217 protein-coding genes and 9 pseudogenes (1 of these 226 running past the window's edge) are annotated in these 227,284 nt (G+C 60.8%); 126 read left to right on the top strand and 100 right to left on the bottom strand.

Annotation, left to right across the window (positions count from 1 at the left end; all coding sequences use genetic code 11):
* The first annotated feature begins 39 nt into the window (after positions 1-39).
* The gene (gene tuf / locus CHU71_RS11215) at positions 40-1,230 is read left to right on the top strand and encodes an elongation factor Tu (RefSeq protein ID WP_005527719.1); all 1,191 of its coding nucleotides are present in this window, start codon (positions 40-42) and stop codon (positions 1,228-1,230) included.
* Between the two features lie 112 nt (positions 1,231-1,342).
* Positions 1,343-2,050: a hypothetical protein gene (locus CHU71_RS11210; protein ID WP_147761092.1), complete on the top strand. Its 708-nt coding sequence runs from the start codon at positions 1,343-1,345 to the stop codon at positions 2,048-2,050.
* A 6-nt stretch (positions 2,051-2,056) separates the two neighbouring features.
* On the opposite strand, the gene CHU71_RS11205 is transcribed toward CHU71_RS11210, so the two are convergent.
* From CHU71_RS11205 to CHU71_RS11180, 6 genes are read right to left on the bottom strand one after another with little or no spacing between them, the layout of a single operon-like run.
* Entirely contained in the window at positions 2,057-2,623 is a 567-nt protein-coding gene (locus CHU71_RS11205; protein WP_147761091.1) for an alkaline shock response membrane anchor protein AmaP, read from the bottom strand.
* A complete protein-coding gene (locus CHU71_RS11200; RefSeq protein ID WP_147761090.1) occupies positions 2,616-3,194 on the bottom strand; it encodes a DUF6286 domain-containing protein in 579 nt (192 codons plus the stop codon). The genes CHU71_RS11205 and CHU71_RS11200 overlap by 8 nt, the downstream gene beginning before the upstream one ends.
* Positions 3,187-3,990 (bottom strand): Asp23/Gls24 family envelope stress response protein, encoded by an 804-nt coding sequence (locus CHU71_RS11195; protein WP_147761089.1) that lies wholly within the window; start codon positions 3,988-3,990, stop codon positions 3,187-3,189. Before CHU71_RS11195 ends, CHU71_RS11200 begins: the two co-directional genes overlap by 8 nt.
* Positions 3,990-4,184 carry a DUF2273 domain-containing protein gene (locus CHU71_RS11190; protein ID WP_005527759.1) on the bottom strand — a complete coding sequence of 65 codons (195 nt, stop codon included), beginning with the start codon at positions 4,182-4,184 and terminating at the stop codon, positions 3,990-3,992. Before CHU71_RS11190 ends, CHU71_RS11195 begins: the two co-directional genes overlap by 1 nt.
* 2 nt (positions 4,185-4,186) lie before the next feature.
* Complete coding sequence (locus tag CHU71_RS11185) at positions 4,187-4,543, bottom strand: hypothetical protein (RefSeq protein WP_147761088.1); 357 nt, start codon at positions 4,541-4,543, stop codon at positions 4,187-4,189.
* 12 nt (positions 4,544-4,555) lie between these two features.
* The gene (locus CHU71_RS11180) at positions 4,556-5,080 is read right to left on the bottom strand and encodes an Asp23/Gls24 family envelope stress response protein (protein ID WP_129721129.1); all 525 of its coding nucleotides are present in this window, start codon (positions 5,078-5,080) and stop codon (positions 4,556-4,558) included.
* A gap of 646 nt (positions 5,081-5,726) precedes the next feature.
* On the opposite strand from CHU71_RS11180, the gene rpsJ reads away from it, so the two are divergent.
* The 12 genes from rpsJ (at position 5,727) to CHU71_RS11120 (ending at position 11,622) form a co-directional block, all read left to right on the top strand.
* Complete coding sequence (gene rpsJ / locus CHU71_RS11175; RefSeq protein WP_003848085.1) at positions 5,727-6,032, top strand: 30S ribosomal protein S10; 306 nt, start codon at positions 5,727-5,729, stop codon at positions 6,030-6,032.
* A gap of 42 nt (positions 6,033-6,074) precedes the next feature.
* Positions 6,075-6,731: a 50S ribosomal protein L3 gene (gene rplC, locus CHU71_RS11170; RefSeq protein ID WP_005527748.1), complete on the top strand. Its 657-nt coding sequence runs from the start codon at positions 6,075-6,077 to the stop codon at positions 6,729-6,731.
* A complete protein-coding gene (rplD, locus tag CHU71_RS11165) occupies positions 6,728-7,390 on the top strand; it encodes a 50S ribosomal protein L4 (RefSeq protein WP_046646802.1) in 663 nt (220 codons plus the stop codon). The genes rplC and rplD overlap by 4 nt, the downstream gene beginning before the upstream one ends.
* Positions 7,390-7,692, top strand: a complete 303-nt coding sequence (gene rplW, locus CHU71_RS11160; protein ID WP_005527745.1) for a 50S ribosomal protein L23 — start codon at positions 7,390-7,392, stop codon at positions 7,690-7,692. Before rplD ends, rplW begins: the two co-directional genes overlap by 1 nt.
* Positions 7,693-7,727: 35 nt before the next feature.
* Positions 7,728-8,564, top strand: coding sequence for a 50S ribosomal protein L2 (gene rplB / locus CHU71_RS11155; RefSeq protein ID WP_005527743.1), 837 nt, complete (start codon positions 7,728-7,730; stop codon positions 8,562-8,564).
* Between the two features lie 13 nt (positions 8,565-8,577).
* Positions 8,578-8,856 carry a 30S ribosomal protein S19 gene (gene rpsS / locus CHU71_RS11150; RefSeq protein WP_005527741.1) on the top strand — a complete coding sequence of 93 codons (279 nt, stop codon included), beginning with the start codon at positions 8,578-8,580 and terminating at the stop codon, positions 8,854-8,856.
* Positions 8,857-8,859: 3 nt separating this feature from the next.
* Positions 8,860-9,222: a 50S ribosomal protein L22 gene (gene rplV, locus CHU71_RS11145; RefSeq protein WP_005527740.1), complete on the top strand. Its 363-nt coding sequence runs from the start codon at positions 8,860-8,862 to the stop codon at positions 9,220-9,222.
* Positions 9,222-9,968 carry a 30S ribosomal protein S3 gene (rpsC, locus tag CHU71_RS11140; RefSeq protein WP_049146979.1) on the top strand — a complete coding sequence of 249 codons (747 nt, stop codon included), beginning with the start codon at positions 9,222-9,224 and terminating at the stop codon, positions 9,966-9,968. The genes rplV and rpsC overlap by 1 nt, the downstream gene beginning before the upstream one ends.
* Before the next feature lie 3 nt (positions 9,969-9,971).
* Positions 9,972-10,388, top strand: coding sequence for a 50S ribosomal protein L16 (gene rplP / locus CHU71_RS11135; protein WP_005527736.1), 417 nt, complete (start codon positions 9,972-9,974; stop codon positions 10,386-10,388).
* Positions 10,388-10,618 (top strand): 50S ribosomal protein L29, encoded by a 231-nt coding sequence (gene rpmC, locus CHU71_RS11130; RefSeq protein WP_005527735.1) that lies wholly within the window; start codon positions 10,388-10,390, stop codon positions 10,616-10,618. The genes rplP and rpmC overlap by 1 nt, the downstream gene beginning before the upstream one ends.
* 2 nt (positions 10,619-10,620) lie before the next feature.
* The gene (gene rpsQ / locus CHU71_RS11125) at positions 10,621-10,905 is read left to right on the top strand and encodes a 30S ribosomal protein S17 (RefSeq protein ID WP_046646800.1); all 285 of its coding nucleotides are present in this window, start codon (positions 10,621-10,623) and stop codon (positions 10,903-10,905) included.
* 255 nt (positions 10,906-11,160) lie between these two features.
* Entirely contained in the window at positions 11,161-11,622 is a 462-nt protein-coding gene (locus CHU71_RS11120; protein WP_147761087.1) for a hypothetical protein, read from the top strand.
* A gap of 79 nt (positions 11,623-11,701) precedes the next feature.
* Here the strand turns inward: CHU71_RS11120 and CHU71_RS11115 are convergent, their stop codons facing one another.
* Positions 11,702-12,121: a hypothetical protein gene (locus CHU71_RS11115; protein ID WP_061920519.1), complete on the bottom strand. Its 420-nt coding sequence runs from the start codon at positions 12,119-12,121 to the stop codon at positions 11,702-11,704.
* Complete coding sequence (locus CHU71_RS11110) at positions 12,122-13,030, bottom strand: carbohydrate kinase (protein WP_147761086.1); 909 nt, start codon at positions 13,028-13,030, stop codon at positions 12,122-12,124. It lies immediately after the preceding gene.
* A 21-nt stretch (positions 13,031-13,051) separates the two neighbouring features.
* Here CHU71_RS11110 and CHU71_RS11105 point away from each other — a divergent pair, with 21 nt between their 5' ends.
* Positions 13,052-14,377, top strand: coding sequence for a glycoside hydrolase family 32 protein (locus tag CHU71_RS11105; protein ID WP_147761085.1), 1,326 nt, complete (start codon positions 13,052-13,054; stop codon positions 14,375-14,377).
* A 163-nt stretch (positions 14,378-14,540) separates the two neighbouring features.
* Positions 14,541-16,535 carry a sucrose-specific PTS transporter subunit IIBC gene (locus CHU71_RS11100; protein WP_147761084.1) on the top strand — a complete coding sequence of 665 codons (1,995 nt, stop codon included), beginning with the start codon at positions 14,541-14,543 and terminating at the stop codon, positions 16,533-16,535.
* A 131-nt stretch (positions 16,536-16,666) separates the two neighbouring features.
* On the opposite strand, the gene CHU71_RS11095 is transcribed toward CHU71_RS11100, so the two are convergent.
* Entirely contained in the window at positions 16,667-17,089 is a 423-nt protein-coding gene (locus CHU71_RS11095; protein ID WP_236593791.1) for a hypothetical protein, read from the bottom strand.
* 137 nt (positions 17,090-17,226) lie between these two features.
* Positions 17,227-18,027: a hypothetical protein gene (locus CHU71_RS11090; protein WP_147761083.1), complete on the bottom strand. Its 801-nt coding sequence runs from the start codon at positions 18,025-18,027 to the stop codon at positions 17,227-17,229.
* Positions 18,028-18,564: 537 nt separating this feature from the next.
* Between CHU71_RS11090 and rplN the strand changes: the two genes are divergently transcribed.
* From rplN to rplE, 3 genes are read left to right on the top strand one after another with little or no spacing between them, the layout of a single operon-like run.
* On the top strand, positions 18,565-18,933 hold the full coding sequence (gene rplN / locus CHU71_RS11085; protein ID WP_005527725.1) for a 50S ribosomal protein L14: 369 nt from the start codon (positions 18,565-18,567) through the stop codon (positions 18,931-18,933).
* Between the two features lie 4 nt (positions 18,934-18,937).
* Positions 18,938-19,252: a 50S ribosomal protein L24 gene (gene rplX, locus CHU71_RS11080; protein WP_005527724.1), complete on the top strand. Its 315-nt coding sequence runs from the start codon at positions 18,938-18,940 to the stop codon at positions 19,250-19,252.
* 2 nt (positions 19,253-19,254) lie between these two features.
* The gene (gene rplE / locus CHU71_RS11075) at positions 19,255-19,806 is read left to right on the top strand and encodes a 50S ribosomal protein L5 (RefSeq protein WP_046646792.1); all 552 of its coding nucleotides are present in this window, start codon (positions 19,255-19,257) and stop codon (positions 19,804-19,806) included.
* A gap of 108 nt (positions 19,807-19,914) precedes the next feature.
* On the opposite strand, the gene CHU71_RS11070 is transcribed toward rplE, so the two are convergent.
* Entirely contained in the window at positions 19,915-20,541 is a 627-nt protein-coding gene (locus tag CHU71_RS11070) for a sortase (protein WP_147761082.1), read from the bottom strand.
* A gap of 617 nt (positions 20,542-21,158) precedes the next feature.
* Here CHU71_RS11070 and CHU71_RS11065 point away from each other — a divergent pair.
* Positions 21,159-21,944 (top strand): formate/nitrite transporter family protein, encoded by a 786-nt coding sequence (locus tag CHU71_RS11065; protein WP_147761081.1) that lies wholly within the window; start codon positions 21,159-21,161, stop codon positions 21,942-21,944.
* Here CHU71_RS11065 and CHU71_RS11060 read toward each other — a convergent pair.
* Genes CHU71_RS11060 through CHU71_RS11050 form a run of 3 tightly spaced genes read right to left on the bottom strand, consistent with a single transcriptional unit; the run spans position 21,941 to position 23,786 of the window.
* Positions 21,941-22,693, bottom strand: coding sequence for a B3/4 domain-containing protein (locus tag CHU71_RS11060; protein ID WP_147761080.1), 753 nt, complete (start codon positions 22,691-22,693; stop codon positions 21,941-21,943). The genes CHU71_RS11065 and CHU71_RS11060 overlap by 4 nt on opposite strands.
* Entirely contained in the window at positions 22,690-23,541 is an 852-nt protein-coding gene (gene fdhD, locus CHU71_RS11055; protein WP_147761079.1) for a formate dehydrogenase accessory sulfurtransferase FdhD, read from the bottom strand. Before fdhD ends, CHU71_RS11060 begins: the two co-directional genes overlap by 4 nt.
* Positions 23,541-23,786 carry a DUF6457 domain-containing protein gene (locus CHU71_RS11050; RefSeq protein WP_147761078.1) on the bottom strand — a complete coding sequence of 82 codons (246 nt, stop codon included), beginning with the start codon at positions 23,784-23,786 and terminating at the stop codon, positions 23,541-23,543. The genes fdhD and CHU71_RS11050 overlap by 1 nt, the downstream gene beginning before the upstream one ends.
* Positions 23,787-24,221: 435 nt before the next feature.
* Here CHU71_RS11050 and rpsH point away from each other — a divergent pair, with 435 nt between their 5' ends.
* From rpsH to CHU71_RS10950, 20 genes are all read left to right on the top strand, one after another.
* Positions 24,222-24,605 carry a 30S ribosomal protein S8 gene (gene rpsH, locus CHU71_RS11045; RefSeq protein WP_005527782.1) on the top strand — a complete coding sequence of 128 codons (384 nt, stop codon included), beginning with the start codon at positions 24,222-24,224 and terminating at the stop codon, positions 24,603-24,605.
* Between the two features lie 14 nt (positions 24,606-24,619).
* Positions 24,620-25,156: a 50S ribosomal protein L6 gene (gene rplF / locus CHU71_RS11040; protein ID WP_005527784.1), complete on the top strand. Its 537-nt coding sequence runs from the start codon at positions 24,620-24,622 to the stop codon at positions 25,154-25,156.
* A 3-nt stretch (positions 25,157-25,159) separates the two neighbouring features.
* Positions 25,160-25,561 (top strand): 50S ribosomal protein L18, encoded by a 402-nt coding sequence (gene rplR, locus CHU71_RS11035; protein ID WP_005527786.1) that lies wholly within the window; start codon positions 25,160-25,162, stop codon positions 25,559-25,561.
* A 40-nt stretch (positions 25,562-25,601) separates the two neighbouring features.
* On the top strand, positions 25,602-26,228 hold the full coding sequence (gene rpsE / locus CHU71_RS11030) for a 30S ribosomal protein S5 (protein WP_005527787.1): 627 nt from the start codon (positions 25,602-25,604) through the stop codon (positions 26,226-26,228).
* Positions 26,229-26,231: 3 nt separating this feature from the next.
* Positions 26,232-26,417 carry a 50S ribosomal protein L30 gene (rpmD, locus tag CHU71_RS11025; protein ID WP_061920551.1) on the top strand — a complete coding sequence of 62 codons (186 nt, stop codon included), beginning with the start codon at positions 26,232-26,234 and terminating at the stop codon, positions 26,415-26,417.
* Positions 26,418-26,420: 3 nt separating this feature from the next.
* Positions 26,421-26,870 carry a 50S ribosomal protein L15 gene (gene rplO / locus CHU71_RS11020; protein ID WP_086892066.1) on the top strand — a complete coding sequence of 150 codons (450 nt, stop codon included), beginning with the start codon at positions 26,421-26,423 and terminating at the stop codon, positions 26,868-26,870.
* Between the two features lie 276 nt (positions 26,871-27,146).
* A complete protein-coding gene (gene secY, locus CHU71_RS11015; protein ID WP_147761077.1) occupies positions 27,147-28,472 on the top strand; it encodes a preprotein translocase subunit SecY in 1,326 nt (441 codons plus the stop codon).
* Positions 28,472-29,017: an adenylate kinase gene (locus tag CHU71_RS11010; protein ID WP_147761076.1), complete on the top strand. Its 546-nt coding sequence runs from the start codon at positions 28,472-28,474 to the stop codon at positions 29,015-29,017. The genes secY and CHU71_RS11010 overlap by 1 nt, the downstream gene beginning before the upstream one ends.
* A 5-nt stretch (positions 29,018-29,022) precedes the next feature.
* Positions 29,023-29,817 carry a type I methionyl aminopeptidase gene (gene map, locus CHU71_RS11005; RefSeq protein ID WP_147761075.1) on the top strand — a complete coding sequence of 265 codons (795 nt, stop codon included), beginning with the start codon at positions 29,023-29,025 and terminating at the stop codon, positions 29,815-29,817.
* A 63-nt stretch (positions 29,818-29,880) separates the two neighbouring features.
* Complete coding sequence (locus CHU71_RS11000; RefSeq protein WP_147761074.1) at positions 29,881-30,684, top strand: L,D-transpeptidase; 804 nt, start codon at positions 29,881-29,883, stop codon at positions 30,682-30,684.
* Positions 30,685-30,936: 252 nt separating this feature from the next.
* Entirely contained in the window at positions 30,937-31,155 is a 219-nt protein-coding gene (gene infA, locus CHU71_RS10995) for a translation initiation factor IF-1 (protein WP_004566852.1), read from the top strand.
* A 182-nt stretch (positions 31,156-31,337) separates the two neighbouring features.
* Positions 31,338-31,706 carry a 30S ribosomal protein S13 gene (gene rpsM / locus CHU71_RS10990; protein ID WP_034656519.1) on the top strand — a complete coding sequence of 123 codons (369 nt, stop codon included), beginning with the start codon at positions 31,338-31,340 and terminating at the stop codon, positions 31,704-31,706.
* Positions 31,707-31,709: 3 nt separating this feature from the next.
* Positions 31,710-32,114: a 30S ribosomal protein S11 gene (rpsK, locus tag CHU71_RS10985; RefSeq protein ID WP_034656521.1), complete on the top strand. Its 405-nt coding sequence runs from the start codon at positions 31,710-31,712 to the stop codon at positions 32,112-32,114.
* 21 nt (positions 32,115-32,135) lie between these two features.
* Positions 32,136-32,741, top strand: a complete 606-nt coding sequence (gene rpsD, locus CHU71_RS10980; protein WP_005527812.1) for a 30S ribosomal protein S4 — start codon at positions 32,136-32,138, stop codon at positions 32,739-32,741.
* A gap of 114 nt (positions 32,742-32,855) precedes the next feature.
* Positions 32,856-33,866, top strand: coding sequence for a DNA-directed RNA polymerase subunit alpha (locus CHU71_RS10975; RefSeq protein ID WP_005527816.1), 1,011 nt, complete (start codon positions 32,856-32,858; stop codon positions 33,864-33,866).
* A 75-nt stretch (positions 33,867-33,941) separates the two neighbouring features.
* Positions 33,942-34,463, top strand: a complete 522-nt coding sequence (rplQ, locus tag CHU71_RS10970) for a 50S ribosomal protein L17 (RefSeq protein ID WP_005527818.1) — start codon at positions 33,942-33,944, stop codon at positions 34,461-34,463.
* A gap of 101 nt (positions 34,464-34,564) precedes the next feature.
* Positions 34,565-35,398, top strand: coding sequence for a trimeric intracellular cation channel family protein (locus tag CHU71_RS10965; protein ID WP_147761073.1), 834 nt, complete (start codon positions 34,565-34,567; stop codon positions 35,396-35,398).
* Between the two features lie 15 nt (positions 35,399-35,413).
* Complete coding sequence (truA, locus tag CHU71_RS10960) at positions 35,414-36,271, top strand: tRNA pseudouridine(38-40) synthase TruA (protein ID WP_046646780.1); 858 nt, start codon at positions 35,414-35,416, stop codon at positions 36,269-36,271.
* A gap of 146 nt (positions 36,272-36,417) precedes the next feature.
* The gene (gene eccB / locus CHU71_RS10955; RefSeq protein ID WP_236593789.1) at positions 36,418-37,680 is read left to right on the top strand and encodes a type VII secretion protein EccB; all 1,263 of its coding nucleotides are present in this window, start codon (positions 36,418-36,420) and stop codon (positions 37,678-37,680) included.
* Between the two features lie 56 nt (positions 37,681-37,736).
* Positions 37,737-38,183, top strand: coding sequence for a TIGR02611 family protein (locus CHU71_RS10950; protein WP_147761071.1), 447 nt, complete (start codon positions 37,737-37,739; stop codon positions 38,181-38,183).
* Here CHU71_RS10950 and CHU71_RS10945 read toward each other — a convergent pair.
* Both CHU71_RS10945 and eccD read right to left on the bottom strand, forming a co-directional pair.
* Positions 38,155-39,378: a S8 family serine peptidase gene (locus CHU71_RS10945; RefSeq protein ID WP_147761070.1), complete on the bottom strand. Its 1,224-nt coding sequence runs from the start codon at positions 39,376-39,378 to the stop codon at positions 38,155-38,157. The genes CHU71_RS10950 and CHU71_RS10945 overlap by 29 nt on opposite strands.
* An 8-nt stretch (positions 39,379-39,386) precedes the next feature.
* On the bottom strand, positions 39,387-40,790 hold the full coding sequence (gene eccD / locus CHU71_RS10940) for a type VII secretion integral membrane protein EccD (RefSeq protein WP_255456439.1): 1,404 nt from the start codon (positions 40,788-40,790) through the stop codon (positions 39,387-39,389).
* A 416-nt stretch (positions 40,791-41,206) separates the two neighbouring features.
* Here eccD and eccCa point away from each other — a divergent pair, with 416 nt between their 5' ends.
* The 8 genes from eccCa to CHU71_RS10900 all read left to right on the top strand — a co-directional run bounded on the left by eccCa (position 41,207) and on the right by CHU71_RS10900 (position 49,978).
* Complete coding sequence (gene eccCa / locus CHU71_RS10935) at positions 41,207-44,797, top strand: type VII secretion protein EccCa (RefSeq protein ID WP_255456443.1); 3,591 nt, start codon at positions 41,207-41,209, stop codon at positions 44,795-44,797.
* Positions 44,794-45,936, top strand: coding sequence for a type VII secretion-associated protein (locus tag CHU71_RS10930; protein WP_147761069.1), 1,143 nt, complete (start codon positions 44,794-44,796; stop codon positions 45,934-45,936). Before eccCa ends, CHU71_RS10930 begins: the two co-directional genes overlap by 4 nt.
* A 121-nt stretch (positions 45,937-46,057) precedes the next feature.
* Positions 46,058-46,375 (top strand): WXG100 family type VII secretion target, encoded by a 318-nt coding sequence (locus CHU71_RS10925; protein WP_034656525.1) that lies wholly within the window; start codon positions 46,058-46,060, stop codon positions 46,373-46,375.
* A gap of 64 nt (positions 46,376-46,439) precedes the next feature.
* Entirely contained in the window at positions 46,440-46,727 is a 288-nt protein-coding gene (locus CHU71_RS10920) for a WXG100 family type VII secretion target (protein ID WP_005527839.1), read from the top strand.
* A gap of 334 nt (positions 46,728-47,061) precedes the next feature.
* Positions 47,062-47,505, top strand: coding sequence for a 50S ribosomal protein L13 (gene rplM, locus CHU71_RS10915; protein ID WP_147761068.1), 444 nt, complete (start codon positions 47,062-47,064; stop codon positions 47,503-47,505).
* The gene (gene rpsI / locus CHU71_RS10910; RefSeq protein WP_005527843.1) at positions 47,505-48,047 is read left to right on the top strand and encodes a 30S ribosomal protein S9; all 543 of its coding nucleotides are present in this window, start codon (positions 47,505-47,507) and stop codon (positions 48,045-48,047) included. Before rplM ends, rpsI begins: the two co-directional genes overlap by 1 nt.
* 126 nt (positions 48,048-48,173) lie before the next feature.
* The gene (gene glmM, locus CHU71_RS10905) at positions 48,174-49,517 is read left to right on the top strand and encodes a phosphoglucosamine mutase (protein WP_005527845.1); all 1,344 of its coding nucleotides are present in this window, start codon (positions 48,174-48,176) and stop codon (positions 49,515-49,517) included.
* Between the two features lie 137 nt (positions 49,518-49,654).
* Positions 49,655-49,978: a hypothetical protein gene (locus CHU71_RS10900; protein WP_052953227.1), complete on the top strand. Its 324-nt coding sequence runs from the start codon at positions 49,655-49,657 to the stop codon at positions 49,976-49,978.
* 101 nt (positions 49,979-50,079) lie between these two features.
* On the opposite strand, the gene CHU71_RS12880 is transcribed toward CHU71_RS10900, so the two are convergent.
* Entirely contained in the window at positions 50,080-50,319 is a 240-nt protein-coding gene (locus CHU71_RS12880) for a hypothetical protein (protein ID WP_187272076.1), read from the bottom strand.
* Positions 50,320-51,996: 1,677 nt separating this feature from the next.
* Positions 51,997-52,791, bottom strand: coding sequence for a dienelactone hydrolase family protein (locus CHU71_RS10885; RefSeq protein ID WP_147761065.1), 795 nt, complete (start codon positions 52,789-52,791; stop codon positions 51,997-51,999).
* 317 nt (positions 52,792-53,108) lie between these two features.
* On the opposite strand from CHU71_RS10885, the gene glmS reads away from it, so the two are divergent.
* From glmS to CHU71_RS12875, 13 genes are all read left to right on the top strand, one after another.
* Positions 53,109-54,980, top strand: a complete 1,872-nt coding sequence (glmS, locus tag CHU71_RS10880) for a glutamine--fructose-6-phosphate transaminase (isomerizing) (protein WP_147761064.1) — start codon at positions 53,109-53,111, stop codon at positions 54,978-54,980.
* A 128-nt stretch (positions 54,981-55,108) separates the two neighbouring features.
* Positions 55,109-56,200 carry an alanine racemase gene (alr, locus tag CHU71_RS10875; RefSeq protein WP_086892045.1) on the top strand — a complete coding sequence of 364 codons (1,092 nt, stop codon included), beginning with the start codon at positions 55,109-55,111 and terminating at the stop codon, positions 56,198-56,200.
* Positions 56,197-56,661 carry a tRNA (adenosine(37)-N6)-threonylcarbamoyltransferase complex ATPase subunit type 1 TsaE gene (gene tsaE / locus CHU71_RS10870; protein WP_147761063.1) on the top strand — a complete coding sequence of 155 codons (465 nt, stop codon included), beginning with the start codon at positions 56,197-56,199 and terminating at the stop codon, positions 56,659-56,661. The genes alr and tsaE overlap by 4 nt, the downstream gene beginning before the upstream one ends.
* Complete coding sequence (locus CHU71_RS10865) at positions 56,662-58,254, top strand: aspartate:alanine exchanger family transporter (RefSeq protein ID WP_147761062.1); 1,593 nt, start codon at positions 56,662-56,664, stop codon at positions 58,252-58,254.
* A gap of 106 nt (positions 58,255-58,360) precedes the next feature.
* Positions 58,361-58,828: a hypothetical protein gene (locus tag CHU71_RS10860; RefSeq protein ID WP_005527863.1), complete on the top strand. Its 468-nt coding sequence runs from the start codon at positions 58,361-58,363 to the stop codon at positions 58,826-58,828.
* Positions 58,828-59,496: a tRNA (adenosine(37)-N6)-threonylcarbamoyltransferase complex dimerization subunit type 1 TsaB gene (gene tsaB / locus CHU71_RS10855; RefSeq protein ID WP_147761061.1), complete on the top strand. Its 669-nt coding sequence runs from the start codon at positions 58,828-58,830 to the stop codon at positions 59,494-59,496. Before CHU71_RS10860 ends, tsaB begins: the two co-directional genes overlap by 1 nt.
* On the top strand, positions 59,493-59,969 hold the full coding sequence (gene rimI, locus CHU71_RS10850; RefSeq protein WP_005527865.1) for a ribosomal protein S18-alanine N-acetyltransferase: 477 nt from the start codon (positions 59,493-59,495) through the stop codon (positions 59,967-59,969). Before tsaB ends, rimI begins: the two co-directional genes overlap by 4 nt.
* Positions 59,966-61,021 (top strand): tRNA (adenosine(37)-N6)-threonylcarbamoyltransferase complex transferase subunit TsaD, encoded by a 1,056-nt coding sequence (tsaD, locus tag CHU71_RS10845; protein ID WP_147761060.1) that lies wholly within the window; start codon positions 59,966-59,968, stop codon positions 61,019-61,021. Before rimI ends, tsaD begins: the two co-directional genes overlap by 4 nt.
* A gap of 105 nt (positions 61,022-61,126) precedes the next feature.
* Entirely contained in the window at positions 61,127-61,555 is a 429-nt protein-coding gene (locus CHU71_RS10840) for a hypothetical protein (RefSeq protein ID WP_147761059.1), read from the top strand.
* Between the two features lie 249 nt (positions 61,556-61,804).
* A complete protein-coding gene (gene groES / locus CHU71_RS10835; protein ID WP_180298343.1) occupies positions 61,805-62,107 on the top strand; it encodes a co-chaperone GroES in 303 nt (100 codons plus the stop codon).
* Positions 62,108-62,129: 22 nt separating this feature from the next.
* Positions 62,130-63,746, top strand: a complete 1,617-nt coding sequence (gene groL / locus CHU71_RS10830) for a chaperonin GroEL (RefSeq protein WP_046646767.1) — start codon at positions 62,130-62,132, stop codon at positions 63,744-63,746.
* Positions 63,747-63,804: 58 nt separating this feature from the next.
* Positions 63,805-64,032: a hypothetical protein gene (locus CHU71_RS10825; RefSeq protein ID WP_147761058.1), complete on the top strand. Its 228-nt coding sequence runs from the start codon at positions 63,805-63,807 to the stop codon at positions 64,030-64,032.
* Positions 64,033-64,522: 490 nt separating this feature from the next.
* Entirely contained in the window at positions 64,523-64,924 is a 402-nt protein-coding gene (locus CHU71_RS12875; protein WP_187272075.1) for a hypothetical protein, read from the top strand.
* 38 nt (positions 64,925-64,962) lie between these two features.
* Here the strand turns inward: CHU71_RS12875 and CHU71_RS10815 are convergent, their stop codons facing one another.
* Positions 64,963-65,262, bottom strand: a complete 300-nt coding sequence (locus CHU71_RS10815) for a WhiB family transcriptional regulator (protein ID WP_034656535.1) — start codon at positions 65,260-65,262, stop codon at positions 64,963-64,965.
* A 367-nt stretch (positions 65,263-65,629) separates the two neighbouring features.
* On the opposite strand from CHU71_RS10815, the gene CHU71_RS10810 reads away from it, so the two are divergent.
* On the top strand, positions 65,630-66,193 hold the full coding sequence (locus CHU71_RS10810) for a sigma-70 family RNA polymerase sigma factor (protein ID WP_005527881.1): 564 nt from the start codon (positions 65,630-65,632) through the stop codon (positions 66,191-66,193).
* A 48-nt stretch (positions 66,194-66,241) separates the two neighbouring features.
* Positions 66,242-67,033, top strand: a complete 792-nt coding sequence (locus CHU71_RS10805) for a hypothetical protein (RefSeq protein ID WP_147761057.1) — start codon at positions 66,242-66,244, stop codon at positions 67,031-67,033.
* A 59-nt stretch (positions 67,034-67,092) separates the two neighbouring features.
* On the opposite strand, the gene CHU71_RS10800 is transcribed toward CHU71_RS10805, so the two are convergent.
* Positions 67,093-67,464, bottom strand: coding sequence for a DUF5319 domain-containing protein (locus CHU71_RS10800; protein WP_046646764.1), 372 nt, complete (start codon positions 67,462-67,464; stop codon positions 67,093-67,095).
* A 161-nt stretch (positions 67,465-67,625) separates the two neighbouring features.
* On the opposite strand from CHU71_RS10800, the gene guaB reads away from it, so the two are divergent.
* The gene (gene guaB, locus CHU71_RS10795) at positions 67,626-69,146 is read left to right on the top strand and encodes an IMP dehydrogenase (protein ID WP_147761056.1); all 1,521 of its coding nucleotides are present in this window, start codon (positions 67,626-67,628) and stop codon (positions 69,144-69,146) included.
* Positions 69,147-69,170: 24 nt separating this feature from the next.
* Positions 69,171-70,307 (top strand): GuaB3 family IMP dehydrogenase-related protein, encoded by a 1,137-nt coding sequence (locus tag CHU71_RS10790; protein WP_147761055.1) that lies wholly within the window; start codon positions 69,171-69,173, stop codon positions 70,305-70,307.
* Here CHU71_RS10790 and CHU71_RS10785 read toward each other — a convergent pair.
* Positions 70,304-71,209, bottom strand: a complete 906-nt coding sequence (locus CHU71_RS10785) for a DMT family transporter (RefSeq protein ID WP_239299727.1) — start codon at positions 71,207-71,209, stop codon at positions 70,304-70,306. The two genes, CHU71_RS10790 and CHU71_RS10785, sit on opposite strands and share 4 nt — an antisense overlap.
* A gap of 74 nt (positions 71,210-71,283) precedes the next feature.
* Between CHU71_RS10785 and CHU71_RS10780 the strand changes: the two genes are divergently transcribed.
* The 3 genes from CHU71_RS10780 to CHU71_RS13100 all read left to right on the top strand — a co-directional run bounded on the left by CHU71_RS10780 (position 71,284) and on the right by CHU71_RS13100 (position 74,777).
* A complete protein-coding gene (locus CHU71_RS10780; protein WP_046646759.1) occupies positions 71,284-72,198 on the top strand; it encodes a LysR family transcriptional regulator in 915 nt (304 codons plus the stop codon).
* A 72-nt stretch (positions 72,199-72,270) separates the two neighbouring features.
* Positions 72,271-73,845 carry a glutamine-hydrolyzing GMP synthase gene (guaA, locus tag CHU71_RS10775; RefSeq protein ID WP_046646758.1) on the top strand — a complete coding sequence of 525 codons (1,575 nt, stop codon included), beginning with the start codon at positions 72,271-72,273 and terminating at the stop codon, positions 73,843-73,845.
* Positions 73,846-73,910: 65 nt separating this feature from the next.
* On the top strand, positions 73,911-74,777 hold the full coding sequence (locus tag CHU71_RS13100) for a GNAT family N-acetyltransferase (protein ID WP_147761054.1): 867 nt from the start codon (positions 73,911-73,913) through the stop codon (positions 74,775-74,777).
* Positions 74,778-74,829: 52 nt separating this feature from the next.
* Here CHU71_RS13100 and CHU71_RS10765 read toward each other — a convergent pair whose 3' ends face one another.
* The 8 genes from CHU71_RS10765 to CHU71_RS10735 form a co-directional block, all read right to left on the bottom strand.
* Positions 74,830-75,789: an HNH endonuclease signature motif containing protein gene (locus tag CHU71_RS10765; protein WP_147761053.1), complete on the bottom strand. Its 960-nt coding sequence runs from the start codon at positions 75,787-75,789 to the stop codon at positions 74,830-74,832.
* An 86-nt stretch (positions 75,790-75,875) separates the two neighbouring features.
* Positions 75,876-76,118, bottom strand: coding sequence for a hypothetical protein (locus tag CHU71_RS10760; RefSeq protein WP_147761052.1), 243 nt, complete (start codon positions 76,116-76,118; stop codon positions 75,876-75,878).
* A gap of 331 nt (positions 76,119-76,449) precedes the next feature.
* Positions 76,450-76,953 (bottom strand): hypothetical protein, encoded by a 504-nt coding sequence (locus tag CHU71_RS10755; protein ID WP_236593777.1) that lies wholly within the window; start codon positions 76,951-76,953, stop codon positions 76,450-76,452.
* A 149-nt stretch (positions 76,954-77,102) separates the two neighbouring features.
* The gene (locus CHU71_RS13095) at positions 77,103-77,228 is read right to left on the bottom strand and encodes a hypothetical protein (protein ID WP_255313631.1); all 126 of its coding nucleotides are present in this window, start codon (positions 77,226-77,228) and stop codon (positions 77,103-77,105) included.
* Positions 77,229-77,237: 9 nt separating this feature from the next.
* Positions 77,238-78,509 carry an ABC transporter permease gene (locus CHU71_RS10750; RefSeq protein ID WP_046646595.1) on the bottom strand — a complete coding sequence of 424 codons (1,272 nt, stop codon included), beginning with the start codon at positions 78,507-78,509 and terminating at the stop codon, positions 77,238-77,240.
* Positions 78,506-79,177 carry an ABC transporter ATP-binding protein gene (locus CHU71_RS10745; protein ID WP_049147489.1) on the bottom strand — a complete coding sequence of 224 codons (672 nt, stop codon included), beginning with the start codon at positions 79,175-79,177 and terminating at the stop codon, positions 78,506-78,508. The genes CHU71_RS10750 and CHU71_RS10745 overlap by 4 nt, the downstream gene beginning before the upstream one ends.
* Positions 79,174-80,781, bottom strand: a complete 1,608-nt coding sequence (locus CHU71_RS10740; protein WP_147761051.1) for an HlyD family efflux transporter periplasmic adaptor subunit — start codon at positions 80,779-80,781, stop codon at positions 79,174-79,176. The genes CHU71_RS10745 and CHU71_RS10740 overlap by 4 nt, the downstream gene beginning before the upstream one ends.
* The gene (locus tag CHU71_RS10735) at positions 80,781-81,797 is read right to left on the bottom strand and encodes a PspC domain-containing protein (protein WP_172454604.1); all 1,017 of its coding nucleotides are present in this window, start codon (positions 81,795-81,797) and stop codon (positions 80,781-80,783) included. The genes CHU71_RS10740 and CHU71_RS10735 overlap by 1 nt, the downstream gene beginning before the upstream one ends.
* Positions 81,798-81,909: 112 nt before the next feature.
* On the opposite strand from CHU71_RS10735, the gene CHU71_RS10730 reads away from it, so the two are divergent.
* Positions 81,910-83,058 (top strand): ATP-binding protein, encoded by a 1,149-nt coding sequence (locus CHU71_RS10730; RefSeq protein WP_147761049.1) that lies wholly within the window; start codon positions 81,910-81,912, stop codon positions 83,056-83,058.
* A 2-nt stretch (positions 83,059-83,060) separates the two neighbouring features.
* Entirely contained in the window at positions 83,061-83,714 is a 654-nt protein-coding gene (locus tag CHU71_RS10725) for a response regulator transcription factor (protein ID WP_005527912.1), read from the top strand.
* 3 nt (positions 83,715-83,717) lie between these two features.
* Here CHU71_RS10725 and CHU71_RS10720 read toward each other — a convergent pair whose 3' ends face one another.
* Positions 83,718-84,131 (bottom strand): hypothetical protein, encoded by a 414-nt coding sequence (locus CHU71_RS10720; RefSeq protein ID WP_034656540.1) that lies wholly within the window; start codon positions 84,129-84,131, stop codon positions 83,718-83,720.
* A gap of 95 nt (positions 84,132-84,226) precedes the next feature.
* Here CHU71_RS10720 and CHU71_RS10715 point away from each other — a divergent pair, with 95 nt between their 5' ends.
* Together CHU71_RS10715 and CHU71_RS10710 are read left to right on the top strand one after the other, a co-directional pair.
* Positions 84,227-84,889 carry a hypothetical protein gene (locus tag CHU71_RS10715; protein WP_187272074.1) on the top strand — a complete coding sequence of 221 codons (663 nt, stop codon included), beginning with the start codon at positions 84,227-84,229 and terminating at the stop codon, positions 84,887-84,889.
* Positions 84,886-86,439 (top strand): DNA polymerase Y family protein, encoded by a 1,554-nt coding sequence (locus CHU71_RS10710; RefSeq protein ID WP_147761048.1) that lies wholly within the window; start codon positions 84,886-84,888, stop codon positions 86,437-86,439. Before CHU71_RS10715 ends, CHU71_RS10710 begins: the two co-directional genes overlap by 4 nt.
* 6 nt (positions 86,440-86,445) lie before the next feature.
* On the opposite strand, the gene CHU71_RS10705 is transcribed toward CHU71_RS10710, so the two are convergent.
* On the bottom strand, positions 86,446-87,066 hold the full coding sequence (locus tag CHU71_RS10705; RefSeq protein ID WP_147761047.1) for a hypothetical protein: 621 nt from the start codon (positions 87,064-87,066) through the stop codon (positions 86,446-86,448).
* Between the two features lie 115 nt (positions 87,067-87,181).
* Here CHU71_RS10705 and CHU71_RS10700 point away from each other — a divergent pair, with 115 nt between their 5' ends.
* A complete protein-coding gene (locus tag CHU71_RS10700; RefSeq protein WP_049147476.1) occupies positions 87,182-88,036 on the top strand; it encodes a sucrase ferredoxin in 855 nt (284 codons plus the stop codon).
* Here the strand turns inward: CHU71_RS10700 and CHU71_RS10695 are convergent.
* The 3 genes from CHU71_RS10695 to CHU71_RS10685 all read right to left on the bottom strand — a co-directional run bounded on the left by CHU71_RS10695 (position 88,023) and on the right by CHU71_RS10685 (position 90,712).
* Positions 88,023-88,703, bottom strand: coding sequence for a methionine ABC transporter permease (locus CHU71_RS10695; protein ID WP_147761046.1), 681 nt, complete (start codon positions 88,701-88,703; stop codon positions 88,023-88,025). The two genes, CHU71_RS10700 and CHU71_RS10695, sit on opposite strands and share 14 nt — an antisense overlap.
* Positions 88,700-89,743, bottom strand: coding sequence for a methionine ABC transporter ATP-binding protein (locus CHU71_RS10690; RefSeq protein WP_147761045.1), 1,044 nt, complete (start codon positions 89,741-89,743; stop codon positions 88,700-88,702). Before CHU71_RS10690 ends, CHU71_RS10695 begins: the two co-directional genes overlap by 4 nt.
* A gap of 84 nt (positions 89,744-89,827) precedes the next feature.
* The gene (locus CHU71_RS10685) at positions 89,828-90,712 is read right to left on the bottom strand and encodes a MetQ/NlpA family ABC transporter substrate-binding protein (RefSeq protein ID WP_147761044.1); all 885 of its coding nucleotides are present in this window, start codon (positions 90,710-90,712) and stop codon (positions 89,828-89,830) included.
* A gap of 133 nt (positions 90,713-90,845) precedes the next feature.
* Here CHU71_RS10685 and CHU71_RS10680 point away from each other — a divergent pair, with 133 nt between their 5' ends.
* The 3 genes and pseudogenes from CHU71_RS10680 (at position 90,846) to CHU71_RS10670 (ending at position 94,579) form a co-directional block, all read left to right on the top strand.
* Positions 90,846-93,992, top strand: a complete 3,147-nt coding sequence (locus tag CHU71_RS10680; protein WP_147761043.1) for an error-prone DNA polymerase — start codon at positions 90,846-90,848, stop codon at positions 93,990-93,992.
* Between the two features lie 187 nt (positions 93,993-94,179).
* A pseudogene (locus CHU71_RS10675) lies at positions 94,180-94,281 on the top strand (BCCT family transporter); the annotation flags it as partial.
* A gap of 10 nt (positions 94,282-94,291) precedes the next feature.
* Positions 94,292-94,579: a hypothetical protein gene (locus tag CHU71_RS10670; protein ID WP_034656543.1), complete on the top strand. Its 288-nt coding sequence runs from the start codon at positions 94,292-94,294 to the stop codon at positions 94,577-94,579.
* Between the two features lie 9 nt (positions 94,580-94,588).
* Here the strand turns inward: CHU71_RS10670 and CHU71_RS10665 are convergent, their stop codons facing one another.
* From CHU71_RS10665 to CHU71_RS10655, 3 genes are read right to left on the bottom strand one after another with little or no spacing between them, the layout of a single operon-like run.
* Positions 94,589-95,041, bottom strand: coding sequence for a hypothetical protein (locus CHU71_RS10665; protein ID WP_005527927.1), 453 nt, complete (start codon positions 95,039-95,041; stop codon positions 94,589-94,591).
* Between the two features lie 2 nt (positions 95,042-95,043).
* The gene (locus tag CHU71_RS10660; protein ID WP_046646584.1) at positions 95,044-95,517 is read right to left on the bottom strand and encodes a hypothetical protein; all 474 of its coding nucleotides are present in this window, start codon (positions 95,515-95,517) and stop codon (positions 95,044-95,046) included.
* Between the two features lie 3 nt (positions 95,518-95,520).
* Entirely contained in the window at positions 95,521-95,781 is a 261-nt protein-coding gene (locus CHU71_RS10655) for a helix-turn-helix transcriptional regulator (protein ID WP_005527929.1), read from the bottom strand.
* 91 nt (positions 95,782-95,872) lie between these two features.
* On the opposite strand from CHU71_RS10655, the gene CHU71_RS10650 reads away from it, so the two are divergent.
* Positions 95,873-96,322, top strand: a complete 450-nt coding sequence (locus CHU71_RS10650; protein ID WP_046646608.1) for a PH domain-containing protein — start codon at positions 95,873-95,875, stop codon at positions 96,320-96,322.
* Complete coding sequence (locus tag CHU71_RS10645) at positions 96,319-97,770, top strand: PH domain-containing protein (protein WP_147761042.1); 1,452 nt, start codon at positions 96,319-96,321, stop codon at positions 97,768-97,770. The genes CHU71_RS10650 and CHU71_RS10645 overlap by 4 nt, the downstream gene beginning before the upstream one ends.
* Here the strand turns inward: CHU71_RS10645 and CHU71_RS10640 are convergent.
* The 4 genes and pseudogenes from CHU71_RS10640 to CHU71_RS10625 all read right to left on the bottom strand — a co-directional run bounded on the left by CHU71_RS10640 (position 97,724) and on the right by CHU71_RS10625 (position 100,944).
* Positions 97,724-98,008, bottom strand: a complete 285-nt coding sequence (locus CHU71_RS10640) for a hypothetical protein (protein ID WP_147761041.1) — start codon at positions 98,006-98,008, stop codon at positions 97,724-97,726. The genes CHU71_RS10645 and CHU71_RS10640 overlap by 47 nt on opposite strands.
* Positions 98,005-99,950: pseudogene (gene feoB, locus CHU71_RS10635) on the bottom strand (ferrous iron transport protein B). Before feoB ends, CHU71_RS10640 begins: the two are co-directional and overlap by 4 nt.
* 2 nt (positions 99,951-99,952) lie before the next feature.
* Positions 99,953-100,219 carry a FeoA family protein gene (locus tag CHU71_RS10630; RefSeq protein ID WP_083281042.1) on the bottom strand — a complete coding sequence of 89 codons (267 nt, stop codon included), beginning with the start codon at positions 100,217-100,219 and terminating at the stop codon, positions 99,953-99,955.
* A gap of 254 nt (positions 100,220-100,473) precedes the next feature.
* Positions 100,474-100,944 carry a tRNA (cytidine(34)-2'-O)-methyltransferase gene (locus CHU71_RS10625; protein ID WP_005527936.1) on the bottom strand — a complete coding sequence of 157 codons (471 nt, stop codon included), beginning with the start codon at positions 100,942-100,944 and terminating at the stop codon, positions 100,474-100,476.
* Positions 100,945-100,968: 24 nt separating this feature from the next.
* On the opposite strand from CHU71_RS10625, the gene CHU71_RS10620 reads away from it, so the two are divergent.
* Both CHU71_RS10620 and CHU71_RS10615 read left to right on the top strand, forming a co-directional pair.
* On the top strand, positions 100,969-101,826 hold the full coding sequence (locus CHU71_RS10620) for a bifunctional methylenetetrahydrofolate dehydrogenase/methenyltetrahydrofolate cyclohydrolase (RefSeq protein WP_049147469.1): 858 nt from the start codon (positions 100,969-100,971) through the stop codon (positions 101,824-101,826).
* The gene (locus CHU71_RS10615; protein WP_049062864.1) at positions 101,827-102,180 is read left to right on the top strand and encodes a DUF3017 domain-containing protein; all 354 of its coding nucleotides are present in this window, start codon (positions 101,827-101,829) and stop codon (positions 102,178-102,180) included. It abuts the gene before it with no gap.
* Here the strand turns inward: CHU71_RS10615 and CHU71_RS10610 are convergent.
* The 3 genes from CHU71_RS10610 to CHU71_RS10600 form a co-directional block, all read right to left on the bottom strand.
* Positions 102,177-103,328: a homoserine O-acetyltransferase gene (locus CHU71_RS10610; protein WP_147761039.1), complete on the bottom strand. Its 1,152-nt coding sequence runs from the start codon at positions 103,326-103,328 to the stop codon at positions 102,177-102,179. The genes CHU71_RS10615 and CHU71_RS10610 overlap by 4 nt on opposite strands.
* Before the next feature lie 29 nt (positions 103,329-103,357).
* Positions 103,358-104,686 carry an O-acetylhomoserine/O-acetylserine sulfhydrylase gene (locus CHU71_RS10605; RefSeq protein WP_147761038.1) on the bottom strand — a complete coding sequence of 443 codons (1,329 nt, stop codon included), beginning with the start codon at positions 104,684-104,686 and terminating at the stop codon, positions 103,358-103,360.
* A gap of 131 nt (positions 104,687-104,817) precedes the next feature.
* Entirely contained in the window at positions 104,818-105,027 is a 210-nt protein-coding gene (locus tag CHU71_RS10600) for a hypothetical protein (protein WP_070420816.1), read from the bottom strand.
* A gap of 417 nt (positions 105,028-105,444) precedes the next feature.
* Here CHU71_RS10600 and CHU71_RS10595 point away from each other — a divergent pair, with 417 nt between their 5' ends.
* Genes CHU71_RS10595 through CHU71_RS10585 form a run of 3 tightly spaced genes read left to right on the top strand, consistent with a single transcriptional unit; the run spans position 105,445 to position 109,550 of the window.
* Complete coding sequence (locus CHU71_RS10595; protein WP_147761037.1) at positions 105,445-108,036, top strand: nitric-oxide reductase large subunit; 2,592 nt, start codon at positions 105,445-105,447, stop codon at positions 108,034-108,036.
* A 12-nt stretch (positions 108,037-108,048) separates the two neighbouring features.
* Positions 108,049-108,696: a hypothetical protein gene (locus CHU71_RS10590; RefSeq protein ID WP_147761036.1), complete on the top strand. Its 648-nt coding sequence runs from the start codon at positions 108,049-108,051 to the stop codon at positions 108,694-108,696.
* Positions 108,696-109,550: an SPFH domain-containing protein gene (locus CHU71_RS10585; protein WP_147761035.1), complete on the top strand. Its 855-nt coding sequence runs from the start codon at positions 108,696-108,698 to the stop codon at positions 109,548-109,550. Before CHU71_RS10590 ends, CHU71_RS10585 begins: the two co-directional genes overlap by 1 nt.
* A 68-nt stretch (positions 109,551-109,618) precedes the next feature.
* On the opposite strand, the gene CHU71_RS10580 is transcribed toward CHU71_RS10585, so the two are convergent.
* Positions 109,619-110,215: an MBL fold metallo-hydrolase gene (locus tag CHU71_RS10580; protein ID WP_147761034.1), complete on the bottom strand. Its 597-nt coding sequence runs from the start codon at positions 110,213-110,215 to the stop codon at positions 109,619-109,621.
* Positions 110,216-110,224: 9 nt separating this feature from the next.
* On the bottom strand, positions 110,225-111,814 hold the full coding sequence (locus tag CHU71_RS10575) for a cytochrome c biogenesis protein CcdA (RefSeq protein ID WP_147761033.1): 1,590 nt from the start codon (positions 111,812-111,814) through the stop codon (positions 110,225-110,227).
* 326 nt (positions 111,815-112,140) lie between these two features.
* Between CHU71_RS10575 and CHU71_RS10570 the strand changes: the two genes are divergently transcribed.
* A complete protein-coding gene (locus CHU71_RS10570) occupies positions 112,141-112,704 on the top strand; it encodes a sigma-70 family RNA polymerase sigma factor (protein WP_187272080.1) in 564 nt (187 codons plus the stop codon).
* Positions 112,701-113,324: an anti-sigma factor gene (locus tag CHU71_RS10565; RefSeq protein WP_100087916.1), complete on the top strand. Its 624-nt coding sequence runs from the start codon at positions 112,701-112,703 to the stop codon at positions 113,322-113,324. Before CHU71_RS10570 ends, CHU71_RS10565 begins: the two co-directional genes overlap by 4 nt.
* A 44-nt stretch (positions 113,325-113,368) precedes the next feature.
* Here CHU71_RS10565 and CHU71_RS10560 read toward each other — a convergent pair whose 3' ends face one another.
* The gene (locus CHU71_RS10560) at positions 113,369-114,676 is read right to left on the bottom strand and encodes a PLP-dependent aminotransferase family protein (RefSeq protein ID WP_086891994.1); all 1,308 of its coding nucleotides are present in this window, start codon (positions 114,674-114,676) and stop codon (positions 113,369-113,371) included.
* 81 nt (positions 114,677-114,757) lie between these two features.
* On the opposite strand from CHU71_RS10560, the gene pdxS reads away from it, so the two are divergent.
* The 3 genes from pdxS to ppc all read left to right on the top strand — a co-directional run bounded on the left by pdxS (position 114,758) and on the right by ppc (position 119,076).
* Entirely contained in the window at positions 114,758-115,669 is a 912-nt protein-coding gene (pdxS, locus tag CHU71_RS10555) for a pyridoxal 5'-phosphate synthase lyase subunit PdxS (protein ID WP_086891993.1), read from the top strand.
* Positions 115,663-116,247, top strand: a complete 585-nt coding sequence (gene pdxT / locus CHU71_RS10550) for a pyridoxal 5'-phosphate synthase glutaminase subunit PdxT (RefSeq protein ID WP_147761031.1) — start codon at positions 115,663-115,665, stop codon at positions 116,245-116,247. Before pdxS ends, pdxT begins: the two co-directional genes overlap by 7 nt.
* Positions 116,248-116,397: 150 nt before the next feature.
* Positions 116,398-119,076 (top strand): phosphoenolpyruvate carboxylase, encoded by a 2,679-nt coding sequence (gene ppc, locus CHU71_RS10545; protein WP_147761030.1) that lies wholly within the window; start codon positions 116,398-116,400, stop codon positions 119,074-119,076.
* On the opposite strand, the gene CHU71_RS10540 is transcribed toward ppc, so the two are convergent.
* The 10 genes and pseudogenes from CHU71_RS10540 to CHU71_RS10495 form a co-directional block, all read right to left on the bottom strand.
* Positions 119,073-120,101 carry an HNH endonuclease signature motif containing protein gene (locus CHU71_RS10540; RefSeq protein WP_046646568.1) on the bottom strand — a complete coding sequence of 343 codons (1,029 nt, stop codon included), beginning with the start codon at positions 120,099-120,101 and terminating at the stop codon, positions 119,073-119,075. The genes ppc and CHU71_RS10540 overlap by 4 nt on opposite strands.
* Positions 120,102-120,221: 120 nt before the next feature.
* Positions 120,222-122,306: a M3 family metallopeptidase gene (locus CHU71_RS10535; RefSeq protein ID WP_147761029.1), complete on the bottom strand. Its 2,085-nt coding sequence runs from the start codon at positions 122,304-122,306 to the stop codon at positions 120,222-120,224.
* A 52-nt stretch (positions 122,307-122,358) separates the two neighbouring features.
* Positions 122,359-123,732 carry a PepSY domain-containing protein gene (locus CHU71_RS10530; RefSeq protein ID WP_147761028.1) on the bottom strand — a complete coding sequence of 458 codons (1,374 nt, stop codon included), beginning with the start codon at positions 123,730-123,732 and terminating at the stop codon, positions 122,359-122,361.
* Positions 123,733-124,178: 446 nt separating this feature from the next.
* Positions 124,179-125,765, bottom strand: a complete 1,587-nt coding sequence (locus CHU71_RS10525; RefSeq protein ID WP_147761027.1) for a hypothetical protein — start codon at positions 125,763-125,765, stop codon at positions 124,179-124,181.
* The gene (locus CHU71_RS10520; RefSeq protein WP_187272073.1) at positions 125,762-129,139 is read right to left on the bottom strand and encodes a DUF5682 family protein; all 3,378 of its coding nucleotides are present in this window, start codon (positions 129,137-129,139) and stop codon (positions 125,762-125,764) included. Before CHU71_RS10520 ends, CHU71_RS10525 begins: the two co-directional genes overlap by 4 nt.
* The gene (locus CHU71_RS10515; protein ID WP_147761025.1) at positions 129,136-130,236 is read right to left on the bottom strand and encodes an AAA family ATPase; all 1,101 of its coding nucleotides are present in this window, start codon (positions 130,234-130,236) and stop codon (positions 129,136-129,138) included. The genes CHU71_RS10520 and CHU71_RS10515 overlap by 4 nt, the downstream gene beginning before the upstream one ends.
* The gene (locus tag CHU71_RS10510; RefSeq protein ID WP_147761024.1) at positions 130,233-134,837 is read right to left on the bottom strand and encodes a hypothetical protein; all 4,605 of its coding nucleotides are present in this window, start codon (positions 134,835-134,837) and stop codon (positions 130,233-130,235) included. Before CHU71_RS10510 ends, CHU71_RS10515 begins: the two co-directional genes overlap by 4 nt.
* A complete protein-coding gene (locus CHU71_RS10505) occupies positions 134,834-139,378 on the bottom strand; it encodes a hypothetical protein (protein WP_147761023.1) in 4,545 nt (1,514 codons plus the stop codon). Before CHU71_RS10505 ends, CHU71_RS10510 begins: the two co-directional genes overlap by 4 nt.
* Positions 139,371-140,258 (bottom strand): DUF4132 domain-containing protein, encoded by an 888-nt coding sequence (locus CHU71_RS10500; protein WP_147761022.1) that lies wholly within the window; start codon positions 140,256-140,258, stop codon positions 139,371-139,373. Before CHU71_RS10500 ends, CHU71_RS10505 begins: the two co-directional genes overlap by 8 nt.
* A gap of 159 nt (positions 140,259-140,417) precedes the next feature.
* A pseudogene (locus CHU71_RS10495) lies at positions 140,418-140,924 on the bottom strand (NADP-dependent isocitrate dehydrogenase); the annotation flags it as partial.
* A 580-nt stretch (positions 140,925-141,504) separates the two neighbouring features.
* On the opposite strand from CHU71_RS10495, the gene CHU71_RS10490 reads away from it, so the two are divergent.
* The 4 genes from CHU71_RS10490 (at position 141,505) to CHU71_RS10475 (ending at position 145,168) form a co-directional block, all read left to right on the top strand.
* Complete coding sequence (locus CHU71_RS10490) at positions 141,505-141,798, top strand: lactococcin 972 family bacteriocin (protein ID WP_080969947.1); 294 nt, start codon at positions 141,505-141,507, stop codon at positions 141,796-141,798.
* Between the two features lie 69 nt (positions 141,799-141,867).
* Positions 141,868-143,790 carry a hypothetical protein gene (locus tag CHU71_RS10485; RefSeq protein WP_147761021.1) on the top strand — a complete coding sequence of 641 codons (1,923 nt, stop codon included), beginning with the start codon at positions 141,868-141,870 and terminating at the stop codon, positions 143,788-143,790.
* Entirely contained in the window at positions 143,787-144,401 is a 615-nt protein-coding gene (gene ccmA / locus CHU71_RS10480) for a heme ABC exporter ATP-binding protein CcmA (RefSeq protein ID WP_005527963.1), read from the top strand. The genes CHU71_RS10485 and ccmA overlap by 4 nt, the downstream gene beginning before the upstream one ends.
* 68 nt (positions 144,402-144,469) lie before the next feature.
* Positions 144,470-145,168, top strand: a complete 699-nt coding sequence (locus CHU71_RS10475; RefSeq protein ID WP_141276760.1) for a response regulator transcription factor — start codon at positions 144,470-144,472, stop codon at positions 145,166-145,168.
* A 374-nt stretch (positions 145,169-145,542) separates the two neighbouring features.
* On the opposite strand, the gene CHU71_RS10470 is transcribed toward CHU71_RS10475, so the two are convergent.
* From CHU71_RS10470 to CHU71_RS10445, 6 genes are all read right to left on the bottom strand, one after another.
* The gene (locus CHU71_RS10470; protein WP_147761020.1) at positions 145,543-147,714 is read right to left on the bottom strand and encodes an NADP-dependent isocitrate dehydrogenase; all 2,172 of its coding nucleotides are present in this window, start codon (positions 147,712-147,714) and stop codon (positions 145,543-145,545) included.
* A 69-nt stretch (positions 147,715-147,783) separates the two neighbouring features.
* Complete coding sequence (locus tag CHU71_RS10465; RefSeq protein WP_147761019.1) at positions 147,784-148,668, bottom strand: siderophore-interacting protein; 885 nt, start codon at positions 148,666-148,668, stop codon at positions 147,784-147,786.
* Positions 148,668-149,468, bottom strand: coding sequence for an ABC transporter ATP-binding protein (locus CHU71_RS10460; RefSeq protein WP_147761018.1), 801 nt, complete (start codon positions 149,466-149,468; stop codon positions 148,668-148,670). Before CHU71_RS10460 ends, CHU71_RS10465 begins: the two co-directional genes overlap by 1 nt.
* Positions 149,469-149,475: 7 nt before the next feature.
* Positions 149,476-150,510 (bottom strand): iron chelate uptake ABC transporter family permease subunit, encoded by a 1,035-nt coding sequence (locus CHU71_RS10455; protein ID WP_147761017.1) that lies wholly within the window; start codon positions 150,508-150,510, stop codon positions 149,476-149,478.
* Positions 150,510-151,502: an iron ABC transporter permease gene (locus tag CHU71_RS10450; protein ID WP_147761016.1), complete on the bottom strand. Its 993-nt coding sequence runs from the start codon at positions 151,500-151,502 to the stop codon at positions 150,510-150,512. The genes CHU71_RS10455 and CHU71_RS10450 overlap by 1 nt, the downstream gene beginning before the upstream one ends.
* 5 nt (positions 151,503-151,507) lie before the next feature.
* Complete coding sequence (locus CHU71_RS10445) at positions 151,508-152,563, bottom strand: iron-siderophore ABC transporter substrate-binding protein (protein ID WP_147761015.1); 1,056 nt, start codon at positions 152,561-152,563, stop codon at positions 151,508-151,510.
* A 182-nt stretch (positions 152,564-152,745) separates the two neighbouring features.
* Here CHU71_RS10445 and CHU71_RS10440 point away from each other — a divergent pair, with 182 nt between their 5' ends.
* From CHU71_RS10440 to CHU71_RS10430, 3 genes are read left to right on the top strand one after another with little or no spacing between them, the layout of a single operon-like run.
* Positions 152,746-154,011: an MFS transporter gene (locus tag CHU71_RS10440; RefSeq protein WP_172453533.1), complete on the top strand. Its 1,266-nt coding sequence runs from the start codon at positions 152,746-152,748 to the stop codon at positions 154,009-154,011.
* A 59-nt stretch (positions 154,012-154,070) separates the two neighbouring features.
* Positions 154,071-154,994 (top strand): exodeoxyribonuclease III, encoded by a 924-nt coding sequence (locus tag CHU71_RS10435; protein WP_110092274.1) that lies wholly within the window; start codon positions 154,071-154,073, stop codon positions 154,992-154,994.
* A 55-nt stretch (positions 154,995-155,049) separates the two neighbouring features.
* On the top strand, positions 155,050-155,241 hold the full coding sequence (locus tag CHU71_RS10430; RefSeq protein WP_049147434.1) for a hypothetical protein: 192 nt from the start codon (positions 155,050-155,052) through the stop codon (positions 155,239-155,241).
* Positions 155,242-155,687: 446 nt separating this feature from the next.
* On the opposite strand, the pseudogene CHU71_RS10425 reads toward CHU71_RS10430, so the two are convergent.
* Together CHU71_RS10425 and CHU71_RS10415 are read right to left on the bottom strand one after the other, a co-directional pair.
* Positions 155,688-156,923: pseudogene (locus CHU71_RS10425) on the bottom strand (IS3 family transposase).
* A 386-nt stretch (positions 156,924-157,309) separates the two neighbouring features.
* A complete protein-coding gene (locus CHU71_RS10415) occupies positions 157,310-158,146 on the bottom strand; it encodes a hypothetical protein (protein ID WP_147761012.1) in 837 nt (278 codons plus the stop codon).
* Between the two features lie 361 nt (positions 158,147-158,507).
* On the opposite strand from CHU71_RS10415, the gene CHU71_RS10410 reads away from it, so the two are divergent.
* The 3 genes from CHU71_RS10410 to CHU71_RS10400 all read left to right on the top strand — a co-directional run bounded on the left by CHU71_RS10410 (position 158,508) and on the right by CHU71_RS10400 (position 163,473).
* Positions 158,508-159,764 (top strand): replication initiation protein, encoded by a 1,257-nt coding sequence (locus tag CHU71_RS10410; RefSeq protein ID WP_147761011.1) that lies wholly within the window; start codon positions 158,508-158,510, stop codon positions 159,762-159,764.
* Between the two features lie 91 nt (positions 159,765-159,855).
* Positions 159,856-162,735, top strand: coding sequence for a DNA methyltransferase (locus tag CHU71_RS10405; protein ID WP_147761010.1), 2,880 nt, complete (start codon positions 159,856-159,858; stop codon positions 162,733-162,735).
* A 27-nt stretch (positions 162,736-162,762) separates the two neighbouring features.
* On the top strand, positions 162,763-163,473 hold the full coding sequence (locus tag CHU71_RS10400) for an IS6-like element IS1628 family transposase (protein ID WP_011069225.1): 711 nt from the start codon (positions 162,763-162,765) through the stop codon (positions 163,471-163,473).
* A 350-nt stretch (positions 163,474-163,823) separates the two neighbouring features.
* On the opposite strand, the gene CHU71_RS10395 is transcribed toward CHU71_RS10400, so the two are convergent.
* The 3 genes and pseudogenes from CHU71_RS10395 to CHU71_RS10385 form a co-directional block, all read right to left on the bottom strand.
* The gene (locus CHU71_RS10395) at positions 163,824-165,911 is read right to left on the bottom strand and encodes a heavy metal translocating P-type ATPase (protein ID WP_147761009.1); all 2,088 of its coding nucleotides are present in this window, start codon (positions 165,909-165,911) and stop codon (positions 163,824-163,826) included.
* Positions 165,912-166,034: 123 nt separating this feature from the next.
* The gene (locus CHU71_RS10390) at positions 166,035-167,075 is read right to left on the bottom strand and encodes an SURF1 family protein (protein WP_147761008.1); all 1,041 of its coding nucleotides are present in this window, start codon (positions 167,073-167,075) and stop codon (positions 166,035-166,037) included.
* 79 nt (positions 167,076-167,154) lie between these two features.
* Positions 167,155-167,586: pseudogene (locus CHU71_RS10385) on the bottom strand (copper resistance CopC family protein); the annotation flags it as partial.
* Positions 167,587-167,884: 298 nt separating this feature from the next.
* Between CHU71_RS10385 and CHU71_RS10380 the strand changes: the two are divergent.
* From CHU71_RS10380 to CHU71_RS13090, 5 genes and pseudogenes are all read left to right on the top strand, one after another.
* Positions 167,885-169,946 (top strand): annotated as a pseudogene (locus tag CHU71_RS10380) (bifunctional copper resistance protein CopD/cytochrome c oxidase assembly protein).
* Between the two features lie 338 nt (positions 169,947-170,284).
* Positions 170,285-171,049, top strand: coding sequence for a M23 family metallopeptidase (locus CHU71_RS10375; RefSeq protein WP_147761007.1), 765 nt, complete (start codon positions 170,285-170,287; stop codon positions 171,047-171,049).
* Positions 171,050-171,133: 84 nt separating this feature from the next.
* Complete coding sequence (locus tag CHU71_RS10370) at positions 171,134-171,841, top strand: thioredoxin domain-containing protein (protein ID WP_147761006.1); 708 nt, start codon at positions 171,134-171,136, stop codon at positions 171,839-171,841.
* 9 nt (positions 171,842-171,850) lie between these two features.
* Positions 171,851-172,504 (top strand): vitamin K epoxide reductase family protein, encoded by a 654-nt coding sequence (locus CHU71_RS10365; protein WP_066791994.1) that lies wholly within the window; start codon positions 171,851-171,853, stop codon positions 172,502-172,504.
* 244 nt (positions 172,505-172,748) lie between these two features.
* Positions 172,749-172,901, top strand: a pseudogene (locus tag CHU71_RS13090) (VIT family protein); the annotation flags it as partial.
* 23 nt (positions 172,902-172,924) lie between these two features.
* On the opposite strand, the pseudogene CHU71_RS13085 reads toward CHU71_RS13090, so the two are convergent.
* Positions 172,925-173,107, bottom strand: a pseudogene (locus CHU71_RS13085) (DUF2188 domain-containing protein); the annotation flags it as partial.
* A 699-nt stretch (positions 173,108-173,806) separates the two neighbouring features.
* On the opposite strand from CHU71_RS13085, the gene CHU71_RS10355 reads away from it, so the two are divergent.
* The 4 genes from CHU71_RS10355 to CHU71_RS10340 all read left to right on the top strand — a co-directional run bounded on the left by CHU71_RS10355 (position 173,807) and on the right by CHU71_RS10340 (position 177,215).
* Entirely contained in the window at positions 173,807-174,028 is a 222-nt protein-coding gene (locus CHU71_RS10355; protein ID WP_236081487.1) for a hypothetical protein, read from the top strand.
* Between the two features lie 101 nt (positions 174,029-174,129).
* The gene (trpS, locus tag CHU71_RS10350) at positions 174,130-175,149 is read left to right on the top strand and encodes a tryptophan--tRNA ligase (RefSeq protein WP_147761005.1); all 1,020 of its coding nucleotides are present in this window, start codon (positions 174,130-174,132) and stop codon (positions 175,147-175,149) included.
* 78 nt (positions 175,150-175,227) lie between these two features.
* Positions 175,228-176,310 (top strand): YhjD/YihY/BrkB family envelope integrity protein, encoded by a 1,083-nt coding sequence (locus CHU71_RS10345; protein WP_110092277.1) that lies wholly within the window; start codon positions 175,228-175,230, stop codon positions 176,308-176,310.
* Between the two features lie 50 nt (positions 176,311-176,360).
* Positions 176,361-177,215, top strand: a complete 855-nt coding sequence (locus tag CHU71_RS10340) for an RDD family protein (RefSeq protein WP_147761004.1) — start codon at positions 176,361-176,363, stop codon at positions 177,213-177,215.
* Here CHU71_RS10340 and CHU71_RS10335 read toward each other — a convergent pair.
* Positions 177,184-178,443 carry a D-alanyl-D-alanine carboxypeptidase family protein gene (locus tag CHU71_RS10335; protein WP_147761003.1) on the bottom strand — a complete coding sequence of 420 codons (1,260 nt, stop codon included), beginning with the start codon at positions 178,441-178,443 and terminating at the stop codon, positions 177,184-177,186. The genes CHU71_RS10340 and CHU71_RS10335 overlap by 32 nt on opposite strands.
* A gap of 39 nt (positions 178,444-178,482) precedes the next feature.
* On the opposite strand from CHU71_RS10335, the gene CHU71_RS10330 reads away from it, so the two are divergent.
* Both CHU71_RS10330 and CHU71_RS10325 read left to right on the top strand, forming a co-directional pair.
* Positions 178,483-179,388 (top strand): adenosine deaminase, encoded by a 906-nt coding sequence (locus CHU71_RS10330; protein ID WP_370450516.1) that lies wholly within the window; start codon positions 178,483-178,485, stop codon positions 179,386-179,388.
* The gene (locus CHU71_RS10325; protein WP_147761001.1) at positions 179,388-180,398 is read left to right on the top strand and encodes an alpha/beta hydrolase; all 1,011 of its coding nucleotides are present in this window, start codon (positions 179,388-179,390) and stop codon (positions 180,396-180,398) included. The genes CHU71_RS10330 and CHU71_RS10325 overlap by 1 nt, the downstream gene beginning before the upstream one ends.
* Here the strand turns inward: CHU71_RS10325 and CHU71_RS10320 are convergent.
* The 3 genes from CHU71_RS10320 to CHU71_RS10310 are packed head-to-tail and all read right to left on the bottom strand — an operon-like array spanning position 180,395 to position 182,865.
* Positions 180,395-181,633, bottom strand: coding sequence for a hypothetical protein (locus CHU71_RS10320; RefSeq protein ID WP_110092281.1), 1,239 nt, complete (start codon positions 181,631-181,633; stop codon positions 180,395-180,397). The two genes, CHU71_RS10325 and CHU71_RS10320, sit on opposite strands and share 4 nt — an antisense overlap.
* A gap of 48 nt (positions 181,634-181,681) precedes the next feature.
* Complete coding sequence (locus tag CHU71_RS10315) at positions 181,682-182,590, bottom strand: C40 family peptidase (protein WP_110302046.1); 909 nt, start codon at positions 182,588-182,590, stop codon at positions 181,682-181,684.
* Entirely contained in the window at positions 182,587-182,865 is a 279-nt protein-coding gene (locus tag CHU71_RS10310) for a hypothetical protein (protein ID WP_070420841.1), read from the bottom strand. Before CHU71_RS10310 ends, CHU71_RS10315 begins: the two co-directional genes overlap by 4 nt.
* Before the next feature lie 126 nt (positions 182,866-182,991).
* Between CHU71_RS10310 and upp the strand changes: the two genes are divergently transcribed.
* The 4 genes from upp (at position 182,992) to CHU71_RS10290 (ending at position 186,919) form a co-directional block, all read left to right on the top strand.
* Positions 182,992-183,627 (top strand): uracil phosphoribosyltransferase, encoded by a 636-nt coding sequence (gene upp / locus CHU71_RS10305; RefSeq protein ID WP_005527989.1) that lies wholly within the window; start codon positions 182,992-182,994, stop codon positions 183,625-183,627.
* 48 nt (positions 183,628-183,675) lie between these two features.
* Positions 183,676-184,026 carry a helix-turn-helix domain-containing protein gene (locus CHU71_RS10300; RefSeq protein ID WP_005527991.1) on the top strand — a complete coding sequence of 117 codons (351 nt, stop codon included), beginning with the start codon at positions 183,676-183,678 and terminating at the stop codon, positions 184,024-184,026.
* A 190-nt stretch (positions 184,027-184,216) separates the two neighbouring features.
* On the top strand, positions 184,217-185,398 hold the full coding sequence (locus CHU71_RS10295) for an amidohydrolase (RefSeq protein ID WP_147761000.1): 1,182 nt from the start codon (positions 184,217-184,219) through the stop codon (positions 185,396-185,398).
* Between the two features lie 72 nt (positions 185,399-185,470).
* A complete protein-coding gene (locus CHU71_RS10290) occupies positions 185,471-186,919 on the top strand; it encodes an NAD(P)H-quinone dehydrogenase (protein ID WP_239298526.1) in 1,449 nt (482 codons plus the stop codon).
* 16 nt (positions 186,920-186,935) lie between these two features.
* On the opposite strand, the gene CHU71_RS10285 is transcribed toward CHU71_RS10290, so the two are convergent.
* Together CHU71_RS10285 and CHU71_RS10280 are read right to left on the bottom strand one after the other, a co-directional pair.
* Positions 186,936-187,712, bottom strand: a complete 777-nt coding sequence (locus tag CHU71_RS10285) for an Ltp family lipoprotein (protein WP_110092282.1) — start codon at positions 187,710-187,712, stop codon at positions 186,936-186,938.
* A gap of 132 nt (positions 187,713-187,844) precedes the next feature.
* Positions 187,845-189,158, bottom strand: a complete 1,314-nt coding sequence (locus CHU71_RS10280) for a short-chain fatty acyl-CoA regulator family protein (protein WP_147760999.1) — start codon at positions 189,156-189,158, stop codon at positions 187,845-187,847.
* Between the two features lie 190 nt (positions 189,159-189,348).
* On the opposite strand from CHU71_RS10280, the gene prpD reads away from it, so the two are divergent.
* From prpD to CHU71_RS10265, 3 genes are all read left to right on the top strand, one after another.
* Positions 189,349-190,878: a 2-methylcitrate dehydratase PrpD gene (gene prpD, locus CHU71_RS10275; protein ID WP_110302044.1), complete on the top strand. Its 1,530-nt coding sequence runs from the start codon at positions 189,349-189,351 to the stop codon at positions 190,876-190,878.
* Entirely contained in the window at positions 190,879-191,808 is a 930-nt protein-coding gene (gene prpB, locus CHU71_RS10270; RefSeq protein ID WP_110092283.1) for a methylisocitrate lyase, read from the top strand.
* 95 nt (positions 191,809-191,903) lie between these two features.
* Entirely contained in the window at positions 191,904-193,055 is a 1,152-nt protein-coding gene (locus tag CHU71_RS10265) for a bifunctional 2-methylcitrate synthase/citrate synthase (RefSeq protein WP_147760998.1), read from the top strand.
* Here CHU71_RS10265 and CHU71_RS10260 read toward each other — a convergent pair.
* From CHU71_RS10260 to CHU71_RS10250, 3 genes are all read right to left on the bottom strand, one after another.
* On the bottom strand, positions 193,052-195,487 hold the full coding sequence (locus tag CHU71_RS10260) for a hypothetical protein (protein WP_110302043.1): 2,436 nt from the start codon (positions 195,485-195,487) through the stop codon (positions 193,052-193,054). The genes CHU71_RS10265 and CHU71_RS10260 overlap by 4 nt on opposite strands.
* Entirely contained in the window at positions 195,477-196,163 is a 687-nt protein-coding gene (locus tag CHU71_RS10255) for an ABC transporter ATP-binding protein (protein WP_147760997.1), read from the bottom strand. The genes CHU71_RS10260 and CHU71_RS10255 overlap by 11 nt, the downstream gene beginning before the upstream one ends.
* Positions 196,164-196,229: 66 nt before the next feature.
* The gene (locus tag CHU71_RS10250) at positions 196,230-196,589 is read right to left on the bottom strand and encodes a peptidase inhibitor family I36 protein (RefSeq protein ID WP_005528008.1); all 360 of its coding nucleotides are present in this window, start codon (positions 196,587-196,589) and stop codon (positions 196,230-196,232) included.
* Positions 196,590-196,874: 285 nt separating this feature from the next.
* Between CHU71_RS10250 and CHU71_RS10245 the strand changes: the two genes are divergently transcribed.
* Positions 196,875-200,306, top strand: a complete 3,432-nt coding sequence (locus tag CHU71_RS10245; protein WP_147760995.1) for a pyruvate carboxylase — start codon at positions 196,875-196,877, stop codon at positions 200,304-200,306.
* Between the two features lie 116 nt (positions 200,307-200,422).
* Here the strand turns inward: CHU71_RS10245 and CHU71_RS10240 are convergent, their stop codons facing one another.
* The 3 genes from CHU71_RS10240 to CHU71_RS10230 form a co-directional block, all read right to left on the bottom strand.
* A complete protein-coding gene (locus tag CHU71_RS10240) occupies positions 200,423-200,986 on the bottom strand; it encodes a GNAT family N-acetyltransferase (protein ID WP_147760994.1) in 564 nt (187 codons plus the stop codon).
* Between the two features lie 18 nt (positions 200,987-201,004).
* The gene (locus CHU71_RS10235; protein ID WP_147760993.1) at positions 201,005-202,774 is read right to left on the bottom strand and encodes an acetyl/propionyl/methylcrotonyl-CoA carboxylase subunit alpha; all 1,770 of its coding nucleotides are present in this window, start codon (positions 202,772-202,774) and stop codon (positions 201,005-201,007) included.
* Positions 202,775-202,945: 171 nt separating this feature from the next.
* A complete protein-coding gene (locus CHU71_RS10230; protein WP_005528012.1) occupies positions 202,946-203,809 on the bottom strand; it encodes a sulfurtransferase in 864 nt (287 codons plus the stop codon).
* Positions 203,810-204,196: 387 nt separating this feature from the next.
* Between CHU71_RS10230 and CHU71_RS10225 the strand changes: the two genes are divergently transcribed.
* The 3 genes from CHU71_RS10225 (at position 204,197) to CHU71_RS10215 (ending at position 207,012) form a co-directional block, all read left to right on the top strand.
* Complete coding sequence (locus CHU71_RS10225; protein WP_046646533.1) at positions 204,197-205,249, top strand: Cj0069 family protein; 1,053 nt, start codon at positions 204,197-204,199, stop codon at positions 205,247-205,249.
* Positions 205,250-205,437: 188 nt separating this feature from the next.
* Positions 205,438-206,508 carry a DUF4282 domain-containing protein gene (locus tag CHU71_RS10220; protein ID WP_147760992.1) on the top strand — a complete coding sequence of 357 codons (1,071 nt, stop codon included), beginning with the start codon at positions 205,438-205,440 and terminating at the stop codon, positions 206,506-206,508.
* Between the two features lie 165 nt (positions 206,509-206,673).
* A complete protein-coding gene (locus CHU71_RS10215; protein WP_147760991.1) occupies positions 206,674-207,012 on the top strand; it encodes a DUF1801 domain-containing protein in 339 nt (112 codons plus the stop codon).
* Between the two features lie 9 nt (positions 207,013-207,021).
* On the opposite strand, the gene CHU71_RS10210 is transcribed toward CHU71_RS10215, so the two are convergent.
* The 15 genes from CHU71_RS10210 to CHU71_RS10140 all read right to left on the bottom strand — a co-directional run bounded on the left by CHU71_RS10210 (position 207,022) and on the right by CHU71_RS10140 (position 220,614).
* Complete coding sequence (locus CHU71_RS10210; protein WP_005528018.1) at positions 207,022-207,444, bottom strand: DUF3151 domain-containing protein; 423 nt, start codon at positions 207,442-207,444, stop codon at positions 207,022-207,024.
* A 46-nt stretch (positions 207,445-207,490) separates the two neighbouring features.
* On the bottom strand, positions 207,491-208,087 hold the full coding sequence (locus CHU71_RS10205) for a nucleoside triphosphate pyrophosphatase (protein ID WP_046646531.1): 597 nt from the start codon (positions 208,085-208,087) through the stop codon (positions 207,491-207,493).
* Positions 208,088-208,101: 14 nt separating this feature from the next.
* Positions 208,102-208,326 (bottom strand): acyl-CoA carboxylase subunit epsilon, encoded by a 225-nt coding sequence (locus tag CHU71_RS10200; RefSeq protein WP_005528020.1) that lies wholly within the window; start codon positions 208,324-208,326, stop codon positions 208,102-208,104.
* 11 nt (positions 208,327-208,337) lie between these two features.
* On the bottom strand, positions 208,338-209,870 hold the full coding sequence (locus CHU71_RS10195) for an acyl-CoA carboxylase subunit beta (RefSeq protein ID WP_147760990.1): 1,533 nt from the start codon (positions 209,868-209,870) through the stop codon (positions 208,338-208,340).
* Positions 209,871-209,896: 26 nt separating this feature from the next.
* Positions 209,897-211,510: an acyl-CoA carboxylase subunit beta gene (locus tag CHU71_RS10190; protein ID WP_147760989.1), complete on the bottom strand. Its 1,614-nt coding sequence runs from the start codon at positions 211,508-211,510 to the stop codon at positions 209,897-209,899.
* Positions 211,511-211,767: 257 nt separating this feature from the next.
* The gene (locus CHU71_RS10185; protein ID WP_070420857.1) at positions 211,768-212,019 is read right to left on the bottom strand and encodes a hypothetical protein; all 252 of its coding nucleotides are present in this window, start codon (positions 212,017-212,019) and stop codon (positions 211,768-211,770) included.
* 175 nt (positions 212,020-212,194) lie between these two features.
* Complete coding sequence (locus CHU71_RS10180) at positions 212,195-212,497, bottom strand: hypothetical protein (protein ID WP_046646527.1); 303 nt, start codon at positions 212,495-212,497, stop codon at positions 212,195-212,197.
* A gap of 9 nt (positions 212,498-212,506) precedes the next feature.
* Complete coding sequence (locus CHU71_RS10175; protein ID WP_147760988.1) at positions 212,507-213,814, bottom strand: inorganic phosphate transporter; 1,308 nt, start codon at positions 213,812-213,814, stop codon at positions 212,507-212,509.
* A 310-nt stretch (positions 213,815-214,124) separates the two neighbouring features.
* On the bottom strand, positions 214,125-215,654 hold the full coding sequence (gene treS, locus CHU71_RS10170) for a maltose alpha-D-glucosyltransferase (RefSeq protein WP_147760987.1): 1,530 nt from the start codon (positions 215,652-215,654) through the stop codon (positions 214,125-214,127).
* On the bottom strand, positions 215,651-215,836 hold the full coding sequence (locus CHU71_RS10165; RefSeq protein WP_005528030.1) for a hypothetical protein: 186 nt from the start codon (positions 215,834-215,836) through the stop codon (positions 215,651-215,653). Before CHU71_RS10165 ends, treS begins: the two co-directional genes overlap by 4 nt.
* Positions 215,836-216,204, bottom strand: coding sequence for a hypothetical protein (locus tag CHU71_RS10160; RefSeq protein WP_110333539.1), 369 nt, complete (start codon positions 216,202-216,204; stop codon positions 215,836-215,838). The genes CHU71_RS10165 and CHU71_RS10160 overlap by 1 nt, the downstream gene beginning before the upstream one ends.
* A complete protein-coding gene (locus CHU71_RS10155) occupies positions 216,204-217,025 on the bottom strand; it encodes a carbohydrate ABC transporter permease (protein ID WP_147760986.1) in 822 nt (273 codons plus the stop codon). The genes CHU71_RS10160 and CHU71_RS10155 overlap by 1 nt, the downstream gene beginning before the upstream one ends.
* Entirely contained in the window at positions 217,025-217,981 is a 957-nt protein-coding gene (locus CHU71_RS10150; RefSeq protein WP_034656551.1) for a carbohydrate ABC transporter permease, read from the bottom strand. The genes CHU71_RS10155 and CHU71_RS10150 overlap by 1 nt, the downstream gene beginning before the upstream one ends.
* A gap of 189 nt (positions 217,982-218,170) precedes the next feature.
* Positions 218,171-219,460, bottom strand: a complete 1,290-nt coding sequence (locus tag CHU71_RS10145; protein WP_034656552.1) for an ABC transporter substrate-binding protein — start codon at positions 219,458-219,460, stop codon at positions 218,171-218,173.
* A gap of 161 nt (positions 219,461-219,621) precedes the next feature.
* Entirely contained in the window at positions 219,622-220,614 is a 993-nt protein-coding gene (locus CHU71_RS10140) for an ABC transporter ATP-binding protein (protein ID WP_147760985.1), read from the bottom strand.
* Positions 220,615-220,662: 48 nt separating this feature from the next.
* Between CHU71_RS10140 and CHU71_RS10135 the strand changes: the two genes are divergently transcribed.
* A complete protein-coding gene (locus CHU71_RS10135; RefSeq protein ID WP_147760984.1) occupies positions 220,663-221,265 on the top strand; it encodes a hypothetical protein in 603 nt (200 codons plus the stop codon).
* A gap of 74 nt (positions 221,266-221,339) precedes the next feature.
* Entirely contained in the window at positions 221,340-222,170 is an 831-nt protein-coding gene (locus CHU71_RS10130) for a biotin--[acetyl-CoA-carboxylase] ligase (protein WP_147760983.1), read from the top strand.
* Positions 222,171-222,290: 120 nt separating this feature from the next.
* Here the strand turns inward: CHU71_RS10130 and CHU71_RS10125 are convergent, their stop codons facing one another.
* Positions 222,291-222,698: a DUF4956 domain-containing protein gene (locus CHU71_RS10125; protein ID WP_052953218.1), complete on the bottom strand. Its 408-nt coding sequence runs from the start codon at positions 222,696-222,698 to the stop codon at positions 222,291-222,293.
* 240 nt (positions 222,699-222,938) lie between these two features.
* Here CHU71_RS10125 and CHU71_RS10120 point away from each other — a divergent pair, with 240 nt between their 5' ends.
* Complete coding sequence (locus CHU71_RS10120; protein ID WP_005528042.1) at positions 222,939-223,379, top strand: hypothetical protein; 441 nt, start codon at positions 222,939-222,941, stop codon at positions 223,377-223,379.
* On the opposite strand, the gene budA is transcribed toward CHU71_RS10120, so the two are convergent.
* Positions 223,376-224,095 (bottom strand): acetolactate decarboxylase, encoded by a 720-nt coding sequence (budA, locus tag CHU71_RS10115; protein WP_147760982.1) that lies wholly within the window; start codon positions 224,093-224,095, stop codon positions 223,376-223,378. The genes CHU71_RS10120 and budA overlap by 4 nt on opposite strands.
* Here budA and CHU71_RS10110 point away from each other — a divergent pair.
* Positions 224,081-225,298 carry a 5-(carboxyamino)imidazole ribonucleotide synthase gene (locus CHU71_RS10110; RefSeq protein WP_147760981.1) on the top strand — a complete coding sequence of 406 codons (1,218 nt, stop codon included), beginning with the start codon at positions 224,081-224,083 and terminating at the stop codon, positions 225,296-225,298. The genes budA and CHU71_RS10110 overlap by 15 nt on opposite strands.
* Positions 225,299-225,307: 9 nt before the next feature.
* Positions 225,308-225,808, top strand: a complete 501-nt coding sequence (gene purE / locus CHU71_RS10105) for a 5-(carboxyamino)imidazole ribonucleotide mutase (RefSeq protein WP_147760980.1) — start codon at positions 225,308-225,310, stop codon at positions 225,806-225,808.
* A gap of 75 nt (positions 225,809-225,883) precedes the next feature.
* Here the strand turns inward: purE and CHU71_RS13080 are convergent, their stop codons facing one another.
* Entirely contained in the window at positions 225,884-226,381 is a 498-nt protein-coding gene (locus CHU71_RS13080; protein ID WP_255456435.1) for a substrate-binding domain-containing protein, read from the bottom strand.
* Between the two features lie 85 nt (positions 226,382-226,466).
* Positions 226,467-226,826: pseudogene (locus CHU71_RS13075) on the bottom strand (LacI family DNA-binding transcriptional regulator); the annotation flags it as partial.
* A 72-nt stretch (positions 226,827-226,898) separates the two neighbouring features.
* Between CHU71_RS13075 and CHU71_RS10095 the strand changes: the two are divergent.
* Positions 226,899-227,284 carry the 5' portion of a YdcF family protein gene (locus CHU71_RS10095; protein ID WP_070420863.1) on the top strand. 85 nt of this gene lie beyond the right edge of the window, so 386 of the gene's 471 nt are visible here — the first part of the coding sequence; it begins with the start codon at positions 226,899-226,901; its stop codon lies off the right edge, out of view.

Here is a 227,284-nt window from a genome sequence, read left to right as displayed (position 1 = left end):
GTGAAATTACAGCCGCCATAGAGTCCAGGAGGACAAACAGTGGCAAAGGAGAAGTTCGAGCGTACGAAGCCGCATGTGAACATCGGCACCATCGGACACGTCGACCACGGCAAGACCACCACCACCGCAGCGATCACCAAGGTTCTGGCTGACCAGTACCCTGATGAGAACACCGCTTTCGCATTCGACATGATCGATAAGGCTCCTGAGGAGAAGGAGCGCGGTATTACCATTAACATTTCCCACGTTGAGTACTCCACCCCGAAGCGCCACTACGCACACGTTGACGCTCCGGGCCACGCTGACTACATCAAGAACATGATTACCGGTGCTGCTCAGATGGACGGCGCTATCTTGGTTGTTGCTGCAACCGATGGCCCGATGCCGCAGACCCGCGAGCACGTTCTTCTGGCTCGCCAGGTTGGCGTTCCTTACATCCTCGTTGCACTGAACAAGTGCGACATGGTTGACGACGAGGAAATCATCGAGCTCGTCGAGATGGAGATCCGCGAGCTGCTCGCAGAGCAGGACTACGATGAGGAAGCTCCGATCGTTCACATCTCTGCTCTGAAGGCTCTTGAGGGCGACGAGAAGTGGGTACAGGCTATCGTTGACCTGATGCAGGCTTGCGATGACTCCATCCCGGATCCGGAGCGCGAGCTGGACAAGCCGTTCCTGATGCCAATCGAGGACATCTTCACCATCACCGGCCGCGGTACCGTTGTTACCGGCCGTGTTGAGCGTGGCTCCCTGAACGTCAACGAGGACGTTGAGATCATCGGTATCCAGGACAAGTCCATCTCCACCACCGTTACCGGTATCGAGATGTTCCGCAAGATGATGGACTACACCGAGGCTGGCGACAACTGTGGTCTGCTTCTGCGTGGTACCAAGCGTGAAGAGGTTGAGCGCGGCCAGGTTGTTATCAAGCCGGGCGCTTACACCCCTCACACCCAGTTCGAGGGTTCCGTCTACGTCCTGAAGAAGGAAGAGGGCGGCCGCCACACCCCGTTCATGGACAACTACCGTCCGCAGTTCTACTTCCGCACCACCGACGTTACTGGCGTCATCAAGCTGCCTGAGGGCACCGAGATGGTTATGCCTGGCGACAACGTCGAGATGTCCGTCGAGCTGATCCAGCCGGTCGCTATGGACGAGGGCCTGCGCTTCGCTATCCGCGAGGGCTCCCGCACCGTCGGCGCTGGCCGCGTTACCAAGATCATCAAGTAAGAGCACTTGCTTGAGCGTTTAAAGTAACGCCCTCTAAAGCCACCGCTTTCCCTGCTTGGGAAGGTGGTGGCTTTTTGTATGTCTACCTGCCGTCTCCGTTAAGCTTTGAGCCATGCTTGATCCCAACCGCATTGACCGCACCCTCCGCGCACTTCGCGATGCGTGGGAGGGACAGCCGGAGCTGCCGTTAGGCACGATCTTTGCGATGCTCGCTAATCAGGGCTTGGGCTGGGGCGTCGACGATGAGGAGCTACGTGCCGCGCTTGAGTCGATGGCGAGGGTTCATCCGCCCACGCTGCCGCTTGACGACGCCCGTGTGACCCGAGGTTTGTGGCTCATCGTCACGGAAAGCAACCGGGTCACTGTCGACGCCGAGCGCGTCATCGTGCGTACGACCTCCAAGGCGGGACCCGGTCAGCCCGTTTCGTGGAAGTATTCTGCAATACGGCCAGTGGGGCCGGGGCGTCCTTTAGTGGTGACTGATGCCGAAGGCTTTGAGCACCGTTGCGGCGTGGCGGAGCTGATTACTCAGCTGACCCCAGATTACCGCAGTCTTGAAGGCCTGAAGCGACGCAGCGTCGGTGAACGCGTCTGGATGCTCCGCACGTCCGATGAGGTCATTGTCTTGGACCACGGCTTGCACGTTTACACATCGGCCAACCGGGGTGTGGACCGTACCGACTATTCGTGGACAGTGATCGAGCAATGTACTGTGGGCGCGCCGCTGCTCGTGGGCTTATCTCGTGGCACGACGCATGAGTTTGGGGCGGTCACCGAGATATTCCTCGCTGAATCCGCCCCGCCGAAAGCTAAGTGCTGAACCGGCCTATTCCTTAAGAGCTCGCACCTTTCCAAAGTGGAGTTTGTACACGGTATCAAGGTCGGCGTCGGGGAATGCCAGGCGGAAGTCCTGCTCGTTGGTCTCGACGGCGTCGACAAGCGCAGGCAAAGCGGTATCTGGGTTCGCTTCAACCGTGTACTGGAGCGTCGGACGCGCGCGATCGTAGGCCACCAAGCGGGTGACTTTATCCACGCCGTCTTCCGCAGCCAAGGTATCAGCGACTGCACCGGCGATTGCCTGCATGTTGGTTGATATCTTGCCTTTGTCGTTCGAGGACTCAGAAGCCACATTGTTAAAGCGGTGGTGGCGCAGGTTAGCAATTACTAGCCATAAGCCGGACACAGCTAGCAGCACCGTCGCCGTACCTAGTGCGGCAGCCCACCAGCCTTGCTGAGGAAGGGCTGCCCATTCGTCGTGGTCGACCCACCGCCCAAGGTAGAGCGCGAAGGGGACCTCGAAGTGGATGAGGATGGGCCACAAGCCGAGCACGATGAGAATGGCCGCAATAATGAATAACAATATTCGGTCGAAAGCGGCTAAGCCTTTAGACATGATCGTCGACCTCCGGGAGTTTCTCGGCTGCAACAGTGAGCTGGGGCTGCCGGTGGAGTTGCTGCAGCGTCTGCGCGACTGCGTCCTCCACACGGGAGATGAGACCCTCATCCTCAGTATCGCCGTTGACCGTTACATCGACGGTAATCTTCTTCTTGGAGATGACCGCGCGACTGCGCGCAGCTGCGACGCCGGGAACGCGACGGGCTGCTGCGGAAGCAGTGCGTGCGATATCAACGGGGCGCAACCATATGGAGGCTACTTCTGATTCGACCTGTGTGTGGGTGGATTTTCGCGGCTTGAATGCCGCCACGAGTAGAAGCAGACCAACCAAAATGGCCGCCCCGCCGCTGGCTAGCATCCAGGTTTCGATTTTGTCCTGAGACATGACGTCGATGAAGGGTTGCAGCCAAGACCTTGCACCCGTGCTCACCGCCCAGGTCTCCCGGCCCAGGAAAGCCGCACCTCCAAGACAGACGAGTCCGAGTATGACAGTCCACGTGCGGGCCGCTGGCGAGGCGGCAGGCTTTTGCCCAAAGCCGCGCGGGAAGATGCTGCGTTCTTTACTCATGGGCACCTCCTCGAAAGAGCGGTTGGATGGTTATCTCGCGCAGTGGTTCAGGCCGTGGCGCCATGGGCCGCCGGACTGTGGCAATAGGCCGCAGCGTCGGCGACCACGCTGTAACAGGTTGTGGCGTTCGAACAGGGCGCAGTGACGCAGGCTGTGGTGTGTCCACCCGGCGTAGTTGGAGCGCTGGGGGAGTCCCGACTGGGCGCAACTTCGTTGACTTGGGCGAGCGAACTGGAGTGAGCGCAGCGGGCTGCGGCGTCGCAGCGCTCACGACGGAAACGGGCGCCGTGCGCGGCGAAACTGCCCGTACCGATTGTGGCTCAGGGCGCGAGACACTGCGGATTTGCACTAGGTGCGTGGTCTCTATCGGTTGGAGCTCGCGCTGCGGCCGGGTGTGCGGCAGGGTCACGCTCGGGGCGCGCCGTGATGCCACGGCTAGCCCTGTTACGCGCTCGCCAGGGACAGCGGCGCCCACGGTGACATTGACACGTGTGGTGGCGTAGCCGGTGTAGGTTCTGACAGCTTCTTCGATGGCGGCGCGTGCGGCCTCGGCGACAGCTGTTACCGGACTGGGCCAAGTAACGGCGATGTTGGCATCGACAGCCACGACTTCCTTGGTTGGGTCGCTCTGGATGAGCAGCCGTGGAAACGCGCGCCCGGCAAGGCCCGCGAGTTTGGCGTCGATGGCTACGGTGCCGGGCACACTGGCGATGGCAGTGCCAACGATGCGCTCGAGGGACTTAATGGAAAATCTTAAAGAGCCTGAGCTGCGTGCAAGGGAGGAATCATGGGGCATTAGCCTTGCCCTTTATCCTTGCCAACGATTCCATTCCACACCGCGGAGAGATCGATGCGACCATCAAAGTGAGCACCGATGACCCCGCCCAACGCGGCGAGGAGGACTGCCAGAACCGTGGGCCACAGGCCGAGGTGGATGAAAAATGCCAAAACTAGGCCGGCCACAATGCCGAGTGTGGAGTAATTCTTCATGCTTATTCCTTATTAGTATCCAATGCGCTGCTGATAGCGTCAGCTACAACAACATCGACTCGCGAAAGCTCAGAGCAAGCCTCGAGCGCTGCTGCGCGAGCACCTTCGGCGACGTCCTTGACGGGCACCTGCTGCGCCACATCGAACACGATGTGTACCTCCAGATGGCGGTCATCGCGGGGATTCGGACGCTTGAGGCCAGCAACGCGCTCGCCCGGATAGAGCAGCGACACCTCACCGAAGGTGCCAGCATGCAGCTTGGCGACGCCCCGTGTCCCCAGCACGGCTTCAACTATGCGGTGCGCAGCGGGGGCGTCGAGCTCAAAGCGCGTCGTGGGGGACTCGACGGAGTCAGACATCAAGGCTTAGTCCTATTCCTGGCCCTGCGGCAGGGAATTGTTTGGGGACTGCTCGGCGGCGAGGTCTTCCTTTGGGAGCTTGACGTCATGAACAACAACGTCGACGCGTTCAACGCCGAGGCCAGTCATACGCTCAACGGCATTCATGATGTTGCGGCGGATGGCCTCTGCCAGCTCGTGGATGGCTACGCCGTACTCGGCGATGATGGCGACTTCGATGGTGGCAACACCGTTAGCAACCTGCACGCTGACGCCTTGGCGAACGTCCTCGGAGGCTCCAAAGGATTCACGGATCGAACCCATCATGCGGGCGCCGCCGCCACCGAGAGCGGCAACGCCGGACACTTCGCGGGCAGCGATGCCGGCGATCTTGGATACGACGGTGTCGTCAATAGTGGTGATACCGAACTCGGTCTCGAGGTTCTTGTTTACCTTAGGGGTAGCGGCGGCCTCAGGGAAGTTAGCGGTGCTGGACTCGGTAGCGGCCGTAGCTGGGGTGGTCGAATTGTTTTCTGGGGTGTTAGCAGCCATGAGCATTTCCTCTTCTGTTGAAGGCTAAAAGTAACTTACCCATCCGAGCCTATAGCTGAATGCGGACATTGTGGGGTGCGGTAGTCGATCTTTTAGAAAACGTGATATTGGGCACGGTTTTGTTAGAAGTTTGGAAAACGCGTGATTACATGCTTAAATACAAGGGTTGCTTTAACACAGCGGCGTCACTGACTTCCGGCTCTAAGTCGAATATCAATGGCAAAGTTGCTGGTAAAGCGAACATGACACCTTTGTTGGTGGGCGTCTTAAGGCGTGCACTGGGAAGGTCATTCAATCGGGCTAGGTCCGCGTTTTAGTAGAGGCATCCCGAGAGAATGGACCGGAGAAGGGGCATGGCAAATAAACAGCGGCAGTATACGAATTGGACATGTACTCGCACGTGTAATGCGTGAAGAACCGTCCTCTTCCTATTGACTTTGACTTCGGGTCTTGTACCCCGTCAAAAGCACTGCGCCCCAAGGTTTTTGCCAGGTCGCATCTTTTGGTCGTCATGACAGTCAGACAACTGGCGTTGAGCCCAGGCCCTAGAGTCCGGACAACGTTATAGAGAAATCGAGAAGCAATTTCCCACCGCTTCACGCCCCGGATACGCCGGGAATGTGTAAGTGGGGAAGCGAGGAAGAGGATAAGCGTGGCGGGACAAAAGATCCGCATTCGGCTGAAGGCCTACGACCACGAGGCTATCGACGCTTCTGCAAAGAAGATCGTCGAGACCGTAACCCGTACGGGTGCTCGTGTTGTTGGCCCAGTGCCGCTCCCAACCGAGAAGAACGTATACGCCGTTATTCGTTCTCCGCACAAGTACAAGGACTCTCGCGAGCACTTCGAGATGCGCACTCACAAGCGCCTGATCGACATTCTCGACCCGACCCCGAAGACCGTTGACGCTCTTATGCGCATCGACCTTCCGGCCAGCGTCGACGTAAACATTCAGTAGTGTAAAGCGATCGACGAATAGATATTTGGTGGAGAACTAACAATGAGTGAAAACGAGATCAAGGGCATTCTGGGCAAGAAGCTCGGCATGACCCAGATCTTCGACGAGGACAACCGCGTTGTGCCGGTTACCGTCGTCGAGGCTGGGCCGTGCGTTGTTACCCAGATTCGCACCGCAGAAACCGATGGCTACAACGCCATCCAGATCGCATTTGGCGAGATCGACCCGCGCAAGGCAAACAAGCCTGCCGCAGGTCACTTCAAGAAGGCTGGCGTAACCCCACGTCGCCACGTTGCCGAAATCCGTATGGATGACACCTCTGCTTACGAGGTTGGCCAGGAAGTTACCGCTGACATCTTCGAGGGCATCACCTTCGTTGACGTCACCGGCACGACCAAGGGTCACGGCTACGCAGGCGCGATGAAGCGCCACGGCTTCGCAGGTCAGGGCGCTGCTCACGGTAACCAGGCTGCTCACCGCCGCGTCGGTGGCATCGGCGCCTGCGCTACCCCGGCTCGCGTCTTCAAGGGCACCCGCATGGCTGGCCGCATGGGCCAGGACCGTGTTACCACCCAGAACCTGAAGATTCAGAAGATCGATGCCGAGTCCAACCTGCTGCTCATCAAGGGTGCTATCCCTGGTGCGCGCGGTGGCCTCGTCACCGTTAAGACCGCAGTGAAGGGCGGTGCACACGCATGAGCAACCTCAAGCTAGACGTCCATACCGCTGAAGGTAAGACCAACGGCTCTGTTGAGCTGCCGGCCGAGATCTTTGACACCGAGGCATCCATTGCTTTGATGCACCAGGTTGTCAACGCTCAGCTCGCTGCTGCTCGTCAGGGCACCCACAAGGCCAAGACCCGCGGCGAGGTCCGCGGCGGTGGCCGTAAGCCTTTCCGTCAGAAGGGCACCGGTCGTGCACGCCAGGGCTCGATCCGCGCACCTCACTACACCGGTGGCGGTATCTCCCACGGCCCAGTGCCGCGCGACTACTCCCAGCGCACCCCTAAGAAGATGATCAAGGCTGCTCTCTTCGGTGCACTGTCTGACCGTGCTCGCAATGAGCGCATCCACGTAATCGAAGAGCTCGTCCCGGGCCAGACCCCGTCCACCAAGGCGGCTAAGGCTTTCATCGAGCGCCTGACCGAGCGCAAGAACGTGCTGCTCGTTGTCGGCCGCGAGGACATCAACGCTCGCCGCAGCGCCAACAACCTGCCTAACGTCCAGATCCTGGATGCAGGCCAGCTGAACACCTACGACGTTCTTTACTCTGACGACGTTGTGTTCTCCGTTGAGGCTCTGCACACCTTCGTCGCTCGCGCTCAGGGTGCGAACGAGGAAGTTAAGGAGGAGAAGTAATGGCTAAGCTCGTTAACCCGCGTGACATTATCATCGCCCCGGTCGTTTCCGAGAAGTCCTACGGCCTGATGGAGCAGAACGTTTACACGTTCTACGTCTCCACGGACTCCAACAAGACCCAGATCAAAGATGCCATCGAGCAGATCTTCGGCGTAAAGGTTGACTCCGTGAACACCGTTAACCGTGCAGGTAAGCGTAAGCGCACCCGCACCGGCTTCGGTCAGCGCAAGTCCACCAAGCGTGCGTACGTGACGCTTCGTGAAGGCAGCGACTCCATCGACATCTTCGGCGGCGGCGCTTAAGCGCCACCGGAGAGCCGAAAGGAAAAGGAAGAATTATGGCTATTCGTAAGTACAAGCCGACAACTCCGGGTCGCCGCGCATCCTCCGTGTCCGAGTTCGAGGAGATCACTCGTTCCACCCCGGAGAAGTCCCTGCTGCGCCCGCTGAGCAAGACTGGTGGTCGTAACAACTACGGCCGCATCACCACCCGCCACATCGGCGGTGGCCACAAGCGTCGTTACCGTCTGATCGACTTCCGTCGTACGGACAAGGACGGTATCCCGGCAAAGGTTGCTCACATCGAGTACGACCCGAACCGCACCGCAAACATCGCTCTTCTGCACTACGCAGATGGCGAGAAGCGCTACATCATCGCCCCTAAGGGCCTGAAGCAGGGCACCATCGTTGAGGCCGGCGCTAACGCCGACATCAAGGTTGGTAACAACCTGCCGCTGCGTAACATCCCAACCGGTACCACCATCCACGCTGTGGAGCTCAAGCCGGGCGCAGGTGCTAAGCTTGCCCGCTCCGCTGGTGCTTCCATCCAGCTGCTGGGTAAGGAAGGCAAGTACGCAATCCTGCGTATGCCGTCCTCCGAGATCCGCCGCGTCGACATCCGTTGCCGCGCCACCGTGGGTGAGGTCGGCAACGCTGACCAGATGAACATCCGTTGGGGTAAGGCCGGCCGTATGCGCTGGAAGGGCGTTCGCCCGACCGTCCGTGGCGTCGTCATGAACCCGGTTGATCACCCACACGGTGGTGGTGAGGGTAAGACCTCCGGTGGTCGTCACCCTGTGTCCCCATGGGGCAAGAAGGAGGGTCGCACCCGCAACCCGAATCGTTACTCGAACAACATGATCGTGCGCCGTCGTCGCCCGAACAAGAAGCGCTAAGAGGAGGTAAACAATGCCACGCAGCCTTAAGAAAGGCCCGTTCGTCGATGAGCACCTCCTCAACAAGGTGGATGCTCAGAACGAGGCCGGCACCAAGCAGGTCATCAAGACCTGGTCTCGCCGCTCGACCATTCTGCCTGACTTCATCGGTCACACCTTCGCCGTCCATGACGGCCGCAAGCACGTGCCGGTGTTCGTTGAGGACTCCATGGTCGGCCACAAGCTCGGTGAGTTCGCACCAACCAAGACCTTCAAGGGTCACATCAAGGACGATAAGAAGGGACGTCGATAAGCGATGAGTGAAACCATCACCTCCGCATCCGCAACGGCCCGCTACGTCCGCGTTACTCCGATGAAGGCACGCCGTGTCATCGATTTGGTTCGCGGCAAGTCCGTAGCCGAGGCACTTGCAATCCTGAAGTACGCTCCGCAGGGCGCTGCTAAGCCAGTCGCTAAGGTCGTTGCTTCTGCAGCCGCTAACGCTGAGAACAACTTCGGCTTGGACCCACGCACCCTGGTCATCTCCGAGGCATACGCCAACGAGGGCCCGACCATGCGTCGCTTCCAGCCACGCGCACAGGGCCGTGCATTCATGATTCGTAAGCGCACCAGCCACATCACCGTGGTGGTCGAGAGCCAGAAGGAAGGGGCCAAGTAATGGGCCAGAAAATCCATCCTCACGGCCTACGTTTGGGCATCACTTCCGACTGGAAGACCCACTGGTTCGCCGATAAGGACTACGCGAACTACGTAGCCGAAGACATCAAGATCCGTCAGTTCCTCGAGAAGGGCCTCGACCGCGCCGGCATCGCCGACGTCGTCATCGAGCGCACCCGTGACCGTGTACGCGTCGACATTCACACCGCCCGCCCGGGCATCGTGATCGGCCGCCGCGGTGCTGAGGCAGACCGCATCCGCCGCGAGCTCGAGAAGCTCACCGGCAAGATGGTCGCCCTCAATATCCTCGAGGTCAAGCAGGTCGACGCCAACGCAACTCTGGTTGCTCAGTCCGTCGCCGAGCAGCTGGTTAACCGTGTTGCATTCCGTCGTGCAATGCGCAAGGCTATCCAGTCCGCTATGCGCCAGCCGCAGGTCAAGGGTATTAAGATCCTCTTGAACGGCCGTCTGGGCGGCGCCGAGATGTCCCGTACCGAGCGCTACCACGAGGGTCGCGTTCCGCTGCACACTCTTCGCGCCGAGATCGACTACGGCACCGCAGAGGCCCACACCACCTTCGGCCGCATTGGCATCAAGGTGTGGATCTACAAGGGTGACGTCGTCGGTGGCGTACGCGAATCCGAACTGAACGCTCCGTCGCAGGGCCGTGGCCGCGGTGACCGTAACGGTCGTCCGCGCCGTGGTGGCCAGCGTCGTCAGCGCGCACAGCAGAAGCAGGAGGGCTAATCCATGCTGATTCCTAAGCGCGTTAAGTACCGCCGCCAGCACCGTCCTACCCGTAGCGGTGTTTCCAAGGGCGGTAACCGCATCAACTTTGGTGATTACGCAATCCAGGCTCTCGAGCCGGCTTACATCACCAACCGTCAGATTGAGGCCGCACGTATTGCCATCAACCGCCACGTCAAGCGTGGTGGCAAGGTGTGGATCAACATCTTCCCGGACCGTCCGCTGACCCAGAAGCCACTCGGCGTTCGTATGGGTTCCGGTAAGGGCCCGGTTGAGAAGTGGGTCGCCAACGTTAAGCCGGGCCGCGTCCTCTTCGAGATGTCCTACCCGAACGAGGCCACCGCCATCGAGGCTCTGCGCCGTGCAGGTCAGAAGCTTCCTTGCAAGGTCCGCATCATCAAGAAGGAGGACCAGTTCTAATGGCAACCGGTACCCCCGCCCACGAGTTCCGTGAGCTCGACAACGCTGAACTGGAAACCCGCCTGAAGGATGCGAAGGAAGAGCTCTTCAACCTTCGTTTCCAGAAGGCAACCGGCCAGCTGACCAACAACCGCCGCATCGGCACGGTTAAGCGCGACATTGCCCGCATCTACACCGTTCTTCGCGAGCGCGAGCTGGGCCTGTCCGTAGTTCCGGGAGCTGAGGCTTAATCATGAGTGAGGCAAACGTGAACGAAGTAAAGAAGGAGCGCGGTGCGCGCAAGACCCGCATCGGCATCGTAGTTTCCGACAAGATGGACAAGACCATCGTCGTCGAGCTCGAAGACCGCAAGCAGCACGCGCTTTACGGCAAGATCATGCGCTCTAACAAGAAGGTTAAGGCACATGACGAGAACGAGACCGCCGGCGTCGGCGACCGCGTTCTGATCGCCGAGACTCGCCCGCTGTCCAAGGACAAGCACTTCCGTCTCGTCGAGATCGTGGAGAAGGCTAAGTAAAACCTAGCTTTTTCAACACTTAAGCCGGCCAGGCTTTTCTTCCCAAGGGAAGAAGGCTTGGCCGGCTTTTCTTATGCGCCAATTTCCACATCCTCACCGCCCCAGGGCGTTAAGCTAAGAAGCTGTCTCCTATTTCCTTATGTGTTCTGAGGTCTAATCATGCGTTGCTATGTTTCCTTGCTCTGTGTTGCTGCCCTAGCGCTTTCTGGCTGCAGTAGTTCCGGAAAAGATGACTCCGCTAAAGAAACAGAGAAGATGTTCAATACGATGGTGCCGCAAAGTTCAGCAGAGGCGGATTCCCAAGAATTCACGGCGTCAGAAGAATCGAAGAAACCAGCGGTGGTCGTTGAAGACGGCATCTTGAAGATGACGGGCAAGGTTGTAGAGAAGAAAGGTCGTGAGACCCTAGGCTCGCATCCCGAATCCGGAATCCCTGAAAGCGAGCTCAACGGCGACTATTGGATCCTCGAATTTGACGCTCCGGGGGAGATCACCGGGAACAAGGCAGGTCACAAGGAAACCCGTGTGGTCGATAGTGGCTTCCTTGCATCGCACTACGACGCGGACGAGGAAAGACGCGAAAAGGCAGAGCCGTGGGTGGGCAAGCATGTGACGGTGTCGATCCCTGCTGACAAAGTTAGTTGGGCAAGTGATCCCTCTTTGCCGATCGGCCCGCCTCGTGTGGGCGCCGGCTTTGAAATCGAAGCTGCTGAATAACAAGAACTCCTTGTGGCTGCGCAGAGCTACTACAAGGAGTTCTTGATGTCTTTCGGGGAGCCAAAGGCAGTTTTGCCGATTAATGCTTGACCGGAGTAACGCGGCCAGCCCGCCAATCCAGGAAGGCCATGGCGGCGCAGAAGATGTTGAGCACGGCGCTGGTGCCCAGGGTGAAGGTACCTACCTTGTACATGGTGGTGCCGGCGGCGTCGAAGTTGTTGAAGATGATAAGCCAGCAGATCCAGCCGATGAGCGCGGTCAACGCAGCGAGGGCGGAAAGTGCGCGCAGGCCACGTGCGGGGCGTTCAGGTGGGGCGAAGGCTTTGTGCGCGGCGTCGACAAGAATGGCGAGCGCAACGAGGATACTCACGATGCCGGATAGCCACGTGGGCAGCAGGGCAGAAGTGCCCAGGACTACCGGGAAGATGAAAGACAGCGCCACGAAGATGAACGCCACGGTGTGAAGTATGGCGCTACGGCCCTGGTAGGAAGAAAACATTTAGGCCTCTTTCTTCTGAACATCTGCTTGCATGGCAAGCACTTCTGCGCGGTGCGGTGGCTGTGCGCCCTTGCGAGAGACGGTAATCGCAGCGGCTGCCGCGGCGAATTCCAAAATCTTTTTCCAGTCGTATTCGCTCAAGTGAGTGAGCTCTTCGGCCGTGAGGTTGCGGCGGGCGATCTCTGTGAGCAGCGCGCCCATGATGGTATCGCCCGCGCCGATGGTGTCGGCGACGTCGACCTTGGCGGAAGGCACATCGAGCCGGGTCGTGCCAGCGCGCAACGTGAGGCCCTTGCCGCCGCGGGTAACCACTACAACGGGAACCTGCTTGAGCGCCTGCTTGCCCAGGAATTCCACCTCTTCTTCAGAAAGCTTCAGCACGGTCACGTGAGAAAGCAGCTCGTTGAGGAAGGCCTTGTGCTCATCGTTGGCATAGAACGGGCGGATATTCGGATCGAGCGCCACGATGCTGCCCTTAGCTGCGAATTGCTTGAGCAGTTCGCCATAGCGCGAAGCACCTGGCTCCAACGCGAGGGAAACAGTGCCGAAGCAGGCAATCTCGGCGTCGGAAAGCGTGGGCTCAACCAACCTATCTGCCGTGCCCTCCGTGTAGAAGGTATAAGACGCCGAACCATCATCACCGATGCTGGTCACGGCCAAAGTGGTGGGCTCTGGACCGCGCTGGACCATAGACGTGTCCACGCCTTCTTGTTCCAGCCTTTCCACCAGCGCGTTACCGAAACCGTCGGTGGAAAGGCGCGACTGGAAGTTGACCTCGCCGCCCAGACGCGCCGCCGCGATGGCCACATTGAAAGGCCCGCCGCCCAAAGCCGGCGTGAGGTCTTGCAAGCTACCTGGGCTGACGGGGACGAGGTCGACGAGTCCTTCGCCACACACATGGATCTTCATGAATTCCATAGTATCGGTGATATGAACTACCGTCCGAACTTCCACATCGCACCACCCCTCGGCCGCCTCAATGATCCCAATGGCGTGTTCCTCGACGGCGATACACTCCACGTGTATTACCAGCATGACCCTTGTTTTCCGCATGCCAGCAAGCGCACGGGTTGGGGGCATGCTTCCGCGCTGTTGAGCGCCCCTGGGCCCTGGCAACATCACCCGGATGTGCTATACCCGGACATGCCTTATGACATGCATGGTTGCTACTCCGGTGGGGCCGTGGTCGACGGCACTGACGTGTGGCTTTACTACACGGGCAACCTCAAACGCGATGGGCGGCGCATTCCCTCGCAGAACAGGGTGCGCGTGCTTGACCCATCAGGGCCCGAGGGTGGCATCTACCAGCGCGATGCCGGAAATCCGCTCATCCCTGACGCGGAGGAGGGCTTTACCGGGCACTTCCGCGATCCGCAGATTTCGCGCGACGAACATGGCTGGCGCATGGTCATCGGTGCGCAGCGCACGGACGAGAGGGGCACGGTGGTGCTCTATCGCTCCACGGACCTGGAGGTCTGGGAGTTTCAGGGGGAGCTCAATTTTGCGCTTTCCGACGCCCTCCCAGGGCTTAGCCCCGACATCCTCCCGGGCGGGTACATGTGGGAGTGCCCCAACTTGGTGACCTTGACGGATAAGGCAACCGGCAAGGACAAGGACGTTTTGGTTTTCTGTCCGCAGGGCCTGGAACCCGTGAGCGTGGACGGGCAGACTCACTACGCCTCCTCTGATCAGTGCGGCTACGTTGTTGGTCGCCTGGAAGGAACCACTTTCCACGTTGAACGCGGCTTCAGCGAGTTGGATTATGGTCATGAGTTCTATGCTCCACAGCTCGTCGGCACCGGTGACGGCGAGGCTGTGATGCTGGGCTGGATCGGCCTGCCTTCCCAGGACGATAAGCCGACGGTCGACGAGGGATGGGTGCATACGCTTTCCTTGCCGCGCCGAGTGTGGCTGGAGGACGGCTGGCTGCACCAGCTCCCGGTATGGAAGTCCATTCCGGAGGCGAGTGGCCGCGAGGGCTTTGGCACGACCACGAGCGTGGTGGCCTCGCGTGGTGGGCAGTACAGCTTGGTTGACGCGGCGGGGACCGAGCGTCTGCAATTTAGTGCGGGCGAGGGGCTGCTGCGTGTAAAAGTCGGCGAAGATGAACGCGTTATCGCTTGCCCGGAGGGGGAACTCGTGGCCATCGCCGATGGCTGCGCGGTGGAGATTTTTGCCGGCGGTGGGCACGTCGCCGCGGCTGCTAGCGTGTTTGGTGAAAACGATGCTCGCTGGAGTGGATGGCGCGAGATATAGAGAGGGAGGCTGAGGGGGGGAAGCGGATTTGGTGACCGATTGGAACCCAAGAAAAGGTGAATTTTCCCTCATTTATGCCCGAACGCTTGGTTTTATTTCCGGGTGATGTATCTAATAGGGGTGAAGGATATTTAGCCCCTATCACTAGGAAAGGGATCCGCCTATGGATCACAAAGAAGTCGCCGCGCGGACGCTCAAAGCATTGGGTGGCGAAGACAATATCGTTGGACTTGCGCACTGTGCCACCCGCCTGCGCATGGTTCTCAAAGACACCAAAGAAGTAGACACCAAAGCACTCGAGAGTGACCCTGACCTCAAAGGCATCTTTGAGGCAGGCGGCATGTTCCAGGTGATTGTTGGTCCGGGCGACGTTAACGTCGTCTACAAAGAAATGACCGGCATGATCCGCAAGGACGTCGCCGTGTCCACTGATGAGCTCAAGGACATTGCCGCAAACTCTGGCAACTGGTTCTCACGGGCCATCAAGGTTCTTGCAGACATATTCGTTCCGCTGATTCCGATTCTGGTCGGTGGTGGTCTGCTGATGGCCCTGAATAACGTTCTTTCTGCCGAGGGGCTTTTCGGCGACCAATCTGTTATTCAGATGGTCCCAGCGTTAGAGGACGTTGCCGGTCTTATTAATCTGCTGGCCTCTGCGCCGTTTGCCTTCTTGCCGATTTTGGTCGGCTTTACAGCCACAAAGCGTTTCGGCGGCAACGAGTTCCTCGGTGCCGGTATGGCGATGGCCATGGTCATGCCGGACTTGGTCAACGGCTACAGTGTGGCCGAGACTATCAACTCTGGCGAGATGACCTACTGGAACATTTTCGGCCTCGACGTTGCCCAAGCAGGCTACCAAGGCTCCATCCTGCCGATCCTGGTCATCGCCTGGATCTTGGCAACCATTGAGAAGTTCCTGCACCGTCACCTCAAGGGCACGGTGGACTTCATGCTCACGCCACTTATCACCCTACTGCTGACAGGATTTATTACCTTCGTTGCCATTGGCCCGTTCCTGCGCACCGCGGGTGAGTGGCTGGGTGTTGGCCTTGCCAACCTCTACGACTTCGCCGGTCCGGTGGGTGGCTTCCTCTTCGGTCTGGTGTACTCGCCGATCGTTATCACTGGTCTCCACCAGTCCTTCCCGCCGATCGAGTACATGCTGTGGGATCAGGGCGGATCCTTCATCTTCGCGACGGCCTCCATGGCCAACATCGCACAAGGTGGCGCAGCCCTCGCTGTCTACTTCCTTGCACGTAGTGAGAAGCTCAAGGGCTTGGCCGGTGCTTCCGGTATGTCCGCTTTGTTCGGCATCACCGAGCCTGCCATTTTCGGTGTTAACCTGCGACTGCGTTGGCCGTTCTACATCGGTATGGGTGCCTCGGCAATTGCCTCGACGCTCATCGCACTCTTCGATGTCAAGGCAACCGCGCTGGGTGCTGCCGGCCTCATCGGCTTCGTGTCCATGCGCCCGAATGACATCATGCAGTTCTTCATCTGTGCGATTGTCTCACTCATCTTGGCCTTCGGCGTGGCCTTTGCCTATGGTCGCTACCTCATTTCTAAGAATGGCTCCATCGACCCGGATGAGACTGGTGCCGTCACAGAGACGAATAGCGATGTGCCGTCCGCTACTGCGGACCCTAACGCCTACCGGGTGGCTTCGCCGCTGACCGGCAGCGCTGTGGCCCTCTCTGCCGTCTCCGACCCGATGTTCGCTGCGGGCAAGCTGGGTGCTGGCGCTGCCATCGAGCCCACCGAAGGCCGCCTCGTTTCCCCGATTGACGGCAAAGTTACGGTGACTTTCCCTTCGAAGCACGCGTACGCCGTGCGTGGTAAGGATGCTGAGGGCAACAACGTTGATATCCTCATGCACATCGGCTTTGACACCGTGAACCTTAAAGCCGAGCACTTCACCTCCCACGTTTCCAAGGGCGATGAAGTCAAGGCAGGCGACCTCCTCTGCGAGTTCGATATTGAGGCCATCAAGGCCGCTGGCTACCCGGTGACAACCCCGGTCGTGGTGTCCAACACCAAGAAGACGGGCTCAGTCCTGCCGGCCTATCACCCGGGTGAGGACATCGCTTTCGGTGACGCGCTGCTCACCGTTGACCCCAAGGTCACGAAAGAAGCGGCCGCGTCCCCAACCGCTAGCTAGTTAAACGCTAACGCCTCATCCCCGCTACTGAACCTAGGGTTCGGAGCGGGGATGAGGCGTATAAGCGGTTGCCGACCATGGGGCAGTAATACCTTGGCGAAGCAGACAGAGGGGCCTGACCCCCGACGTGTCTACTTTCCGGGGGTCAGGCCCTCACGAGTCGACAAGCTCGCTAGTCGCAGACGCAGGAAAATAACACGTTGCTCGGTGGCATTAATCCGCCGCTGCAGCTGACTGACCGGCACGCACAAACCTAGCTTGCACGCCTGGCGGCGCAAAACTGGATCAGAGACACCAACCTGACGCGCCGCGGTATGCACACGCACACCCTTTCTCACCAGTTCGATGCCCGCCGCAAGAGCCTGAGCATCATGACCACGCGGACTATATGGAATCAACTGATCACAATGGGCAAAGAAATACGCATGCTGATAATTACACCCAACCTCTTGCACCGCTGCGCGCAGACTCAAGCCACCGGCAATTAACCGCCGCAACTGCTCCTTATCCGACTCCGATAACGACACAAAAGTGCCCTGCGGACGCTGTGCCATAACAACACCTCCGTACTAGAAGTGGTGCAACGACGGTCTGAACCCAAGAATAAAACGATAACTGCGCCGGTCGGGCTTGTGCCCGACCGGCGCAGTCAGTCTCTCTTTAGGTTCCTACGGGGTAGGAAGGTCCTCGCTTAGGCGAAGAACTTGCGGCGTGCGGCGAAGGCACCGGCGGCAACCATTGCAGCTACGGCCAGAGCGGCCAGAGCCTGTGCAACGGAGTTGGAGCCGGTCTCAGCGGACATACCACGTGCGGCTGCCGGGGCAGCGCCCTCAGCGAGCTTACCGCCCTGGGCGATAACTTCATTCTTGTTAGCGTTCAGCATCTGCTCGGAAGCAGCCTTCTCCTCAGCGGTCGGCTGCTGGTTCTTGCGTGCCTCGTCCTTGACGTAGGTCTTGCCATCCTGGGACAGGTACCAGGTGATGCCACCGATGATCAGTGCAGCGGGCAGCGCCAACCAAGCGAGCTTCTTCGCGTCGAAGCCTGGCTTCTGAGGATCGGACGGGGTCTCAGACGGGAAAGCCTTTGCGTAAGCGTCACGCATCTCGGGGGTAACTTCCACGTTGACCAGGGCTGGATCGTTGACGTAAACCGACGGATCCTTCATGCTCTGGTACCAGGTGTTGCCCTTAGAGTCTTCCTTGGTGGCAGGTGCGGGGATACCCTCAGGATCGGGGATGCCTTGTGCGTTGGGGTCGCCAGTCATATCCGTAATCGGTGCATCCTCAACGGGTGCCGGGATCTGAGCTTGCTCAACGGGTGCCGGGATCTGAGCTTGCTCAACGGGTGCCGGGATCTGAGCTTGCTCAACGGGTGCCGGGATCTGAGCTTGCTCAACGGGTGCCGGGATCTGAGCTTGAGCAACAGCTGCGCCACCAAAGGCGAGTGCGCCGGTCAGGACAGCAGCGGTCAGGGTCTGTGGCAAACGCTTCATGTGTTTCTCCTTCGGAAATAGAAATATGGGAAAGCGCAAAAGTGTCTTTCGCGACGCAAATAACAGTAGTCAAAGAATTCTCAGTTGTCACACGGAAATCAGAAATTAACTGTATTTTTCATGCGTTACAGCTGTGAAAAAATTAGCCCATTAGAATAGTTGTGCGACTATATTTACGCTGAGGGGAGTTAAAGTGAGGTTTATATGCGCAGAGTGTGCCGATAATTTTGGAGACCGTGTGCGTGGCGGTGTATTCGAAAAACGGAGCCAAGGAGGCAAGCGGGTGTACTGGCGAAAATAAAAGTGGAGGTAGGGGGCCTCGACAAGCGTCGAGCAGCGTTTTGGTAAGGGCGCTGGCGTGTGGTTGAATGTATAGGTTGCAAAAGCTGGTCGGCCCGTAGCGGTGCGTTTCCGAACCGCCGGACCGAGACCCTTCGGCATAGTCCGTTGCCAAGGCTTGAGCATCGCAAGTTTGTAGACCGCGTGCGGCAAGGACGGAAATCTTACCGCACATCAATCCAGGTCAGGAGACCCATAGTGATTCAGCAAGAATCGCGTCTGCGTGTCGCCGACAACTCTGGTGCACGTGAAATTCTGTGCATCCGCGTTCTCGGCGGTTCCGTTCGACGTTTCGCTGGCATCGGTGACGTCATCGTCGCCACTGTCAAGGACGCCGTCCCAGGCGGCAACGTAAAGGAAGGCGAGGTCGTTAAGGCTGTCGTCGTCCGCGCAAAGAAGGAGACCCGTCGTCCGGACGGTTCTTACATCGCTTTTGATGAGAACGCAGCTGTCATTCTGAAGGGTGACAACGAGCCACGCGGTACCCGTATCTTCGGCCCGGTTGCTCGCGAGCTTCGTGACAAGAAGTTCATGAAGATCGTTTCTCTCGCACCGGAGGTGATCTAGTCTTATGAAGATTCATAAGGGTGATATGGTGATTGTTATTTCGGGTCCTGACAAGGGCGCGAAGGGCAAGGTCATCGAAGCATACCCGAAGCGCGACAAGGTCCTCGTCGAGGGCGTTAACCGCGTGAAGAAGCACGTTGCTAACTCCGCTACTGAGCGTGGCGCCGAGTCCGGCGGAATCGTTACCCAGGAAGCACCGATCCACGTGTCTAACGTTGCAATCGTTGACTCCGAGGGCAACCCGACCCGCGTGGGCTACCGTTTCGATGAAAACGGCAAGAAGGTCCGCATCGCACGTAGCAACGGGAAGGACATCTAATCATGAGCGAGAACTACACTCCGCGTCTGAAGACCCGCTACCGCGAGGAAATCAAGAAGACCCTGAACGACGAGTTCAACTACGACAACGTCATGCAGATCCCAGGTGTCACCAAGGTTGTTGTCAACATGGGTGTTGGCGACGCTGCACGTGACTCCAAGCTGATCAACGGCGCTCTCGAGGACCTCACCGCGATCACCGGCCAGAAGCCGCAGCTGCGTCGCGCAAAGAAGTCCATCGCAAACTTCAAGCTGCGTGAGGGCATGCCAATCGGTGCCCGCGTCACTCTGCGTGGCGACCGCATGTGGGAGTTCCTGGACCGCCTGCTGACCATCGCGCTGCCGCGTATTCGAGACTTCCGCGGTCTGTCTGACCAGCAGTTCGACGGCCACGGCAACTACACCTTCGGCCTCACCGAGCAGACCATGTTCTACGAGATCGACATCGACAAGGTTGACCGCCCACGTGGTATGGACATCACCGTCGTTACCACCGCTACCAACGACGAAGAAGGCCGCCGCCTCCTCAAGGAGCTCGGCTTCCCGTTCAAGTAAAGCGGCTTAAGCTTTTCGCCCTCACCTTTTGGTGGGGGCGTTTCGCTTTATTTAGAACTTATTTCATCGCCCGCGAATCCGGCATTAAAGATCGCCAAGCGCAATACCTCAAGAAGATTGACCGTTGGAGACATCTAACGGTGCTTCTACCCCGGTAGCGTCTGCAGCAGTTATACCTTCAAATTGCCAGCCCACCACTGCATTACGCACGGAGGCTTCAAGGAGGTTGGGTGGCTGAATGCAGCTGATGGTGAGAAGGCGGCCTGGCATGGGGCCTTCGCCCCAGATTGCAGGGTCTTCGGCGAGGCCTTCTTTTACTGGGTCGTGCATGTCGGTGGCGCTATAGACCAGCCAGTTGTCGCCGGAGTTTGCAGTGCGCAGGTAAAGCTTGTCGCCGAGGGCGACCTTGTGCTTGTTTGCGCCGCCGTCGTAGAGGTTGTTGAAGACAGCGGGAACGCCGGCGCCGGTGTGTCCGGCGATGACGGTGATGTCTGGTGCATTAGTGCCGGGCAGCGAATATGGACGGTCCGCGGCGGTATACGTGCAGGCCTTGCTCATCGTATCCGGATTAATCGCGCCGTCTTTGACGCGGCAGGAGCCATCTTCGAATTCGGCATGGACCTCGATTGCAGGGATGAACATCTCAACAGCGGCGGAGGTCTCAATGACTGGAGCAGCTGCTACAGGGACTTGGTTGCTCTCTAGTCCTTCAGGAGGATCGACCACGCGATGCATCGTGGCGGCAAGAGCCCCACTTGCAATCGCCGCACTCGCAAGAACGCCAACCGCAATCCGGAACTTTCCCGAGCTGGACCACAAGTTCAGCGCGCGAGTATGGGGCGCCGGCGTGTTCGTTTTTTGTGCGCGGTGGCGGCCACCCTTGCTTCGCGGCTTTGGTCGGGGGTTGTGCTTTTGGCGGTTGGGTAGTGTCTTCGGCGCTGTTGATGTTGATGTCTTCGGCGTCTTTGGGGGAGTGCGCCGCACGTAGGTGGGCTCGCCGTCGGGGTTGCCGTTGCCAGCGCGGCGGGTATCGATGGGTCTGTTATTGATGGGGCGGCGCTGTGTGCTGGCTCTGGTACTGCTGCTGGCACTGGCTGCCCGGGGGCGCGTGTGATCTGCGCTGTGAACTGGCAGATCGTGAGGATTACGCGGGGGCATAGGCGGCGGCTCCAGGGGTGAGGGAGGTGGGTTCTAAAAGTAAGTAAATATTCTAACCAACTCTAATCCTTGGCAGGCGTTGAGCAGTAATAACCGCAGAATATATCCAGGTGTGGTGGCTGCAAAGTTGTTGGCGCGGATGCGCTGTTCGCTGTAGTGTTATCGCCGTTATATCTCTAGGTAAAGGAAGTTTCGTGTCTCTCAACGAATCTGCTGCAGCAGCAATCAAGAAAAAAGTGACTCTCCTCGACGAGTCATTTGGCCGCTTCGCCGTCCGCGCAATTCTCGCCGGCGTCTACCTCGCAATCGGTACTGCTTTCGCTGCGGTTCTGGGGCAGGCCGTCGAAAAGCATGCAGAGGGCCTCGGAGCTCCTGTCTTCGCTCTGTTCTTCGGCCTTGGCCTTTTTGCCATCGTTATCCTGGGCGCCGAACTGGCTACCGGCAGCATGATGTACGTGGTCTATGGCGCCATCAACAAGCAGGTTGGTTGGGGCAAGGGCCTGTGGTTGCTCATCGTGACCACGTTCTTCAACCTCGTCGGTGCGGCTCTCTTCGCAGCGGCAATGGGCATGTCTGCGAAGCTGGGCCATATCGACCCGACCCACCTCATTTCCACCTTGTCCATGGGCAAGCTGGAGAAGGACCCTGCAGGCCTGTTGGTTGAGGGTATGCTCGCCAACTTCGTGGTCAACATGGCCATTGTTGGTGCCGTCTTTGCCAAGGACATCGTGTCCAAGTTCTTCGTCATCGTTCCGATCATCGCGTGCTTCGTGGGCCTGAGCCTTGAGCACGTTATCGCAAACTTCTGCCTGATGATGCTGACCTTCTTCTGCTCCACCCCACTGCCTGACGGCTTCACCTTGGGTGCTGTTCTCACCAACTGGTCCCTGGTGTGGATCGGCAACGTCATCGGCGGCGGCTTCCTCATCGGTGGCGTTTACGCCTGGCTCAACAAGGGCCCTGAGGCTTACCGCGACTAATCATCATCTTCTGCGCGCAGGATGCGCATGGCAACGACGAGTTCCGAGGAATACTCCCGGAGCTCGTCAATTAGGTTTTCACCCACAGCGCGCAGCTCGACGTCGTCGACAGGCTCCAGTGCATCGAGGATGAACAGCGCCGCGGTGGTGTCGTCGTGCAGCGCCGTGCGGGTGCACTGGCGCCAATTCCAACGGCGGCAGGTGACGCCGTTCGCATCACGCCAGACCACTTCGCCCGGCTCGGGATGCTCGGTTACAGGCTCGCCTTTGTCCATAGTGGCGAAGTTCTCAGCACCGGTAGCTCGCACCAGCTGTGGAGCGGATACATAGGCGTTCAGGTCTTCGCCGCCGAAGGGGATCTCATAAGTCACGGACAGCGAGTTATAGATGTCCGTGAGGCGGTTGATGCGAGGCAGCCCCTTTTCCGCGCGGCGCATGAGCGCCTCCGCGCTGTTGCGGGTGCGCGATGGCTTCGCGCCGAATCCTTGATAAGCCTCGCGCCATGCGGCGATGTGCGGGAAATCCGTGACGGCGCACTTGCCCAAGCGTGTGCGGGCGACCTCCTCGGCGTTGCGCAAGAGCTGCTCCGAGTGGGCGTCGGAAGGCGCAGGCGTGATGCCATCGACAGCGATGAGCAGCGCGCGGTAGTCGGGGCGTAAGGCCGCGACCTCGGGGCTGATGCTGGCGTCAGCAAGGAACTCGATGAGTTCCCCAGTACTGCGGATCTTGTTGGAAGTGTTGTTGCTCATCGCTTGAGTTCTCCTGACTTGAGTTCACCTGCGTAGATGTTGAAACGATCGCCGCGGGCAAACCCCACCAAAGCCATGCCGGTCTCCCGGGCAGTCTCCACGGCGAGGGAGGATGCCGCGCTAACAGCAACGAGCATTCCGAACCCGGCCATTGCTGCTTTTTGTACAAGCTCGAAGCTGGCGCGGGAGCTCATAACCAAAATAAGGTCGTCTGCGGGCAGGCGATCTTCAAGGAGCAGGTGCCCAATGACCTTGTCTGCGGCGTTGTGCCTGCCGACGTCCTCCCGCACAACGATGGGCTTGCCGTCTAAGGTGAATGCGCCGGCGGCGTGGATGCCACCGGTCTTGCGGAAGAGCTTTTGCTCGGCGCGCAGCTTCTCGGGCAGCTGCGCAACGACGGCCGGGTCAATCGGGATGGTGGGGAGCGCGTAGCGCGATTTCTTGTTTAAATCCTCGATGGAGCTAGTGCCGCATACGCCGCACGCGGAGTTGCTAAGTGTCAGACGCAGGTCGGACAAGCTAATGACGTTGTCGTTCGCAAGGTCCACGTCGAGCAGGTTGTAGGTGTTCATCCCGTCAATGGTGGAGCCGGCGCAGTAGCGGGCTTCGGCGACGTCGGAAAGCGCCGTGATGTGCCCCTCCGAATGAAGGAAGCCGTGCGCGAGCTCGATGTCGTGGCCCGGCGTGCGCATGGTGGTGGTTAGTGTCTGCCTGCCGACGCGGATCTCTAACGGTTCCTCTCCAGCCACGGTGTCAGCGCGGGTGTCGACCTGCGTGACCTCGATGCCGCTCTCGCCGCCGAGACGCACCTTGGTTACCGCAAAGTTGGATGTGACGCGACCTGCCATTACTGGATTGCCGCCTTGAGCTTGACGATGTTGGCGCGAGCTTCCTGCGTGTCTTGGGAGGCCAAACCCACCAAGTATGCGGTCAGCGGTGCTGCCGGACGGGCGCGATTGTGAGCAACATCCTTAGTGAGATCGAGGAGCTCACGGACAAGGGCGGTGGCATCGTGCTTGTCGACGCCGAGAAGCTCCGCGGCCTCCTCCAGCCACTGGTGGGCGGATTGGATTGGGTCTTTTTCTTCGGTCATGACGGCAACTGTAGTCTGCCCGCTGTACACGCAACATGGCGGAGGCAACAAGTGGACGCTTTCGGGAAGAAAGCCATGGAACTTGCGCCGGGAGAGAGATTTGGAAAAGGGCAGGTAAGCGAGTAAAGTGGCAGGTCGGACTTGCGCCGAGGCGGCAGTGCGCCAAAATCTTCTTGGGATTTAGGCCCTGTGAGCTGCAGAAAGCGTCAAGCCGAACAAGAATTTAACAACATCAACTTTGTTGTAGGCCCCCCGCCGTTCATGGTGGCCCGTTGTATGTATCAAAGGGTGGCGAGCGCCTTACGGTATTGACCGTGGGGAGCGTGAGTAGCCCGAAATCACACGGAAAACGCTTAGGTGGGCGTGAGCTTAAAGCTCGCGCGTTTCGGAAGAAATGTAGCGGGAACCGCAACGAGAAAGGTACCGGTCACTCACATGACCATGACTGATCCTATCGCCGACATGCTGTCGCGCGTGCGCAATGCAAGCCATGCGCACCACGACACCGTGTCGATGCCGACCTCCAAGATCAAGGCAAGCATCGCCGACATCTTGAAGCAGGAAGGCTACATCGCTGACTACACCGTTGAGGACCGTGAGCTCAAGCTCACCCTCAAGTACAACAACCGTGAGCGCTCCATCGCTGGTCTGCGTCGCGTGTCTAAGCCGGGTCTGCGTGTGTACGCAAAGTCCACCAATCTGCCGAAGGTCCTTGGCGGCCTGGGCGTGGCTATCATCTCCACGTCTCAGGGTCTGCTGACCGACCGTCAGGCTCAGGAGAAGGGCGTAGGCGGAGAAGTTCTCGCCTACGTCTGGTAAGGGAGGATTGACACATGTCTCGTATCGGTCTAGCACCAATCGCCGTACCATCCGGCGTTGAAATCAAGGTAAACGGCCAGGAGGTCGAGGTTAAGGGTTCCAAGGGCACCCAGACCGTCGTTCTGCCAGAGCCAATCACCATCGCAGTTGAGGACTCCGTAATCACGGTTTCCCGTCCAGATGATGACCGCAAGCACCGCGCTCTGCACGGCCTGTCCCGCTCCCTCGTCAACAACGCTGTTGTTGGCGTGACCGAGGGGTACACCATCAAGATGGAAATCTTCGGTGTCGGTTACCGTGTCCAGCAGAAGGGCAAGGACCTCGAGTTCGCTCTGGGTTACTCCCACCCGATCCTCATCGAGGCTCCGGAGGGCATCACCTTCGCTGTGGATGGCGCAACCAAGCTCTCCGTATCTGGTATTGACAAGCAAAAGGTCGGACAGGTCGCCGCTAACATTCGCCGCCTGCGTAAGGACGATCCTTACAAGGGCAAGGGCATTCGTTACGAAGGCGAGCAGGTCCGCCGCAAGGTCGGAAAGACGGGTAAGTAAGCAATGGCTAACACTGAAAACGCAAAGCGCACCCCAATCGGCAAGGACATCTCCTCCCGCCGTCGCGAAGCACGCGCACGCCGTCACTTCCGCATCCGTAAGACCCTGCGCGGCACCCCTGAGGCACCGCGTTTGGTCGTTCACCGCTCCTCCCGCCACATGCACGTCCAGGTCATCGACGACCTGGCTGGCCACACCTTGGTCGCAGCTTCCTCCATGGAAGCTGACGTTCGTGCACTCGAGGGTGACAAGAAGGCAAAGGCCGCCAAGGTTGGCGCCCTGGTCGCTGAGCGCGCCAAGGCTGCTGGCATCGAGACAGTTGTCTTCGACCGTGCTGGCTACAAGTACCACGGTCGCGTTGCCGCTCTCGCAGAGGCAGCTCGTGAAGGTGGTCTGAAGTTCTAATGATCATGGCAAACGGAAACATCAACGGAAGGAACGCCTAATGTCGGACCGTGAAAAGCGTGACGGCGGACGCTCCGCCGAGAACGGTCGTAACAACGACCGCAACAATGGCGGTCGTCGCAACGATCGTCGTAATCAGCAGGACAACGAGCGCGATAAGTACATCGAGCGCGTAGTCACCATCAACCGCGTCTCCAAGACCGTTAAGGGTGGCCGCAACATGTCCTTCACCGCTCTCGTCGTCGTTGGCGATGGCCAGGGCATGGTTGGCGTCGGCTACGGCAAGGCTAAGGAAGTCCCTGCCGCAATTCAGAAGGGTGCAGAAGAGGCTCGCAAGAACTTCTTCCGCGTCCCGATGATCGCCGGCACCATCACCCACCCGGTCGAGGGTCGCGACGCAGCTGGCATCGTCATGATGAAGCCTGCCGCACCTGGTACCGGTGTTATTGCCGGTGGTGCTGCACGTCCGGTGCTGGAGTGCGCTGGTGTGCAGGACATCCTGTCGAAGTCCCTCGGCTCCGACAACGCCCTCAACGTCGTCCGCGCTACCGTGGACGGCCTCAAGCAGCTGGTTCGCCCCGAAGAGGTTGCCGCACGTCGTGGCAAGTCCCTCGAAGAGGTTGCTCCGGCCCAGATGCTGCGTAAGCGCGCAGGTCAGGAGGCATAAACAATGGCTCTGAAGATTACTCAGGTAAAGGGCCTGGTGGGTACCAAGCCGAATCACCGCAAGAACATTGAGGCTCTCGGCCTCAAGAAGATCGGCCAGTCTGTTGTAAAGCAGGACACTCCGATCATCCGCGGCATGGTTCAGAAGGTACGCCACTTGGTCACCGTCGAAGAAGTGGCAGGGGAGTAAACCATGGCTGATATCATCAAGCTGCACGACCTGCGCCCATCCGCAGGAGCAAACAAGCCTAAGACCCGCGTCGGCCGCGGTGAGGCTTCCAAGGGTAAGACCGCTGGTCGCGGTACCAAGGGCACCAAGGCTCGTAAGCAGGTTTCCGCTGCTTTCGAGGGTGGCCAGATGCCGATCCACATGCGTCTGCCGAAGCTGAAGGGCTTCAAGAACCCGAACCACGTTGTCTACCAGGTAGTCAACGTTGCCGACCTCGCAGAGGCATTCTCCAACGGTGGCGACGTCACCGTTGCAGATCTCGTCGCTGCAGGCCTGGTTCGCAAGAACCAGCCGGTTAAGGTTCTGGGCAACGGCGACATCAGCGTCAAGCTGAACGTCACCGCTGACAAGTTCTCCAAGTCCGCTGTTGAGAAGATCGAGGCTGCTGGTGGTTCCGCCACCGCTACCAAGTAATCAACGCGATTCTTGACGAGCTAGGTGCCCGTTTCCCCAAGGGGAGACGGGCACCTTTATCGTTTTATTACTCAATTCCTACCTGCATTGTGGTTACGTTGGGTCAGGCTGGTAGGCTTGCAGGGTCATAAGTGTTCAACCGTCCTTTAGGGCTTCCCATAGCTCGCAGTGTTTAGCGTGCCCGGGTGGTCTGAACAGGACAGATGAGTTCCACCTCCACGCTGTCACCTATTGCCTTAGGCGTTGGCTGCGTAGGAAGGCCAGGAGGATTTTGTAGTGTCCGCCATTTTGCAGGCTTTTAAGGACGCCGACCTGCGTAAGAAGATCATCTTCACCATCTTGATGATCATTGCTTACCGCATCGGCGCCCAGATTCCATCCCCAGGTGTTGATTACGCGTCCATCGCTGGCCGCCTGCGCACCCTGACTGAGGAGTCCGGCAACCTGTACTCCGTCATCAACCTGTTCTCAGGTGGTGCGCTGTTGCAGCTTTCCATCTTCGCCATCGGCATCATGCCGTACATTACGGCGTCGATCATCGTCCAGCTGCTCACCGTGGTCATTCCACACTTCGAGCAGCTAAAGAAGGAAGGTCAGTCCGGTCAAGCCAAGATGACGCAGTACACGCGTTACCTGACCCTCGCACTGGCGCTGTTGCAGTCCTCCGGCATCGTGGCTCTCGCAGACCGTGAGCAGCTGCTTGGCCAAGGCGTCCCGGTGCTTACTGAAGACCGTAACTTCTTCACCTTGATTGTCTTGGTTATCACGATGACCGCAGGTGCAATCCTCGTTATGTGGATGGGTGAGCTCATCACTGAGAAGGGCATCGGTAACGGTATGTCCCTGATGATTTTCGCGGGTATTGCAACTCGCCTGCCTACCGACGGCGTGGGCATCATGAAGAACAACGGCGGCCTCGTCTTCGCCATGGTTGTCGCTGGCCTGATCATCCTTGTTGTTGGCATCACCTTCATCGAGCAGGGCCAGCGTCGCATTCCAGTCCAGTACGCAAAGCGTATGGTGGGCCGCCGCCAGTACGGTGGCTCTTCCACCTACCTGCCGCTCAAGGTCAACCAGGCCGGCGTTATCCCGGTCATCTTTGCGTCCTCGCTTATTTACATGCCGGTTCTCATCACCCAGATCGTTAACTCTGGCTCTGCAGTAGTTCCGGATAACTGGTGGCAGCGCAATGTGATTGCGCATCTGCAATCTCCAAGCTCGTGGCAGTACATCGTGCTTTACTTCGTCCTGACCATCTTCTTCTCCTACTTCTATGTTTCGGTCCAGTATGACCCTGCCGAGCAGGCAGACAACATGAAGAAGTATGGTGGTTTCATCCCGGGTATTCGTCCGGGCCGCCCAACCGCTCAGTACCTCGGCTTCGTGATGAACCGTTTGCTGTTCGTAGGCTCCCTATACCTTGCGTCGATTGCTGTCCTGCCGAATATCCTGCTGGACCTCGGCGTTGGCCAATCTTCCGCAAACGGCACCTCCGCTTTCGGTGGTACCGCTATTCTGATTATGGTCTCGGTTGCTCTGACTACCGTCAAGCAGATTGAGTCCCAGCTCCTACAATCCAACTACGAAGGACTTCTCAAGTAATGCGTTACGTACTCCTCGGCCCTCCCGGTGCTGGCAAAGGCACCCAAGCAGCTATCCTGAGCGAGAAGCTCGGCGTCCCGCACATCTCTACCGGCGACCTGTTCCGCGCCAACATCGGCCAGGGCACTCCGCTTGGTGTTGAAGCAAAGTCCTACATCGATGCCGGCAAGCTGGTGCCAACTGACGTCACCGCACGCATGGTTGAGGATCGCCTGAACCAGGGCGACGCTGCCAATGGCTTCCTCTTGGATGGCTTCCCACGCACCGTGGAGCAGGCTGATATCTTGGCTGATCTGCTGGAGAAGAAGGGACAGAAGCTCGACGGCGTTATCAACTTCGAGGTGTCTGAGGACGTCGTCGTTGAGCGCATGCTTGCTCGCGGACGTGCTGATGACAACGAGGAGACCATCCGTACCCGCCTCGGTGTCTACCGTGACGAGACCTTCCCGCTCATCCAGCACTACGGCGATGACATCATCAACGTTAAGGCTGAGGGCACCGTTGAGGAGATCAACGAGCGCACCCTGAAGGCTATGGGTAAGTAAGACTCATGGGTTTTAGACGCCGCAGCAAAGCAATTCCCGCCCGTACCCCGGGCGAACTCGACGCAATGCAGGCCGCCGGTGAAATCGTCGGCAAAGCATTGCAGGCAGTACGCGATGCTGCGGCGTCTGGCGTATCTACCCTCGAACTTGATGAGGTGGCCGAGCAGACCATTCGCGATGCGGGCGCAACTCCTACGTTCAAAGGGTACGAGGGTTTTCCTGGTTCGATTTGTGCGTCTGTCAACGACGTCATTGTTCACGGGATCCCCGGCAAGGACATCGTTCTTGCTGAAGGCGACTTGGTCTCCATCGACTGTGGTGCAACGCTCGACGGTTGGGTAGGGGACAGCGCCTGGACTTTTGGCGTCGGCAAGCTTTCTCCAGAAGCAGTTGCGCTTAACGACGCCACTGAATGGGTCCTATTGGAAGGACTTAAGGCTATGCTCCCCGGGAATCGTCTAACTGATGTATCACACGCCTTGGAGCAAGCCACCTACCGCGCCGAGGATAAGTTCGGTGTGGATCTGTTCATCGTAGATGGATATGGCGGCCACGGAATTGGCCGCACCATGCACGAAGAGCCTTATCTCGCGAACGAGGGCAAGCCGGGCCGCGGCCCGCTCATTCAAGAAGGCTCCGTACTAGCGATTGAACCGATGCTCACCCTGGGTACGGAGGATAACGCCGTGCTTGACGACGATTGGACTGTGGTCACCCTTGACGGCAGCCTCGCCTCACACTGGGAGCACACCGTGGCCGCTACAGCTGACGGACCGCGCATCCTCACCCCGCGCTACTAGAATTTTCCTCATTCAGGGCCAGTTGAGTATGCGGATCCTGCATTAGGGTCTATACTTTTTGCCATGTCTAAATTCAGCCCCCGCAACGTATCTTTCTCTGCACGTCGCGCCCTTGTTGCCCCTATGACCGCTGGTGTAATGACCGTCTCTGTTCTTGCTGGTGCACCGGTTGCATCTGCGCAGACCGTTCCTTCCATTGAGTCTCTCAGCTCTGACGCACAGTCCCAGATCGATAACTTCATCGGTCAGTCCCGCGAGCAGGCTTGGAACACCCGTAACCAGATTCTGGATCAGGTCAAGGTTTTAAACCCAGCTGCGGCAGATGCTATTCAGCCGGCTGTTGACGCTGCAGTCAACGCTATCTTCCCAGGCCTGATTGACCAGAAGAACGCGGAAGCACGTGCGGCACGAGAGGCACAGGAGCGTGCGCACGCAGAGCAGGTTGCACGCGAGCGCGCTGCGGCTGAGGCGGCTGCACGTGAGGCTGAGGCACAGCGCAAGCGCAACGAGTTTGACCGCGGCCCTTGCCCGGCTGATGCACGCGTCTGCGTTGACATAGACGGCAAGCGCACTTGGCTGCAGGACAACGGCAACGTTTCCCACGTAGCATCTGCGATGTCTGCTGGTATGGCAGGTCAGGAAACCCCGCGCGGCACCTTCTACATCAACCGCAAGGTAAAGGATGAGATCTCTCGCGAGTTCAACAACGCGCCGATGCCTTACGCCATGTACTTCACCAATAATGGCCACGCCTTCCACGAGGGCTCCCCGGCTTACGAGTCCAACGGCTGCATCCGCTTGCCGCACCAGGATGCTGTTCGTTTCTGGAACGATGTGCCAGTCGGCTCCAAGGTTGTCATCTACTAATTCGGAGCAACTAAAGCTTTAAGACATTTCCTCGTTCCCTTTGCGGCAAGAGCCGACGGAGGGAATGAGGTTTTTCATGTTTTGGTGTGTCACTACGACACTGCAGGTAGATGAGTTTGGAGTTTGCGTCTGTGCAGCGTATGCTAGGACGCTGGTGTATGTTTGCGGTCTTATTCATCGCGACGTCGCCAAGCAGTAGACATCAAACATGCAGGTGGCACGCACTTGTTGCCGCCTAGAAAAGTAGAGGTTATGGCTAAGGAAGGCGCAATCGAGGTCGAGGGTCGTATTATCGAGCCTTTGCCAAACGCAATGTTCCGTGTCGAGCTCGACAACGGACACAAGGTTCTTGCTCACATTTCGGGCAAGATGCGTCAGCACTACATCCGCATTCTCCCTGAGGATCGCGTGGTTGTGGAGCTGTCCCCTTACGACCTAACCCGCGGACGCATCGTCTACCGCTACAAGTAAACACTGTAAGCCTCCTTACCCAACCGGCATAGCCTCGCTATGCCCACTTCACCTCAGGCTGCGATGGCCTGAGCCCGCACTGGTAAGTAGCCCACAGATCCGGCATCGGCCCGGGCGAAGTGCTGCATGGAGCGGGACGGATAGGGAGAAAACCATCGTAACAACCCGAAAGGACACGCCACATGGCACGTCTAGCTGGTGTTGACCTCCCACGCAACAAGCGTATGGAGGTTGCTCTCACCTACATCTACGGCATCGGTCCAACCCGTGCCAAGGAACTGCTGGAAAAGACTGGCATTTCTCCTGACCTGCGCACCGACAACCTCGACGACGATCAGCTGTCGGCGCTGCGTGACGTAATCGAAGCTACCTGGAAGGTCGAGGGTGACCTCCGCCGTCAGGTTCAGGCTGACATCCGCCGCAAGATTGAAATTGGTTGCTACCAGGGCATCCGCCACCGTCGTGGCCTGCCTGTCCGTGGTCAGCGCACCAAGACCAACGCTCGTACCCGCAAGGGCCCGAAGAAGACGATCGCAGGAAAGAAGAAGTAATTCATGCCTCCAAAGACTCGCTCCGGCGCGCGTCGTACTGGCCGTCGCGTCGTAAAGAAGAATGTGGCCGCAGGCCACGCATACATCAAGTCCACCTTCAACAACACCATCGTGTCTATCACTGACCCGTCCGGTGCTGTTATCTCCTGGGCATCCTCCGGCCACGTCGGCTTCAAGGGATCCCGTAAGTCCACTCCGTTCGCTGCGCAGATGGCTGCTGAGAACGCTGCTCGCAAGGCAATGGAGCACGGCATGAAGAAGGTTGACGTTTTCGTCAAGGGTCCGGGCTCCGGCCGCGAGACCGCCATCCGTTCCCTGCAGGCTGCAGGCCTCGAGGTTTCCTCGATTACGGATGCAACCCCACAGCCGCACAACGGCTGCCGTCCAACCAAGCGCCGCAAGGTTTAAGGGAAAGGAAGAGGTAAGAAAATGGCTCGTTACACTGGCCCCGCTACCCGCGTATCCCGCCGTCTGCGCGTCGACTTGGTCGGCGGCGACATGGCATTCGAGCGCCGCCCGTACCCACCGGGACAGGCTGGCCGCAACCGCATCAAGGAGTCCGAGTACTTGCTGCAGCTTCAGGAGAAGCAGAAGGCAAAGTACACCTACGGTGTCCTTGAGCGTCAGTTCCGTCGTTACTACGCCGAGGCTAACCGCCGCCCGGGCAAGACCGGTGACAACCTGGTCGTTCTGCTCGAGTCCCGCCTCGACAACGTCGTCTACCGCGCTGGTCTGGCTAACACCCGTCGCCAGGCTCGTCAGCTTGTCTCCCACGGTCACTTCACCGTGAACGGCAAGAAGATCAACGTTCCTTCCTTCCAGGTTTCGCAGTACGACATCATCGATGTTCGTGAGCGTTCCCAGAAGATGGAATGGTTCGAAGACGCTCAGGACCGCCTCGTCGATGCCAACGTACCGGCATGGCTGCAGGTCGTTCCTGACACCCTGCGCATCCTCGTGCACCAGCTGCCCGAGCGCGCTCAGATCGACGTTCCGCTGCAGGAGCAGCTCATCGTCGAGCTTTACTCGAAGTAAACTTTGTAACCGAGTGCTGCTCCGGCTGCATTCGGAGAAGAGTGAATCTTCGAAACCTTCGTCTTTACCCCTTCTACCGGCGTCATATAGCGGGCGTCGACAAGGAGAATTTCAATGCTCATTTCCCAGCGTCCTCAGCTCACCGAGGAATTCATCGACTCGTCTCGTTCTAAGTTCGTCATCGAACCGCTCGAGCCGGGCTTCGGTTACACCCTCGGTAACTCCCTTCGTCGAACCCTGCTGTCCTCCATCCCGGGTGCAGCAGTAACTTCCATCAAGATCGATGGTGTTCTCCACGAGTTCACTACCATCAACGGTGTGAAGGAAGACGTCTCTGAGATCATCCTCAACGTCAAGGGCTTGGTTCTTTCTTCCGACTCGGACGAGCCGGTTGTTATGTACCTGAGCAAGGAAGGCCCAGGTGTTGTTACCGCGGGCGATATCCAGCCGCCGGCTGGCGTGGAGATCCACAACCCGGATCTGCACATCGCATCCCTGAACGACACTGCCAAGTTGGACATGGAGCTCGTCGTCGAGCGTGGCCGCGGCTACGTCCCAGCAGCACCGACCTCTGGTGAAATCGGACGCATTCCGGTTGACCAGATTTACTCCCCGGTTCTGCAGGTCTCTTACAAGGTCGAGGCAACTCGTGTTGAGCAACGCACCGACTTTGACAAGCTGATCATCGACGTCGAAACCAAGAACTCGATTTCTGCCCGCGACGCCCTGGCTTCCGCCGGCGGCACCTTGGTCGAGCTCTTCGGCCTGGCTCGCGAGCTGAACAATGCTGCTGAAGGCATCGAGATTGGTCCGTCCCCACAGGAGACGGAGTACATCGCGGCTTACAGCATGCCGATCGAGGACCTGAACTTCTCCGTTCGCTCCTACAACTGCCTGAAGCGTCAGGAAATCCACACCGTTGGTGAGCTCGCAGAGTGCACCGAGTCGGACCTGCTGGATATCCGCAACTTTGGTCAGAAGTCGATCAACGAGGTAAAGATCAAGCTGGCTAACCTGGGCCTGGCTCTCAAGGACACCCCTGAGGACTTCGACCCAACCCAGCTCGAAGGTTACGACGCAGAAACCGGTGACTTCAAGGATCCGTCTGCGGACGATTCCGAGTAAAGCACCACACTGAACTGCGGCTGGACTTTCCAGTCCAACCGCGCGCTCACTTTATCCGCACACGAGGAGTACATAATGCCAACCCCTAAGAAGGGTGCCCGTCTCGGCGGCTCCGCTACCCAGCAGGCTCACCTGCTGAGCAACCTGGCTGCTAGCCTGTTCGAGCACGGCGCAATCAAGACCACCGACGCTAAGGCGAAGATGCTTCGTCCTTACGCTGAGAAGATCATCACCAAGGCTAAGTCCGGCACTCTTGCAGACCGCCGCGCAGTGCTGAAGCTCATCCCACACAAGGATGTTGTTGCGCACCTGTTCGACGAGCTGGGCCCGAAGTTCGAAGGCCGTGAGGGCGGCTACACCCGCACCATCAAGCTGGAGAACCGTACCGGCGACAACGCCCCGATGTCCCAGATCTCTCTCGTTCTCGAGGAGACCGTGACCTCCGAGGCTAACCGCGCTACCCGCGCAGCTGCTTCCAAGCAGGCTGAAGAGGCTAAGGTCGAGGAGACCAAGGCTGAAGAGGCTGAGGAAGCAAAGGCAGAGGCAACCGAGGCAGAGGTCGAGGAGACCGCTGCTGAGGAGACCGAGGAGAAGTAAACTTCTCTCGCCTTAACTAGGCCGCAGAACCACCTTAGGTGGGGCTGCGGCCTTTTGTTATGCTTTCTGGGCCATATAACCCCGACCAGAACGTATACTCTATGACCCCGCTGTTTACTGTGCTGTACGTAATCGGCATCGTCTCCGAGGCGATGACCGCTGCGCTGTCCGCTGGCCGGCAAAAAATGGATTTGTTCGGCGTCATCATGTTGGGCGCTGTCACCGCATTGGGCGGCGGCACGATCCGTGACATGGTGCTGGGCGCCTACCCGTTGACGTGGGTGGCGGAACCGCGCTTCCTCTTGGCTGTGGTGGCCGCCGCCGTCGTCACGGTTTACATGTCCTTCCTCATGCACTATTTCCGGCATGTATTCCTGCTTCTCGACGCCCTGGGCCTTGCGGTATTCAGCGTTCTTGGTGCTCAGAAGGCCCTGGAACATGGCCATGGGTTGGTTATCGCTGCCGTGGCGGCGGTGCTGACCGGCGTCTTTGGCGGTATTTTGCGTGACTTGTTGTCCGACCGTATTCCGCTGGTCTTGTCCGCGGAGCTGTACGCCTCCATTTCTGTTCTTGCTGCCTTTTCTTATGCGGGATTGATGGAGCTGGGGCTCAGCGCTGAGGTCGCTGGCGTAGTCACGGTATGCCTGGCGTTGGCGCTGCGCGTGGCCGCGATCTACTTCGGATGGTCGCTGCCGGTGTTTGAGTACCGGGGAGCCGAGCAACCCATGGACCCGCGCCTGCGCTTGTCAGCCCGCATTGTTCGGGATGGCGCCCGCAAGGCCAAGCGCAAAGCCGGCCAGGCCAAGGAGAATCTAAAGCACCCCAAGCGGGCTGGCTATGCCGCGTTGAACAAGCTGGGCGTGAGCAAGAGCGCGAAGGGCCAGCGCGCGTCCCAGGATTGGGAACTCAATCGCGAGTGGAATGCCAGCGACTAGGTAGGATCAGCATCCATGACTAACGTTCGCCTTCGCCTAGACCTGGCCTACGACGGCACCGACTTCCACGGGTGGGCCCGCCAGAAGGGGGATTTGCGTACAGTCCAAGGGATTCTCGAGGACAATCTCTCAATGATCCTGCGCCACGACGTAGAGCTGACCGTCGCGGGGCGTACCGATGCAGGCGTGCATTCCGCGGGGCAGGTAGCGCACTTCGACGTGCCGTCGGAGGCTCTAGATCAGCGATCGATTGATGGGGACCCGGCCAAATTGGTGCGTCGTCTAGCAAAGCTCCTTCCTGAAGACGTTCGTGTGCATGCCTGCACAGCGGCGCCAGAGGGATTCGACGCCCGCTTCTCGGCACTGCAGCGCCACTACGTTTACCGCATAACCACGCACCCACGCGGCGCACTTCCGACCCGCGCGCGGGATACCGCGCAGTGGCCAAAACCGGTGGACATTGACGCAATGCAGGAAGCCGCGACCACCTTGGTGGGTCTCCACGACTTCGCTGCGTTCTGTAAGGCCAAGCCGCACGCCACCACCATCCGGGACCTGCATTCCTTCGAGTGGGTGGACGTCTCCACGCCCACCGAGCCGCAGCTCTATGAAGCACGCGTCTGCGCAGATGCCTTCTGCTGGTCTATGGTGCGTTCCTTGGTGGGCTGTTGCTTGCGCGTGGGCGAGGGTGCACGCGACGTCGACTTCGCCGCAGCGATGCTCGCTGAGAGTCAGCGTTCTTCCCAAATACCGCTGGCGCCAGCCAAAGGATTGAGCTTGGTACGTGTGGACTATCCGGCCGATGAGGAGCTCGCGGCGCGCGCGGCGGTGACTCGGGATCGTCGCGCTGCGGATGACGTGCAGTTGGGCTAAAGTAGCGCGCAGACTTACACAAATAAGCGCAGTCGCGTGAGGCGGTGGGGTGCCGCCTTAAAATCCTTAGGGTAGGGGTTCGTTGACGCCATCCGCGGGGTGCGCACTGCGCGTGAATTTCGGGGGAGGTTCGCATGGCTCGTCCCATGCCTACGACAAAAGCACACGTCTCAGGGTATAAGTTTCTGCGCCGACGGGTGGAACACGGCTTGGTTCTGGGCGATATCCGGATGATTCATGATCCGCTCGCCAAGCGGCGCCGCGCGCTCGTCTTCGGCATCATCGCCGTGGCCTTTCTAGGGGTTGGCTCGGGGCTTATGGCGTGGTTGCAACCCAATCCCAATCCGGGGGATGCGCCCATCGTGCGCACGGACCAAGGCCAGCTCTTTGTTCTGGTGAATGAGGCCTACCATCCAGTCGCTAATCTGACGTCCGCACGTTTGATTGTGGGCGAGCCGGCGACGCCGCATGCCATCGGCACGGACTTTCTGGGCGGTGCCCGCCTAGGCGCGCCGCTGGGAATTGCAGATGCGCCGAACTATCTGGCGGATCCCACCTCGCCGCATTCGGCGTGGGCAGCCTGCTATTCGCCGCAGGAAGACGTAGGCGATGAAAACCTCACGACCATCGACGACGATGCGGGGCGCCCAGGAGAGACCATCGTCGTGGCGAATGCGGATGTGCAAGGATTCACAGCGCAGGCCGCAGCCTTGGTGGAGTCCGGTGGCAAGAAGTGGTTGCTCACCGAGGCAGGGCGCGTGGCATTGCCCGCGGACACGAGCACACAAGGCAGGGTGCTGCGCCGCGCATTAGGGCTGCGCGATGACACGTATACGTGGAAAGTCTCAGAGGAGCTTCTCAATGCTTTCGCAGAGTTGCCGCCGCTGTCCTTTCCAGCGGAGCTACCGAAGATCCTGGATACCGGTGACGGCCTGTGGGCGCGCAGTGAGCAGGGAGTAGCAGCGATTACTCCCACCCAGGCGGAGATGCTGGTGGGGATGGGGGCGCAGCGCCTGAACACTGAAGCAACGGAGGTCGCAGCGCTTGGCGACGCCCCATTAGGCTTCAACCTGCCTTCTACCAGGTACGAGTTCCATGGCCCCGATGCGGGCTGGCTGTGCGCCAACGACGAAGGCGGAGGTGCTCTCAGCACACCAGTCGCGGGCAGCGTCGCCGTGGCGGGCGAAAGCGCTGCAGACCGGTTCGTGGGCCTAGAAGCTGGCGGGGTGGGCGTCGACAGTGGTCATGGCTACCATGTGATTTCCGCTACTGGACTTCGGCATGCAGTCTCCCAAGGCACCCTCATGGAAGCTCTCGGGACTACCAGTGACGTGCAGGTTCCTTGGGAAATTTTGCGGCTTCTGCCTGAGGGATCGCCCCTGGAGCGAGATGAGGCGCTGCGCGGCTGAAAGCGGTGCTCGGAAGAGATGCAGGCGGGCCGGACAGGTAGCTAGAATCAGTGCGCATGGGAACAATGCGCGAGGCGGTGCATGAGCGCGTAGAGAGTTTTCGTGACCGGCACTCGCGCTCAAAGGAAGCCAAGTACGGCTTCTTGGTCCGTCCACTGACGCTGACCTTGGGATGGACCATCCTGATCGTCGGACTCATCACCATCCCGCTGCCCGGCCAAGGATGGCTCACCACCTTCGTAGGAATCGGGATTCTCTCCCTTGAGGTGCACTGGGCCCGTCACCTTTTGGAGTGGGGTGTTCACCAATACGATCGCTTCTTCGACTGGTTTGGCCGTCAATCCATGCGTACCCGCGCGCTGCTCATCACCTTGCTGATCGTGATTATTTGGCTCGTCTTCGCGCTCATTCTGTGGGGGTCATGGGCAACCGGATACCTGGACTTCCTCAACGGTTTCTTCGCGTGGTTGGGAATCACGCGTCCCGAATTCGGCGCAGCGTAGCGCCTAAGACAACAAGCCCGCCCAATGAGGCCACGAGCGCCATCAACCGCGCGGGCGCAACACTGCGTTCAGCGGCGGCTGGCCGAACAACTACGGACTTTTCTGGTGCAGCTGCATCAGCGCTCGCGTTGGGGCTTTCCCGATCCTGGTGGAAGGTCAGGGCGCTGAGCGGATCGATGAAACCGTTGCCTGGTTCGGCAGCAGCATAGATGCGGGCACGCAGCTTCGCGGGGCTTTCATGCGGATAGCGCTGCGCGAGCAAGGCGACGGTTCCGCTGAGAACCGGTGCGGCAAAGGAGGTGCCGTGGAATGGGGAGGGCTGGCCGTCGCCGGTGGTCTTGGCGCGTGCCCACTCGCCGCCAGGGGCTAGCGCCAAGGGCACGTGGCCGTCGGCGCTGAGACGACGATCCTTGTCGTGAATAGGGATGGAATACTCGGCGACGTCGTGGGCGTTTGCCAGTGCGCCCACGGCCAGCACGGTGGCAGCATGCGCAGGATAGACCACGTCTTCTTTGGTGCAGCCGCCCGAGGACGCATTGCCGGAAGCTGCAACAATCACCGCACCGCTATCCTCGGCCCGCTGCAACGCGGCGTCGAGATCGCGCGTGTCCACCCGGTGTGCGTCCTTGCGCGGAACGCAGGAAATTACAGAAATGTTGATGACTTTGGCTCGCTCATCCAGAGCGCTGTTGATCGCAGCGGCAAGCGTCTCCAAGGTCCCGGAGGAACTGAGGTTGTCCTCTGAGCGATGGCGGTAGTGCCCGCTGGTCTGCCGGATAGACACAATTTCCGCACGGGGTGCGATGCCGATGTCATAGCCAGCAATCACGCCGGCGACGGCCGTTCCATGGATATCGCAATCCCGTAGGGAATCGGGTTCTTCCGGGGTGACGAAGTCGCTGCCGCCGCGTAACGTCCGTAGTTGCGGATGCGGGCTGACACCAGTGTCGATGACGGCCACGGTGATTCCTTCACCGGTGGCAAAGGAATGCAGCCGTGCCCGGTACGCCGCTTGTTCCTGCGAGGAACGCGGTGAACGCTCCGCAGGAATAGGCACTGCGCATGCGACGTCAGGTTCGCGGGCCTGCGCCGGCGCGGGAAGAATCAACGACACCCCAAGAAGCATCAATGTAGCCGCCACCCGAAGTGAGCGGGCGAGAGCGCAGCCTGAGGCAAAAGACTCCTGAGCTTGCATGGCGTTTCCTATCCGAGACCACGGATGAGAAGGAAGATGCCTGCCACGTGTGCGGCTAGCGGTAAGCACGCCGCAATCGCGAGCGTCTCAGCGCGCTCGCACCACGCAATCGTGGTGGGCGCAGCCAGAGCAACCTTGGGCGCCCACAGGGGAGTGGACACCATCGCGGCGAGCACACCTACAGCGAGTGCGCTGAGTACCCAGATGCTCCACGGCGGACTGGTGGTGAGAGCGCTCCAGCAGCGGGCAGCATAGATAGCGGCCACAGCCGTGGCAGCCAATGCCAGCCCAGTCAACGCCCACGATGACACCACGCGGGCATGGCGTACCGCGTGCAGCACCGTGGCGCCGGCGAGTGCCACGCACAAGAGCTGGGCGAAGAGGACCGTCACCAGGTTGGTAGAGCTCACCGGCATTACGGCAAGAAACGCCAATGCTGGAAGGCCCGCCACGGCAGCGCCGATGCACACGCCCTCGTAGGCCAGCCCGGCGCGATCTGCGCGCTGATCCACGTCATCCTGCACGGAGTCCGAGACGTCGAGGGCTTGTCCCGCGGTGGGCAGTTGCGGAACCTTGAGCCCGACTAGGTGCGTAGTGAAGGAGGGCGCACCGGCCAGCAGTATCACCGTCGCAGCGAGCGCGCATGCAGCGCCTGCTGAGGGAACTACTTCCGGTGTCTGGGCGCCCACGAGGTCGGCGCCCTGCGCGCCGGGCAGTAGGCTGCCGGCGGCGCCGATCGCGCACAACGATGCGGTGGTCAATGTGGCAAGGCTCAAGCGCATCCCGCCTAACTTGGTGGCGTGGCAGGCTGCCAGAGCAATAAGCGCACCGACGCACCCGGCCCAGAGCGCCCAGGGGCGTTCGGCTTCTTGGGGCGAGATAAACACCCAGCCCGCGACGGCTGCCGCAGCGATACACAGGCAGGTCAAGAGAGCCGAACGCGTCCATAACGCCAGTATGAATGCCCCTAGTGTAACGAGCAGGGCGGCCGGAAGCATGCCCAGCGTGGCTGCGATGATACTGCTTGCGGCAAGCAAACCGGCGCCTGCCCACACGGTTGCGGATTGCGCTGGCAGTCCCGCCGCCGCATTGTGGGCTAGAGCTTCTGCCGCGTCACGCACTACCGGTGCCGGTTTCTCTTCGACTGGCTCGATGATGAGTACCGAGCCATCACGCAACGGTGTTCTTTCAAGCATGGTGCTAAGCGGGATGACCTTGCCGCCCGCAGTGCTTGCCTGGAGTGGGACGGTGAAAATGGGGGCGTCGACAAGCTGCATCAGCTCCCCTAAAGACTCCCCAATGCTGGCAGCCAGCGGCAGCGCAACGTCTGCCTCCTTGCGGAATTCAAAAATATGGAATCGCACCGTGACCCGCACTGATTGCGCCTGCGTGGTGCTCAAAACTTCCGTCATGCAGAAATCCTCCCCCGAGAAAAACTGGTGCCTTATGGGCCTTCCCCACAAGGCTTCCCCCTTGCCTAACTCCACACATTGTGGCTTACTAGTGGCATCGTGTCCACCGCAAACGGTTAATCCGATTCACGGTGATGCATGGTGTAGGGCTGGGGTGCCGTGCACTGTGCAACGTAGTGAAAAGCAGTGGGGACGTGGGGAAATCGGAGGGATTTTATGGGGGAATTATGTCCATACCTGGACTCTCACATGCGTTATACAACGGAGTAAACAATTCGCTTGCGCGCGAAAAGATTGTCGAAGTACTAGATTCCGGCCAGCGTGAACCGGCACCACCTTTGCCGCAAGGCAGCGTGGATGCGGAGGCAGTGCCGGAGGCGGTGCGACCGCAACCGGTGCCTTTGATACGTATTCTTATGCCGCTGGTGATGGTTGGCGCGATGCTGGGCATGGTCGCATTGATGGTGTTGGGCGCGGGGCCGGAACGCCGCGTGAGCCCGATGAGCTTGATGTTTCCGCTCATGATGCTGGCGAGCGTCTTCATGATGTTCAATCCACAAGGCGGCGATCAGAATCCCGATGAGACGCGGCGGACCTACCTGCGGCACCTGAAGGCGTTGCGGGAAAAAGTCTTGGAGCTGTCAGCGGCGCAACGCGCGCATGAGGAGCACCGAAATCCGGCGCCCGAACAGGTGGCAGCGTTGGTGGGAAGTTACCGGATGTGGGAGCGCGTCGCTGACGACCCCGATGCGCTTGAAGTGCGCGTGGGCACTGGGCCGATGGCTTTGTGCGTGCCCATCAACGTGCCTGATTCAGGTGCCACGGAAGACCTTGATCCGGTGTGTGCGGTGAGCGTGCGGCACACGGTCAATGCCTTGCGGACGTTGGCGGAGATGCCGGTGGTCATTCAGCTGCAGGCATTTACCTGCCTGGGGCTTTCGGGGGAGCGAGCCGCGGATGTGGCACGCGCGATGTTGCTGCACTTGGCCGTGGCCCATGGCCCGGAGACGGTGGGCATTGAGCTGCACCCGCGGTGCAACACCGAGTGGGAGTGGGTCAAATGGTTGCCGCATACGAAAAGGCCTGAGCAGGCACGGTTTCGCATTGTGCTTGTCGACGCCACCCTCATCCCAGCGCATGCCGATCTACCGGAGGACGATGAGGTCACGAGCTATCTCTGCGTGGGCGTGCAGCGGCATACGCCGCTTGGGCAGCGTGCGGAAAAAGACGGAATCTTTCTCGTAGCAGGCGAAGATTTGCAGGTCGTTACCGCTGCGGGGGATGAAGTACTGGGCGTGCCCGATGACGTCGATGCCGAGACAGCGCTGCTGGTCGCGCGGCAGCTGGCGCAGTATCGCCGTCCCGACCTGCGCGGCGCGGTCCGCTCGCGCAGGCGCAGTAACGACCTCATGGATCTGGTGGGCTGTGGGGACATCGATGAGCTGGCCGCCAGTGGAATGTGGGCGGGCAGACAGGCCGAGCAACGCCTCAAGGTTCCGATTGGGCTGGACGAGGTGGGCCAACCGGTGTACCTCGACCTAAAGGAATCCGCACAGGGCGGCATGGGGCCGCATGGCCTGTGCATTGGGGCTACCGGCAGCGGAAAGAGCGAATTGCTGCGAACACTCGTTGCCTCACTTGCTGCGACCCATAGTCCGAAAGAACTCAACCTAGTCCTGGTCGACTTCAAGGGCGGTGCGACCTTCCTGGGCTGCGATACGCTGCCGCATACCTCGGCTGTCATCACCAACCTGGAAGAAGAGTCCACGCTGGTGGAGCGTATGCACGATGCCATTTCTGGTGAGATGAATCGCCGTCAAGAGCTGCTGCGCGCAGCAGGAAACTTTGCCAACGTCGATGCTTTCAACGCCGCTCCGCGCGCGGTAGCGGAGTTTGGCCGCATCCCGGCTCTTGTCATCGTGGTCGATGAATTCTCTGAGCTGTTGGGACAGCATCCCGACTTCGCGGAGCTCTTCGTCGCGGTGGGCAGGCTTGGCCGTTCCCTGCACGTGCACCTGTTGCTGGCTTCGCAACGCCTAGAGGAAGGGCGGTTGCGTGGACTGGATTCTCACTTGTCCTATCGCATTGGTTTGAAGACTTTTTCTGCTGCGGAATCACGGCAGGTTCTCGGCGTCACGGACGCCTATCATCTGCCCGCCCAGCCCGGCGCGGGCTATCTTAAGACGGATGCCGACGCGCCAACGCGCTTCCAAGCCGCCTACGTTTCGGGCCCGGTAGAGCGCCGCGTCGCAGCACCAGAATCCCAAGGCACTGCGGACTCCGCGGGGCGAATGCAGCAGACGCGGCCGCGCGTGACGTTCTTCTCCGGATGGGCGCCGGCACAGGATGAGGACGTTGACGCGCACGCAGTAGCAGCGCAGCACACGGTGGTTGATGAGTCGCAGTCGCTTCTCGACGCCCTCGTTGCAGCCGCCGAGCTGGAGGCGCGGCGTCGCCAGCAGCATGCGCACCGCATTTGGCTGCCGCCGCTGCCGCCTGTGGTGGAGCTTTCCGCAGTGGTGGCAACACCTGAAGACCGGGGCAGGAATGCAGGTGCACAGCCCTTCCTAGAGGCGGCGATCGGCATCATCGATAGGCCTTATTACCAGCGTCAAGACCCGCTCGTGGTGGATCTTGCTGCGGAAGGCGGGCACCTCGCCATTTGTGGCGGCCCGCAATCCGGAAAGTCGATGGCCCTGCGCAGCGTGGTGACGGCATTAGCTGTGGTGAACAAACCGGCGCACGTGCGCTTCTACGTCATTGATCTGGGTGGTGGGCAGTTGACCGCGCTAGCACGGCTGCCGCACGTTGCGGGAGTGGCCAGCCGGGATGAGCCCGAGAAGGTCCGGCGAATTGTGGATGAGGTGGCGGGCCACATTCGCCGCCCCAGTGAACCACATACGTTCCTCGTCATCGATGGATGGCATCACATCGGCACTGCCGGCGCCGAGTACGAAGACCTGGCGGAGCCCGTCACCGCAATCGTGGCCGATGGTGCATCGGCGCGGGTTCACGTGGTGGTCACCACCAACCGGTGGACTAGTATGCGCCCGAATGTCCGCGATCTGATTTCCCAACGTCTTGAACTGCGCCTTGGCGAAGCGATGGATTCGCTCATCGACCGCAAAGCGCAGCAGAAGCTCCCCGCCGCGCCGGGCCGGGGACTCACGGTGGGCGGCGAGAACATGCTCATTGCGGCCACGGCCAATCAAGACCTAGCGCATGTCGCAAGGATTCACGCCGATTCGGAACCGGTGCCTGCGCTCAAGATGCTGCCGGACGTGCTGCGTGAGATCGAAAGCGTGGAAGGAATTAGCGGAATCACCTGGGGTATCGGCGGACCCGACCTGGAACCGCTGGCCTGGGATCCCGCGGCGACGCCACACGTGGTGTGCGTGGGCTCCCAAGGCTCTGGAAAGTCAGCGTTTCTCAGCACTGTGTTGCAAGGAATCGAAAAGCTTCCGCGGGAGGAAGCGCGCATCGTCGTCATCGACCACAGGCGCGCGCACCTGGGGACACTCGAGCCCGACATGGTGGCGGCTTACGCGGCCAACACCGCGGCCACGCAGCAGACGATCATCGATACAGTGCGCACCCTGGAGGCGCGTCTTCCTGGCGCGGACGTGACGCCCGCTGAGCTCGCCGCGCGTTCCTGGTGGCAGGGCCCGGACATCTACCTGGCAATTGATGACTTGGATTTGGTCAGCGAGATTGCCTTGGCGCCTTTGCTTGAACTGCTTCCGCATGCGCGTGATATCGGGTTGCACCTGCTGATTGCTCGCAAATCGGGCGGAATTGGCAGGGCACTTTATAGCCAGTTCCTCTCCGCCGTCCGCGACCTTCAACCCGCAGTATTTCTTCTCGACTCCGATCGTGAGGAAGGCACCATCTTCGGCCTCAAACCCGCGGCCCAACCACCTGGACGCGGTCAGTGGTCCATTCGTGGCGCCCTCGTTGGCGTTGCCCAATCTCTTTACACCGAATCAACCCAGGAGAACTTCTCATGACTTCCACTCTTTCCGGCCAATTTACTTCCGCAGGGCTCGGCGACACCGACACTCTCATAATCACCATTTTGGATGCAGCCACCATCTACGAGGGCCCAGAAACGGTCTATCGTTATGACCTTCCCGGTACCGGCATCGTGGATGGCTGGGCGCTGTCCCCAGTAGTAGAGCAGTGTTCCAAGATTTGTGGTCCGCAATGGCCAGAGGTAACAGCTGAGGTCATCGTCGACGTTTCCGGCACAGAAATTTCGGTGGAGGCGGCGGCAATTTTGCGTAGGCAACTCGAAGTGGCGGGGGTCTTGGTGGCTTCAGATACCGATGACGAATACGCCGGGCCTGTATTTACACCCGACATGGAACCCGCAGAAACGCCGACCCAAGAATTCCACGTAAAGAACACTTCAGTCACCGAGCGCCCAAGTGTGGGATATGAACTTGATGATCGTGGGCACCAGGAGCACATGCTTGAAGACGCCGCGACTTCGAAACCTAAAGCAAAGCCCCGCAAGGCAACCAAGCGGCCGAAACTCAAGCCCCTCTCATTGCCCGCCTGGTTTGATCCTTTTTATGCGGGTATTGCTGCAGTCGTATTCACTGTCGCTGGCCTGTCCTGGTGGGCAATGGGGCGCCACGAGGAACAATCATCAGTAGAGCAACTTTCGCAGACGGTAGCCCAAGCGCCACAACCAAGCGCTGCGCCAAGTAGCGTCCCTGCCGCTGAGGAAGCCAAACCGGGTTTGAACCCAGGGCAGAAGGAACTCGACGTTGAGGGGATGAACGTGGTTCTCCCACAAGGTTTCCACCCCAAGGTTGAAGATGGCGTGGTGACAGTAACCGGTGAGGACCCGGATCTGCGCATTTTGCTTTCCGCTGATCCCCTCTTCGCAGTGCCAGTGGACATGCTTTTTAAGGAGCTGCACGCGGAAATCGAAACGGATCCTGCTTTATCCGAGCCAAGAGAGGAAGCTGGGCGCTTAAATTATCTGGAAGATCCCGGCGACGGTTCCAAGGTGTCGTGGATGACATGGGCCGATGGCGAGCACCAGCTTTCGGTTGGATGCCATACGCGCTATGAGCCGAATGTGGTGCAAAAAGCCGCTTGCCGCATGGCAGCAGAGTCATTGGTGAAGAAGAGCTAAAGAGTTTTTCGGTTCCGGGGAACCGATTCTGATTCAGCGCAGTCTAATAAGTATGAGAAAGCCGCACTCGGCTTTTTCGGGGGAAATACACACCACTTTGAGCCCAAGGAAGGGGCAAGAAATGACTCAGCTGTTTAAGACTGAAGCCGATGTAATGGTGGCTACTGCTGGACGCGTGGACTCCACCAATGACGAGGTGCAGGGGGAACTCACTCGTCTGCAGGGCGTCGTGGACTCGGTGCGTTCCAACTGGGATGGCCGTGCGCAGGTCTCATTCGACAATCTCATGCAGCGCTACAACACCTCGGCACAGCAGCTGCGCGAGGCGCTGACCGCAATCTCTGACAACATCCGTGACAACGCTCGCAACTTCGACGATGTAGAAGCCACCAACGCGCAGGCCTTTTCCAACGTCGGCGGAGCAGGCCTTGCCCTCTAAGCCGTTCAAGGCTTAAAACTCACAGCACAACTGGCAATCACAGGAAGACGCAAAGAAGGAAAACATGTCTGCTATCAAGTACGAATTTGGCGCCATCGCGGGTGCTGCTGCCGATATCAACTCCACTTCCGGCCGCATCAACGGTTTGCTCGGGGACCTCAAGTCCACCCTGCAACCAATGGTGGCTACCTGGGAAGGCGAATCGGCCGCGGCTTATAACGAGGCGCAGGCAAAGTGGGACAACGCTGCTGCAGAGCTCAACACTGTTCTGGCCACCATTTCCAAGACCGTCTCGCAGGGCAACGACGCAATGAGTGACGTCAACCGCCGTGCGGCAGCAAGCTGGGGCTAAGGAGGAGTTGCTCATTCGCATCGAGCCGGGCCAATCTTCTTAAACACATCACACCGAGTAGGGAGCAAGGCGAACGCAACTGGTCTCGATGCACGCACCCCGGGCTTTGATATAAGCCCGGGGTGCGTATGTTTTCGCACCCTCAGTGCGAGAGGGGCGTCGCCAAGCAAAGCGTTTTGGGTTTTGAGTAGCTGACGGCTAAAGTTGTAGCCCTATGTGTTTGCATCCTTTTGGGATGCGCGCTTTCTGCAGGTCTCCACCGGCCGCTGTACGGAAGCGTAAGGCATTCATAGCGTTGGCCGGCAGTCCTCAGACAGACTTTCAAGGAGTCATTTTGTCTACTTTCCACCCGAAGAGCGGTGACATCACCCGCAAGTGGTACGTCATCGACGCTACCGATGTGGTGCTGGGCAAGCTCGCTTCCACCGCTGCAGACATTCTGCGCGGTAAGCACAAGCCACAGTACGCACCGAACGTTGATTGCGGCGACCACATCATCATCCTGAACGCGGACAAGATCCACGTTTCCTCCAACAAGCGCGAGCGCGAGATGCGCTACCGTCACTCCGGTTACCCGGGCGGCCTGAAGTCCATGACTCTTGGTCAGTCCTTGGACGCCAACCCGGTTCGCGTTATCGAAGAAGCTGTTAAGGGCATGATGCCGCACAACAAGCTTTCCGACGCCTCCATCAAGAAGCTGCACGTCTTCGTTGGTGAGGAGCACCCTTACGCCGGTCAGAAGCCGGAGACCTTCGAGTTTAAGCAGGTGGCACAGTAATGACCGAGCAGAACATCGCAAACGCTGACAACAACGTAGCCGACGCTGCCGACATCGCTGCAGCAACCGCTGCTACCGAGGAGTTCACCAACACCATCGGTGATTCCATCGCTACCTCCACCGAGGCAGAGGTTGAGACCGCTGCTCCGATTCACGAGGGCCCGATCCAGACCGTTGGTCGCCGTAAGCGCGCCATCGCTCGTGTTCGCCTCGTTGCTGGTTCCGGCGAGATCACCGTGAATGGCCGTTCCTTCGACAACTACTTCCCGAACAAGCTGCACCAGCAGGACATCCTCCTGCCGCTGACCCTGCTTGAGCGCGAAGGCCAGTTCGACATCAAGGTCACCGTTTCTGGCGGCGGCCCAACCGGCCAGGCAGGCGCTCTGCGTCTGGCTATCGCCCGCGCACTCAACGTCTACAACCCGGCTGACCGCCCGGCCCTCAAGAAGGCTGGCCTGCTCACCCGTGACGCACGTGCCGTGGAGCGTAAGAAGGCTGGTCTGCACAAGGCACGTCGTGCCCCGCAGTACTCCAAGCGTTAATTCTTCGCTTACGTACAGCTCGAGCCGTTGCTTCCTTTTCGGAAGCGACGGCTTGTGCCGTTTTCGCACCCGGCAAGGCTTACCTCATGCTGCGTGGTAGTGGGGCCAACGTGCATAATTGAATCCATGACTCGACTTTTCGGAACCGACGGCGTTCGTGGTCTCGCGAATGAAAAACTCACCCCTATCCTGGCTCTGCGGTTGGGACAAGCGGCGGCGCAGGTGCTCACGGCAAACCGTGAGTCTTATGAGCGCCGCCCACTAGCCATCATTGGACGCGACCCCCGTGTCTCCGGCGAAATGCTGGATGCCGCCATTGCTTCTGGCCTGGCCTCCCGTGGCATCGACGTCGTGCGGGTGGGAGTTTTGCCCACCCCAGCTATTGCATTCCTGACCGATGATTATGGGGCAGACCTGGGCGTGATGATTTCCGCATCCCACAACCCGATGCCAGACAACGGCATCAAGTTCTTCTCCGCGGGCGGCAAGAAGCTGCCTGACGACGTCGAGGATCGGATCCAGGCCGCCATGGAAACCCTGACTGAGAATGGGCCTACGGGTACCAAGCTCGGCCGCATTATTTCCGAAGCTCCGGACGGTCGTGAGCGCTACCTGAAGCACCTAGCCGAGGTGGTCACCACTGATCTTTCCGGAATCAAGGTAGTTGTTGACACCGCAAACGGTGCCGCCTCGAAGGTTGCGCCGAAGGCATACGCGGATGCCGGTGCTGAGGTCATCGCAATCCACAACAAGCCGAACGCGTTCAACATCAATGAAGACTGCGGTTCTACCCACATCGAGAAGACCCAGGCGGCCGTGGTGGAACATGGCGCTGATCTCGGCTTGGCGCACGACGGTGACGCGGATCGCTGCCTGGCTGTCGACGCCGAGGGAAACGTCGTTGACGGTGACCAAATCATGGCCCTTCTGGCAGTGGGCATGAAGGAAGAAAATGACCTGCGTTTCAACACTCTCGTTGCAACGGTGATGTCCAACCTTGGCTTGAAGCTGGCCATGCAGGAGCAGGGCATTGAGGTTAAGGAAACCGCTGTCGGTGACCGCTACGTGCTGGAAGAGCTCAACCGCGGTGACTACTCGCTGGGCGGCGAGCAATCTGGACACTTGGTTCTGCCTGATGACTGCACCACTGGTGATGGCACCCTGACTGGTTTGTCCATCATGGCTCGCATGGCTAAGTCGGGGAAGTCCCTCAAGGAACTGGCATCAGTGATGACTGTGCTGCCGCAGGTGCTCATTAACGTGCCTGTCTCTGATAAGTCCAGCATCATGTCTTCCGCCGAAGTACTGGAAGCAATTGCTGTAGCAGAAGAAGAGCTCGGTTCCACCGGCCGCGTGTTGTTGCGTCCGTCTGGCACGGAGGAGCTGTTTCGCGTGATGGTTGAGGCCGCTGAGAAGGAGCAGGCCCGCAAGGTTGCTGGAAGGCTCGCAGCTGTAGTCTCCGCAGTCTAATCCGCAGACTGAGCGGTAGCCGGGAACCACGAATTTCTTGTGGTTCCCGGTTTCTGTAGTTTTGGGGGAACCGTCAGAGGCAAAGCGCAGTCCAATAAGGGCAGGAATTGATCTCGGCTGGCCTAGGAGTGCCTACAGTGACGGATGTATTTTTTGATGAGCAAGATATAGCTCAGCGTATTAACCGCGTCTTGGATGAGACACAAATTCAACGCATCGCCCATCTAGCAGATGCTCCCTCGTTTCCGCCCAGTGCCGCTGGGCGCGACTTTGCGGGACATGGGGCGCGGATTCAGGAGATGTTGGAACGCCTGCATGAGAGAGGCACGTGGCGTTTGGACAATATAGCTTCGCACGCCGAAGCAGTACGGGCGCAAGTACAGGAATTTTCAGAGGCCGATATTGAGCATTCTGGGAATTTGACTCGCGTAACTCCGGACTTGGCGGGAGGGGAGAAATGAGCACGGCTACTAAGTCTTTGTTAGGGGACTATTCGCAGGCGGTGTCGCAGTTTCAAGCGGCAAGCCAAGGCTCATATAGTGGTCCGAGCACGCCGCTTGACCTACTCGGGAGCATGATTGGTTCTGTTGACGGAATCAAGCCTCAAGAGCTGGTGCAAGGCACTATCGCGGCGATGGGCGGTAAACGCCCAGGACGTGGCGGGGGAGGGCTGAAGGGTTTCCTTGCAGGGGTAGTGCTGAGCATTGCCGGCGACGCTTTGCTGGAACACCTCGGCGGTGTGCAGGAGGACTTCGAAAAAGAACGGGACGAGGCGGATGAGCTGACTGATAAAGCGCAACAATGCTCTAACGCTATTGAAGAAATCGTCGATGTCTCTGACACAGCTTTGACGGAACTCATTTCTGCAGTTGTGCCATTGCTCAACATCTTGACCATGATCGCGGCAAAGCATCCGCTAGGGCGTTTCATCGTTCCCATTATCTCGACCATTGGCGCTGACCTTATCGAGCGCACGAATGACACAATCGTCAATACATGCCGTGACCGGGACTCCGCAATTGAACAGTGCTACGACAAATTCGAGGAGAGCTGCACAAAGGTTTGTGAACGCCAGCTACCCGAAACCGCACCAGAGCCAGCTCGCAAGTGCCCGCAGCCAGCGGCAGAGACACCTTGTCAGCCCAGTTCACCAGGCGGGGTGACCCCAACGGCGCCTGCGCAAAAAACTGAACCACTGACAGCAGGGGGCGCTGATCCAGTCGTCGAGAAGCAAGCGTGTGAGACGAAGCCAAGCAACGCGCCCAAGGAGGAGTCGCACCCAGAGCCGAATCCAAAACCCAAACCAGAACCAAAACCTGAACCAAGACCTGAACCAAGACCTGAACCAAGACCTGAACCAAGCCCAGAACCACGGCCTGAGCCGTGTCCCAAACCGGAGCCCAAGACTCAGCCAGCACAGGTGCCGTGTCCGGAAGAACCAGAACCAAGACCTGAATCAAAACCAGACCCAGAGCCGTGCCCGCAGCCAGAAGAACAAAAACCTGTGGAGAATGAAGAAACACCCACGGATGACTGCGAGCACGATTGCAATGACGAGGCTCCCGTTGCCGAATGCGTGCCAGAGCAAGCATGCTGTGGTTGCTTGGGTGCGCTCGGGGTTGGAGTAGCCATCATTGGGGTTGGGCTTTTAATAGCGGCGGCAGCAGAATGCCTTGAGAATATGCCGGAACCTGAGGTGCCGGCTCCCGAACTGCCCCCAGCACCAGAGCCGCCAGCACCAGCACCTGAGCCATGCCCAGAACCAACTAATGACGGCGTGATTCCACCACCACCGGAGCTAGCGGAAGTAAAGGAACCGCCGCCACCGCCGGAAAAGGTGGCACACATGCAGGCCGCTACGGCGCCTGAACCAGTAGCTGTACCGCAGGAATCTGCTGCTCCAGCGCCGGCCCCGGCCCCTAGCCCGGCGCCTGCTCCGGAACCGGCGCCCACACCGCAACCAGAAGAAAAGACAGTTCACGCACGGAAGGCAGGGCAGTGGTAATGGCACCAGTAAATGATGAGTTTGCAGAGTTTGCGCGGGGGTTTAGGGAGCGCACCGCAGCCCGGCTGCTTGAGTTTGAAAAGGCGATGGCGAAGGCACAGGATGAGCTCGAGAAGTCAGCTGAGAAAGCTACTGCAAGAGCACACATGGCTAAACAATCGCCGCAGTCGCAGACTGAGCGGCGACATCTGGGGCAAGGTCAGGTGGCCCAAAATCCGGCAGCGCAACGTCATATAGGAACATCCGGCCAGGTTAGTTCCTATAGCAGGAGGGGCAACAGGCAAGTGAAGTCGGTGTTGCGGAGAGGAAATTAGTGCATCACATAGCCAGGTGCTGGCCAAAATGCACAATGCCAGCCCGTGTTTAGCGGACTGGCATTGTGTTAGCTAGGCACCGGCGTGGTGTCTGTGGCATTTCAGTGGCCGTTTAGCTGCCCTTTTAGCCGCGGTGGATGCCTGCCTTTTGGGCTAGCTCTTAACCGAAGTAGCTCGTAACGCCTTTGGCAGTGGCGTCAGCTTCAGCGAAGTCGTCGTACTTAGACTCACCGGCCAGAGTGGAAAGCAGGAAACCGGTTACTAATGCTCGTGCCGTTTCGGTCGCTCCAGCCTGGAACACGCCCGAGCCGATGGCTAGCTTGACCAAGCGATCCTCAGTGAAACCAGCCTGTGTTCCCTTGGCGAGCTCGCGGTAGGCGACCTTGCCGCCCCAATTGTTTGCCAGCTCGGCCGGGTTACCCGCGCGGAACAAATCCTCGCGCTCAGAGCCCAAGATCAGTGCTGGGGCGGTAATCGAGCGGGCTGCCGCGTAGGAAGAAGGCGCAGTATCCGCTGGATAAATCGCAGCAACGGCGCGAACCTTCGGGTTATCAACCGCAGTCAAGGCAGCGACGCCGCCACCCATGCCGTGGCCTACTACGCCAAGCTTGGACGGAGAAACCGCAATCTTGCCGGTTCCCAGCTTTACGCCTGCAGCAATTTGCAGCGAAGACTCCAAATCTGCCGCCAAGTTGCGGTGATTTGGCACTAGGCCGGTTTCCGTATCTGGAGCGACTACAACGATTCCCCAGCTTGCCAAGTGACGCAGCGTGGCGTGGTAGTTCTTGACCTTCTTGGTCCAATCATGGGCGAATGCCACAGCAGGCAGGCCTTTTCCCTCAGCCGGGGTATAAACCTTGCCGTTAATACCGGCGTAAGAAAGGTCGCCGACGAGAACGCGGTGCGGGCCGCGCTTGGACAGAGTTCCTAGATGCTTCTTTAGATTCGCAGACACGCATTCCAGAATAGAGGAAGAACGCCTTTGGGCGGTGGATAAGCGCCGCGAAAGGCTGCGTGGGGCTTGTGCAGCGTTGCGAAAAAGGGGGCGTCGTCAAGCGCAAAGCATGCAAAGAATGTGTGAATCTTGTCATTGGCAAACTTCAACCAATAGAAGCAAACAAAACGGAATGTTTCTAAACGCGCAGGTTAGTCCCAGTCCGAATTGTCTTAAAGGACGATCTAGCTGGGGCTTTTCTTCTGCTTTTAGGGGGGTTTATTACATGCAGATTGAGAAGATAACGGCGCGGTTCTTATGCGGTAGGATTTAAGCCTATGTGTGGAATTGTTGGATATGTAGGTCACTGCGCTGATGACCGTGAATACTACGCCATGGACGTCGTGCTTGAGGGCCTTCGCCGCCTTGAATACCGAGGTTATGACTCCGCTGGTGTCGCGATGTACGCCGATGGTGAAATCGGTTGGCGCAAGAAGGCAGGCAAGGTTGCGGCGCTCGACGCCGAAATCGCAGCTCGTCCGTTGGCGGACTCTGTCTTGGGCATTGGTCATACTCGTTGGGCAACCCACGGTGGCCCGACGGACCTGAACGCTCACCCGCACGTCGTTGATGGTGGCAAGCTGGCAGTCGTGCACAACGGCATCATTGAGAACTTCGCTGAGCTGAAGACTGAGCTGGCTGCTAAGGGCTACAACTTTGTTTCTGAGACGGATACTGAGGTTGCAGCAACGCTTCTGGGAGACATTTTCCACAACGAAGCTGGCCAGGACCTTACCAAGGCAATGCAGCTGACCGGCCAGCGCCTCGAGGGCGCGTTCACTCTGTTGGCTATTCATGCCGAGCAGGCCGACCGCATCGTGGCTGCCCGCCGCGACTCGCCGTTGGTTATCGGTCTGGGCGAGGGCGAGAACTTCTTGGGCTCTGACGTCTCCGGCTTCATTGACTACACCAAGTCCGCAGTGGAGATGGAAAACGACCAGGTTGTCACCATCACCGCTGACGAGGTTGTCATCACCGATTACGCAGGCAACCCGGCACAGGGCAAGCCATTCGAGATCCTGTGGGACGCTGCTGCTGCAGAAAAGGGCGGCTTCAACTCCTTCATGGAGAAGGAAATCCACGACCAGCCAGCTGCCGTGCGTGACACTCTTTTGGGCCGTTTCGACGAGCAGGGCAAGCTGACTTTGGACGAAGTCCGCATCGATGAATCAATTTTGAAGTCCATCGACAAGATCATCGTCATCGCCTGCGGTACTGCGGCTTACGCTGGCCACGTTGCACGCTACGCCATCGAGCACTGGTGCCGTATCCCAACCGAGGTCGAGCTCGCGCACGAGTTCCGCTACCGCGATCCGATTGTGAACGAGAAGACGCTCGTCGTTGCTCTGTCTCAGTCCGGTGAGACCATGGATACCTTGATGGCTGTGCGTCACGCACGCCAGCAAGGTGCCAAGGTGATCGCTATCTGTAACACCCAGGGTTCCTCCATCCCGCGCGAGGCAGATGCTGCGCTCTACACCCACGCTGGTCCGGAAATCGCCGTGGCTTCCACCAAGGCCTTCCTGGCGCAGATCACCGCCACCTACCTGCTCGGTCTCTATCTTGCACAGCTGCGCGGCAACATGTTCGCCGACGAGGTCAACGCTGTTCTGCAGGAACTGCGTGACATGCCGGACAAAGTGCAGAAGGTCATCGACAATGAGAAGCAGGTCTACGACCTTGCCGTCTCGATGCAGGGTTCTGACTCCGTCCTCTTCCTGGGCCGCCACGTTGGCTTCCCAGTAGCGCTCGAGGGCGCGCTCAAGCTCAAGGAGATTGCTTACCTGCACGCTGAGGGCTTTGCCGCAGGCGAGCTCAAGCACGGCCCAATTGCGCTGATCGAGGAGGGCCAGCCGGTCTTCGTCATCGTGCCGTCTCCGCGCGGGCGTGACTCCCTGCACGCCAAGGTCGTCTCCAACATTCAGGAGATCCGCGCCCGCGGTGCCATCACCATCGTTATCGCTGAGGAGGGCGACGAGGCAGTGGAGGCATACGCTAACCACGTCATCCGCATTCCGCAGTCTCCGACGCTGATGCAGCCGTTGCTGGCTACGGTTCCGCTGCAGATCTTTGCTTGTGGCGTGGCCACGGCCAAGGGCTACGACGTCGATCAGCCGCGTAACCTGGCTAAGTCCGTCACTGTCGAGTAGGCGAGTAGCGCTACTTTTAAGGCTGGGATTCCACCGTTGTGCGTGGAATCCCGGCCTTAATTATTGACGGGTCCGCATTTTCAGGAGTCGGAGGCGATTGCGCTTGGGCCCAGTGGCACAATAGACCCATGCTTCGAACCAGAATCGACCTTGATGCCATCGCTCACAATGTCTCTTTGTTGAAGGAGAAGGTGGCGCCCGCGCAGCTCATGTGCGTGGTGAAAGCTGACGCTTATGGGCATGGCGTCAAGGAAGTAGCGCCCATCATGGCGGCGGCAGGCGCGGATGCTTTTGGCGTCGCCACCCTTGATGAGGCCATCGAGCTGCGCCGCAGTGGCATCGATCAGCCCATCGCGGCTTGGATTTGGGATTCCACGGACGAGGTAGCGGAAGCACTGGCTTGCCGGGTCCACATCGGCGTGCCTTCGCTCACCCACGCGCGCCGCCTAGTGGAGATGGAAGTCGCCGCGAAGGTGTACATCAAGGTGGAGACGGGCCTGCATCGCTCCGGCGTCGACGAGTCTGATTGGGACGAGGTCTTCGCGCTGCTTCGCGATGCCCCGCAAATCGAGGTCTTGGGCCTCATGTCCCACTTTGCTTGTGCCGACGAGCCCGATAATCCTTTCAATGATGAGCAGGAAGCGACTTTCCGCCGCGCAATTGAACGCGCACGTGCTGCTGGTCTCGAGTGTCCTATCAACCACTTGGCCAATTCCCCGGCTGTGCTGGACCGTCCCTCTGCTCACTTCGAGCTCGTGCGTCCAGGCCTTGCGTGTTACGGGCTTGAGCCGATTCCCGGGCGCGACCATGGGTTGAAGCCTGCGATGACGTGGGCGGCGTCGATTGTGAATGTAAAACCCATCGAGGCTGGGGAGGCGACCAGCTATGGCCAAACCTGGCATGCAGAAAAGCGTGGGTTCTTGGCCACAATTCCGTGTGGTTACGCGGATGGATTGCCGCGCGATTTCCAGGGCAAGTTGCACGTGGGTATCGGCGGCAAGCTCTACCCGCAGGTGGGTCGCGTGTGCATGGATCAGATTGTGGTGGACCTTGGCGATAACGAGTACGGCGTGCAGCAGGGCGATGAAGCCATTATCTTCGGGGTGGGCGGCATGAGCGCAACTGCGCTTGCCGAGGCTGCCGGAACCATCAACTACGAAGTGATCTGCCGTCCGACCGGACGTTCCGTTCGGAAATATGAAGGGGGAATTCGGAAATGATCGGTGATTTTTCCAACTCGGGAAGCCGCGAAATTGCCACCGCTGACGCAGCCCGCGAGTTCGGAAAAGAGCTCGGTGCAGTGTTGGAAGCTGGAGATTTGGTGATTCTTGACGGTCCTCTGGGCGCGGGAAAAACCACCCTTACGCAGGGAATTGCCGAGGGGATGCAGGTCAAAGGCAGGGTAACCTCACCCACCTTTGTGATCGCCCGTGAACATCGCTCCTTGGTGGGCGGACCGTCCTTGGTGCATGTTGATGCTTACCGGCTATTGGATCATTCGGAAGATCCTCTTGGTGAGCTCGACGCCCTAGACTTAGATACCGAGCTCGAAGACGCTGTGGTCGTTGCCGAATGGGGCGACGGATTCATGGACCAGCTGTCGGAGGCTTATCTCTTCATCAATATCAACCGCGAACGTGATGATGACACTCGAGTCATCACTTGGAACTGGGTGAACTAAATGCTTTCCTTCCTTGCTGAACAACCTCTCCTGGCACTTTTTCTCATCATGGCGGTAGGTTTAGCTGTCGGCAAGGTAAGCGCCTGGGGCGTCTCCTTGGGCGCCGCTGCCGCGATGTTCGTGGCTCTGGGTCTTTCCACGGCGAATCCGGACATCGCGATTCCGCCCTTTGTGTATCAGTTCGGCCTGGCGCTCTTCGTGTACGTCATCGGCCTGAACTTTGGCCAGTCTTTCTTCCGCGACTTCCTGTCCCGCGGTTGGAGGTTATCTCTGCTCATCGTCATAATGTTGCTGATCTTGGCAGGCGTCACGATTGGCTTCTTGCATGCATTCGACCTAAATCCGGCTATCGCGGTCGGTACCCTCGCAGGATCTATCTCCTCGACGCCGGGTATGGCCGCGGCCGTCGAAGCTTTGGGCGGCGATTCCACGCCTGTGGTCGGCTACTCGCTGACTTACCCGGGCTGCGTCATCGGCACCATCATCGTTGCTGCCATCGGGGCGAAACTGCTGAAGGTTAACCACATCGATGACGCCAAAGCCGAAGGTATGATCGCCGCGCCCCTCGAATGGAAGGGTGTGCGTTTGGGCCGCGACTTTGCGGGAACAATCGACGATCTTTCCGCCATCACTGGCGAACGCATCATCGCAACCCGACACATCAACAACCCGCACGACCACAACTTGGCCTACCCGGAGCTGCCGCTGCGCAAAGGCATGGAGATTATCGTCAACGGCACTGATGAGGCAATCGACAAGGCCATCGCCGTACTCGGCGAAGAGATCTACGTGAACCTGCACGAGGAAGATGGTCTGGTCTACCGCCGCGTCACCGTCTCCAATCCCGAGGTCGCCGGCCGCACTATTGATGAGCTCAACACCGAGGACAAGGGTTTCATCATCGCCCGCGTGCGCAAAGGCGACTCCGACGTGGTCCCTGCGCCCGAGATGGTGCTTAACTATTCCGACCGCGTCCGCGTCATCACCGCGCCAGGCCGCCTTGACGACGTCCGCCGCTACCTCGGCGACTCTGAGTCCAAGCTCGGCAACGTAGACCTCCTGCCGTTTGCCCTCGGGCTCTTCCTCGGCCTCGCCCTCGGCGCTATTCCAATCCCGCTGCCGGGCGGCACCACTTTGAGCCTTGGCTTCGGCGGTGGCCCCATTGTTATGGGCCTTATCCTCGGCGCCGTCGGACGTTCCGGCCCTATCAACTGGCAACTGCCTTTCCACGCGAAGCAGACTCTGTCCACATTGGGACTCACGCTCTTCCTGGCCGGTGTCGGTACCTCGGCTGGCGGTAGCTTCCGCGCCGCGCTTTCCGATCCTTCCTCCCTCATCTACATCGGCGTCGGCCTAGCGCTGACTCTCATTTCGGCACTCGGCCTGGCTGCGGGCAGCATGCTCCTGTTCAAGCTGAAATTTGACGAGGCCATGGGCGTCGTCGCCGGCATGACCACAAACCCGGCCATCATGGCCTACCTTAACCCGCAAACCGGCACCCAACTCGCGGAAAGGGGATACGCCACGGTCTATCCCACATCGATGATCGGCAAGATTCTGGTCTGCCAGGTGCTCGCGCTGCTGCTGGTCTAGGAGCAAAGACGCACGGTGCGGCGGCTACCGGATGGCTAACCTTCCAGGCGCTTCTTGTAGGATTAGCGGGGTCAACTACCCGTGACGTGCAAGGAGCGCTTTCATTATGACCAAATTCGGTCAATTCATCACCACTTTCCTCATCGGCCTGTTCATCATCGCCTTGGGCGCCATGATTGCACTGTCCAACATGCGTGAGCAGCCGCCAGTGGAGCGCACCCTGGAAAGTGCAATTTCGTCTCTCGACAAAACCAACCTCAGCGTCAGCGCCGTTGTTCCAAGCGAGGTCCTGGGCCACAAGTGGCAGGGCATGACCACTATCTGCGCTGACACCACGAAGTCCGAAATCAAGGAAATCTACGGCATCAATGCAGAAGATTTGGGCATCACCGAAGACGTGGACAAGAACACCAATTACTTCGTAGCTATTGGCGGCCCAAACAAGTTCTATGCAGAAAAGCTCAACCGCGAGAAGATTAACCTGTGCCCAACGGGCCAGCCGCTGCAGCCTGCTTCGACTCAGAGCATTCTCCCGTTCGTCAAGGAAGGCGAGACCTGGAAGCTGGCCGCCTAATGCGCGTCCTCGCCATTGATACCGCCACCACTGACCTCGTGACCGGCGTGGTGGATACCGAAACCGGTGCAGTCACTGAGCGCATCCTGACCGACACCCGCGCGCACAACGAGCAGCTCATCCCCACGGTTGAGGAGCTGCTGCAGACCACGTCGCTGACTTACACGGACCTTGACGCCATCGTGGTCGGTTGCGGTCCGGGTCCGTTCACCGGCTTGCGCGTGGGCATGGCCACCGCATCTGCGCTTGGTGACGCCCTTTCCATTCCGGTCCACGGAGTCTGCACACATGATGCCATCGCGGCGTCGGCAGCAGCACAGGGCCGCACCCTCGTGGCCACCGATGCCCGCCGCAAGGAAATCTATTGGGCAACCTATGAGGATGGGCAGCGCGTGGAGGGGCCGGACGTCGTCAAGCCTGCGGAGATTCAGGTCGCCGTGGACTCCGTAATCATCCCGGATAACCTCGTGGCAAAGCTTCCCGAAGAGCTGCAGAACCTGCCGCACACCGCGGCGAACCCACGCCCGGCGGGCCTGGTGGCTGTAGCCAACCTGGATGCCTCTCCGGAGCCGCTGACCCCGCTCTACCTGCGCCGGCCTGACGCGGTTCCGCCGAAGCCGAAGCCACGCTCCGCCGCGCTTCCTGACGTCGCCGGGCTCAACCTGTGAAACTCCGCGAACTCACCGCGGCAGACGCGCCCCGCTGCGCAGAGCTAGAAATCGTGCTCTTTCCGGGCGAAAGCCCGTGGCCAGCGGCGGCGTTCGTGCAGGAAATTGCCCAGCCGCACACGTTTTATCTCGGCGTAGAGGACGAGGAGACCCACACGCTCGTGGGCTATGCCGGAATCGGAATGATGGGGCCCGCGGCGGACCCGGAATTCGAGATTCACACCATCGGCGTCGACCCTGCCGCGCAACGCCGCGGGGTAGGGCGAATGATGATGGACAACATCGTCTACATCGCAGATCTGAAGAACGCGCCGGTCTTCCTTGAAGTTCGCGTGGGCAACGACCCAGCAATTGGTCTGTACGAAGCCTACGGTTTCATCAAAACCGGCATCCGCCGCAATTACTATCAACCTTCTGGCGCAGACGCGCACACCATGTTTCGGCCGCGCTCAAGTGAAAGGACCGCGAAGTGAAAATCCTAGGAATCGAGTCTTCCTGCGACGAGACCGGGGTGGGCATCATCGAGCTTTCCGCAGATGGGCATATGGAAATCCTCGCCGATGCCGTGGCTTCCTCGATGGAACAGCACGCACGTTTCGGTGGCGTGGTGCCCGAGATTGCTTCGCGTGCGCACCTCGAGGCGATGCCGCAGGTGATGCGCGCAGCCTTGGACGAGGCAGGCATTTCTAAGCCGGACGCCGTCGCCGCGACGGTAGGGCCGGGGCTTGCGGGCGCGCTGCTCGTGGGCGCTTCCGCGGCGAAGGCCTATGCTGCGGCGTGGGGCGTGCCTTTCTACGGCGTGAACCACTTGGGCGGTCACGTGGCGGTGGCGAACCTGGAAGGGGAGGAGTTGCCGCATGCGGTGGCCTTGCTGGTCTCCGGCGGGCATACTCAGCTGCTCGAGGTACAGGCCGTGGGCAAGCCGATGAAGGAGCTGGGCTCCACGCTTGACGACGCCGGCGGCGAGGCCTACGACAAAGTCTCCCGCCTGCTGGGACTGGGCTACCCGGGTGGCCCGGTGATTGACAAGCTGGCGGCGCAAGGCGAGGCCACTATCGACTTCCCGCGCGGTTTGTCGCGTGCGGAGGATTTGCGCGGCGAGCACCGCCATGACTTCTCCTTCTCAGGGCTGAAGACGGCCGTGGCGCGTTACGTGGAAAAGGCGGAGAAGGAAGGCCGCGTGGTCTCCATCGAGGACGTGTGCGCCTCCTTCCAAGAGGCCGTGGCGGACGTGCTGACGGCCAAGGCCATCCGGGCGTGCCAGGACACCGGCGCGAAGGTGTTGCTGCTGGGCGGCGGTGTGGCTGCGAACTCGCGGTTGCGTGCGCTTGCGGCCAAGCGCTGCGAGTCGGCGGGCATTGAGTTGCGGGTGCCGCGTTTCAAGCTGTGCACGGACAACGGCGTGATGATTGCGGCTGTGGCGGCGCAGCTGATTCACGAGGGCGCCGAGCCTTCCGGCTTGGCGTGCGGTACGGATACCCAGCTTGAGGTGGAAGTTCCGTTGGTCGCAGCGGCTGCGCGCTAACGTTCACCTAAAGTTTGCCTTCCTCCGGATGCGGGGTGGTGAAACCGGCGGTAATCTGCAGATCCGATACTGCCCACTTGGCTTTAAAAGGAGCTCTCATCCGCCATGACCACCGGTTTTCTTGTCAACCCTGATCTGACCCGCCGCAAGATCGAGTTCGAGCTTGAGCACGCCAACCAGTTCCTCGGTGGCGCTACCGAGGATCGCGTTTCCGTAGTCTTCCAGGACGACGGTTCCACCTACGCAGCACTCTTTAACCCACAGGCCAAGGCGGTGGGCGCGGAACCGAACCCGGTTGCCTCCCTGGCTCGCAATGCAGCCGACACCGGCAACTCTGCATTCCTGCAGGACCCAATCCGTGCGATTTCCGGCCCGGTCATCTTCGTCGAGGCGGATGGCGAGTCCGACAACTTTGATGCCGTCATCGACGCCGTCGAGAACGGCATCCGCGCGGTGCGCAACTACCGTGAGGATTTCCCGGAGGAGTACAACCTGTGGCGCGCAGCGGTAATTAATTCCGACAAGTCGTTCTAAGTTCCGCACCACGCATTCCGAATCTGCCCCGCTTAGGCGGGGCTTTTCGTATATTCGCTAAGGGCGAACGGCGCGTGTCCGGTGTTTGTTGAGGGCTAGCAGTCGCGAGGGTAGAGTGCTAGGAAGGTTGTTTGACCCACAGTTGTTCACCCGCGACGACGGCTGTGCTGGACATCCACAACCGGCACATACAACTAACTTCCCGCTCCGCCACGAACCGTGGGGCAGGCAAAGATTTCATACGGAGGAATCATCATGGCAAACATCAAGCCGCTGGAGGACAAGGTCCTCGTTCAGATCGTCGAGGCTGAGACCACCACCGCTTCTGGTCTTGTTATCCCAGACTCTGCAAAGGAAAAGCCGCAGGAGGCTACCGTCGTAGCCGTAGGCCCGGGCCGTTGGAATGAGGACGGAGACGAGCGCATCGCCCTTGACGTTAAGGAAGGCGACACCGTTATCTTCTCTAAGTACGGCGGCACTGAGCTGAAGTACGACGGCCAGGAGTACCTCCTGCTGTCCGCACGCGACCTGCTCGCTGTCATCGAAAAGTAACCGAGAAGTAGGCGAAAACCCTATGGCAAAACTCATTGCATTCGACCAGGAAGCGCGCGAGGGCATCCAGCGCGGCGTCGACACGCTTGCCGACGCCGTCAAGGTCACTCTCGGCCCACGCGGCCGCAACGTCGTGCTCTCCAAGGCCTTTGGTGGCCCGACCGTCACCAATGACGGCGTCACCATCGCCCGCGATATCGACGTAGAGGATCCTTTCGAGAACCTCGGCGCGCAGCTGGTGAAGTCCGTGGCCGTCAAGACCAACGACATCGCCGGTGACGGCACCACCACCGCAACCTTGCTCGCTCAGGCACTCATCTTCGAGGGCCTGCGCAACGTTGCCGCTGGTGCCAACCCAATTGAGCTGAACCGCGGTATCGCCGCGGCGGCGGAAAAAACCGTCGAAGAGCTGATGAAGCGTGCAACGCCGGTGAACTCGGCGTCGGAAATCGCGCAGGTGGCAACCGTTTCCTCCCGTGACCCGGAGGTCGGCGAGATGGTCGCCGGCGCCATGGACAAGGTGGGCAAGGACGGCGTTGTAACCGTCGAGGAGTCCCAGTCCATCGAGTCCTCCGTGGACGTTACTGAGGGCATCTCCTTCGACAAGGGCTACCTTTCCCCGTACTTCGCTACGGAAGAAGAGACTTACAACGCAGTGCTTGACGACGCCGCCATCCTCCTCGTCCGCAACAAGATCTCCTCTTTGCCGGACTTCCTGCCGCTGCTGGAGAAGATTGCTGAGTCCTCCCGCCCGACCCTCATCATCGCTGAGGACGTTGAAGGCGAGCCGCTGCAGGCGCTCGTTGTCAACTCCATCCGCAAGGTGCTCAAGGTTGCCGCGGTGAAGGCCCCGTACTTCGGCGAGCGCCGCAAGGGCTTCATGGATGACCTGGCTGTTGTCACCGGCGCCACCGTTGTGGACCCGGAGGTAGGCATCAACTTGAACGAGGTTGGCCTCGAGGTGCTGGGCTCTGCGCGCCGCGTGACTGTGTCCAAGGAAGACACCGTCATCGTCGACGGTGCTGGTGAGGCCAGCGCCGTGGAGGAGCGTCGTGAGCAGCTGCGCCGCGAAATCGAGCGCACCGATTCCACCTGGGACCGTGAGAAGCTCGAGGAGCGCCTGGCTAAGCTGTCCGGCGGCGTGGCCGTCATCCGCGTCGGCGCTGCTACCGAGACCGAGGTCAACGAGCGCAAGCTGCGCGTCGAAGATGCCATCAACGCTGCCCGCGCGGCCGTCGATGAGGGCGTCATCGCAGGCGGCGGTTCCGCACTCGTGCAGATCTCCAAGGAACTGGAAAAGTTTGCCGAGGAGTTCGAGGGCGAGGCCAAGACCGGTGTGCTCTCCGTATCCCGCGCGCTGACCCGCCCGGCTTACTGGATTGCGCAGAACGCTGGCCTGGACGGTTCCGTCATCGTTGACCACGTTTCGGCACTCGAGAACGGCCACGGCTTCAACGCCGCCACCTTGGAGTACGGCAACCTGCTGGAGCAGGGCATCATCGACCCAGTTAAGGTCACCCACTCCGCAGTGGTTAACGCCACCTCTGTTGCCCGCATGGTTCTGACCACCGAGGCATCCGTAGTGGAAAAGCCAGCTGAGGAAGAAGCTCCCGCTGCTTCCCACGGCCATCACCACTAATTTTTAGCCGCGAATCACCCCGGGTCTCCCACGTGGAGGCCCGGGGTTTCGTCTTAGGATGGCTAGGTGCACAACCAAGAATTCATCCGCGTTTCCGGCGCGCGATAATAATCTCAAAGAGATAAGCGTCGACATCACTAAGCAGAAACTCACCGTCTTCACCGGCGTTTCTGGTTCCGGCAAGTCCTCTCTCGTATTCGGAACCATCGCCGCAGAGTCCCAGCGGCTTACTCATTCAACGTTCCCTCCGCAGCTGGCCAGGGTGCCATCGGAGTTAACTGTGTGAAGGAAGTCCGCCGCTTTGAGCGCACTGGCGGCATCTGCCCCACCTGCGAAGGAATCGACCGCGCGTCGCAGATAGACCTCACTCAGGTCGTGGACGAGTCTCTGAGCATCAACGACGGCGCCATCCTTTACCCAGGCATGAAGATCGATTCCTGGCTATGGAAGGCATATGCAGAATCTGGCCTTCATCCTGCGGATAAGCCGGTGCGTGATTTCACCGACGAACAGAAGCATGCCCTGTACTACTTGAGCGATGTCAAGACCAAAATCATCGGCATCAATATGAGCTACCAAGGCCTCATTGTGCGCTTGCAGTCCTCCGTCCTCTCCAAGGACAAAGACAGCCTGCAGAAACACATGAAGGGGTCGGCCGCCACCTCGCTGTCCGCGCGCAGCTCAAAGAGGAAGTACGCGCTGCCACCGGAACTATCGAAACCCGCGACGCCCGACGCAACAACCTGCGCGGCATCGACGTCGACATCCCGATCAGCGTGCTCAGTGCCATCACCGGCGTTGCAGGCTCGGGCAAGTCTTCGCTGCTGGCGTGTCTGCCGGAGGACGTCGCAAAGCGCATGCTCTTCATGGACCAAACCCCCATCAAGGGCTCGCGCCGCTCTAACCCGGCGACGTATACGGGAGCGCTGGATGCCATCCGCAAGGCCTTCGCCAAAGCCAATTCCACCCCGGATAATACGGTGAAGCCCGCGCTGTTTTCCGCCAACTCGGAGGGTGCGTGCCCGAACTGCAATGGCACCGGCGTGATCTACGTGGAGTTCGGCTTCATGGGCTGCGTCGACGTGCCCTGCGAGGTGTGCGAGGGCCGCAGCTTAATACGCTTTCCGGCGGAGAGCGTCAGCGTCTCAAGCTCGCCGCGCGAATTCGTTGCGCAATAAGAGTCCTTGACCAGCAGATACTTGGCTGAATGCGTGGCTTAGGCGGTGACGGTGGCGCGCGATTGGCGAGTGCGCAGCGCGACAACGCGCTCAGACTCGCTCATGCCGCCCCACACGCCATAAGGCTCAGCGGAACGAAGGGCGTGCTCGCGGCACAGCTCGAGAACTGGGCACGAGTTGCAGATGGCTTTCGCGCGGTTTTCACGCTGGGCGCGAGCCCTTCCGCGTTCCCCGTCTGGGTGATAAAACACGTCCGAATTCTCTCCGCGGCATGCGCCCTGAAGCTGCCAATCCCAAAAATCCGCATTGGGGCCGGGAAGCGAATGAGGTTGAGACACGTTCAAAACTCCTTTGTGGGGTGGCATCCAAAGCGCTTGAATACGGTGCGCACTTGCATGGATAAGACGATTAAGAAGTCTTGACCGTAGTGGTAAACGGTTGGTTACCGGTTCCTTTCCAGCATATGGACTTGCGAAAACGATCCGAGATTTTACCCCTTTGACCTGTGTGAACCAGCAAGATTAACGGTTTATGAACTTTTGGCGCGCCGGGGAATGAGGCGAAAATATCCACCCAAAAGGGCTAATTTGGTTTAGGTTAGTGGGGAGCTTTACCCTCGCGGTTCGGGCAAATTAGCGTGCTTATGCCAAAATTGCAGCCATTGGCCGTGTGTCAGAACGCGGAAACTACCACCAAGGATGAACAGTGAGCGATACCGATAAAGAGCTAGCGGACCTCGTTCCGCTTGCAATTGACGGAAATCGTCGCGCACTCCAAAGCATCATGCGGATCATTCACCCCCAGGTGCTGCGTTACTGCCGTGCTCGCATCGGAGGTGGCCGCCAACCCACGCCCGAGGACGTTACCCAAGAAATTTGCCTCGCCGTAGCCACGTCCATCGGCTCGTACGAGGACAAAGGACGGCCGTTTATGGCTTATGTCTACGGCATCGCATTCAACAAAGTCACGGATGCACACCGGGCAATGGGGCGCGATCAGTCTAACCCCACCGAAGAGGTGCCGGAAGGCGCTACCAAAGAGGCAAATCCAGAGGAAACAGCGCTGGTAGCAGACGGTAGTAACAGAGTGCGTGAGTTGCTCGATACATTAAGTGACAAAGCTCGAAACATTATTATTTTGCGTGTGTTCGTGGGCCTGTCGGCAGAAGAAACCGCAGAGATTGTGGGTTCTACTCCCGGCGCTGTTCGCGTCGCACAACATCGGGCATTGTCGCAATTGCGTAAGGCTATCGGCGGTCCCGCCGCATAGTACAAGCGTGTCTCTATTACATATATCTCATTCAAGGAAGGGGGCATCATGGTAAAGAAGGAAGAGCCTACTCAGAGCGTTGCTGAGCAGCTACAGCCCTTGGTCGATGATGACGCATTCCTGACCAGCCTTTCTCAAGGACAGGACCCTTCCGCTGGTGAAGATGAGCTGGCTGCTCTCTTCCTCGAGCTGCGTGAGGACGTCGAGCGGCAGATGCCGCCCGCCCCTATCATCGAGGGCGCCGAGCTGGAGCCGGAGGTAATCTCGTTGGCTGCGGCCCGCAAGCGTCGTCGTTCGCGTCCTCTCGTCAATGGTCTTATTGGTGCTGCGGCGGCCACGTTGGTCATTGCTGGTGCTGGTACGGCCGTGTATAACGCAGGCCCGGCTTCGCCCCTATACGGAGTCAATCAGTCGCTGTTCGGCACTGACGACGCCTCCGTGGTCGAGCTTGCAACTACCCTCGAGGAAATGGAACGTCGCTCCGCTGAGGGAGATTTGAACGGTACCCGCGAACTGCTGGAAGCAGCACGCCGCATTATGGATAACGCTCGCTCCTCCAAGGAAAGCGCAGACGACAAACCAGCTCCTGCCCCCGCCCCGCGTACTACCGTGACCTCGACTGAGACCGTTGAGAAGGATGCTCCGGCAACCAACCCAGCGCCAGCCCCGGTAACGGTGACCGAATATCAGACCTTGACCTCGACAGTCGTTGTGACGAGCTCCGCGCCGCAGAACCCCCTGCAGCCCACCGAGGGCCAGACGGAACCGAGTGAAGATAACGGCGAAGGTACAGATAAAGGCAACGGCAATAACCTAGCGCCGGTGCAAACCCAGCGGTAAGGAAAATCCCTAGCTTCCGAAAAGGAGCTAGGGATTTTTTGGTGGCGTAGCCAAGCGCATTAGCGGCCGTCGAGGCCGTCCATGTAACCCAGGGCGTAGTCCCATGGGACGTAGCGGGTGGGGTCGGGCTCAGCGCCCGGCTCGTGGACCGGGGCGAGCTCGCCGGCGAGGGTGGCGCGCATGTTTGCAGCCATGATGTCCCACTCGTAGAAGTGGTTCTCCTCGCAGTCTTCGCAGAGGAAGAAGATGCCATCGATTCCCCGCGGGCCCAGCACCCGGGCAAATTCTTGGACCAAGGTGAGGTCGTGGATGATAGCCAGACGCTCGTCCTCGGAAAGCGGCATGACCTGCTCGTCCTCCTCCAGGAAGGAAGCTGGGTCGTTGGGATCGTCAGCGAATGGGTCGCGTGGCATATTGGCGAAGAAGTTCACCTTTGCGAGCCTATTAAGTCGCACCCCCTTTAGGCAATTTATTCGCCAGAATTCATTAGGCGCAGGTACTCGGACGCCCGGCTACCATTTCGCGCGCTTAAAGCACTAAGGTTGTGGTTACCGCGAAACCCCTCTTGGCCTTTAAGGAGTGTCCTTAACTCATGAGCGATTACCACGTTCGTACTGGTGGCGACGACCCAAACAAGGTAGCCCTCTACGGCTTGACCTTCGACGACGTTTTGCTTTTGCCGGCAGAATCCAACATCGTTCCGTCCGAGGTGGACACCTCGGCGCAGTTCACCCGCAACATCCGTCTTGGTGTTCCACTGGCTTCCGCTGCTATGGATACCGTTACCGAGGCCCGTATGGCTATCGCCATGGCCCGTCAGGGCGGTATTGGCGTCCTGCACCGCAACCTGTCCACTGAGGACCAGGCCACCCAGGTTGAGATCGTTAAGCGCTCCGAGTCCGGCATGGTTACTGACCCAGTTACCGCAACCCCGGACATGACCATCCAGGAAGTAGACGAGCTGTGCGCTCGTTTCCGTATTTCTGGCCTGCCGGTTGTAGACGCTAACGGCACCCTGGTGGGTATTTGCACCAACCGCGACATGCGCTTCGAGCCGGACTTCGGCCGCAAGGTTTCCGAGATTATGACCCCGATGCCGCTGGTCGTGGCAAAGGAAGGCGTGGCCAAGGAAGAGGCGCTCGCGCTGCTGTCTTCCAACAAGGTGGAGAAGCTGCCTATCGTCGACGATGACAACAAGCTCGTCGGCCTCATCACCGTCAAGGACTTCGTAAAGACCGAGCAGTTCCCGAACTCTTCCAAGGATTCCTCCGGACGACTGCTGGTGGCAGCGGGTATCGGTACGGGTGAGGAATCCTATGCTCGTGCAGGCGCGCTTGTCGACGCCGGCGTTGACGTTCTCGTCGTCGACTCCGCTCACGCGCACAACAACCGCGTGCTGGAGATGGTTTCCCGTGTACAGAAGGACTTCGGCTCCAAGGTCGATGTCGTGGGCGGCAACCTCGCTACCCGCGAGGCGGCGAAGGCCATGATTGAGGCCGGCGCGGACGCTATCAAGGTCGGCATTGGCCCAGGCTCCATCTGCACCACCCGCGTCGTCGCAGGCGTTGGCGCTCCGCAGATCACCGCCATCATGGAAGCTGCGGCAGTGGCTGGTCCGGCTGGCGTGCCGGTCATTGGCGATGGCGGCATGCAGTACTCTGGCGACGTCGCCAAGGCGTTGGCCGCTGGTGCCGACACCGTCATGCTGGGCTCCATGTTCGCAGGCACCACCGAGGCACCTGGCGATATCGTCGTGGTCCAGGGCAAGCAGTACAAGCGCTACCGCGGCATGGGCTCCATGGGCGCTATGCAGGGCCGCGGCCTGACCGGCGAGAAGCGCTCCTACTCCAAGGACCGCTACTTCCAGGCCGACGTTAAGAGCGAGGACAAGCTGGTTCCGGAGGGCGTCGAGGGTCGCGTTCCGTTCCGTGGCGATATCGATGCCATCGTGCACCAGCTCATCGGCGGCCTGCGCGCTTCTATGGGCTACACCGGTTCGGCCACCCTCGAGGAGCTGAAGACCAAGAGCTTCGTCCAGATCACCGCGGCGGGCCTGAAGGAATCTCACCCGCACCACCTGCAGCAGATCATCGAAGCTCCGAACTACCGCTAAACGAATCTTTCGAGGAAAGAGCACATGCGCGATTACGTTGAAATCGGTATCGGCCGTGAGGCACGCCGTACCTACGATCTGGATCAGATCTCCTTGGTCCCTACCCGCCGTACCCGCTCGTCGAAGGACGTCGACACCACCTGGCACATCGACGCCTACACCTTCGACGTCCCGTTGGTATCACACCCCACTGACGCTTTGGCCACGCCGGAGTTCGTCATCGAAATGGGCAAGCAGGGTGGCTTGGGCGTCATCAACGCGGAGGGCCTGTGGGGCCGTCACGCGGACCTAGAGGCAGCCTTGGCGAAGGTCACCGAGAATCCTTTTGACCTTTCCACGCTGCAGGAGCTGCATGCAGCGCCGCTGAATGAGGAGCTGTTGGCAGAGCGCATCGCACAGGTGCGTGACTCCGGCGTGACTGTGGCGGTGCGAGTGTCGCCGCAGCGTGCCCGCGAGCTGGCGCCGGTGGTCATTAACGCCGGCGCGGAGATTCTGTTTATTCAGGGCACGTTGATTTCTGCGGAGCACGTGCAGCAGGGCGGTGAGCCGCTGAACTTGAAGGAGTTCATCGGTTCCATCGATACGCCAGTTATCGCTGGCGGCGTGGCGGATTACACCACTGCGTTGCACCTGATGCGTGCTGGCGCTGCCGGCATCATCGTGGGCTCTGGCGTTAACACCAACGCGGAGACTGTGGGCATTGATGTGCCGATGGCAACCACCATTGCCGACGTTGCAGCTGCGCGTCGCGACTACCTCGACGAGACCGGTGGCCGCTACGTGCACGTACTTGCCGACGGCGACATCTTCACCTCCGCAGACATCGCCAAGGCGATCGCGTGCGGTGCTGATTCTGTGGTCTTGGGTCCGGTTTTGGCCCGCGCTGCAGAGGCAGGCGGAAAGGGCTACTACTGGCCTTCGACCGCAGGGCACCCACGCTTCCCGCGCGGCGTTATCGAGGCTGCGGACATGGACCTTATCGCGGCAGGATACGCGCCGTTGTCGGAGCCGGAGCAGGTTTCGCTCGAGGTCATCTTGCACGGCCCGTCTAATGAGCCACACGGCCAGCTGAACCTGGTCGGTGGACTCCAGCGTGCGATGGCCAAGTGCGGCTACACGGACTTGAAGTCATTCCAGAAGGTTGGCCTGGCAGTACGCTAACCGACCTTTGCCCGACTGCGGCGGTGTGCCTTCCATGGCACCCGTCGCAGTTTCGGTTTTGTGCCGCGGTCAGGCACCATCGTCTGTAGTACCGAGGCCATGATAACCAGCGCGATGGCCAGCAGCTTCAACGGACTGAGGTTCTGCGACAGCAGCAGCCAGCCGAAGAAAGCGGCAAACACCGGCTCGAGTGCCACGAGGATGGAAAAGACGTTGGGGTTGAGGTTTCGCAAAGCTGTGATTTCCAGGGAGTAGGGGATGAGCGAGGCGAGCAGACCCGTGCCGAAAGCAAGCAGCAGCAGATGGGAATCGGAGACGAGCACCACGGCGCCTTGGCCGCCCATCGGCAGCAGGGCGATGCCGCCGATTGTTAGCGCGACCGCTAGGCCGTCTTGGCCGGAAAACAGGCTTCCTGCTTTCTTCGAGGCCAAGATATAGGCAGCCCAACAAGCACCGGCGACCAGCACGAGCCCGACGCCGACGGGGTCAAGCGGCTCGCCGGTCAGCGAATCCCAGCCCAGCAGGCCGAGGCCGAAGACGGCGAGGGCGACGCAGACGGCGTCGCGAAGCGAACGCGATAAAAACGCCGCCAGCAGCAGTGGGCCGATGAACTCGATGGTCACCGCTGGGCCGATAGGGATACGCGCGATGGCCGCGTAGAAGAAGCCGTTCATCATGCCCAGCGAGAGTCCGAGCGCGGCTGCGGCGAGCCACTGTTCGCGGCCCCAGGTGCGTACCTTTGGCCGGCTGATGAGCAGCAGGAAGGCCGCCGCCATCAGCAGGCGCAGGGCAGCGGTGCCCCAGGTGCCGCCGTCGTCGAAAAGCTGCACTGCGAGCGCCGCACCGAGCTGCAGGGAGATGCAGGACCCGATGACGCACAAGATAGCGAAAGGATTTGTCATGCCCATATTGTGCGGCAGAAGCAAACTGTTAGTCTATCTACACTTATTGACATGTACCTGTAAGGAAAACTGCAATGTTGGATTTGCATCGGCTCCGCGTGCTTTTTGAGCTGCAACGCCTCGGAACCGTAACCGCAGTGGCGGAAGCTTTGCAGTACACGCACTCCGCTATCTCGCAGCAACTTGCGCAGTGCGAACGTGACGTCGGGGTAAAGCTCTACGAGAAGGTCGGACGGCGTATCCGGCTTACCGAGCAAGGTGAGATTTTGGCCGAATACGCAGGGCGAATGCTTGCGCTTTCCGACGAAGCGGAGTCCCGCGTCCTCGCGTCGACCTCACTCGTGCGCGGAACTATCCGAGTGACGAGTTTCCAGACAGTGATGTCGTCTATTATTCCCGCAGCGCTCACGGTACTCGCGCGCACGCACCCAGACCTGCAGGTGGAGATCAAGCAACGCGATGTGGAGACGGCGTCGGAACTGCTGCGCACCCGCGAGGTGGACCTCATCCTCGGTGAGGAGTACGACGCCGACATCCCCGCCACCGACGAATACACCCACCGCGAGCTGCTCGCCGAGGACCCACTGCACCTCATCACGCCGCAGGAAGGTCCCTGGTCAGAGCTGACTTTTCCCGAATTAGAGGGCGTGCCATTTGCTATCGACCCGGCGCACCTGTCGATGGGGCGGTTTACCCACCAGATGTGCTTGCGTCACGGCTTTAGCCCCAACGTGGTCTTTGAGACCCCAGACCCGTTCCTGCAAGGCCACCTCGTGCGCACCGGCCACGCAGTGGCGATCGTGCCGCGGCTGTTCCTGCCAAATCTCGGCAACGTCCGCGTGCTGGACCTGCCTGGAAATAGCACCCGCACGCTATACACAGCAGTCCGCTCCGGCCGCGAATCCCACCCCGGTCTGGCAGCATTTCGCGTTGCTTTAGCCACGGCAACGCAGCACGCGCTCGCCCGCGCGCCAGAGCCCGAAGTGTAGCGGCCACCGCTTCCCACAACGAACTGGGGTACCCCGTATTTAAAGACGGTTCAATGGGCTAGACTGTAGCGCGTGACTAACCCAACCACTACTCCGCGTCCAGTCCTCGTTGTGGACTTTGGCGCTCAGTACGCGCAGCTCATCGCACGTCGCGTCCGTGAGGCCAACATCTACTCCGAGGTTGTTCCTAACTCTGCCACCGTGGAAGAAATCAAGGCCAAGAATCCGGTCGCTCTGATTCTTTCCGGCGGTCCGTCTTCTGTCTATGAGGATGGCGCTCCTTCTCTGAAACCCGAGCTGCTTGAGCTGGGCATCCCGGTCTTTGGCATCTGCTACGGCTTCCAGGCTATGACCCAGGCGCTTGGCGGTACCGTGGCGTCGACTGGCTCCCGTGAATACGGCCGCACCGACGTCAACGTTTCCGGCGGCGTCCTGCATCAGGGCCTCGAGGCTACACACAAGGTGTGGATGTCCCACGGCGACTCTGTCTCCAAGGCTCCGGAAGGCTTCGAGGTCACTGCCTCCTCGGCGGGCGCGCCGGTGGCGGCTTTCGAGTGTGTCGCCAAGCGCATGGCGGGCGTGCAGTACCACCCTGAGGTTCTGCACTCTCCGCACGGCCAGGAAGTGCTCACCCGCTTCCTCACCGAGGTCGCAGGCCTCGAGCAGAACTGGACCGCAGACAACATTGCGGAGCAGCTCATCGCTGATATCCAGAAGCAGGTTGGTCCGGAAGGCCGCGCCATCTGCGGCCTGTCCGGCGGAGTCGATTCCGCTGTGGCTGCCGCGTTGGTGCAGCGCGCTATCGGTGACCGTCTGACCTGTGTCTTCGTCGACCATGGCCTGCTGCGCGCGGGTGAGCGTGAGCAGGTGGAGAAGGACTTCGTGGCGTCGACAGGCGCAAAGCTCGTCACCGCAGACGAACGCGAGGCGTTCCTTGCCAAGCTCGCCGGCGTTACCGAGCCGGAGGCCAAGCGTAAGGCAATCGGTGCGGAGTTCATCCGTTCCTTCGAGCGTGCTGTTGCAGGAGTGCTTAACGACGCCCCCGCAGGTTCCTCCGTTGACTTCCTCGTCCAGGGCACGCTGTACCCGGACGTCGTGGAGTCCGGCGGCGGTGACGGTACGGCGAACATCAAGTCCCACCACAACGTGGGCGGCTTGCCTGACGACGTCGAGTTTGAGCTTGTCGAGCCGCTGCGTCTGCTGTTCAAGGACGAGGTGCGCGCCGTGGGCCGTGAGCTGGGCTTGCCCGAGGAAATCGTGGCGCGCCAGCCGTTCCCGGGCCCGGGCCTGGGCATCCGCATTATCGGCGAGGTTACTGAAGAGCGTTTGGAGACCTTGCGCGCGGCAGACCTCATCGCGCGTACCGAGCTGACTGCCGCTGGCCTAGACGGCGAGATCTGGCAGTGCCCGGTGGTACTGCTTGCCGACGTCCGCTCCGTCGGCGTTCAAGGCGACGGCCGCACCTACGGCCACCCAATCGTGCTGCGCCCGGTATCTTCTGAGGATGCCATGACCGCAGACTGGACCCGCCTGCCTTATGACGTGCTGGAGAAGATCTCCACCCGTATCACCAACGAGGTCAAGGATGTCAACCGCGTGGTCTTGGATTGCACGTCCAAGCCGCCGGGAACCATCGAGTGGGAATAATCCCGCCCGCCCCGCAGCGTCTCGCCGAACTCCGGCGGGGCGCTACGCGCGTTTAGACTGTTGCCATGACCGAATTCAACGGCTTCGCCCTGGGCGAGTATGGCCTGCCCGGCCCGCTGCGCGACGAGCTCGTCGCTGCCATCCTTGCTGGCGCAAAGACCGCAACGTCCTCTCTCTACGCCGCGTACGGCGACGAGCCTCTGCCGCGCGTGGGCGAGGGCGAGATCCTCCTCGACTCCGCGGGTGCGCCCGTCGCGGTCCTGCGCACCACCGACGTCGAGCTGCGCGCGTTTGGCGACATCGACGCTGACTTCGCCCGCGCCGAGGGCGAGGGCTTTACCGATGTCGCCGCCTGGCGCGCCGCCCATGCGGACTTCTGGGGCGAGCACCCGCTTTCCGATGCCTCCCTCGTCGTCGCCCAGCGCATCGCCCTCGTCGCAGTGCTCGGCCAGCCCATCACCCGTGCTCATCCCGCGGACGCCCCGGCGCTCGCCCGGCTCGAGGACGTGTGCTTCCCGCCCGTGCAGGTCGCCGCGCCCGTGCAGGTCGCCGCGCGTTTGGCCGCATTCCCGGAATGCTTTTGGGTCCTGCGCGAGGACTCCGGCATCGTTGCCGCCGTGAGCGGCTTCGCAACGAACCGCCGCGACCTCACCGACGATATGTACGCCGACGCCGCCGCGCACGAGCCCGACGGCGCGTGGCAGATGATCTTTTCGGTCATCACGGACCCAGTCCGCCGCGGCGAGGGTCTGGCCACCCGCGTCCTCGATCGCGCCATCGCGGATTCCCGCGCACGCGGCCGCGCCGGCCTGGTGCTCACGTGCAAGGACGAGCTCGTCGGGTTCTACGCGCGGCTCGGATTCGTCGACGAAGGCACGAGCGCCTCGACTCACGGCGGCGTTGTCTGGCACCAGATGCGACTGTCTTTTTAGAAAGCGGCATGCCGAATCGCCCCGGCCGCGGCCGGGGTTTCGTTTGTGGGGGTTAGTCCACGGTGCAGAGGTAGCGCTTGCCGTAGGGCGTGACGTACCAATAGTTGCCCTCGGCATCACGGGTATACGAGTCCCCGTCGGCCTTGCGTCCGTTATGGAACCGGCACAACGGCACAAGATTCGCGACGTTCGTGTCACCGCCCTTGTTCCGCGGGATGAAGTGGTCACGCTCGCACAACAGAGCCGGGGTCACACATCCTGGGTGAATACACTGCGGATGCAGCGCAAACGCCATGAGTGTTTGCTTCTCGTTGAAGATCGGCGTCGACTTAAAACAATCCACCGGCTCGCCCCAATTGGTCACCAACGTGACGTAGCCGACCTCGGCCAACTTCTCCTGCACGAGCAAACGAGCCGGGCGCACCGTCCCGTCCGTGGCGCGAATGAGCTTGTCTTCTTTGAGGTATTCCTCGTGCTCGTCGAGACGAATAACTACGTGCGCAGCACGGGCTGGGGCCTGAATTTGCTCCCCGCCAGCGACGAACTGTTTGAACCCGTCGAGCAGGTCGTCGCCAGGCAGCGCGCCGAGCATGTCCATCAGCCACGGGTCTTGGGTGTTAATCACCAAACGGTGCCAGCCGTCTTTGCCATAGGTATGGCGGGCAGACTCCACGCGGGTCTTCGGCTTGGCAAGACTCGCGCCGACCTCATCGAGCTTGGTCTCCGCGGTTCCACACAAGGTGATGCGGGCGGCGTTGGGGTCGTCGCAGCGCGCGGCGAGCACCTCGATGCGGGCGAGCACGCGCAGGGAATGGCCGGCAGCGCGGGCGGCCTTGCGGGCTTCGGCGATGCCTTTGGGCTTAGTGCGCCAGTAGACGGCGGCCAAGGGGTGGATGAACTTGGCGTCGGCGAGTGTTAGGCCGCGGTCGCGGAGTTCAACCACGGTAAGGCCAGCGGCTTCCTTGAGAGAATCGACGCCGAGAGCAAGGGCATCGAAGATGGAGACGGTCATGCCACGGAGGTTAAGGAGGCATCGGAAAGCCTGCAACCGATTGTCCAATGTATTTGTCGAACAGGGGTATTCGAACAGGGGTAGACCTAGATTTGGGCGATGGAGGCACAGAGCGCGTCGACGTCCTCGTCGCGCGTGGACCAGGACGTGCAGAAACGCACCGCGTGCAGGCCTTCGTGTTCCTCGAAGAACTGGCAGACGTAGTTCTCGGACAGCGCGGCCTCCTGATCAGGCGTGAGGAGTGCGAATTGCTGGTTGGTAGGCGAGTCGAAGAGCATCTGAATGCCGGCGGAGGCGATGCGGGCGGCCTGCTCGTTGGTGTGAGCCATGCTCGACTCGTAGAGGCTGTCGGTGAAGAGGGCCTCGCTTTTGGAACTCCAGAAAACGGCATCAATGCCCGCATCACGCTGCGATCAGAGCCCTACACACAAACAACTTGACACGCTCCTCGGCAGTGGTCTTCTGCTTGAGCTAAGGGGCGACGAGACATATCCCTAAAACTGCGGATAACCCAATTTCGATATGGGAATTCATTGAGCCTATTCCGCCATTTTGCAGCGAAATAGATGCCTACGTTCTCCTTGCAACAGAATTTATAACCGACGAGAAGTACTGCTCAGTACATGGGGATTTCTGGACCTTGGCCACGGAATTTTTCGGTCAAAAACCGAATTCGACTTCCCATATATGAAATTTACTCGGTAAGAATGAAGGTTCCTTTTTCTGCCGAGAAACGACATCAGTCTGAGCTGCTTCACGCGTGGTAAATGCAGCCAATATTTCTGGGCTCATTTCCTGGTAGCGCACGGAGGAGTGTTGCGCATACCCTTCTCTAAAAACGAGATAGACAAGTTTCGGGAAACGAGACTTGTTTAGCTTTCCTTCCCAGCCTTGAAGGGGAACTTCTTCAGTCCAACAGGTTATACTTGGAGAATCAACATGCTCGGCCATGGCACTCTCCTGCTCTCTGGTTAAAGCTATTCCGACAAATTCTTCGGCATACGTAGCTTCCGTACGCGCAAAGAGCACAAGAACTTTAGCCTGGTTGCTGCTATTTGAAGTTCTACCTATTAAACCTTGCATGCTTCTCCAAACAGTCGCAGTGTAAGTTTTATCGTCGTCTTCGATAGTTCCTGTTGTCGTGCCAATAAGGCTTGTATCCATTAAGCCATGGTAATGAAACTCAACATTTTTCTGTTCGAGTTTGGATTACCCTTGGTTGTAAGAGCGCGTAGGAACACCAGACTATAATGGTGTGTCCCGCCATACCGTCCAATACTGGTACTTAAGTTTACTCTCGTGGTTGATGTAAGTTACTGGACGACTACACCGTGCCGAATTCGGCGGGTTGCGAGATATAGACCATCGCGGGCTCGACGGCGTGCGTCGAGGACGGCGGGATGGGCGGTCTGGTTGTAGTCGTTGCCGAAATGAATCATGCAGCCAAGCTACTCGTAGCGCAGCGCCTCAATCGGGTCGAGTTTTGCCGCCTTGCCGGCGGGGTAGTAGCCGAAGAAAAGCCCGATGGCGAGGGCGAAGAGCAGCGAGACCACAATCGCGCCGAGCGGCGGGAACACGAAGTAGCCCATGAGCGACGAGCCGATCATGCCCGCCACAGAGCCGAGTACCACGCCGATGAGCCCACCGATGAGACACACGATGATGGCCTCCGTCACGAACTGCAGGCGGATGTCACGCCGCCGCGCGCCGAGCGCCTTGCGCACGCCAATCTCGCGGGTGCGCTCCGTGACGGTAATCAGCATGATGTTCATAACGCCGATGCCACCGACGAGCAGCGAGATCCCGCCGATTGCCGCAATCGCCGCGGACAACGCCGTGAGCAGCTGGTTGAGGCTCGCCAGGTCCTTGCTGAAGTCGGTGACCTCGACGCGGTAGTCCTCGTTGTCGGCGTACATCGAGTCGAAGGCCGCTTGGAGCCGCGCGCCGAGCGCGGCCTTGTCCGTGCCGGGCGCCGCGCGCAGGGACACGGAGGAAAAGGCCTCGCCGGCTAAAGGGGCGTCGGAAAGCTGTGCAGCGAGAGGATAGGGCACGAGCGCGTATTCGGGCCCACCGCCACCGATGAGCGCGCCGGTGTCGGGGCTGTCGTAGACGCCGATGACGGTGAGCTCGAGATCCGTGCCGTCGAGCGAGGCAAAATTCAGTGTCTGGCCCACCGGGTCGGCGTCGCCGAAGAGCTCGGTGGCGGTCGCGGCGGAGAGCATGGTCACGGCACGGTCGGCCGCGATGTCGTCGTCCGTGAGTGCGCGGCCGGTGCGGACGGTGAACTGCGAGGCCGTCACGTAGTCCGGGTTGGTGGGTTTCACCGCTACCGCTGAGCTTTCCGATGCCCCCTCTACCGTCAGGTCGCCCGGATACGTGTCGGTTTCGCCGATGATGACGCCCTCGACGTCGGGAGCGAGCGCCGTGCGCACCTGCTCGAGCTGTTCGGGGGTGAGGAGGGAGTCGGGGTCGTCGACGGAGGATTCGACGTAGTAGTCGGTCTCACCTTCGTCGGTGCGCTCCTTGACCTGGACCTGGAAGTTATTGGCGCCGACCTTGTCGAGGTCAGAGGTGAACTGGCCCTTGAGCGCGGAGCCGAGGGTGAGGATCGCGATGACGGCGGCAATGCCGATGATGACGCCCAGCAGCGTGAGTAGCGAGCGCATCTTGTTGGTGCGCAGCGAGGTGAGCGCCATGCGCAAAGATTCGGTGAGATTCATTTCAGCACCCCGTCCGTCATGGTCACGGTGCGCGAGCACTCGGCGGCGAGCTCCGGGTTGTGGGTGATAAACACGATGGAGGTGCCGCGCTCGCGGTTGAGCTCGTGGAAGAGGTCCATGACGAGGCGGCCGGTCTGGGAGTCAAGGGCACCGGTGGGCTCGTCGGCGAGGATGACCTCCGGGTTGTTGGCGAGCGCGCGGGCAATCGCCACGCGTTGCTTCTGGCCGCCGGAGAGTTCGTTGGGCAGGTGGCTGGCGCGCTCGGACATGCCGACGAGGTCGAGAAGCTCGGCGGCGCGGCGGGAGCGCTCGCGGCGGGGCACGCCGGCGTAAACCATGGGCATCTCCACGTTGGCGAGCGCGGTGATGCGGCCGATGAGGTTGAAGTTCTGGAAGACGAAGCCGAGCTTGTCCGCGCGCAGGCGGGCGAGTGCGTCATCGTTGTAGGTGGAGACGTCTTCGCCGCCGAGGAAATACGTGCCCGCGGTGGGGCGATCGAGCAGCCCTATGATGTTCATGAGCGTAGATTTGCCGGAGCCGGACTGGCCGATGACGGCGACGAATTCGCCAGGTTCCATCGAGAAGTCGCAGCCAGGCAGGACGGTGATTTCGGCGTCGGTGCCCTCGTTAAAGCGCTTGACGATGCCCCGCATGTCGATGAGGCTCATTTCTCTCCGCTCGCTGCGTCGGGCAGGTATGCCTGCTGGCCGACGTCGCCTTCGTGGGCCGCGCCCTGGGTGAGCACGCGGTCGCCGCGGCGGAGGCCAGAGGTGACGGCGGCTTCGAAATCGGTGCGGGTGCCCAATTTCACGTCGCGGCGCTCGATGGTGCCGGAGTCGGAAATGACGAGCACGGCTTTGTCGCCACCGATGAGCGCGCTGAGCGGAACTGTCAGCGCGTCTTTGTCCTCGTGCGTGACGACCTTGACCTTTGTCGTGGAACCTAGACGCAGGCCCTCGCGGTTGCCGTCCACGCGGACTTCGATGGGGAACTCGGCCTTCCCCGAACCCGCGCCGGTACCGTTCCCCGCCGGCGTGGAGGCCCCGGAGTCGGCGGCCTCGGCGGGCGCGGCGGAGACGGGCGAGATGAAGGACACGGTGCCCGTGTATTCCTTATGCGGCTGGCTGGGGGAGGTGAACGTGACGCGGTCGCCGACCTTTATATCCGCGATGTCGGCTTCCTTGACCGTTGCCTTGACGAGGAGGGACGAGTCATCCGCGATCGCGAGCAGCGGCCCCTCGGCGGGGCGGCCTTGCTGCGCGGTGACGGACGTGATCACTCCATTAAGCGGAGAAAATAGGTGAGAACCGGAGATGTCGAACTCGAGTTTCGCATTGGCTTCCTCGGCGGCGACGCGGGCGCCCGCGGCGGACTTGAGGGCGTGGTCGACGGCCTGGGATTGCGTGGCGATTTGCTGTTGGGCGCCGAGCTCTGCGGCGCGCTGGGCGAGCTGGGCGTCGGAAAGCTGGGCGTAGGCGGCGTTGGCGGCGCGCTGCTTGGATCCCACCTCGCGGTCGACGCCCTCGAGCGCGTGGGCGTAGGACTCCTCGGCATGGTCAACCCGGTTCTGGGCGTCGCTGACCGCGTCATCCGCCTCGACCGAGGCGAGCAGCGACGTGGCAATGGTGGTGCCATCCGCGGTGCCCTCGCCAGCAGCACCGAGCGTGGCGAGCGCGGCCTGTAGCGATGCGTTATTCGCGGTGCGCAGCCCGGCGCGGGCTGTGTCGACCGCGGCGGCGGCCTCGGCGACCGACGGATCGGAGGCAGCGCGGGAGTCGGCGACGGCCCGCGCGGCGTCGTCGTAGGCGCGCTGCGCGGTATCGACGGAGGCACGCGCGGCGTTTACCTCGCCGTTGAGCCCCTGATCCAGCGCGTCTTGGGAGTGCGCCAGTTCCAGCTGCGCGGCCTCGATCTGGTTGAAGGCCGTGATTTCCTCTGCAGCCTGGGACGCGCGTTGGCTGTGCAACTCGCGCTCGGCGGCGGAGGTGTCGAACGAGGCGAGCTCCTGGTTAGCTTTGACCCGTTGGCCGACTTTCGCGTCGAGCGTGACAATGGGACCCGTTTGCGTCGTGGCGAGCGAGACCTCGCGCGCCGCGGCGATGGTGCCCGTTGCGGGCACGGACTGCGTGATGTCCTTCGCCGCGACGGTCGTGATGTCCGAGTCTGCGAGCACCACGCCGTCGGGGCCGAAGGCGAGGTAGTAGGCACCGCCACCGCCCGCAGCGAGGATGGCGAGGGCGGCGGTGGTGAGGGCGATAGTCTTCTTTTTCATTACTCGTGAATAGTAGTAGTGCCAATTCCGTTATCGATAATTAACGTCAGCTTAGCACCTGGATCCGTGCGCGGAACGCAGTTACTCTCACCAATGCCGGTGTCGCATTCGAGCGCGATGGGCGTATTCTCCGGAAGGTAGACATCGATGCTGCCCACGCCGTTATCGATGGTGAGCGTGCGGGGCTTATCGAGCGTGAGCTCGCGCAGGTCGACGGTCATGGATCCCACACCGTTGGAAAAGGTGTCCGGCAGGTCCGCGGCGTCGCGCACGGTATAGGTGACCGAGCCCGCGTGGTTCTTCGTGTTGTCTTCGGACGCGGCCATTGCCCATATAAATGAGATGCCCACGATGACAGCGGCGCTCACGGCGACCGTCGCGATGAGCCCCTCGTGGGATTTCTTCTTGGGTGCGGGGGCGGGCGCGGGGTCTGGCAGGTCCCAGGCCTCGGGCACCGTGCCCAGGGGATCCCAGGACGGCGGGGTCGTGCGCCCCGGCGGAAACGGGTAGCCCTCGACGGGGGTGAAGGCGGACATATCGGGGCCCGGGGTGGCGTCGGGGACCGGCGCCGCGAGGAGACCGGCGGGCGGGATGGGTTGGCGTTGGTGCAGTCCGTACCAGGCTACGGCGGCGAGGATGAAGATGACGACGGTGGAGAGGGTTTGCTTCTCGCCGAATAGTGGGCCGAAGCCGGCCGTGGCGGCGAAGAGAATGATGAGCCCGACGGCGAGGCTGGATTCGGACTTCGGGCCGTCGGCCTTGCCAAAGAGGTCCTGGACGGGTGCGGTGGCCTTGCCGTAGAGCGGCATGCACATCCACGCCAGGGCGTAGAGCGCGATGCCGCCGCCGAGGACGAGCGCGGTAACAACGAAAACCACGCGGACGAGGACCGGGTCGATTTGGTAGCGCACGCCGATGCCTTCGCAGACGCCGGCGATCTTGGCATTGCCGCCCTGGTTACTCGGGATGCGGGGCGGGCGCGTGTCCCACATCTGGTTGAGAGTCGCGGTGTTCATACCTATATCGTGACGCACTGCGAGGTAAGCCACCATCGGGGAACGCCCTGATTTTTGAACTTCAGGGTTTACCCCGATCCGCGCGGGGTGCAGCCGTGCGAAGATTAAGGGCATGAGTTCTCCCTACGCGTCGCGCGCGACTCAGCCCGCGTTCCCGACTTTGGCACGTCCCCAGGACGGCCGCGTCGTGGCGGGCGTGGGCGCGGGGGTGGCGGCGCACCTGGGCGTTGACGTGTTGTTCGTACGCCTGGCCTTGACCGCGTTGTGCGCTTTGGGCGGCCTCGGCGCGTTCCTCTACGCCGGGGTATGGGTTGCGACCAAGCCTGCTGATACTCCCGCGCCCGCCTCCCGCTTCGACTTCCGGGCTAACTGGTTGCTTGTATTCATTGCCGTGGCGGCGGTCGTCGGCGCGCTGGCCAGCGGAGCCAACATGCTGCTGCCGCTGGTCATCGTCGGCGCGGGTGCGCTCGTGACATGGCAGGCCTATGACCGCGGGCTCGAGAACATAACGAGCAAGCTGAGCATTGCTGCGGGCAGTGTGCTCGTCTTGTCCGGCGTGGTCATTACCATCGCGCGGTGGGACGGCGGCGCGGACTTCATTCCGGCGTTGGCGGCGGTCGCGCTGACCGTTGTCGGTCTCGGCGCCCTCGTGGTGCCGCTCGTGCTCAAGCTGTGGCGCCAGGTGGCGGATGAGGGCGCGGAGAAGGCGGCGTCGGAAGCCCAGGCGATCATGGCGGCGCGCCTGCATGACTCAGTGCTGCAGACCCTGGCGCTCATTCAAAAACGCGCGGAGGATCCGGCGGAGGTCGCGCGGCTCGCACGATCGCAGGAACGCGAGCTGCGCACCTGGCTATTCGACGCCCCCTCGGCAGCGCCGGCGACGGTCTTTGGCGCGCTGGCCGCGGCGTGTGGCGAGGTCGAAGACCTGTTCCCAGTGCGGATTGCGCCGGTGACGGTGGGCGAAGATATCGAGCTTACCGAGCCCACGAAGCTCGCGGTGCAGGCCGCGCGGGAGGCGATGGTCAACGCCGGTAAGCACGCGGGCGTCGATACGGTGGACGTGTATGCGGAAAACTTAGCCGGCGAGCTGTCCATTTTTGTGCGCGACCGTGGCGCGGGCTTTGACCCGAGCACGGTGGCCGGGGACCGGCACGGAATTCGGGACTCTATCCGCGGGCGCATGGAACACGCCGGGGGCACCGCGCGGGTGACATCGACGCCGGGGCAGGGCACCGAGGTGGAGCTCACGGTAGCTTTGTAGCCATGGTTTCCGTTTTCCTCGTCGATGATCACTCCGTCTTCCGTGCCGGCGTGCGCGCGGAGCTCGCTCAGGCTGCCGATATCGAAGTTGCAGGTGACGCGGGTACCGTCGCCGAGGCGGTGGCGGGGATTGCTGCGTCGCAGCCGGACGTGGTGCTGCTTGACGTGCACATGCCGGACGGTGGCGGGCTGGCGGTGCTGCGCGGGGCGCCAGGGCCGGTGTACTTGGCGCTGAGTGTCTCAGATGCAGCAGAAGATGTCATCGCGCTCATTCGCGCCGGTGCGCGAGGCTACGTGACGAAGAATATCTCGGGTCCGGAACTCGCAGCGGCCGTGCGCCGGGTGCATGAGGGGGATGCGTATTTCTCGCCGCGCCTGGCGGGGTTCGTGCTTGACGCGTTTGCGTCCGGCGCGCTGGCCGAGTCGAAGCCCGGCGCGCCGGACGAATCCGTGGACCCGGCAGTCGACGCGCTGACCAGGCGCGAACTCGAGGTGCTACGGCTGCTCGCACGCGGTTACACGTATCGCGAAATCGGCGAGCGTCTCTTTATCTCGGTGAAGACGGTGGAGACGCATGCGTCGAATATCTTGCGCAAGACGCAGCAGTCCAATCGCCACCAGCTCACGCGCTGGGCGGCGAGCCACGATTTGGACTGAGTCCTAGGCGTAGGCGAGTTTGCGGGTGCCGTCTACGTGGGGGAATACGAAGAAGGCAGCGCCCGCGATGACCAGCCACGTCACGGCCACGCCCCAGACTGGAAGCGAAAACAGTGGGGCCAGCATAACGATGAGCCATAGGAACATCAGAGGGACGAGCTGCCCGATGTTGGGCAGCATGGTCACATTTTTCTTGTCCGCGTAAGCGCGCAGCTCAGCCCTATAAGGATGGAGAAAAACAAGCGCGAACGCGGCAATCAAACAGATAAGGCCTGCGCCGATTGCGATGCCGAAGTGGATATCGCTGACCATGACGGCCACGGCCGCGCCGATGAGAAAAGATGCGCCCAGGCGAACCCAGTGTGGGGTGGGGATGGGAGTGCTGAGGTTGCGAATATCGCTGAGATGGGCGTTCATGCCGGTCAACGCTACCATTCGAACACGTAATTGCGTGTGTCCGGGGCAGGGTTCATAATAGGGGAATGAATCAAACAGGCGTTCGCATAGCAGATATGGTTAACGGTAGCTCGGCGTTGAGCCGCGCGGACCGTATTGCCGCTTTGCGCGCCGAGATGCAGAAGCTGGAAAGCCCTGCTATCGCACCTCAAGTGCAGCCGGAAGTAGAGCTGGTTGAGGCACCTTCTGCACTGGCCAAGCTGCTTCCGGGCGGAGGGTTAGCTCGCCGGCAGGTTGTGCGCTGTGCTGATTGTCCCTCGCTCATCGTGGAGATTGTCTCCCATGTTAGCGCGCAGGGCGGACACGTCGGCATCGTTGGATGGCCGGAACTGTCTCTCGCACAAGTGGCCGATAATGGGGATCTTTCGCGGGTGATTGTGGTACCCGATCCAGGGGCTGATCCCTGGGCCGTGACTGGAGTGTTGGTGGAAGGGCTCGATGTCGTTATTCACCGCGGGGTTGGGGAAGTCACGCCGTCGAAAGCGCGGCCCGTTCTCGCGAAGATCCGTGGCGGGCAGGCGGCAGTGCTGACGGTGGGCGTGCGCCTGCCGGGAACTGCCACGGAAATCGATGCGGAAGTCACCACCTTCCGCGGGCTGGGGCGCGGAAGTGGGCGAATCAACGGCGTCGATATAGCCGTGCGCGTGGAGGCTAAAGGTGTGCGTGCCAAGCAAGGCACGATGACGTGCGGCCAGAGGCGTCGTTTGGAGGCGGTATGAGGGTCGCGGCGTTGTGGTTTCCGGATTGGCCGGTCCAGGCGCTGCGTGTTCTCGACGGTGCAGGAGGGCAGTCAAGATCGCAGCAGGGCACGGCTATCGTGGCGCAGCATAAGGTCGTGGTCTGCGATGCGCCCGCACGCCGGGCTGGGGTGCGGCGGGGGATGCGTCTGCGGCAGGCCCAGGCGGTGTCGCCGGAGTTGCGGGTGGAGGAGTTTAACGCGGACCGGGACGGCGCGGTGTTCGCGGAGATCGCTGCAGGTCTCGACGCTGTGGCGTCATCCATTGAGGTCCTGCGCCCGGGGCTAGTCATCGTGGATGCGGCCGCTGCCGGGCGTTTCCATGGTGGCGAGGGCGTGGCGATGCACATGCTTGTCGACGCCGCCTCCCGCGCCGGCCTCGACGCCACCATCGGGGTGGCTGATGAGATTGCTACGGCGCTCATTGCAGCACGGCATCAGGGGCTGGGCACCGTGGTCCCGGTGGGTGGCTCGCGGGAGTTTTTGGCGCAGCAGCCGGTGGCCGTGCTCGCAGCGGAGACGTCGTTGGCCTGCCCTGAGGAGTTGGTGAGTCAGCTGGCGAAGTTGGGCGTGCGCAGCCTAGGTGAGCTCGCGCAGCTGCCGTTGCGGCAGGTCACTGCGCGCTTTGGCGAGGCTGGCAGGCGTTGTCATGCGGTGGCCAGTGCAGCCCCGGATAGGCGAGTGGCGCCGGAGCTGGCGCGGCCGGATCTGGCTGTGGAGATGGTCTTCGAGGAGCCGTTGGAGCGCGTGGACGCGGCAGCCTTCGCGGCGAGGCAGTTGGCGGCGCGGTTGCATGGCGTGCTGAAGGAAGCAGGGCAGGTGTGTCTGCGGTTGCGGGTCGTGGCGGAGTTCGTGGGCGGCGAGCGGCTGGAGCGAATCTGGCGCACGCAGGAGGCGCTGAGTGAAAATGCCACGGCGGATCGTGTGCGCTGGCAGCTCGACGGTTGGCTGAGCTCGGCCCGCGCATCTAACGGCGGCGGGGTGTCCAAGCTGGCGCTGGAGCCGGTGGAGGTCGCGGCCCCTGCGAGCACTGGGCTATGGGGGCACGCAAAAAGCGATGAACAGGCTAAGCGTGTTATCGCACGCGTGCAGTCGCAGTTGGGCGTGGATCGCGTGTTGCAGCCGCGGGAGGCAGGCGGGCGCGGAGTGGCCGAGCGCATCGCGTATGTTCCCTACGGTGAGCAGCGCGATCCCGCGCCGGAGGGCAGTTGGCCGGGGCGGATTCCCTCGCCACTGCCAGCGAGCCTGGCGCATCCGGCTGCACGCATTCGGCTTATCGACGCCTCCTCCCGCGACGTCTACGTTACCGCCGAAGCGCTGCTGAGCTCCGCTCCCGTGGCGCTGGGCTGGGGGCAAAAACGCTATCGGGTGATTGGCTGGGCAGGGCCCTGGCCGGTAGATACGTTGTGGTGGGGAGAGAAAGAACAAAGAATCGCCCGGCTCCAAGTGGTGGGGCAGGGCGATAAAGGGCAGCGCGCGTGGCTGCTGGTGTGGGCAGCCGGCAGGTGGAGCGTAGAAGCCTCCTACTGCTGAGCGAGATTAGGTCGCTGCGAGGACGTCGATGACCAAGCGGGTCGGGCCGCGCAGCACCTGTACGGAGTACGGGTGGCGCTTGTTCATACCAACGACAAACTGGGAGCGGCCCTCAAACGTGCCCGAGCTGACCACCTGCGTGATGAAACCGCCGGATTCGCTCGTTCCCTCCGTAGTTCCGATGTGTGGATCCGGCATGTCCATCTCGAAGGGGTAGACCGTGCCGTCGATGTTGACGTTCAGCGCGGTAGAGCCCTTGTATGTGATGGGGTTGCCGGAGCCCTGCTGGGCTGGTTTGTCGTCGTAGTCGATGAACCAGCCGGGGGAGCCGTCGCCAGTGAATTCAAAGACAACGCGCTCGAAGCCGTCGTGCTTGCCCACGCGGACGTCCGTGACAACGAGCTTGGACGGAGCTTGGGGGCGTTCGGTTTTGCGCTCCATGTTGGTCTCTCCGAGCGGGGTGATGCCGGCGGACGCGGAGGTTTGGTTGACATCGCCGGACAAGGTGGCGGCAAAGGTAGAGGTGGGTGCGGCCGCATTCTCGGAAACGCTAGAGCACGCGGCCAAGGCAACCGCGCCGAGGGTGAGCGCGGCGAGCACAGGCGCGAGTGAGGATGTTTTCGGCATAAAAACAGAGTATTGCCTAACCCGTTCAAATGCATAGCCATTGAGGGAACAGAATGAACATCGTAACCGCATTGTTGTGATTGGTGTGGTGCATGGGACAGGTAAGCTGTTCTTCATGACTTTTTGCTCTGACGTACAAGTTGAGCCCCTCCCCGGCACGGCGAAGAAGGAAAGCGTCTTTGTGCTCTTCGAATGGCCCAACGGATGGTCTCGCGACATCCTTGACGGTGGAACCTTCGGCCCTGAGCTCACCGCGCAGCTCAAAGCCAAGCTCAAAGGCGTCGCCGGGCTGCAGCTCATCCGCAAGCCCGGAAAGGAAGGCCGCGTCATCAACGGCCAGCACCGCTGCTACGTGGTGTGGGCGGAACAGGGCGTATGCAAGGAGTATCTCCTCGATGGACCCGCGGACATCCTGGGGTTGGATTTGGGGGCGCCGCTTGGCGACGTCGCAAAGCATCCGCTCGTGCTCATCTGCACCCATGGACGCCGTGACGTGTGCTGCGCCGTGAAAGGGCGCCCGCTGGCGGCGGAACTGGCCGCCGAATTCCCAGACGTCGTGTGGGAGACTTCGCACACGAAGGGGCACCGTTTTGCGCCGTCGATTCTGCTGATGCCGTGGGGCTATTCCTTTGGGCGTCTCAATATTGAGGCAGCCCGTGAACTGGTGCGCGCTGCGCAGCGCGGCGAGTACTTCTACCCGGGCAACCGCGGCTGCGGTTTATACGGACCGCGCGGGCAGGTAGCAGAGCTGGCCGTGGCGCGTGGGTTGATCGAGGCAGGGGAGCGCGTGCGTTTTGGACAGCTGCGCGCTGACGACGCCCACGTGCGCCACGCCGACGGCCGTGAGTGGCGGGTGGAATTGCAAGAAAAAGAGGTCTCCGGCGTCGTCTCCTCGTGTGGGGACGAACCGAAGACCTCGAAGGCGTGGCACGCAGTGGGTGTGCACGCGGGGAACGTTAGCGGCGCATAATCTTGGCCGAGAGCCAGTTGCCGAAGAACTGTGCGGCCTGGACCAGCACGATGATGATGAGCGTTGCCACCACGGTGACTTCCCACTCGAAGGCGCGGTAGCCGTAGACGATGGCAAAGTCACCCAAGCCGCCGCCTCCGACGTAGCCGGCCATCGCGGACATGTCGACGATGCCGATGAACAGGAAGGTGTAGCCCAGAACCAGTGGGCCGAGGGCCTCCGGGATGATGACCGAGGTGATGATCTTCCACGGGGAAGCGCCCATCGCGCGGGCAGCCTCGATGACACCCGGGTCGATGGCGACCAGGTTTTGCTCCACGATGCGGGCCACGGCGAAGGTGGCGGCGATGATCATGACGAAGGTTGCAGGTTCGCGGCCGATGGAACCGCCAAGGACCGCCACGGTTAGCGGCTGTGAGAAGGCCAGCAGGATGATGAACGGGATGGGGCGGACGAAGTTCACCAAGATGTTGATGATGAAGTAGACAACCTTGTTCTGCAGGATGCCACCCGGGCGGGTGGTAAAGAGCAGCACGCCCAGCACGAGGCCGAGGAGGCCTGCGACCACCATGGTGGTGACGACCATGATGAGGGTGTCTTGGATGGCCTCGACGAGGGTATCGCCCAAGCGATCCCAGTCAGCGGCAGCTTGGTAGGTCACGTTCATCGGGAAATCTCCTCAATCTCGGTGGTCTGTTGCAAGGTGTTGTAGAACTCCTCGATGGCAGCCGGGTTGCCGTTGAGGCGGACCGTCAGCTTGCCGAAGGAGTGCTTCTGCAGCGTCGTGATGCCGCCGTGAACGACCGCAATGGATACGCCTTGTTCGGCCAGGCGAGCAGAAGCGGCGAAGAAGCCGGAGATCTCGGTCAGATTGATGGTGAACAAGCGGCCCTCATGCGCGAGCAGGTCATCTGCCTCGACGAGGTCCGGGGTATTGCGCAGGGAGGTTGCCACGAATTTGGACGCGACCTCGGTGCGCGGGTTGGAGAAGACCTCGTATACGCTACCGGCCTCGATGATGCGGCCGTTTTCCATCACGGCGACCTTGTCGGCGATGGAGCGGACGACCTCCATCTCGTGGGTAATCACGACGATGGTGATGCCAAGGTCGCGGTTGACCTTACGCAGCAGTTCCAGCACCTCGTGGGTGGTGGTGGGGTCGAGCGCGGAGGTGGCTTCGTCGGCCAGCAGCAGGGACGGGTTGGTAGCCAGCGCACGAGCGATGCCCACGCGCTGCTTCTGACCGCCGGAGAGTTGCTCCGGGTAGTTCGAGCCCTTGTCGCCCAGGCCGACGAACTGTAGGAGCTCCTCGACGCGGCGCTTGCGCTCTTCCTTTGGAACACCTGCCAGACGCAGTGGGTACTCAATGTTGCCCGCAGCGGTACGCGAAGACATCAGGTTGAACTGCTGGAAGATCATGCCGATGTTGCGGCGAATGCCGCGCAGCGTGGGCTCTGGCATGCCCACGATGTCGGTGCCGTCTAGCAGCAGCTGGCCGGAGGTCGGCTTGTCCAGGCCGTTGATCATGCGGACCAACGTGGACTTACCGGCGCCGGAGAAACCGATGATGCCGACGATCTCGCCGGGCTCGACGGTCAGGGAAACGCTGTCAAGCGCCTTTGTTTCGGTCTTCTTGTTCTTGAAAACCTTGGTGATGTTTCGAAACTCAATGCGGGTACCTTGCTTGGCTCCTGATTGCTGTGTCACGAGAGGTGTTTCCTTCAAATCGATGTGACGGTTGACGGCCGAAACCCCGGACACGCTGTGGTGTTCCGTGGAAGGCTGAGATGGCTACTTGGAAGTGGTCTTTTCCAGGCGGTCGAGGATTTCCTTCAGCTCTTCTGCGGACTTCTCAACGGGAACGGAGGTGCCCTTGGAGTCCTCAGCAACTGCGTCCTGGACAGCCTTGGTGTGCCAGATTTCAGCGACCTTCTTGATCTGCTCGTTGTTAGCATCCTCAGCGCGAACGACGAATGCGTTGATGTAAGGCTCAGCTTCTGGGGAGTTCGGGTCATCCTGGAACACGGAGGTGGTCGGGTCGATACCTGCGCGGTCGAGGAAGGAGTTGTTGATGATGGCGGGCTTGCCCTCGCCGTAAGCGGTTGGGGTCTGGGCGGCGTCGACAGGCACAACCTTGACCTTGGACTTAGCCTCGTCGATGTCCGGCAGACCCGGGGTGATGAGGCCTTCCTTCTTCAGGGTGACGAGCTTGGCCTGGACCAGCACGTTGATGGCGCGGCCCTGGTTGGTGGAGTCGTTCGGGATGGCGACTTCCTGGCCCTCGATGCCGTCGAGGGATTTGTGGTCCTTCCAGAACAGGGCCAGCGGAACGATCTCGGTTGCGACGATCGGAACGAGGTCGGTGCCGTTGCCCTTGTTGAACTCAGCAAGGAACTTCAGGTGCTGGAAGTTGTTGGTGTCCAGCTCGCCCTGGTTCAGGGCCTGGTTCGGGGTGTTGTAGTCGGAGAAGTTCTTGACCTCGATCTCGAGACCCTGCTTCTCAGCCTCGTCCTCGAAAGCAGACCATGCCTTCTTGGCGGCGTCGGTAGTGCCGATGACGATTGGGCCGTCAGACTTGCCGGAAGCGGAGTCGGAGGAATCGGAGGAGCAAGCCACGAGGCTGGTGGCTGCGATAACTGCTGCGGAGGAAGCAGCAAGAACGCGACGGATACGCATGACAGGAGAAGTCCCTTCGATTGAAATAAATTTGAATGACAGAAACCTAACAGGAATTGAACCGCTTTGTCTATATCGAATGGAGCGTGCCTGCAAATTGACTAGAACATAATTTCGATCATATTGTTTTTCCATGAGGTTCAACGGTGGGGCGGCGCTGCCCTGGTCACGGGTGGAAAGGATTCTTTCTGGACGTCCTACGCCCACTCCCGTGCCCGTGGATCATGTGGGTTCCCCTGTGGATTCGCCGGAGCACGGGGCGTCGTCAGTGGCGTTTGCGGAGCTGCATGCCGTGTCGTCCTATGGCTTTTTGGACGGCGCTTCGGAACCGGAGGAGCTGGTGGCGCGGGCGGTGGAGCTGGGCCTGTGTGGCCTTGCGCTGGTGGACAAGGACGGATTCTACGGCCTCATGAAATTCGCTGAGGCCGCAGCCAAAGTGGGGCTACCTGCGGTGTTCGGTGCGGAGCTTTCGCTTTCCGACGCCCCCCTGACCGTCCTTGCTCGCACACCCGAGGGGTACCGCCGGCTTTCACGTTTGATCGCACAGGCCCGTATGGATGCGGGGGTAAAGGATGAAGTGGCGTACCCGCCCTTGGGGGAGATTGCTGAGCGGCTCCAGGATCATTGCCTTTTTCTGGTGGGGTGGGAGTGGCTGGATAAAATCGACCACTTGCTCGAAAGAATAAAAATAGACAGCATAGTCCTCGAATATGCGTGCACTATGACTCCTGAGGACGCGGATCACTATGCTGCGCTCGATCGATACAACGGCCTCCGGGCCATCGCAACCGCTCGTCCCGCAGCGGCCACCCGGCAGCAGGCCAGGCTGGCTGGTGCCAAGCAGGCGTTGGCCAGGCGGCAGTCCCTCGAGCAGGCGGCTCCCGACGCCCACCCCATGGGCGCCGGCTGGCTGCGCTCGGGTGAGCAGATGGCGCAGCTTTTCCCGGACCGGCCGGAGCTTATCGCGGAGACGGTCGCTGTTTTAAACGAATGCAGTTTTACCTGGGACGCGTTGGCGCCCAACCTGCCGGACTTCGAGGTGCCCGACGGGTACACGGAGATGACCTGGCTGGAACACCTGACCTGGGTGCGCGCCGAGGAGCGTTATGCCTCCCGGCCCGCTGACGTGCAGCAGCGGGCATGGAAGCAGATCGCCTATGAGCTAGGGGTTATCGAACAGCTGACATTCCCCGGCTACTTCCTCATCGTGTGCGACCTAGTGGATTTCTGTAAGCGCTCCAACATCCTGTGTCAGGGCCGCGGCTCGGCGGCGAACTCTGCGGTGTGTTTTGCTTTGGGTATTACCAACGCGGAACCGATTTCCGCGGGCCTTCTTTTTGAGCGTTTCCTTTCTCCTGACCGCGACGGCCCGCCGGACATCGACATTGACATCGAGTCCGGTCGCCGCGAGGAGGTTATCCAGTACGTCTACGAAAAGTATGGGCGTGAGCGGGCTGCGCAGGTGGCCAACGTCATCACGTATCGCCGCAAGGGCGCGACTCGCGACGCCGCTCGTGCCCTCGGCTACCCACAGGGCTCCGCGGATTCCTGGTCGAAGGGGCTTTCGGAGCCGCCGGGGGACGTCGTCAAGCTGGCGGAACAATTCCTCGGGCAACCGCGCCATCTGGGCATTCACTCGGGCGGCATGGTGTTGTGCGACCGCCCCATCGCGGATGTGGTGCCGATGGAGTGGGCACGGATGGAAAAGCGTTCGGTGTTGCAGTGGGACAAGGATGATTGCGCGGCGGCCGGGCTGGTGAAGTTCGATCTACTGGGGCTGGGCATGCTCGAGGCGCTGCACCACATGCAGGACTTGGTGGAGGAGACCACTGGGCACAAGGTGAATCTGTGGGAGCTGGACCTGGCGGAAAAAGAGGTCTACGACATGCTGTGCCGCGCCGATGCGGTGGGGGTGTTCCAGGTGGAGTCGCGCGCGCAGTTGTCCACGCTGCCGCGTTTGAAGCCGCGGAAGTTCTTCGACCTGGTGGTGGAGGTTGCGCTCATCCGTCCCGGCCCGATTCAGGGTGGTTCGGTGCATCCTTATCTGCGCCGGCGCGACGGTAAGGAGGCGGTGACCTATGACCACCCGGTGCTGGAGAAGTCTCTGAGCAAGACGCTGGGCATTCCGCTGTTTCAGGAGCAGCTGATGCAGATTGCCGTCGACGCCGCGGGCTTTTCCGGCGCGGAGGCCGACGACCTACGGCGTGCGATGGGCTCGAAGCGATCGCCTGCGCGGATGGCGGCGATTCGGCAGCGCTTCTACGACGGGCTGGCGCAGACCAATGGGATTGTGGGCGAGACCGCGGATAAGCTGTGGAACAAGATAGTGGCCTTTGCAGCCTATGGCTTCCCGGAGTCGCACTCGCAGTCTTTTGCCTCGTTGGTCTACTTCTCGGCGTGGATGAAGTATCACTATCCGGCGCAGTTTTGCGTGGGCCTGCTGCGGGCGCAGCCGATGGGCTTTTATTCGCCGCAATCGCTCATTCAGGATGCGCGGCGGCATGGGGTGCAGATTCTGCCCGCGGACGTCAATGCCTCGGGCAAGGAGGCGCGCGCGGTGGTCCAAGACGGCGGCGAGGTGGCGATCCGGCTGGGCCTTAACCTCATCAAGGGGTTGGGGGAGAAGGCTGCGCAGCGTATCGAGGATGCATGCGCGCAGGCGCCTTTTGCGGATATTGCGGACCTGGCGCGGCGTGCGGATCTCAGCGTGGAGCACGTGGAGGCATTGGCCTGTGCGGGGGCGTTGGATTGTTTCGGGCTTTCGCGCCGTCAGGCGTTGTGGCAGGCGGGCGTTGCGGCGACGGAGCGTGCCGGCATGTTGCCGGGGCTTTCGGCTATTTCTGCGCCGAGCCTGCCCGGGATGAGCGCTTTTGAGCTGATGGCTTCCGACGTCGCCAGTACTGGCGTTACCCACGACAAACAGCCGATGGAGCTCGTGCGCGCCGCGCTTAACGACGCCCATGTCTGCACCGCCGCGCAGCTGCGGCAGGTTCCAGACGGTACACGGGTGCGGATTGCGGGCATCGTGACGCATAGGCAGCGTCCGCAGACTGCCGCCGGCGTCATCTTTTTGGGCTTGGAGGATGAGACCGGCTTGATGAACGTGATGGTCTCACCGGGGCTGTGGCAGCTCAACAAGACCGTAGCCAGGACGTCTAAAGCGCTGGTTATTCGTGGCATCGTGCAAAATGCCACGGGTGCGGTCAACGTGGTGGCAGACAAGCTGGAGCCGCTCGCCATGGGTGAGTGGCTCTCCCGCGGCTCGCGTGATTTCCGTTAGGCCGCGTAAACATTCGTTATGTGTTTATCGTGGACGGGAATGGAAGAGCGAAGAGACCGTACAGCGCGGCGCATCCTGAAAGATATTGCCTACCCGCACAACATTCACACCGCGCTGGATTTTACCACTCTGGCAGCGGGCTGCTTTGCTTCCTGCTCTACCCGGCCTTTTCTAAGTACGGGCGGATTCCGTGCCTGCGCTCATTATCGATGGCTTGGCGATTATCGCGACGCTGTTCGGCACCGCGGCGTCGCTTGGCATTGGTGCTTTGCAGATCGGCCGTGGCGTTGAGGTGGGATTTGTCTTTTGACCCGGCGGTTATTCGCTACCACTTTGAGGAGCAAGCGCTTGCCAACGCCGTGGTGCAGGGCGTTCGCGAGCACGGTGACGACTTTGCTCTATCGGTCGAACAAACCGAGCGCAACTCCGAGTACTCCACCGGCGCGGAGTTCGACTCCACCTCGGAGGAAGCCACCGAGTGGTACGTGCGTACCGACGAAGAGGGCGAGCCTATCCCTTATGACTACGAAGCCAGCGAGTACATCTCCAAGCAGGAAGTTGTCGACGGCTGGGAGCAGGATACCTAATAAAGGGGTTTAGGAATCTGCGAGTTCGGCACGATCGTCGGCGTCCATGCCAAGGGCGATCGTGCCGAGCAGAGTCAGCGATGCCCCGAACATCAATACGCCGGCCAGCATGCCTAGGCAGCGCACGATTTCCGGCCATGGAACGTCTTGTCCAACTAGGTCGAGCAACGGCAGGCAGAGCATCAGCACCATTAAACTGCCGAGGGCGAAGTACGTGTACTTGAAGACGTTGCTGCGCGCGCGATCGATGCGGCTGCGCTGATATTCGTCTGCAAAGGCTGGGTCCATATTGTCTTTTCCGATTAGAACTTGAAGGCGCCCCAGGCAGATGACGAGCCAGGCAAGGCCGCCGGCCCACAAGAACATCGCAATGACGTTGTAGAAGGGGTTGACTGCTATAGCGGCGAGTGCAATGAGCAGTCCGACGAAGCTGGAATAGAAGTACTTGGTGCGGATAGGCATGATTAATCCTTAGAAATTAGTTCGTCGCGGTTGAATTTGCCTGCCAGAGACCTGGCCACGGTGAATGGAACCCACAGCATTTGCAGCATGATCAGCTTGAAGAACAAGCTGGCCACGAAGATTCCGTCCATGGAGTCGACGAACCGGGTTCCGAGAGCAATAGCGCCGCAGGCCATGAACATGAACATGGAAGAAAACAAGGCGAGCTTAAGTCCATCTTCGCGGGCCTCTACATGAAGTTGCAGCATGTACTCGTCGAGTTCGATAGTGGGTAAGTCGGCGGAGTCGATAGTCTTGCGCAGCTTGGACACGCCGAAGCCGGTTACACAGCTACCCAAGCAGGCCAGCATGAAGGATGTGAAATCGTCCCAGAACTGCAGCGGGATGGATACGACGATGATTGCAAGCCCGACGTCGGCGAGGCGTATGAGGCGGTTGCGCTTTGTGACGCGAGCTTTGGTGGCGGTGGACGTCATGGCCTAGTCCTTTCGGTAGATCTCGGTGGATAGCGGCTGGAATTCGGTGCGCGAGAAGACGGCTTCGACGGGGAGGTCGAATACTTCGCAGATGCTGAACGCGAGGTCGAGGCTGGGAGAGTGATCGCCACGCTCAAGAGCACCGATGCTTTGGGGGTTGACCCCGACGGCGTCGGCAAGCTGGGCGCGCGACATGTCCCTCTCGACCCGGAGCAACCGAACTCGATTGAAAATTGGGGAAGACGGCTTTTTCTTTGGGGACATAAACCAAAGTGTTGTATAAACCCAACACTTTGTCAAGGAGTCTGAGGGCTTTGTTAGCATAGGCGGCATGCACTCCGCGCTTTCCCCAGACATGCATCCGGTCTCCCGGAAGCTGACCACAGCTCGCTATATTCACCACCTGAGCTGGTCGGCAGTCTTTGCTATCGCTTTCGCGGTTGCGGGGTACTTCGCCAGCTCATTTTGGTACTGGTTCGCCGGAGCCTGGGTAGTGTGGTTCGTCTACTTGCTCTGGCTCATCCCCGCACAGGTGCGCAACATGGGGTGGAAGGAAACCGACGATGAACTAGTCATCACCCGCGGCAAACTGTGGTACCGCCTGACCATCGTCCCCTTCGGTCGCATCCAGTTTGTGGACGTTTCCGCCGGACCCATCGAGCGGGCGTTGGGATTGAAGCGCGTGAAGATTCACACGGCGTCGGCAAGCTCAGATGCGCGAATCGCGGGTCTCGTTGCAGAAGACGCGGATGCGTTGCGCGAGCGGCTTGCCGTCAAGGCACGCGAACGGATGAGCGGACTATGAGCGGCCGGCATCGTCTGCGCAAGGACCGCGCGTCCGTGGACGCGGAAGGCTTTCGCCGCGTTCACCGCCTGACCCCGTTGCTGCGCTTTTGGTCGCTGATCCTGGCGCTGGTGGCATTGTTTGTGGTCAACATCAACGCAGAAATGCTTTCCGACGTCGCCACCTACCTGCACGGCGGGCACTGGAGCGACATCGGATTGGGCACAGTCATCGCCATCGGTGTTTTCGTAGCGGTGTGCCTGGGCATTTGGTTCATATCGGCCATTTGGTGGCGCAAGCTGGGTTACAAGCTCGACGAGCATGAAGTCTCCTTGCGTCACGGCGTGATTTCCTCGTCCTTCCGCTCTGCTCGCTATGACCGCATTCAGGCCGTGGACGTGGTGGAGACGGTCATCGCGCGCATCTTTGGTCTGGCGGCGGTGCGCGTGGAAACCGCAGGCGGCACTGCGTCGGTCATCGAGATCTCCTTCCTGCGTAAGGCGGAAGCCGAGCAGCTGCGCCAAGAGCTGCTCGCGCACGTGCATCGCCCGGCAGCAGGAAACGCCCCGGCAACCGTGGAACCCGACGCGGCCGGTGACGACCTCATCCCGGAGATTCCCGTGGGCCGTACCCTCGCGGCGGAGGCGCTGCGCCTGCCCACGCTTATCGCCGTTGCGGTCATGACGATCCTCGTCATCTTGCCCTTCTTCCGCGCGGCGGCGCTGCCCATCGTGGTGGGATTTATGCCGAACATCTGGAATCTCATTGATACGTCGTGGCGCTTTAACTCCCGCTATGACGCGCAGGATGAGGTGCTCAATATTGCATATGGCCTGGCCGATCGCCGCCGGCAGACCATCCGCCGCTCCCGCATCCATGCGGTGCGCGTGACGCAGCCGCTGCTGTGGCGCATGTTTGGCTGGTACGAGGTTCAGGTCTCCGTCGCGGGCTATGGTGCGCAGGGCGGCGGTAAGCAGTCGGGTTCCACGCGTATCCTCCCGGTGGGTACGCGCGACCAGGCACTCGCGCTGTTGGAGTTGGTCTCCGATCTCGACGCCGCGCAGATTGAGGAATTTGCCCGCCCCGAGGGGCACACGCGCCCCACGTACGTTTCACCGGGCAGGGCTTGGTTGGCATCGCCTGTGGACTTGCGTCAGCAGGCGGTCACGCTGGTGGGCACCGAGGTGGCGGTCGTGCATGCCGGGCGCCTGGCGCGCCGGGTGATGGTCGTGGGCACCCCGCACATCCAGGAGCTCACGGTCAAGGCGGGCCCGCTCAACCAGCTTTTGGGCGTGCGCAACATCAACTTCGACTTGGTCCGCGGGCCGGTGGCGATGGCAGGACGCCAGCTAGCGCTTGACGACGCCGCCGATCTCCTCGAGCGCCTGCGCAAGCGCCAGCTGCCGAGCATGGCGCAGGAGGCTAGGATGCTTTCGCCGGAGCCGGGTGACTCGGCCGACGCAGAGTAAGCAACACTGGGGCGCCGGTCTTGCGCGGGGCACCGCACAGCGCGGAGGCTGCGCAGGAGCCGCAGGCCGTGGTAGGGCAGGTGCTGAGCGTTTCGGCACTGAGCTCGCCGGTGGCAAGAAGGTGCGATATCACCAGGTTGACCGTGCCGATTTCTAAGCCCGTGGCTTTGGCGACTCCGGCGCGGGTGGTGATTCCTGCCGCGATGGCTGAGCGGACTGCTTCAATGGGGGAGTTCACAGCAACCTCAACAATTGGAAGACCGCTACAGCCAAGACCCACGCTGTGGTGAGCTGAACTGCGAAGCCGAAGAGCGTCCAACGCCATCCGATTTCGCGCTTTTGCGCAGCCAGAGTGGCCACGCAGGGGGTATAAGCCAGCAGGAAAAGCATGTAGGCCCACACTGCCGCGTTGGTGTGGCCGCCGGAGGCCGCCGCGAAGTCGGCGCGCACGTGATCGCTGAGCGAGCTTGCGGCCTGTTCCTCGGGAGTGGCGTCGGTGACGTCCTTGACCGCGTAGGTCTGCGACCACGTGGAGATGAGTGCCTCCTTGGCCACGAAACCGGTGACCAGTGGGCCGGCCAGCGACCAAGAGTCGAAGCCCGCCGGCGCGAAGACCGGAGCGATGGTGCGCGAGACCGCGCCATAAGCAGATTCCTGCGGGGCCGGGGTGGTGTAGCCGCCATCGACGGAGGTCGCGGCACCCACCGGGATGGCCATGAGCAACCAGATGACCACGACCGTGGATACGATGATGCCGCCCGCCGTGTGGAGGAAGCCCTTCAGGCGCGTCCACATTACGGATAACGCCAGGCGCACCGTGGGCAGTTGGTAGGTGGGCAGGTCGATGACCAGGGGATCCTGGGGAACCGCACGCCATAGCGTCTTGCGCAGTGCTAAGCCCACCAACACGAGCAGAGCGATGGAGACCACGTACAAGGCAAAGACCACGCTGCCGGCGTGGGCCGGGAAGAAAGTCTGCGCCAGCATCACAAAGACCACGAGGCGCGCCGAGCACGACGTGAACGGGATGAGCAAAGAAGTCATGATGCGATGGCGGGGCGAGCCCAGAACACGCGTGGCCGCAATGGCCGGCACGTTACAGCCAAAGCCCACCACGATGGGAATAAACGCCTTGCCTGGAAGGCCAATGGCACGCATGAGGCGGTCGGTGACCACCGCGGCACGCGCCATGTATCCAGAGTCTTCAAGGACGGCGAGGCACAGGAACATCAAGGCCATGAGCGGCGCGAAGGTGAGCACCATGCCGACGCCGCCGATGAGGCCATCGACAATAAGGCCCTCGACCAGCGGATGGTGAAGGCCGACTGCCTTCAGAAGGTGGCGTGCTGCGTCAGAGATGGGTCCTGAGACCAGCGCCTCCAAGCCGTCCTGCAGAGGAGCGGCCACCGTGGTGGTTATCTGGAAGACCAGCCACATCACCGCGAGGAAAAGCAACGGGCCGGCTACCGGGTGCAGCGCTACCGCATCTAGGCGCTGCGAACGCGTGACCGGCTGCGACTCGGTGTGCACCGCTGCTTTGGTAGCGGCGTCGAGATCCGCAAAGCGGGCGTCGATGCTGGCGTCCTCGCGCAGGACCTGTGGCTCCTCAGTGAGGGAAACCTGCACCGTCTCACGCAGGCGTTCCAGGCCTTCCCGCCGGCGGCCATCCACACAGACCACCGGGATTCCCGTGGCCCTCGCGAGCGCATCGGCATCGACCCGCAAGCGCTGGTCTTGTGCTACGTCCAGCTTGGTCAGCGCGATGCTGAGCCGGTAGGGAAGCTCCGCGAGCTGGAAAGCCAAGTTGAGCCCGCGCGCAACCGCAGTCGCGTCGACCACCACGATGACGTGATCGGGGCGCTCGGCAGGGGCGGCGTCGTAAAGCATGGCGCGGGTCAGCGCCTCATCGGGGCTGAGCGGATCCAGCGAGTAGGTGCCGGGGAAGTCAATGAGATCGGCAACCTCGGCCGGGCAACACGAATGCGCGATGTTCCAGGCGCCGCGGCTGACCTCCACCGAGGTACCCGGCCAGTTGCCGGTCTGCACCTTGGCGCCGGTTAGCGCGTTGAAAGCGTGGACTTGCCGGAGTTGGGAGCGCCCACCATCGCGATGATGGCTGCGCCCGCGGGAGCCAGCGCCCCGCCAGGATTTCCGTGGCAGCTAGGGGAAGTGGAGCTCATTACTAGACCCCGATGGATTGCAACGTCTGCCGGTCGATGGCGTAGCGGCAGGTATCAACAGTTACGATGCGTGCCCCGCCCGCCACGTGCGCCCCCAGAGTCAGGCACGCGCCCGGCCGGATCCCGAGCTCGCACAAGCGGCGCGCCATCGCTGGGTTCTGCACACAGTCGAGGCATTCGGGGCGGAGGGTAACAGTGCTGCCAACAGGCAGGGAGTAAGCCGATGAGTGAGTGGTCGACTCGCCTGAGCTCAAACGCAAAGGCAACATGACAAAGAGTCCTTTCGAGTCACTTATAAAGTTACCCTTGCCGAATATTAGGTTGTCCACACTTTGTGAACTTTATCCCAGTGCGTTTTCCCCGCTGCCGATCTGGCGCAGCTTCTGCTTAAAGGGAGCAATTCCGCTTAACGACGTCGACAAGCAGAGGCACCACAGGGCGCTGCGCCAACTCCATGCCTGCCTGCGCAAAACCGAGCACGTTGTGCGCGGCAGCCTCAATTGCCGTGATGAGATCGGTGAGACTAGACCGCGCCCTTGAAACCCAGTTGGCGCCAAGCCTCGTATACGGCGGTGGAGGCCGCGTTGGACAGGTTCATCGAGCGGCGCGCCGGGACCATAGGGATGCGAACCTGCTCGGTGATGCGCGGGTGATTGACGTGCTCCGGTGGCAGGCCAGTGGGCTCGGTGCCGAAGAGGAGGACGTCGCCTTCTTGGAACTCGACGTCGGTGAACCACTTGTCGGTGTGCGTGGTGAATGCGAAGACGCGCGCACCGGGCAGGGCAGCCATGCAGGCGTCGAAGTCCTTGTGGATCTGCAGATCTGCGAGGTCGTGGTAGTCCAGGCCAGCGCGTTTGAGGTGCTTATCGTCGAAGTTGAAACCCAGCGGCTCGATGAGATGCAGGGAGGCACCCGTGACGGCGGCGGTGCGGATGGCGTTGCCGGTGTTGGTGGGAATCACGGGATTATCAAAGACGATGTGCAGCTGGCTCATAGTGCTCAGTCTAGGATGGACTGCATGAGCGCTACCAAACTAGATGGCAATTTGTACCGCGACGAGATCTTCGAGGACCTGAAGGCTCGCGTTTCCGCCCTGCAGGCCAAGGGCATCCAGCCTGGCCTGGCCACCGTGCTGGTCGGTGACGATCCAGGCTCCCACGCTTACGTGAAGATGAAGCACCGCGACTGCGAGAAGCTGGGCATCAACTCCATCCGCAAGGACTTGCCAGGAGATATCACCCAGGAAGAGCTGGAGAAGGTCATCGACGAACTCAACAACGATGACGCCTGCACCGGCTACATCGTGCAGCTGCCGTTGCCGAAGCACCTGGATGAGAACAAGATTTTGGCCAAGATTGATCCGGAGAAGGACGCCGACGGCCTTCACCCAGTCAACTTGGGCAAGCTGGTTCTCAACGAGGAGGCTCCGCTGCCGTGTACTCCGAACGGCTGCATCCATCTCCTGCGTCGCTTCGGAGTGGAGCTCGATGGCGCCAAGGTTGTGGTTATTGGCCGTGGCGTGACCGTGGGTCGCCCGATTGGCCTTATGCTTACCCGCCGCAGCGAGAATGCCACCGTGACCTTGTGCCACACCGGCACCAAGGACTTGGCTGCTGAGACCAAGGCCGCTGACGTCATCATCGCGGCTGCGGGCAATGCTCACATGCTCACCGCGGACATGGTCAAGGAAGGCGCTGCGGTCCTCGACGTGGGAGTCTCCCGCGTGGATGGCAAGCTGGCTGGCGACGTCGCGCCCGACGTGTGGGATAAAGCCGGCTACGTGTCCCCGAACCCAGGCGGCGTCGGCCCGCTGACCCGTGCCTTCCTGGTGTCCAACATCGTGGAGCGCGCAGAAAAGCTGGCGGGCCTGGCTTAAATGGCCTCCGAAAAAGGGGGTGCCCACCGGGCGAAGGATCTCAACCTGGATAACCCCCACGACGTTAAGTTGCGGCCTTCGCGCTTGCCGGCCGGCGTGCAGTGGGTTGCCGTGGGGCTCTTCGTCGCGGGCGTTGCGCTGTCTGCGGTCTTTGCCATTTCTGCACACTGGCGCCGCGCCACCGTGATTCTGGGGGCGTCGCTGTTGTGGCTGTCGCTGGTGCGTCTGACATGCGACTCACGCATCGTCGGTGTGCTCGCTGTGCGCTCGCGGCGTTTCGACGCCACCTACACGGCCTGCTTGGGAGCGTTGATGACGTTCCTGGCGGTGTCCGTGGATTCGCTGGGTTCTTAGATGTAGTACTCGTCGCCCACGTACACCGGACCCAAATCCAGGCCGTCCGGCGCGGAGAGCGTCAGGAAGTTTTGTAGGATGCGGTCCATCTGGCGCGACTCAGCCAGGAAGGCATCGTGGCCGATGGGGGAGACCACCTTGGCCATGGCCAGTAGATTGCCGATGTTGCGGGAGATGTGTTCCTGCTGGTGGTACGGGTAAAGAATGTCCGTGTCCACGCCCACGACCATGGTGGGCACGGTCGAGGAAGCCAGTGCCTTGTTGAGGCCGCCGCGCCCGCGCCCGACGTCGTGCCGGTTCAGCGCCTCAGTCAGCGTCACGTAGGAGCCGGCGTCGAAACGCTCGGTGAGCTTGTCGCCCTGGTAATCCAAGTAGGAATTCACGGCGAAGCGCTGGTTGGGCTCGCGGTATGAGCCAAGCGGGTTCTCGTCGCGCTGGGCTTGGACTCCGAAGCGCTCGTCGATTTCCTGCTCACCGCGGTAGGTCAGGTGCGCGATGCGGCGGGCCGCCGCGAGGCCCTCGCGCGGGGCCTTGTTGTATTCGTAGTAGTCGCCGCCGTGCCAGAAAGGATCGCGCTCAATCGCAGAGATTTGCGCGGACTGGATGCCGATCTGCCATGCGGAAGCGCGGGCAGACACCGCGATGACACAGGCCGCGGAGAGAAACTCCGGATGCAGCAGGCTCCACTCCAAAGCGCGGGCGCCGCCCATGGAGCCGCCGATGACGGCGTGGACGTGCTCGAACCCCAGCTCCTGCAGGAACTTATGCTCGGCTTCGACGAGATCGCGAATGGACAACGCCGGAAAGCGCGAGCCCCAGGCCTTGCCGTCTGGGTGCGGGGAACACGGGCCAGTGGAGCCCTTGCAGCTGCCGAGCGCGTTGGTGACAATCACGCACCACTGCTGCGTATCCAGCGCCTTGCCTGGACCGATGAGGTCGCCCCACCAGTCGACGGCGTTGGAATCACCGGTCAGGGCGTGTTCGATGACCACGATGTTGTTTGCGCCATGTGGGTCGCCGGCAAAGGCGCCCCAGCGTCGATAAGCGATGGTGACGTCCTCAATGGAAGCTCCGGCTTCCGTAGCGAAATCACCGATCTTGACGTGGTCCAGCTCGCCCTCAGGGGCGAGCTCCGGAATCGTGGTCACGCGAAGAAACTCCCTTCGTTGTTGCGCAGTTACAGGGCAGCGAAAGCCTGCTCGAGGTCAGCGATGATGTCCTTGACATCCTCGATGCCGACGGACAGGCGCACCGTTGCCTGGGTAATACCAGCGGCGCGCAGGCCCGCCTCGTCAGACTGGGAGTGAGTGGTGGTTGCCGGGTGGACCACCAGCGAGCGAGTGTCGCCGATGTTGGCCAGGTTGGAGTGCAGCTTCAGGGCGTCGATGAACTTCCACGCCACTTCCTTGGCGTCCTTGCCACCGGTCTCGATCTCGAAGGAGAGCACCGAGCCGGTGTAGCTGTATCCCAGCTTCTCCTTTACGGACTTGTACGGGGAGGAATCCAGACCCGCGTAGTTGACCTTGGCGACCTTGTCGTGGTTCTCCAAGAACTCAGCGACTGCCTGGGCGTTCTCGTTGTGGCGCTGGACGCGCAGCTCGAGAGTCTCCAGGCCGGTCAGGGTCAGCCAGGCGTTGAATGGGGAAGCGGCTGCTCCGGTGTCGCGGATGATGCCAGCGCGGGCACGCAGCGCGAATGCCGGGGCTCCAAGATCTGCGTACTTCAGGCCGTGGTAGCTCTCGTCCGGCTCGGTGAAGAACGGAAAGACGGACTTGCCGTCGCGCTCGACGGTCCAGTCGAACTTACCGCCGTCGATAAGCACGCCGCCGATAGCGGAGCCGGAGCCGGAGTAGAACTTGGTAGTCGACGCCACGACGATGTCAGCGCCCAGCTCCAGTGGACGAGCAAGCACAGCGGTGGCCATGGTGTTGTCCACGATGAGCGGCACCTGGTTGGAGTGTGCGACCTCGGAGATAGCCGGGATGTCGAGCACGTCGGCGATCGGGTTGCCGAAGGTCTCGCCGTAAAAAGCCTTGGTGTTCGGCTGCACAGCTGCCTGCCAGGACTGCGGATCATCCGGGTTCTCAACCAAGGTGGTCTCGATGCCGAGGCGCTTGAGGGTGTGGGTAAACAGGCTGGAGGTTCCGCCGTACAGGCGCGGGGAGGCGACGATGTGGTCGCCTGCGCCAGCGAGGACCTCGATGGCTGCGGTCTCAGCAGCCTGGCCGGAGGCAAACACTACGGCGGCGACGCCGCCTTCGAGTGCTGCTAGGCGACGCTCGAGCGCGTCAACGGTGGGATTGGTCAGACGCGTGTAGATGGGGCCGGCGTCGCTAAGCGCAAAGCGAGCTGCAGCATGCTCTGCGGAATCGAAGACATAAGAGGTGGTCTGGTAAATCGGGACGTTGCGCGAGTTGGTCGAGCCGTCGAGGTCTTGACCCACGTGCAGGGAACGGGTTGACAGTGCCCAGTTTTCGAAGTTGCTGTTGTCGTACTTGGTAGTCATGGAGGTAAGACTAGACCAAGCGGTACAAAAGCGTATAGGGCTGCCGGAATTTGGCCTTGTTTCCGCTGGCGAAGTAGTGAATAAAAACAGACAAAGCGGTTGGCATAAACCGACCACTATGGATTCCTTGGCTAGGCCTGTGGATTCTTGCGTTTATGAATTAGGTACCACACGCCGAGGATGGCGCCGAAGAGAAGTAGCGCTGCTGCAATGAAGACCATGGCGACAGTAACCGTTTTGTGGGGGTCGTTGAGGAAGATCATCGACACAATGGCCGCGAAGAAGATGGCGGCAAACAGGGTGATGAGCCAGTTGCGCTTGGTGTGTTCTGCGAAAGTCATGGTTCAAATAATACGGCAAATTCCGGATTAAACAAGTCTTGTTGAAAAATTTTACCCGGCTACCTGCGGGAACTTAAAATTTGCGACTCTTTGCAAAGTGTGTCCAAAATTACAATCGCCTAAAAATGCTTCATGGCTAAACGGAATCTGCACGGGTTAAGCGCTCTATTTCTCCGGTTTAACTTGGAAAAATATGGAAATTTACTGTCGGTGGAAGTGGTTAAAGAAATTCGCCCGTTTTTCTGCATCAACCATAAGGATGACCGCGTATGGGTCATGGTGGTTCTTTCTCGGCTATTTAATGCGACTTTTTCCGTTCATAATCGTTCTGGGTGCCGTCTGACTTGGGGCACCGGCCACCTTGACTCGCATCCTTGCGCAGTTAAGTGTCAGCACAATGAGAAGACAGGAAAATATATGTCCACCACTACTAGCCATGAGGATCGCCGCAAGCCGGTCCTCAAGCTCAGCAACGTGTGGGTGCAGGGAGTCGCCCTAGTCATGATCTTTGGCTTTCTAGTCATGGGTTTCTTGGCGTACCGCACTTACAACGCCTCTATGCCTCTCCCGGAAAAGATTGTTTCCGAAACCACCGGTGAGACCATCCTGACCAAGGATGAAATCCTTAACGGTCAGGCTCCTTATCAAACCCGCGGCCTGCAGCAGTACGGTTCCGTACTCGGCCACGGCGCGTACCTTGGTCCGGACTACACCGCCGAGTACCTGCGCATGTCTTTGGATAAGGCACGCGAGCTTAACGACGCCAACGGCTACCCCGACTTCATCGACAAGGATGCCACTCCAGAAGAGGCCGTCCAGCAGGAGTTTCGGGCAAACCGTTACGATGAAGCAACTGGCGTCCTGAAGTGGACCGATAACCAGATTGCTGCGTTTGAATCCAACAAGGAGTACTACGCGAAGTACTTCGGCGAGGATTCCCACGAGAAGGGTCTTCCTTCCGATTTCATTACGGACAAGCAGCAGATCAACAACCTCGTCGGCTTCTTCGGCTGGACCTCTTGGGCTTCCGCTGCGGAGCGCCCGGGCCACGACTACTCTTACACCAACAACTGGCCGGCAGAGCCGCGCGTGGACAACGGCCCGACCGCTGACCTCGTGGTCTGGTCCGTGCTTTCCCTCATCGCCCTCATCGGCGGTACCGGCCTTATCTTCGCTATCTACGGCCGCTGGTCCAAGTCCATCGGTTGGCACGCAGAGGAGGCTCCTAACCTTGACTTCACCCAACCAGGCGAAGTCGGCTTGACCAAGTCCCAGAAGGTCGTGGCGTGGTTCGTCCTCGTCATCGCTTTGCTCTTCCTCATCCAGGCTCTCTTGGGTGCCGCTTCGCAGCACTACCGCACGGAGTTGACTGGCTTCTTCGGCATTCCGTTGCAGGAGATACTGCCGTACAACGTCTCGCGTACCTGGCACCTCCAGCTGTCCCTGCTGTGGACCGCAGGTGGCCTCCTCGCAGCCGGTATCTTCCTCGCCTCCTTCGTGGGCAAGAAGGAGCCCAAGGGCCAGCATTGGTTGGTCTGGTTCCTGCTCGGCGCCATCGCCTTCGTGGTCTTTGGCTCCATGGCCTTCGAGTGGCTGTCCACCATGGGCTACATCAAGGAAGGCACCCTGTTCTCGCAGCAGTGGGAGTTCCTTGACCTGCCGCGCTTCTTCCAGATTCTGCTCACCGTAGGCATGTTCGTCTGGATCGGCATCATCTTCCGCCAGCTGCGTGGCCGCCTGAAGCACGAGCACAAGTCCAACATGCCGTGGCTGTTTTTCTACGCCGGCATCGCCATCCCGGCCTTCTACGCCGTGGGTAACCTGGCCGGCTCCGAGACTCACATCTCCGTCGCTGAGTTCTGGCGCTTCTGGGTTGTGCACCTCTGGGTGGAGGACTTCCTCGAGCTGTTCACCACAGTCATGGTTGCGTACGTCTTCGTTCTGCTGGGCGTCATCCGCGAAAAGATTGCCCTGGGCATCATCTTCCTCGACATCATCCTGTACTCCACGGGTGGCGTCTTAGGCACCATGCACCACCTGTACTTCTCTGGTACCCCGGTTGAGCACATGGCACTCGGCGCGTTCTTCTCCGCAGCCGAGGTTGTCCCGCTGACCCTGTTAACCGTCGAGGCATGGACCTTCATGCAGCTCGGCTCCCGTCAGCGTGCGTCCGGCGAACGTCCGTTCCCGCACCGTTGGGCAGTTATGTTCCTCGTGGCCGTTGGTTTCTGGAACTTCCTGGGCGCCGGCATCTTCGGCTTCCTGGTTAACCTGCCAATCGTCTCCTACTACGAGATCGGTACCGCACTGACCGCAAACCACGCACACGGCGCCATGATGGGTGTCTACGGCTTCCTGGCTGTCGGTTTGTCCGTCTTCGCACTGCGCTACCTCCTCCCGAAGGACAAGTGGTCCGACAAGGCCATGGCCTGGTCCTTCTGGCTGCAGAACATCGGTCTGCTGTGGATGGTTGTTATTTCGCTGCTCCCGTTGGGCGTTATGCAGCTCTACGAATCCGTGGCTTCCGGCTACGTCGAGGCACGTTCCCTGGGCTACATCACCGAGCCTGGCAACTTCATCATGGAGTGGCTGCGCATGCCTGGCGACGTCATGTTCCTCGCCGGCATCATCCCGTTCCTGTGGATGGCGCTCAAGGGCGTGCTCTTCAACAAGGAGATCCCGACCATCGAAGAGCACCCGAAGGATCCGCTGTTTAGCATCATTGCGCCTGACGACGACGATCACGCCGGCGAAGTCCCAGTGGCCGGGGCTGCTTCCAGCGTGGGGCTCGTGTCCGGTGGCAAGGGCCGCGTCGATTCCCGCGACGGTGCTCACAACACCGGCCGCATCGACGGCCGCCGCTACGGCTACATCGACGAGCGTGGTGCGTTCGTGGAGGAGCAGGCGCCTGACGACGGCCGCGGTGACTCCGCTGCCACGGGTCCTCAGGATCCGGTGTTTGACTCCAAGACCAAGTGGGGCGGCACCTATGGTTCCGACAAGAAGTAAGGCAGGTTCATAATGGATGCTCCAGGTATCTTCACCCTCTTGGCGGTGTGCTACGGCCTTTTCTTGCTGGTCGTAGGGTGGGGTTTTGACGCAATGGCGAAGCAAACCGCCAACCGCACCATGGCTAACCGCGCTGGCACCTTCCGCTACTTGGAGGAGCATGACGCCTGGCAGTGCCCTGAGGACCAGTGGCTGTGGCCGTCTAGCTTCGACCCGGAAAACCGCGTCATGCGCTACCGCGCCAACCCCACGGTGTGCAACACCTGTCCAGTCAAGGACGCCTGCACGGTGTCCCATCACGGCAGGGAAGTAACCCGGCAGCTCGACCCGTGGCCGCACTCTGACTCCGGTCGTTTCCACCGCGGCATCGCGCTCGCGGTGGCGGCCATGGGCTACCTGCTTCCACTGTCTTCTCTCATCACTAACCACTCGCCGTCCGAGATTCTCATAACGATTGCCACCGTCCTCGTGATCACCGGTCTCGGTGTATACCCGCTGGCGCGCCACCTGTGGAACACGCCGTCGAATGCGCCGAGGATCGTGGTCCCAGAAATGGACAACCGTGAGGCTGAGTTGGCCGCCCAAATCGACCGCTACGGTTCGAAGTACGGCAAGACCAACCGCTACCGCTCGGATCGTAAGAAGGAAGAAGCTAGCTAATGTCAGCACTTGTATTCTGGCCGATTGTCATCGGTATCATTATCGCGCTCATCATCGTGTTCTTGATGTACTCGCTCAAAGTCATCAAACAATACGAGCGCGGCGTGGCCTTCCGTTTCGGTCACTTGCGTCCTCTCATGGAGCCGGGCCTGCACTTTATGTGGCCGGGTATCGATAAGCTCGAGCGCGTGGACCAGCGCGTGGTCACTTTGACCATCCCGCCGCAGGAAATCATCACCAAGGACAACGTCTCCGTGCGCGTTAACGCCGTGGTCATGTTCGAGGTCACCGATTCCCTGAAGGCGGTGCTGGAAGTAGAAAACTATGCGGTCGCGACGTCGCAAATCGCGCAAACTACGCTGCGTAGCTTGCTGGGCCGCGCGGATCTCGACGATCTTCTCGCACACCGTGAAGAGCTCAACGAGGACCTTGCCAACATCATCAACGGCCAGACCGAGCGTTGGGGTGTCATCACCCGCATCGTCGAAATCAAGGACGTCGAAATCCCCGAGATGATGCAGCGCGCCCTTGCCCGAGAGGCCGAGGCCGAGCGTGAGCGCCGCGCCAAGGTCATTTCCGCACACGGCGAACTTCAGTCCTCCCGCGAGCTGCGTGAGGCCGCCGAAGAGCTCGGTAAGGCCCCGGCCGCCCTCCAGCTGCGTTATCTACAGACCGTGCTGGAGCTTGGCGCTGACCAGAACTCCACCATCGTCTTCCCGCTGCCGATAGACATCATGGGTGGGTTCATGGATAACCTCGGAAGCTTCTCCAAGGGCTTCAAGGACCTCAACGAGAACCTCTCCCAGCTCACAGGCAAGGCCAGCGCGACAACCGATGCCCCCAGCGCCGAGTAAGGGTCGCACTCGAACTGCTCCCCATAATCCGGACTGAGAAATCAGAAACCAGATTGTGGGGAGTATTTCTATGCTTCCACCGATTCGCCAACGGCTAGGCGCCGGTAGCCGCTAACGCCAGCTTTCTGGAGCATGCCGTCGGTGAGCTGCTTGCCGACGTCGCTAAGCACAGCGTCATGAATCGGCACCACTGTCCGCGCGCCGATGGTCATGGCGTAGTCCGCGGCATCCGCGCCACGCACCCAGGGTGCGGCAATCGGGAGGAAGAGCAGCTCTACGCCCTCGACATGCACCCATTGATCGCCGGGGTGGAGAACACCGCCGAAGAAGAAACCCACGTTTTCTGGGCGTGGAATCGCCGGGTGAATCTCTTCGTGCAACCCGCCGACTGCCTGGACTTTTATCCCGAGCACTTCGAAACTCTCGCCCGCGCGGACCGCAGTGCCGTGGCCCACGGCGTCGACAGTCTCTTGCGTGCCCCATACCGGCAGGCCACAGTCGCGCACGGCCTCGACGTCGAGGTGATCCGCATGCGCGTGGGTAAGCAACACGGCATCTGCCGAATCCAAGCACGAGGGGTCCGTGAATCCACCGGGGTCGATGACAAAGCGGCCCGCAGGGGCGTCGACTACGATTGCGGAGTGGCCGAGCATGGTGACTTTCATGGTCCCAGCCTAACCAAACGTGAAGGAATAGAGTTTGACGCCTTCGCTGACTTCGATGTCGAGAACTTCGGTTTGCGGGGCGTTCTCTTTAACGAGGTCGAGCGTTCCGTCTTCCTTCACAGGGAGCTCACGCGTGGTGCCGTCTGCGTGGCGCACCGTCACGGTTCCTTTGCCGGAGACCACCAGCTGGACCCATGCTGCGTGGTAGTTCAGGCGCAGGCGCGCATCCTTGCCGGCAGTAATCGGCTGGTCCTCGAGCGTCCACGTTCCGCCGAGGGAGTACTGGCCACGCTCCGGCGTTCCGAGCTCGAAGTCGTGTGTTCCTGGGGCGTAGTTGCGGTTGGCGAAGTAACGCGCACGCGCCGTGCCGAGGTAGGTCTCTGGATTGCGGCCCTCCGTGGAGGCTTGGTCGGCGGATTCCAGCGGCGCGGGGAGTTGGACGTTCGGGTCGCGCTCTTTAAGCAGCTCGCGGATGTGTTTTTCGGTTTCGGCGTAATCGCCCTCGCCGTGGTGAGATTCGCGCAGGATTCCCTGTGCGTCAACGAGGTAGTGCGCTGGCCAGTACTGGTTTTCGAATGCACGCCAGGTGGTGAAGTCGTTGTCTTGGGCAACGGGGTAGTGGATTCCCTGTTCCCGCGCCGCGCGCTGGACGTTGGCGGCCTCGCGCTCGAAGGAATATTCCGGGGCGTGGATGCCCACTACTTCGAGCCCAGAGTCCTTGTAGTGGTCGTATATTTTGGTCAGATGCACGTTGTTGCGTTGGCAGTTGATACAGGCATAGGCCCAGAAATCGATGAGCGTCACCTTGCCGTTCGTGCGCGGGTCCACGGGCTCATCCGTGTTGAACCAGCCGGTCAGCCCCTGGAATTCGGGTACTTGCTGTCCCGCCTTGCTTGACGACGCCTCTTTCGCCAACACCTCCTGCCCAAACTCCGGGGAGGGCAGTTTCTGCTGCAGCCACGCCGGCGCACCGACGGCGATGGCACCTGCCATGGCGATGACCACTACGCCCGCGCCGAAACGGAAGCCCCGCTGATGTGATTGGAAGAAGTCCACGCGTTTGCCCACTTCGTTGCCGCCGAGGGCGAATGCCATCAGCGGAATAGCCACGCCGACGGCAAAGGCGAGGCAGAGGATGAGGATGTGGGCGTCGATTGTGCCTGTCGCACCGGCGACGGAAATAGCCGCCAGCACCGGGCCCGCACACGGCACAAAGACCACGCCGAGCGCCAAGCCCACCGCGAATCCGCCTTTGTCGCGCGCTTTAGCTTGCAGACCGCCTGCTTTGGGAAGCTTGAGGAACGGCCACTCGAGGATCTCCTGGAATTTGGGGAACATCATGCCCAGGCCCACGAGGACCAGCAGCCCGATGCCCACTTTCCACACTAAGTCGCCGGGCAGGTGCAGTGCGTTGAGCAGTGTCGTGGCAAAGAGCGTCACCGCTGTAAAACTCGTTACCAGCCCGCCGATGACCAGCCATGGTCGCGACCTTCCGCCGTTTCCGCTCACCGCAAGAACCAGCGGCAGGATGGGCAGGATGCATGGTGAGAGACCAGTGACTAGGCCACCGACAAGCCCGATGGACAGGGTTGACAACATGGGAAACCTTTCTGTTGGGGTATACCCATCTGTTCGGAGCGGAACCAGCGGACGGATTGGTGAAAATTTTTCCAATCCACTTTCCGCCCCCGCTCCGAATGACTTTGTGAAGGGGCCAGAAACGCTGGCCCACAGTCAAAAGGAGAAAACTCATGAAGAAGCTCATCGCTACCGCCGCAGCCCTGGCCATCGCCGGAACCGGTCTCGCTGCCTGCAACGACAACAAGGAAAGCAAGGACGAGATGATGTCGGAAGAAATGTCCAAGTAAGTCCAAATGTCCGCGCCAGCGCCTACGGCGGAGGTAAACTCAACGTCCGTGTCCACCATGTCCCCACAACAAATCGCCCGGCTCAACGACCAGCTCGTTGCGACCGCGGCAGGGGACAGGCATGCCTTTTCGCAGCTTTACGACGTCCTCAGTCCTACCGTCTTCAGCGTCTGCCTCCACGTGCTCAATAATCAGGCGCTGGCGGAAGAAGTTGCTCAAGATGTGTTCGTGGAGACGTGGAATAAGGCGGCTAACTTCGACCCAGAGCGTGGGAATGCACGGTCATGGGTTGCGCGGTTGGCGCATGGGCGCGCGGTAGATCGGTTGCGCTCGCACGTGGCGAGCGTGGAGCGCGACGATAGGGACGCGCATCTTGAGGAGCCAACGCGCTTTATCGACGTCGAGTCCGAAGCGCTGGCGCACGTGGAATCGCAACGCTTGCGCGCGGCTGTCGACGCCATCGGCGAGCCCCACCGCACCGTAGTCCTGCTGGCTTTCTTCGGTGGATTGAGCCATGCTGAGCTGGCAGAATCAACAGGAGTGCCGCTGGGTACCGCGAAGACGCGCGTGCGCGACGGAATCAAGAAACTCAAAGCCACACTGGGAAAGGAGGAGCGATGAGTAACACCCGCGAATTCGACGACGAGTCCTTCGAGGCGTTCCTCGACGCTCTTCCCGACGTCGACCCTCCAGAGGATCTCAAACACTCCGTCTTCGCCGCTATCGATGCCGGCGAGCACACCTCGCCGATTGCGCAGCCCATAGCGGAGGTGGTGGAGTTGCCGCGTCGTCGTACGCGTGGCTTCTTCGCCGCTGCCGCAGCGGCAGTGTTGTTGATGGTGGGTGGAATTGGCGTCGTCCAGCTGCGTCCGCAGGAAGACGCGCGGATTCAAGCCGCGGGCGTGGAACAGATGCACGCCATCATGGCTGCTGATGACCTCCTGACCGGCAACGCGGATGCCTCCGGTGCAACGTTAGACATTGTGTCCTCGAAGGAGATGGGCAAGTCTGGCGCGATGGTCGACGGCCAGCCTGCACTCGCTGACGGCATGGGCGCCCAAGTCTGGGCCGTGGCCTCCAATGGTGAGGTGACGTCGGCGGGCGTCATCGGCCAAGACCCGCACGACGATGTGTGGATGCCCTTCGACGGCGATGCCACCAAGGTCATGATCACTGAGGAACCCATGGGCGGCAGCGCCAAGCCCACGGGCCGGATGCTCGCCGAGGTCCGCCTCAGCTAGCCATACCAGCATTACCCAAACTGGCTCGAGAATCGTTTCATTGCTTATGGTGTGCTGAGGCAGTCGCGCACGATATGCAATGCGGTGGTGAGCTCGACGTCGCTTAGGTGTCCGAATCCCAGCACGATGCCCTTCTCAGCAGTGGCGCCGCCCCAGTAATCGCGAAGCGGCGTCAGCGTCAGCCCGCGGGTGGCGGCTCGGTCTACAACGGATTCGTCGCACAGCAACACTGCATGGAGGCCGCCGTTGATGGGAAGGAGGGTGGCGGGGGCGTCGGAAAGCATGGCGTGGACGAGGTCGCGGCGCCGCTTGTAGGCCCGGCGCATCCGCCCGGTGTGCCGCCGCAGTGCGCCGCTAGCTAGATAGGACGCCAATGCCGCCTGCGGGATGGAGCCCACGGGCTGGCCGAAAACCTCACGGACGTCCTGGACCGCGGACAACATCCGCTCCGGAACCACGAGGTAGCCGCACGCAATCGATGGCGAAATCACCGAAGAAAACGTTCCCAAAAGCACCGTATGCTCCGGCGCCAACGCTGTCAGTGCGGGCAGGGGCTGGCCTACGTAGCGCAGCTCGGAATCGAAGTCATCTTCTATCAGCAACGCGTTCTCGCGGCGCGCCCACTCCACCAGCGCGCCCCGGCGAGCAGCGGGAAGCGACGCCCCGTAAGGGTATTGGTGGCTCGGCGTGACGATGAGCGCATCCAGCGGGCCGGGCACGGTAACGCCCTCGGCGTCAGTAGGCACCTCCACCAGCTCGTGGCCCAACGCCTCGGGAATACGCCGCAAGCTCGGGTAACCCGGCGACTCCACCCCCACGCGCAGGTGGTCGCCAAGCGCACGCAGCAATAGCGTCAAACCGTCGCGGGCGCCGGCCGTGACAACGATTCGCTGCGGATCCACCCGCAGCCCGCGCATGTGCCGGACGTGGTGGGCGATTTCGTGGGGGAGTGAGGTGGCGTCGGAAAGCGGATGATTGGCCGCTTCGCGCCATGCGGCCCGCCATTCGGGGGTAAGGATTCCGTCGGTATCCGGCAGCCCGGGCGTGAGCCTGACTGTCGACGCTGCCGGCGCGGGGCGCTCTACCTTCACCTCCCGCAACTGCGAATGTGGCAACCGCGGATTGACGACGGTGCCGGAGCCCACCTCGGCGGTGAGGTAACCCTCGGCGGTGAGTTGTTCGTAGGCGGTAACCACGCTGCCTCGGGAAACGCCGAGTTTCGCGGCAAGCGCGCGGGTGGAAGGAACCTGTTCACCCGGCAGCAGAATGCCCGCCGTCACCTGGGTGCGCAGGGCTTCCGCGATTTGGACGGGCAGTGCGCGTGTATCAGAGGGGGCAAGCCGTATAGACATGGTCCCAGCATAAGTGGTCTAATTCAACACGCTTGAATTGGCTCTTGATTTAGACCACTTCGTAGTGTGAGGATGGTCCGCATGACTGAAAATACTTCTTCTAAGAATGAAACGACGCGAGCAACTACTCGCGTAAAGCGCGGACTCGCAGACATGCTTAAAGGTGGCGTCATCATGGACGTCGTGACGCCGGAACAGGCAAAGATTGCCGAGGATGCCGGAGCTGCAGCTGTTATGGCGCTGGAGCGCGTCCCGGCAGACATTCGCGCGCAGGGTGGCGTGGCGCGTATGAGCGACCCAGACCTCATCGAGGGCATTGTCGACGCCGTCTCCATCCCCGTCATGGCCAAGGCCCGCATTGGCCACTTCGTTGAGGCGCAGATTCTCGGCGAGCTGGGCGTGGACTTTATCGACGAGTCCGAGGTTCTTTCGCCGGCGGATTACGTCAACCACATCAACAAGTGGGACTTCGATGTTCCTTTCGTCTGCGGTGCGACCAACTTGGGCGAGGCGCTGCGTCGCATTACTGAGGGTGCTGCGATGATTCGCTCCAAGGGCGAGGCCGGTACTGGCGACGTCTCCGAGGCCGTCAAGCACCTGCGCACCATCAAGGGAGAAATTGCGCGCCTGCAGAACCTGGACCGCGATGAGCTTTACGTTGCGGCCAAGGAGCTGCAGGCACCGTACGACCTGGTAGCCGAGGTGGCAGAGACCGGCAAGCTGCCGGTGGTCCTGTTTGTTGCGGGTGGTGTTGCTACGCCAGCCGACGCCGCCCTGGTCCGCCAGATGGGCGCCGAGGGTGTCTTCGTCGGCTCCGGCATTTTCAAGTCCGGCAACCCGGCTGCGCGTGCGGAGGCCATCGTGAAGGCCGCGACACTCTACGACCAGCCTGCCGAGCTGGCGAAGATCTCCCGCGGTCTGGGCGAGGCCATGGTGGGCATCAACGTCAAGGACGTGCCGGCACCGCACCGCTTGGCTGAGCGCGGATGGTGATTGGAGTACTGGCGCTGCAGGGCGGCGTCGAGGAGCATGCGGCGATCTTGAGCTCGCTGGGCGCACAGGTGCGTCGGGTGCGGCTGCCGCGTGACCTGGACGGGCTGGACGGAATCGTATTTCCGGGCGGCGAGTCCTCCACGATCGACCGTCTTGCTAGGGCTTTCGACCTTGCTGCGCCGCTTCGCGACGCCGTCCGCTCCGGCCTCCCCGTCCTCGCCACGTGCGCAGGTTTGATTTACTCCGCCCGCGAGCTGGAGAACCCAGCGCCCGGGCAACAGACGCTGGGGATTCTGGATGTGACCGTGAAACGCAATGCCTTCGGCAACCAGCGCTTCTCCGAGGAACGCACCGTCACTGTCGACGGCGTTTCTGTGGAGGCTAGCTTCATCCGAGCGCCCGTCGTCACGCGCGTGGGCGCGGATGTTGAGGTCATTGCCACCATCGCGGGTGACGTCATCGTCGGCGTGCGCCAAGGTCACGTCACTGCCTTGAGTTTCCACCCGGAAGAAAACGGTGAGACTCGCATCCACGAAACGTGGCTCAACTGCTGTTTAGGAGCTACTAGTACCGGATAGCCGGCGCAGTTGGGCGTCGTAAAGCGCAAGCAAACCCTTCATACGTTGAAACCTCACGGGGGTAAACGAGCGGAAAAGCACCGACGGGATAGTGACCTGGGATACATTTAAGCGTGTTAATTCTGTGAAGCACAGCGAAAGGCGAATCCGGTGACAAATCCGCACATCGACCAAGTCCGAGAAGACATCCGCCTCCTAGGCCGAGTGCTGGGCCGAGTACTCGCGCAGCAAGAGGGCGAGGACGTCTTTGAGCTGGTCGAATCCACCCGCAAGATGGCTTTCAACGTAGCCCACGGCGACGCCAAGCCCGAGGACCTCGTGGCGGTTTTCCGGGACCTGGACATCAATAAAGCCAACCTCGTGGCGCGCGCGTTTAGCTATTTTGCACTTTTGGCAAACCTTGCCGAGGACCTCGCGGACGAGGCAGTGGAGGCGCCGGTGAGCTTGCGCAAGACCTTCGCCAAGCTGAAGGAGGAGGGCGTCGCCCCCGCGGATGCGGCCGCCGTCATCCGCGACGCGCAGGTGGCGCCCGTCCTCACCGCGCACCCCACGGAGACCCGCCGGCGTACGGTCTTCGATACCCAGACCCGCATTAAGCAGCTGCTTATCGACGCCCACCGCGGCGGCGACATGGACGCCATCGAGCGCGAGATGTACCTGCGCATGACGTTGCTGTGGCAGACGGCGCTTATCCGCATTGCCCGGCCGACGCTGGAGGATGAGGTCGACGTCGGGCTGCGCTACTACAAGCTTTCGCTTCTGGAGCAGGTCCCGGCGCTCAACCGCGCGATTCGCCATAGCATGCGGGAGACCTTTGGGCTGCAGCTTCCCGACGCCCCCGTCGTGCGACCCGGCTCCTGGATCGGCGGTGACCACGACGGCAATCCGTACGTCAACGAGCGCACGCTGACCTACGCTATCCGTAAGGCGGCGAAGACGATTTTGCGCTACTACGAGTCGGAGCTCGATGAGTTGGAGCGCGAGCTGTCTTTGTCGGATCGCTATTCCTCGTGTTCTACCGAGCTGCTGTCCTTGGCGGAGATTGCTAACAATGACTGGGAGTCGCGCGTGGACGAGCCTTATCGCCGTGCGATTTATGGCATCCGCAATCGCGTGCGTGCAAACCTGCATGCGTTGGGAGAGAAGAAGGCGCCGAAGGGCGACTTCACCCCGTACGCTTCGCCGGAGGAGCTGCAGCGCGACCTCGACGTCATCGATCGCTCGCTGCGCCAGTTCAACGACGACATCATCGCCGATGACCGCCTAGCCCGCATCCGCTCGGCCGTGACTACGTTTGGTTTCCATCTTTATTCACTGGATATGCGCCAGAACTCGAAGTCTTTCGAGCAGGTGCTCACGGAGGTCTTCGCTGCCGCAAGCCTGTGCGATGATTACGCCGCGCTGAGCGAGGCAGAGAAAGTGGAGTTGTTGGTCCGCGAGCTGCAGACCGCGCGCCCGTTGCTGTTTCCTGGCGCAGACCAGGACTTCAGCGAAGTCACAGCCAAAGAGCTGGGCATTTTCCGCGCGGCGTCGCAGGCAGTGCGTAAGTTTGGCCCGCAGTCGGTCTCGCACTGCATCATTTCGATGACGGGCTCGGTATCGGACATCCTGGAGCCGATGGTCCTGCTCAAGGAAGTGGGCCTGAGCGAGGTCGACGTCGTTCCGCTCTTTGAAACCATCGATGATCTGAAGGCCGGCGCGCGCATCCTGGAGCAGCTGTGGGCCGTGCCTTTCTACCGCGAGCACCTGCGCGCGCGTGGGGACATTCAGGAGGTCATGCTGGGCTACTCCGATTCCAACAAGGACGGCGGCTACCTGCAGGCGAACTGGGCGCTTTACGACGCCGAACTTTCCCTCGTCGAGCTGTGCACCCAACATGGGATTGAGCTGCGCCTGGCGCACGGCCGTGGCGGTGCGGTTGGCCGCGGTGGTGGTCCGACTTACGACGCCATCCTGGCCCAGCCCAAGGGCGCGGTGTCGGGTTCGGTGCGCATCACCGAGCAGGGCGAAGTCATCTCCGCCAAGTATGGTGCTCCGGAGACGGCGCGTCGCCACCTTGAGGCGTTTGTGTCCGGAGCACTGGAAGCATCGCTGCTGGATACCGAGCCTATCGCCGATACGGAGCGCGCCTACGAAATCATGCGTGAGCTCGCAGCGTTGTCCGGCGAACGCTACGAAGATCTCATCGGCGACCCCGGCTTTATCGAGTACTTCACCCAGTCCACGCCGCTGCACGAAATCGGCGACCTCAACCTCGGCTCGCGCCCGTCGGCCCGCAATCAGACCACTGCGATTTCGGATCTGCGCGCGATTCCGTGGGTGCTGTCGTGGTCGCAGTCGCGTACCAACATCCCGGGCTGGTTCGGCGTGGGCAGCGCAGTGACGCGGTGGGTGGAGCAGGCGCCGGTCGGCGAGCAGGCGGCACGCTGGGAGGAGCTGCGCGAGCTGTATCGCACTTGGCCTTTCTTCCGCTCGGTGTTGTCGAATATGGCGCAGGTGATGGCGAAGGCGGAGCTCTCGCTCGCTCGTCTCTACGCGGACCTCGTCGACGACAAAGCCGTTGCCGACCGCATCTACGGCCTCATCGCCGACGAATTCGCCCTCACCCGCGAGGTCTACCTGCACATCACGGGCAATGCAGACCTCACCGCGGAGAACCAGCGCCAAGCGCGATCGCTCAAGCGCCGCTACCCATACCTGCTCCCGCTCAATGCGGTGCAGCTGGAGTTGCTGCGCCGCTACCGCGCCGGCGATGATCAGTTCCTCGTCTCGAAGACCATTCAGGTCACGATGAATGGACTAGCTACTGCGTTGCGCAACGCAGGCTAGTTGAATTTGCTGGTGGGGATGGGCGCGGCGTCGTAAGGCGGCTGCCATGCCACCCTGCCGCCGACGCGGACCATCCGCCCGCGCATGGGCGGGGCAGTGGGGTCATCGTCGTTGACTCCGTTGTGATACGGACATAATGGAACCAAATTTAGGATATTCGTCGATCCGCCCCGCGCCCAGGCCACCATGTGGTGAATCTGGCACTTCTCAAATGGGACCGGGCAGTCCTTCCACGCGCAACATGGGCTCTCCGCCATGAGTGCCAGCCGCTGCTTGTCCGTGGCGAAGCGGCGCGTGCGAAAGACATCCAGTGGTCCGTGCTCGCGGCTGACAGCCACGATAACGCCCTTTTCCAGCAGCGCGCGCTCCACGAGCTGCGAGCCGGTCAGCGTGGCACCGTTGGTCATGCGCACGATGAACTCTTCGCCATCCTTGTCCGTGTTTCCTTTGAGCAGCTGCGCATAGTCGTCGACCTGCAGCACCGCCATGGTCATGACCTCAGTTTTCACGCCTTTGCCGTCGAGGTTTTCCAGAAAGCTCTCGCCGGGACGCTGCTGGTCGATGCCCTGGAATACGTCGGTTAGCTGCATAGAATCCGCCGTCACAGTCAACGTGGCCAAGCCGTTGCCATGCTGGGTCAGCTTCGCGCGCTCGGCGTACTCGCGGGGCTTGCGCCACTCGCGCAGGCGCTTGCGCGCAACCTTTTCCACCAGCTCGGCGCTGGTCTGGCACAGTTCCACGCGCAGGTCCCAGGCCTTGTTATGGTCGCGAACCTTGGCCACGAAAGACTCAATTTGCCGCAGCGTAACCAGCCCATGGCCGCGGCTGCGCGCCGCTGCTACCGCCGTGCGCTGCTTCTTGGTGGAGTGCGTGGGCCCGAAGTAGGAGTGATGGAGGGCGAGAAGCTCGGCGGCGTCGGCAGGCGCGGCTCCTAATGCCAACAGATCGGATTCAGACATGCCCGCGCACTCGGCCACCAGGTCAATGGCCCGGCCGAGTGCGGCGAAGAAGGACTGTAATCTCATGACTTCAACGCTAAAGCGCTGTCAAGCCCGCTTCAATAGTCAGTTTCCGCGAGAGGCCAAATTTGTGGATAACTCAGGAGCTCGCCGCAAGTTATCCACATTCGCAAGCTAGCTGGCTAGTTAAGAGCCCAACAAACCGCGGCGGCGCAGCAAGGGCTGCACGTCCTTGTCGCGTCCGCGCAGCTCGCGGTAGACCTCGGTGAAATCGCGCGAGGCGCCCTTAGACAGGATGAGTTCGCGGAACTTTTGGCCAGCTGCGCGGGCTTTAGCATCGTCCCCGTCGGCCGAGTCTGCCGCGCCGACTTCCTTGAACCAGGAGAAGCCGTCGGCGTCGAGGACCTCAGCCCACAGGTAGGAGTAGTAGCCCGCGGAGTAACCGCCGGCGAAGATGTGATTGAAGTACGTCGAGCGGTAACGCGGCGCGATGAGCGGGTTGTTCAGCCCGGCTTTGGCTAGCGCGTCCTTTTCAAACTGCTCGATGCTCGCGGCCGTGAGCTGGGCAGCTTCCTCGCGCGAGAGCGAGTGCCACGCCAAGTCCACAATCGACGCCGCCAAGTACTCCACCGTGCCGAATCCCTGACCGAACTCGCTGCCAGCCGTGACTGCTGCGAGCATCTCGTCGGAGATAACCTCGCCGGTATCAACATGGCGCGCGTAACGCTTCACCAGTGCCGGCTCTAATGCCCAGTTCTCGTTGATCTGCGAGGGGAACTCCACCCAATCGCGCGGGACGTTGGTGCCGGCGAAGGTGGGGTAGCGGACGTCGGAAAGCAGCCCGTGCAAAGCGTGGCCGAACTCGTGGAAGACGGTGTGCAGCTCGTCGAGGCTCAGCAGCGGCTGGGAGCCGTCGGCAGGCTTGGTGATGCCCATGACATTGACGATGACCGGCTTGCGCTCCAGTAGACGGGACTGCCCCACGAACTCGCTCATCCATGCGCCGCCGCGCTTGGTGGGGCGCCCGAAGTAGTCGGTAAGGAGAAGACCGATCCCGTGCGAGTCCTTCTCCAGGTGCGGGTCGATATCTACGTGCGGGACGTTCCCGTCCCGCACCTCCCACACGCGAACCCCCTCCGCGTAACCCTCGAGGTCATCGCGCGGGATAACGGTGATGCCGTAAAGGCGCTCAGCGGCGGCGAAGACGCCCTTCTCTAGGACCTGGTCCAGCGGGAAGTACTTGCGCAGTTCTTCCTCATCGAGGGAGAAATCGCGGGCGCGGACCTTAGATTCCCAATACGGCCAGTCGGCGGCGGTGAAGCCCTGGCCGTTGAGTGTTGCTTCCTCTGCGAGGAGCTTCTGCTCGCCTTCGGCGTTGGCCGCGGCGGCGGGGGCGAGGTCGAAGAGCATGGTGCGGGCGGCGTCGGCAGTCGCAGCGGTTTCTTCGGCGATCACGTAGTCGGCATGGGAGGCAAAGCCCAACAGCTCGGCGCGTTCGGCGCGCAGCTGGACGGCCTCGATGAGACCTGGGATGTTGTTCTCGGAGCCCCTGCTTGTCGACGCCCCATACAACCTCCCCCTCGCATCCTCCCGCGCCAGACGGCTCAGCTCTGATTGCACGGTCGGCAGCTCTAGCGGGATGACATAGCCTTCGCGGCCGAGCGCCTCGGCATCGGCCTTGGCGGAGGCGATGCGCTCTGCAGGCAGCCCCTCGAGTTCCTCTTCGGTGAAGGAGACCGCGCGCTCGCGGGTAGACGCCATGAGGTTGCGGCCGAATTCTTCAGAGAGCGCGGAGAGGCGCTGGTTGATTTCGGACAGGCGGGCCTTGCCAGCCGCGTCGAGGTCGGCGCCCTTGCGGGCAAAGGTGCGCAGGAGGTGGTCGTGGAGGCGCTGGCCTTCCGCGTCGTCGGCAGGCGGCGTGGCCTCCTTGATGCGCGCGTAGAGCACCTCGTTTTGGTAGACCGCGTCATAGTGCGCGGATAGGCGCGGGTAGATGTCGGCGGCGATCTCCTCCATTTCATCGGTGACGTCCGTGCCGGAGAGGTTGCTAAAGACGGCTATGACGCGGTCGAGATCCTGCCCGGAGCGCTCGAGCGCCTCCACGGTGTTTTCCCACGTGGGGGCGGCGGGGTTGTCGGTGATGGTGGCGATTTCGGCGTCGTGAAGCGCGAGTGCTTCGTCGAAGGCAGGTCGGTAGTGCTCTACCTTGATGTCTGCAAAGGGTGGGAGCTGGTAGGGCAGCGTGGAGGGAGTCAGCAGTGGGTTAGTCATAAGAAACTACCGTACCTAATAAGCTCCGCCCTATGTGATGGCTTTCACTAATCTATCCGGCCGGAACCGGTGTGCGCTCCTTGCGCGGGGCGGTGGCACGGTTTATCAAGATGACATCGAGAACCAGGAATGCTGCCAAGGTGATTCCTAAGAGCGGCAAGAAGACACCCACGGTAGCGGCGAAAAGCGCGCCCAGTCCTGTGGTGGCCCAGGAGAAGTGAGCGGTCGGGAGGAAGCGTGGGCGGCGTTTCCACCACATGTAATAGCCCAGCACCACGAGAGCGGCGGTGGCGAGGCCCAAGGCGAGCAACGCAATCTGCAGCGGCAGGCCGAACATGATGCCCATGTGCAGGTAGATGCCCCAGCTGCTGAGCTTGCTAAACAACGGAAGGCTGGAGAAAGGCTGGCGGTCGATGACCTCACCGGTGGAGCCGTCCACGGAAATAGCATCGGAGGTGGTGCGCCATTCGACCCAACGCTCGCTGACCTGCCAGGCGGAGTGGGCGTCCTCCGGCGGGTACAGGCGCAGCGGGCCGGTCAGTCCCTCGGCGCGGCCGGTGGCGAGGACGCGCTCAGCCTCAGCAGCCACGCTGGCGCTTTCCGACGTCCCACTCATGTGGCCGCCATGTCCCTCATGGCCTTCGTGGCCGGTGTGCTCATGCGTTTCTGTACTTGCGCCGGGGAGGGCAGTTTCAATGGGGGTGGCCTTCCAGTGCATACGTTCCACGAGGGAGTTGACGTTGTCGCCGGCCAGGCCCGACCAGGTGATGCCAGTAGCAGACAGTCCAAGCAAGCCGATGAATATCCAGGCACCGATGGTGGAGTGGAGGCGCGTAGCCTTCGAGCGTGCGGAGCGCTTCGGCTGCTGTTGCGTGGTCTTTGCGGTTGCCTTGTTCTTGGGGCGGCGGCGAATCCACCACATGTAGAGCCCGCCGCAGGCCATGATCCACAGCCAGGAGGCGGCCAGCTCCGAGTAGAGCTCACCGACCTTGCCGAGGTGGAAGCTTTCGTGCAGGGAGGAAATCCAGCGGCGCAGCGGCATCTCACCCAGCCCGGAGTAGGTGGGGTAGTCCCCGATAACCTCGGCGTTGGCGGGGTTAATGAAGATGGTGCGCTGGAGGCTTTCGTCAATGCTTTCATCGGAGACCAACACGCGCGTCGAGTCTGTGGGCGTAGTCGCGGGCCACACCTGGGTCACAGGCATATCTGGGTGCTCGTGTTGCGCGGCCTGGATTTGCTCCTCCAAGCTCACGGGGCGTTCAACCGCCGGAACGTTCATGACATCGCGGTACACCACCTTCTCTAAGGTGGGTGCCATGGCGTAGAGGCAGCCAGTCAATGCCGCGACGAGGATGAAGGGGCCGACGAACATGCCGCCGTAAAAGTGAATGCGCTGAATGAAAGATCGCAGAGCCGTCCGACTCATATGTAGTGCTCTTTTCAGGGTCTTTGATGAAGGCCCTTACTCAACGTTCGCGGGGCGCTCAGTAAAGGGCGATGGACAGGCGCTGATATCAACTGCACTAGTAGTCGGAGGCGATGGTTTCTCGGTTCCCGAAAATTGAAAAACTTTTTAACTAACTGGGTTCCTCGGTGTTCAAAGGATGAAAACGCGCGAAGTAAGGCGCGAGAAGCAAGAAACAGTCAAGAAAAAGTCTTCGCAGCTCAACGGATAAAAATAGCGTAGCGGAGTGCTGTTTTAGGCCTGTTTGTGGTTAATGAAGCAAGAAGCGCAGAATTACTTCTTCAGACCATCAATGATCTCATTGAAGGCAGCAACCGAGCGCATGGTCTGATTGAGCTTCTCCTCGCTCGGGGCGTCCTTGGTCTGGATGGCGCGCTAGATGTCGCCGGCCTCGACGTCGTGCTCGATCAGCACACTGCGGCGACAGCGATCCAACGGCGGGGGATGCCGCGGGGATCAGGGCGGAAGCGGCCATCGAAATCGTGGGAGCCGGCTGCGGCAGCCTGGGCAAGCTGTTCAAGGAGGTCGGCGCGGTGGCCACTGGCGTTGGCACGCAACCAGGCGGCATCTGCCATGATGCGTTTGCGGTTCGTGCCAGCTACAGCGCGCCGGCCTTGCCGTGCGACGGCATCGCGCCAACGCTGCAAGACCGTCTCTGGTTCGATCTGCGAGCGGGTGACCACCACTGGCTTCGCGTCCTGGGGAACGCCGAGCCAGTGAGTGTGGGGGCGGTCAAGACCTGGGAACACCCAGGTGTCTTCGTGGGCGAGGCCGATGAGGATCCACGGGGTTCGGCCTTGCTCCCAGGCGTGGCGCTTGCGCATTCGCAGCTGCACCGTCACGTCGGCTGCACTTGCCAGCACCCGTAGGGCAGGAACGCCGAGTCTTTCAGCGGTGGGGCTGGCTTGGCAGCGCAATGGCCCTTCGTTGGTGTCAAAGACGAAGACAGGGTGCATGCCGTCATCCTCGACCCCGCGGAAAACAGCTTCGCCGAACCACCAGTCGTGCGCGGGAACGACAGTGGTGTCTGGGGTGCGGGTGCTGGCGCGGACCTGGCTCCCGCGCCCCAGCCTGCCATCAGCGGAAGCTGTGGCGTTGGTGAGCAGCACACCGGTGCGGGCGGCGTCGCGGTGCGGGAGGCCCAACTGGCCCAGCCCGGTGTCGGCGCGGTAGGCTTGGGCGATTTGCTGTTCACCGCCCGGGAGCACAGTGGAGAGCTCCCAGACTTGGCCGTTGCGCTCGTCCACCATATAGGTGATCACCCCGGCATAACCTGATGCGGTGAGCAGCGGCTCCGAGGCCCACCCACGAAGTTTCAGGTTCCCCACCGGACTGTAGGTGCGGCGCGCAGTGCCAACGGCATCAAGGCTCAGCGTTCCGGTGTCATGGCCGTGGCGGAGCCGGTGGGTGGCCAATGCGGCTTCTACCAGTACGGAAACCGCGGCCTGCGTAACGTGGCTGTCTCCGTAGCCGAGCCGGCCGGTGCCGAGGTGCCCGTGCAGCACCGCGAACTGTGCGGCCAGCAGCGGCAGCTTGTGCACGCGAGCAGCTGCCACCACGCGCAACACGGCTGCCCGGTCACCGGCGGTGAGCCCGCCGAGCCCGCGGTTAAGAAGTCCAGTGAGGCACGATTCGGCGAGCTCGAGGGTGGACAACTGGTCGTGGGTGAGCGTCAGTGGAGCATCGGCGGGCTCGGAAGGAGCAGAAGGCTCGGAAGGTTCGGAAGACTCAACGACCGTCGGTGGGCAGTTGACCAGCACCTGCGCGAGATGGAGACAACGCGGGCTGAGCAGACAGTCGCATTCGGCGCTATCGGGCGAAGTGAGGCTGACGGTGGCACTTCCGACAGTGATGGTGGTGCTGTCGGTACCGGTCTCAACGGTCCAGGAGTCGGGGTCAGCATTGTCGAGGCGTTTCTGCAGGCGAGCTGGAAGCGCTTCAATCGTGGCAGCGACGAAGGCCGGGTCCATGGGAGGAAGGTTGGCACGGGTCATGGGTTCACCTGCTCTGCCACCCACCGCGCCAGCGCTGTCGGGGAGACAGCGGAGACAGACATACCGGCGTTTGCAGCGCGCTGGGCGATCATCGTGTTATAGCGTGCGGTACCTGAATCATCCAGCGCGGCGCACCCGAGGAGCCGAACACCGGAGGTGTGCATCGATTCGATGCGGGCCAGCATCTGGGACACTGATCCGCCTTCCTCGAAATCGCTGATCACTACGAGCATGGTCCGGGACGGCACAGTGACGCGTTCTTGGGCGACGGAAAGTGCGCCGGCAATATTAGTGCCACCACCGATGTGGATTTCGAGGAGCAGAGACAGAGGGTCGTCGACGTGTTCAGTGAGGTCGATGACTTGGTGGGAGAAGGCGAGGAAGGTCACCGACAAAGCGTCCACTCCGGCGAGAATGGAGGAGGTCATCGCGGCGAAGACGGTGGAGGGTTCCATGGAGCCGGAGACGTCGACAAGCACGATCACGTGCCATTCGGCGCGACGTGCTATGGGCTGGCGGAAAATCGGGGTGGCTACGACGAGCTCCGGGGTGCCTTCGGGCCCGTGCACAGCGTGGCGCAGGTTCCTGTGGATGGTGCGGGCGGCGTCCAAGCGCGGGGAGGGGCGAGTGGAAGGCCGCCACCCTTGCAGGCCACGCAGCGCCGGGCGCATTCGTGAAGCCAGGGCCTGAGAAAGCTCCGCGACCATGCGGCGCAGCATCGGACGCAGTTTAATCAGCGCTGATTCGGGCATGCCGCCGGCGAGGGTGAGGACGTCGTTGAGGAGTTCGACGGAGGCGCGGGGTTGGACGTCGAGCAGTAAATCCATGCCGAGCGGATTGCGCGAGGTGACTGCGGTCGCGGCAATGTCTTCGCGTACCTCCTCGCCGAATAACTCATCGAGGTCTGAAGCCCATTCGCGTGCTGTGGGGTAGCCGGGCTCCGTGCCACCACGCCCGCCCAATGATCCAGCGGCGCCCCCTTCGCCGGCACCGCTGCCGTAGAGCTGGTCCAGGCTGCGAGCCAAGCGGCGGTGCTGCGGATCGGTCAGTTCGTGGTGGCGTCGACCCAGCACGAGTGCCCATCGCTGCTCCGGTGCCAAGGCCGCAGAAGCAAGCCCGAGCCGCTGGAGACGTTCCCACGCGGCGAGGTCTTCGGAAGCCCAGCGGCCACGTTCTTCAGCTGGGACGTGGCTCGGGCGCACACGGTTGGCGCCAAGTGCTTCCATCAGACGCTCGCGCTCGGCGGCAGACATCGGGTCGAAGCCAGCACGCAGCGCCGGAAGTCGCGCGATGAACAGGGCTTCTTCGAGGTCCTCGACACCGGAGCGGAGGTCATCGAGGAGAACGTGGTCGTCCGCAAGCAAATCCGGGCTGGCGGTAATAAGGCCGGTGAGCCAGCGCCCTAGATCGTGGCGGGCATCAGTACTAGAGGCACTGCGGATCCGGCCCGCGATGCTGGGCACATCATCCAAGTGCTGGTCGAGACGCTGCAGCAAACCGGTAGCCGCGCCCTGCATGAGCGGCGAAGCAGTGGAGGCGAAGTTCTTAAGCGAGTGCGCCAGGCGCATCCCCACATCGGTGTGGCGAAGGGCGACGAGGCGACCCAAAGCGCTGGCATCGGCCGGGTCATCACTGCCGATAAGCCCGTTGACCTGGGCGACTGCAGCATCGCTGAGAATCTCCAGGGCACCGCTTATCGACGCCCCACGTTCCACCTCCGCCATGCCCGCCACCGTGCCCTCGCCGATAGCGGCGAGCACCTCGATGGCCTCGACCAAGGCGTCAACCCCGGCGCGGGCAGGGAGTTCCTCCTGCACAGCAGCAAGCCACCAGTCGAATTCACTGGCCAATCCGGCTGCGGCGGCATCAGACAAGCCCGCCACCAAGGCAGCCGGTTCCGGGTCCGCGCCGGGACGCCGTGTGCGCAGCACGCCTTCCGCGGCTTGGGTGACGGTTACGCCGAAGGTGCTGACATGGGCGAGGCTGGCACTTGTTGTCGCGTCGTAGTGCACCGTCCATTTTGTGCTCACCGCCTGGGCACCGCCGATCCCGGTCACCTCGGTGGATGTGCCGTAGGAGATGCGGGCGACCCGGCAACGTTGCAAGAACACCTCGCGGCGGGCATCCAGCGTCTTTGATGCCGAGGAACCGTTGGCGCGCAGTGGTGCCAAGACCAGTTCACGCGGCGAGTCATCAGGACCCGGTAGACGCAGGGTAGAAAGGTCTTCCTCGAATGCGAGAACCAGCCCGGACTGCGGCGTTCCGGGGGCGAGCGAGCCGCGGGCGCTGCCGATCAGAACCTCTGTGGCGGCGCGGGCCACCACACGGCCACGCCCGAGCACATCGCCTTGTGCGAAGACAGATGTGCAGGCTTCCAGCACCTCGCGGCGCCCCGGCACAGGCAGCCCGCGCAATGCCGCGAGATCGAGTGCCATCCGGTGGGCCTCGCGAATTTCAGCTGGACCGCATGGGTGGCCGCAGGTGCGGATGCCCGCCGCCAATTGGGTGAGTAAACCGGCCACAGCATCCTCAAAGGCAGACACGCTGTCGCCGTGGAGCAGCACGGCGCGTTGCCAGCGAGGATCACGGATGCCAGATGGGTAGCCGGAACGGGAATCGAGCAGCGCGTGGGAGTAGGGGACCAGGCTCGCCGTCGTCGAGCGGGGTGCAGGCAACGAATCGAGTAATGCCCGGTCGGACTCCACTTCAGCGTTAACGAGCTCATCGGTCAGCGCAGGACTATGCCACGCGCCGGTTACGGCGGCCACGTGTGGGCCGTGTGCTGCGCGGGCGCGCCGGATCCCCTCGCGCATCGACGCCTCTCGCGCAGTTGTTTCCGTATTGACGGCTTGCTCGTGCCGGAAAGCCCATCCGAAGGCAAGGCCACTGCGACGCACGGCTTCGGGGTCTGCGCCAGTAGAGGGAACTTCGACAAGGCGGTCCCAGGCATCGTCGGGGTGTTCGGCGCGCACGTGAGCGTCGATAAGCATGCCCAGATTGATGCTTGATTCTGCTGAAGCAGAGGGCCGCGCTGAGGGGGAGAGGTCCGCGCAGATCACCGGCACCCCGCGCGAGCGCGCCCACCGCAAAGCGACGAGCTCCGGGCTGAAATCGGACAAGGGCCAGAAACCGATTCGACCGTCATCATCAGCTACCGCGAAAGCGAGCGGCGCCTTAGTCTCCGGGTGGGCGATCCACTCACACCAATCCTGCGCCTCAGTAGGCAATTCCAACACAATCGCGTCCGGGTGGGCCGTATCCAGCGCTCGCGGCAGCACGCGCGCGAGTGACGGCGAATGGTGGCGCACACCGACAAGGAAGACAGGATCGAGCGCTAGCTTATCGACGATCCCCGCAACATCCACTCCCGTCATGCCAACTCGTCGCGTTGATCCCATAGCGTGCGCCACGGTGTTGCGCCTTCTTGCGCCCGGCGGTGAACAACTGCGTCCCAGTACCCGCGCAAACGGTCTGCATCAGACGCGTCGTCCTTGCGGACGACGCCGAGCAGGTGCCCAGCCACGTCGCGCAGACCGTCGCTGTGGGAGGGGAAATATGAGGCAGCCAGGGCTATCGACGTGCTCACGGAGACTGCTTCGGCAGTGGAGAGAACCGTGGTGGGCTTTTCCACCGGCCATCCTTCGCGGCTGAGCCCGGCACGCAGGTCGCGGAAGGCGGTGACGAGGACTTCGACAACAACTTCGTCGACAGGTGCGTCGATGTGCGCGGCGTCTAGCGCCCGGCGGGTCTGCGCGGTGACCAGCGCGATCTCCGCGTCAAGGTCAGCGATGGGGTGGACTGTTTCGAAGCTGAAGCGGCGCTTCAACGCGGCACTCATTTCGGAGACGCCGTGATCGCGTAGATTCGCCGTGCCGATCAGACCGAAGCCCTCGGCGGCCGCCACCGACGTATCGCCGAGTTCGGGTACCGCGATGCGACGCTCCGATAGGAGGGAGACCAGTGAGTCCTGGACCTCCGGAAGGCAGCGGGTGATCTCCTCGACGCGGGCGACCGCGCCGGTTTCCATCGCCCGCATCACCGGGCTAGGCACCAGCGCCTCCGGGGTCGGGCCCTTGCCCAGCAGCATCGCGTAGTTCCAGCCGTAGCGCAGCTGATCCTCCGTGGTACCTGCGGTGCCTTGCACCACCAGGGCGGAGGTGCCACAGATCGCGGCCGACAGCAGCTCGGAGAGCATGGATTTGGCGGTGCCTGGCTCGCCGACGAGCATCAGCCCCCGCGAGCCGGCCAGCGTAATCACGCAACGCTCCACCAGCGATGGATCACCGACGTATTTTGGCGCGATGGTCAGCTTGGACCGCCCCGCCTTCAGATCCGTTCCACCCATGATGAAAGTGACCACGGCCTGCGGCGTGAGCTTCCACCCCGGCGGGCGGTTGCCGGTGTCCCAGCGCTCCAAGAATTCGAGTTCATCGGCGAAGCGATCCTCTGCGAGCTCGATCTGGTGCGTCATCGGCGTCTCCTCCTTGTGGTCTCCAGTTCTGCGAATTGCGGCGCGTCGTCGCTCTGGGAGCGCTCCCAGCACTTAGCGAACCATTCCGTCGGCGGCAGGGGCGCGACAGCGATGCCCAGCTGCGGCTCGAACTCTCCCTTGAGCCCAGTTTGCTCGATGCCGAATGCGGGTAGCTTCCACACCTCGATCGGGAGCTGCCCGTCTGACTTGTGCACTTTTTCTACCCATCCGCCGGGCAAGAAATAGCTGCGGCCCGAGCGAGGGCGCTTGCCTTCGACGACTTTACCGGCGGTAACGAGTTCGGAACCGGCGCGGACGATATCGGCCTTCTTCCAGGCGTTCCAGCGGCGGATATTCTTGTCTGTCGGGTCGGGCCAGGCCAGCAGCTGCAGGTAGTAGCGGGCCGCATCTTCGCTGACTCCCAATGTGTTTGCCGCTGTCGCCACGAGTTCGGGAGCGGAGACGAGCGGGTCGCGCGGCTCTCCCTCGCCCGGCTGCTTCAGCCATTCCGCGTAGGTAGTGAGGACACCGTGTGCGCGGAGGTCCACCGCCGCAACGCGCGTCCTGCTGGTGCCGAAAAGGCAGTCCTTTACCCATTCGCGTGCCAGATCCAGGTCGCGGCACGGCTCGTCGACATCTGAGAGATCGACGAAGATCACATCCCCGTCATTTTGCTGTTCAACTGCGAACCGGCCTGCTTGCAGATCTTTGCGGTTCGTGTCGCCTTCGGCGCGTTTCGGCGCACCGATCGCGCTGCGAATTGCGTCATCGTCCTCGCCGACGCCGGCGATAGCTACGTTGATTGCCTCGACGCCCCGCGGGGAGTTGTGCAGCCGCTCGGCATGGTCGGCCAGCGCAGGGCGCAGCGGATCGGTCATGTCCAGCTCAGTCGCGAGCCAGATCAGAGCGCCGACCTCTTGGGCCCAATCGTCGGCGTTGTCGGTGTCGAGGTGCTGGCCGGCCGCAATGCTCTGCAGCACGTTCTCCTTCAGCATCTTCGGGATGCGCTCGGCGATGCGCGCCGGCAGCTCGGGCAGGTAGTCCGGCCCGTGCTCTGACCAGTACCGGGCCATGGCGTCGGTGTCCGGGCCGCTGGTCAGCAACTCCTCCGCATCGTCAGGCAAGCCGGCTGCCAGGATCGCCGCGAAGTGGTCGTCGAAGTTTATCAACCGGTCTCGAGCTGCTTTGAGTTCGCCGACCTTCAGGCCCATGGCTGCGCGCAAATCCTTCGGCACGAAATTAGTGTTGAAGGAGTAGAGGTTAGGGAAACCAGCGGCGATCAGGTGGGCGTCGGCAAGCGGGGCGTTAGCTGCGGCAGCGAGAGCCTCGCCCGTAGACGCTGAGTACGGCAGCGGGCCGTCCTGCTCGATGCGTGCGAGCAGTGCGTCGAAGACCGGCTCAAGGTCCGTGCGTGACGGCGCGATGCCAGTTCGGCTCAGTAGCTTCAGGGGTGTGCCATCCGCAGTCATCGGTTCCTCGCCAGCCACACGCACAACCGGGATGATGCGGGAACCACTGTGATCAAGTCGCACCGCCCGCGGCGGCAGCTGCTGCTTGCTTCCTGGCGTATACGGCCCAGAATCGTACGATTCAAACACGAGGTTGTCAGCCGCGAGCGCTCCGGCGTCCCGCAGCACAATCCACAGCTCCTTCAGCGCCTGCACTTCGTCCGCGGTACGGCCGGGAGATGCCGCGGAAACAAGCAGGCCATCGCCGTGACCGAGCAGTTTCATCCAGTCGTTTGAGCCGAGGCCGCGGTTGTGGGTGTACCCCTTCTCAGGGACATAGCGGTCGTGTATTCCCAAAATTGCCGCGCCTTGCCAGATATCCATCGCGTCGAAACGCTCGAGGGAAGACCTCGTGAAGGGACGGAGCACGTCACGGTGCTCGGCGAACGTCGGCGCCCCGGTTAGCTCCTCCGCCCGCGTGCCGCTGTTCTCCTGCGGCCAGGTCGTCGCCGCCTCGTGTGCAACGGACGCAATCGCGTAGCGCAGAACTGGGTCGTCAATATCGAGCAGGTCGCCGACAAATTCGCACATGCGCTTATCGACGCCGCCGTCGCCCCCACGTGCCTGTTCCACCAGGGGGCGGACCTCATCGGCAGTGATTTTCCGCAGCTTCTCGCTTGTCTCGGGCTCGCGCACGCGAAAGTGGTGCCACAACATCTTCGGGTAGAAGCGCGTGCCGCGCACCGCCACCGGGGTCATGTCGTCCGGATCCACAACGACAGCATCTATGCGTTCATTAGTGAGAATCCACCGTCCGCCGTTGGGGCGGCGAAGTGCGCCGATGACTGTGCGCGCGTGCTCGCCGGTGACGGTGAATTCGGTTCCCTCAGCATCGACCAGCAAACAGAAATCGGGGTCGTCGGGACGGGTGAACACAGCATGCCGGTGGAACCCGTCAGCGGTGGAGAAGTGCGATTCCGCGGTCGTGTCCTCCACCGGCCGGTGCTGAGAACGCCGCGGGTCGAGCACTAAATCCGGGTGGCGGCGGCACTGCTCGGCGAACCAGTCGGGCAAGCTCTCGCGGCCAGTGGCCCCGGTGGCTGGATCGACTTCGACCACAGGGGAGACGGTGTCAAGCGGAGAGCGTTCGACGAGCCATACCCGGTCGCCGTCGACGAAGAAATGCTCGCTGCCGCTCGCCAACGTGGAGTCGCCTGGGCGCATCACCGTGTCGGCGCCGAAGATACGCGCGCCGGGTACCGGGACCGAGGCGGTGAGACCGTCGTACGAAAAATGTTTCCATACGCTGGACATGCCCTTGGTGGTATCGTCCCACCACAGCCGCGGATTCGAGTTGGTGTAGGTGGCGAGGCCGAATTGGCCGTCGATTTCCACGGCGCTAAAGAGTTTCTCGCCGGTCCAGTTGGGAATCTCGGTGGCGGTGCGGCCGCACAGGTAGGTAGCGCGGGTATCTTCTCTCACGATGACGCCGGGCCAACAATCTGCGGGGTCTCGCCACAAAGTGAGCTGAATCGGCTCTCCGTACTTCGAGTTGAACTGCTCCAATTCAGGCCAGCCGAGCTCATCGGGCAGGCCGCGGCGCAAGGATTCGGCCAGGGGCTCAGCAGGGTCGCGGTGAATCGCACGGACCCGGTCGAGGAGCGCCTGAATCTCCCGGTCGCCGACGAGCTCGAACCCACGGACAAACGTAGTGGACTGCGTGAGGTGGTCGACGGTAGGCACTCCCGCTTCAAGCTTGTCGACGATCTCCGTGAGCAGCTCCACCACCAACGTCCTGACGTGCGGGTCGGCGGTGAGCACCTCCACGACCTCCGGATGGCCCATCGCATTCTTGATCCCCAGAATGACAGCACCTCGCAGCGATTCGTCCGCCATGAGGTGAGGCAGCGGTGCGCGCTCCGGAAGGCGTGCCCACCTGGTGAGGTCGACGTCCGGTTGCACTGGTGCGTGAGAGAACGAGAAGTTCAGACCACTCGCGAGAACCTGCTCGACGGCTGACGCGGGCAGGAAATGGAGACGGTCTTTAGGCACGACGACGGTGGTGAGACCTGCATGGGGAAGGATGTCTGCGAGAACCGGTGCCAACTGGGTCGACGGCGTAAACGGCCATTTCGTCCACTGCGACTCAAACAGGAGGAGACGCGGCACGAAGTCCGAGTGTGTGCCGTCTTTGACTGCGTCGAGCGCGCCCGTGGCTTCCAGCAGGTGCAGCCACGGGTCGGTGTCCACGTTCCGCGGGAACAGCGTGAGCAAGCGGTCGATGAGCGAGGGGTCGTCCTCGACGGCGCGGCAGATAGCCTTCTCGTAGTTCTTCCAGAAATGCGCGCCGGCCAGGTGGATCGACGGGGCGCGCAGCAGGTCGTGCACGACGCCGACTTCCTCCTCAGCGGTGTCGAAGCCAGCGGCTTTCGCCAGCTTCGCCAACTCCTTCTTCATTCCGGCGTGTGGGCTCATCCCGCCCCTCACACGCTCCACGCACAAGGTGCGGTATGTGCGGTACGCCTCTTCCGGTTCGAGTTGTTCCGCCAGCCGTTTCGCTTCGTTGCCCAGTTCCTTGGTGCTCAGCGCCCCAGCGTAGGCGAATTCCAAGACGGCTTCGGCGTGGCGGGTTTCGTCGATAGGCAGCGAATGGCGGCGCTCCGCGTCACGAGCCTGCGTGAACATCTGCGCGGCGAGCTTACCGTTATCCGCGGCGATGAAGATCCGCCCGGCTTCCTCGAAGAAGGTGGGGAGGAAATGCGGCGCGCTGTTGTCGAGTTTGTCGGCTAAAGCGGCTATCGAGTCCTTGAATTGCTTCGGCTTGCTGCCCGCGTATTTGCCTGCGCGCTCCAAATCGGCGACGAGGTTGAGCGCGTGATGCGCGTTCTCGGGGTCGTTGAGAATCGGCCAGGCGGGAAAGCCGATCGCCCGCCGCCGTGTGTGGCCCACCTCTACACGGCCGGCCGGCTCGAGCCCGGTGACTCCGAGCGCCAATTCTTCGGCTTCTGCAAGCGGCTCGGGTGCGAGCTGAACGATTGTGCGGCCGGAAAGAGCTGCGTGGGTGAATGACGCCGCCACGAGCGGCACCGAGCTGTCCGTCGCATTCTTCGTGATGCCCCCAAGGTTAAGGCGTGTGCTGTCCTCGAATGTCATCGGCGACTCCTACGGTTCGTTTCCAATTCTTCGAATTGCGGCGCGTCCTCGCCCTGGGAGCGCTCCCAACAGGCAGTGAACCATTCCGATGGCGGCAGTGGAGCCACCGACACATTGAGAAGAGGTTCGGCCTTGCTGCGTGCGCCTAGTTTGAAAATGCCAAAGGGCTCCGTCTTCCACGTTTCGATCGGTAGGTGCGGAGGCTGTCCTTCCGTCCAACCGCCAGGCAAGAAGTACTTTCTTTTGGCGCGGGACCGTTTCGCCTCAACGACGACGCCCGCATCGACCAATTCTGCGCCGGCATTGGTGATGTCGGCTTTCTTCCATTCGTTCCAACGGCGCACATTCGCGTCCGTCGGGTCCGGCCAGGCAAGAAGCTGCAGGTAGTACACGGCGGCAATCTCGCTCACGTTCAAAGTGGAGGCCGCTTCTTCCACGAGCTCGGGCACGACGGCGAGCGGATCGTGCGGATCGCCGTCGCCTGGTTCGCGCAGCCACTTCGCATAAGCAGACAGACTGCCCTGCAACAACAGTTTCAGGGCCCAGAGATCACTTGTGGAGCCGGTGCACATGACGGCAAGATCGATGGCCTGCTGCAGGTCAGGATCATCTGCGTCGGTGATGTCGCTCAGATTGACGCTGATTGAGCCGGCACCGGGCCAGGATCCCTCTGTAAATGTGAAGCGTCCTGATTGATAGATCGGATCGCTGGGGTCTTCGAATTTTCTGATAGGCCGGTTGAGGCTGCGGGCGGTGTCCCAATACGCCATGAGAGTACCGAGGTGAATATCTTGGTGTCCATCGGGGGATTTGACCAGCTCCTCTGCGACTTCGGCCAAGGTACTGCGAACCGGGTCCGACATGTCCACCTCGTTGGCCAGCCAGAGCAGCGACTCGACCCTTGAATCCCAACAATCGTCGTGGTTGCCGTCGAGGACGTTGAGAAGAATTCGTGTGGACAGCCCCTTTGGTTTCCGGGCAGAGAGGTCTTCTGGCAGTTGCAGCGGCGCTGCGGGGCCATGCTCGGACCAGTACTCCGCCATCGCCTGTGCATCTAAACCGTTGTCCAGGACAGATGCTGCATCGTCCGGGATGCCTGCGGCGAGCACACGCAAGAAATGCCCGTCGTATCTGCTCAACCTGCTTCTGGCTTCTTCTGCTTCAGCAACCTTGATTCCCATTGCTGTGCGCACATCCTTGGGGATGAAATTCGTTTCATATGTGTGGAAGTTCGGGAATCCGGCCAGGATCAAATGTGCTTCAACCACAGGAGCTCCGGTGGCCGCGGCGAAAGCCTCACCAGGTTCTGGCGACCATGGTTGCGGGCCGTTGTCGCGAAGGCGCTCGATGAGTGCGTCGAAAACTGGCTCAAGATCCGTGCGTGAAGACGTGATTTCCCGCCGGCTTTCAAGCTTGAGAGTATGGCCGTCAATGGTGATGGGGTTTCCTCCGTCGGCACGCGCGACCATGAATTTGTTCCCATAGAACTTTCCTCCGGGCAACGTCAGCGGCGGGAACTTCGTGTGGAGATCCCGGTAGCGTCCGTTGTTCAACAGGTGGTCGATGGTCAAGTGCTCAGCCGACAGGAGATTCGCATCCCTCAGCAGGACCCACAGCTCCTTGAGGGCGTGGGCTTCCTCGAGCGTGCGGCCAGGCATGGCAGCGAGCGCGAGCAATGCGTCGGTGCAGCCTAGCAGCTCTATCCAGTTATTCTTACTGACCCTCCAGGAATCCGGCTTCGGCGGCAATTCTCTGTCGGTCAAGCCGAGCCTTGCTGCCCCGTGCCAGACGCTGAGAGCGTCGATATCGTCCCACCGGTGAACCATGGCGGAAAGGAGGATGTTTTTGTGCTCTTGAATAGCAAGAGTTTTGGATACAGCTGCATCCGGCGATATCCGAACCTCCGGCCATGACCGTGTCAGGGCTGCGGCATGCTGCGCGATTGCGTGGTTCACCGCGTATTTATCGATGTCCAGTAGGTGTCCGACGGTATCGGCAGGATCATCGTTGACGTCGAAATCAGTACAGCGATCAAACACTATGCGCAGATCATCGGCTGTGATCGTGCGCAGTTTGGCGCTGATCTCGAGGTCACGGTGCCTGGTGTGGTGCCACCACATCGCGTTGCTGAACCCGAGTCCGTAGGAAAGCGTGGGTATTCCATCCGATGGGTCGATCACCCACGTGCCCTGTCTCGATGTCGACAGAATGCGTGGCTGCCCATTGGGCAAGCGAATGACACCGAAGACCGAGCGAGCGAGCTCGCCTGTCACCGTGAATTCGGTGCCGTCCGCGTCGACAATGAGGGCGAACTCCGGGTCGCCCTCCCGGCGGAAGACCGCGTGCCGGTGGTAGCCGTCCGCAGTGGAAAACGGGGACTTCTCCGTCTCCTCGCAGACAGGCCGCAACTGGGAGGTGAGGGGATTGAACACGAGGTCGGGGTGGCGGCGGCACTGCTGCTCAAACCAGTCAGGCATTGATTCGCTGCCGGGTGCCCCGGTGTCGGGGTCAATCTCGATGATCTTCTCTTTGTCATTGAGCACCCAGAAACGGCCTCCTTCAACGAAGATTTGCCTGGTGTTGAAGCTCCATGCGGGGTGGTCGGGCCGTACGACCACACTCTCTCCGAGGAGACGACCACCAGGAACGGGGACAGAGGCCTTGAGACCTGCAGTGTGAGGGAAATGCGACACCTTGATATCTAACGGTTCACGCGCACCGGACCAGCTGATTTTGGTCCCGGTAGCGGAACGGTGCCGGGTCACAATAGCGATTTGGCCGTCGGCTTCGGTGACGTCCTTGATCGGTTCACCCGTCCAATTCTGAATCTCGGTGGTGGACTCGCCGACGACAAGAGCGAGTTGCTTGTCGTTGTGCACCACGACTGCGGGCCAGCAGTCCTTCGCCGCGACCCAGTTATCCGGGTCATGTTCATATTTTTCCCCGTAAGCAATCTCGAATTCGGGCCAACCCAGTTCTTCCGGCAGGCCGCGGCGCAGAGTCTCCGCAAGCACCTCGGCGAGGTTTCCGTGGTATGTCCGAACGCGTTCGAGTAGACCTTGGATCTCGGTGTCGTCGACGAATTCAAAGTGGCGGACGAAGTCGGTCACCTCGGTCAAACGGTCTGTTGTCGGCGGTGCCGATTCCAGGGACTCGACCCGTTCCGTGAGCAGCTCGACCACCACGGGATGGAGGTGCGGGTCGGTGGCGATGACGGTGATCTCGTCGGAGTGCTCAAGGGCCCGCTCGATGCCCTGGAACAGGTATTTCCGCAGTTGTTTGCTGGTAGCAAGGTAGGGGAGTGGAGATCGTTTCTCACGGCTCGCCCAGGTTTTGAGGTCGATGTAGGCCAAGCGAAAACTGTTAGTGAAATCGATGGCAACGTCATGGCTCAGCAACTGCTCCCACGCTTCTGCGGGGATTTTGTTCAGCCAACCGTCCGGCACAGCGATAGTTGTGCAGCCGGCGTGGGGAAGAATCTCGTCCAGCAGCGGAGCGAGTTTCTCATTGCTATCCGTGTCCCACAAGATTCGAGTGTCTATTCCCACAATGCGCCGAACGAAATCAGGGTGCTCGCCCTGCTTGACGAGCTCGATAGCCCCGCTGCCGCGGAGAATATCGATCCAGTCGTCGACTTTGATTTCCTCTGGTGACATCGTCAACAAGTGGGCTTGCAGCGTCTCGTCCTGTTTGGCCGCTTTGCGGATCGCGGTCTTGTAATCCTTCCAGAACTTCTGATTAGCGCGAAGGATGGAGGGTACCCGCAGCAGAACTGCGGCCAGTGCAGCTTCCTCGTCGGCGGGTTTCAGTCCCGCCGCTTTGGCCAGCTTCGCCAGGTCTTTCTTCATCCCGGAATAGGGAGTGAGGCCACCGCGGACACGTTCCAGACACAGTGTGCGGAACCGCTCGTATGCCTCTGCAGGTTCCAACCGCTCAGCCAGGTGCGTGGACTCCGCAGTGAGTTCCTTCACGGAGATCGCCCCCGCGACGGCGAATTCCATCATGACGTCACGGTGGCGCTCTTCGTCGATAAGCAATGCGTGCCGACGCTCAACTTCGCGCGCCTTCGTGAACATCTGCGATGCGTACGACGTGTTGCCCGCTTCCAAGAAGATGCGACCGGCTTCTTCCAGGAATGTCGGCAGAAAGTGCGGGGCGCTGGCATCGAGTTTGTCTGCGAGTGTGTTGATCTCTGTCTTCACCGCACCCGGCTTGGATCGGGCCCGCTTGGAAAGTCGTTTCAAGTTGGCGACGAGGTCGATCGCATGCTGCGCATTGTCAGGATCGTTGAGGATCGGCCACTCAGGGAAACCGACTGCGCGCCGGCGAACATGACCGACATGAGTCTGTTCTTTCAGATCAAGCCCCGTTACTGCGAGGGCGGCTTTCTCTGCTTCCAAAAGTGGCTCGGGAACGAGTCTGACAATGGCGCGCTCTGGCAGCAGGCGGTGCGTGAAAGTCGCAGCGACGAGCGGAGACGAGGCAGAATCGGGTGACTGGGTAATACCTCCTTGCACGAGGCGAGAGTGGGTATCATTCATTGTCGCCGTCCTCAATGGTGCGGCCAGCGTAGATTTGCGTGGCCATACGCACACCTTCGCTGTAGGCGACGGGGCCGACCTTGCACACAGGGACGATCTCTCCGTCGATCTCCCATGACAGCTCGCCTGTGTACGTCTCCACTTCGGGGTACTCTTCCGCGCCGAGCCAGTATGCTGCCTCCACGACATGGCCGCCTTCGTAGATGCGGGTTGCCGCGTACCCGCCCTTGATGCTGTACCCGAGCGAGCGGGCGTGCCTTGTTGCGAAGCGAACCTGCTCGAAGTACGCGTCTTCCCAGGCACGAAGGGCAGTGGTTGCCTCGTCCGGCAGCGGATCGGGCATCGCGTACACCGCGCGCTGGAGCTGGTCGAAGCGCTGCTCCACGCCGAGGTCCGTGGCGAATTCGCGCAGCTCGTCCAGATCATCCAGCAGTACTGGGTGTGGGATGAGAATCTCAGCTGCTTCGATGCTGCGGGTTTCGCCGTCCAAGTCCACGATGCCGAGCTTTACTTGTCCGTCCTCTTCGGTCGCGTCTCGCAGGAAGCCTGTTTCGCCGTCACCGTCTGCTGGTTGGATGATGAGGTCGCGCAGCCAGGACTGCCACGCTTCATCCGGCCACACTGCCGCAATGACAGTAGCGGGAACCGGTAACGAGCGCAGCAGCCATGTTTCCACCTGGGCGCCGCATTCTTCGTCATGGGTTTTTAGCCACGTGAGCAGGTTGTCCAACTCGAGGTATTCCTCGGTCTTCTTCACCTTCGCGGGCACGGATTTCAGCTTTTTGCCTTTTGCATTGCGGGCAAGGATTACACCGTCATCAATAGTCAGGGCATAGCCGCCGGTCACGTCGATCCATGTGGATTCTGCAGGATTGCTCATGCCAGCGAATGTACTGGAATTCACATTTGTTAGTGGTGGGGAAGCAGCAAAAGGGTGTGCCCACCCGGCCGGCCTCCAGCGTGCCACCGAGGAAAATCCACAAACCAAAACCCCGGCCGCCGTTCGGAAACGGTGACCGGGGCCGGAATGACCGAGCGCTTACTTCTTCAGGCCGTCAATGATGTCGTTGAAGGCAGCGACCGGGCGCATGGTCTGGTTGAGCTTCTCCTCGTTCGGGGCGTAGTAGCCGCCGAGGTCGACGGGGGAGCCCTGGACGTCGAGAAGCGCCTGCTCAATCTCGCCAGCCTTGGCCTCGAGGGCCTCAGCAACCGGCTTGAAGGCCTCAGCCAGCTCGGCGTCGTCAGACTGTGCAGCCAGCTCCTTGGCCCAGTTGAGGGTCAGGTGGAAGTGAGAACCACGGTTGTCATTCTCGCCCACCTTGCGGGACGGGGACTTGCCCTCATCCAGCAGGGTCTCGGTGGCCTTGTCCAGGGCAGCGGCCAGGACGCCAGCCTTGGCGTTGCCGTTGGTGTTGTGCTCGTGGCGGAAGGACTCAGCCAGGGCCAGGAACTCGCCGAGGGGATCCCAGCGCAGGTGGTTCTCCTCCTGGACCTGCTGGACGTGCTTCGGGGCGGAGCCGCCGGCACCGATCTCGAACAGGCCGCCGCGCTGCGCAACGCGGGGTAGGTTTTCGGGGGCGCGAGGCGGATCCCCTGGAACCCGCCCAAGAAGCAAGAAAGAGGCAAGAAAACGTTTCTCCAGTTAGGAGAGTTTTTGGAGTGGTTTTCGGGCTGTTTTGGTACCCTTTCCCGGTTACGAAGCAAGAAAGATTTTGAGCGCACGGGCCCAGGGATAAGCGTGCGACTGATCTGCGATAGGAGGCCCGGTTCGGTTTTGGGAAGTAGTCCGTATTGGCGGCCCATTTTGGCCGTGAGCGAGGTTCGGGACTTGAGTTTTCGGGAAGGGCCCAGAAAGTAGATGACGATCAGTAAGACCGTTCGATGATGAAGGGATGTTCCAATGGGTAATTGTGAGGGCAGTAACCCGCGCTAAGGGACGCAACCATGCGTGGGCAGTCGTCGCTGCACCGTGTCTGAGAAGCCTCAAAACCGGCGAAAATTGATATTTGATAGTGTTGCACATCACAAAGGTAGGATTTCCTACTTGTCCAACACAAATCCGAGTTTGATAATTGCCATACGGCGGAAGTCCCTCCGCCGCTGAATACCTACCGAAGGGAGAAACTATGAAGATTCAAAATCGAAACCGCATCACTGGTGCAGTTTTGGCGGGTGTGTTGACCTTTGCCGGCACGGGTGTCGCTGGGGCGACGATTGTCAGCATTGACGGAGGAACCTGGGATTACGGCAGTGATTCTTCCACAGTGTGGTCCCACTACTTTCATAACGGCGTTCGACATGGATCTACAGCTGTGGGGAAGTTTCGGTCAGATAGTGGCTGTGTGAACAAGAACGTCTGGTCACGCGCCACTGCTCCGCGTAAGGGACTTGGCAATGAGTCCTTCTACCGTCATTGCTAGAACATGTCCTTTCTGAGATCAAGCCTATTAGCCGTGGGGATATTCGCCACGGCTATTCTGGCGACTACTGTGGCTTTCCTCGGCGCGAGGCTTTACTCAACGATCGATGGTCACTTGGGTGAGTACGGGGTTCAGGTGGAGTCAGATCGCATCGCTTCGGAGCGAGTGAGTTTCTATTCCGAGCTGGCCGAGTTTGCGCGAAATAATGACTTCGACATCGCGATTAACTACTCGTCGCTCGCTGTCTCAGGTGGTGAGCAACGAGTCTACTCGTCCTCGCTTCCGCCTGACGGTGGCCGGATGGAACGGCCTCGCTTTGAACGGGGGGAAGTTGACATATTTTATCCGCTGGAAGACTTTCCATACTCTGATCCGAGACAACCTCTCCATATCAAAGGGTCGGCGGCGGACGAGCAGCACTTGCTACGGTGGTTAGATGAGCAGGGGCTTGACGCGGTGCCTCTTACCAGGTATTTCACGGAAATCTTTGCATCTTCGACTATCCCTATTCTGCTGATCTTGTCTGTCCTCCTGTGTCTGGTTCTCAGCGCAGGCCATGTTCTTGCCCGCTCACGTGAGGCTGGTGTTCATCGACTACTAGGGCTCAGCGTCGCAGAAACGACCAGTATTGAAATCAAGCGACAGAGCATCACACTTGTGCTTGCTTACCTCGGCGCCCCACTGCTCGTTGCAGGTCTGCTTTATGCCTACAACGGGTGGGCGGAAGGCTGGGTGTTTTGGAGAATTTATTTCACGATTAGCTTGATTCTGTCTGCATGTTTGCTCATTGGTTACCTGGGTGGCCAGTTTCTGGTTCGCAGGACATCGATACCCCAATCCGTCAAGGGCAAGATCCACGCGCGGCCAATTCTCTACTCCCTGACCGTTGTCCGCGGCGTGTCCCTGGTTGCTGCGCTCAGTGTGGTTGCAACCCTGGTCGGGTTTTCAGCGGAGCTTGAGGCGCGTCATCGCTTGCAGGGGGCGTGGGATGCACACCGTGGGCAGCAAGAGCTGGCGTTGAACGTTAACACAGCCTTCGAAGATTGGTCAGATAGAGAGGCCGCAGCGCCATTTCGGGCTGCCGACGAGGCAGGAGACATTCTCCTCGTTGACCCGTATTGGATTACATGGCCCGTAGAACTAGAGGCACCAGTTCTATTAGTGAACCAGGAATTCGCGCGACAGGCGGGAGCGTCAATGTTGGATGGCACTGTTGTGACGGTCTGCTCACCGGGAAAGCTGTCTCTGCAGTCGACAAACGTGATCGAGGATACGTTAAAGTTCGAGGCTAGTTATACCAATGAACCAGCACCCGACATAGAGTGGCGGGACGGATGCAGCTTGGGCTCGGTATTCACTTACGATGTTGATTACCGTCCGCAAGTAGATAACCCGATTCTCGTCATCCTTCCACGGGGTCTTGCCCCGTTGGGGGATCACAACTTGATGTCGAAGGTATCCCAGCAAGTCCTTCTCACTGCCTCCCCTGATGTGCCTTCGCAAATGTTGAAGGGTGCTACTGGGAATACGCTTGCTTTCTTCAGGCCGCGCGAGGACTCATGGCAGTCGAGTATTCGCGCCGCCGAGCAGAATGTGGCTCTGTGGGGGCTGAATGGCTTTGCGGTAGTCCTGCTTGTGACGGTCTTGGTTGGAGCCACGGTCCTTACTTTTCGCGTTACCTACCGGCGCAAAATCCACGTTGCCTATGTTTGTGGGCGAAGCCCTTGGTGGGTTGCAAAAGAAGCAGTAGCTTTTGAGGTTGTATTTTTCGTAGCGACAATTGGCTGGCTGCTGTATATGGTCCGCGATCATCAGGTTCAAGCTGAGAGCCGCGCGCCCTCAACCTGGAGTATCGGGTTTGAAAATCAATGGTCACCATTGACCATCGTCGCAGTCGTGGGTTTCAGCGCAGTATGGTTTTTGGTTTCTATGGTGCTAATGCTTAGAGCTGCTTCACAGTGGGATGCAAGAGGAGGAGTGGAACCGCAATGACAATTCAGGTAAGCGAAGTATCCTGCGGATTTGGCGAGCGGACGGTTTTGCAAACTTTCTCGGCCACCTTTAAGGCAGGACAAATCACGGCGCTCACAGGGCCCTCCGGCAGTGGCAAAACAACCTTGCTCAATATGCTAGGCGGACTGACTACGCCGGATTCGGGAACGATCGAGTTCGAAGGGCTCGACATCGCATCTATGAATCCGGGCGCACGTCGCAGATTTCGGCGAGCAAACGTCGGGTACCTGTTTCAAGACTATGGTTTGGTACCCGATCTCTCTGTTATGGAGAATATCAAGATTGCTGTCCCCCGCGTCTCCCGCGAGACGATGGCAGCGGCGCTGACTGAAGTTGGGCTTGGAGGGACTGAAAAGCGAACGGTGAGTGAGCTTTCTGGTGGCGAGCAACAGCGCATTGCTTTGATGAGACTCATTCTCGCGCAGCCGAAGATTGTGTTAGCTGATGAACCGACCGGGGCCCTCGATGAAGCAAACGCGCAACTCGTTCTTAAATATCTACGTCAATTTGCTCAGGGTGGTGCAGTGGTCGTCGTGGCCACCCATTCTGCATATATTGCGAATAGTTCAGATGTGGTGTTTGGGCTCTGATGTGGCGGAAGAATATAGCTGGGAAGCCATGCCTTTTCATTGGGGCGGATTACAACATAACGGAAGCTTTGACAGATTGCTTCGGATGGGCCGAAATGGGGTGCATTAACAGTCTCAAGGATATCAACACTCTGGATTTCGGCGGTGGATCCGTGAAGAGTACATCCGTTCCGGTAATTGCTGCATGTATGTTTGCTAAGTCAAAGCGGTTAATAGTCAAAGGTGCTGGTACCGATGAGGTCTACTCGAAAACAACTGCAGATATGGTCAGGGCAACAGCTATCGCAGCGACGTCTTCGCATGAAATCGGTACTACACACTGTGATGTATTCGAAGTCGAAAATGACGAGGTGATTACTTCTCCAGAGAAGAGTGAATCGCCACCAATATTGTACTTTGTTGAGCGCTCCATGCACACCGTACGAACGCTTTTTAGCGCGATCGAAGCAGGGGCTAATGCCTACTTCATCTGTGAACAACCTACCGAGAATTTCAAAACTGATCTTGAAATGAGGCTCACCTACCTCGATCGCGGATTGATGCTTGACCACCAGCTCCCTGTATCCACAGTTCTTCGGGCTCAAAATCTCACGCCTTTCCAAACTCGGGTGATGCAATGCCTGCGCGACGGTGTGTTGTCCGACAGGGACATCGCGGCGGCACTTGGCACTTCCGAAAAGATGGTGGGAAAACTCATCGGGCAATTGTTCGGGATATTCGGATGCAACCGGCGCAGCGCGTTAGCTAAACAATCCATTTATGTTTGAATGTGCATGTTCTGGATCAAGCTTGTGGAAACTTATGCCTTGCGTCTATTTGATCTGATGTCGCAAAACGGTGCTTCAATGAAACTATCTGTATCCAAGCCTCGAAAAGGCAGCAGCGGCGGCAGAATCAGTTCAGTTCATCGAGCGTCACCCCCTGTGCCATTAGAATGCGCAGTCGCTCTGTGGCGCGTGGGCATCACCCAGTGAGTTCGGGAAGGGGTGGCTTTTGGGGATGGAGGACGAGACTGGGCTGGGCAAAGGGGCTCCCAGCCCGGCCAAACAAAAACCGGCTGGCCCAGGGTATGGCACCCCGGGCCAGCCGGCTAACTAGCATCGACAGCCCAGGCCAACGGCCCAGACAGTCAACCGAGCGCTTACTTCTTCAGGCCGTCAATGATTTCGTTGAAGGCAGCAACCGGGCGCATGGTCTGGTTGAGCTTCTCCTCGTTCGGGGCGTAGTAGCCGCCGAGGTCGACGGGGGAACCCTGGACGTCGAGAAGCGCCTGCTCAATCTCGCCAGCCTTGGCCTCCAGGGCCTCAGCAACCGGCTTGAAGGTCTCAGCCAGCTCAGCGTCGTCGGTCTGTGCAGCCAGCTCCTTGGCCCAGTTCAGGGTCAGGTGGAAGTGAGAACCACGGTTGTCATTCTCGCCGACCTTGCGGGACGGGGAGTTGCCCTCGTCGAGGAGGGTCTCGGTGGCCTTGTCGAGGGCGTCGGCAAGCACGCCTGCCTTAGCGTTGCCGTGAGCGTTGAGCTCGTGGCGGAAGGACTCAGCCAGAGCGAGGAACTCACCCAGGGAGTCCCAACGCAGGTGGTTTTCTTCCTCAACCTGCTGAACGTGCTTCGGAGCGGATCCGCCTGCACCGGTCTCGAAGAGGCCGCCGCCAGCCATCAGTGGAACCACAGACAACATCTTTGCGGAGGTGCCGAGCTCGAGAATCGGGAAGAGGTCGGTGTTGTAGTCACGCAGCACGTTACCGGTGACGGAGATGGTGTCCTCGCCCTTACGGATGCGCTCGATGGAGATCTTGGTTGCCTCAACCGGGGAAGCGATGGAGATGTCCAAGCCCTCGGTGTCGTGATCCTTCAGGTACTTCTCCACCAGGGTGATGAGGTTGGCGTCGTGACCGCGCTCTGGGTCCAGCCAGAAGATGGTCTTCATACCGGACAGGCGTGCGCGGTTAACAGCCAGCTTGACCCAGTCCTGGATCGGAGCGTCCTTGGTCTGGCATGCGCGCCAGATGTCGCCAGCCTCGACGTCGTGCTCGATGAGGACGTCGCCAGCGGAGTTAGTCACCTGCACGGTGCCGTTCTCCGGAACCTTGAAGGTCTTGTTGTGGGAGCCATACTCCTCAGCTTTCTGAGCCATCAGGCCGACGTTTGGAACGGTACCCATGGTGGACGGATCGAATGCGCCATTAGCCTTGCAGTCCTCGATAACAGCCTGGTAAACGCCAGCGTAGGAGGAATCCGGGATAACAGCGAGGGTGTCCTGTTCCTCGTCGTTCTTGTTCCACATGTGGCCGGAGGTGCGGATCATGGCCGGCATGGAAGCGTCGATGATGACGTCGGAAGGAACGTGCAGGTTGGTGATGCCCTTAGCGGAGTTCACCATAGCCAGGTCCGGGCCGTTTTCGAGAGCAGCGTCGAATGCGGCCTTGATCTCCTCGCCATTCTCGAGGGACTTCAGGCCCTCGTAGATAGCGCCGAGGCCGTTCTCACCGTTGAGACCAGCTGCGAGCAGCTCCTCTCCGTACTTGTCATAAACATCTGCGAAGAACGCGCGGACCACGTGGCCGAAGATGATTGGGTCGGAGACCTTCATCATGGTGGCCTTCAGGTGAGCAGAGAAGAGAACGCCCTCTTCCTTAGCGCGAGCCACCTGAGCCTTAAGGAACTCGTCGAGAGCCTTGGCGGAGATAAAGGTGCCGTCGATAACCTCGCCCTTGAGAACCTTGAGGCCCTCGAGCAGGACGGTGTCATTGAGCTTGATGGTCAGGGTGTCATCAGCCGGCATGATGACGGACTTCTCGTTGTGGCGGAAGTCGTTATCAGACATGGTGGCAACGTTGGTCTTGGAATCAGCGGTCCAAGCGCCCATCTTGTGCGGGTACTTCTTAGCGAAGTTCTTCACAGCAATCGGTGCGCGGCGGTCGGAGTTGCCCTCGCGCAGAACCGGGTTCACAGCGGAACCGGTAACAACGGCGTACTTCTCCGGAGCGTCCTCGTAATCCGGAATGTCGAAACCGTCAGCCTGCAGCTCGGCGATAGCCTTCTTCAGCTGTACCAGGGAAGCGGAGATGTTCGGAAGCTTGATGATGTTTGCTTCCGGGGTCTTAGCCAGCTCGCCGAGTTGAGCCAGTGCGTCTTCGACCTTCTTCTCACCCAAGCGCTCTGGGAACTGAGCCAGGATACGGCCAGCCAGGGAGATATCGCGGGTCTCAACCTCGATGTCCGCGGTGGAGGCAAAAGCCTCAACGACCGGCTTGAAAGAGTAGGTGGCGAGCAGCGGAGCTTCGTCCGTGCGGGTCCAGATGATCTTAGACATGTTTCTCCTAATAGTTCGAAAATGTTTCAACCTAACAGGATACCTGTCTTGTTACAGCTGTGCGGGCAATTACCCCTCAGAGACCCCACGTTTCCAATAGCCCATGAAGGACACCGCCGAGCGCGGCACGCCTGCCTCCTTGACCAGCATGCGACGCATGCGCTTGACGACGCCGCTTTCGCCCGCTATCCACCAATACGCACCGTCCGCGGCACGGGTGCCGAGCTCTTCACCGGAAGCGGAAAAGCCGGGGGTCTCCCAGAGAATTTCGCGCTCAGGGCTGGCCTGTTGTGGGGTGTCCGGGGCGGGGTCGACGCCGGTGAGGGAGGAGAGGGCGTCGATAAGCGTGGCGTTGCCACCGTGCGGGAGGAACTCGACGGTGACGCCGGTAGGAGCGGCGAGGGCCTGCGCGTCCTGGAAGTAGGGCACCGCGATGTGCACGCTGCCGCTAAGCCCGTCGGGCCACTCGTCGAGGATGCGGGCGATGGCAGGCAGGGCGGTCTCATCGCCGAAGACGTGGGCCTCGCGGGCCTCGCCGGGCTGGAACTCGATGCCGGGGCCGGATTCGTCGTCGGAGTGTGGGGCGATGACGTAGATTTTATCGCCGGTCGTGGCTGTCGACGCCCACGTGGATGCCGGGCCCGTTTCACCAGGCGCGGTATGCAGCACGAAGTCGATAGTGAGGATGCCGCGTTCGCGGTCGAGCTCGCGCACGGAGTAGGTGCGCATTGCGCCACGGGTGGCCGGATCGAGCTGCTGCCAAGCGGCGTACCAGTCCTCCGTGGCGGGAAGCTCCGGCAGGCCGTGGGCGCCGGGGATGATGAGCTTAATGCGCAGGTCACGGATGACGCCGGAGGGCCCCATCTCTGTCAGGCCGGTGAGGCGTACTCGTTGGAAGCTGGGGGAGATGCGCACAGAGTCCAAGACCGTAGCGCGGAATGGCTGGTAGGGCATTATTTTACCTTTCTCTTACCAATGGGCATGACGGCCGGAAGCCCCGAGACTGGGTCTTCGACGATGACGGAGTCCACGCCGAAGACGTCCTTGACCGTTTGCTGCGTCATGACGTCTTGGGGGCTTCCCTGGGCGTAGACGTTGCCGTTTGAGACCGCGATGAGTTCGTCAGAATAGCGGGCGGCCAGGTTGAGGTCGTGAATGACCATGGCGATGGTGGTGCCGTGGGTTTCGTTGAGTTCGACGAGCAGGTCGAGGACCTCGAGCTGGTGTTTGATGTCGAGGTAGGTGGTGGGCTCGTCGAGCAGCAGGATGTCGGTGCGCTGGGCGAGTGCCATGGCGATCCACACGCGCTGGCGCTGGCCGCCGGAGAGTTCGTCGATGGAGCGCTCCGCGAGTTCAGCCACCCCGGTCATCTCCATGGATTCCTGCACGATGTCGTAGTCTTCCTGGCTCCAGCGGCCGAGCAGCCCCTGGTGTGGGGTGCGGCCGCGGCCCACGAGGTCCGTCACCACGATGCCGTCTGGGGCGATGGGAGACTGCGGCAGCAGGCCCAGCGAGGCAGCCAGCTGTTTGGTGGGAATCTCGGAGATGGCTTTGCCGTCAAGGAAAATCTCGCCGCCGGTGGGCCTGAGCAGGCGGGACAGCGAGCGCAGCAAGGTGGACTTGCCGCAGCCGTTGGGGCCCACGATGGAGGTCACCTTGCCAGGTGCGATGTCGACGCTGAGCCCGGTGATGATGTCGCGCTCGCCGTATCCGAGGGAGATGTCCTTCGCGGTGAGCTGAGCAGGTTTGTGCATGACAGTCCTAACGATTCGAGCGAGTGAGCAAGTAAATAAGGAATGGCGCACCGAGCACGCCGGTGATGACGCCGACGGGGTAGCGGGTACCAAAGAAGTATTGACCAGCCATGTCAGCGACGAGCACCAGGATGGCGCCCACCGCACAGGCAGGGGCGATCATGGAGGGGCCAGCCTTAAACAGGCGGGTGGCAATCGGCCCGGCCATGAATGCCACGAAGGCAATCGGGCCCGTCGACGCCGTGGCCACCGCAATGAGGATCACCGAACCCACGATGGCCGAAACGCGCACAACGTTGAGCCGCAGGCCAAGGCCGACGGCGAGGTCGTCGCCAAGCCGCAAAACGTTGAGCTGGTGACCCAAGAAAATCATGACGGGCGCGATGACCAGCACCGTAAGAAGAAGCGGCAGGCCGCGCTCCCAGGACATGGTGTTGAGCGAGCCCGTGATCCACCGTGTGGCCGTAGGCAGGTCGTAGGACGGGGCCTTCGACAGCACGAAGTTGGTCCACGCCTGCAGAATCGCCGACATACCAATGCCGATGAGAATAAGGCGCGTGCCGGTGAAACCAGACTTCAGCGACAACAGGTAAATCAGCGCGGCGATCGTCAGCGAGCACACCAGCGAAACCAAAGACACGGTGGTCTGGGAGACGTTATAAAACACAATCGCCGTGATGCCCGCGGCGGAGGCACCGGAGGAGATACCGATGATATCGGGAGAGGCCAGCTGGTTGCGCAGCATGGTCTGGAAAGTCACGCCGGCGATACCGAAAGCGATGCCCGCGGCGACGGCCACGGTGGCACGCGGCAGGCGCAGGTCGCCGACCGTAAAGGACGCGCCGGGGACGGTCTCACCGAAAACAACACGAAGCACCTTGCCCGGACCATAGAAGGTCTCGCCCACCATGAGGCTGGTGGCCCACAAAACCACGATGATGACGGCGAGCACGCTCAAGCGCCAGGCAAAGGAACGCGCGCGGGCGTGGCGTTGCTGTTGCAGCGTCGCGGAGGTGGAGGCCGAGGAGGTTTGATTCGGCATTAGAGATCACGCACCTTGGTTCGGCGGACAATCCAGATGAACAGCGGTGCGCCTAGAAGTGGGGTGAGGATGCCCACGGCGACCTCGCTCGGCTTGGCGACGACGCGCCCCACCGTGTCCGCCGCCACCAACAGGAAGGCGCCGGCCAGGCCGGTCATGGGCAGCAGCAGGCGGTGGTCGGTGCCGAGCACTAGGCGCATGACGTGGGGGACGATGAGGCCTACGAAAGCGATGGGGCCGGCAATCGCGGTGGCAGTACCGCACAGAATGACCGCGCCCACGGCGGAGAACAAGCGCGTACGCACAACGTTGATGCCGAGGCCGGTAGCGACGTCGTCGCTAAGCGCAAGTGCGTTAAGTCCCGTGGCGCAGGCCAGAACAATGATGAGGCCGATGACGAGGAACGGCACGGCCATACTAATTTGGGACCACTGCGCGCCACCGACGGAGCCGATTTGCCAGAAACGGAACTTGTCCATGACGTCGGTGCGCGGGAGCAGCACGGCGCTGACCATGCTGGAACACGCGGCGGCCGTGGCAGCGCCTGAGAGTGCGAGCTTGAGCGGCGTGGCGCCGCCGCGGCCTAGGGAGCCGACGACGTAGACGAAGGAGGCGGCAGCGAAGGAGCCGATAATCGCCACGATCATCGTGGGCACGGGGCGAGAGAGCCCGAAGAACGCGATGCCCACCACGACGGCCAGCGCGGCGCCGGAGAGGACACCGAAGATGCCAGGGTCGGCGAGCGGGTTGCGGGTCATGGCCTGGAACGTGGTTCCGGACATGGCGAGCGCGGCACCGACGAAGAGCGACAACACGGTGCGTGGGACACGCAAATATGCGGCGGCCTCACTGGCTGTCGCGGTCGAACCGCCGAGGGCCGAGAGGGCGTCGGAAGGGGAAATTGTGCGCACGCCAAACATGACCGAAGCCACCACTGCGAGAGCGGTGGCGGCTAAGAGTCCGATGATGACGGCGATTTTCTTGGCCGCCACGTGATTTAAGCCTGCAGACCGGAGTTCAGCTGCTCGAAGTACTTGTCGATGCCCCACGGAATAGACAGCGGGGACTGGTTCGCCGAAGCGCCCAGCGGGCCGTTCTCGAGGAAGACCACGTTGCCCTTCTGAACTGCCGGGATCTTGCCCTTGAGCGGATCCTTCTGCATCTCCTCGAGGGTCTTCTTGTCATCGTCGGCGTTTCCGGTGGAGTAGGCCACGATGAGGTCAACGTCGTTGAACCCTTCTGGCTTCTCAGCGGAGACCTCGACCCAGAACTGCTCGGCGTTCTCGGAGTTCTTTTCCACGATGTCCGGGGTGCCCAGGCCATGCTCGGCTAGGAAGCCCATGCGTGGGTCGTCGGTGGTGTAGAAGCCGATCTTGGAAGCATCGGTGGTGCCGCCGAAGGCGGTGAACAGGACCTTCTTGTCCTTGAGAGCCGGGTACTTGTCCAGGGCCTTTTCGGTTTGGGCATCGAGATCCTTGATGAGCTTTTCGCCCTCGTCCTTCTTGCCGATGGCCTCAGCGTTCATCTCAATCATGTCCTCGAGGGAGGTCGCCCACGCGACGTCCGGGTAGGCCACGACCGGAGCAATCTTGGACAGGGTGTCGTAGTCCTCCTGGGTCAGACCGGAGTAGGAAGCGAGGATGACGTCCGGCTGGGTGTCAGCGACCTGCTCGAATGGGATGCCGTCGGTCTCATCAAAGAGGACCGGAGTCTGCGCGCCGAGCTCCTTGAGCTTCTCCTCGGTCCACGGCAGGACGCCGTTGTTGTCATCGTCGCCCCACGTGGTCTTGGACATGCCCACTGGGACAACGCCCAGCGCCAAAGGAACCTCGTGGTTAGCCCAACCCACGGTAGCCACGCGCTCTGGTGCCTTCTCGATGGTGGTCTCGCCGAACGCGTGCTTGATGGTCACCGGGAATGCGGCGGAGTCCGCGGAGTTAGACGACGACGCGGAGTTGTTCTCTCCAGTGGAAGAGCTGTCCGAGGAGCAGGCTGCCAAAGTGAAGATGGTGGCCGCTGCCGCGACGGTGGCGATGATGCGTTGTGCTCGCACTAGGGAACTCCTTTGAGGGGTAGGTAAAGCTTTTCTAACTTAGGCAAGACTATTATACAACGCCCATGTTGTGTAAATTGACCTCTGTGATGTGTGGCATAAGCCCATCATGATGTGGGAAAAGCACATTTGGGCGGCCGTAGCTTACGAAGAACCCTTCTCGCGCGCTAAGGTCTCCGCACGTGAATTCTGTCTCCGTAAGCTCCCAAAGCAACCACGACCGCGCCGACCAACCGCGCGTGCCCCGCCAAACTGAAATCTCGTCGACCCGCCGCACCCTCGTCACGCTCGCCCTGGCGCTGGGTGCCTTTTCCATCGGCACCACGGAGTTCGTCTCCATGGGTCTGCTGCCGCTCATCGCGGGTGACTTTGGCATTACGGAAGACACCGCCTCGACACTAATCACCGTCTACGCCCTCGGCGTCGTCGTCGGCGCTCCCGTTATCTCAGCCGCGACGGGCAAGCTGCCGCGCCGCCGCCTCATCATCTTGCTCATTGGTTTCCTCCTCGTGGGCAACCTGCTCACTGCCTTGGCGCCGAACTACGCCACGCTGCTGGCCGCTCGCTTCATTGCAGGTCTGCCGCACGGCGCGTACTTCTCCGTGGCCAACCTGTCTGCCGCCGCCATGGCGCCGAAGGGCGGTCGCGGCAAGGCAATGGCTGCCATCGGCATGGGCCTGGCCGTGGCCACTGTTATGGGCGTTCCCGCAGCCCAGGCGCTCGGCCAGAACCTGGGCTGGCACGCCGCCTACTTCCTCGTGGTCATCCTCGCGCTGGCAACGATGGTCTTGCTGTACTTCCTCTTCCCGCACATGACGGAGATGCCGTCCACTGACATCTCCACCGAGCTCGGCGCGCTGAAGAACCTGCAGGTTTGGCTGTCGGTCATCATGGGCATCGTCGGATTCGGCGGCATGTTCGCGGTCTACACCTACATCACCTGGACCATGACCGAAGTCGCCGGAATGCCGGATCACTGGACCTGGGCAGTGCTCATGGTTTATGGCATCGGCATGACCATTGGCAACGGCGTCGGCGGTGCGCTGTCTGACCGCAACACCGAATACTCCATCCTTTTCGCCCTCGTATTCCTCGTGGCGACGTCCCTGGTGTTCTACTTCGGCGCGCACAATCTCTGGCTAGCGACCATCGCGTTCGGCGTTCTCGCCTTCTTCGGCGCGGTCCTCATCCCGTCGCTGCAGCTGCGCCTCATGATCGTTGCTGGCGACGCCCAGACCCTCGCTTCCGCGCTGAACCAGTCCGCGCTCAACATCGCCAACGCCATGGGTGCGGCCCTCGGCGGCCTCGTGGTGGGCGCCGGTTTCAACTACAACGCTACCTCCCTGGTGGGCGTCGTCCTCGCCTCGCTGGGCATCATCGTGTGGATCGTTTCCCAGGTCACCGCCAAGCGTAGTGGCGTGTATGTAAAGATCATCGAACAGAGCTAACACCCAGCACACGGTGGGGGTGCTCTTGTGCCTTATTGCGCGCAAGTAGACTAGCGCGCATGACTTTTACTATTGCGAGCGTCAATGTCAACGGCATCCGCGCCGCCTGCAAGCAGCGCAATGAAAATAACCCGGGAATGAATGTCTGGCTCGAGGAGACCACCGCCGACGTGGTCCTCATGCAAGAAGTTCGCGCGAATCCGAAGGAAACCCAGAAGGCACTCGCGCCCGCTCTTGAGGCCGGCTGGCACTTGGTCCAGGCCGAGTCCGCCGCGAAGGGCCGCGCGGGCGTGGGCATTCTTTCGCGCACGCCGCTGAGCGACGTCTCAGTTGGCTTCGGGTCCTTCTCCGAGTCCGGTCGCTTCATCGCCGCGACTGTCGACGCCGAGGGCGGCCCAGTACGCGTGGCCTCCCTGTACCTGCCGTCTGGCGATACTGATTCCCCGAAGCAGGACGAGAAGTACCTCTTCCTCGACGAGTTCTCGGAGGTCCTCGCCGACTTGGCCGCGACTTATCCGCAGGCCGTTATCGGTGGCGACTGGAACATCTGCCACCGAGCGCAGGATCTCAAGAACAACAAGTCCAATGAGAAGAAGTCCGGTCATCTGCCTGAGGAGCGTGCGTTCATGGACCACGTGTTTGGCTCCTTCCCGGATGAGCTGCCACAGGACAAAAAGGGCCTTGGGGACTACCTCGGCGTGATCGACTACGCCACGAAGACCGACTGGTCAGCCCGCGTTCCGGGGGAGGACGCCGTGCAGTGGTACGACGTCGCCAGGCGCCTTGCCCCCGATGCTGACGGTCCGTACACCTGGTGGACCTACCGCGGCCAAGCGTTCAATAACGACGCTGGCTGGCGCATCGACTACCAGGCTGCCACCAAGGCAATGCTGGAGCGCGCGGAGAAAACCTGGGTCGAAAAGGCACCCATGGTGGAACAGCGCTGGTCGGATCACTCGCCTTTGCTGGTGCAGTACCGCTAGACGGTGCTAAGCTGTGTGAGTCTCAAAATCTTAGATTCTTAAAACGGAGAACCTCATGACCCGCGCAATTATTTACTTCGTGCTCGGCGCCGTACTGCTCGGCCTGGGTATCTGGTGGTGGACCATCGTCGGTCCGTCCTTCGCATTCCTGGCTCCGATCATCCTCCAGGGCGTCGGCGGCGCGTTCATGGTCGCTGGTTGGGCAGTTATGCTCGACGTTCACGCGCCGACTTCTCGCAAGCTCTAAGCTTGCATTTGCTGCTAAAGCACTCACCCGTAGGTGAGTGTCTCCCCATTAGGTTCGTCTGAGAGAACAGACGCTGCCTAGTGGGGATTTTTATGAGAAGACGAAGGGACAGAAGGGCATGCGGCCGAAAGACTGTGTAGTCGTATATCACCTTCTGTACCCCCATGAAGCCTGCTATATGACTAAACATATGTTTCCGAGAATGCGTCACTGCCCGCAGTTTCTACGTCTAAACGACAGAAGTCTAATAAATAGAAAAGCGCACTCCCACCAGCGGGAGTGCCTTCATTTACTCGATTCAAAAGCGGAATTTGAGACCTAAGATAAGGACCGCGATTGTGTCACGCATACCCAAATAGGATAAATAACTGATGGTCGTATAGAACTCATTTACGGGGGACTTTGGTTCTGCGCCAAACCGTATTGAAGTGCCCCGGGTTTTGTTCCTAGGCATTTGCCTTGATTTCCATTATTCCTCGACTGGGGTGGTGTTCCCAAAACTCGGCTTCGACTTCAGCCGGCGTGCGGTAGCCTAGGCTCTGGTGGAGCCGTGACTCGTTCCACCAATTCACCCACTCGAACGTGGCGATTTCTACGTCGACGACATCGTTCCACGAGCGCCCATGGATCAGTTCGTTCTTGTAGGAGCCGTTGACATTCTCAGCCAAAGCATTGTCGTAGGAATCACCAACAGTGCCGGTAGACGCAGTAATTCCGTGCTCAGCCAGGCGCTCGTTGTAGACAATACTCACATATTGCAAGCCGTGGTCTGAATGGTGAATCAAGCCCGTTGTTTCCTTGGCACACACGATTGCCTGGTTGAGCGCCTGCAGCGGTAAGGCTTCGGTGCGCATCGAATCCGACAGCGCCCATCCGACGATCCTCCGGGAGAATACATCGGTCACGAACGCGGTGTACACAAAGCCTTTCCTGGTGCGCACGTAGGTAATGTCCGCTACCCATAGCCGATTAGGGCCAGGGGCCTTAAAATCACGATTGACCAAGTCTGGGCGAAGATCCGGGTCTTTGGGTTTGCGCGTTGTGATTGGTTCCCCACCTTTGCCCTTGCCAGACAGGCCAGCGCTGCGCATCAGCCGGGCTGTGTGCTCGCGGCCAATGTCAATGCCCTGGCGTTGCAGCACGCGCCACATTTTCCGCACGCCGTAGACGCCGTAATTTTCAGCATGAACGTCGCGAATATGCTCCACGAGGGCAGCGTCGCGAAGAGCGCGGGCACTTAAGCCCCGGGCCTTGGATTGGCGGTATCCACGCGAAGTAAGGAAGCCGCCTTCGCGATGCGTGTTTAACGTCTGGCAGATGAACTCGACTGAGAAACGATTCCGATGCTCATCGATGAATCGGATCATTTCTTAACGTTTTGGGTCGAGTTCGGATGCGAAAAAAGCTGAGGCGGCTTTTAACAACTCGTTGGTGTCTCGCAGCTGGTGATTTTCTCGACGCAACCGTGCGTTTTCTGCAGCAAGGTCCTCAGGCATTGATTCCACAACACGTCCTTCGCGACGAGCAGCCTGCGTCCATTGCCTCGCCGTGTGCCACGAAACGCCCAGTTTGGGTGCCACGATCTTGCAGGCTACTTGCATGGAAATGTTCTCCGCCAGGATGCGGTCTTCCACGAGACGGACCACTCGGTCCTTCGCATCCTGATCAAATTTTCTCGGCATGTTCCAAATTTTCCCATCTACTCAAACGGAACAAAACCTGGGGCACTTCAATATGGAGTCTTTATCATGCCTGAAAGATAGGTTCAGGTTCGTGGCTTGTTCTGTCTATGAGATTGGCCGATTGCTAACAAAATAAACATATTCAAAAATACGTTTCCTAAAGACAGAATATCGATGTAGTCATGATACAGTCCTAAATACCTAGAAACCCCTAGAAGAGAAGCTAGGCAAGTGCTGAATAAAGCTGTGGCGAAAACCCACCTGGCAGTAGTTTTTCTATGCCAATACAGTGCGCCCCAGATGATTAAAGTGACTCCAATTAGAGCGAGAAACGAATTATTTTGCATATCCATTTTGTAGCAAAAGAAAGGCTGAGCTCTTTTGTTCTAGCATCGAGTTGCGTAAGGGAATACAATATTTGGTGAGTACTTTCCTCCGAGAGCCCGAATAGTGAAGCACCGGCCTGTATTAGCTGCATGAGTAGCTACGGCAGAGGCGCCTGCGCATGCACCTTTAACAATCCATGGACCTAAGCCCATTCCTGTAACTTTGCCAGTGCAGTAAGAGGCCCCAATAGCAACCATGCTTGTTTCGTCTTTAGTGAAAACTAGTTCTTGACCAATTTTCTTTCCCCATCCATAGACATCTCGAATGTATGGATCCGCAACCACAGGAGTACCGGTCGCACTTGCATTAACATGCTGCACGAGTGTGTCACCTACGATTTCGTAGTGAGTATCTACCTTTTCTCCGTTTGTATCTTGGGCCCATGCGGGATCAATTATTTGATATGGTTCCTCGAATTGTTCAGGACGGACAAGAATATAGCCATCTTTCTCTTCTAGAAAAGCCCCCTCAAAATTAAAACGAAACTCCTGGTCATGGTCTCCCGGAGAAAGCGTGATGATTTGCCTTCCGTCTTCCCTGTCAATGACTTGGGCAAAACGTTCTCCTGTCGTAGTCAAAATTTCTGCTTGCTCGGAAACCACTTCATTCGTCTGCTGTATTTCGTCGACTTCTTGTATGTCGATTTCATCATTTGCTTCTATCCACTTCTGATTGGTAATCGACGCGGGTGACATGGTGTTTTCTTCTACGATTTTTTGAACTACATCGTTCGAAATTAAATCGTTTTCAACCGCAACCGCAGGGGAAACACAGTAACCGGATAATACAATGGCTGAAGCCGAAGCAATCAGTTTATGCGAAAAAAAGAAATTCATTTTCCCTCCAAAGAAAATAGAGTACGCAGAAAGGTATTGAAGCTTGAGCGTCTGAGTTAAGGCCAAGGTCTAAACTGAACCGCAAGATGCAGCCTATGCCTTATAGATGACTTTTTAAATGACCTTGTACGATTAGATTATCAATCTGATTCGCTAAGTCAATAGGAATGTAGAAATATGCTCGAAACCACACAAAAGGGCAGCCACGTTAAGTCTGTTTCTGAGATTGACCACTACATGGCGTAGAACCTGCACACATTGAGACGCGCCCCGCGTCTACCGCGACGTCCTCCACGGTTCAGATACGCGCGACCTTAAAAAGGCTTACCGGCGCAACAAAGCCGGCGAGGTCTCGCCGCGTATGTACCGCACTGACTCCGAAGCCCTCGGTAAAAGCGAGTACGGCAATCTTACAAGCAAGCAATATGCCGCAGTCCTCGTCGTGGATATAGACCAGCCGGGAGAAGCCGGAGGCCACCCCGCAGACCTGGCCTTGTACGTGCGCAACGTCGTGCGGGTGCTTGTTGAGCACAACATCGGCCCAGCCTGGGTGGGTGTGAACCTCATAAGCGGGAAAGGACAGTTCATCTGGCTTATTGCCCCTGTTTACGCAGACGCTTCGGGTAAGTTCTCGCAGATGAAGCTCCTAGCTGCAACCACGCACACCCTAGGCGAGCTGCTCGGCCACGATCCCCATTTTGCTCACGGCTTTAGCCGCAATCCGTTCTACACAGGGAAATCTCCGTCAGCTTATCGTTGGTACAGGCAGCACAACCGCGTGATGCGTCTAGGTGACTTGATAAGGCAGGTGAGGGACTTGGCCGGGACAGACCAGTACGAGGCTGCACCACGCCAGCAATTTAAGTCTGGGCGAGAACTCATTAACGCGGTGAAAACCCGCCGCGAAGAGGCACAAGCGTTTAAAGCACTGGCCCAGGACGTGGACGCGGAAGTCTCTGCTGGACTCGACCAGTACGACCCGGAGCTCATCGACGGCGTGCGCGTGCTCTGGATTACCGAGGGCACCGCCGCCCGCGACGAGACCGCGTTCCGGCATGCCCTTAAGACCGGCCACAGGCTCCGCGCCGCAGGCCAACGACTCACGGATGCAGCCATCATCGACGCCTACGAGCACGCCTACAACGTCGCACAGACCCACGGCGGCGCAGGCCGGCCCGCAGAGCTTCCCCCGATGCGAGACCGCCAGACTATGGCACGACGAGTCCGCGGCTACGTGACCCAATCCAAGAGCACGTCCTCCATGAGGTCGAGCGCGCCTGGAAAGGCAACCAGCAGCGAGCGGAAAGCCTTGGCCACCATGGGGCGCAGAGGCGGGCAAAAGGCTGCACAACGCTGGAAGACAGCGCCAGATAGCGACTATGCAAAGCAGGAGCGAGCAAAGCTCGCGGTTGCTAATGAGAACAGGAAAACGAGTGCTGCTGCCGATAGCTTCGCTATAGCTAGTTGGTTCCTAAAGGGGAAAAGCGAGACTGGAGAATATCCAACAGTAGGTGAGGCAGCCGCAGAGTTTAGCGTGTCTAATCGGACGGTACAGCGTGCGCTTTCCAAAGCCGGGATAGTTTTGCCAACTGGACGAAGAAAGGGTGACAGGCCGTAAGCAATATACGGTTCCCCTGCCGCTAGGCAGTTATATAAAATCTCACTTGAAGAAAACCTTGAGGGAGCAGGGCAGCTTATATGCTTTTAACATGACTTCCTCTTCTCTCCTAGATCGCGCAACCCTCCGCCATAACCTCACCGAATTCAAGGTGCGCTGGCTTGCCCATATTGAGGAATGGAAAGCAGAAAACCGACCGGCCACTGAATCAAGCCATGACCAACAGTTTTGGGGAGACCTCCTCGACTGCTTCGGTATTAACGCCCGTGACATTTACCTGTATCAGCGCAGCGCTAAACGAGCATCAACCGGGCGCACTGGAAAAATTGACTTGTTCATGCCCGGTAAAGTCATCGGTGAAGCAAAATCCCTCGGGGTTAACCTCGACGATGCGCACAGCCAGGCATTGGACTACCTGTTGGGTGGTACTATCCCGAACTCACAGCTGCCGCCCTACGTCATCTGCTCCAACTTTGAGACCCTGCGCATCACGCGCCTGAACCGCGACTACGTCGGCGATTCCGCCGAGTGGGACGTCACCTTCGACCTGGACGAAATCGACGAGCATCTGGAACAGCTCGCGTTTTTAACCGACTACGAAACTTCGGCCTACCGCGAAGAAGAGCAAGCCTCTTTGGAGGCCTCACGCCTGATGGTCGAGCTGTTCCGAGCCATGAACGGCGACGAGGTAGACGAAGCCGTCGGCGACGAAGCCCCGACCACCGCCGAGGAAGAAGACGAGCGCGTCATGCGCACCTCCGTCTACCTAACACGCATCCTCTTCCTCCTTTTCGGCGACGATGCAGGCCTGTGGGACACCCCGCACCTGTTTGCGGATTTTGTGCGCAACGAAACCACCCCGGAATCTCTCGGCCCACAGCTCAACGAACTTTTCCGCGTCCTCAACACCCCGGAAGACAAACGACCTAAGCGCCTGCCTGGCACCCTGGCGAAATTCCCCTACGTCAACGGCGCAATCTTCGCCGAGCAACTCGACCCCGAATACTTCGACTACGCCATGCGCGAAGCCCTGCTCGATGCTTGCGACTTCGACTGGTCAAAAATCGACGTGTCCGTCTTCGGCTCCCTGTTCCAGCTCGTCAAGTCGAAAGAAGCCCGTCGCGGCGACGGCGAGCACTACACCTCGAAGACCAACATCATGAAAACCATCGGCCCGCTGTTCCTTGACGAACTGCGCGACCGAGCCAACAACCTTGTCTCCAGCCCGTCTACCTCTGTTCGCAAGCTCGAGGAATTCCGCGACTCCCTCGCCGACCTCCTTTTCTGCGATCCTGCCTGTGGAGCGGGAAACTTCCTGCTCACCGCCTACCGCGAGCTACGCCGCATCGAAACCGACATCATCGTCGCCATCCGCCAACGGCGCGGCGAGACCGGCATGTCCCTCAACATTGAGTGGGAACAGCGGCTCTCGATTGGCCAGTTCTACGGCTTCGAGCTGAACTGGTGGCCGGCCAAAATTGCCGAGACCGCGATGTTCCTCGCCGATCACCAGGCCAACAAGGAGCTGGCGAATGCTGTTGGCAGGCCACCGCAGCGCCTACCAATTAGCATCACCGCCCACATCCATCACGGCAATGCCCTAGGCGTGGACTGGACCGAGATTGTGCCGCAGGCTAGCGGAACGACCTACTTGTTCGGCAATCCGCCGTTTATCGGCCAATTCACCAAGACAGCGGAGCAGAAACAGGATATGCAACGTGTCTGGGGCGATGATTACGACGGTTATCTGGACTACGTGACCGGCTGGCACGCCCAAGCCATGCGCCTGCTGGCCGAGCGTCGTGGCGAGTTCGCCTACGTGACCACTAACTCGATTACTCAAGGCCAGCCAGTGCCCGCGTTGTTCGGCCCGCTGACTCGTGAGGGGTGGCGGATTAAGTTCGCGCACCGCACGTTTGCTTGGGACTCCGAAGCCCCAGGTAAAGCCGCCGTACATTGCGTGATCGTCGGTTTCACCCGTGACCGTGGCGTGAAACAACGCCTATGGGACTACCTCGACGTTAAAGGTGAACCTGTGGAAATTAATGTTGACGAGGGGATTAACGCTTATCTCATTGACGGACCGCAGGTGCTGGTAAAAAAGAGGACGAAACCACTCTCATTCATTCCACGCGCCCGGTTCGGATCAAAACCAACCGATGGTGGGAACTTGATTGTTGAGGTAGACGAGCACGACGAGGTTGCAGCCGACCCTATTGCCGCTAAGTATCTCCGGCCTTTCCGTATGGGTAAAGAATTAGTGCGCGGTCTAGATCGCTGGTGCCTGTGGATGGCAGATGATTTCACCCCAAGTGATCTAGACCGTTCTCCGATACTCAAAGAGCGAGTGGGGGCAGTCGAGAAGATGCGTCTGTCGAGTAAGAAAAAGGCGACCCAGGAATCGGCGGCCACCCCTTACCTCTTCCAAGAGAACCATCAGCCTAATGAGGACTACGTAGCAATCCCCCGTGTTGTCTCGGAAACGCGAAAGTTCTATACCGTCGCGCACCTTCCCGCAGATGTGATTGCAGGCGACAAGGTATATACGGCAGCTGATCCCGAAGGGCTTTTGTTTGGCTTGATCTCGTCCTCGATGTTCATCACGTGGCAAAGGGCGGTCGGTGGTCGGTTGAAGTCGGATCTTAACTTTGCGAATACGCTGACATGGAACACCTTCCCCGTCCCAGAACTCGATGAGAAGACGCGCGACCGGATTATTAAGGCGGGGCAGAAAGTACTCGACGCTCGTGCCCTGCACCCGGATCGCTCACTCGCGGAGCACTACAACCCACTCGCCATGGCACCAGAACTGTTGAAAGCGCACGACGCGCTCGACCGAGAAGTGGATAAAGCAATGGGAGCGCCTCGCAAGCTCACTTCGGAGCGCCAACGCCTAGAGATTCTGTTTGACAACTATGCGCGGCTTATAAAAGAGGTTAATTATGGTGCTGTTGCAAAGTTGGGGCAGTAGGAAGACCGGCGTGGAATAATCAGGTCCATGGGCATCTTCTCCGGTCGGCAGTTCCCTCGTGAAATCATCCTGTGGGCGGTGCGGTGGTACTGCCGCTACGGCGTGAGCTATCGCGACCTCGAAGAGATGATGACCGAGCGGGGAGTGCCGGTCGATCACACCACGATCTACCGCTGGGTCCAGAAATATGCTCCTGAGCTGGATAAGAAGACCCGGTGGTATCGGCAAGTTCCTGACTGGCAGGCCAGGTCCTGGCGGGTGGATGAGACCTATATCCGGGTCGGGGGAAAGTGGTGCTACCTCTATCGGGCAATCACCGCAGGTGGCCAGACCCTGGACTTCTACCTCTCACCAAAACGCAACGTCGCGGCAGCGAAGCGTTTCCTGGCGAAGACGCTGCGGTCGAATAAATCGGCAGGCTATCCGCGGGTGATCAGCACCGACAAGGCCCCCTCACTCGCCAGGGCAATCTCTGAGCTGAAGGCGGAAGGCGTCTGTCCATCGACGGTCGAGCATCGTCGGGTGAAATACCTCAACAACGTCATTGAAGGCGATCATGGCCGGTTAAAGCGGATCCTGGGGCCGAAAGGAGCATTCAAAAACCAAACGTCTGCCTACCGGACGTTGAAAGGGATGGAAGCGATGCACTCATTGCGGAAGGGGCAGGGCACGATGTTTGCCTATGGTCACCCGAATCCGGATGCAGTGATTGTTAGCCGGGTATTCGAGACGGCCTGACAACACAGGCACATAGCGTTGATCACACAATAAAAACGGAGCTTTCTTGGCTCCCGCCCCAAGTTGCAACAGCACCCATCAGAGAGGACATGCAGGAACTCATCCTGGGTGGCTGTCTTTATCTCCAGAGAAGGGCAGCTGAATGATCACGTCAGACGAGGCTTGCTGTCAGGGGCAGAAGTCGTTTGCCTGCCTTTGCCTCACGGAGGATGTGTGTGGCTAGGCGCCGAGGTATGACACTGTCACGCGGAGTCGATAGTAGGTCAGAGACGGTTTCGCTGGCCTGAGGGTGAACGCGGCTTCGGACTGTTCTCGAAACTGCCCCCACTGGTGACTGGCAGGGGGAAGCGTCAGTGCGTGGGCTTATCTTCGTGGTCGATGCCAGCGTGTTCCTTGCCCTTCTGGAAGTTGAGCAGGCGCAGCGCGTTTGCGACGACGATGAGAGTGGATCCCTCGTGGATAAGCACGACGGCGCCGATATTCAACCCGAGGAAGGTCGCGATGATGAGGACAACGACGACTGCGAGGCTGGCGATGAGGTTTTGCCGGATGATCTGGCCAGTCGCCCGGCTCAGCCGGACAGCGAACGGGACGCGTCCGAGGTCGTCACTCATCAACGCGATGTCACAGGTCTCCAGCGCGACCGTCGACCCAGCGGCACCCATCGCAATGCCGACGTCGGCGCGGGCCATGGCGGGGGCATCGTTGACACCGTCGCCGACCATCGCGATCGGATGGTATGTCTTGGCCAGGCCCGTGATGTGGGTGACCTTATCCTCGGGGAGCAGCTCTCCGATCGCCGTGTCGACGCCGACTTCCCGGCCGACCGCGTCGGCCACCCGCTGGTTGTCGCCGGAGATCATGACCAGATGGCCCACCCCTGTGTCCCGGAGCATGCTGAGCACCTGGGCAGATTCGTTGCGGGAGGCATCCATCACTCCGACGACCCCAAGGAAGCGGTCACCACGACGGACCACCATCAACGTCTGCCCCGAGTCGCGGGCCTTCGTGTAGGCCTCGGCCAGCGAAGGAGGCAGCTTAAGCTGCTGCTCATCGAACATGCGGAGGTTGCCCACTTCCACCTGTTCTCCGTCGATCGTCGCAGTGATGCCGCGTCCAGTGAGGGCAGAGAGATCGGTGGCCACCAACCGCTCGGTCTCCGGGACGCGGGGGGCAAGGTCGCGGACGATCGCGGCAGCGAGGGGGTGATCGCTGAGCGATTCGACAGCCACAAGTGTGGGGATCAGTTCCGCTTCGGACGTATCGTTGGCGGAGGCCAGTGAGGTCACTCGGGGCGCGCCCCACGTGAGGGTGCCGGTCTTGTCGAACGCTATCGCCTTTACTCGGCCCAGTGTCTCGAGCGGGGCACCGCCCTTGACGAGCACGCCGGCCCGGGCAGCGCGAGCCACACCCGCCAGGACCGCGGCTGGGGTGGCGATCGCGAGAGCACATGGACTCGCGGCGACGAGCACGGTCATGGCGAGGTAGAAAGCGTCGGAGAACGGTTGCGCGAACACGAACATCGACACCAACAAGGTGGCGATGACCCCGAGGATCACGGCGGGCACGTACCAGCGCTGGAACCGGTCGATGAACTGCTGGGTCGGGGACGCGGCCTGGTCGGCGGTGCGAACGAGCTCGACGACTTTGCTCAGCGTTGAGTCGGCGGCGGTCGCGGTGACCTCGATATCGAGCACGCCGGACCCGTTCACGGTGCCGGCGAACACTCGATTGGCGGCGGGGAGGGTGTCAATCGTGTGCATCGTCCGCTGTGGGTCGGCCACCGGTTCCTTCTCCACGGGGATCGACTCGCCCGTGACCGCTGATTGATCAACGGCGGACATCCCGGAGATAACGAACCCGTCCGAGGGGATGCGGGAATTCGGGCGGATGACCACGATGTCTCCGACCACGAGTTCCTCCACGGGCACTTCCACGGGTTCGGTATCACCGCGGCGCACCAGGGCGTGGCGGGGGGCGAGTTCGGCGAGGGCCTCAATGGACTTGCTGGCGCGGCTGAGGGCGTACTCCTCGAGGGCGTGGCCGAGGCTGAACAAGAACAGCAGCACCGCTCCCTCCGCCCACCGGCCGATGAGGGCAGCGCCGACCGCGGCGACAAGCATGAGGAAGTCAACCTCGAACTTCCCCCGCAGCGTGGAGGAGATCGCGGTGCGGATGGTGAAGAACCCGCCGAAGAAGTAGGTGGCGAGAAAGAACGCCAACGGCCATCCGACCATCGGCAGCCCCAAGGCGAACTGCGCAATCATCCCACCGGCGTAAGTGACGCCGGCGGCGATCGAGAACCCCAACTCCCAGCGTGCGGAGCCGTGGGCATGATCGCCGGTAGGGGTGGTCGGCGCTGTCGGTGTCAGGGTTGTGGGGGATCCGTTCGGGGCATGGGGCTGGCCGGGGTCATGGCCGTGGTCGGGCGTGCTCATGCCTGTAGCCTAGCAGGGAAATCCCCTTATTGAAAGCTTATTGAAAATGCTTGATGGCATCCGGTCTGGTACGGCCCACGCAAGTGTGAGGCGGGTTGAACGGTGCTGCGGGGAAGGCCACGGTTAGAACCGTTCGCGCTGGCGACGAGCGAATTTTCGGGAGTGATCCGGTCGACTGTCACCGTAGCGGTCGTGCAACATGCGTGAACGGTCACCGGAGGATGCGGACGTGGTGGTTCCGGTAGGGGCGGGGCCAGGGGTGTCGTTCTCCGGATGAGTGGTGCGGAGGGTGCCCATCGTGCCGGAATCCGTGTCACCGTCCTGTTGGTCCGTGGTCTGCTCGGCGGATGCGGCGTCGACGGAAAGCTCGGCCTCCTCGCGGCGCACGCGGCGGTGTTCCTTTAACTCCGCCCAGATGAAGTAGCCCAGGCCGAGCGGGGCCATGATGCCAAAGGCGATCCACTGGAAGGCGTAGGACAGGTGTGAGCCGCGGTCGAGCATGGGCACCGGGATGGCGTTGATCTCCCCGGCCTGTCCCTCGGCCAGCTGCACATAGTCCTGTGCGAGATCTGTGCCGGTCACCTCGGCGATCTGCTCGGTGTTGATGCCGTAGACTTGGCGGTAGCCCTGGTCCTCGATCGGCGGGGACATCGGTGTCTGCTCGGCAAATCGGGCGTGGCCGAGAATGGACTGCTCACCGGTCGGCGGGGTGTCCATCGGGGGGACACCGCCCTCGAACGGCGGTTGAAAACCACGGTTGACCAGGATCACCTCACCGGAGTTCAGCTGGAAGGGGGTCAGGGCGTGGAAGGCGGGGGAGGAGTCGACCGGACGGTTGCGCATCAAGACCTCATCCTCGGGCAGATAGTGGCCCTCAAGGATGACCCGCGCCCATTCCTCCTCAGGCTCAATGCTGCCCTGGGCGTCGAAGACCTCCTCGGCGGGGACGGGCTCGACCTCGAAGGCGGCCTCGATCTGATCGTTGCGCTCGACGATGGCACCGTCCCTGCTCAGCTGCCATGGGGCCAGAAAGGTAAAGGAGAAATAGGAGAAGGCGATGATGGCGAGGACACCGAACACCCAGCCGGGCCGGAGGAATGTCCTCCAGCCCTTCTTCTGCGCGGCCCGCTCGTACCTGCGTTCATGTGTGCTGCTCACGGCCATGACTTCTACTTCCCCGTCCGGTGAGAAAATGCATTCTTTTCCAGTGTGCTGATGGGTGAAAACACTAGTAGACCCGGGTCTTTCCGTGCGCATCCTCATCCGTGGTGGCAGCGGCCGCGTCGCCGGCGACGGTGAAGGTGGTTGAGCTGCGGGTGGCGTGGCCGTCGGAGGAGAGGATCTGGAAGCCCACGGTGTAGTCGCCTGGTCCACCACTGATATCCGCCGGCAGGTCGAGGGTCACCAGTCGATCCTTGATGGTCGGCTCACCACTGAACAGGAGGTCACCGGAATCCTGATCGGTGATGGCCACGGTGCTGAAACCCTCCTGGGGAAGCCCCGAGAACTCCAGTTCGATGCTGCGCGGGAACTCCTCGACCACCTCACCGTCCGCGGGATTGCCACCGATCACCGAGTCATGCGCAAGGGCAGCCGGGGTGGCTACGACACTCAGGGCACCGACCGCCACCACAGCGGCGATGACACGACGAGGGAGCATGGGAGAGATGATCACGAAAGTCCTCCTGGACTGGGCCGGCTCTTCAACCGGATGTGAGCGACTACGGCACCTGCTTGCGGGAGGTACCAAGAGAGTGGTCGGAACGGACGGGGGGAAAGTTCCCGGCCACGCCGCCTTCACCGGGTGTTGTTCTTCACAGGTAGATGCACCCCTGCAGGGGGTGAACCGGGGGAAGATACTGGTCCCTGGGCAATTTACAAGAACACCAGCAGGCCCCATTAGGGTGAACCCCACGCCAGCTTCCGAACGCATCAGGAGAGCGGAGGCGGCTTGGACGGCGAAATGGACACAGATGACCCACCCGGTAAATGACACCCCCACTGCCACGGATACGACCGCAGGGAAGACCCCCACCATCGGGAGCCGGCCTCAGGAGCGGGTACGCCCCACGTGGCCGTTGTACTTGCTCTTTCTCGCCGTCGCCGGTGCAGTCGGCGGGACGGTTGCCTACAGCTTCCTCGGCGAATCCCTCGCGGCCTTGGGGATCCCCAACCCGGGCATCGCGACCACCTTCGGGTTGCCGTTTTTCCGCGCGGTCGGTTGGATGCTCGCTGCCCTGTCGGCCGGTTCTTTCCTGTTCTCCGCTTTCCTCATCTCCCCACGGTTGCCCGGCGGTGATAACGACCGCCTGCACCAGGCCTCGTTGAGTGTGGACGGGCACCTGGCCTCGCGTACCGGTGCAGTCGCGGCCCTCTGCTTTGGGCTTGTTGCGTTATTGATGATCCCGCTGGTGCTCTCGGATGTCTCCGGCACACCCCTGGCCCAGACACTGGGAATGGAAGCCCTGGTGGTGGCCCTCCAACAGGTGGCCATGGCCCAGGTGTGGCTGATCGTGGCCCTTATTGCCCTGGTCACCGGACTTACAGGCATGATGAACCGGGCGTGGATCACCCAACCCCTGCTCCTGCTCGGGGCGATTCTCATGGTCGTCCCTCTGGGCCTGACGGGACACTCTTCCTCGGGTGGTAACCACGACCACGGCACCAACTCCTACCTGTGGCACCTGATCTTCCTGGTCATCTGGGTCGGCGGGCTCATGGCCCTGCTCGCCCACGGGCGTCGCCTGGGACCTGACCTGGATATTGCGTTGCGTCGCTATTCGACGATCGCCCTGGTCTCCATCATCGTCATGGCCATGTCCGGGCTGGTCAACGCCGTCATCCGCATCGAACTGAGCGATTTGTTGACCACCCGCTACGGACTGATCATCGTCGCCAAGACCATCGGCGTGATCATCCTCGGTGTCTTCGGCTGGATCCACCGGGCCTGGGTCATCCCGCAGGTGCAGGCCGATCCCACGGATCACCGCCTGTTCCGCCGGGTCGCCATCATCGAGGTGCTTGTCATGGCCGCGGTCACCGGTATCGCCATCACCATGGGACGCACCCCGCCGCCCCCACCGCGCATCCCGAACCTCTCACAGATGGCCACCAAGCTCGGCTACGAGCTGTCCGAGAAACCCACCGCCCTCAACGTGTGGAGCATGTGGCGCTTTGACCTGCTCTTTGGCACCCTCGCCCTGCTATTGGCCGCCGGCTACCTCTACGCGGTGTGGCGCACCCGCCAGGCCGGCAGAACCTGGTCGACCACCTCCACCGTCTGGTGGCTGGCCGGATGCGTGAGCCTGCTGGTGACGATGAGCTCGGGGATCGGGATGAACATGCCCGCTACTTTCTCGGTGCACATGCTCGGCCATATTATCTTGTCGCTGGTCATCCCCATCTTCCTCGTGCTCGGCGCCCCGCTGACCCTGCTGATGACCGCCTATGACTCCGGCCCGGCCGGCCACCCCGGCATCCATGACTGGGTGTGTGCCTTCACTCGCAGCCGGTGGGTGGGAATAATCACTCATCCGGTGGTCAACACCATGCAGTTCCTGTTCTTCTTCTACGTGATGTACCTGCTCATCCCGCTCTATGAGCTGCTGATCTCCAAGTACGCAGGACATCTGATCATGAACACTGTGCTCCTGGTCTCCGGCTGCTTCTACTTCTGGGGGGATGTGTGGACCTGATCCCCTTCCGCACCGCCGCCCAGCCGCGGTCCGCCTGGGATGGCTGATCGCCTCCCTGCCGGTCCACCTGCTCTTCGGCGTCTATCTCCTCCAGCTCAACACCATCGTGGGTGAAGAGTTCTACCGCTCACTGCTCCTGCCCTGGGAGCTGGATCTGCTCGCCGACCAGCGCGCCGCCGTCCTGGCCTGGGCCGCAGGTGTCATCCCGCTGGCCTTCGTCGTTTTTCTGCTCAGCCGCCAGGTGCGGGGGAGTGGCGACAGCACCCGGGGTGTCGAGGAGGTGGCCACCCCCGACACCGGAGGAACCGGTACACCCTCCCTGTCCCCGCCCGCCAAGTAGTACCGGTGGGATTTCGCCAGGAGCGGCCGGGACGCCGCCGGTGGCTACAGTCCTGCCCGGATTGCCCCTGGCCGTGCCCGATTTCTAGGTAGGTCAGCTAGGAGCAGGCAAGAGCTCTCCGGGCACATTGGCGTCGTCCTCGCTAATCCCTGACAATCCCCGGCGATCGGGCTGTGAAGAAGGTGGAAGAAGCACAGAGTTCGTCTTCCGACTGGATTTCTTGGGGAGTGAGACGCTACTGTTACGTCCGTAAATAACGGAACGGTCACATTCTGGTCTCCATCGTGCATAGCGGTGGGCTGGGGTGCGGGCCAACGGACAACGACGGAAGAAGATTCATGCGACTGACGGCTCAGCGACCGGCCCGAGGGAAACACCGCAAGATCACCACCTCGCAGACCACGGGGCGCGTGGCCCTGGTGGCCGTGGCCGCCGGCGCGGTCTCCACCGCCGGGATCGGTGGGGCCACCGCTGCCAAGCTGCAGGCTCAGGATCAGGCCCCGGCATCTTCGGAGGTCGCCGCCGTCGATGTGGAGTTGGCCGCCACTGACACCGCCCTGCCCTTAGATGCGACGCAGGTGGCACCGCAGATCTTGGCGATCTCGGAGTATAAGCCGGTAGCCAACCTCGAGGAGCAGCTGGACAAGGCGGTGGAGTACGCCGCTGAGCGTACCGAAGCCGCCGCTGCTGAGGCTGCCGCCGCGCAGGCCCCGTCCGCCTCTGTGGTCAAGCCCACCGAGGGCACCTTCACCTCCGGTTTCGGTATGCGCTGGGGCAGCCTTCACGCCGGCCTCGACATCGCCAACGTCGTGGGTACCCCGATTCTCGCCGCCATGGGCGGCACCGTCATCGACTCCGGTCCGGCCTCCGGTTTCGGCCAGTGGATCCGCATCCAGCACGACGATGGCTCCATTGCCGTCTACGGCCACATGGAAACCCTCGACGTCAGCGTCGGCGAGCAGGTCACCGCCGGCCAGAAGATCGCCGGTATGGGTAACCGAGGTTTTTCCACCGGGTCCCACCTGCATTTTGAGCTCTACCCCACCGGCAGCGGCGCCGTCGACCCTGCCCCCTGGTTCGCCCAGCACGGCATCACCTTCTAACCCCACCCCACCGGCAAGAAAACCCGGCCCTGGCCCTGCTGCCTTGACACTCCTGATTCCCACGAAAGATAGAACGGAACCCTCGTGAGCACTCCCACCAACCCCACCACCTCCACCCGGCCGTCGGGAAACTGGAGAAAAGCCCAGATCGTTGTCTGGGCATTGTTGGCCGTCGTCGTCATCGCCGGGATCGTGGCCTTCCTCCTCGGCCGGGCGGACTCCACTTCTGCGCCCGCCCCCGAAACTGTGGCCAGTGATGCGGGCCAGGTGGTGAGGGACAACAGTCGGGTGCTGTCCCAGGCGCCGAACGAGAAGGCTGTGCTGGTGGAGTTCCTCGACTTCGAGTGCGAGGCCTGCCGGGCGGCGTACCCCTTCGTGGAGGACCTGCGCGCAGAGTATTCCGACAGCGTCACCTTCATCCATCGTTACTTCCCGTTGCCGGGTCACCGCAACTCCCTGCCGGCGGCTGTGGCAGTGGAGGCCGCCGGCCAGCAGGGCCAGTACGAAGCGATGTATCACCGGATGTTCGAGACTCAGTCCGAGTGGGGCGAGTCCTCGGAGGACAACAGCGCGGTCTTCCGCGGCTTCGCCGAGGATCTGGGACTGGACATGGCCGCCTATGACGCCGCTGTCGCCGATCCGGCCACCGAGGAACGGGTCCAGCTCGATGTGGCCGACGGCAAGGCTTTGGGTGTGCCCGGCACCCCGACCTTTTTGCTCGACGGCCAGCTTTTGACTCCGGACTCCCTGGAGCAGTTCCGGGCCGAGGTCGACGCGGCTGCCGCCGACTAACCCGAACCCATGACGCACTCACCCACCGCCGAAGACGAAACTGAGGTTCTCGTGACCGAGACGAACACTGACCCCTCTTTGCCGGCCGTCGCCCGGAACCGTCCTTTCGCCCTCATCCTGTTGATCACCGGTGTGATCGGATGGGTGGCCTCGGGCATCCTGGTGCTCGAACGCCTGGCCCTCTACGAGGACGCCGAACATGTCACCACCTGCGACATCAACGCGTTGGTTTCCTGTGGAAAGGTGATGGGCACCTGGCAGTCCGAACTGCTCGGCTTCCCCAACCCCCTGATCGGCATCGTCGCTTTCGCCGTGGTCATCACCACGGCGATGGCCATGCTATCCGGGGCCCGCTTCGCCGACTGGTACTGGGGGGCTCTGCAGGCAGGGGTGACCGTGGGCCTGCTGTTCATCGTCTGGTTGTGGTACCAGGCCCTGTTCGTCATCCATATTCTCTGCCTGTACTGCATGGTGGTGTGGGCCATGATGGTTCCGCTGTTCATCCTGCTTACCGTGCGCAACCTCGCTCATGGACTCTTCCCCGCTTCCCCTGCTGTGGTGCGGTTTTCCTCCCAATGGGCGGGCACCCTGATCGCCGTGATCTACGTCGCCGTCGCAGCCTCGGTGTTTTTCAGTTTCTACTCGGATTTCATCACTCTTTGATCCTGGTGATCGGCCGGTGCTGTTGTCGCGACCACCCCGGGAGGAAGGGGGTCGTAACCAGCAGACGGAGACAAAATATCTGCCTCTGAGCTGTGGTCAGGTGTGATGCCCTCGGGGAGAAGGTTTCCGATAGTGACCACGGTGGTAGCAGTTTTCGGGATACCAGACGGTGGGTTGAGGCTTAGGATGATCCTCAGAACGGACCTACCCGCGACGATGATCACCGGCAGAGAGAACCTACTGGATGTCTGCTCCCATTCGACACCGTGACGAACCCCATGGAACAGGCCATCATGCCCGGTTGAACTGGCTGCGTGCCGGTGTTCTCGGCGCCAATGACGGCATAGTCTCCATTGCGGCCTTATTGCTCGGTGTTATCGCCACAGGCATGGGGGAGGGGTCATTGCCATAGGAATTGGACTCACGGAATTTGCCGTCACGTCCCTGGATTCGATGCTCCAACCCCTCCCTCATTGCAGTGCTCCGAGCGTCTGCGATGGCTTCTGCCTGTGTGTCATATCGCTTCGAGACCCGCTCTGCGCCATCTCGGCGATTAGCCCACCCATCTCCTGAGCGCACTGTGTTGATATTCCTCTTTGCCATATTTCCTCCACACGTCACTGATCGCACTCATATTCGAGCATTGACCTGATTATAGAGGAAAGAGGATCTTAGTTTCCTTGTATAGTTCCCTCCCTGAGGTTCTGAATTGGGACCGAGTGTTCAATCAGGCAGCTCGGCCCTGACCCCGCCACGCTTTCGGCGAGCGTCTACAGAGTAGCGGGCCCAGGCACCCCGTTTCTCAGACGCTGTAATACGCCCACCTATAGAGGCGGTTACCGATACTGGTCCCACCGGCAAACGCGAGGCCCTGTATCTGCACTATGGAAAATGACCGAGAAATCCGACATATCTCCCACTGCCTTGCTGATGATTCTGTTCAACTTCCATCCCTACATGGCAGTCATGTGCCACATGGGTACACCCTATTGTTACGCCGGTGTCGGGCAGAATGTTTGCTGCAAATAGGGCCGCTCCTGGCAATGTTTTACACGTGTCTAGTGGGGTCTAGGCCTTATACTTACAGAAAGTGATGAGTGTGGTGTTGTCGTCGGATGGCTTCCATATTGAAAGTCATATTGACTCTGTGCCCGCGTTGGTGCGGGTGAAAGATCTGCATGGTGGGACCTGACCCCTTTTTGGTGGACACCTGATATCCAGTCCAGTCGGGCTGGGAAGAAAGGTAATCTACCATCATGTCCAGGTACTCCGAACAGTTCAGACGCGATGCTGTGGCTCTCTATGAGAACGACTGCTTGGTTGCTGTGGCATTCCGGCCGCATGGCGGACATTCAGCTCGCTGCCCTGATTGGTGAGCCCGAGGCATGGGAGCGCTTTGACATCGCGCTGCCGGATTCAATGGGCTATGGGCAGATCCCGGAGGAGGCGCGGGCGACTATTGCGCCACGCTTTCCGACGCTGCTCTCGACGACATCGTCGACACCAACTGGACTCCGCACGTGAGCAGGGGAGTGCGCTTGGTTTCCATCATCGATGATGCCTCGCAACACCTTGGCGCAGCCAACCCACTTGGCAGGCGTGCCGCAGGGGTAGACTAGTTAACCATGACTGAGCAGAACATCTCCCGCGTACTTTCCGGTATTCAACCCACGGCAGATTCCTACCACCTGGGAAACTACTTGGGAGCGCTCAAGCAGTGGATTGATTTGCAGAACGATTATGACGCGTTTTACTTCATCCCGGACCTGCACGCCATCACCGTGGAGCAGAACCCGGAGGAGCTGCGCAACCGTACCGTTGCTGGTGCCGCACAGCTCATCGCGCTGGGCATTGACCCTGAGAAGTCCACGCTGTTCGTGCAGTCCCACGTCCCGGCCCACACTGAGTTGACCTGGGTCCTGCAGTGCCTGACCGGCTTTGGTGAGGCCTCCCGCATGACGCAGTTCAAGGACAAGTCCGCTAAACAGGGTACTGACCGCACCACTGTTGGTCTGTTTACTTACCCGATGCTCATGGCGGCGGATATCCTCTTGTACTCCCCGCATTACGTGCCGGTGGGTGAGGACCAGCGTCAGCACTTGGAGCTGACCCGCAACCTTGCGGAGCGTTTCAACAATAAGTACGGCGAGACGTTCCGCGTTCCGGAGCCGTTCATTCCGGAGGACTCGGCCAAGATTTATGACCTGCAGGAGCCGACTGCCAAGATGTCGAAGTCGGGCTCCAACCCGAAGGGCATCATCAACCTGCTGGATGAGTCGAAGACCTCGGCCAAGCGCATCAAGTCCGCTGTGACCGATGACCTTGGTGTGGTGGCTTTCGACCGCGAGACTCAGCCGGGCGTGTCCAACCTTTTGGTCATCCAGTCCGCGCTGACGGGGGAGAAGATCGACGACATTGTGGTCAAGTACGAGGGCAAGGGCTACGGTCACCTGAAGGTGGACACCGCCGAGGCTCTGGAGGCCTTCACTGCGCCGCTCAAGGCACGCTATGAGGAGCTCATGGCTGACCGCGGTGAGCTGGAGCGACTGCTTGCGCAGGGCGCTGAGCGAGCTTCTGAGGTTGCGGAACCGCTCGTGGAAGAGGTCTACAAGGCGGTTGGATTCCTCCCCCGCCTGCGTAAGTAATCTGCGCGGTGGTGCGTAGTCACGCTAACCTGGGTAGTCCGAACTTATTAATGAAAATTTGTAAAGGACCGACTGCCCGTGGCAACCTCCACTCAGACAGATCAATCAAAAACGGACGATTACGGCATCGAGCGCGCACATGCCGATGATCCGGGTCCTGTGGACAAGGTGAGGGAGAAATCCCCCTTCGTTGACCACATCATGCGCATGCTGGGGCGCTATGGCGAGCAGGGCGGCAACCAGTTTGCCGCCGGCATTACCTACTTCTCAGTGCTGGCAATCTTCCCACTGTTTATGCTTGCGGTTGCTGGCGCGGCCACAGTTTTGGCTACCCGCCCAGACCTCATGCAGCAAGTGCAGGACCAGATCTCGAACTCCGTGTCCGGCGAGTTGGGCGACACCCTCAATGAGCTCCTTGAGACCGCCATCGCCCAGCGCGGCGCTATGTACGGCATCGGTGGTTTGACCACCCTGTGGTCCGGCCTGGGCTGGATGAATAACCTGCGCATCGGCATCTCCGCGATGTGGGATAAGGACCCAAACGAGACCCAGGGCAACTTCTTTACGCAGAAGCTCAGTGACCTGTTGGGCCTCACCGGCCTGCTGGTGGCGCTCATCGTCGCCTTCGGCGTGACCGCTGCGGGTTCCTCTGGACTGACTCAGAAGGTCTTCGAGTGGGTCGGCATTGAGTCCTTCCCAGGGATGGATGCAGTGCTGGTCTTGGCCGGCATCGTGATCGGCTTGGTGGCCAACTTCCTGGTGTTCTGGTGGATGATTGCCTTCCTGCCGCGCACCGACGTGCCGACCAAGTCGGGACTGAAGGGCGCGGCTATCGGCGCGGTGGCCTTCGAGGCCATCAAGCAGCTGTCCACCGTTATCATGTCCTCAGCTTCGGGCAACCCGGCCGGTGCGGTATTCGGTCCAGTCATCGTGCTTATGGTCGTGATGTACCTAATCTGGCGCGTTGTTCTGTACGTCTCCGCGTGGACTGCAACCACCGAGGAATCCATGGAGCTTGCTGAGCCGCCAGTGCCGGAGCCGGCCGTCATCCGCGTGCGCAACGAGGTCAAATCTGGCCCGTCCACCGGTGTGACCTTGGGCGCGGGCGCCGCACTTGGTGCAGCCGCCGCGGGCGTTGCTGCGCTGCTGCGCCGTAAGTAGCATTCCCCGTAGTTCAAATAGTTTCCGATCCCTGACTTAGACTGCTTGCCATGACCCCAGATTCCTTTGCCCCAGACCTGTATGAGCACTTCGACCTTGACCGCCATAGCACCTCCCGTGAGCTGGGAATTTTATTGGCGGCGAAGGATGCACGTCTGGAGCAGATGGGGTTTGAAATCGGCGATGATCGCCGTCAGGAAGCGCAGATTGCGCACACCATTTTGTCTTCGCCCGAGATTCGTGCGACTTATGATCAGGGACTCGAGGATCAGCTGCGCCCAACGTGGCCGCAGCTGAGCGAGCTAGCGGCTTATGGGGAGTGGCCCTTCAATGTTCAGCACAGCTTCCAGCAGCCCAATCAGCAGCAGTACGGATTCGCACCGACTGCACAGGCCAAGCAGTCACCGTTCGATCCCTTCGCACAGCCCAACCAAGCCTCTGTGCCAGCGCCGCTGCCAAGCCCTTATACCCCGGCAGCCTCCGCGCAGGAGCGCCCTTTGGCCAGCACCCGCGCCATCATGGCTATCGCGGACATCTTCGTCTGCAGCATCATCAGCTCGCCGGTGCTGGCTTTCGCCACCGATACCTCGACTTTTTCTGCCTCGTTTTTGATGGGGCTGTGCGCCATTCTCTATTGCGTGGGCTTCGAGGTGATTCTCGGCGGAACCCCAGTGAAGAAACTTATGGGCTACGAGGTTCGCGATTCCACCACGGGCGAAAAACTCAGCTGGGTTCAGTCGCTGAAGCGTCAGTGGTGGCGCGCCATCACCATCGTGCCGGGTCTGGGCAGTGTGGTGAGCTTCTTCGCCGCTATCTTCTACGCCACCTCTATCAAGCAGGAAAACGGCCTACTTGGCGCGCATGACAAGCTTGCTAACGCCGAAGTAGTGAAAAAACAGCGCTAACGATAACTAGCAGGGCCACAATTGCGGCCACGGCCCAGCCAGCCCAGCCTTCGATTCCCTCGAGGGCTGATTTTTTATGGGCAGATGCGCTTGGCGACGTCGTCGGTGCAGGCTCTTTTGTCTTCGTCGCGGTAGAGGTGTTGCTAGTGGGGGCGGCGGCGTCGGAAAGCGTGCCCACTCCCTCGCCTGGTTTTACTTTGTAGGCTTCGTCGAGCAGCATCTGTGCCTGCTGCCAGGCGCGGAAGCCGTGCTCGACGGTGGTGTCGAGGATGACTGCCTGAAGGCGGCGGCCGTCGCGGTCGAGTGCGCCGACGAAAGTGTGGTGGGCGTCCTCGGTGTAGCCGGTCTTGCCGCCGATGCCGTCTGGATCGTTGAGGTAGAGGCCGTTATCGTTCCACAGCTCGTAACCGGGCAGCTCGCCCCAGCCGGGGAACTCGACGTGTTCTGTGTCCACGATGCGGGCAAAGGTCTTGTTGCGGAATGCAGCGCGGTAAATGATGGAGATATCTTCCGCGGACGTGGACATGCCTGCGGAGTCGAGGCCAGAGTAGCTGGCGGCGCGGGTAGAGCGGGTGCCGAGCTTCTTCGCGAGGGCGTTGACCTTCTTGGACGCTTCCTCGTCGCCGCCGAGCTGGCCCGCAAGGGCGTGTGCGGCGTCGTTGCCGGATGCCATGAGCAGGCCCTGTAGGAGCTGCTCGACGGTGTATTCGCCGTCCGGGCCGATGCCCACGGCGGAGCCTTCGATGGAGGCGTCCTCCATGGTGGCCTTGATCTTCTTGTCGAGCGGAACCTCGTCGATGACCACGAGCGCCAGCAACGCCTTGATGATTGATGCTGGGCGGTAGCGGCCGTTGGGGTCCTTCATCGCGATGATTTCGCCGGTGTCGATGTCGCTGACCATCCACGCGGAGGCGACGACGTCCTTGTTGACCTCAAAGCCGTGGGGCGCGGTGACGCCGCAGCTTTCAGATGACTCCACGGTGGGCAGCGGCGTCGGCGTGGGCTGGCCGGGGGCGAGGCGCTCGGAGGTGGACACCGGTTCGGCGGGCCTGAGTGCGTGGGGACAGTTATCGGTATTGGGAGCTTCCCTACGGATGGAAGAAGACTCTGCTTCCGCGCTCATTTCTGCAGCGTCGCCCGGCGTAGGCTCGGTGTCCTGAGCTAAGGCGAGCGGGGTGCTCGCGACGAGGCAGGCCGAGGCGAGGGCAGTAGTGATGAAGTTTTTCATAACATGACACATCTTAAGCCCGTGCCTAGGATGTTCCTTATGCATGACGCACCATTAATTAGCCCAGAAAACAAAGATTCCGTGCCGGAGCTGGTGGCACAGCTGCCCAAGGTCGAGCTCGACGCGGTCTTTGCGCCGCAGCAGGTACCGGCAGACAGCGCTGCCCTGACCGCAGCGATGACCCAGGCGGTGGAGGAGTTGGCCTCTGCAAACGTGGTGTATGCCGAGATTCGCCTCGACCCGCAGGCTTTCGGCTTTGGGGCAGAGACTGCCCTCGAGGCAGCCATCGCGGGCTTGGAGGTGCCGGGAATTGATGCCCGGCTCCTGCTCACCAGCGCGCCACAGGCAGCCAGCGCCCGCAGGGGCTCCAGGGTCGTGGGCTTTGTGCTCGAGGGCGAGACCGAGCCACACGTAGTGGCTGATCTGCGTGCGAATTTTGTGCCCTTCGTTGTGGACGTGCGCGACCTCGAGTTCGAGGCCGTGGCCGCGGCGGTGCAAGCAGGTGCCACCCGCTTGGCGCACGCGACGCAGCTTCCCGACGACTTCACCGCCGACCTCGATGGCATCCAGCCGGGCACGGTCTCCGCATGGATTCGTGACCGCCACCTGGCTGCTACCTTCGAGCCTTTGTCCTTCGAAGAGTTCAGCGATCACCCGCTGCCGCTTCTGCAGCAGCTCGGTTTTACCTGCGCAGTCACAGCAGGCAGCGCTAGCGAGGGCAACCTCAACGACGCGTTCTTGGCGCTGAACGAGCACTTTGGCTACGGGCTCGAAGAGTTCTTTGACCTCACTGTGAAGGCACTGGAGAACTCCTTCAGCACGGAGGAGGAGCGCCAGCACCTGATCGAGACCGTCATCTTGCCGGCTTATGAGGAGTTCTCTGACCCAGAGATGGCCGGGCCGGATACCGAGGAGTCACTGGCTGAGGAAACAGAGGAGAACTAATGCGTGCCTGGCGAACCGGAATCGGCTTTGCCATCGGCCTGGCAGCGGGGTGCGCCTATTACGCGTGGAATCGCCACAAAGTCGTGGAGGAGGTTTCGCCGGAGCTGCGACATCCTGCTCTGTACCTGCCCATGCATCTCCTTCCGGACGGCGGATTCGTGGCAATCAGCAAGCTCATTGCTAACCACGACTACATCCGTGCCGTGGAGCGCGACGTCGACGTCCGCGTAATCCATGGCGAGTTCGAAGGGCAGAAGTTCAGCACCCGTCTGCTGGCCCCGCGCAACCAAAAGCCGGGCGCGCCAGCGCTGCTGTGGACGCACGGCGGTGGTCACCTCATCGGTAGCCCGGGATTCTACGATCCGCAGAACTCTCGCATCGCGGACGAGCTGGGGGCCGTGGTGTTGGCTCCGAGCTACCGCAAGTCCACCGCGGCACCTTTCCCGGCCGACCATGACGAGTGCTATGCCGCCCTGCGGTGGCTGCAAGAGCATGCGGAAGAGGTGGGCGTCGACAAGCACCGCATCGCAGTGGCCGGGGACAGTGCGGGCGGTGGGCTGGCGGCGGGCGTCGTCCAGCGCGCACTCGACGAGGGCCACCCCGTGGTGTTCCAGGGGCTCGTGTACCCGATGATTGACCACCGCACCCTGCGCGCACAGTCCGGCAGGGGAGAGTTCATTTGGACGCCGAACTCCAACCGTGGCGCATGGTCGAAGTACCTGGGCGCGGACCACCTGGAGGCGGAGATTGCGCCATATGCTTCGCCGGCGACCCGTGCGGATTTGCGGGGGCTGCCGCCGACGTGGATCGGCGTGGGCTCGTTGGATTTGTTCTATGACGAAGCAAAAGCCCACGCGGACGCCCTGCAGGAAGCGGGCGTGCCGGTGGACTTTCAGGTTTATGAGGGCGCGTACCACGGCTTCGACCACATTCGGCCGAAAGCCCGGGCTTCGCGGGCGCTTGTCGACGACCTCATCGCCGCCCTTCGCCGCACCCTGGAGGCTCTTTAGAAGCGGGAGAAGCGCTTGATGAGCATCTCCTCCAGGCCCTTCCATGCCTCGGCGTGGTGGTTATAAGGCTTGGAGGGGATGTAGCCAGCGTGCTCGGTGGAGCCCAGCATATAGCCCAGATAGTCCTGGAAGCGGGGGTTTTCCAGCATGTAGGAGTTGATGGAGTCGTCGCCAGCCCAGTCTGCGGCGTCGGCACACACCTCGTAGCAGCGGCCCATCTGGTCAGCATCGACGGCCTCCGGGCCCTTCTCGATATCGCGCACGATGCCGTTGAAGGTGTACTGGTTGTCTGGGTGAACGCTGGCCTTCAGCTCGCCGGCGTTAGCTGCTGAGACGAGCTCTTCCCAGGTGGAAACGCGGGCGAGGTCGTGGTCGTCATTTTCCATGATCCAGCGCACGAGTGTCTTCAGGGAGTTGAAGGTGTAAATCTCGCCCCACTTGCCCAAGAAGACAGGCTTGCCATCGAGGTAGGTGCGCAGGGTGTACACGGACTTCATGTCCGCGGTGATCTTGACTGGGTCGATGCCAGCAGTGGCCCACGGGGAGTTGTCATAAGGGTCGGCGGCAGCGGACGCAGCCTTGCGCTCTTCCTCGGCCTCCTTGCGGGCCTTTTCGGCAGCCGCGGTGGCGGCGGCGATGCGCTCTTCCGCATCCTTGACCTGCGCGGAATCGAACTCGGAGGAGTCGACGACCTTGACCTGCTTGTCGAGGTCCTCAATGACGCCCTTCCAGTTCGCCAGGACCACGCGGCCCACGCCGGACCACTCGCTCATGCCTTGGTCGCCGGCGTAGTGGCTAGCGCCGCGGGTGACGTTGCGCAGGATGGAGTGCGACGCGAAGAAGATTACGGTGTGCTGCGCGCCGGCGACGTTGGCGAGCGCCTCGGCGATCTCCAGGTTGCGGGCAACAGCGGTGACGTTCTCGTGGCTCGGGCGGCCCGCCAGATGGGAAGGCATGCCGACGAGGTCGAAGTGATCCTTTTTTGCTGGCGTGATGCGATCCTCGCCTTGGGCGCGGAAATCGGCCCACTTGGGGTGGTCGACCAAGTCGTGGTGCTTACCGGACTCTAAGAAGCACAGCATTTCTGCTGCGGAGTTGAAAGCGAGGACGGATTCTTCGTCGCCCAAGAATGCCTGCCACTCGGAGCCATTCTGACGCCACTTTGGTGCCCACAGGGTGTAAAAATCGCCCTCGGTCAAGGAGAGCTGGACTGGAATGATTGCGCGGGTGCTCATGGGTAGACAGTCTAACTTACCCATTTATTAAATCTGCATAAGAGCGTGCTAGCCGGTGGGGCGCCAGAACCCCTTGAATGCCATGCCCATGTTGGTGGTGCGCAATGGGCTGGTTTCCACGGGGCTACCAGCCTCGATCATTTCGCCGCCTCCCTTGTACATGGCCACGTGGCCATCCCACACCACGAGGTCACCGGGCTGTAGCTCGTCGGCGCTGACCTGCCTGCCTACGGTCTGGGACTCGGCGGTGCGCGGGATCTCCACTCCGGCCTGGCGCCACGCCCATTGGGTAAGCCCAGAGCAATCGAAGCCGCCATTGCCCGTGCCGCCCCATACGTAGGGAGTGCCGAGCTTGCTCATTGCCGCAGCCACCGCGGCCCGCCCCTGTGCCGACCCACTGGACTCATCGCCGCTGATGGCCGTGGAGTGTTTCGCTGAAATTGCGTGGGGCTCTGGAGTCTTAGAAGGCGAAAGTTCGTTCCCGGTGCCTTCTGCGCGCCCTTTTACCGTGGGTTCGATGGCGCGTTGCGCGATGGGTAGCAACGGCTTCGCCACAGCGACCAGTTCTGCCAGCAACTGTTTGACCCGGGCAAAAGCGCTGGCCAAGTGCTCTGTAATGAGACCGTGCAGACGTGCTCGTGCAGCTGCCTGCACTGCTGGGTTTGGAACCAAGAGCCCAAGCGCCAGGGGTGCGGCTTGGGTGAGCAGCTGCAATCCAATACCGATGAGGTCCTGGCCTGTGGCCTGGATGAGCGTGCGGGCCTTGGCCACCGCGGCGTCGATGGTGTGGCGATCAGCGGCGAGGACACCGGCGGCGTCGAGAAGCTTGCTCGGATCGCCGTGTGCGATGTCCGCCAAGGGGCCGATGGTGCTCAGATCCGGCAACTGCGGCAGGCCCACCGCTGGGAGCGCGGGCGGTGCCATCTGGGAAATCTGTTTGACCGCTGCCTCAATCACGAGAGCACACCTCCCAATCCGGCCGCTAGGCCAGAATCAGTAGATTCTGCTTCCTGTGCCATGGCGAAAGACGCGTCAGCAACCATTTCCATGTCAGTACGCAGACTCTCCGTCCGCGCCCCGACGTTGCGTAAGGCTGCGCACAAAGCGGAACCAAAAGTGGAAAGCGTTCCCTCTGGAATCTCGGGCAGTGGTGGAGTGGTGCCCTGGGCAGCGTCATAAAGCTCGCGGGCAAGATGGCGGGTGAACTCAGTATCAATCTTAAAAGCTGTCATGCCTTATTGGACTGCGCAAAAGCGCCCGCGGTTCCCTCAACAACGAGAAAAGCATTGCCCATTGCAGGGACGGGGGGAAACGGTTAGGTACCAGAACCGGCAGGGGAGGGGATAGAGTAGGAAACCATGGACATCCACGTAGTAGATCACCCGCTTGCCGCCTCCCGCCTGACCATCATGCGCGATGCTCGCAGCAACAACTCTGCCTTCCGCGCCGCCCTCAAGGACCTGGGCACCATGCTCGTTTATGAAGCAGCCCGTGACCTCGCCGTCGAGCACTTCGACTGCGTCACTCCTGTCGATACTGCACAGGGCACCCGCCTTCTGGACCCGCCCATCATCGTCCCCATCATCCGTGCGGGCCTGGGCATGATCGACCCAGCTCTAGCCATGATTCCGGATGCCCAGGTGGGCTTTATCGGCATGGCCCGCAATGAGGAAACCCACCAGCCGGTTCCTTATCTCGAGGCGCTGCCCGAGGATCTCACCGGCCGCACCGTATTCGTCGTGGACCCGATGCTCGCTACCGGCGGCTCCCTCCTGCACTCCTTGAAGCTGCTGGCCGATCGCGGCGCCACCGACATTACTGCAATCTGCATGGTCTGCGCGCAGGAAGGCGTGGATGCGCTGGCGAATTCCGGCCTGCCGGTCCGCCTGGTTACCGCGGTTATTGACCCGAGCTTGAACGAAGACGCCTACATCGTCCCAGGTTTGGGCGACGCCGGCGATCGCCTCTACGGACCGCGCAACATCGACCTCTAAAGTGCGCTAGGCTTGCCCCCACGAACGTCTGAATGGGGGTCAAGACTCGTGTCCATTTCTTTTGGTGGGTGGTCCGCCTTGGGCCACGATTTCGCATCCCGCTTGCGTGAGACGCGCGAGCGGCGGGGCATGTCGCAAAAAGCGCTCGCGGAGATCTCGGGGGTCTCGCGCAGTCAGATTTCCAATCTGGAGCGCACTGACAAAGCGTTGAATCTGCGGGCCGATCCGCAGCTGTCAACGCTGTTCAAGCTGGCTTATGCACTGGAGGTTCCGCCTTCGCTGTTGCTGCCGGGCGGGGTCGGGGATGAGGTCGTTGCAGCGCTTGACGACGTCGCCGCCTTCTCAGCCTCCTATATCGATCGCCGTCGCTTCGCTGCGGCCGATATGGTGCTGGATTGATCACGCGCACGCGCGGTTTCCCACGCGGCTATTAGGTTGGCAAAATGACATGCCGCGCTCCGTACCGCTCTGTATATTACAGCGATGAGCTGCGCGACTACCTGTACCGCTTTGTCTAGTTGTAGACTGCACTGAAAGACAACGACCCCGGTTTCGCATGTTCTGCGGGTGGGTGTGCAGGAGGTACGCAATGATTTCGACATTCGTGAACGCGTGGTTTGATAGCCACCGCTCGGAGGTTATCTCGTGGCGCCGTCATATCCATCGCCACCCTGAGACCTCCAACAACGAGGTGGAGACCACCAACTTCATCGCGCGCACCCTCAAGGAGTACGGGCTGCAGCCGCAGCGCTTCCCCGAGACAGGCCTCATGGTGGACATCGGTCCGGACACGGAACTGGGACGCCTCGCTTTCCGCGCCGACATTGACGCGCTGCCGGTCACCGAGGTCACCGGATTGGAGTACACCTCAGAGAACCCCGGTACCATGCATGCCTGCGGCCACGACGTGCACACCACCATCGCCTTGGGTCTTGCCTGCGCAATGGCGGACTACCAGCGCGAACACTCCCTCGAGTTGGGGCTGCGCATCATCTTCCAGCCTGCCGAGGAAGTCTGGGTAGGCGGTGCCACCGACGTTATCGAGTGGGGTGCGCTGGAGGGGGTCAATTCGATCTTTGCCGTGCACGTAGAGCCGAAGCTGCGCGTGGGTCGCATCGGCGTGCGTGCAGGTGCTATTACTTCGGCAACGGACGTCGTGGAGCTGGAAGTCAAGGGGCCAGGGGGTCATACCTCGCGTCCGCACCTGTCTGCCGACGTGGTCTATGCGTTGGGCAAGGTCATCACGGAGTTGCCCGCGTTGCTGTCGCGCCGCGTCGATCCGCGCACGGGCACCGTACTGGTCTTTGGCCAGGTCAACTCGGGCTATGCGCCGAATGCAATGCCGGAGTCCGGAACGCTGACCGGCACGATGCGCACCGCGGACATCGCCATCTGGCGCGACATGCAGAACCTGTTTTCCGAGTTGGTGGACCAAGTTTTGGCACCGGTGGGCGTGGAACACGAGCTGACCTATCACCGCGGCGTTCCGCCCGTGCTTAACGACGACGTCTCTACCGCACTGTTGGCCTCCGCCGCGCAGGCCATCGACCCGCAGGCCGTGGTGCAGGCACCTCAGTCCTCGGGCGGCGAGGACTTCTCGTGGTACCTCGAGCATGTGCCGGGTTCCATGGCGCGTTTGGGCTGCTGGTCCGGCGAAGGCGAGCAGCATGACCTGCACATGGGGGACCTCAATGTGGACGAGCGCTGCATCGGTGTAGGCGTGAAGCTTTTCGGCTCCGTAGTGGAGCAATTCGCCAACGTGCAGGAATAGGGGCGCAACTATTACACTGTCAAAAGGATTTACCCCATGTCCTTAACAAACTTTATAAAGGAGCAATAGACAGTGACAAAGGAAGCGCTTGACGCAGTAATCGAGGATGCACCGCGCATCGTTATTATCGGTGGCGGCCCAGCAGGCTACGAAGCCGCGATTGCCGGCGCCAAGTATGGAGCACACATTACCCTGGTAGAGGAGCAGGGTCCCGGTGGCTCCTCCGTCCTGTTGGACTGCGTTCCTTCCAAGTCCTTCATTGCTGGTGCAAACCTGCGCACTGACTTCCGTCGAGCTGAAGCCATGGGGCTCAACGAGCAGCTCGGCTCTATGCAACTGAAGCTGCAGGCGCTCAACGAGCGTGTGCAGGCGCTGGCTGCAAACCAGTCTGCTGATGTGCGTGCGGGCTTGGAGAAGATCGGCGTCAACGTTATCGACGGCCGTGCAAGCTTTGCTGAGGATCAGCATGGTGTGCAGGGCGCGGCGCACAAGGTCGACGTCGCCAAGAGCGATGGCTCCACCGAAACCCTCGAGGCAGACCTCGTGCTCGTGGCAACCGGTGCCACCCCGCGTATCCTGCCGGGCGCGCAGCCGGACGGCGAGCGCATTCTGACCTGGCAGCAGGTTTATGACCTGAAGGAAGAGCCGGAGCACCTCATCGTGGTCGGTTCCGGTGTGACCGGTGCTGAGTTCGTGTCCGCTTTCGCGGAGATGGGCGTCAAGGTAACCATGGTGGCTTCCCGCGACCGTATTCTGCCGCATGACGACGCCGATGCTGCCGACGTCCTCGAGACCGTGCTGGCTGAGCGCGGTGTGGAGCTGGAGAAGAATTGCCGCGTGGAATCCGTATCCCGCACTGAGGACGGCAATGTTGTGGTCAAGACGCAGGACGGCCGCGAGATTCATGGCTCGCACGTCATCATGTCCATCGGCTCCATCCCGAATACCAAGGACCTGGGCCTAGAGTACGTGGGCGTGGCTACTCAGAAGTCCGGCCACATCAAGGTCGACCGCGTCTCCCGCACCAACGTTGCTGGCATCTACGCAGCCGGTGACTGCTCTGACCTCTTCCCGCTGGCTTCTGTGGCGGCTATGCAGGGCCGCATCGCGATGTACCACGCGCTCGGTGAGGGTGTGTCCCCGCTGCGCCTGAAGACTGTGGCCACCGCGGTGTTCACCCGCCCGGAGATCGCCGCCGTGGGCTTTACCCAGGCTGAGATTGAAGCTGGCGAGGTTTCCGCGCGCACCATCACGATGCCGCTGAACACCAACCCGCGCGCGAAGATGCGCTCCCTGAACCACGGTTTCGTGAAGCTGTTCTGCCGCGCCACCTCCGGCCGCGTTATCGGCGGCGTCATCGTCGCGCCGACCGCGTCCGAGCTGATTCTGCCGGTCGCCGTTGCCGTGACCAACCAGCTGACCGTAAACCAGCTGGCTGATTCCTTCGCGGTCTACCCGTCGCTTTCGGGCACCATCACCGAGGCGGCACGGCGTCTCGTGGCACACGACGACTTGGAGTAGAACCCAGAAGTTCTTCCTACATGCCCAGCTGGTCTACGGCCTGCTGGGCTTCTTCGTAGGTGAACTTCTCGCCGTAGTCGCTGGTGAGCTGGTCAATCAGCGCGGCGCCGGACATGCCCATGGTGTCCTGGTAGTTGCGCGCGGACTCCGCGGCCTCGGCGTTCCAGTCGGCCTCGACGTTGTCTACAGCGTACTGCGCCTGCTCCGCAGTGAACTTCTCGCCGTAGTCACTGGTGAGCTGGTCGTAGAGCTTGGCCTTGGAAAATGCCATGGTCTTGATGTAGCTCTCCGCGGAACCTAGGGCCTCGGCGTTCCAGTCCGCCTCGACGTTGTCGATAGCGTACTGCGCAGCATCGGCCGGGAACTTCTCGCCGTACTCACTGGTCAACTGATCGTAGAGCTTGGCCTGGGAGAAGTTCATGGTCTTGATGTACTGGTTGGCCTTGCGCAGTGCGTTGCGGTGCTCAACGGGAGCGTTGGGGTCACCCGATGTATCGGACTCTTGTGCAACGCCCCCTTCGGGGACAACGCTGGTGGGATTGTCTGCTGCGGTGTCTTCTTTGTTGCCGCCACCGCCGATAGCGACACCAATGATGACGAGCACGGCCAAGGCGCCAGCGCCCCACTTGAAGCAGCCGCCCTTCTTCTTTTTCTTCGGTTCCTGTGGTGGCAAAGCGCCTGCGCCGTAGGTGCCGTCAGCGGCGGGGAAACCTGGTTGTTGGCCTGGTTGTTGGCCGGGTTGTTGACCGGGCTGCTGCAGCGGGTTTGCATATGGATTGTTCGAGTTGGTCATGGAAAACCTCCAGAGAGAAACTGTTGGGGAGGATGCCTTCCCAGCGAGAGAAATGCTGGGGTGCAACCTTGGGAACACAAGCAGTTTCGCAAAGGCGCTGGACACGGCTTCCGCGCGTTTCGAACGTACGCGCTATCTGGTTTGGTAGGCGTTCTCCGGAGTGGCGTTGAGCTCGAGCTTTACCGGGCGGCTGGCTAGTGGGAAAGCGCGCTGGGCGCAGTTTTCGCGCGGGCAGGCGCTACATCCGGGACCAATCGGCGTGGCTGCCGACGCCGTGAGTGTCAAAGCATCCGCGTACACCAAGCGGTCGGCTTGGGAGATGTCGCAGCCGAGGCCCACCACAAACTCCTTACGCGGGGTACCCCAGGCCTTGGCTTGGCCTTGCACGAAACGTGCAATCCACAGATAGGTGTGGTCATCCGGCATGGAGGCCACCTGGCGGGTGATGCGGTTGGGGGTTTCGAAAGCGCGGTGGACTATCCACAGCGGGCACGAGCCGCCACCGCGGGCGAAGTGGAACGCGGTGGAGGACTGGCGCTTGGAGATATTGCCCGCGCGGTCAGTGCGGATGAACGAGAAGGGGACGCCCTTGTTGCCGGGGCGCTGCAGGGTGGATAGACGCTGCGCGGTGGTCTCAAAACCGGTGCCGAAGGTGCCGGCGATGATGTCGATGTCGTAGCGGGTTTCCTCGGCTGTCTCCAGGAACTGGCTATAGGGCATCGTCACGGCCGCGGCGAAATATTGAGCCAGACCAAGGGTACCGATGCGCTGGGCGTCGCCAAGCGGCAGCTCCGCCACGAGCTTCTCGCACAGCTCAGTGTGTGCCAACAGGCAGTACTGCAAAGCCATCTCAAAGACGAGTTGCGACTCCGTCAGCCCCGCACGCAGGTGCAACTCCCTCGTCTGTGGGCGAAACTCGCGCCGGGTGACCGGGCTGGAAAAGCGCACGCTCACACCCAACTCCTCCTGCAACTTCGCCGCCAGGCGCCCGCGCCGCAGGACGCGATCGCCCAACTGCAGCGCCAGATCCTCGGCAGCGACGTCGAGTGCGTGGATGTAGTTGTGTGCATCGTAGAAGAAGTCACGCACCGCCTCGAATGGGCCTTCCTGCTGCTGCGGTGCGGCCGCTGCGGCCTCGAGGAAGCGCGGCATCAGCTCTGGGAAACGCGTGACGAGATCGGAAAGCGTGGCCTCGCCGGCGTCGGGAAATAGCCTGCGCAACTCGGTGATGGCGTGCACGTCCTTGTCCGCGGAGAAGTACGTGGGGTCCACCCCAAAGCGTTGGGACAGCTGCATGAGGACGGTGACGGTGAGCGGGCGCTGATCATTTTCCAGCTGGTTGAGGTAGCTCGTGGACAGCTGCAGCTGCTTGGCCATGGCCACTTGAGTGAGTCCTTGTTGCTTGCGAAGCGCGTGGATTCGTGCCCCCGCGTAGTGCTTGCTCATTGTCTAGTCATCCTCTTTATTGCTCTTGAGCAGCTGTTTCCACATGTTTTGCAAAACGGAAAGATAGCTACAACAGATTTACACATTTTACACATGTGGCGCTCGACACGTTCTGGAAATTAATGTGATTTTGCAAACGAAGCACCGTGAGGCGAGAAACCTCACGTTGAAATGTCCCAAAGGAGCACCTGTGATCAACCACGAAGTCCGCACTCACAAGTCCGCCGAGAATTTCCCTATCGAAGAGCACCTTGCCTACAAGATCGCCAAGGTCGCCGCCGACCCAGTTGAGGTACCGGAGGAGACCAAGGAGATGATCATTAACCGCATCATCGACAATGCCTCCGTCGCAGTGGCTTCCGTGGCCCGCCGCCCAGTGACCTCCGCACGCGTCATCGCAGAGGGCCACCCACATGCAGGCGACGCTGCACGCACCGGCAAGGGCGCCAAGATTTTCGGCATCGAGGGCGACTACTCCGCTGAGTGGGCTGCGCTGGCCAACGGCACCGCGGTACGCGAGCTCGACTACCACGACACCTTCCTCGCAGCCGAGTACTCCCACCCAGGCGACAATATCCCGCCGATGATTGCCGTGGCACAGCACAAGGGCCTCGATGGCAAGACCCTCCTGCGCGGCATCGCGACCGGCTACGAAATCCAGGTCAACCTCGTTAAGGCCATCTGCCTCCACGAGTGGAAGATTGACCACGTGGCCCACCTCGGCCCATCCGTTGCAGCAGGTATCGGCACCATGCTCGACCTGCCGGTCGAGACCATCTACCAGGCAATCGGCCAGGCTCTGCACACCACCACCGCTACCCGTCAGTCCCGCAAGGGCCTGATTTCCTCTTGGAAGGCCTACGCGCCGGCATTCGCGGGCAAGATGGGCATCGAGGCCGTCGACCGCGCCATGCGTGGTGAAGGCGCACCGGCTCCTATCTGGGAAGGCGAGGACGGCTTCATTGCATGGATGCTCCACTCCCCAGAGCGCACCTACATCGTGCCGCTTCCTGCCGACGGTGAGGAAAAGCGCGCCATCCTGGACACCTATACCAAGGAGCACTCCGCGGAGTACCAGGCGCAGGCGCCAATCGATTTGGCACGCCGCATGAAGCAGACCATCGCCGATGCGGGCAAGTCCACCAAGGACATCGAGTCCATCGTGCTGCACACCTCGCACCACACCCACTACGTCATCGGCACCGGAGCTAATGACCCACAGAAGATGGACCCAACTGCCTCCCGCGAGACCCTGGACCACTCCATCATGTACATCTTCGCGGTGGCCCTCGAGGACGGCGCCTGGCACCACGTCGACTCCTATGCTCCGGAGCGCGCACAGCGTCCAGAGACCGTGGAGCTGTGGCACAAGATCTCCACCGTGGAGGACCCAGAGTGGACCCGCCGCTACCACTCCCTCGACCTCACCGAGAAGGCATTCGGTGGCAAGGCAGTCATCACCTTCACCGACGGCACCGTCATCGAGGATGAGGCAGCTGTTGCCGACGCCCACCCGCTCGGCGCCCGCCCATTCGGCCGCGCTGAGTACATCAACAAGTTCAAGACCCTAGCCACCGGCATCGTCTCCGAGGAGGAGCAGGAGCGCTTCCTCGCAGCGGTACAGAACCTGGAAAACCTGACCGACCTGAGCGAACTCAACGTCGTTGTCACTCCGGAAGCACTCGCTTCCGCACCTCAGACCCCGGAAGGACTGTTCTAAATGGCTGGACTATTCGGTTCCATCAAGACCAACGCACAAAAGCGCGAGGAGTTCCGTGCTGCCCTCGAAGGCCCCGGAATCACCAAGCTGCCGGGCGCATTCAACCCGCTGACCGCGCGCTTGATTCAAGACCTTGGCGGCTTCAACGGTGTCTACGTGTCCGGCGCCGTGCTGGCCAACGACTTAGGTCTGCCGGACATCGGCCTGACCACGCTCACCGAGGTGGCCCAGCGCGCCGGGCACATCGCCCGCGCCACGGATTTGCCGGTGCTTGTCGACGCCGACACTGGTTTCGGTGAGCCCATGTCTGCCGCCCGCACCGTGGCCGCCCTCGAGGATGCCGGCCTGGCTGGCTGCCACCTTGAGGACCAAGTCAACCCGAAGCGTTGTGGTCACCTCGACGGCAAGGAGGTCGTGCCCACCGACCTGATGGTGCGCCGCATCTCCGCTGCGGTCAATGAGCGCCGCGATGAGAACTTCATCATCTGTGCCCGTACCGACGCTGCTGGCATCCACGGCATTGATGACGCCATCGAGCGTGCCAAGGCCTACACCGACGCAGGTGCGGACCTTATTTTCACCGAGGCTCTCTACTCGCCGACTGACTTCGAGAAGTTCCGCGCTGCTGTGGACACTCCGCTGCTGGCGAACATGACCGAGTTCGGCAAGACCGAGCTGCTGTCTGCCCAGCAGCTGGAGGAACTGGGCTACAACGCGGTCATCTGGCCGGTGTCTACCCTCCGCGTGGCTATGGGCGCGACCGAGGATTTCCTACGGGACTTGCAGGAGACCGGTATCCAGACCGACTGGCTCGAGCGCATGCAGCACCGCTCTCGCCTCTACGAGTTGGTTCGCTACAACGAGTACAACGCCTTCGACCAGGCCGTTTTTACCTACTCCAAGGACGCTTACAAGGCCACCTTCGAGTAAACACCTGGTCCGGGCGAGCAAGGCTCGCCCGCTCCGCGGCGTCGTCAAGCGTCGCCCAAGCAAAGAACAATCTTTCCAAGTAAAAGGAGAACACCATGTCCGAGAACACCCCAGAAATCCGCAAGGGCCTTTACGGCGTCGTCGTTGATGAAACCGCAGTCTCCAAGGTGGTCCCAGAGACCAACTCCCTGACCTACCGCGGATACCCAGTCCAGGAGCTGGCCCGCTACTGCTCCTTCGAGGAAGTGGCCTACCTGCTGTGGAACGGCGAGCTGCCGAACCAGGGTGAACTGGTCCGTTTCTCCGCTCGTGAGAAGGCGCTGCGTCACATCGACCGCCATCTCATCGACCTGATTACCTCGATGCCTAAGTCCTGCCACCCGATGGACGTGCTGCGTACCGCCATCTCCTTCATCGGTTCCCAGGACCCGGAAGAGTACACCAAGGACTCCGAGCACATCCGCCGCACCGCTCTCGAGCTGATGGCCAAGATTCCGACCATCATCGCGCTCGACATCCGACGCCGCCGTGGCGAGGGCTACATCGAGCCAGACCGCAAGAAAGGCTTTGCCGAGAACTTCCTGTGGATGGTCTTCGGCGATGAAGAAGGCTCCCCGGCAGTCTCGCGCTCCGATATTGAGGCCTTTGACAAGTCTCTCATCCTCTACGCGGAGCACTCCTTCAACGCCTCCACCTTCGCTGCCCGCGTTGTCACCTCCACGATGTCGGACACCTACTCCGCAGTGACCGCCGCAATCGGTGCTTTGAAGGGCCCGCTGCACGGTGGCGCAAACGAGGCCGTCATGCACAACTTCTTAGAGGTTGGCGACCCAGCCAAGGCAGAGGAGTGGACCCTCAATAAGCTCAAGAACAAGGAACTGGTGATGGGCTTTGGTCACCGCGTCTACAAGAACGGTGACTCCCGCGTGCCGACCATGGAGGCAGCATTCCGCGAGCTGGCTAAGGACCACGGCCAGGAGCAGTGGGTAGAGATGTACGAGAAGATGGCCAAGACCATGTATGAGAACACCTCCATCAAGATCCAGCCGAACCTGGACTTCCCGGCTGGCCCCGCGTACCACATCCTGGGCTTCGACATTGAGTTCTTCACCCCGATCTTCGTGATGGCCCGCATCACCGGTTGGACCGCACACATTGTGGAACAGAACGAGAACAACTCCCTGATCCGCCCGCTGTCTGCCTACAACGGCAAGGAGCAGCGCTCCGTTCCGCCGAAGCAGATCTAATGAGCCGCTGTGCTTGACGACGGGCGCTGCACGTAGCGAAGGCATGACATGCCAACGCCACTTGCAGCGCCTAGTGCTATTGCGCCTGCAGCAATAAGAAGTGCCTTCCAATCGATAGCAAAGGTGAGGCCATCTCCCATTGCGTAGACCATTCCGGCAAGCGGGAGGATTCCAGCAATACAGCCAGTAATGATCGCAGTACATGCCAGTGTGGCCGTCGTGAGTACAACGATTCTTAGGTGCCAGGAAGAATCGAGGCCAAGTACTTTGAAGGTGGTCTCGATTGCTTCGGTAGCGCGAGCAAGTTGCCGCGAGAAAACAAAGGTTACGGCTAACGCGCTGAGCAGCGCGGCTGCCAAACTGATGTAGAACGCCCGCGGTGTCGAAGAGGTTTGAACCAGCGGCAGTAGTACGAGCTCGTGGGGGATACGGGCTTGCGCAGCGCTATCAAGAAAGCGCTTTTCTTGGTCTTCCTGGAGACCCGTAAAGACCCATTGTGTCCTACCTGCCGGTGCATCTAGTTTCTGCGCCGTGGATTCGAGGATAATTCCTCCAGCCAGCTTCTCCCAGTGAGGTCCGAAGTCGATACTCACCGCTGGAAGGGTTGTGGGACTGGGATTTCTGCTCGTGCTGATTGAAGCATGGTCATGGTCGATGAATCTGTTATCGCGGACCAATGCTCCGGTCGCAAGGACATCTTTTTCCGAGGCAGTAAGCTCTCGGTCTAAGAGCCGTTCTACGTCATGAACGGATTCGACGCCCAGTACACCAAAAGTCCCCGACATCTCCGTGGGCATTTCCAGCGTGGCTTGGACATAAGAAATACGAACTGGAGCGGGCACACCCAACGCAGTGGCGACGTGCTGAACGGAATCAGCGTTTGTAGCTAGGCCATCATCTGTCTTCTTTAAAACGTGTGCCTGGTTTGGGGCGATTGTCGACGTCAAGCTGTCGTTCTCACTGGCTGTAAAACTGGCTGACATCGAACTACTGAACACCGCGGTTCCCATGCACAGGACCAACAACACCAGACCCGTACCAATGAGTTGACGGTGTTTTTCGGCAAATCTCAGGGCCACGCCTGCTGGAGTGTAGGGCCGGCTGGTTCGCGGACAGCGTGCGAGAAGAAGAGAAAAGACGATGCACATCGCCACGGTTGGCGCTGGCGCCCATGTTTCGAATACGTCGGGCCCCAGCAGTGCTGCAGCGAACGTGAAGAGGACAGCGACAAGGACAATAACGACTGCACCCCAGCGTAAGAATGATGCCGATGGGGTCGGTGTCGGGAAGTCCTTCCAGAACGGATGAGGTTGAGCCGACGGCGCGGTGGCAATAGCACCAATCAGGAGTGCTGCTAGCGAGCTAGCGAGAAGAAGCACTAACCATTTCCATGGAATCAGGACTCCAGGATCAGGCAAACCTCCAAGTCCAGAAATGAAAGGGCGCGCACATTGTGCCAGACCTGCACCCAATACGAGTCCTGCGACGGAGTACATCAAGGCTGAACGAAGCAGGATGAATGCGCTGGACTTCCACAATAGGAAGGGCGAGATTCCTAGCTCGAAAAACCGCTGGCTCAACGGGCGAAGTACCTGGTAGGTAATCCGCCACAGGAAGAAGATCAAAGCGCATGGGATGACAACGGCGAACAGGCCGAAGAAGAAGGAATAGCTATCGGCGAACCCTGAAGGTGGTGTTGCGAGCAAGCTTTCTCGGGTGAGAAGCGATGCCGAAAAGGCGTCGTCAAGCGCTGCACGATCGACGAGGTCTGCATCCCCGATCTGACTCCTAATGAACTCGATGAGGGCTGCAGGAGTCTTTCCTTCGGAACCGAAAACAATTGGCCGGACCGAAGCGGAGGTCATGGAATAAGCGTCAGCGTCGATGGTGTCCCATGTTCCCGACGCGCCGTACACAGCTTCTTCATGCTTGTGGAAGGAATTCGATGCAACGCCAACGATACGGAGAGGCAGCGTGCCGTTGAATGCAGTTGTGTTCTCTCCAAGACTAAGGTTCACGTCCTCGGTGACTACTACCTCGCCAGGAGCGCTAGGCCACTGGCCCTGAACCAATGCCAACCCAAAATCGGGAGCTTGCTCTTCCCAGTGAGACTCCTTGTAGACAAGGGAAGTTGAAGGATCGCTATCGACATAGAGATCGTAAGTCTCGAGCTGGGCAGTAAATCCCCGCTCTGGGGAATCAAGTTGTGGCAGCGTCTGCTCAACCACGCCCGCCCGCGTGTACACAGGCACGTCCACGCGCACGGCGTTGTTTCCCAATTCTGACTGTGCTTTCTGCTGTGGGGACAACGTCATGAAGAGATCGGCCGAGACAGCAAATGCGAATAATCCTAAGCACACTGCGATTGCCGCTGCGCCGAAGCGGTACCGTTTCGAAGAATGCACGACTTTCGTAATCAGTTCATTGAGCATGCGGGGCTGCTTTCCCAAGCTGGCCGTCGATCAGCGCGTAGGCCGTGCTGCAATAGTCGAGCATGATGGGATCGTGGCTGGTTGCTATCACGGTTGTGCCAGTTGATGCGAGCTTTTTGAAGAGTCGAAAAATGCCATGGGAGTTCTCGGAATCGAGCGCAGCAGACGGCTCATCAGCCAAGAGAATTCGCCGGTTTCCAGACAGTGCTCGGGCGATTCCTACTCTTTGACACTGGCCGCGCGACATCTCTGCGGGAAATCGTTGAGCGAGTTCTGCTAGTCCTACCTGGGCTAGTGCCTCGGAAGCCTTGTCGCGTGCTGCCTTCTCATCGAACCCCGCTGCTACAAGCACAAGCATGACATTTTCGAGCGCGGTGAGTTCATTCATCAACAGGTCGTCTTGATGGACGAAGCCGATTGTGTTGCGGCGCAAGGCGAGTAGTTCCTTGGGAGCAGCGGTGGATACACAGGTATCGAAGACCGAGATTGAGCCTTCATCAATGGGGAGAAGACCCGCGATCGCGCGCAGGAGAGTGGTTTTTCCGGAGCCGCTCTTTCCTGAAATTCCGAGAAACTCACCTTCATCAACCTCTAGGCTTGTGCCTTTGAGAACATGCGTGCGCTGGGCGCCTTCGCCCAAATACTTGTGGACCCTAGATATGGTGACTGTATTCATGAGCTCTTTACAACAGAGAGACACACGCCAAGGTCATTGACCGAGGCGTGTGTGGAAAAGGGATAGCTAGCAGCCTCGGTCAGTTCGCCACGACGACAGACGGTCGTTATTCCAGAAACCGACGTAGTTGTTGCGAGATTGCTGGGTCATGGTGTGACATTTGCCCTGCCCGTTGGCATCGTGATACCAAGCGGCGTTTGACCAAGTGTTGTTGATCCACGACGAAGTCTTATCGTTTGCGTTGCGGGAGACGTTCATCAAGCCAATACCTGAGCCCCGAGAGCCAAGGAAACCACCGTAGTTTGCATGATCGAAGATGCACACGAGGTTACCGCCACACTCCCAGTCGGCGGCCTGAGCAGTCGGAACGGCGAGGAGAGAGCTAGCGGCGAGAGTACAGCCTATAGCCAATTTTTTTATCTTCATTGCGAGTCCTTTGGGGTGAAAGATGAAGTTGGTTCTTGTGAACCTGATTGAAGGATAGAAACCGGAACGGGACATGTCAAGAGATTTATATATTTTCAATAAGAAAGTACTTTTTCGGCTTCGGTTCCGAAGTGATATGGGGGTGGGACGTTTAGAGATATGCATGGTGAGTTTAGTGAGAAACTGAACAATTTCTGTTGTTTGGTATATCGATTTCCGCCCGCGTTGTCGCCTCGGACACTATCCTTAAGTTTGTATTGTGCTTATCTGAAAGGATCACTCCCAGTGTCTGATACCGCCCACAAGTCCTTCTCTAAGATCTTGGTGGCAAACCGCGGCGAAATTGCCGTGCGCGCCTTCCGCGCTGCCTTTGAGGTCGGCTCCAAGACCGTTGCAATTTATCCAAAGGAAGACCGCAACTCCTTCCACCGCGCCTTTGCCAATGAGGCAGTGCGCATCGGTACCGAGGGCCAGCCGGTCAAGGCATACCTCGACATCGATGAGGTCATTCGCGCCGCCAAGAAGTCTGGTGCGGATGCCATTTACCCTGGCTACGGCTTCCTGTCGGAGCGCGCCGATTTGGCGCGTGCCTGCCGTGACAACGGCATCAAGTTCATCGGTCCTACCCCGGAGACCTTGGACCTGACCGGTGACAAGGCTGCTGCAGTAGCCGCTGCCCAGGAGGCGGGGCTGCCGACTCTGAAGGACTCGAAACCCTCGACGGACGTCGACAAGCTGGCGGAGTACGCAAAGGACTTTAACTTCCCCGTCTTCGTGAAGGCAGTGGCCGGCGGTGGCGGCCGCGGTATGCGCTTCATCGAGAATGAAGAGGAGCTCAAGACCAAGTGCGCTGAGGCCTCCCGCGAGGCGGAGGCAGCCTTCGGCGATGGCAACGTTTACCTCGAGACCGCGGTGATTCGCCCGCAGCACATCGAGGTGCAGATTCTGGCTGATTCCCACGGCAACGTCATGCACCTGTTTGAACGTGATTGTTCCGTGCAGCGCCGCCACCAGAAGGTCGTCGAGATCGCTCCCGCCCCGACCCTGGATCCGCAGCTGCGTGACCGCATCTGTGCCGATGCCGTAAAGTTCTGCCAGCACATCAACTACGAGGGCGCCGGCACCGTGGAGTTCCTCGTGGATGAGAAGGGCAACCACGTCTTCATCGAGATGAACCCACGCGTGCAGGTTGAGCACACCGTGACCGAGGAGGTCACCGGCGTGGACATCGTGAAGTCCCAGATGCAGATCGCCGCTGGTGTCTCCCTGGAGGAGCTCGGCCTGCGCCAGGAAGAGATCACCCTTACCGGCGCTGCTCTTCAGTGCCGTATCACCACTGAGGACCCAGCAAACGGCTTCCGCCCAGACACCGGCACTCTGACTACCTACCGCTCTCCGGGCGGCGCAGGCGTGCGTCTCGACGGCGCAACCGCAGTCGGTGCGGAGATTTCCCCGAACTTCGACTCCTTGCTGGTCAAGATGACCTGCCGTGGCGCTTCCTTTGAGCAGGCAGTCGCTCGCGCGCAGCGCGCGCTCAACGAGTTCACCGTGGCCGGTGTGGCTACCAACATCGGTTTCCTGCGTGCCCTGCTGCGCGAGCCGGACTTCGTCAACACCCGTGTGGACACCGGCTTCATTCCGGAGCACCCAGACCTGCTCAAGGCTCCGCCGGCAGTGGATGAGTCCGGCCGCATCATCGACTACATTGCTGACGTCACAGTTAATAAGCCAAACGGCGAGCGCCCGACCAAGCTGCGTCCTTTCGACAAGATTCCTACCTTCGACAAGTCCCAGCCACTGCCGCGCGGTTCCCGCGATGAACTGCTGGAGCTCGGTCCGAAGAAGTGGGCTGAGAAGATTCGTGCCCAGTCCGCGCTGGCTGTCACCGACACCACTTTCCGCGATGCGCACCAGTCCCTGCTGGCCACCCGTGTGCGCGGTACCGACTTGGTCACCGCTGCTGAGGCTGTCGCGCGCATGACCCCGGAGCTCTTCTCCGTCGAGGCGTGGGGCGGTGCAACGTACGACGTCGCCATGCGCTTCCTCAAGGAGGACCCATGGGTCCGCCTGGATCTGCTGCGTGAGGCAATGCCGAACCAGAACATCCAGATGTTGCTGCGAGGCCGCAACACCGTGGGTTATTCCCCGTACTCCAATGACGTATGCAACGCGTTCGTTCAGGAAGCTGCCAAGTCCGGCGTCGACGTCTTCCGCATCTTCGATGCGCTGAACGACGTCACCCAGATGCGCCCGGCTATCGACGCCGTCTTGGAGACCAACACCACCGTGGCCGAGGTTGCCATGGCGTATTCGGGCGACATGTGCTCGCCGGGGGAGAAGCTCTACACGCTGGACTACTACCTGAAGCTGGCTGAGGAAATAGTGAACACCGGTGCACACGTGCTGGCCATTAAGGATATGGCTGGCCTGCTGCGTCCGGAGTCCGCTTCCAAGCTGGTCATGGCGCTGCGCAAGGAATTCGATCTGCCGGTCCACGTCCACACTCACGACACCGCGGGCGGCCAGCTGGCTACCTACTACGCTGCGGCGCTCTCTGGCGCGGACGTCGTCGACGGTGCCTCCGCACCGCTGGCTGGCACCACCTCGCAGCCTTCGCTGTCCGCCATCATCGCGGCGTTCTCCAACTCCTCGCGTGACACTGGCATCGATCTGAAGGCCGTCTCCGATCTCGAGCCTTACTGGGAGGCTGTCCGCCAGCTCTACCGTCCGTTTGAAAAGGGCATTCCTGGGCCGACTGGCCGTGTCTACCGCCATGAGATTCCGGGCGGCCAGCTGTCCAACCTGCGTGCGCAGGCCACCGCGCTTGGCTTGGAGGACCGCTTCGAGGTCATCGAGGACACCTATGCCGCCGTCAATGAGATGCTGGGCCGTCCGACCAAGGTGACCCCGTCCTCCAAGGTTGTTGGTGACTTGGCTCTGCACCTCGTGGGTGCGGGCGTCGATCCAGCCGACTTTGAGGCCAATCCCACCAAGTACGACATCCCGGATTCCGTCATCGCGTTCCTCCGCGGTGAACTCGGTACCCCTCCGGGTGGCTGGCCACCGCTGCGCGACAAGGTCCTTGAGGGCCGCGCGCCTGGCGACGTCTCCGTCAAGCCAGTACCGGAAGAGGAGAAAGCTCACCTGGTCTCCGACAACTCTGACGAGCGCCGTGCGTCCCTGAACCGACTGCTCTTCCCGAAGCAGTTCGAGGAGTTCAATGAGTTCCGCCGCACCTTTGGTAACACTGAGGCGCTCACGGACACCGTCTTCCTCTACGGCTTGGAAGAGGGCAACGAGTACATCGTCCACTACTTCCCGGAGGGCTCCAACGATCGTGCGGATCTCAAGACGATCACGCTGCGTCTCGACGCCCTTGGCGAGCCGGATGAGAAGGGCATGCGCAACGTTGTGCTCAACGTCAATGGCCAGATTCGCCCGATGAAGGTCCGCGACAACAACGTGGAGTCCTCTGTGGCCACCGTGGAGAAGGCCGACCCGTCCAACGACGGCCACGTGGCCGCGCCTTTCGCGGGCGTGGTCAACGCCACCGTGAAGGCTGGCGACGAGGTCAAGGCCGGCGACCAAGTCGCCGTCATCGAGGCCATGAAGATGGAAGCCTCCATCTCCGCAACCAAGGACGGCAAGGTCGAGCGCGTAGCCATCGGCCAGGCCACCAAGGTCGAAGGTGGCGACCTCATCGTGGTCATTAACTAATCGGCTAAAAGCTGGCAACAGAAGAGCGCCCCTCCCGCTGACCTTTGAAGCGTCGGCGGGGGAGGGGCGCTCTTTTTCATCGCCTGCGCAGTATCCGCATTCTGCGCGGTTGCAACTTAGTTGGCGAAGTACTTGACCATGGTGGGCGCTTCCGAATTACCGGGGACGGTGATGTCTTCGAAGCCTTCGGATTCGTAGAGCTTGCGGGCACCAGGGTTCTTGGGGTCGACCCACAGTGCAATCGCGGGGGCCTCTTGGGCCGCAGCGAGGTCGCAAATGTTACGCAGCAGGCGGCGGCCCACGCCTAAGCCACGGTAGCGGTATTCCACCGCGATGAATAGCTCGGGGATTTCCTCCGGGTCGAAACGGGTTGCCCACTGGGATTCGTCGAAAGGCTCTGCTTCCGGGTTGCCCAGGTACGCCGCACCTTTGCGCACACCGGTGTAGTAGCGCAGCCACGCACCGCCCATCGGTACGTTATGACTGGAAACGGCGATGCAGCCGCCGTCGACAAGCGGCGACCATTCGTCGACGTACAGGCCCACGTCTGCCGTGTGGAAGTCAGGGACGGCAGCCTCTTCGTCGCCTAAAACATCCGCGAGGAAGAGCAGACGGGACAGGTAGGTCCGGTCTGGCTCCTTGGCCAGCCGGACCCCATACGCAGAGTCGTTGGCGGTCATTCCACCGACTCTAGTGGGCTATTTGATCTCCAGCAATGGGGCGCCCTTGTTGATCTGGGCGCCCTGCTCCACAGCGAGGCCGGTCACGGTACCGGACTTGTGGGCCTTGACTGGGTTTTCCATCTTCATGGCCTCGAGGATGAGCACGACGTCGCCTTCCGCGACCTCCTGGCCCTCCTCGACGTTGACCTTGATGACGGTGCCCTGCATCGGTGCCACGACGGCGTCGCCAGACGCAGCGGCCTTGGCGCCGCCACCGCGACGCTTCTTGGACTTCTTGCGCGGAGAACCGCCGCCGAAGATGAGGTTGGACGGCAGCGCAATCTCAATGCGGCGGCCAGCGACCTCAACCACGAACTTCTGGGCTGGGTCTGCATCGTCCTCAGCTGGAGCATCTGGGTCGACGTACGCAGGCAGCTCGCCCACCCACTCTTCTTCAATCCACTTGGTGTAGACATCGAAGGACCCGTTCTCAGCGGTAAACGCAGGGTCGCTCACGATGGCCTGGTGGAAAGGAATGACGGTCGGCAGGCCCTCGACGGTGTACTCCGTCAGGGCGCGGCGTGCACGCTGCAGCGCGGTCTCACGGTCTGGACCCCAGACGATGAGCTTGGCCAGCATGGAGTCGAACTGGCCACCGATGACGGAGCCTTCACGCACGCCGGAATCCACACGCACGCCTGGGCCTGCTGGCTCTGCATACTTGACGACGTTGCCCGGTGCCGGCATGAAGCCAGCCGCAGCGTCCTCGCCGTTGATGCGGAACTCGAATGCGTGGCCGCGCGGGGTTGGGTCCTCGGTGAAGGAAAGCTTGCCACCCTCTGCGATGTTGAACTGCTCGCGAACGAGGTCGAGGCCGGTGGTCTCCTCGGAAACCGGGTGCTCGACCTGCAGACGGGTATTGACCTCAAGGAAGGAGATGAGACCGTCGGAGCCAACGAGGTACTCGACGGTACCTGCGCCGTAGTAGCCTGCCTCGCGGCAAATGCGCTTAGCGGACTCGTGGATGGAAGCGCGCTGCTCGTCGGTGAGGAACGGCGCTGGTGCTTCCTCCACTAACTTCTGGAAGCGGCGCTGCAGGGAGCAGTCGCGGGTGCCCACGACGACGACGTTGCCGTGCTGGTCAGCTAGGACCTGGGCCTCAACGTGGCGAGCCTTGTCGAGGTAGCGCTCGACGAAGCATTCGCCGCGGCCGAATGCTGCGGTGGCCTCACGGGTAGCGGAGTCGAAGAGCTCTGCGACCTCGTCGCGGTTGTAGGCAACCTTCATACCGCGTCCGCCGCCGCCGAAGGCAGCCTTGATAGCGATGGGCAGGCCATGCTCGTCGGCGAAGGCCTCAACCTCGGCGGCATCCTTGACCGGGTCTGGGGTGCCTGGCGCCATTGGGGCGTCGGCGCGCTCGGCGATGTGGCGGGCAGTGACCTTGTCGCCCAAGTCGCGGATGGACTGTGGGGAAGGGCCGATCCAGATGAGGCCTGCGTCGATGACAGCCTGGGCGAAGTCGGCGTTCTCAGACAAGAAGCCGTAGCCCGGGTGAATGGCGTTGGCGCCGGATTTTGCTGCGGCGTCGAGAATCTTGTCAAAGACAAGGTAGGACTCGGCGGAATTTTGGCCGCCGAGGGCGAAAGCCTCGTCTGCCAAAACTACGAAAGGCGCGTCGGCGTCTGGCTCTGCATACACAGCGACGGAGGCGATGCCAGCGTCGCGCGCGGCGCGGATCACGCGGACTGCAATCTCACCGCGGTTAGCAACTAGCACCTTGGTGATCTTCTTGGTTTCAACTGCCACGGCAGAAACCCTCCTGATAAAACTCGAATTGGACTGTCCACTATTCTTGCACACAAAAACATGAGAAAACCGTCAGGTTCCGGTTTTGTTTCCAAAAATAATCCCGCACCAGCGTGGATGCGGGAAAATGCGGCGTGTTGAGTGCGCAAGTATGATGCTTCTCGCTATCGATTAACCTTCGATAGGCATGCGGATCATGTTGCCCCATTCGGCCCAGGAGCCGTCGTAGACCTTGGCGTCCTTGAACCCAAGGAGGAAGGTCAAGACAAACCAGGTGTGCGCAGCCTGTGCGCCGACGTGGGAGTAGAGGACGGTCTCGGAAGCAGGTTCCAGCTCGCCGTAGTTTACGTTGAGCTCGGAAAGCGCGCGGAAGCAGCCGTTGGGGTAGACCGCGCGGTCCCACTCTAGGTTCACGGCGCCTGGGATGTGGCCGTGGCGCATGGTGGTGCCGTATGCGGAGTCGCCGTTGGGGGACTCGTGGGTGGCCTCGCCAAAGAACTCCTCCGGCGTGCGGGTGTCTACGAGTTTTGCGGTCGTGCCGCGAACTTGGTCCACAAAGATGCGGTAAGTCTCGTCGTTGCGCTCTACCTCTGGGTAATCAGACTCTGGGAAGTCGGGAACCATAAAAGAGGTGTCGCGCTCTTCGGTAACCCAAGCATCGCGGCCACCGTCGAGGAGACGGACGTCCGGGTGGCCGTAAAGCTCAAATACCCACAGGGCATAGGCGGCCCACCAGTTGGCTTTGTCGCCGTAGATAACCACAGTGTCATCGCGCTTGATCCCTTTGTCGCGCATGAGCTGTGCGAAGCCTTCCGCGCTGACGATGTCGCGGGTAACGGGGTCCAGTAGCTCCGTCTGGAAGTTGATGCGGGAGGCGGTGGGTACGTGGCCGATGTCGTAGAGGAGGGAGTCCTCGTCAACCTCGATTACGCGTAGGCCTTTAATGCCTAGGCGGGCCGATAGCCAGGGTGCAGATACGAGACGCTCTGGGTGTGCATACTCTTGGAACGGAGGATTGGGATCGAACTCGGCCATGGTTCGCCTACCTTTCTATGAAGGGGATTTTGGTTAGGCATGTTTAGTCAAATCAACTTTAACGCGAAAACCTCTAGATTGGTCACCCAGTGTCCCTACTGTGTTGTTGGATACATTTTTGGTCTACTGTGCATAAGTCGAAACTGCTGGTTATAACAAGTGTGCAGGTCAAGCCCTAAAACGATTTCTGAGCGGCGAAAATGACCGGGGTTAAGGCGGGGTTAGCAAGCGAGCGCAGGGGCAAATACTGCGATATTTTTAAAACGTGGTGCGGTGCAGAACGCTGCATATTCACTCTCTAATTCTCGTTAAATATGGCGGGCCAGAGCAGTAGTGGCCCTGTGTGCCGGACCAATACCCACAAACCCCAAACGAAAGGGAATTGCTGTGCATAAGGCAATCGTCGTCTTCGAGGTCGAGGGCGGATCTGACAAGCAGCTCAACGGTCACCGCAAGGACACCTTGCCTATCGTCGACTCCATCAAGGAAGCTGGCTGGCACTCTGAGGTCGTGTTCTTCCGCCCAGAGTGGTCCGAGCGCATCTTCGAGTACGTCTCTGAGAACTTTGACGCTTACATCTCCCGCGTGAACCCAGGCAACATCCCGGGTGGCGAGAAGGGCTACTTCGACCTGCTGACCAAGCTCTCTGAGGCTGGCCTGGTAGGCATGTCCACTCCTTACGAGATGATGGCATATGGCGCAAAGGATGCGCTGGTCAAACTCAACGACACTGAACTAGTCCCAGCTGACACCGCCGCTTACTACGACGTTGAGTCTTTCCACAACACCTTCCCGACCTCCATCTCCTACGGTGAGCGCGTTCTTAAGCAGAACCGCGGCTCGACCGGTGAGGGCATCTGGCGCGTCCAGATTGAGGACAAGTCCCTTGAAGTAACTCCGGGCACCGCGCTTCCGCTGGACACCAAGCTCAAGTGCACCGAGGCTGTGGACAACCACACCGAGGTTCGTGAGCTCGGCGAGTTCATGGACTTCTGCGACCAGTACATCATCGGTGACAACGGCATGCTCGTCGATATGCGCTTCATGCCGCGCATCGTTGAGGGCGAGATCCGCATTCTTCTCGTTGGTCCGGATCCAGTATTCGTGGTCCACAAGAAGCCAGCTGAAGGCGGCGATAACTTCTCCGCTACCTTGTTCTCCGGTGCGAAGTACACCTACGACAAGCCAGAGGCTTGGCAGGGCTTGGTTGACATGTTCGCAGAGGTTCGCCCTGTCATCGCTGAGAAGCTCGGCGGCGACAACATTCCGCTTATCTGGACTGCTGACTTCATGCTTGCCGACGGCGAGAATGGCGAGGACACCTATGTTCTCGGCGAGATTAACTGCTCCTGCGTTGGCTTCACCTCTGAGCTCGACATGGGCATCCAGGAGAAGGTTGCAGCTGAGGCAATCAAGCGCGTGGAAGCAAAGCACGCTTAAGGTATAGCCATAAAATCAGCTTTATCTTCAATAACTCCGTAGTCTCCAACAGGGAGGGTGCGGGGTTATTTTTGTACTCATAACAAGGGGAGTGGTCCCCATTGGGCTGCCGATTGGTTTTATCTGTTGTATTTTCAAGTGTGCGTGATTTAAGACGCAGTTAAGTAATCGAAAGGAAAATCTCGCTTATGACCAATCCAGACCAGTACGGAGAAAAGAACTCCGAGCAGAACCCGCAGCATGCCGCCGAGGACTCATTTGGTTCCTCCTCCTTCGGCAATTCTGACTTTGGTAGCTCCGACTTAGGGCAGTCTGATTTTGGTGGTTCTTCCTTCGGAGCAGCTAGCTCTTTCGATTCTTCCGAAGCTTCCGGCGTACACCATGCAGAAGGCGAAGAGACCTTAAGCTTTGGAGAAAACTCCGTGGCTAACCACGCTTCTGATTCGGACTTCGGCGCTTCAGAGTTCGGTGGTTCGGACTTTGGTAGCAACAATGACTTTGGCGGCTCTGACTTCGGCAACAGCGACTTCGGCCAAGCTGATTTCTCCCAGGCAAGCTATGCAGGTTCTGATAACTCTGTAGCCGGCTCCTCGAATGCCGCTGGCTCCGCGGCAGAACCAGCGTCAAGCAATGGCTTCAATCAGGGTGGCTTCGGTCAGCCGGTCCCGCCTGCAGGCAACTTCAACCAGGGCGGCTTCAACCAGCAGTTCCAGAGCCAGCAGAACCAGCCGGGCCAGCCACAGCAGGGCTTTGGCGGATTCCCGCAGCAGGGGCAGCCGCAGCCAGGTCAGCCAGGCCAGCAGGCTTTTGGCGGCTATCCACAGCAGAACCACGGCGGCTTCAACCAGCCAGCACAGCAGGGCTTTGGCCCGTACCCTCAGGGCCTGCAGCAGGCACAGCCGCAGAAGGATAGCTTCTTCAAGTCCCTGTTTGACTTCAAGTTCTCCAGCTTCATCACCGTGAAGTTCGCTTCCGTCATCTACATCATCGCGATGATAGTCGGTGTCCTGTGGTGGCTCGGTGGCTTGCTCTTCGCAGTCATGGGCGGCTCCATCGGCGGCCTCGCTGGCTCGTTGTCCGGCAGCTCCTTCGGTGGCGGCATGGCAGTGATGATGATCTTCGGACACCTCATTTTCGGCACCCTGGGCTTGGTCCTTTACCTTATCCAGGTTCGCCTCGTTCTGGAGTTCTTCGTGGCAAACATCCAGACCACTGAGAACACCAAGAAGCTCGTTGAAAACGCTGAGGCGGACAAGTAAGGCTCTTTGAGTAACGAACACCAGAGTTCGTTGGTTTCCCACCTTCCCCCGGTTCTTCCTGCATAGGAACGAACCGGGGTTTGCTGTTTGGGCGTGCTTGGCAGCCAAGTTTGTATATCCTGCTTGGGATAACGGTGGTTACCGAATTGGAAAACCGAGGCTCCCATGACTGACTTTGAATCGATAGCCGGCGTCGGCAAGCGCGGGCTCGAGCGCCTGAATGCGGCGTTGCAGGAGCAGGGGATGGGCCTTCACGGAGCACCAGCCCCGGAGGACCGCAGCGCGACCTTCACTCGCGGACACACAGGCAAAAACTCCGAGCATATGGCAGGGGCCAAGATTTCTCTTTATGGGCTACCGCACGATGAGGATCTGCTGGAACGACTCGTTAAGCACACCGTGAGCAAGTCCTGCCTGTACATCAACAATCCAGAAGACGTAGACCTTAAGGTGCTCGAGGCGCTCATTCGGCGCGGCTGGGAATCCGCGCCCGCCGGCTGCTAGAAAGTTACTTTAGTCAAGGAGACGGGCGACGGAGTCTGGGTCGGCGTCGGAAAGCATCTGGCGGAGACGGTCGTACTCGTCCTCCTCACCAATGGCCTGCGCCGCGTGCGCGAGGGCAGCAATGGCGCGCAGGACGCCCTGGTTCGGCTCGTGCTCGAAAGGAACCGGACCCCAGCCCTTCCAGCCGTTGCCGCGCAGGCGGTCAAGGCTGCGGTGGTAGCCCGTGCGGGCATAGGCATAAGCGGTGATGTAGGCAGTAGGCATGGCCTCATCCTCGCGCAAGCGCGTGAGCTCCTGCTCGGCGAGCAAAGCCCACAGCAGCGGGGAGTTGGGGTATTCTACAATGCCAGCCTGCAGGTCAGCGGTGGAATCAGCGCCGGGATCAGCAGGCAGCTTGATGGGGGCGGGTGCGAGCATGTCTTTCATTTCCATGCCCGCTAGACTACCGCGCCCGCCGGACAATGGCAGCGGCCACGTCTTAAGGCTGGGCCCAGAAGTCTGAGACGCAGAGGTCAAAGGAGTACAAGGCACGGCGGACCACCGGCAGCGATAGCCCGATGACCGAGGAAGGATCGCCCTCGATGTGGTCAATGAACCAACCGCCGATTGCCTCCAAGGTGAAGGCGCCGGCGCATTCCAGAGGTTCACCAGTCGCGGCATAGGCGGCGATGTCGCGCTCGTTTGCCGCGGCGAAAAAGACGCTGGTGCGCGAGGTTTCAACGTGGCGCTTGTCGCCCTGGATGATGCAGTGTCCGGTGAGCAGCTCTGCACGGCGGCCAGCCTGGGAGCGCCAGCGTTCAATCGTGGCGTCGACAGTGTGTGGCTTGCCTTGGAGTACGCCGTCGAGAAGCAGCATGGAATCGCCCCCGATGACGACGTCCTGCGGGTACTCGGGCGCGATCTTTTCCGCTTTTGCGGTGGCCAATGCTGCGACGATATCGGCAGGAGCTGCGCCGCTTAGCGACGTCTCGATAGCCTCCTCATCCACGTGCGCGGGCGCCAAAACGGGCTCAACCCCGGCCCCACGCAGAATGGAAGCGCGGGACGGGGATTGAGAAGCGAGGACGATTCGCATCCTTCAAGCAGCCTTTAGTAGTAACGCACGTTGCGGAAGGCGGACGGGTTGAAGACGTCCTGTGCGCCGTATGCGTCGAAACGCTCGTCGAGGCGGCCCCACAGGTTGCGCTCGCCGGCGTCAGAACCGGCCTGCTTTGCGCGGGCATCAGCACTGAGCTGCGCTAGGACTGCGGTAAGTGCGGCAACCTCATCGTCGGAGGGGTTGCCCTTGAGTACACGAAATGTTGGTGCGGTCATGGATTCTCCTTTTAGAGGGTGATGTTACCGTGCTTCTTCGGGGCCTGGGCGACGATCTTGCGTTCCAGAAGTCGCAGGCCTTCGACGAGGTAGCCGCGGGTTGCGGAGGGTTCGATGACATTATCAACCAAACCGCGCTCGGCAGCGGCATAGGGGTGCAGGAACTGCTCGGCGAGCTCTGTTTCCTGCTCCGGGGTAGCTTCCTCGCCATAGATGGCCAGCGCAGCCTGGGATGCCTGGGTGACGGCGATTTCAGCGGTAGGCCATGCGTAGGCCAAGTCTGCGCCTAAGTCCTTGGAACCCATGAATACATAAGCCGGGCCGATTGCCTTGCGGGTGATAACGGTCAGCTTGCCCACGGTTGCCTCTGCGTAAGCGAAGGAAAGCTTCGAAGCGCGGCGTAGCAGGCCGGACTTCTCTTCTTCCGGAGTAGGGACGAAGCCAGGGGAATCGACGAACTCGATGACCGGGGTATTGAAGGCATCGCAGGCGCGGATGAAGCGGGCAGCCTTTTCGGAACCTGCTGAATCCAGTGCACCTGCTAGGGCCAGCGGCTGGTTAGCCACGATGCCGACTGGGCGGCCTTCGATGTATGCAAAGCCGGTGATGATGTTTTCGGCGGCGTCGGCCGCGAGCTCGAAGAAGGTGTCTTCGTCGACGACGGTGTTAATGACGTCGTGCATGTCGTAGGCCTCGGCAGCGGTATCCGGGATGATGGTGTCGAGCTTGTGGTCGCGGTCGCTGACGTTGTCCGCAATGGAGCCAGAGCTAATCTCAGCGGCAACGCGTGGGGCTTCGGCACGGTTGTTGGCCGGCAGGAATGCGAGCACGTCGCGGGCAAGGGCGACGGCCTCGGCGTCGGACTGCGCGACGAGGTGAGCGGTGCCAGCTGCAGCGTGCACGGCGGCGCCGCCGAAGGTTTCTGCTTCCGCGCCAGCGATGTGCGGCGCTGCCTGGTGGAGGGTAGCGCCCTGGGTAATGATGAGGACGTCGGAAAGCGTCGGTGCAAAAGCAGCGATGCCCTCGGTGTCACCTACAACGACACCGATCTGCGGAATGAGACCGGAGGCCTGGGTTACGCGTGCCATGATGCGGGCGTAGCCAGCCAGAGTGACGATGCCTTCTTGGACGCGCGGACCGGTGGAGTCATACAGGCCGATGATTGGGACACCGGTCTTGAGTGCGAGGTCGTAGACCTTGGTGAGCTTTTCTGCGTACGCCTCGCCGAGGGTGCCGTCGAATACAGTGGGGTCCTGGCTGAAGATGCAAACTTTGCGGCCGTCGACGGTGCCATAGCCGGTGACGACGCCGTCGGTGTACGGACGATCGTGCTCACGGCCGAAGTCGGTCGAGCGGTGGCGGGCGAGGGCATCGGTCTCGACGAAAGAACCCTCGTCGAGCAGCTTCTCGATGCGCTCGCGTGCGCTCAAGTTTCCTGCGGCATGGATTGCCTCGAGGGTCTCGGCGCCCATGGGAGTGCGCGACTCGCTGAGGCGGTTGTTGAGATCCTCGATCTTGCCAGCCGTGGTTTTCAGATCAGTCATAGGGACTAATTCTACAACCCGTCTTCTTAGAGCGGGATGTTGCCGTGCTTGCGTGCAGGGCGTGCCACATTCTTGTCGGCGTAGAGGCGCAAGTTCTTGGTGATGGCGCTGCGGGTCTCGGAGGGGAGAATCACGGCGTCGATAAGCCCGCGCTCAGCAGCCTTATATGGGTTGAGCATGTGGTCCTCGTACTCGCGCTCGAAGGACTTTGCCAATTCCTGCACGTCCAGGCCCTTCTCGTGGGCCTGCTTGAGCTCCTTGCGGTAGATAAAGCCCACGGCGCCGGCTGCGCCCATGACGGCAATCTGGGCGGTTGGCCACGCGAGGTTGACGTCTGCACCCAAGCCCTTGGAGCCCATGACGCAGTAGGCGCCGCCGTAGGCCTTGCGCATGGTCACCGTAATCTTCGGGACAGTGGCCTCACCGTAGGCGTAGAGCAGCTTGGCGCCGCGACGCAGAATGCCGTTGTGCTCCTGGGAAGCGCCCGGCAGGAAGCCTGGGACGTCGACAAGCATGACGATCGGAATGTTGAACGCGTCGCAAGTGCGCACGAAGCGTGCGGCCTTCTCAGAAGAGTCGATGTCGAGGCAGCCTGCGTAGACCTGTGGCTGGTTAGCCACGAAGCCAACCGTTTGGCCTTCGATGCGTCCGAATGCGATGACCACGTTCTCGGCGCGCTCAGCCTGGATCTCGAGGTACTCGCTGTCATCGGTGAGCGCTGCGATGACATCCTTTACATCATAAGGCTGGGTAGGGGAGTCAGGGATGATCTCGTCGAGCATGAGGTCGTCAGCGGTTTCCTCGCCGAGCTCTTCGAAAGGCTCAAAAGGAGCGCGCTGACGGTTGTTTGACGGGAGGTATCCCACGAGGTCGTGGACCCAGTCGAGGGCCTCTTCGTCGGAGGATGCGGTGTAGTGCGAGTTGCCGGCCGCGAGCATGTGGACGGACGCGCCACCGAGCTCTTCTTGGGTGATTTCCTCGCCGGTGACGGTCTTGATGACGTCGGGTCCGGTAACGAACATTTTGGACTTCTTGTCCACCATGACCACGAAGTCGGTGAGCGCCGGAGAATAGGCGTTGCCGCCTGCGCAGGCGCCCATGATGACGGAGATCTGTGGGACCACGCCGGAGGCCTTGGTGTTTTGGTAGAAGGTCTTGGCGATCCAGTCCAGGGACACGGCACCGTCTTGGATGCGGGCGCCTGCGCCCTCGTAGAGGCCGATGAGCGGGCGCCCGGTGGTGATGGCCAGCTCCATGATCTTGATCATCTTCTCGCCGTAGACCTCACCGAGGGCACCACCGAAGACAGTGCCGTCTTGGGAGAAGATGCAAACCTCGCGGCCGTCGATGGTTCCCCAGCCGGTGACGATTCCGTCGGTCACGGGCTTCTTGGCGGCCATACCGAAGTCGGTGGTGCGGTGTACTGCGAGCATGTCAGTTTCGACGAAGGAGCCTTCGTCGAGGAGGTAGTCCAGGCGGTCGCGTGCGGTGAGGCGGCCTTGATCGCGGACTTTCTGGTGGGCTTTTTCGCCCATGGGCGCAGCAGCTTGCTCGCGCCGGCGCTTTAGCTCAGCAATCTTGCCGGCCGTGGTGGTCGCGTTCATAGAATCAAGATCCGACAAATGTGAGGAAATGGTCATGTTTGGGGAGTTTAGGCAATTTTGCTTGAGTTTTACACCCTGTCGGGCCAGTGATTTCCCTCACAAAACTAGTTTGTGCAGTTAGGCGGCTTGCAGAATATGAGGAAACTCTCGCATTTGGAATTTTAACCCTTTGCTGGGCGGGGTATTTGCCTGGGGGTCTCAAATTCTTTAGGACACCACAAAAAGAAACGTGCCCTTTCTTCCGTGGGGAGTAGGGCACGTTAACGCTCAATGGAAAAAGGGGGGGTGCTGTCTTAGGCTGCGAGGCCGAAATCCATCAGGAATAGCTCAACTTCGTACAGCTCCTCCTCGCGAGGGGAGCGGTTATTTACCGCATTGAATGCGGCAACGATATTGTCGGTTGTTGCCGGGGTGGTTCCGCGGTCAACGAGCTCCTCAGTGACGAGCGCTTCCATTGGGGTTGCATCCAATGCGTCAAGGCCTGTGCCGGTGGCACTCTTGAATGTCGTAGTAAACGAGGAAATCAGTCCGTTAATGGTATTCATTGATGCTCACCTTCTTTCAGTCCGTGCAATGAATCAACGGCCGCTTAAGGTGGGTATAGAAAATGGTGGCCGAGCTGATGTTTCTAACATGGTACGCTCGGTCCGCTAAGTAATCAACCTGGAGTTACGCGTTTGTTAACTTTTTGTTAACTTAAGGCGTGGAGTGAAGCAGGCCCTAGTGCTTGCTGGACAAGCCGGGGAACAGCTCCAATCCGAAGTAGTGGTTGATGGAATCCTTGGCAATCCAGGAGATGGCAACCAGGATGATGACGCCCAGTACGGCGTACACGGTCCATCCCAAGATCTTCATCTGAGTGGAAGCTTCGGTATCGCCCACGATAACGCCCTCGTTGTTGCGAATCGGGTCACCGGTCATGCAACGCATGCCCAGAGCGAAAAGGAGCGGGATACCAGCGCCGAAGGCGAGCGCCAAACCAGCGACGCGAGAAATAGCGACGAGAATTTCCATTGCGGTCATGGCGTTGTCCTACTTTCCTTTAACGGTGGTGGTGTGAGCGGCGCTGTAGGCATCGTTGATCACGCCGTGTGCGGCATTGGCAGCACCTGGTGCGTTGCCAGTGGTGACACCTGCGGCGACCTTCTCGTGTGCCTGCAAGGAGGAGTCGACGGTCTCTGCGTCAGCGTCCCAATCGTCGTTGACATTGGAAGCATCAACCGGGTTGCGGCGAGCACGCATCAGGATGACGGCGACCATGGCCAGCAGGATGATGGCGTCGACGATAGCGCCGGTGAGAGTGTTGGTAGCACCACTAACGAGGTGAGCAATCCACCAGGTGACGAAGCCAACCGCCGCGGCGCAAGGAAGGGTGATGAGCCATGCGGCAACCATACGCATTGCGACGCCCCAGCGAACCTGGGCGCCTTTCTTGCCCAGGCCGGTACCGAGGATGGAACCGGTGGAAACGTGGGTGGTGGACAGTGCCATACCGCCAGCGGCGGAGGTGAGGATGATGGCTGCGGAGGAAGCCTCAGCTGCCATGCCCTGTGGGGACTCAATCTCAACGAGGCCCTTGCCCAGGGTACGGATGACGCGCCAGCCGCCGGACAAGGTGCCGGCTGCGATGGCCACAGCACAAGCAACGATGACCCAGGTCGGGATGCGCTGGTCGGAGGTTGCCTCACCGGCTGCAACGAGGGCGAGGAAGATGACACCCATGGTCTTCTGGGCGTCGCCAGCGCCGTGTGCCAGGGAAACCAGGCAGGCGGTGACAATCTGGCCGTGGCGGAAGTGTCCGTTCTTTACGCGCTCCGGAATGGTGTTGGTGACCCAGTAGACCAACGCGGTACCGCAGGCGGAAACCATCGCTGCGATGAAAGGGGAGGCGATAGCCGGGATGATGATCTTGCCGGCGATGGAGGACCAAGCGACGCCCCCGGTTCCCAGCGCTGCGAAAGCGGCTCCGATGAGGCCGCCGAACAGTGCGTGGGAGGAAGAGGACGGCATGCCCAGGAGCCAGGTGAACAGGTTCCAGAAGATGCCGCCGATGAGGCCGGTGAAAACGACCATGAGGAGGGCTTCGCCGTCGGCGCCTACGGAGAGGTCGTAGGAGTCGAGGTTCACGATACCCTTGGCCACGGTTGCGGCCACGTGGACCGACAGGAATGCACCGATGAGGTTGAGAGCTGCGGAGATTGCAACTGCGGTGAAGGGCTTCAGCGCACCGGTGGCGATGGAGGTTGCCATTGCGTTGGCGGTGTCGTGGAAACCGTTGGTGAAGTCAAAGGCGAGGGCAGTGACGACCACAATTGCCAAGATGGTCAGTGTCGCTGTCACAATCGCGACCCCTTTCAAGATTCTGTTGAGGGATTTGAGACGGGTTAAGACTTTGCTTTGAAAATTAAGCAGTGTCGCAACCACAAATCGAGCTACCAAGGGTCTAGCGTAGACCTCTTGCAATTCTCTTCCTAATCTTGGGGTTTAGTCGTGAACTGGGGGTTTGTGTTTTATGTGCGCTAACTAATTCATTAACCCAATTACCTTTAGTGAAGATTTCCGCGGTATACGCCTCGCGTTAACCTGCCGTTAACCAAAGGGGTGGAGTGAGGACTCCACCCCAACTGACCTTTCCTAATTAGGACTCTGGTTAAGCCTCAATAGGCAACCACGCGTAGCCGTAGGGGCCTAACTCGACCGGACCCAGATCCACGGATTCCTCAGTGAAGTTGTGCAGGCACAACAAGCTGCCACGCTGGAACGCAAGAATGCCGGCCTCGCCGGTCTCGACAGCCTCGAAGGGCGCGGTGGCCAACTCCGGGAAAGCCTTGCGCTGTGCAATGAGTTCGCGAACGGTGTTGAGCAAGGAGGTTGGGTCATCCTTTTGCTCCGCCACGTTAACCTTCGTGCCGCCCACGATGGGGCGCCGCGGGTGCGGGGCAGTGGTGAACCCGGCGCCGTCGCCAGGTTCCCATTGCATAGGGGTGCGCACTGCGTCGCGGTCTGGCAGGGCAGGCGAATCGCCCATGCCAATCTCATCCCCGTAGTAGAGGAAAGGCGAGCCCGGCATGGTCAGCAACAGGGAGTAAAACAGCTCAATCTTGCGGCGGTCATTTCCCAGCAACGGAGCCAAGCGCCTAGCGATGCCCACGTGCGCGCGCATCTCGTCATCCGGCAGGTAATGGTGGTACATCAACTCGCGACGCGACTCGTTCACCATTTCCAGCGTGAGCTCGTCATGGTTGCGCAGGAAGGTGCCCCACTGGCAGCCCTCGGGCAGCTCCGGTATCTCCTCCATGATGTTGTAAATGGGGGTGGCGTCGCCAAGCGCAAGCGCCTCGTACAAACGCGGCATCAGCGGGAAATTGAACACCATGTGCACGCGGTTGCCCTTGCCGAAGAACTCCATGGTCTCTGCCGGAGGCTGGTTGGCCTCGGCGATCATGACAGCCTCGGGATAGTTCTCATCAACGAAAGTGCGCAACTTCTCAATGAACTCGAGGGTCTCGGGCAGCGACTCGCCGCCCGCTCCGTCGCGCTCGTAGAGGTATGGGATTGCGTCCAAGCGGAAGCCGTCCAGGTCCTTGTCCATCCAGAAGCGCACGATGTTGAAGACTTCCTCGTGCACCGCGGGGTTGTCGTAGTTGAGATCCGGCTGGTGCGAGTAGAAGCGGTGGAAGTAGTACTGCTGGCGCACCTCATCCCAGGCCCACGTAGAATCTTCCACGTCGGTGAAGATGATGCGGATTTCAGGATAGCGGTCTGGATCGTCGCCCCACACGTAGTAGTCGCCGTATGGGCCTTCGGGATCGCGGCGGGAGGCCTGGAACCACTCGTGCTCGGAGGAGGTGTGGATGAGCGCGAGGTCAGTCATGAGCCGCATGCCGCGGCTGTGAACCTCAGAGATGAGCTGCTCGAAGTCCTCCATGGTGCCGTAATCGGGGTGGATGGAGTAGTAGTCCGCGATGTCGTAGCCGTCATCTTTGAGCGGGGAGGCATAGAAAGGCGAAAGCCAGAGACAATCGACGCCGAGCCACTTTAGATAGTCAAGCTTTTCAATGATGCCTTGGAGCGTGCCCACGCCCTTGCCACCGGCTGCCTCGGGATTCCCGGTGGCGCCGGAGTCTTTGAAAGAGCCAACGAGGGCTTGGTAGAAGATGGCGTTCTGGTACCAACTCATCTGAGGTCCTTTCTTTTGGCGCGCCACAGGAGGTATTCAATACCGCAGAGCACAGCGGCGAGAATCCCCGGCCAGATGGCGGGCTCGGGTTGGAAGAGGTTGAGAATTGCTTGTGCGATGGCGAGAAAGGCGAAAAAGCCGACGAATCCTAGGGCAGTGTCCCACAAAAGTGCGTGGCGCATTAGCTGATTTTGAGGTTAAAAGCGGTTCCGTCCGAGAGCTTCACGCTGGTCACACCCTTCTTGAGAGCGGCAAACCCGGCGTTGAACTCCGTGGCACCGTCGGTACGTGCTGGGGTAAATTCGGCGACCTCAGGATTGCTGACTTCTGCGGTGAGCCCGTTGGATTCGGTGATGACGAGGTTTTCGCCGAGCTTTAGATCGATGGTCTGCCCCGAAAGCTCCGCGGGTCTCAAGATGACGGGGGCGGGTGCGCCGACGGCTTCGCTTCGTTCCACTGCGGTGCTTTTCTCCTCTTGAGATGGTGTGCACGCAGTGCCGGCCAATGCCATGCTTGCAGCCGCTGCGATAACTCCCAGGTGCTTCAGCATTAGGCCTTGACACCTCCGGCGGTCAGGCCGGCCACGATGCGGTGTTGGAAGATGAGAACCATGATGATGAGCGGAATGGTCACGAGTGCACCTGCTGCCATGGTGGCGGCGTACGGGTACTCGAAGGCAGAGGGGCCGGAGAAGCGTGCGATGGCCACGGTTACTGGTTCAGTGGAGTCGTTGGAGAGCTGACGAGCCAACATGAACTCATTCCACGTGGTGATGAATGCGATGATGGCGGTGGTAAACAGCGCCGGGGCAGCGAGCGGCAACAGTACGAGACGGAAGGCCTGGCCGCGCGAGGCGCCGTCGACGCGAGCGGCTTCCTCCAGTTCCCATGGAAGCTGACGGAAGAAGCTCAGCAGCGTGTAGACCGTCAACGGCAGTGCGAAGGAGATGTTCGGGATGATCATGGCGCGGTAGGTGCCGATCCAGTCCAGGTTGCCGAACATCTGGAACAGCGGGGTGACCAATGCGATGGCAGGGAACATCGAAGCCGCCAGGATGATGCCGGTGACGATTCCCTTGCCAGGGAAGTTGTAGCGGGCCAGAACGTAGGCGGTGAAGACACCCACTGCTACGGCGATGGCGGTGGTGGCCAACGAGATGGCCAGCGAGTTGCCGAGTGCCGCCAAGAAGTTGTTGCCCTTGTCAGTGGCCAGTGCGTCCTGGAAGTTTTCCATGGTGACGTGGGTCGGCCACGGGGTGGTGTCGAAGGTGTGGTCCTTGTGCCGCAGTGCCGTTACGACCATCCAGTAGAAGGGAGCCAAGCCCCAGAACATGATGAAGATGATGCCGGCGTAGTGTCCGAACTTTTTCATTACTGGACCGCCTTCCTATTCGAGCGCCGCTCATTGCCGGAGACATCAGCTCCCAGGAAGCGAACCAGGATGAAGGCAACGAGGAAGATGAGCAAGAAGATGAGAGTCGATAGTGCCGAGGCAGAATTGAAGTTGCCTTGGCGCATATCCTCAACCACCAGCTGGGAGATGGTGGCAGTGGGCGCGTTAGACGACGCCGAGATCATGATGACCGGAAGGTCGTACATGCGCAGTGCGTCGAGGGTACGGAACAAGATAGCCACCATGAGGGCGGGGCGCACCAGTGGCAACGTGATCTTGAAGAAGGTCTGGATGCGGCTCGCGCCGTCGACACGCGCGGCGTCATACACGTCCCGCGGAATCATTTGCAGGCCAGCCAAGATGAGCAGGGCCATGAATGGGGCGGTCTTCCATACGTCCGCGATAATGACGGCAAGACGGGCGTAGAACGGGTCCGTGGTCCAAGAAATATGGGTTCCCAGCAGGGAGTTCACGATGCCATCTGGGGCGAACATGAACTGCCACAACTTAGCCGTTACAGCCGTAGGAATAGCCCACGGCACCAGCACTGCTGCGCGGACAAGGCCGCGGCCCTTGTACTCACCATTCATGATGATGGCCATGAACATACCGAGGATGGTCTCCAACAACACGGTGACCACGGTGAAGAACAGCGTAATCTTTAGCGCCGGCCAGAAGTCCGTGGCGATAACGCCAGGAGGGCACTGCGAGATCTGCCCGGTGCCAGAAACACAACGGTTATTGATCCAGTACAGGTAGTTCTCAAGGCCGGCGAAACCGCCTTCCTCGAAAATGCCCGTCTTGGGGTTCAAGTGGCGATTTCCCTGGAAAGAAAGCCAGACAGCACGCAGGATGGGGTAGCCGATAACAACGGCTAGCACAATCAGTGCCGGTGCGATAAGGCCAGCGGCATTGAGGTTCTGCTTGCGCTTCATGGCTGTGGGAGTTGTTACTGCCACGCTGGGACGCCTTTCTGCAGTAAGTGATCAGGTTGGCTAAGAGTTTAACGGGTGTGCCGGACATCAAAGACAATGCGGGGCGTGTGCGAGCACACAAGCTCACTCACGCCCCGCATTCTCAGCTCTCTATCTACAAAGAGAACCTAGTTAAAAGGGACTGGTCTTTTAGCCCTGGGAAGCAGCCTCAATAGCAGCCTTCATGTCCTTGGTTGCGTCATCCACGGACTTGCCAGCGGTCAGCGCTGCGTAAGCGTTGTCCTGAACAGCCTTGGAGATTGCGGTGTAGAACGGGGAGACCGGACGCGGTGCGGCGTTTTCCAGGGACTCCTTGAGAGCCGGCAGGTACGGGAACTGCTCGATGAGGGCAGCGTCGTCGTAGACGGAAGCCAGAACCGGCGGGAAGGAAGCCTCAGCGAAGGACTTCTGGTTCTCCTCGTTGATGATGAACTTCATGAAGTCCAGCGCGGTGGCCTTCTTCTCGGAGTTGATGTTGATGCCGTTGTTGTAGCCACCCAGGGTGGAAACGCCAACGCCGTCCTTGCCTACCAGCGGCTGGACCTCGAACTTCACACCTTCATCCTCAGCGTTGGTGTACATGTACGGCCAGTTGATGGCGAAAGCGGTCTTGCCCTCGGTGAAGGCCAGGTTGGTCTCCTCCTCGGTAGCGGCGGTGGAATCCTTGGAGATGACGCCGTCCTTGTAGGCGTCGACAAGCGCCTGCAGACCAGCCTTGGACTCAGCCGAGTCTACGGAAGGAGTGCCGTCGTCAGCCAGAACGGAGCCGCCCCAGCCCTCCATGAAGCCTGCGGTATTTACGGTCAGGCCTTCGTACTGCTTGAGCTGTGTGGTCAGGCAGGAGGTGTCCTCCTTGAGCGCCTCGCAAGCAGTCTTGATGTCGTCGAACTTCTCTGGTGCTTTGTCAGCCAAGTCGGTGTTGCGGAAGAGGAGCTGGCCGTTGGTGTTCTGAGGCAGAGCGTAGAGGGTGTCGTTGTAGGTAGCGGACTCAACGGTGGACTCGAGTAGATCGGAGGTGTCAACCTCCAGATCGCCGGTCAGCGGAGCGAGCCACTGGTTTGCGGCGAACTCTGCGGTCCAGACGACGTCGAGTGCCATGACGTCGTAGTCAGAGTTGCCAGCCTGCAGGGACTGTACGAGGGTGTCGCGCTGAGCGTCTGCCTCGCCGGCGAGCTCCTTGAGGGTGACCTTCTCGTCAGGGTGCTCCTTGTTCCACTTCTCGATGACCGGCTGGATCTTGTCGGTGTCGTTCTTACCCATCGCGAAGGTGATGGGGCCGCGGCCGTCAGCGCCGTCGGCGGAACCGCTGGATGCGGAATCGGAGGAACCCTCGTCAGAGGAGGATGAGCAGCCTGCCAATACCAGCGCGAGAGCAGCGGTGGTGACAACGGCGCCCTTGCGGGCGGTGTGGAGGCTGGAACGAAGTACGGACTTCTTCATGGGCATTTCACCTTTCGGAAAACTTCTGGTGACTTAAAAATAAGTTAAAACGAGCACATCGCGCGGGGGTTTGACTTATTTCCCGGTCTGAGACCGTTATTTTTTCCGAAAGTCCCAGTAGAAAGACGCGGTCGGGGGTGAGATCCACCCCCAACGTCTTATTAGGAGTTAATGCGTTCGCCCGTTTCGGGGTCGAAGTGATGCGCTTTATTCGGGTCGAAAGATAGATGTACGCTGTCGCCGCGCTGTGGAGTGTGTGCTTTATCTGCGCGGGCGACGAAACGCTGGTTGCCAACGGTGACGTAGACATAAGACTCAGCGCCGAGTTCCTCGACGATGTCAACGATGCCGGAGATATCAGTCGGGGCTTCTGTGATGAGCATGTCCTCTGGGCGAACGCCGATGCGGTCTTCGTTGTAGTTGAAGATGTTCATAGCAGGCGAGCCGATGAAGCCAGCGACGAATTCGTTGACGGGGGCGTCGTAGAGCTCGCGTGGGGGAGCGACCTGCTGCAGGACGCCGTCCTTGAGCACAGCCACTCGGTCGCCCATGGTCATGGCCTCGACTTGGTCGTGCGTGACGTAGACGGTGGTGGTGCCCAGGCGCTGCTGCAGGCTGGCGAGCTCCGAGCGGGTCTGGACGCGTAGCTTCGCGTCCAAGTTGGACAGCGGCTCATCCATGAGGAAGACCTTGGGATTACGCACGATGGCGCGGCCCATGGCTACGCGCTGACGCTGACCGCCGGAGAGGTCCTTCGGCTTGCGGTCGAGGTACTCGGTCAGGCCGAGGGTGGCTGCGGCCTCGTCGACCTTCTTCTTAATCTCATCCTTAGGCGTCTTGGCGAGCTTGAGGGCAAAGCCCATATTCTCAGCTACGGAAAGGTGCGGGTAGAGGGCATAATTTTGAAAGACCATGGCGATATCGCGCTCGCCTGGTTCGAGGCCGGTGACGTCTTTATCGTCGATGAGAATGCGGCCGCTGGAGGTCGGCTCAAGACCTGCCAAGGAGCGCAGGGTGGTGGACTTTCCGCAGCCGGATGGGCCGACGAGCACCAGAAACTCACCATCTGCGATTTCCAGGTCAAGGTCCTTGACCGTGGGCTGGGCGGCGTTGGGGTAGGTGATGTTGACCTTCTCAAAAGTGACCTTTGCCATGCGCCTACACTAGCACCCCCCGTTAAATCGCCTATGCTGGTCGGCGCTATGAAAAAGCTTGCTCCACTCCTAGCTCTGCTCGTAGCCGGCTGTTCCGGTGCCGATACCGTAGATAACGCGGCTTCGTTTACCACTAACAATGCCGTTGGAGCTGTGGATGAACAGGCTCCGAACGCGGAAACATCAGGCGCCGCGTCTGTTTCGGAAAGACCGGAAACTACATCAAATTCAGCACCACGCGACACCACTTTCAGCAAGATCTTCGGTGAGCAAGCTGAAGCTGCCGGGGTCCGCGACTATTTAGAAAACCACGGCAAGTTCGACACTGCATTAATGAAAGACAGTCTGAATGCTGCGGGCCTTCAGCTTTCCGATGCTGAGGTTACCGAGTACGGGCAATGGGTATGCGAGTGGGTAGACCCGAGAATTCGTTACACGGTGGCTATGGAAGGAAACGGCGACTCACTGCAGGGCGATCTGCGTGGGACGCATGACCTCCTCATTAAGGACACCGTCGAATGGTTGCCGGGGCAGCGCGGCATAACTGTATCCCCTGAGCAGGTAGAAAAAGCCCTGCCGCAGGCGGTGTTGACCACCTGTCTTGATGAAAAGGGCAAGCAGGAAATCCTGGATAAGCCTGGCTGGTTCTAGTGTGGGCGGGGTGGTTATGCGCATTAGCTAGTGTCAGCCGGGGCTGCTTTTAGGTGGCGGGTAATCTCGGTGGCATGACAGCTCCACTTGATATTGAACGCATTCGTACCGCGCTAGCTGATGACTTCGCTGTAATTGATTACGTAGAGCAGACCGGTTCAACCAACACGGACCTCATGCAGGCGGAAAACGTCGCTGATGGCACCGTGCTGTTGGCCAACGAGCAGGTCTCCGGCAAAGGCCGCTTGGGCCGTACTTGGGTTAGCCCGGCGGGCTCACAGCTGATTCTTTCGGTGCTCATCCTTCCCGAGGCCCTTGAGTACCTCGGCACTTTGCCGCTCGCTTCTGGTTTGGCGGTCACCGATACGGTTGAGGGCTCCGTGCTTAAGTGGCCAAATGACGTCCACATCGACGGCAACAAGCTTTGCGGCATTCTCGCCGAAGCTGGCCCAGTGGGCGCTGCCTTCAAGTCCGTGCCGAAGACTGAGTTTAATAAGGCGGAGGTTAACAAGGCTGAGGTCGCCCCGAAGACCGAAGCAGGAGCTACGCTGTCTGCACGCGTTGTCGTGGGCATGGGTCTGAACGTCACCTTGACCCGCGAGCAGCTGCCCATCGAGAAGGCCACGTCCTTGGCCCTCGAAGGCCGCGACACCGACCGCACCGAGCTGGCAATTGCTTTACTGAAGAACTTGCGCCGCCGCATCACCCAGTGGGAGAACCAGGATCCACAGCTGATGGCTGACTACCGCAGGGTCTGTTCTTCCATCGGCCAGGAAGTTCGTCTTGAGGCACCGACTGGCGACGTCGTCGGTGTCGTCGAAGGCATCGCCGACGACGGACGCATCAACGTCGGCGGGGAGTACTACTCCGCCGGCGACGTCACACACCTGCGCCCGGTCCAGTAGCGACTCGTTGCCGCGCCGCGTGGAGTGGCGGGGCGTTTTAAAGCACAACTTTTAAAGCACAATTTGCCAAATAGGGCCCGCCGCAGAGCGTGGTAGGCATTACTATTTGGCAAATTGCGTCTATTTAGCAACCTCCTGGCTGATGTAGTCACCGAACAGGCGGGTGGAGTCGGCCAGCGCCAGCGCTGCGACGAGCATGACCACCACTGCGATGGTCACCGGGTTGAGGGCAGTGGACAGGCCGCAGATGAGGCCGAGCGCGAGGGCGGCGAAGAAGTAGGCGATTTCGCGCTGCGAGATTTCCGAGGACCGCAGGCGGATGATGGACAACACCCCAAACAGGCCCAGTCCGATGCCCATGGAGACTTCCGCGGAGGTGAGCATCGTGGAGACACCGAGCACACCGATGTTGACGCCGATGAAGGCAACGACAAGGTCAGCGCGGTGGTGGCGGGGGAAGTATACAGCGAAAACAAGGGTGAGGATGGCGGCAATGTCGACGGCCATCATGAGCGCGGTGGTGGTCATAAGGGGATCTCCTCTTCAATCAGTGGTGTGCTGTCGGAGACGAGTATCGAAGACCAAATTGTGGGAAAGCTTTTGAAAATGTGGGATTAGGTGTGAAGTATCCGCACAGTTAGCCCGAGAGTTCGCTGAATGGTTCCTGTGGGGGGGCGGGCTCCTGCAAGTTCCCGCTCCGGAATGCTTTGGCCCCACCTACGCCATGCTTGCCGACGCCGTCGCCTCCTGCGGGTATCATGCACCCCTATGGGATTGATGAAGATGGGCCGCGGCGAAGTCGTCCGCGTAGATATGACCGCGCCGTACCGTGCGCTCCTTTTCCCATTTCTCGAGCTCATCCTCATCACCGGCCTGGCCTGGATGGCCATCGGCTGGGCGGATTCTTATGGCCTTGACGTCAATCTTCGCAACGGCATCGTGGGCCTGTGGGCGGTACTTTCCCTCTGGCGCTTTGGCCTGCCGCTGTACCGCACGCGGCGCCGGCGCTTCATCGTGACCAACCTGCGCGTCATCGCGCGCGAGGGCAGCCACGTGGACTCGATCCCACTGCGGGATATTCGCGGCGCTAGACGCCGCCGCGGCGGCATCTCCCTCGCTATCCACGGCTACGAGCGCCCGATGTACTTCCCTTCCATCCCCAAGGCCAAGCGCGTGGAGGAGATCCTCAACGAGCAGGAGCTCTTCTAATTCTTAACCTCTGTGGCGTGCAGCTGGTGGTCCAGATCCTCAGGAGCCAGGTTGGCTTGGCCAAACTCTTGGGTCAGCGGCAGGCGCATTTCGAGGTCGGTGCCGGGGCATAGCTCGATGGTGGCGTGGTCCACAACGTAGTCCAGGACGTGTCCGCCGGAGGTGCGATCGGCGTCGATAAAGTGCACGTGGCAGCCCGGCACCGAGATTCCCTTTTCAAAGACCGGAGTGCGGAAGCCGCCGATGATGCCCTCGACATCGGTGAAGTGCAGCTCCTTATCGCCGCCCACGGCCTCGGCCATTGGGGGATAGGGCTTGGACTGCTTGACCACGGTGCGGGTGGTCACCGAGCGGAAGCGGCCCGAGATTCGCACGGCATACATGTAATTCGCGGAGGGCTGAATCTCATCCACGAAAGCTGAAAGCTCGGAGCGCAGCATGCCCTGCGGCGCCTCGACCTTGATGCGCGGCACAAAGTTCGTAGCCACCGCAAAGGGTGTTCCCTGATCCAGGTCCGCGATGGTGGCAGTTCCGTCGCCGCGCAGCTGGTAACACACGCCGTCGAGGATGATCATCTCGCCATCGAGGGCGTCGAACGTGCCGATGCCGAAGTTACCCTTGCCGAGTAGCTCGCCGATGGTCATCTCACCGTCATAGATGCCGTCGAGAAGGGCCGTCATGAGGGAGTTTTGGAAGATAGTATGCCGGACGATCATAGCCTTAAGGCTAGTATTGGACAGGTGAGTCAACAAGCAAAGCCCATCGTTACCGTTTTTGGCGACGGCCAGCTCGCACGCATGTTGCAGCCGGCAGCCGCTGAGCTAGACATCCATTTGCGCATCCTCGCCTCCTCCGGCGAGCAGTCCGCAGCGCAGGTCATCCCGGACGTTGTCCTGGGGGATTACCACGACTACGACACTCTCGTCGGCGCGTCCCAGGACGCGGACGGCCTGACTTTCGAGCACGAGCACGTGCCTACCGAGCATGTGCAGGCGCTTATCGACGCCGGATACAATGTCCAGCCCCAGCCTTCTGCACTGTTGTACGCGCAGGACAAGTTGCTCATGCGCCAGAAGCTCGCGGAGCTGGGTGCACCAGTCCCGCGTTTTGCCGCGATTGAAACCGTGGCAGATGCGCTGGATTTCTTCGGACTCGTCGAGGGCCGTGTGTGCTTGAAGGCCCGCCGCGGTGGCTACGACGGCCACGGCGTGTGGTTCCCTGAAGCGCATGAGCTGGAGTCATTGGTTGCCAAGCTGCTTGATGCGGGCACACCCCTCATGGCAGAGGAGAAGGTCACGCTGACCCGCGAGCTTTCCGTGCTCGTTGCCCGCCGCCCTTCCGGCGAAGTGAAGGCTTGGCCGATCACCGAGTCCGTGCAGCGCGACGGTATCTGCGCCGAGGCTTTCGCCCCCGCGCCGGGGCTGAGCCCTGAGCTGGCAGAGCGTGCTGCTAAGGTCGGCGAACTCGTGGCCGCGCAGCTCGGCGTCACGGGCGTCTTGGCGGTTGAGCTCTTCGCGTTTAATACTGATGCCGGTGAAGACATCGCCGTCAACGAGCTGGCCATGCGCCCGCACAACACCGGCCACTGGACCCAGGATGGCTCAGTGACCTCGCAGTTTGAGCAGCACCTGCGCGCGGTCTTGGACCTGCCGCTGGGCGCTACCGATCCGCTGGCGCCTATCACCGTCATGGCCAACGTGCTGGGCGGCCCTGCCGACCCAGAAATGCCGATGCGGCAGCGCGTGCGCGAAGTGATGGAGCGCTACCCGCAGGCCAGGATTCACCTGTACGGCAAGGACTATCGCGCCGGCCGTAAGATTGGCCACGTCAACGTCGTGGGCACGGATGTGGCTAAAACCCGCCGCATCGCTGCCGATGCCGCACACTTCCTCGTCCACGCTGAGTGGGCCGAAGCTTAAGGAGATTTTATGGAACCGCAGGTTGGCCTGATTATGGGCTCCGATTCCGACTGGCCCACCGTCAAACCCGCAGCCGAGGTGCTCGCGGAGTTCGGCGTGCCTTTCGAGGTGGGCGTGGTCAGCGCGCACCGCACCCCGGAGAAGATGCTGGCTTATGCCAAGTCCGCGCACGAGCGTGGCCTCAAGGCCATCATCGCCTGTGCGGGCGGCGCGGCGCACCTGCCGGGCATGGTTGCGGCGGCTACTCCGCTGCCGGTTATCGGCATCCCGCGTGCGCTTAAGGAGCTCGACGGTATGGACTCGCTGCTGTCCATCGTGCAGATGCCGGGCGGCGTGCCGGTTGCGACCGTGTCCATCGGCGGCGCAAAGAACGCCGGCCTGCTGGCCGTGCGCATCCTCGGTGCTGGCGATCCTGCCCTGGTGCAGAAGATGGCAGAGTACCAAGAGAACATGGCCGCCGAGGTCGAACAGAAGGACGCGAACCTGCGCGCGAAGCTTCTCGGCGAGTAGGGGCCGCGATTGCCTCCTGCAGTAAATGCACGTTTGACCGTAGAGCCAGCTCTCGGTCAAACGTGCGGCAGTCGGCTAGCTCTTGGTCAAACGCGCGGCAGTCGAGACGCGGGGAATGTAGGTTGTCGGGACCTTGACGCCCGTGGGGGTGGCGTTGTGCGCGATGGCCGCGGTCAGTTGTTGTACCGCTAGGCGGCCAAGCGCCGCCATATCTTGGTCCACCACAGAAATGGGGACCGGCTGCAGGCGGAAGAAGTTGAGGTCGTCGAATCCGACCAATGCGATATCCGTACCAATACGCTTGCCCGCGTTGTAGCAGGCCTCCAGTGCACCGGCGGTCATCATGGAATCGCCCGCGACGATAGCCGTGACGTCCTTTTCAAAGAGCTCCAGCGCTCCGACGTAACCGTCCTTGCGGCGAAAGCCACCCCGCGCATAGAAGGTACTGACCTCGCTGGTCGCGCCGCGAAAAACCTTGAGTCGCTGCCGGCCCGTGGACGTTTGCTGAGGCCCCGGGATGTAGCCGATGCGCTCGTGGCCCTTCTGCCGCAGCTGGGTCAGCGCGGCGAACATGCCGGGCCGTGGATCGGAGGCCACGGCAGGGAAGGGGGGCTAGCTCGCGGTCAATGAGCAGAAGCGGGCGGGACTTCGCGGCCTCGTTGAGAGCGGCCTCTGCACCTTCGACGGGGACGGTGATGATGCCGTCGACTTGGCGCCAGGTCAGGGCATCGAGAGCCTTGGCCAGGCGCTCCGGGGATTCCGAACACGTGGTCATGATTGCGGCGATTCCCTCGCGTTCGGCCTCGGCCTCGATGGCGGCGGCGATGAGCGCGAAGTATGGGTCGGCAAGGTTGGGGATGACCACACCGATGGCGTCGGAGCGGGAGCCGCGCAGCGCGCGGGCCTGGGCATTTGGGCGGTAGCCGAGCTTTTCCGCGGCGTCTTTGACCTTTTTCGTGGTGGCCTGCGAAATGGCCGGATGGTTGGCCAATGCGCGCGAGACGGTGGAGATGGACACTCCTGTGGCCGCGGCGAGGTCCTTCAGAGTCGGTGTGGCCACGGTGTCCTTCCTGGATTAAGCTCGTGCTTTATGTCCGGACCTATCTTAGTCCCCCTGTTGGTATTGGGAGCTCGCGTCCAAGGCGGCGTGCCAGGTCCTATGCTCGAGCGTCGCCTTGAGCGCGCATTTTTGCTGTGGCGCGGGCAGGACATCATCGTGTCCGGACGCGGAGAAGCCGAGGTGATGGAGGCTTATCTCATTGGCAGGGGAGTGCCAGCCGAGAAAATTATCGTCGAGCCCAACGCCACGAGTACCAACGAAAATTTGGAGAACTCCCTCGCGCTGTACCGCGCGCCCTACTTTGATGTGGTCACCAGTGACTTTCATGCCTTGCGGACCAAGCTGTGGTCGTGGCACCTGGGAATTCCCGTGCGCGTGCACTCTGCCTTTACGCCGTGGGAGCTGAAGCCGGAGAA

Origin of the sequence: Corynebacterium sp. LK14, from assembly GCF_008042215.1 — a bacterium.
Lineage (GTDB): Bacteria > Actinomycetota > Actinomycetes > Mycobacteriales > Mycobacteriaceae > Corynebacterium > Corynebacterium striatum.
The sequence above is the reverse complement of the archived record's forward strand: the minus strand, read 5'-3'. Positions and strand labels throughout refer to the sequence as shown.

Coding starts and splice junctions, on each gene's coding strand:
- trpS (WP_147761005.1), top strand. CDS start 174,130: ATGACTGAGCAGAACATCTCCCGCGTACTTTCCGGTATTCAACCCACG.
- upp (WP_005527989.1), top strand. CDS start 182,992: ATGGACATCCACGTAGTAGATCACCCGCTTGCCGCCTCCCGCCTGACC.
- CHU71_RS10730 (WP_147761049.1), top strand. CDS start 81,910: ATGAGTTCTCCCTACGCGTCGCGCGCGACTCAGCCCGCGTTCCCGACT.
- eccCa (WP_255456443.1), top strand. CDS start 41,207: ATGCCGCTGGTGATGGTTGGCGCGATGCTGGGCATGGTCGCATTGATG.
- CHU71_RS11185 (WP_147761088.1), bottom strand. CDS start 4,543: ATGTCTGACTCCGTCGAGTCCCCCACGACGCGCTTTGAGCTCGACGCC.
- CHU71_RS10805 (WP_147761057.1), top strand. CDS start 66,242: ATGGTAAAGAAGGAAGAGCCTACTCAGAGCGTTGCTGAGCAGCTACAG.
- CHU71_RS10945 (WP_147761070.1), bottom strand. CDS start 39,378: ATGCAAGCTCAGGAGTCTTTTGCCTCAGGCTGCGCTCTCGCCCGCTCA.
- budA (WP_147760982.1), bottom strand. CDS start 224,095: ATGATCGTCCGGCATACTATCTTCCAAAACTCCCTCATGACGGCCCTT.
- pdxT (WP_147761031.1), top strand. CDS start 115,663: ATGGTGATTGGAGTACTGGCGCTGCAGGGCGGCGTCGAGGAGCATGCG.
- CHU71_RS10180 (WP_046646527.1), bottom strand. CDS start 212,497: ATGACCGCAATGGAAATTCTCGTCGCTATTTCTCGCGTCGCTGGTTTG.
- CHU71_RS10755 (WP_236593777.1), bottom strand. CDS start 76,953: ATGGATACAAGCCTTATTGGCACGACAACAGGAACTATCGAAGACGAC.
- glmM (WP_005527845.1), top strand. CDS start 48,174: ATGACTCGACTTTTCGGAACCGACGGCGTTCGTGGTCTCGCGAATGAA.
- CHU71_RS10865 (WP_147761062.1), top strand. CDS start 56,662: ATGCTTTCCTTCCTTGCTGAACAACCTCTCCTGGCACTTTTTCTCATC.
- CHU71_RS10750 (WP_046646595.1), bottom strand. CDS start 78,509: ATGAATCTCACCGAATCTTTGCGCATGGCGCTCACCTCGCTGCGCACC.
- groL (WP_046646767.1), top strand. CDS start 62,130: ATGGCAAAACTCATTGCATTCGACCAGGAAGCGCGCGAGGGCATCCAG.
- CHU71_RS10405 (WP_147761010.1), top strand. CDS start 159,856: ATGACTTCCTCTTCTCTCCTAGATCGCGCAACCCTCCGCCATAACCTC.
- rplW (WP_005527745.1), top strand. CDS start 7,390: ATGGCTAAGCTCGTTAACCCGCGTGACATTATCATCGCCCCGGTCGTT.
- CHU71_RS10140 (WP_147760985.1), bottom strand. CDS start 220,614: ATGGCAAAGGTCACTTTTGAGAAGGTCAACATCACCTACCCCAACGCC.
- CHU71_RS10630 (WP_083281042.1), bottom strand. CDS start 100,219: ATGTTGCCTTTGCGTTTGAGCTCAGGCGAGTCGACCACTCACTCATCG.
- rpsS (WP_005527741.1), top strand. CDS start 8,578: ATGCCACGCAGCCTTAAGAAAGGCCCGTTCGTCGATGAGCACCTCCTC.
- rplB (WP_005527743.1), top strand. CDS start 7,728: ATGGCTATTCGTAAGTACAAGCCGACAACTCCGGGTCGCCGCGCATCC.
- CHU71_RS10325 (WP_147761001.1), top strand. CDS start 179,388: ATGCGTGCCTGGCGAACCGGAATCGGCTTTGCCATCGGCCTGGCAGCG.
- treS (WP_147760987.1), bottom strand. CDS start 215,654: ATGAGTTGGTACCAGAACGCCATCTTCTACCAAGCCCTCGTTGGCTCT.
- CHU71_RS10505 (WP_147761023.1), bottom strand. CDS start 139,378: ATGAATGATACCCACTCTCGCCTCGTGCAAGGAGGTATTACCCAGTCA.
- eccD (WP_255456439.1), bottom strand. CDS start 40,790: ATGACGGAAGTTTTGAGCACCACGCAGGCGCAATCAGTGCGGGTCACG.
- CHU71_RS13095 (WP_255313631.1), bottom strand. CDS start 77,228: ATGATTCATTTCGGCAACGACTACAACCAGACCGCCCATCCCGCCGTC.
- CHU71_RS10280 (WP_147760999.1), bottom strand. CDS start 189,158: ATGAGCAAGCACTACGCGGGGGCACGAATCCACGCGCTTCGCAAGCAA.
- CHU71_RS10530 (WP_147761028.1), bottom strand. CDS start 123,732: ATGAGTCGGACGGCTCTGCGATCTTTCATTCAGCGCATTCACTTTTAC.
- CHU71_RS10565 (WP_100087916.1), top strand. CDS start 112,701: ATGAGTAACACCCGCGAATTCGACGACGAGTCCTTCGAGGCGTTCCTC.
- CHU71_RS11050 (WP_147761078.1), bottom strand. CDS start 23,786: ATGACCGAAGAAAAAGACCCAATCCAATCCGCCCACCAGTGGCTGGAG.
- CHU71_RS10590 (WP_147761036.1), top strand. CDS start 108,049: ATGGATGCTCCAGGTATCTTCACCCTCTTGGCGGTGTGCTACGGCCTT.
- CHU71_RS11115 (WP_061920519.1), bottom strand. CDS start 12,121: ATGTTTTCTTCCTACCAGGGCCGTAGCGCCATACTTCACACCGTGGCG.
- CHU71_RS10520 (WP_187272073.1), bottom strand. CDS start 129,139: ATGACGGGAGTGGATGTTGCGGGGATCGTCGATAAGCTAGCGCTCGAT.
- CHU71_RS11010 (WP_147761076.1), top strand. CDS start 28,472: ATGCGTTACGTACTCCTCGGCCCTCCCGGTGCTGGCAAAGGCACCCAA.
- CHU71_RS10920 (WP_005527839.1), top strand. CDS start 46,440: ATGTCTGCTATCAAGTACGAATTTGGCGCCATCGCGGGTGCTGCTGCC.
- CHU71_RS11190 (WP_005527759.1), bottom strand. CDS start 4,184: ATGAAGAATTACTCCACACTCGGCATTGTGGCCGGCCTAGTTTTGGCA.
- CHU71_RS10570 (WP_187272080.1), top strand. CDS start 112,141: ATGTCCCCACAACAAATCGCCCGGCTCAACGACCAGCTCGTTGCGACC.
- guaB (WP_147761056.1), top strand. CDS start 67,626: ATGAGCGATTACCACGTTCGTACTGGTGGCGACGACCCAAACAAGGTA.
- rpsQ (WP_046646800.1), top strand. CDS start 10,621: ATGAGTGAGGCAAACGTGAACGAAGTAAAGAAGGAGCGCGGTGCGCGC.
- CHU71_RS10415 (WP_147761012.1), bottom strand. CDS start 158,146: ATGAATTTCTTTTTTTCGCATAAACTGATTGCTTCGGCTTCAGCCATT.
- rplR (WP_005527786.1), top strand. CDS start 25,160: ATGGCTAACACTGAAAACGCAAAGCGCACCCCAATCGGCAAGGACATC.
- CHU71_RS10560 (WP_086891994.1), bottom strand. CDS start 114,676: ATGTCTATACGGCTTGCCCCCTCTGATACACGCGCACTGCCCGTCCAA.
- CHU71_RS10740 (WP_147761051.1), bottom strand. CDS start 80,781: ATGAAAAAGAAGACTATCGCCCTCACCACCGCCGCCCTCGCCATCCTC.
- CHU71_RS11000 (WP_147761074.1), top strand. CDS start 29,881: ATGTCTAAATTCAGCCCCCGCAACGTATCTTTCTCTGCACGTCGCGCC.
- CHU71_RS10320 (WP_110092281.1), bottom strand. CDS start 181,633: ATGAGCACCCGCGCAATCATTCCAGTCCAGCTCTCCTTGACCGAGGGC.
- rpsE (WP_005527787.1), top strand. CDS start 25,602: ATGTCGGACCGTGAAAAGCGTGACGGCGGACGCTCCGCCGAGAACGGT.
- CHU71_RS11105 (WP_147761085.1), top strand. CDS start 13,052: ATGAACTACCGTCCGAACTTCCACATCGCACCACCCCTCGGCCGCCTC.
- CHU71_RS10840 (WP_147761059.1), top strand. CDS start 61,127: ATGACCACCGGTTTTCTTGTCAACCCTGATCTGACCCGCCGCAAGATC.
- CHU71_RS10125 (WP_052953218.1), bottom strand. CDS start 222,698: ATGACCACCACCGCGCTCATGATGGCCGTCGACATTGCCGCCATCCTC.
- CHU71_RS10195 (WP_147760990.1), bottom strand. CDS start 209,870: ATGACTGATCTGAAAACCACGGCTGGCAAGATCGAGGATCTCAACAAC.
- CHU71_RS10725 (WP_005527912.1), top strand. CDS start 83,061: ATGGTTTCCGTTTTCCTCGTCGATGATCACTCCGTCTTCCGTGCCGGC.
- rpsM (WP_034656519.1), top strand. CDS start 31,338: ATGGCACGTCTAGCTGGTGTTGACCTCCCACGCAACAAGCGTATGGAG.
- alr (WP_086892045.1), top strand. CDS start 55,109: ATGCTTCGAACCAGAATCGACCTTGATGCCATCGCTCACAATGTCTCT.
- CHU71_RS10110 (WP_147760981.1), top strand. CDS start 224,081: ATGCCGGACGATCATAGCCTTAAGGCTAGTATTGGACAGGTGAGTCAA.
- CHU71_RS10430 (WP_049147434.1), top strand. CDS start 155,050: ATGACCCGCGCAATTATTTACTTCGTGCTCGGCGCCGTACTGCTCGGC.
- CHU71_RS10950 (WP_147761071.1), top strand. CDS start 37,737: ATGGGAACAATGCGCGAGGCGGTGCATGAGCGCGTAGAGAGTTTTCGT.
- CHU71_RS10390 (WP_147761008.1), bottom strand. CDS start 167,075: ATGGCCGTGAGCAGCACACATGAACGCAGGTACGAGCGGGCCGCGCAG.
- CHU71_RS10615 (WP_049062864.1), top strand. CDS start 101,827: ATGGCCTCCGAAAAAGGGGGTGCCCACCGGGCGAAGGATCTCAACCTG.
- CHU71_RS10285 (WP_110092282.1), bottom strand. CDS start 187,712: ATGACCAACTCGAACAATCCATATGCAAACCCGCTGCAGCAGCCCGGT.
- CHU71_RS10685 (WP_147761044.1), bottom strand. CDS start 90,712: ATGCGTATCCGTCGCGTTCTTGCTGCTTCCTCCGCAGCAGTTATCGCA.
- CHU71_RS11210 (WP_147761092.1), top strand. CDS start 1,343: ATGCTTGATCCCAACCGCATTGACCGCACCCTCCGCGCACTTCGCGAT.
- rpmC (WP_005527735.1), top strand. CDS start 10,388: ATGGCAACCGGTACCCCCGCCCACGAGTTCCGTGAGCTCGACAACGCT.
- CHU71_RS10700 (WP_049147476.1), top strand. CDS start 87,182: ATGACTTTTTGCTCTGACGTACAAGTTGAGCCCCTCCCCGGCACGGCG.
- CHU71_RS10340 (WP_147761004.1), top strand. CDS start 176,361: ATGACCCCAGATTCCTTTGCCCCAGACCTGTATGAGCACTTCGACCTT.
- CHU71_RS10200 (WP_005528020.1), bottom strand. CDS start 208,326: ATGACCGCACCAACATTTCGTGTACTCAAGGGCAACCCCTCCGACGAT.
- CHU71_RS11060 (WP_147761080.1), bottom strand. CDS start 22,693: ATGAGCAACAACACTTCCAACAAGATCCGCAGTACTGGGGAACTCATC.
- CHU71_RS10410 (WP_147761011.1), top strand. CDS start 158,508: ATGTACCGCACTGACTCCGAAGCCCTCGGTAAAAGCGAGTACGGCAAT.
- CHU71_RS10335 (WP_147761003.1), bottom strand. CDS start 178,443: ATGAAAAACTTCATCACTACTGCCCTCGCCTCGGCCTGCCTCGTCGCG.
- eccB (WP_236593789.1), top strand. CDS start 36,418: ATGCCTACGACAAAAGCACACGTCTCAGGGTATAAGTTTCTGCGCCGA.
- CHU71_RS10645 (WP_147761042.1), top strand. CDS start 96,319: ATGAGCGGCCGGCATCGTCTGCGCAAGGACCGCGCGTCCGTGGACGCG.
- CHU71_RS10650 (WP_046646608.1), top strand. CDS start 95,873: ATGCATCCGGTCTCCCGGAAGCTGACCACAGCTCGCTATATTCACCAC.
- CHU71_RS10765 (WP_147761053.1), bottom strand. CDS start 75,789: ATGACCGTCTCCATCTTCGATGCCCTTGCTCTCGGCGTCGATTCTCTC.
- CHU71_RS11090 (WP_147761083.1), bottom strand. CDS start 18,027: ATGAAGCGTTTGCCACAGACCCTGACCGCTGCTGTCCTGACCGGCGCA.
- glmS (WP_147761064.1), top strand. CDS start 53,109: ATGTGTGGAATTGTTGGATATGTAGGTCACTGCGCTGATGACCGTGAA.
- CHU71_RS11195 (WP_147761089.1), bottom strand. CDS start 3,990: ATGCCCCATGATTCCTCCCTTGCACGCAGCTCAGGCTCTTTAAGATTT.
- CHU71_RS10965 (WP_147761073.1), top strand. CDS start 34,565: ATGACCCCGCTGTTTACTGTGCTGTACGTAATCGGCATCGTCTCCGAG.
- CHU71_RS10395 (WP_147761009.1), bottom strand. CDS start 165,911: ATGAGCACGCCCGACCACGGCCATGACCCCGGCCAGCCCCATGCCCCG.
- CHU71_RS10515 (WP_147761025.1), bottom strand. CDS start 130,236: ATGACGCACCAGATCGAGCTCGCAGAGGATCGCTTCGCCGATGAACTC.
- rpmD (WP_061920551.1), top strand. CDS start 26,232: ATGGCTCTGAAGATTACTCAGGTAAAGGGCCTGGTGGGTACCAAGCCG.
- CHU71_RS10465 (WP_147761019.1), bottom strand. CDS start 148,668: ATGCCCTACCAGCCATTCCGCGCTACGGTCTTGGACTCTGTGCGCATC.
- CHU71_RS10525 (WP_147761027.1), bottom strand. CDS start 125,765: ATGACCCGTGCCAACCTTCCTCCCATGGACCCGGCCTTCGTCGCTGCC.
- CHU71_RS10575 (WP_147761033.1), bottom strand. CDS start 111,814: ATGTTGTCAACCCTGTCCATCGGGCTTGTCGGTGGCCTAGTCACTGGT.
- rplD (WP_046646802.1), top strand. CDS start 6,728: ATGAGCAACCTCAAGCTAGACGTCCATACCGCTGAAGGTAAGACCAAC.
- CHU71_RS11205 (WP_147761091.1), bottom strand. CDS start 2,623: ATGTCTAAAGGCTTAGCCGCTTTCGACCGAATATTGTTATTCATTATT.
- CHU71_RS10710 (WP_147761048.1), top strand. CDS start 84,886: ATGAGGGTCGCGGCGTTGTGGTTTCCGGATTGGCCGGTCCAGGCGCTG.
- CHU71_RS10240 (WP_147760994.1), bottom strand. CDS start 200,986: ATGACCGCCAACGACTCTGCGTATGGGGTCCGGCTGGCCAAGGAGCCA.
- CHU71_RS10490 (WP_080969947.1), top strand. CDS start 141,505: ATGAAGATTCAAAATCGAAACCGCATCACTGGTGCAGTTTTGGCGGGT.
- CHU71_RS10145 (WP_034656552.1), bottom strand. CDS start 219,460: ATGAAGAAGTCCGTACTTCGTTCCAGCCTCCACACCGCCCGCAAGGGC.
- map (WP_147761075.1), top strand. CDS start 29,023: ATGGGTTTTAGACGCCGCAGCAAAGCAATTCCCGCCCGTACCCCGGGC.
- CHU71_RS10250 (WP_005528008.1), bottom strand. CDS start 196,589: ATGAAGATAAAAAAATTGGCTATAGGCTGTACTCTCGCCGCTAGCTCT.
- CHU71_RS10760 (WP_147761052.1), bottom strand. CDS start 76,118: ATGGCTCACACCAACGAGCAGGCCGCCCGCATCGCCTCCGCCGGCATT.
- CHU71_RS10375 (WP_147761007.1), top strand. CDS start 170,285: ATGCGACTGACGGCTCAGCGACCGGCCCGAGGGAAACACCGCAAGATC.
- CHU71_RS10260 (WP_110302043.1), bottom strand. CDS start 195,487: ATGCTCAATGAACTGATTACGAAAGTCGTGCATTCTTCGAAACGGTAC.
- CHU71_RS10470 (WP_147761020.1), bottom strand. CDS start 147,714: ATGTCTAAGATCATCTGGACCCGCACGGACGAAGCTCCGCTGCTCGCC.
- tsaB (WP_147761061.1), top strand. CDS start 58,828: ATGCGCGTCCTCGCCATTGATACCGCCACCACTGACCTCGTGACCGGC.
- CHU71_RS13080 (WP_255456435.1), bottom strand. CDS start 226,381: ATGTTCGCCGCGCTGACCCAGCTGCGGCAGAAGGGCCACGAGCGCATC.
- CHU71_RS10165 (WP_005528030.1), bottom strand. CDS start 215,836: ATGCGCCACGCACTTTTGTGGGACACTGCCCTAGGATTCGTCGGCTTT.
- CHU71_RS10455 (WP_147761017.1), bottom strand. CDS start 150,510: ATGCCGAATCAAACCTCCTCGGCCTCCACCTCCGCGACGCTGCAACAG.
- CHU71_RS10330 (WP_370450516.1), top strand. CDS start 178,483: ATGCATGACGCACCATTAATTAGCCCAGAAAACAAAGATTCCGTGCCG.
- CHU71_RS10605 (WP_147761038.1), bottom strand. CDS start 104,686: ATGACTACCAAGTACGACAACAGCAACTTCGAAAACTGGGCACTGTCA.
- rplX (WP_005527724.1), top strand. CDS start 18,938: ATGAAGATTCATAAGGGTGATATGGTGATTGTTATTTCGGGTCCTGAC.
- CHU71_RS10185 (WP_070420857.1), bottom strand. CDS start 212,019: ATGAATACCATTAACGGACTGATTTCCTCGTTTACTACGACATTCAAG.
- rplV (WP_005527740.1), top strand. CDS start 8,860: ATGAGTGAAACCATCACCTCCGCATCCGCAACGGCCCGCTACGTCCGC.
- CHU71_RS10625 (WP_005527936.1), bottom strand. CDS start 100,944: ATGAGCCAGCTGCACATCGTCTTTGATAATCCCGTGATTCCCACCAAC.
- CHU71_RS10190 (WP_147760989.1), bottom strand. CDS start 211,510: ATGACCATTTCCTCACATTTGTCGGATCTTGATTCTATGAACGCGACC.
- CHU71_RS10595 (WP_147761037.1), top strand. CDS start 105,445: ATGTCCACCACTACTAGCCATGAGGATCGCCGCAAGCCGGTCCTCAAG.
- CHU71_RS10655 (WP_005527929.1), bottom strand. CDS start 95,781: ATGTCCCCAAAGAAAAAGCCGTCTTCCCCAATTTTCAATCGAGTTCGG.
- rpsC (WP_049146979.1), top strand. CDS start 9,222: ATGGGCCAGAAAATCCATCCTCACGGCCTACGTTTGGGCATCACTTCC.
- purE (WP_147760980.1), top strand. CDS start 225,308: ATGGAACCGCAGGTTGGCCTGATTATGGGCTCCGATTCCGACTGGCCC.
- CHU71_RS11110 (WP_147761086.1), bottom strand. CDS start 13,030: ATGAAGATCCATGTGTGTGGCGAAGGACTCGTCGACCTCGTCCCCGTC.
- CHU71_RS10600 (WP_070420816.1), bottom strand. CDS start 105,027: ATGACTTTCGCAGAACACACCAAGCGCAACTGGCTCATCACCCTGTTT.
- CHU71_RS10355 (WP_236081487.1), top strand. CDS start 173,807: ATGAGAACGACTGCTTGGTTGCTGTGGCATTCCGGCCGCATGGCGGAC.
- rplE (WP_046646792.1), top strand. CDS start 19,255: ATGAGCGAGAACTACACTCCGCGTCTGAAGACCCGCTACCGCGAGGAA.
- CHU71_RS10720 (WP_034656540.1), bottom strand. CDS start 84,131: ATGAACGCCCATCTCAGCGATATTCGCAACCTCAGCACTCCCATCCCC.
- CHU71_RS10930 (WP_147761069.1), top strand. CDS start 44,794: ATGACTTCCACTCTTTCCGGCCAATTTACTTCCGCAGGGCTCGGCGAC.
- CHU71_RS10365 (WP_066791994.1), top strand. CDS start 171,851: ATGACGCACTCACCCACCGCCGAAGACGAAACTGAGGTTCTCGTGACC.
- CHU71_RS10215 (WP_147760991.1), top strand. CDS start 206,674: ATGACTGACTTTGAATCGATAGCCGGCGTCGGCAAGCGCGGGCTCGAG.
- CHU71_RS10585 (WP_147761035.1), top strand. CDS start 108,696: ATGTCAGCACTTGTATTCTGGCCGATTGTCATCGGTATCATTATCGCG.
- CHU71_RS10540 (WP_046646568.1), bottom strand. CDS start 120,101: ATGAGATTACAGTCCTTCTTCGCCGCACTCGGCCGGGCCATTGACCTG.
- rpsI (WP_005527843.1), top strand. CDS start 47,505: ATGACCGAGCAGAACATCGCAAACGCTGACAACAACGTAGCCGACGCT.
- CHU71_RS10435 (WP_110092274.1), top strand. CDS start 154,071: ATGACTTTTACTATTGCGAGCGTCAATGTCAACGGCATCCGCGCCGCC.
- CHU71_RS10310 (WP_070420841.1), bottom strand. CDS start 182,865: ATGACAGCTTTTAAGATTGATACTGAGTTCACCCGCCATCTTGCCCGC.
- CHU71_RS10825 (WP_147761058.1), top strand. CDS start 63,805: ATGGCTAGGTGCACAACCAAGAATTCATCCGCGTTTCCGGCGCGCGAT.
- CHU71_RS10785 (WP_239299727.1), bottom strand. CDS start 71,209: ATGACAAATCCTTTCGCTATCTTGTGCGTCATCGGGTCCTGCATCTCC.
- CHU71_RS10660 (WP_046646584.1), bottom strand. CDS start 95,517: ATGACGTCCACCGCCACCAAAGCTCGCGTCACAAAGCGCAACCGCCTC.
- CHU71_RS10160 (WP_110333539.1), bottom strand. CDS start 216,204: ATGCTGAAGCACCTGGGAGTTATCGCAGCGGCTGCAAGCATGGCATTG.
- ccmA (WP_005527963.1), top strand. CDS start 143,787: ATGACAATTCAGGTAAGCGAAGTATCCTGCGGATTTGGCGAGCGGACG.
- CHU71_RS10120 (WP_005528042.1), top strand. CDS start 222,939: ATGGGATTGATGAAGATGGGCCGCGGCGAAGTCGTCCGCGTAGATATG.
- CHU71_RS11100 (WP_147761084.1), top strand. CDS start 14,541: ATGGATCACAAAGAAGTCGCCGCGCGGACGCTCAAAGCATTGGGTGGC.
- infA (WP_004566852.1), top strand. CDS start 30,937: ATGGCTAAGGAAGGCGCAATCGAGGTCGAGGGTCGTATTATCGAGCCT.
- CHU71_RS10780 (WP_046646759.1), top strand. CDS start 71,284: ATGTTGGATTTGCATCGGCTCCGCGTGCTTTTTGAGCTGCAACGCCTC.
- CHU71_RS10580 (WP_147761034.1), bottom strand. CDS start 110,215: ATGAAAGTCACCATGCTCGGCCACTCCGCAATCGTAGTCGACGCCCCT.
- rpsK (WP_034656521.1), top strand. CDS start 31,710: ATGCCTCCAAAGACTCGCTCCGGCGCGCGTCGTACTGGCCGTCGCGTC.
- CHU71_RS13100 (WP_147761054.1), top strand. CDS start 73,911: ATGACCGAATTCAACGGCTTCGCCCTGGGCGAGTATGGCCTGCCCGGC.
- rplC (WP_005527748.1), top strand. CDS start 6,075: ATGAGTGAAAACGAGATCAAGGGCATTCTGGGCAAGAAGCTCGGCATG.
- CHU71_RS11180 (WP_129721129.1), bottom strand. CDS start 5,080: ATGCTCATGGCTGCTAACACCCCAGAAAACAATTCGACCACCCCAGCT.
- CHU71_RS10665 (WP_005527927.1), bottom strand. CDS start 95,041: ATGCCTATCCGCACCAAGTACTTCTATTCCAGCTTCGTCGGACTGCTC.
- rpsD (WP_005527812.1), top strand. CDS start 32,136: ATGGCTCGTTACACTGGCCCCGCTACCCGCGTATCCCGCCGTCTGCGC.
- pdxS (WP_086891993.1), top strand. CDS start 114,758: ATGACTGAAAATACTTCTTCTAAGAATGAAACGACGCGAGCAACTACT.
- CHU71_RS10975 (WP_005527816.1), top strand. CDS start 32,856: ATGCTCATTTCCCAGCGTCCTCAGCTCACCGAGGAATTCATCGACTCG.
- CHU71_RS10295 (WP_147761000.1), top strand. CDS start 184,217: ATGATTTCGACATTCGTGAACGCGTGGTTTGATAGCCACCGCTCGGAG.
- CHU71_RS11095 (WP_236593791.1), bottom strand. CDS start 17,089: ATGGCACAGCGTCCGCAGGGCACTTTTGTGTCGTTATCGGAGTCGGAT.
- truA (WP_046646780.1), top strand. CDS start 35,414: ATGACTAACGTTCGCCTTCGCCTAGACCTGGCCTACGACGGCACCGAC.
- CHU71_RS10680 (WP_147761043.1), top strand. CDS start 90,846: ATGAGGTTCAACGGTGGGGCGGCGCTGCCCTGGTCACGGGTGGAAAGG.
- fdhD (WP_147761079.1), bottom strand. CDS start 23,541: ATGGCAGGTCGCGTCACATCCAACTTTGCGGTAACCAAGGTGCGTCTC.
- rplO (WP_086892066.1), top strand. CDS start 26,421: ATGGCTGATATCATCAAGCTGCACGACCTGCGCCCATCCGCAGGAGCA.
- CHU71_RS10220 (WP_147760992.1), top strand. CDS start 205,438: ATGACCAATCCAGACCAGTACGGAGAAAAGAACTCCGAGCAGAACCCG.
- CHU71_RS11120 (WP_147761087.1), top strand. CDS start 11,161: ATGTTCAATACGATGGTGCCGCAAAGTTCAGCAGAGGCGGATTCCCAA.
- CHU71_RS10135 (WP_147760984.1), top strand. CDS start 220,663: ATGAAAAAGCTTGCTCCACTCCTAGCTCTGCTCGTAGCCGGCTGTTCC.
- CHU71_RS10860 (WP_005527863.1), top strand. CDS start 58,361: ATGACCAAATTCGGTCAATTCATCACCACTTTCCTCATCGGCCTGTTC.
- CHU71_RS10460 (WP_147761018.1), bottom strand. CDS start 149,468: ATGCACAAACCTGCTCAGCTCACCGCGAAGGACATCTCCCTCGGATAC.
- CHU71_RS10265 (WP_147760998.1), top strand. CDS start 191,904: ATGTCCGAGAACACCCCAGAAATCCGCAAGGGCCTTTACGGCGTCGTC.
- CHU71_RS10500 (WP_147761022.1), bottom strand. CDS start 140,258: ATGAGCAATCCTGCAGAATCCACATGGATCGACGTGACCGGCGGCTAT.
- CHU71_RS11200 (WP_147761090.1), bottom strand. CDS start 3,194: ATGAGTAAAGAACGCAGCATCTTCCCGCGCGGCTTTGGGCAAAAGCCT.
- CHU71_RS10510 (WP_147761024.1), bottom strand. CDS start 134,837: ATGACATTCGAGGACAGCACACGCCTTAACCTTGGGGGCATCACGAAG.
- rpsH (WP_005527782.1), top strand. CDS start 24,222: ATGACCATGACTGATCCTATCGCCGACATGCTGTCGCGCGTGCGCAAT.
- CHU71_RS10535 (WP_147761029.1), bottom strand. CDS start 122,306: ATGACTAACCCACTGCTGACTCCCTCCACGCTGCCCTACCAGCTCCCA.
- CHU71_RS10715 (WP_187272074.1), top strand. CDS start 84,227: ATGGTTAACGGTAGCTCGGCGTTGAGCCGCGCGGACCGTATTGCCGCT.
- prpB (WP_110092283.1), top strand. CDS start 190,879: ATGGCTGGACTATTCGGTTCCATCAAGACCAACGCACAAAAGCGCGAG.
- CHU71_RS10925 (WP_034656525.1), top strand. CDS start 46,058: ATGACTCAGCTGTTTAAGACTGAAGCCGATGTAATGGTGGCTACTGCT.
- CHU71_RS10205 (WP_046646531.1), bottom strand. CDS start 208,087: ATGCGAATCGTCCTCGCTTCTCAATCCCCGTCCCGCGCTTCCATTCTG.
- CHU71_RS10620 (WP_049147469.1), top strand. CDS start 100,969: ATGAGCGCTACCAAACTAGATGGCAATTTGTACCGCGACGAGATCTTC.
- CHU71_RS10735 (WP_172454604.1), bottom strand. CDS start 81,797: ATGAACACCGCGACTCTCAACCAGATGTGGGACACGCGCCCGCCCCGC.
- CHU71_RS10150 (WP_034656551.1), bottom strand. CDS start 217,981: ATGAAGCGCAAGCAGAACCTCAATGCCGCTGGCCTTATCGCACCGGCA.
- rplP (WP_005527736.1), top strand. CDS start 9,972: ATGCTGATTCCTAAGCGCGTTAAGTACCGCCGCCAGCACCGTCCTACC.
- rplF (WP_005527784.1), top strand. CDS start 24,620: ATGTCTCGTATCGGTCTAGCACCAATCGCCGTACCATCCGGCGTTGAA.
- rplQ (WP_005527818.1), top strand. CDS start 33,942: ATGCCAACCCCTAAGAAGGGTGCCCGTCTCGGCGGCTCCGCTACCCAG.
- CHU71_RS10210 (WP_005528018.1), bottom strand. CDS start 207,444: ATGGAAATGAAAGACATGCTCGCACCCGCCCCCATCAAGCTGCCTGCT.
- CHU71_RS10745 (WP_049147489.1), bottom strand. CDS start 79,177: ATGAGCCTCATCGACATGCGGGGCATCGTCAAGCGCTTTAACGAGGGC.
- CHU71_RS10155 (WP_147760986.1), bottom strand. CDS start 217,025: ATGAAAAAGTTCGGACACTACGCCGGCATCATCTTCATCATGTTCTGG.
- CHU71_RS10400 (WP_011069225.1), top strand. CDS start 162,763: ATGGGCATCTTCTCCGGTCGGCAGTTCCCTCGTGAAATCATCCTGTGG.
- CHU71_RS10790 (WP_147761055.1), top strand. CDS start 69,171: ATGCGCGATTACGTTGAAATCGGTATCGGCCGTGAGGCACGCCGTACC.
- CHU71_RS10130 (WP_147760983.1), top strand. CDS start 221,340: ATGACAGCTCCACTTGATATTGAACGCATTCGTACCGCGCTAGCTGAT.
- CHU71_RS10705 (WP_147761047.1), bottom strand. CDS start 87,066: ATGCCGAAAACATCCTCACTCGCGCCTGTGCTCGCCGCGCTCACCCTC.
- tsaE (WP_147761063.1), top strand. CDS start 56,197: ATGATCGGTGATTTTTCCAACTCGGGAAGCCGCGAAATTGCCACCGCT.
- CHU71_RS10695 (WP_147761046.1), bottom strand. CDS start 88,703: ATGAACGTGACCTACCAAGCTGCCGCTGACTGGGATCGCTTGGGCGAT.
- CHU71_RS10255 (WP_147760997.1), bottom strand. CDS start 196,163: ATGAATACAGTCACCATATCTAGGGTCCACAAGTATTTGGGCGAAGGC.
- CHU71_RS10230 (WP_005528012.1), bottom strand. CDS start 203,809: ATGGCCGAGTTCGATCCCAATCCTCCGTTCCAAGAGTATGCACACCCA.
- CHU71_RS11070 (WP_147761082.1), bottom strand. CDS start 20,541: ATGCATCGCGTGGTCGATCCTCCTGAAGGACTAGAGAGCAACCAAGTC.